The sequence below is a fragment of the Psychroflexus sp. MBR-150 genome (genome assembly GCF_053628795.1).
Window position 1 is genome coordinate 1 of record NZ_JBRJHB010000005.1, and the last position, 161,808, is coordinate 161,808.

At 33.7% G+C, this 161,808-nt stretch carries 142 protein-coding genes, 6 tRNA genes and 1 pseudogene; 53 read left to right on the forward strand and 96 right to left on the reverse strand.

Annotation, left to right across the window (positions count from 1 at the left end):
* The first annotated feature begins 67 nt into the window (after positions 1 to 67).
* From ACSSV5_RS03940 to rlmN, 4 genes are all read left to right on the forward strand, one after another.
* Positions 68 to 139 (forward strand) — tRNA-Gly (locus ACSSV5_RS03940).
* Positions 140 to 168: 29 nt separating this feature from the next.
* Positions 169 to 257: transfer RNA gene (locus tag ACSSV5_RS03945), tRNA-Leu, on the forward strand.
* A 511-nt stretch (positions 258 to 768) separates the two neighbouring features.
* Entirely contained in the window at positions 769 to 1,557 is a 789-nt protein-coding gene (locus ACSSV5_RS03950) for an ABC transporter substrate-binding protein (RefSeq protein WP_454244865.1), read from the forward strand.
* A 68-nt stretch (positions 1,558 to 1,625) separates the two neighbouring features.
* Positions 1,626 to 2,669 carry a 23S rRNA (adenine(2503)-C(2))-methyltransferase RlmN gene (rlmN, locus tag ACSSV5_RS03955; protein WP_454244866.1) on the forward strand — a complete coding sequence of 348 codons (1,044 nt, stop codon included), beginning with the start codon at positions 1,626 to 1,628 and terminating at the stop codon, positions 2,667 to 2,669.
* Between the two features lie 79 nt (positions 2,670 to 2,748).
* Here rlmN and ACSSV5_RS03960 read toward each other — a convergent pair whose 3' ends face one another.
* From ACSSV5_RS03960 to ACSSV5_RS03975, 4 genes are all read right to left on the reverse strand, one after another.
* The gene (locus ACSSV5_RS03960; RefSeq protein WP_454244867.1) at positions 2,749 to 3,831 is read right to left on the reverse strand and encodes a hypothetical protein; all 1,083 of its coding nucleotides are present in this window, start codon (positions 3,829 to 3,831) and stop codon (positions 2,749 to 2,751) included.
* Between the two features lie 79 nt (positions 3,832 to 3,910).
* Positions 3,911 to 4,603 (reverse strand): hypothetical protein, encoded by a 693-nt coding sequence (locus ACSSV5_RS03965; protein WP_454244868.1) that lies wholly within the window; start codon positions 4,601 to 4,603, stop codon positions 3,911 to 3,913.
* Entirely contained in the window at positions 4,600 to 5,157 is a 558-nt protein-coding gene (locus tag ACSSV5_RS03970) for an RNA polymerase sigma factor (RefSeq protein ID WP_211064578.1), read from the reverse strand. Before ACSSV5_RS03970 ends, ACSSV5_RS03965 begins: the two co-directional genes overlap by 4 nt.
* A 105-nt stretch (positions 5,158 to 5,262) precedes the next feature.
* A tRNA-Leu gene (locus ACSSV5_RS03975) sits at positions 5,263 to 5,346 on the reverse strand.
* A 157-nt stretch (positions 5,347 to 5,503) separates the two neighbouring features.
* Here ACSSV5_RS03975 and fabG point away from each other — a divergent pair.
* From fabG to ACSSV5_RS03990, 3 genes are read left to right on the forward strand one after another with little or no spacing between them, the layout of a single operon-like run.
* The gene (gene fabG / locus ACSSV5_RS03980; RefSeq protein ID WP_454244869.1) at positions 5,504 to 6,250 is read left to right on the forward strand and encodes a 3-oxoacyl-[acyl-carrier-protein] reductase; all 747 of its coding nucleotides are present in this window, start codon (positions 5,504 to 5,506) and stop codon (positions 6,248 to 6,250) included.
* Positions 6,251 to 6,286: 36 nt separating this feature from the next.
* A complete protein-coding gene (locus ACSSV5_RS03985) occupies positions 6,287 to 8,305 on the forward strand; it encodes a vWA domain-containing protein (protein ID WP_454244870.1) in 2,019 nt (672 codons plus the stop codon).
* A 14-nt stretch (positions 8,306 to 8,319) separates the two neighbouring features.
* On the forward strand, positions 8,320 to 9,135 hold the full coding sequence (locus tag ACSSV5_RS03990; protein WP_211064560.1) for a prohibitin family protein: 816 nt from the start codon (positions 8,320 to 8,322) through the stop codon (positions 9,133 to 9,135).
* 604 nt (positions 9,136 to 9,739) lie between these two features.
* On the opposite strand, the gene ACSSV5_RS03995 is transcribed toward ACSSV5_RS03990, so the two are convergent.
* Positions 9,740 to 9,937: a hypothetical protein gene (locus tag ACSSV5_RS03995; protein WP_211064559.1), complete on the reverse strand. Its 198-nt coding sequence runs from the start codon at positions 9,935 to 9,937 to the stop codon at positions 9,740 to 9,742.
* A gap of 228 nt (positions 9,938 to 10,165) precedes the next feature.
* Here ACSSV5_RS03995 and guaB point away from each other — a divergent pair, with 228 nt between their 5' ends.
* Complete coding sequence (gene guaB / locus ACSSV5_RS04000; protein ID WP_454244871.1) at positions 10,166 to 11,638, forward strand: IMP dehydrogenase; 1,473 nt, start codon at positions 10,166 to 10,168, stop codon at positions 11,636 to 11,638.
* A gap of 243 nt (positions 11,639 to 11,881) precedes the next feature.
* On the opposite strand, the gene paaD is transcribed toward guaB, so the two are convergent.
* The 9 genes from paaD to ACSSV5_RS04045 form a co-directional block, all read right to left on the reverse strand.
* Complete coding sequence (gene paaD / locus ACSSV5_RS04005; RefSeq protein ID WP_211064558.1) at positions 11,882 to 12,379, reverse strand: 1,2-phenylacetyl-CoA epoxidase subunit PaaD; 498 nt, start codon at positions 12,377 to 12,379, stop codon at positions 11,882 to 11,884.
* A gap of 4 nt (positions 12,380 to 12,383) precedes the next feature.
* Positions 12,384 to 13,139 (reverse strand): 1,2-phenylacetyl-CoA epoxidase subunit PaaC, encoded by a 756-nt coding sequence (gene paaC / locus ACSSV5_RS04010; protein ID WP_454244872.1) that lies wholly within the window; start codon positions 13,137 to 13,139, stop codon positions 12,384 to 12,386.
* Positions 13,140 to 13,149: 10 nt separating this feature from the next.
* Positions 13,150 to 13,446, reverse strand: a complete 297-nt coding sequence (gene paaB / locus ACSSV5_RS04015; protein WP_211064556.1) for a 1,2-phenylacetyl-CoA epoxidase subunit PaaB — start codon at positions 13,444 to 13,446, stop codon at positions 13,150 to 13,152.
* Between the two features lie 82 nt (positions 13,447 to 13,528).
* Complete coding sequence (locus ACSSV5_RS04020; protein ID WP_211064555.1) at positions 13,529 to 14,368, reverse strand: CvfB family protein; 840 nt, start codon at positions 14,366 to 14,368, stop codon at positions 13,529 to 13,531.
* 186 nt (positions 14,369 to 14,554) lie between these two features.
* Positions 14,555 to 14,642: transfer RNA gene (locus ACSSV5_RS04025), tRNA-Ser, on the reverse strand.
* 63 nt (positions 14,643 to 14,705) lie between these two features.
* Positions 14,706 to 15,743, reverse strand: coding sequence for an asparaginase (locus ACSSV5_RS04030; protein ID WP_454244873.1), 1,038 nt, complete (start codon positions 15,741 to 15,743; stop codon positions 14,706 to 14,708).
* Between the two features lie 12 nt (positions 15,744 to 15,755).
* Positions 15,756 to 16,526: a TatD family hydrolase gene (locus ACSSV5_RS04035; protein ID WP_211064553.1), complete on the reverse strand. Its 771-nt coding sequence runs from the start codon at positions 16,524 to 16,526 to the stop codon at positions 15,756 to 15,758.
* 17 nt (positions 16,527 to 16,543) lie between these two features.
* On the reverse strand, positions 16,544 to 17,701 hold the full coding sequence (locus ACSSV5_RS04040) for a 3-hydroxyacyl-CoA dehydrogenase NAD-binding domain-containing protein (RefSeq protein ID WP_454244874.1): 1,158 nt from the start codon (positions 17,699 to 17,701) through the stop codon (positions 16,544 to 16,546).
* Positions 17,702 to 18,022: 321 nt separating this feature from the next.
* A complete protein-coding gene (locus ACSSV5_RS04045) occupies positions 18,023 to 19,270 on the reverse strand; it encodes a cation:proton antiporter (RefSeq protein WP_454244875.1) in 1,248 nt (415 codons plus the stop codon).
* A 112-nt stretch (positions 19,271 to 19,382) separates the two neighbouring features.
* Here ACSSV5_RS04045 and pepE point away from each other — a divergent pair, with 112 nt between their 5' ends.
* Positions 19,383 to 20,075 (forward strand): dipeptidase PepE, encoded by a 693-nt coding sequence (pepE, locus tag ACSSV5_RS04050; RefSeq protein ID WP_454244876.1) that lies wholly within the window; start codon positions 19,383 to 19,385, stop codon positions 20,073 to 20,075.
* 398 nt (positions 20,076 to 20,473) lie between these two features.
* On the opposite strand, the gene ACSSV5_RS04055 is transcribed toward pepE, so the two are convergent.
* From ACSSV5_RS04055 to ACSSV5_RS04095, 9 genes are all read right to left on the reverse strand, one after another.
* A complete protein-coding gene (locus ACSSV5_RS04055; protein ID WP_454244877.1) occupies positions 20,474 to 20,887 on the reverse strand; it encodes an organic hydroperoxide resistance protein in 414 nt (137 codons plus the stop codon).
* A gap of 14 nt (positions 20,888 to 20,901) precedes the next feature.
* A complete protein-coding gene (locus ACSSV5_RS04060; RefSeq protein WP_454244878.1) occupies positions 20,902 to 21,360 on the reverse strand; it encodes a MarR family winged helix-turn-helix transcriptional regulator in 459 nt (152 codons plus the stop codon).
* 23 nt (positions 21,361 to 21,383) lie between these two features.
* Entirely contained in the window at positions 21,384 to 21,788 is a 405-nt protein-coding gene (locus ACSSV5_RS04065; RefSeq protein ID WP_454244879.1) for a hypothetical protein, read from the reverse strand.
* 416 nt (positions 21,789 to 22,204) lie between these two features.
* On the reverse strand, positions 22,205 to 23,263 hold the full coding sequence (locus ACSSV5_RS04070; RefSeq protein WP_454244880.1) for a hypothetical protein: 1,059 nt from the start codon (positions 23,261 to 23,263) through the stop codon (positions 22,205 to 22,207).
* 3 nt (positions 23,264 to 23,266) lie between these two features.
* A complete protein-coding gene (gene kdsB / locus ACSSV5_RS04075; protein ID WP_454244881.1) occupies positions 23,267 to 24,022 on the reverse strand; it encodes a 3-deoxy-manno-octulosonate cytidylyltransferase in 756 nt (251 codons plus the stop codon).
* Complete coding sequence (locus ACSSV5_RS04080; protein ID WP_211064547.1) at positions 24,019 to 24,681, reverse strand: class I SAM-dependent methyltransferase; 663 nt, start codon at positions 24,679 to 24,681, stop codon at positions 24,019 to 24,021. The genes kdsB and ACSSV5_RS04080 overlap by 4 nt, the downstream gene beginning before the upstream one ends.
* A gap of 5 nt (positions 24,682 to 24,686) precedes the next feature.
* Positions 24,687 to 26,894, reverse strand: coding sequence for a DUF349 domain-containing protein (locus ACSSV5_RS04085; protein ID WP_454244882.1), 2,208 nt, complete (start codon positions 26,892 to 26,894; stop codon positions 24,687 to 24,689).
* Between the two features lie 111 nt (positions 26,895 to 27,005).
* On the reverse strand, positions 27,006 to 28,100 hold the full coding sequence (ychF, locus tag ACSSV5_RS04090) for a redox-regulated ATPase YchF (RefSeq protein WP_454244883.1): 1,095 nt from the start codon (positions 28,098 to 28,100) through the stop codon (positions 27,006 to 27,008).
* Between the two features lie 125 nt (positions 28,101 to 28,225).
* The gene (locus ACSSV5_RS04095) at positions 28,226 to 29,164 is read right to left on the reverse strand and encodes a LysR substrate-binding domain-containing protein (RefSeq protein WP_454244884.1); all 939 of its coding nucleotides are present in this window, start codon (positions 29,162 to 29,164) and stop codon (positions 28,226 to 28,228) included.
* Positions 29,165 to 29,255: 91 nt separating this feature from the next.
* Between ACSSV5_RS04095 and ACSSV5_RS04100 the strand changes: the two genes are divergently transcribed.
* Positions 29,256 to 30,116: a hypothetical protein gene (locus tag ACSSV5_RS04100; protein ID WP_454244885.1), complete on the forward strand. Its 861-nt coding sequence runs from the start codon at positions 29,256 to 29,258 to the stop codon at positions 30,114 to 30,116.
* Positions 30,117 to 30,126: 10 nt separating this feature from the next.
* Here ACSSV5_RS04100 and asnB read toward each other — a convergent pair whose 3' ends face one another.
* Positions 30,127 to 31,797 carry an asparagine synthase B gene (gene asnB / locus ACSSV5_RS04105; RefSeq protein WP_454244886.1) on the reverse strand — a complete coding sequence of 557 codons (1,671 nt, stop codon included), beginning with the start codon at positions 31,795 to 31,797 and terminating at the stop codon, positions 30,127 to 30,129.
* A gap of 178 nt (positions 31,798 to 31,975) precedes the next feature.
* Between asnB and ACSSV5_RS04110 the strand changes: the two genes are divergently transcribed.
* From ACSSV5_RS04110 to ACSSV5_RS04135, 6 genes are all read left to right on the forward strand, one after another.
* Entirely contained in the window at positions 31,976 to 32,473 is a 498-nt protein-coding gene (locus ACSSV5_RS04110; protein WP_211064542.1) for a phosphoribosyltransferase family protein, read from the forward strand.
* Between the two features lie 116 nt (positions 32,474 to 32,589).
* The gene (locus ACSSV5_RS04115) at positions 32,590 to 33,414 is read left to right on the forward strand and encodes a M48 family metallopeptidase (RefSeq protein WP_454244887.1); all 825 of its coding nucleotides are present in this window, start codon (positions 32,590 to 32,592) and stop codon (positions 33,412 to 33,414) included.
* Positions 33,415 to 33,434: 20 nt separating this feature from the next.
* On the forward strand, positions 33,435 to 34,763 hold the full coding sequence (locus tag ACSSV5_RS04120) for an MFS transporter (protein WP_454244888.1): 1,329 nt from the start codon (positions 33,435 to 33,437) through the stop codon (positions 34,761 to 34,763).
* A gap of 154 nt (positions 34,764 to 34,917) precedes the next feature.
* Complete coding sequence (tnpB, locus tag ACSSV5_RS04125) at positions 34,918 to 35,268, forward strand: IS66 family insertion sequence element accessory protein TnpB (RefSeq protein ID WP_211064476.1); 351 nt, start codon at positions 34,918 to 34,920, stop codon at positions 35,266 to 35,268.
* A gap of 41 nt (positions 35,269 to 35,309) precedes the next feature.
* The gene (tnpC, locus tag ACSSV5_RS04130; protein WP_454244889.1) at positions 35,310 to 36,794 is read left to right on the forward strand and encodes an IS66 family transposase; all 1,485 of its coding nucleotides are present in this window, start codon (positions 35,310 to 35,312) and stop codon (positions 36,792 to 36,794) included.
* A 29-nt stretch (positions 36,795 to 36,823) separates the two neighbouring features.
* Positions 36,824 to 37,384, forward strand: coding sequence for a hypothetical protein (locus tag ACSSV5_RS04135; RefSeq protein WP_454244890.1), 561 nt, complete (start codon positions 36,824 to 36,826; stop codon positions 37,382 to 37,384).
* Between the two features lie 15 nt (positions 37,385 to 37,399).
* Here ACSSV5_RS04135 and ACSSV5_RS04140 read toward each other — a convergent pair whose 3' ends face one another.
* The 6 genes from ACSSV5_RS04140 to ACSSV5_RS04165 form a co-directional block, all read right to left on the reverse strand.
* Positions 37,400 to 37,627 (reverse strand): DUF6095 family protein, encoded by a 228-nt coding sequence (locus tag ACSSV5_RS04140; RefSeq protein WP_454244891.1) that lies wholly within the window; start codon positions 37,625 to 37,627, stop codon positions 37,400 to 37,402.
* Entirely contained in the window at positions 37,605 to 38,432 is an 828-nt protein-coding gene (gene murQ / locus ACSSV5_RS04145) for an N-acetylmuramic acid 6-phosphate etherase (protein WP_454244892.1), read from the reverse strand. Before murQ ends, ACSSV5_RS04140 begins: the two co-directional genes overlap by 23 nt.
* Positions 38,432 to 39,241 (reverse strand): DUF4249 domain-containing protein, encoded by an 810-nt coding sequence (locus ACSSV5_RS04150; RefSeq protein ID WP_211064529.1) that lies wholly within the window; start codon positions 39,239 to 39,241, stop codon positions 38,432 to 38,434. The genes murQ and ACSSV5_RS04150 overlap by 1 nt, the downstream gene beginning before the upstream one ends.
* Positions 39,242 to 39,287: 46 nt before the next feature.
* Positions 39,288 to 41,654 (reverse strand): TonB-dependent receptor, encoded by a 2,367-nt coding sequence (locus tag ACSSV5_RS04155; RefSeq protein ID WP_454244893.1) that lies wholly within the window; start codon positions 41,652 to 41,654, stop codon positions 39,288 to 39,290.
* Between the two features lie 105 nt (positions 41,655 to 41,759).
* Positions 41,760 to 42,470 carry an SAM-dependent methyltransferase gene (locus ACSSV5_RS04160; RefSeq protein ID WP_211064527.1) on the reverse strand — a complete coding sequence of 237 codons (711 nt, stop codon included), beginning with the start codon at positions 42,468 to 42,470 and terminating at the stop codon, positions 41,760 to 41,762.
* Between the two features lie 3 nt (positions 42,471 to 42,473).
* Positions 42,474 to 43,496, reverse strand: a complete 1,023-nt coding sequence (locus ACSSV5_RS04165; RefSeq protein ID WP_454244894.1) for an SDR family oxidoreductase — start codon at positions 43,494 to 43,496, stop codon at positions 42,474 to 42,476.
* A 91-nt stretch (positions 43,497 to 43,587) separates the two neighbouring features.
* Here ACSSV5_RS04165 and tyrS point away from each other — a divergent pair, with 91 nt between their 5' ends.
* Complete coding sequence (gene tyrS, locus ACSSV5_RS04170) at positions 43,588 to 44,868, forward strand: tyrosine--tRNA ligase (RefSeq protein ID WP_454244895.1); 1,281 nt, start codon at positions 43,588 to 43,590, stop codon at positions 44,866 to 44,868.
* A gap of 332 nt (positions 44,869 to 45,200) precedes the next feature.
* Here the strand turns inward: tyrS and ACSSV5_RS04175 are convergent, their stop codons facing one another.
* Positions 45,201 to 45,473 (reverse strand): hypothetical protein, encoded by a 273-nt coding sequence (locus ACSSV5_RS04175; RefSeq protein WP_211064524.1) that lies wholly within the window; start codon positions 45,471 to 45,473, stop codon positions 45,201 to 45,203.
* Positions 45,474 to 45,533: 60 nt separating this feature from the next.
* Here ACSSV5_RS04175 and ACSSV5_RS04180 point away from each other — a divergent pair, with 60 nt between their 5' ends.
* Positions 45,534 to 46,139 (forward strand): DNA-3-methyladenine glycosylase, encoded by a 606-nt coding sequence (locus ACSSV5_RS04180; protein ID WP_454244896.1) that lies wholly within the window; start codon positions 45,534 to 45,536, stop codon positions 46,137 to 46,139.
* A gap of 14 nt (positions 46,140 to 46,153) precedes the next feature.
* Here ACSSV5_RS04180 and ACSSV5_RS04185 read toward each other — a convergent pair whose 3' ends face one another.
* Entirely contained in the window at positions 46,154 to 47,446 is a 1,293-nt protein-coding gene (locus tag ACSSV5_RS04185; protein WP_454244897.1) for an aminopeptidase P N-terminal domain-containing protein, read from the reverse strand.
* A gap of 263 nt (positions 47,447 to 47,709) precedes the next feature.
* On the opposite strand from ACSSV5_RS04185, the gene mce reads away from it, so the two are divergent.
* Together mce and ACSSV5_RS04195 are read left to right on the forward strand one after the other, a co-directional pair.
* Positions 47,710 to 48,117, forward strand: a complete 408-nt coding sequence (gene mce / locus ACSSV5_RS04190; RefSeq protein ID WP_454244898.1) for a methylmalonyl-CoA epimerase — start codon at positions 47,710 to 47,712, stop codon at positions 48,115 to 48,117.
* Between the two features lie 45 nt (positions 48,118 to 48,162).
* Positions 48,163 to 49,251, forward strand: coding sequence for a DUF2891 domain-containing protein (locus tag ACSSV5_RS04195; RefSeq protein WP_454244899.1), 1,089 nt, complete (start codon positions 48,163 to 48,165; stop codon positions 49,249 to 49,251).
* Positions 49,252 to 49,621: 370 nt separating this feature from the next.
* Here ACSSV5_RS04195 and ACSSV5_RS04200 read toward each other — a convergent pair whose 3' ends face one another.
* From ACSSV5_RS04200 to ACSSV5_RS04215, 4 genes are read right to left on the reverse strand one after another with little or no spacing between them, the layout of a single operon-like run.
* Positions 49,622 to 50,131, reverse strand: a complete 510-nt coding sequence (locus ACSSV5_RS04200; protein WP_454244900.1) for a mechanosensitive ion channel domain-containing protein — start codon at positions 50,129 to 50,131, stop codon at positions 49,622 to 49,624.
* Between the two features lie 3 nt (positions 50,132 to 50,134).
* Positions 50,135 to 51,028 (reverse strand): septum formation inhibitor Maf, encoded by an 894-nt coding sequence (locus ACSSV5_RS04205; protein WP_454244901.1) that lies wholly within the window; start codon positions 51,026 to 51,028, stop codon positions 50,135 to 50,137.
* A complete protein-coding gene (locus ACSSV5_RS04210; RefSeq protein ID WP_454244902.1) occupies positions 51,025 to 51,603 on the reverse strand; it encodes a Maf family nucleotide pyrophosphatase in 579 nt (192 codons plus the stop codon). The genes ACSSV5_RS04205 and ACSSV5_RS04210 overlap by 4 nt, the downstream gene beginning before the upstream one ends.
* Complete coding sequence (locus tag ACSSV5_RS04215; protein ID WP_454244903.1) at positions 51,600 to 52,424, reverse strand: UbiA family prenyltransferase; 825 nt, start codon at positions 52,422 to 52,424, stop codon at positions 51,600 to 51,602. Before ACSSV5_RS04215 ends, ACSSV5_RS04210 begins: the two co-directional genes overlap by 4 nt.
* 540 nt (positions 52,425 to 52,964) lie before the next feature.
* Between ACSSV5_RS04215 and ACSSV5_RS04220 the strand changes: the two genes are divergently transcribed.
* Together ACSSV5_RS04220 and era are read left to right on the forward strand one after the other, a co-directional pair.
* Positions 52,965 to 54,743, forward strand: coding sequence for an AMP-dependent synthetase/ligase (locus tag ACSSV5_RS04220; protein WP_454244904.1), 1,779 nt, complete (start codon positions 52,965 to 52,967; stop codon positions 54,741 to 54,743).
* Between the two features lie 2 nt (positions 54,744 to 54,745).
* Complete coding sequence (gene era, locus ACSSV5_RS04225) at positions 54,746 to 55,630, forward strand: GTPase Era (protein ID WP_211064515.1); 885 nt, start codon at positions 54,746 to 54,748, stop codon at positions 55,628 to 55,630.
* 36 nt (positions 55,631 to 55,666) lie between these two features.
* Here the strand turns inward: era and ACSSV5_RS04230 are convergent, their stop codons facing one another.
* The gene (locus ACSSV5_RS04230) at positions 55,667 to 57,064 is read right to left on the reverse strand and encodes an exopolysaccharide biosynthesis polyprenyl glycosylphosphotransferase (protein WP_454244905.1); all 1,398 of its coding nucleotides are present in this window, start codon (positions 57,062 to 57,064) and stop codon (positions 55,667 to 55,669) included.
* Between the two features lie 91 nt (positions 57,065 to 57,155).
* Between ACSSV5_RS04230 and ACSSV5_RS04235 the strand changes: the two genes are divergently transcribed.
* From ACSSV5_RS04235 to rpsA, 4 genes are all read left to right on the forward strand, one after another.
* Positions 57,156 to 58,355 (forward strand): alanine dehydrogenase, encoded by a 1,200-nt coding sequence (locus tag ACSSV5_RS04235; RefSeq protein WP_211064514.1) that lies wholly within the window; start codon positions 57,156 to 57,158, stop codon positions 58,353 to 58,355.
* A gap of 5 nt (positions 58,356 to 58,360) precedes the next feature.
* The gene (locus tag ACSSV5_RS04240; RefSeq protein WP_211064513.1) at positions 58,361 to 58,741 is read left to right on the forward strand and encodes a hypothetical protein; all 381 of its coding nucleotides are present in this window, start codon (positions 58,361 to 58,363) and stop codon (positions 58,739 to 58,741) included.
* Positions 58,742 to 58,788: 47 nt separating this feature from the next.
* Positions 58,789 to 59,082 carry a hypothetical protein gene (locus ACSSV5_RS04245; protein WP_454244906.1) on the forward strand — a complete coding sequence of 98 codons (294 nt, stop codon included), beginning with the start codon at positions 58,789 to 58,791 and terminating at the stop codon, positions 59,080 to 59,082.
* A 178-nt stretch (positions 59,083 to 59,260) separates the two neighbouring features.
* Positions 59,261 to 61,132 (forward strand): 30S ribosomal protein S1, encoded by a 1,872-nt coding sequence (gene rpsA, locus ACSSV5_RS04250; protein ID WP_454244907.1) that lies wholly within the window; start codon positions 59,261 to 59,263, stop codon positions 61,130 to 61,132.
* Positions 61,133 to 61,505: 373 nt separating this feature from the next.
* Here the strand turns inward: rpsA and ACSSV5_RS04255 are convergent, their stop codons facing one another.
* The 3 genes from ACSSV5_RS04255 to ACSSV5_RS04265 form a co-directional block, all read right to left on the reverse strand.
* Positions 61,506 to 62,375 carry a pirin family protein gene (locus ACSSV5_RS04255; protein WP_454244908.1) on the reverse strand — a complete coding sequence of 290 codons (870 nt, stop codon included), beginning with the start codon at positions 62,373 to 62,375 and terminating at the stop codon, positions 61,506 to 61,508.
* Positions 62,376 to 62,379: 4 nt separating this feature from the next.
* On the reverse strand, positions 62,380 to 63,486 hold the full coding sequence (gene dinB, locus ACSSV5_RS04260; RefSeq protein ID WP_454244974.1) for a DNA polymerase IV: 1,107 nt from the start codon (positions 63,484 to 63,486) through the stop codon (positions 62,380 to 62,382).
* 524 nt (positions 63,487 to 64,010) lie between these two features.
* Positions 64,011 to 66,242, reverse strand: coding sequence for a TonB-dependent receptor family protein (locus tag ACSSV5_RS04265; RefSeq protein WP_454244909.1), 2,232 nt, complete (start codon positions 66,240 to 66,242; stop codon positions 64,011 to 64,013).
* Between the two features lie 335 nt (positions 66,243 to 66,577).
* On the opposite strand from ACSSV5_RS04265, the gene ACSSV5_RS04270 reads away from it, so the two are divergent.
* The 7 genes from ACSSV5_RS04270 (at position 66,578) to ACSSV5_RS04300 (ending at position 80,157) form a co-directional block, all read left to right on the forward strand.
* The gene (locus tag ACSSV5_RS04270) at positions 66,578 to 67,051 is read left to right on the forward strand and encodes a GbsR/MarR family transcriptional regulator (protein WP_247653450.1); all 474 of its coding nucleotides are present in this window, start codon (positions 66,578 to 66,580) and stop codon (positions 67,049 to 67,051) included.
* A complete protein-coding gene (locus tag ACSSV5_RS04275) occupies positions 67,041 to 68,159 on the forward strand; it encodes an efflux RND transporter periplasmic adaptor subunit (RefSeq protein WP_454244910.1) in 1,119 nt (372 codons plus the stop codon). Before ACSSV5_RS04270 ends, ACSSV5_RS04275 begins: the two co-directional genes overlap by 11 nt.
* An 8-nt stretch (positions 68,160 to 68,167) precedes the next feature.
* Positions 68,168 to 71,329, forward strand: coding sequence for an efflux RND transporter permease subunit (locus ACSSV5_RS04280; protein WP_454244911.1), 3,162 nt, complete (start codon positions 68,168 to 68,170; stop codon positions 71,327 to 71,329).
* Positions 71,326 to 72,720, forward strand: a complete 1,395-nt coding sequence (locus tag ACSSV5_RS04285) for an efflux transporter outer membrane subunit (RefSeq protein WP_454244912.1) — start codon at positions 71,326 to 71,328, stop codon at positions 72,718 to 72,720. Before ACSSV5_RS04280 ends, ACSSV5_RS04285 begins: the two co-directional genes overlap by 4 nt.
* 120 nt (positions 72,721 to 72,840) lie before the next feature.
* Complete coding sequence (locus ACSSV5_RS04290) at positions 72,841 to 73,233, forward strand: group III truncated hemoglobin (RefSeq protein ID WP_454244913.1); 393 nt, start codon at positions 72,841 to 72,843, stop codon at positions 73,231 to 73,233.
* A 233-nt stretch (positions 73,234 to 73,466) separates the two neighbouring features.
* Complete coding sequence (locus ACSSV5_RS04295; RefSeq protein WP_454244914.1) at positions 73,467 to 74,543, forward strand: helix-turn-helix transcriptional regulator; 1,077 nt, start codon at positions 73,467 to 73,469, stop codon at positions 74,541 to 74,543.
* Positions 74,544 to 74,658: 115 nt separating this feature from the next.
* Positions 74,659 to 80,157, forward strand: a complete 5,499-nt coding sequence (locus ACSSV5_RS04300; protein ID WP_454244915.1) for a LamG-like jellyroll fold domain-containing protein — start codon at positions 74,659 to 74,661, stop codon at positions 80,155 to 80,157.
* 301 nt (positions 80,158 to 80,458) lie between these two features.
* Here ACSSV5_RS04300 and ACSSV5_RS04305 read toward each other — a convergent pair whose 3' ends face one another.
* From ACSSV5_RS04305 to ACSSV5_RS04315, 3 genes are all read right to left on the reverse strand, one after another.
* A complete protein-coding gene (locus tag ACSSV5_RS04305) occupies positions 80,459 to 80,932 on the reverse strand; it encodes a cupin domain-containing protein (RefSeq protein WP_211064498.1) in 474 nt (157 codons plus the stop codon).
* 12 nt (positions 80,933 to 80,944) lie between these two features.
* Positions 80,945 to 82,033, reverse strand: coding sequence for an alpha/beta hydrolase (locus ACSSV5_RS04310; RefSeq protein WP_454244916.1), 1,089 nt, complete (start codon positions 82,031 to 82,033; stop codon positions 80,945 to 80,947).
* A gap of 187 nt (positions 82,034 to 82,220) precedes the next feature.
* A complete protein-coding gene (locus ACSSV5_RS04315) occupies positions 82,221 to 82,844 on the reverse strand; it encodes a flavodoxin (protein ID WP_211064497.1) in 624 nt (207 codons plus the stop codon).
* A 155-nt stretch (positions 82,845 to 82,999) separates the two neighbouring features.
* Between ACSSV5_RS04315 and ACSSV5_RS04320 the strand changes: the two genes are divergently transcribed.
* Positions 83,000 to 83,890, forward strand: coding sequence for a helix-turn-helix domain-containing protein (locus tag ACSSV5_RS04320; RefSeq protein ID WP_211064496.1), 891 nt, complete (start codon positions 83,000 to 83,002; stop codon positions 83,888 to 83,890).
* 279 nt (positions 83,891 to 84,169) lie between these two features.
* Here ACSSV5_RS04320 and ACSSV5_RS04325 read toward each other — a convergent pair whose 3' ends face one another.
* From ACSSV5_RS04325 to ACSSV5_RS04345, 5 genes are all read right to left on the reverse strand, one after another.
* Positions 84,170 to 85,684 (reverse strand): L-aspartate oxidase, encoded by a 1,515-nt coding sequence (locus ACSSV5_RS04325; protein WP_454244917.1) that lies wholly within the window; start codon positions 85,682 to 85,684, stop codon positions 84,170 to 84,172.
* Positions 85,677 to 86,600 (reverse strand): quinolinate synthase NadA, encoded by a 924-nt coding sequence (gene nadA / locus ACSSV5_RS04330; RefSeq protein ID WP_211064492.1) that lies wholly within the window; start codon positions 86,598 to 86,600, stop codon positions 85,677 to 85,679. The genes ACSSV5_RS04325 and nadA overlap by 8 nt, the downstream gene beginning before the upstream one ends.
* A 6-nt stretch (positions 86,601 to 86,606) precedes the next feature.
* On the reverse strand, positions 86,607 to 88,613 hold the full coding sequence (locus tag ACSSV5_RS04335) for a hypothetical protein (RefSeq protein ID WP_454244918.1): 2,007 nt from the start codon (positions 88,611 to 88,613) through the stop codon (positions 86,607 to 86,609).
* A gap of 54 nt (positions 88,614 to 88,667) precedes the next feature.
* A complete protein-coding gene (locus ACSSV5_RS04340) occupies positions 88,668 to 89,099 on the reverse strand; it encodes an RrF2 family transcriptional regulator (protein WP_454244919.1) in 432 nt (143 codons plus the stop codon).
* 391 nt (positions 89,100 to 89,490) lie between these two features.
* Positions 89,491 to 90,228: a rhomboid family intramembrane serine protease gene (locus tag ACSSV5_RS04345; RefSeq protein WP_454244920.1), complete on the reverse strand. Its 738-nt coding sequence runs from the start codon at positions 90,226 to 90,228 to the stop codon at positions 89,491 to 89,493.
* Between the two features lie 87 nt (positions 90,229 to 90,315).
* Here ACSSV5_RS04345 and ACSSV5_RS04350 point away from each other — a divergent pair, with 87 nt between their 5' ends.
* Positions 90,316 to 91,596: a replication-associated recombination protein A gene (locus ACSSV5_RS04350; RefSeq protein ID WP_454244921.1), complete on the forward strand. Its 1,281-nt coding sequence runs from the start codon at positions 90,316 to 90,318 to the stop codon at positions 91,594 to 91,596.
* Between the two features lie 13 nt (positions 91,597 to 91,609).
* On the opposite strand, the gene ACSSV5_RS04355 is transcribed toward ACSSV5_RS04350, so the two are convergent.
* From ACSSV5_RS04355 to ACSSV5_RS04435, 17 genes and pseudogenes are all read right to left on the reverse strand, one after another.
* The gene (locus ACSSV5_RS04355) at positions 91,610 to 92,371 is read right to left on the reverse strand and encodes a hypothetical protein (protein ID WP_454244922.1); all 762 of its coding nucleotides are present in this window, start codon (positions 92,369 to 92,371) and stop codon (positions 91,610 to 91,612) included.
* 14 nt (positions 92,372 to 92,385) lie between these two features.
* On the reverse strand, positions 92,386 to 93,066 hold the full coding sequence (locus tag ACSSV5_RS04360) for a YjjG family noncanonical pyrimidine nucleotidase (protein WP_211064485.1): 681 nt from the start codon (positions 93,064 to 93,066) through the stop codon (positions 92,386 to 92,388).
* On the reverse strand, positions 93,060 to 94,328 hold the full coding sequence (locus ACSSV5_RS04365; RefSeq protein WP_454244923.1) for a DUF7033 domain-containing protein: 1,269 nt from the start codon (positions 94,326 to 94,328) through the stop codon (positions 93,060 to 93,062). Before ACSSV5_RS04365 ends, ACSSV5_RS04360 begins: the two co-directional genes overlap by 7 nt.
* A gap of 3 nt (positions 94,329 to 94,331) precedes the next feature.
* Positions 94,332 to 95,030, reverse strand: coding sequence for a RadC family protein (gene radC, locus ACSSV5_RS04370; RefSeq protein ID WP_454244924.1), 699 nt, complete (start codon positions 95,028 to 95,030; stop codon positions 94,332 to 94,334).
* Positions 95,031 to 95,149: 119 nt separating this feature from the next.
* Positions 95,150 to 95,959, reverse strand: coding sequence for a purine-nucleoside phosphorylase (locus ACSSV5_RS04375; protein WP_454244925.1), 810 nt, complete (start codon positions 95,957 to 95,959; stop codon positions 95,150 to 95,152).
* On the reverse strand, positions 95,956 to 96,555 hold the full coding sequence (locus ACSSV5_RS04380; RefSeq protein WP_454244926.1) for a TIGR04282 family arsenosugar biosynthesis glycosyltransferase: 600 nt from the start codon (positions 96,553 to 96,555) through the stop codon (positions 95,956 to 95,958). The genes ACSSV5_RS04375 and ACSSV5_RS04380 overlap by 4 nt, the downstream gene beginning before the upstream one ends.
* Before the next feature lie 197 nt (positions 96,556 to 96,752).
* Positions 96,753 to 97,250 carry a rhodanese-like domain-containing protein gene (locus ACSSV5_RS04385; RefSeq protein WP_454244927.1) on the reverse strand — a complete coding sequence of 166 codons (498 nt, stop codon included), beginning with the start codon at positions 97,248 to 97,250 and terminating at the stop codon, positions 96,753 to 96,755.
* Positions 97,234 to 98,196, reverse strand: a complete 963-nt coding sequence (locus ACSSV5_RS04390; RefSeq protein ID WP_454244928.1) for a radical SAM protein — start codon at positions 98,194 to 98,196, stop codon at positions 97,234 to 97,236. The genes ACSSV5_RS04385 and ACSSV5_RS04390 overlap by 17 nt, the downstream gene beginning before the upstream one ends.
* Positions 98,186 to 98,926, reverse strand: a complete 741-nt coding sequence (locus ACSSV5_RS04395) for an ABC transporter ATP-binding protein (protein ID WP_454244929.1) — start codon at positions 98,924 to 98,926, stop codon at positions 98,186 to 98,188. Before ACSSV5_RS04395 ends, ACSSV5_RS04390 begins: the two co-directional genes overlap by 11 nt.
* On the reverse strand, positions 98,923 to 99,684 hold the full coding sequence (locus ACSSV5_RS04400) for an ABC transporter permease (protein WP_454244930.1): 762 nt from the start codon (positions 99,682 to 99,684) through the stop codon (positions 98,923 to 98,925). The genes ACSSV5_RS04395 and ACSSV5_RS04400 overlap by 4 nt, the downstream gene beginning before the upstream one ends.
* Positions 99,685 to 100,545 (reverse strand): ABC transporter permease subunit, encoded by an 861-nt coding sequence (locus ACSSV5_RS04405; protein ID WP_454244931.1) that lies wholly within the window; start codon positions 100,543 to 100,545, stop codon positions 99,685 to 99,687. It abuts the gene before it with no gap.
* Between the two features lie 87 nt (positions 100,546 to 100,632).
* Positions 100,633 to 100,992 (reverse strand): annotated as a pseudogene (locus tag ACSSV5_RS04410) (HpaII family restriction endonuclease); the annotation flags it as partial.
* 17 nt (positions 100,993 to 101,009) lie between these two features.
* The gene (locus tag ACSSV5_RS04415; protein ID WP_454244932.1) at positions 101,010 to 102,011 is read right to left on the reverse strand and encodes an LLM class flavin-dependent oxidoreductase; all 1,002 of its coding nucleotides are present in this window, start codon (positions 102,009 to 102,011) and stop codon (positions 101,010 to 101,012) included.
* Between the two features lie 107 nt (positions 102,012 to 102,118).
* Positions 102,119 to 103,327: an ABC transporter substrate-binding protein gene (locus ACSSV5_RS04420; protein ID WP_454244933.1), complete on the reverse strand. Its 1,209-nt coding sequence runs from the start codon at positions 103,325 to 103,327 to the stop codon at positions 102,119 to 102,121.
* 241 nt (positions 103,328 to 103,568) lie between these two features.
* Complete coding sequence (locus ACSSV5_RS04425; RefSeq protein WP_454244934.1) at positions 103,569 to 106,562, reverse strand: TonB-dependent receptor plug domain-containing protein; 2,994 nt, start codon at positions 106,560 to 106,562, stop codon at positions 103,569 to 103,571.
* A gap of 36 nt (positions 106,563 to 106,598) precedes the next feature.
* Positions 106,599 to 107,288 (reverse strand): TIGR04282 family arsenosugar biosynthesis glycosyltransferase, encoded by a 690-nt coding sequence (locus tag ACSSV5_RS04430; protein ID WP_454244935.1) that lies wholly within the window; start codon positions 107,286 to 107,288, stop codon positions 106,599 to 106,601.
* A gap of 57 nt (positions 107,289 to 107,345) precedes the next feature.
* On the reverse strand, positions 107,346 to 107,705 hold the full coding sequence (locus tag ACSSV5_RS04435) for an SPOR domain-containing protein (protein WP_211064472.1): 360 nt from the start codon (positions 107,703 to 107,705) through the stop codon (positions 107,346 to 107,348).
* A 191-nt stretch (positions 107,706 to 107,896) separates the two neighbouring features.
* On the opposite strand from ACSSV5_RS04435, the gene ACSSV5_RS04440 reads away from it, so the two are divergent.
* Genes ACSSV5_RS04440 through ACSSV5_RS04475 form a run of 8 tightly spaced genes read left to right on the forward strand, consistent with a single transcriptional unit; the run spans position 107,897 to position 119,568 of the window.
* Positions 107,897 to 109,243 carry a c-type cytochrome gene (locus ACSSV5_RS04440; RefSeq protein WP_454244936.1) on the forward strand — a complete coding sequence of 449 codons (1,347 nt, stop codon included), beginning with the start codon at positions 107,897 to 107,899 and terminating at the stop codon, positions 109,241 to 109,243.
* Positions 109,244 to 109,269: 26 nt separating this feature from the next.
* On the forward strand, positions 109,270 to 112,347 hold the full coding sequence (locus ACSSV5_RS04445; protein WP_454244937.1) for a TAT-variant-translocated molybdopterin oxidoreductase: 3,078 nt from the start codon (positions 109,270 to 109,272) through the stop codon (positions 112,345 to 112,347).
* Between the two features lie 23 nt (positions 112,348 to 112,370).
* The gene (nrfD, locus tag ACSSV5_RS04450) at positions 112,371 to 114,116 is read left to right on the forward strand and encodes an NrfD/PsrC family molybdoenzyme membrane anchor subunit (RefSeq protein ID WP_454244938.1); all 1,746 of its coding nucleotides are present in this window, start codon (positions 112,371 to 112,373) and stop codon (positions 114,114 to 114,116) included.
* 2 nt (positions 114,117 to 114,118) lie between these two features.
* Positions 114,119 to 114,643, forward strand: coding sequence for a DUF3341 domain-containing protein (locus tag ACSSV5_RS04455; RefSeq protein ID WP_454244939.1), 525 nt, complete (start codon positions 114,119 to 114,121; stop codon positions 114,641 to 114,643).
* A 3-nt stretch (positions 114,644 to 114,646) separates the two neighbouring features.
* On the forward strand, positions 114,647 to 115,282 hold the full coding sequence (locus ACSSV5_RS04460; RefSeq protein WP_454244940.1) for a c-type cytochrome: 636 nt from the start codon (positions 114,647 to 114,649) through the stop codon (positions 115,280 to 115,282).
* Positions 115,283 to 115,305: 23 nt separating this feature from the next.
* Complete coding sequence (locus tag ACSSV5_RS04465; RefSeq protein WP_454244941.1) at positions 115,306 to 116,631, forward strand: quinol:cytochrome C oxidoreductase; 1,326 nt, start codon at positions 115,306 to 115,308, stop codon at positions 116,629 to 116,631.
* Positions 116,632 to 116,657: 26 nt separating this feature from the next.
* Positions 116,658 to 117,719: a cytochrome c oxidase subunit II gene (locus tag ACSSV5_RS04470; RefSeq protein ID WP_454244942.1), complete on the forward strand. Its 1,062-nt coding sequence runs from the start codon at positions 116,658 to 116,660 to the stop codon at positions 117,717 to 117,719.
* A gap of 19 nt (positions 117,720 to 117,738) precedes the next feature.
* Positions 117,739 to 119,568, forward strand: a complete 1,830-nt coding sequence (locus tag ACSSV5_RS04475; protein WP_454244943.1) for a cytochrome c oxidase subunit I — start codon at positions 117,739 to 117,741, stop codon at positions 119,566 to 119,568.
* A gap of 303 nt (positions 119,569 to 119,871) precedes the next feature.
* Here the strand turns inward: ACSSV5_RS04475 and ACSSV5_RS04480 are convergent.
* From ACSSV5_RS04480 to porX, 10 genes are all read right to left on the reverse strand, one after another.
* Positions 119,872 to 119,943, reverse strand: a tRNA-Arg gene (locus ACSSV5_RS04480).
* A 102-nt stretch (positions 119,944 to 120,045) separates the two neighbouring features.
* Positions 120,046 to 120,477 carry an FKBP-type peptidyl-prolyl cis-trans isomerase gene (locus ACSSV5_RS04485; protein ID WP_211064466.1) on the reverse strand — a complete coding sequence of 144 codons (432 nt, stop codon included), beginning with the start codon at positions 120,475 to 120,477 and terminating at the stop codon, positions 120,046 to 120,048.
* Positions 120,478 to 120,796: 319 nt separating this feature from the next.
* On the reverse strand, positions 120,797 to 121,249 hold the full coding sequence (gene dtd / locus ACSSV5_RS04490) for a D-aminoacyl-tRNA deacylase (protein WP_454244944.1): 453 nt from the start codon (positions 121,247 to 121,249) through the stop codon (positions 120,797 to 120,799).
* 3 nt (positions 121,250 to 121,252) lie between these two features.
* Positions 121,253 to 122,209, reverse strand: coding sequence for a ribosome small subunit-dependent GTPase A (gene rsgA / locus ACSSV5_RS04495; RefSeq protein WP_454244945.1), 957 nt, complete (start codon positions 122,207 to 122,209; stop codon positions 121,253 to 121,255).
* Between the two features lie 24 nt (positions 122,210 to 122,233).
* Positions 122,234 to 123,325 (reverse strand): chorismate mutase, encoded by a 1,092-nt coding sequence (locus ACSSV5_RS04500; protein WP_454244946.1) that lies wholly within the window; start codon positions 123,323 to 123,325, stop codon positions 122,234 to 122,236.
* A 10-nt stretch (positions 123,326 to 123,335) separates the two neighbouring features.
* Positions 123,336 to 124,190 (reverse strand): prephenate dehydrogenase, encoded by an 855-nt coding sequence (locus ACSSV5_RS04505; protein ID WP_454244947.1) that lies wholly within the window; start codon positions 124,188 to 124,190, stop codon positions 123,336 to 123,338.
* Positions 124,187 to 125,344, reverse strand: coding sequence for a pyridoxal phosphate-dependent aminotransferase (locus tag ACSSV5_RS04510; RefSeq protein ID WP_454244948.1), 1,158 nt, complete (start codon positions 125,342 to 125,344; stop codon positions 124,187 to 124,189). Before ACSSV5_RS04510 ends, ACSSV5_RS04505 begins: the two co-directional genes overlap by 4 nt.
* Complete coding sequence (locus tag ACSSV5_RS04515; protein WP_454244949.1) at positions 125,341 to 126,168, reverse strand: prephenate dehydratase; 828 nt, start codon at positions 126,166 to 126,168, stop codon at positions 125,341 to 125,343. Before ACSSV5_RS04515 ends, ACSSV5_RS04510 begins: the two co-directional genes overlap by 4 nt.
* A 255-nt stretch (positions 126,169 to 126,423) precedes the next feature.
* On the reverse strand, positions 126,424 to 126,831 hold the full coding sequence (gene tsaE / locus ACSSV5_RS04520) for a tRNA (adenosine(37)-N6)-threonylcarbamoyltransferase complex ATPase subunit type 1 TsaE (protein ID WP_454244950.1): 408 nt from the start codon (positions 126,829 to 126,831) through the stop codon (positions 126,424 to 126,426).
* A 73-nt stretch (positions 126,832 to 126,904) separates the two neighbouring features.
* Entirely contained in the window at positions 126,905 to 128,461 is a 1,557-nt protein-coding gene (porX, locus tag ACSSV5_RS04525; RefSeq protein WP_211064457.1) for a T9SS response regulator signal transducer PorX, read from the reverse strand.
* A 34-nt stretch (positions 128,462 to 128,495) separates the two neighbouring features.
* Between porX and ACSSV5_RS04530 the strand changes: the two genes are divergently transcribed.
* The 4 genes from ACSSV5_RS04530 (at position 128,496) to ACSSV5_RS04545 (ending at position 134,306) form a co-directional block, all read left to right on the forward strand.
* On the forward strand, positions 128,496 to 129,725 hold the full coding sequence (locus tag ACSSV5_RS04530) for an HD domain-containing protein (RefSeq protein WP_454244951.1): 1,230 nt from the start codon (positions 128,496 to 128,498) through the stop codon (positions 129,723 to 129,725).
* Positions 129,726 to 130,060: 335 nt separating this feature from the next.
* Positions 130,061 to 131,590, forward strand: a complete 1,530-nt coding sequence (guaA, locus tag ACSSV5_RS04535; protein ID WP_454244952.1) for a glutamine-hydrolyzing GMP synthase — start codon at positions 130,061 to 130,063, stop codon at positions 131,588 to 131,590.
* A 38-nt stretch (positions 131,591 to 131,628) separates the two neighbouring features.
* Positions 131,629 to 133,509 (forward strand): LysM peptidoglycan-binding domain-containing protein, encoded by a 1,881-nt coding sequence (locus tag ACSSV5_RS04540; RefSeq protein ID WP_211064454.1) that lies wholly within the window; start codon positions 131,629 to 131,631, stop codon positions 133,507 to 133,509.
* A gap of 275 nt (positions 133,510 to 133,784) precedes the next feature.
* Positions 133,785 to 134,306 (forward strand): porin family protein, encoded by a 522-nt coding sequence (locus ACSSV5_RS04545; RefSeq protein ID WP_454244953.1) that lies wholly within the window; start codon positions 133,785 to 133,787, stop codon positions 134,304 to 134,306.
* Between the two features lie 8 nt (positions 134,307 to 134,314).
* On the opposite strand, the gene ACSSV5_RS04550 is transcribed toward ACSSV5_RS04545, so the two are convergent.
* The 6 genes from ACSSV5_RS04550 to ACSSV5_RS04575 all read right to left on the reverse strand — a co-directional run bounded on the left by ACSSV5_RS04550 (position 134,315) and on the right by ACSSV5_RS04575 (position 139,712).
* Positions 134,315 to 135,478, reverse strand: a complete 1,164-nt coding sequence (locus tag ACSSV5_RS04550; protein WP_454244954.1) for a GlmU family protein — start codon at positions 135,476 to 135,478, stop codon at positions 134,315 to 134,317.
* Between the two features lie 15 nt (positions 135,479 to 135,493).
* Positions 135,494 to 135,868 carry a fluoride efflux transporter CrcB gene (gene crcB / locus ACSSV5_RS04555; RefSeq protein WP_211064451.1) on the reverse strand — a complete coding sequence of 125 codons (375 nt, stop codon included), beginning with the start codon at positions 135,866 to 135,868 and terminating at the stop codon, positions 135,494 to 135,496.
* 55 nt (positions 135,869 to 135,923) lie between these two features.
* Positions 135,924 to 137,858: a M1 family metallopeptidase gene (locus tag ACSSV5_RS04560; protein ID WP_454244955.1), complete on the reverse strand. Its 1,935-nt coding sequence runs from the start codon at positions 137,856 to 137,858 to the stop codon at positions 135,924 to 135,926.
* Between the two features lie 69 nt (positions 137,859 to 137,927).
* On the reverse strand, positions 137,928 to 138,224 hold the full coding sequence (gene yajC, locus ACSSV5_RS04565) for a preprotein translocase subunit YajC (protein ID WP_211064449.1): 297 nt from the start codon (positions 138,222 to 138,224) through the stop codon (positions 137,928 to 137,930).
* Positions 138,225 to 138,230: 6 nt separating this feature from the next.
* Positions 138,231 to 138,722, reverse strand: coding sequence for a DUF1573 domain-containing protein (locus ACSSV5_RS04570; RefSeq protein WP_454244956.1), 492 nt, complete (start codon positions 138,720 to 138,722; stop codon positions 138,231 to 138,233).
* A gap of 45 nt (positions 138,723 to 138,767) precedes the next feature.
* Positions 138,768 to 139,712 (reverse strand): transcription antitermination protein NusB, encoded by a 945-nt coding sequence (locus tag ACSSV5_RS04575; RefSeq protein ID WP_454244957.1) that lies wholly within the window; start codon positions 139,710 to 139,712, stop codon positions 138,768 to 138,770.
* A gap of 106 nt (positions 139,713 to 139,818) precedes the next feature.
* Between ACSSV5_RS04575 and ACSSV5_RS04580 the strand changes: the two genes are divergently transcribed.
* A complete protein-coding gene (locus ACSSV5_RS04580) occupies positions 139,819 to 140,496 on the forward strand; it encodes a hypothetical protein (RefSeq protein ID WP_454244958.1) in 678 nt (225 codons plus the stop codon).
* Positions 140,497 to 140,504: 8 nt separating this feature from the next.
* On the opposite strand, the gene ACSSV5_RS04585 is transcribed toward ACSSV5_RS04580, so the two are convergent.
* The 3 genes from ACSSV5_RS04585 to ACSSV5_RS04595 are packed head-to-tail and all read right to left on the reverse strand — an operon-like array spanning position 140,505 to position 143,680.
* Positions 140,505 to 142,217 carry a phospho-sugar mutase gene (locus ACSSV5_RS04585; RefSeq protein WP_454244959.1) on the reverse strand — a complete coding sequence of 571 codons (1,713 nt, stop codon included), beginning with the start codon at positions 142,215 to 142,217 and terminating at the stop codon, positions 140,505 to 140,507.
* A gap of 2 nt (positions 142,218 to 142,219) precedes the next feature.
* On the reverse strand, positions 142,220 to 143,170 hold the full coding sequence (locus ACSSV5_RS04590) for a glycosyltransferase family 2 protein (RefSeq protein ID WP_211064444.1): 951 nt from the start codon (positions 143,168 to 143,170) through the stop codon (positions 142,220 to 142,222).
* A gap of 3 nt (positions 143,171 to 143,173) precedes the next feature.
* On the reverse strand, positions 143,174 to 143,680 hold the full coding sequence (locus ACSSV5_RS04595; RefSeq protein ID WP_211064443.1) for a DUF4199 domain-containing protein: 507 nt from the start codon (positions 143,678 to 143,680) through the stop codon (positions 143,174 to 143,176).
* A gap of 388 nt (positions 143,681 to 144,068) precedes the next feature.
* Here ACSSV5_RS04595 and ACSSV5_RS04600 point away from each other — a divergent pair.
* Together ACSSV5_RS04600 and ACSSV5_RS04605 are read left to right on the forward strand one after the other, a co-directional pair.
* Positions 144,069 to 144,142, forward strand: a tRNA-Arg gene (locus ACSSV5_RS04600).
* Positions 144,143 to 144,385: 243 nt separating this feature from the next.
* Positions 144,386 to 144,607: a hypothetical protein gene (locus ACSSV5_RS04605; protein ID WP_454244960.1), complete on the forward strand. Its 222-nt coding sequence runs from the start codon at positions 144,386 to 144,388 to the stop codon at positions 144,605 to 144,607.
* Between the two features lie 743 nt (positions 144,608 to 145,350).
* On the opposite strand, the gene rocD is transcribed toward ACSSV5_RS04605, so the two are convergent.
* A complete protein-coding gene (rocD, locus tag ACSSV5_RS04610) occupies positions 145,351 to 146,631 on the reverse strand; it encodes an ornithine--oxo-acid transaminase (RefSeq protein WP_454244961.1) in 1,281 nt (426 codons plus the stop codon).
* Positions 146,632 to 147,509: 878 nt separating this feature from the next.
* On the opposite strand from rocD, the gene dnaK reads away from it, so the two are divergent.
* On the forward strand, positions 147,510 to 149,432 hold the full coding sequence (gene dnaK / locus ACSSV5_RS04615; RefSeq protein ID WP_454244962.1) for a molecular chaperone DnaK: 1,923 nt from the start codon (positions 147,510 to 147,512) through the stop codon (positions 149,430 to 149,432).
* Positions 149,433 to 150,094: 662 nt separating this feature from the next.
* Here the strand turns inward: dnaK and ACSSV5_RS04620 are convergent.
* From ACSSV5_RS04620 to ACSSV5_RS04670, 11 genes are all read right to left on the reverse strand, one after another.
* Complete coding sequence (locus tag ACSSV5_RS04620) at positions 150,095 to 150,838, reverse strand: hypothetical protein (protein WP_454244963.1); 744 nt, start codon at positions 150,836 to 150,838, stop codon at positions 150,095 to 150,097.
* 509 nt (positions 150,839 to 151,347) lie between these two features.
* A complete protein-coding gene (locus ACSSV5_RS04625; RefSeq protein WP_211066799.1) occupies positions 151,348 to 151,920 on the reverse strand; it encodes a pseudouridine synthase in 573 nt (190 codons plus the stop codon).
* A gap of 116 nt (positions 151,921 to 152,036) precedes the next feature.
* Positions 152,037 to 152,618, reverse strand: a complete 582-nt coding sequence (locus ACSSV5_RS04630; protein WP_454244964.1) for a YceI family protein — start codon at positions 152,616 to 152,618, stop codon at positions 152,037 to 152,039.
* A 25-nt stretch (positions 152,619 to 152,643) separates the two neighbouring features.
* Entirely contained in the window at positions 152,644 to 153,282 is a 639-nt protein-coding gene (locus tag ACSSV5_RS04635) for an NAD(P)H-dependent oxidoreductase (protein ID WP_211066798.1), read from the reverse strand.
* A gap of 4 nt (positions 153,283 to 153,286) precedes the next feature.
* A complete protein-coding gene (locus ACSSV5_RS04640) occupies positions 153,287 to 153,736 on the reverse strand; it encodes a MarR family winged helix-turn-helix transcriptional regulator (protein ID WP_454244965.1) in 450 nt (149 codons plus the stop codon).
* Between the two features lie 102 nt (positions 153,737 to 153,838).
* Positions 153,839 to 155,326 (reverse strand): PH domain-containing protein, encoded by a 1,488-nt coding sequence (locus ACSSV5_RS04645; RefSeq protein ID WP_454244966.1) that lies wholly within the window; start codon positions 155,324 to 155,326, stop codon positions 153,839 to 153,841.
* Positions 155,316 to 155,834 carry a PH domain-containing protein gene (locus ACSSV5_RS04650; protein WP_454244967.1) on the reverse strand — a complete coding sequence of 173 codons (519 nt, stop codon included), beginning with the start codon at positions 155,832 to 155,834 and terminating at the stop codon, positions 155,316 to 155,318. Before ACSSV5_RS04650 ends, ACSSV5_RS04645 begins: the two co-directional genes overlap by 11 nt.
* Positions 155,835 to 155,899: 65 nt before the next feature.
* Positions 155,900 to 156,733 carry a 1,4-dihydroxy-2-naphthoyl-CoA synthase gene (locus ACSSV5_RS04655; RefSeq protein ID WP_454244968.1) on the reverse strand — a complete coding sequence of 278 codons (834 nt, stop codon included), beginning with the start codon at positions 156,731 to 156,733 and terminating at the stop codon, positions 155,900 to 155,902.
* Complete coding sequence (locus ACSSV5_RS04660) at positions 156,730 to 158,112, reverse strand: tetratricopeptide repeat protein (protein ID WP_454244969.1); 1,383 nt, start codon at positions 158,110 to 158,112, stop codon at positions 156,730 to 156,732. The genes ACSSV5_RS04655 and ACSSV5_RS04660 overlap by 4 nt, the downstream gene beginning before the upstream one ends.
* Positions 158,113 to 158,269: 157 nt before the next feature.
* Positions 158,270 to 159,451, reverse strand: coding sequence for an aspartate aminotransferase family protein (locus tag ACSSV5_RS04665; RefSeq protein WP_454244970.1), 1,182 nt, complete (start codon positions 159,449 to 159,451; stop codon positions 158,270 to 158,272).
* The gene (locus ACSSV5_RS04670) at positions 159,444 to 161,147 is read right to left on the reverse strand and encodes an OstA-like protein (protein ID WP_454244971.1); all 1,704 of its coding nucleotides are present in this window, start codon (positions 161,145 to 161,147) and stop codon (positions 159,444 to 159,446) included. Before ACSSV5_RS04670 ends, ACSSV5_RS04665 begins: the two co-directional genes overlap by 8 nt.
* A gap of 188 nt (positions 161,148 to 161,335) precedes the next feature.
* Here ACSSV5_RS04670 and ACSSV5_RS04675 point away from each other — a divergent pair, with 188 nt between their 5' ends.
* Both ACSSV5_RS04675 and ACSSV5_RS04680 read left to right on the forward strand, forming a co-directional pair.
* Positions 161,336 to 161,482 carry a hypothetical protein gene (locus ACSSV5_RS04675; protein WP_454244972.1) on the forward strand — a complete coding sequence of 49 codons (147 nt, stop codon included), beginning with the start codon at positions 161,336 to 161,338 and terminating at the stop codon, positions 161,480 to 161,482.
* A gap of 5 nt (positions 161,483 to 161,487) precedes the next feature.
* The gene (locus ACSSV5_RS04680; protein ID WP_454244973.1) at positions 161,488 to 161,715 is read left to right on the forward strand and encodes a hypothetical protein; all 228 of its coding nucleotides are present in this window, start codon (positions 161,488 to 161,490) and stop codon (positions 161,713 to 161,715) included.
* The last annotated feature ends 93 nt before the right edge of the window (positions 161,716 to 161,808 follow it).

Genomic DNA, 161,808 nt, shown 5'->3' on the forward strand with positions numbered 1-161,808 from the left:
ATGCGAAAGTAGCTCAGGGGTAGAGCATCATCCGCCCGAGGCTGATGAGGGTCGCGTCTCGATTAATGCGAAAGTAGCTCAGGGGTAGAGCATCACCTTGCCAAGGTGAGGGTCGCGGGTTCAAATCCCGTCTTTCGCTCTTTTTTTATTTTAAGTTCATTTTTTTCTGCTCGGATGGTGGAATTGGTAGACACGTTGGACTTAAAATCCAATGACCATTAACGGTCGTGCGGGTTCAAGTCCCGCTCCGAGTACCAAAAGTCTTGTTAATCATTTGATTTTCAGGGCTTTTTTTTGTTTAACATAAGATGTTTAAGTGCTGAGATGCTGACCGAACACAGTGAGCGTCAGTATCCCGCTCCGAGTACCAAAAGTCTTGTTAATCATTTGATTTTCAGGGCTTTTTTTTGTTTAACATAAGATGTTTAAGTCCTGAGATGCTGACCGAACACAGTGAGCGTCAGTATCGCGTTCCGAGTACCAAAAGTCTTGTTAATCATTTGATTTTCAGTGCTTTTTTGTTTAACATAAGATGTTTAAGTCCTGAGATGCTGACCGAACATAGTGAGCGTCAGTATCCCGCTCCGAGTACCAAAAGTCTTGTTAATCATTTGATTTTCAGGGCTTTTTTGTTTAACATAAGATGTTTAAGTCCTGAGATGCTGACCGAACATAGTGAGCGTCAGTATGCCATTCTTAATTCTATGTCTTTCTTTTTGGATTGACCTTTTTTATTCCTTACATTTTTACTATTTTTCTAACAAAAAATTGATCATCCACGATTTTCTTAATCGCTCAGTTGAGGTAACTTCAACGCCACAACGCATTATCTCACTCGTTCCAAGTCAAACCGAACTTTTGGTAGATTTAGGCTTCGAAAAACAAATAGTAGGTGTTACCAAATTTTGTGTGCATCCCAAACATTTAAAATCTACAAAAACCATTGTCGGCGGAACCAAGCAAGTGCATTTTGATAAAATTCAGGCTTTAAAACCTGATATTATTTTTTGTAATAAAGAAGAAAACACCAAAGCAATGGTCAATCGACTTTCAAAAATTACACCCGTTCACGTGTCAGATATTAAAAATTTAGAAGACAATAATCGTTTGATAAAAGACTACGGAGAAATTTTAAATGCACAATCAAGAGCTGAAAATTTAATTGAAAGATTGCAACAAAAAAAATACCAATTTCAACAAACTATAAGACATCAACCCATTCAAAAAGTAGCCTATTTGATTTGGCGTAATCCTTGGATGACCATTGGTGGTGATACATTTATCAATCATATTTTGGAACTCAATCGCTTTGAAAATGTGTTTGCAACCAAAGACCGATATCCCGAAATTAATATCGAAAATTTACCTGATTTAGACTTGTTGCTTTTATCATCAGAACCTTTTCCTTTTAAACCCAAGCACTTTTCTGAAATACCAATTGACAATTCAAAAATAAAATTAGTCAATGGTGAATATTTCAGTTGGTATGGTTCTCGAATGCTAAAAGCCTTTGATTATTTTTATAAAGAATTACATTATAACAATTTGAATGAATAATTCGGGTTAAAACTACTCTTTCATCTTTATGTTTTCCAATACAACCCACATTCCCTACTTTTGCATTTGTGAAAACTACAGAAAAAAAAGACATCCGTGCTTTAAGCAAAGAGCAATTGCGAGAATTCTTTGTATCACATGATGACAAAGCGTTTAGAGGCAACCAAGTTTATGAATGGCTATGGAATAAAGCCTGCCATAACTTTGATGAGATGACCAATTTATCTAAAGCAACAAGAGAAATGCTTGAAGCCAACTTTGTTATCAATCATATTAAAGTTGACACACAACAGCGTAGCAAAGATGGCACCATCAAAAATGCTGTGAAATTGCACGATGGTTTTGTGGTTGAAAGTGTGATGATTCCAACAGAAAATCGCACAACAGCTTGCGTTTCATCTCAAGTCGGATGCAGTTTGGATTGTAAATTTTGTGCCACAGCCAAACTCAAACGCCTACGCAATCTCAATCCTGACGAAATTTACGATCAAGTCGTCGCTATAGACAAACAGAGTCGCTACTACAACAATCGTCCGTTGAGCAACATTGTTTATATGGGCATGGGCGAACCGCTGATGAACTACAAAAATGTCTTGGCTTCAATAGAAAAAATCACTTCGGAAGATGGCTTAAATATGTCGCCAAAACGCATTACAGTATCAACATCTGGTGTTCCAAAAATGATTAAAATGCTGGCAGACGACCAAGTCAAATTTAACTTAGCGGTGTCTTTGCATTCGGCTCGTGACGAAGTGCGTACACAAATTATGCCTTTTAATGCTAAATTTAGTTTGGATGCCCTCAAAGAATCTTTAGAATATTGGTATGCCAAAACCCAAAAACGGGTTACTTACGAATACATTGTTTGGCAAGGCATCAACGACACCGATGCAGATATTGAAGCTTTGGTCGATTTTTGCAAAGCCATTCCTTGTAAAGTCAATTTGATAGAATACAACCCTATTGATGATGATATGTTTACTCAAGCTAACGACAAAGCCGTAGCCAAGTATATGACAACACTTGAAGCTCACGGCATAACAGTCACTTTGCGTCATTCACGAGGAAAAGATATCGATGCGGCTTGTGGGCAATTGGCTAATAAAAGTTGATTTTTTTTAAAGTAAAACAGACCTTACAGGTTTTTGAAACCTGTGAGGTCTTCTTTAACAAATTCTATAGAATTATATCTTAAAACGCAAACCTCAATCCCAATTGAACATTATTGATATCAACAGGATTATCTGTAAAAATTGGATTGATACTGTAGGTTAAATACAATGTCGTATCACCAAAACCAGCATAGGCACTCAAACCATACAAAAAGTTGTTGGTGTTGAAATCATCTTTAGTTTTTTGCTTTTCATTATCGCCATTTATATCAAATTTTAACTTTTGGACATTATTAAGGTTAAGACCTAAAAACCCACCAAGTCCAAAATTGAATCCACTTCTAATAAAGTAATCACCATTTCCTTTTTTAGTATTGACGTGTAAATGCACAGGAAAAATCAAATTGTCTTGTCTAAATTTAGATTTATCCAAGTCAAATTCAAAAGTTTCTAAATTGGTTTGGTCAGCATTTTCAACAAATATTTGATTGTCTTCAGGCTTTAGACCATTAAATTGAAATGAAAATCCATAATCTAAACGCAAGGAATTATTTTTAGAAATAGAACTTGACCATAAAAATCCTATTTCAAAAAAACGACTGCCACCAACTTTAAATGGAGAATCGTTTAAACCACCATTTTCAGGAATGGCATTATTTAATCCAAAAGCGATAATTAAATCTTTTTGAGTTTTTGTTCTTACATTATTTTTGGACTCATCTTCTGAATAAATTTTAATTTCTTTATTCAATATTGTAAAGCTTTCGCCATTGTTGCCATCATCATTGTTTTTAGCTTCACTTGCGACACTCATTTCATCAGCCAAATATCCGTTGCGTTTTAAAAACTCAATTTGATTTTTGACAACAGCTTGACGATTTTTGATATTTTGAGCAGCCCGTTTAGCATTTTTTATTTTAATAGCTTCAAAGTCCGCAGGACTATACAAAGAGTCTTGAGCCTGTTGAGTATTCAATTCTGATATGATTTTTTTTAGCTTATTTTTTTCTTCGGTTTCAATATTTTTTAATTTTTGCTCAAGTTGAGCCAATTGCTTTTTGGCCTTATCATCAAGTTTAACGGCGGTAGAATCTTGTGCAATAGCATTTATAGAAAAGATGCAGATAATTAATAAAAGTGATAGTATTTTATTCAATTTCATAGGTTTATTTTTAAAGGAATTAGATATAAGAATAGCTATTCATTTGATATATAAATCTGTATTTCAGTGATTTAAAATTTTAATTGGATACAACAGTGCGTTTGATGTTATTGAGGTTTGATACTAAAGCTGTCCATATTCTATCTTTGAGATTAGGAGGTTTTTGCAACTCGATTTCGGCTTCTATCTCTGCTAATAAAGCTGTAGCTTTTAAGTCTTGCAAAATCTGCTGTTGATCTTTATCTTGCGTTTGTTGCATAGCTTCAGCCAAAAGTATATTGACTTCATCAATGAGCTGTTTTTCTTTTTCAGATTTGGTTAAAGCGTTTTGAGCTTGACTTAGTAAGTTATCAACCTCAACTTCAATTGAAGGTTTTTTATCCTCAGCAATGGAGTTTTTTACTTGAGTTTTGTTTTTAGATGTTTCATTATTAAACTTTAACGTATTTTTTGTTTGAATTGTTGAAGGTGAAGCAACATAACTCAATGAAGTCGTGTTTAATTTTAATTGCTTTTCTTTTTCAATAACAGGTTTAGACTTCAAGACCAATTGAGTTGACTTGCCTGTTTCGGGTTTTAAGCCTTGATAAACGAACACTCCAACACATAAGACAGCAACAATGCTAACGTATTTTAACCAAATTTTATTAGATTTTGACTTGGAAGTTTTATCCAATTCTTGTTCTATATTATCCCAAAGATTTTGACTTGGAGTAATTTCTCTTTGGCTCAATTTATTTTTTATTTTATGTTCGGTTTGAGAAATTTTCATTGTGATGATTTTAATTGATGGTTTTGCAATTGTGCTTTCAACATTTTTCGGGCTTTATAGAGTTGAGATTTTGAAGTCCCAACATCTATATTGAGCATTTCAGCAATGTCTTTGTGTTTATATTCTTCTAAAACATAAAGGCAAAATACAGTTTTATAACCCTCTGGAAGTTTGTCTATCGCAACTTGAATATGAGAAATATCTTTAACTTCGTCTAAAGGGTTTTCTGCGGTTTCGTAATAAGAAAAGTCATCAGTTTGAATCATCATATTTTTCTTTTGACGTAAAAAATCAATACTTGATGTCACAACAATTCGTCTTAGCCAACCTTCAAAACTGCCTTTAAATTGGTAGCTTTTCATATTTAAAAAAGCTTTGCAAAAGGCTTTCTGCAAAACATCTTCTGCGTGTTGTAAATCTTTGATGTAGCATCGAACCACACTAAGCATTTTAGGCGAATATTTTTCATATAGACGAAATTGAGAAACGCGATCTTGTTTTTGTGCTTTTTTAATCAACTTATCGAGCTCGGCATGTAGTTTGACAACTTTCAAAACAAATAGGGTCTTTATTATAAAGACGAAAGATACTTAAAAAGAGTTGCCTGTCTGAAATAAATTTTTAATAAAAAAAAGCTGAATGTTGTCATTCAGCTTTTGTACTCAAGGCGGGAATCGAACCCGCACTCTGTTGCCAGAACTGGATTTTGAATCCAGCGCGTCTACCAGTTCCGCCACTTGAGCATATTTTAAATCTTGTTTTGTCAAATAGTTTTGCAAATTTAAATTATTATATTTATTTGAGCATGGTTTAATGAATTTAAATAGTATCAATTCCACAACTTAATCACCAAACCCACAACTTTAATTATATTTGCTTTCAATCACAAAAATTTTAAATATGGGTTTACTCGATAATAAAAACACCTTGATTACAGGAGCAAGCCGTGGAATAGGTCGTGGTATTGCTTTACAATTCGCTAAACAAGGCTCAAATGTGGCTTTTTCTTATAACTCATCTGCTAGTCCAGCTGAAGAACTCGTCAAAATTTTAGAAGCTGAAGGCGTAAAAGCCAAAGCATACCAATCTGATGCCGCTGACTTTGACCAAGCTCAAGATTTAGTCAAATCAGTTTTGGAAGATTTTGGTCAAATTGATGTTTTAATCAATAATGCTGGGATTACCAAAGACAACTTGATGATGCGTATGAGTGAAGACGATTTTAATAAAGTCATTAAAGTTAACTTGAATTCGGTTTTTAATTTAACCAAAGCCATTTTAAGACCAATGCTTAAGCAACGTCACGGTAGTATCATCAACATTAGCTCTGTGGTTGGTGTTAAAGGCAATGCAGGTCAAGGCAATTATGCGGCTTCAAAAGCTGGCGTTATAGGGTTTTCAAAATCTATGGCTCTCGAACTCGGTTCTAGAAACATCAGAACCAATGTGATAGCTCCAGGATTTATCGAAACCGAAATGACTGAAAAATTAGACGAAAAAACTGTTGAAGGTTGGCGACAAGCCATTCCACTAAAACGCGGTGGAACACCAGAAGACGTGGCTAATGCTTGCGTATTTCTCGCCAGTGATATGAGTGCTTATATTACTGGACAAACTATAAATGTTGATGGTGGTATGCTCACCTAAATTACATTTTAAAATGCTGGTTTTGAACTTTTGTGTATGAATGAATTTGACGTGTTGTGGATAATTTTGATTGTTATTTTGAGCCTTGGCTTAACTTGGTTTCAATACCAAAATCAATTTAAAAAACAGTTTAAAAGAGCTTTGTTATTTGTTGTACCCAGATTTTTGGTCTATCTGTGTATAGGTTTGTTATTGCTCAATCCCAAAATTAAACAAACCACTTATTTTATAGAAAAACCAAACCTGATAATTGGTGTGGATAATTCTATGTCAATCGCTCAACTGACAGATACTTCAGCTTACAAATCAAATCTTCTGAAGTGGATCAATGACGAAGAATTAGGTGATGCTTTTAATCTTCAGCTCTACCAATTTGGCGAAAATTATTCGTCATTAGATAGTTTAAATTTTATGGATACACAATCCAATATCAGTCATTTTATCCGTGAAATGTCTAATATCTATCGATCAACATCATCACACATATTGCTGTTTACCGATGGTCAACAAACACTTGGTCAGGATTATCTCTATACCGCTAAGTCATCTCAACAAAATCTGATTCCTGTTGTTGTAGGCGATACGACCGATTATGCCGATTTAAAAATAGACCGCATCAATGCTAACCGCTACGCATTTCTCAATAATCAATTTCCTGTTGAGGTCTTTTTGAGTTCAAATACTGATAAAGATGTCAAAACTGAGTTTGTTTTAAAACGTCAAAACAAAGTCATTGCAAGAAAACCAATTTCATTTAACAAAGACAACAAAGCTCAAAATTTTAAAATATACCTTAAAGCCAATCAATTCGGAGTCAATACCATCACGGCTGAACTTCAACCCGTAAACGAAAAAAACACCCAAAACAACACCCAACAATTTGCCGTTGAAGTGATTGACGAACGCACCAAGATTCTGATTTTATTCAATAGGCTTCATCCCGATTTAGGAATGCTGAAAAAAAGCATCGAATCTAATCAACAACGCCAAGTTGAGTTACAAAATATTAGCGATTTCAATAAAGATTTAGCAACCTATAATTTGATTATGCTTTATCAGCCTGAAACTAATTTTAAACAGGTTTTTAATACTATCCAAACCCAAAAGCTTAATAACATTGTCATTGGTGGAACACAAACCGATTATAATTTTTTAAACAGCAATCAATCTCATTTCAATAAAACCTTATCTCGGGCTACTGAAGATTATTATCCAGAATTAAACAAAGCTTTTAGCAGTTACCAAATAGAAGACATCGGTTTTTCAAATTTTCCTCCCTTAAAAAACACATTTGGTGATATTGAAATGACTACAGAAGGAGATATTTTACTTTATCAAAATATCGATGGTTTTTCTACTCGTCAGCCATTATTGATGACAGTTTCAGAAAACAACCAAAAATCAGCGTATTTATTTGGCGAAAACCTTTGGCGATGGCGTATGCGTTCATTTGTCGATCAAGGCGATTTTGAAACCTTTGACCGTTTTGTGGATCAATTAGTGCAATTTGTGAGTTCTACAACCACCAAAAAACGATTGGTTACCGATGTAAAATCTTTTTATAACAAAGGAGAAAACAACAGAATTAGCCTTCAATATTTTGATAAAAACTACAATTTTGATCCTAACCAAAAGATAAGTCTTAAGGTAACGGAAGAAACGAGCAACAAAACTTTTTCCTACACTTTAGTATTGAAAGACCAAAACTATTCCACAAAAATCAATGATTTACCAGCGGGTGATTACAGTTATAAAATTCTTGTTGAAGGTGAAAACATTTCAGAAAGCGGTCAATTTACTCTCATAGATTTTGTGTTAGAGAAACAATTTTATCGTGCTAATGTTGAGAAACTTCAGCAGATTTCTGACACTTTGTTTTATGCCGACCAACTCGATAAGCTCAAAACGTATTTGACTACAGCACAAAAGTTTAAATCTATCCAAAAATCTATAGAAAAAAAGCAATCTTTAATCCAATGGTGGATACTTTTCATTATATTAATTGTATTTTTGGGAATTGAGTGGTTGAGTAGAAAATACCACGGATTAATATAAAAAATTTAGAAATTATGGAAAAATTATCAAAATCAGTCGTTGCAATTATTATTGTGGTGATTGTTGGCATCATTATTTTAGCTAATACTGTTGTAACTATCGGCTCAGGTGAAGCTGGAGTTTTATTTGAACCTTTAGGTGAAGGTGTTGTTACTGATGAGCCAGCATTGGGAGAAGGTTTTCACATTATAGCACCTTGGAATACAGTGTATGTTTACAATGTAAGACAACAATCTATAGATGAAAAAATGACTGTCTTATCTTCAAATGGATTGGACATCAAATTAGATGCCACCATTTGGTTTCAACCACAACCTGGTCAAATTGGACTTTTACACCAAAAAAGAGGCGAAGATTATCTCGAGTTACTGATTAAACCAGCGGTTCGTTCGGCAACAAGAGCTGTTGTTGGTCGATATAAGCCAGAAGAACTGTATGCTCAAAAACGTGAAACTATCCAAAATGAAATGTTTGAAGAAACAAAAGCTCTTCTTGAAAATCAATATGTTCAAGTCAATGAAATATTGGTAAGAGATGTGTCTTTGCCTCAAACCATTAAAGATGCTATTGAAAGAAAATTGAAACAAGAGCAAGAATCTTTGGAATACGAGTTTAGATTAGAAAAAGCAGAAAAAGAAAAAGAAAGACAACGTATTGAAGCTGAAGGTAAAGCCACTGCAAACCAAATTTTAAGTGCATCTCTAACCGATAAAATCCTTCAAGAAAAAGGGATTCAAGCCACGATAGAATTATCAAAATCTAATAATTCAAAGGTTATTGTTATCGGCTCTGGTGATAGTGGTATGCCAATTATTTTGGGGAACAATTAAATATTGAAATCCGTTAAAACGGCTTAAAGTCAAATGGATTATTAAATTTTTAGACCATGATTTAAATCTCGTGGTTTAAAAACTTATCCATTATTTAAACCTTATAATTTCACAATTTACGACATGAATTCTTTTGTGAAAGTATTTCGTTATGATGTTGCTTTAGGTTTTTGATATAACATTCGGTATTATATCTTCACCTTTTTATTAGCGATATTATTATTCACTCCAATTGATATTATAACGTGAGTTCGATTTATTGAAATCTGTAAATCAGATGATTACATATTTTTGTCAGCAAATTTTGTCATTTCGAACGAAGAATGAGGAGAAATCTCATCCTACTGAGATGTCTCGTCGCTCATGCTTCGCTCTGTTGACCTGACAAATGATTAAATGTCTGTATTTTATATGAATATATTTTATTGGAATTTATATCGAACTCACGTTAAATAGCTCAATTTTATAAAGTCATCAAAATGAGTGATTTTTAGAAGTCTTACAAAACAAAAATGTTTAAGGAGTTCATTTTATCTATAAAAATAGACCTTTGGGGTAATAATAAATTAAATATTTTAGACAAAAAATGTAATTGGGAGTAAAATTATTTTTTTATTTTTTTGACGCCAAAAAATGCACCAACAACAAGCCCTACTAGAACCAAGCCATTTATTGGAATTTCATCATTAACATTATCATCAAATCCAATTCCACCTGGTGGTGGTGGACAAGTTATACATTGAGCACTAACTTCTGCAAAGGTAATTAGTGATATAAAAATAATCAAAATCTTATATTTCATACTGATTGGCTATTTCTCTTTCACATACGAAAGTATTGTAAGAAAAAATATTTACTTGTGCAAATATATATATATTTTTCTTTATAAAAAGAATTAGAGTTTTTTTTTAATATTAATATTTTGTAACTTAAAGTTATAGATATAATTTTTTTTAAAATTAAAAATAAATTGACTGGTATTTACCTCAAAGTGTATTTAATAATTTAATTTTGCAAAGAAAGCTACAAAATGAATACAGCTTCCCAAAAAATCCAATTTGAAGGTTATACCTATGATGATGTGCTGTTAGTTCCAAATTATTCAAAGGTATTGCCGAGAGATGTAAACATAAGTTCACGTCTTACCAGAAACATCAATTTAAATGTACCTATTGTATCTGCTGCCATGGATTCTGTAACAGAATCTAAGATGGCTATTGCTATGGCTAGAGAAGGTGGTATAGGTGTTTTGCACAAAAATATGAGCATCAAAGATCAAGCTCTCAAAGTTAGAAAAGTAAAAAGAGCTGAAAGCGGAATGATTTTAGATCCAGTAACTTTAGGTCAAAACGCAAAAGTTAAAGATGCAAAATCTTCGATGAAAGAAAATAGTATTGGTGGCATTCCAGTTGTTGATAAAAACCACAAACTTGTTGGTATTGTAACGAATAGAGACTTAAGGTTTGAAAATGATGACGAAAAAGCCATTGATAAGGTTATGACTAAAGACAACCTCATTACTACAAATGAAGGTACATCTTTAAAAGAGGCTGAAGTCATTCTTCAAAAATATAAAATTGAAAAATTACCTGTTGTCAAGGGAGATAATGAATTAGTAGGACTCATAACATTTAGAGATATCACTAAATTGACACAAAAACCTCTCGCCAACAAAGACGAATATGGTCGGTTAAGGGTTGCAGCAGCTATTGGTGTAACTGAAGATGCAACAATGCGAGCCAAAGCTCTAATTGAAGCTGGCGTAGATGCTTTGATTATTGATACCGCTCATGGTCATACTCTTGGTGTTGTAAAGGTTTTAAAAAAAATAAAATCTCAATTTCCAAAAATAGATATTGTTGTTGGCAATATTGCAACTGGCGAAGCTGCAAAATATCTAGTCGATGCTGGAGCAGATGCTGTAAAAGTTGGAATTGGTCCAGGTTCAATATGTACAACTCGTGTTGTTGCTGGGGTTGGTTTTCCTCAACTCTCTGCGGTCATGGAAGTTTATGAAGTTTTAAAAGATACAGATGTTCCTATTATTGCAGATGGCGGCATTAGATACACTGGCGATATTCCTAAGGCTATCGCTGCTGGAGCAGATTGTGTTATGCTAGGCTCACTTCTGGCAGGTACCAAAGAATCTCCTGGAGAAACCATTATTTATGATGGTAGAAAATATAAATCTTATAGAGGAATGGGATCTATTGAAGCCATGAGCAAAGGTTCAAAAGACAGATATTTTCAGGATGTTGAAGATGATATCAAAAAATTAGTTCCAGAAGGCATTGTTGGTCGTGTACCTTATAAAGGTGAATTGTATGAAAGTATGAACCAATTTATTGGTGGTTTAAGAGCAGGAATGGGTTATTGTGGTGCTGCTTCTATTGAAGAATTAAAACAAAAGGGACGATTTGTAAAAATCACTTCTTCTGGCATACACGAAAGCCATCCTCATAATGTTACAATAACCAAAGAATCACCAAATTATAGTAGATAATTAGGGTTTCCTCAGAAAGTCAGAATTTAAAGTTATAAATTTCGGATTTGTTATAAATAGAACTTCAATCCAACTATTTGAAACCGTTGAAACGGATGGGATTGTGCATTTTTCATAGCTCACGGTTTAAACCGTAGGCTATGGATTGCAAATATTCGATGGTGAATGGATTTATCCATTTTCTATGATTTCAGTTTCTTCTCTGTAAGTAAAAGAATGCTTTTGAAGCTAAAACTTGAAAATTTAAATCAAACATTTGAAGTAATCAAAAGTTTCATCACAGTCTTGACATCTAAACATAGCCTTACAAGCAGTTGATGCAAATTGACTGACCAATTTAGTATTGGTAGATTCGCATTGTGGACACGGTACCACTTGTTGCTCACCTAATAAAGCTTTTTTATCTGATGTGGCATCTAAAGGTGGGGCGATTCCATATTTTTTTAAAGCATTCTTGCCTTCTTCGGTCATCCAATCGGTAGTCCATGCTGGTGACAAAACAAGTTCAACTTCTGGTTCAAATCCGTTTTCTTTCAAGGCTTTTTTGATATCATCTCCAATAGCATCCATTGCAGGACAGCCACTGTAGGTTGGCGTGATTTTAACTTTGGCTATATGGTTGTTTACTTTTGCCGAACGCACGACACCTAAATCGATAATGGACAACACAGGGATTTCAGGGTCTGGAATAGACTTAAGAATTGGGTATAATTGTTTTTGTATATCAGAATTTTTAGTCATTGCATTACCATTTCATATCAGGATAAGTTCTTTGCATATATTGCATTTCTGCTAAAATATAGCCCATATACTCAGAATGAATGCCTTCTTTTCCACCTTCCTGAAAATATTTCACCTCAGGAATTTTTAATTTGGCTTCAGTTAATATATTAGAAAGTGTATCATAATATTGGGATTTAAAAGTATTTGGGTTTACCCCTTGACCGTTTTCTATAATTGCTTTATCTTGTTGTGAAGTGTTAAAGAGCTCCTTTGTGAATACCCACAAATCATCAACTGCTTTTTGAGATTTCTGATGACTTTCTTTAGTGCCATCGCCGAGACGCTTTAACCAATCAGCAGAAAATTGTTGATGATAACTAACTTCTTTTATGCTTTTTTGTGCTATTGCTTTTAGGGTTAAATCTTTAGAAGATTGTAATTCTTTGAGGAATAAAAAGTGAAAGGCATCAAAAAAATATTGTCTTGTGATGACGTAAGCAAAGTCAGTGTTGGGTTGCTCAACTAATAAAACATTTCTATATTCGTGTTCTTTTCTTAAAAAAGCAAAATCGTCTTCTGTGGCATTTTTAGTTGACAAATTTGCAATGTATTGATAGTATGAACGGGTTTGCCCAAGCAAGTCTAAAGCCATATTTGTCAAGGCAATATCGGTTTCTAAAGTTGGTCCGTGTCCGCAAAGTTCTGATAGGCGTTGACCGAGTATTAAAGTATTATCAGCAATACTGTATATATATTGTATAAGATTTTGGTGGCTCATGAATTAAAAATTACATGTGTTTAACATCATCGGGTAAGTTGTAAAATGTAGGATGCCTATAAACTTTGTCATCAGCTGGGTCAAACATTTCTGGATTATGGTCTGGATTTGAAGCTTTGATATGTTTAGATTCTACAACCCAAATACTTACACCTTCTTTTCTTCTTGTATAAACGTCTCGAGCATTTTTTATTGCTATTTCTGCATCGGGTGCATGAAGACTGCCAAAATGACGATGCTCAAGTCCGTTTTTGCTTCTCACAAAAACTTCCCACAAAGGCCAATCTTTTTTCTTGTTTTCTTGCATATTGTAGGTTTAAATTGTTTTTACACAAAGATACAAGTTTTTGATGAGCTTTTCAACTGTTTGATTTTAACAAAATAACAGTTTAATATTTATGTATTTCAATACCTTTGTTGGGTAATATTTTTATTTGCTTTTTTTTGTAAAGAATACCGATAGCTTTTTTAAATGATTTTTTACTCATTTTAAAAGTTTGATAAATCTGCTGTGGATTTGATTTATCATGGTAAGGTAGAAAACCATCAGCTTCTTTTAAAATACGCATTACTTTGTTTGCATTAGGTTCTATGCTTTTGTAACCAAACTTTGAAAGTGTTAAATCTATTTTATGATCTTTACGTATTTTTTTTATGTAGCCTACAAGCTTATCTCCAGTTTTATAACTTTCATAAACTTCATCAAAATATAACAAACCGAGATGTATGTTGTTGATAATCATGTTGTAACCTAAATCTGTTTTGTTTGTTACCTGAAGCTGAACTTCTTCAAATTCTTTTACGGTAAGCACTGAATTATCTACAAAATGATTGACCTTACTTGAAGCTACTAAGCGTTGACTTTCTTCATCTAGATAGCAAAATATCAAATAGGTTTGGCCTACTTCCATTTTATATGCCTGTTCTGCATAAGGCACAAAAAGATGTTTTTCTAAACCCCAATCTAAGAATGCTCCAAACTGATTGACATCAACGCACTTTAGCATAGCAAATTCATCAAGCTTAACTTTGGGTTCAAGTGTGGTAGCTACAGGACGCTCGTCATGATCTAAATATACAAACACTCGCAATTTGTCGCCTATTTTGAAGTTTTCTGGCTTATATTTATTAGGTAATAAAACTTCATCACCTGATTGGTGTTTGAGAAATAGCCCTGGCGGAGTGTCTCGATCTATTATAAATTCATCGTGTTCGCCTAAGTTCAACAATTTGATAGATGTTTATTATTGTTCAATTAAAAAAAATACTTTTAAACAAATATAATAGTTTTAATCGAGTTAAACTTTGTAATATTATCTATTCAGATAAATGACAACTTCTAACAAAATAAGTCTGTTGGTTTTCAACACACAAAAAATAAGAAACCCACAACTTTCGTTGTGGGTTTTCTTTTGCAGAGAGGAAGGGATTCGAACCCTCGATACGCTTGTGGCGTATACACACTTTCCAGGCGTGCGCCTTCGACCACTCGGCCACCTCTCTATTGGATTTGCAAATTAAAACATAAATAAGGATTCATACAACAGTTTGATGTTTTATAGCGATTTAAGCTTCGCTAACTTCACCACGCAAAGAAGTTTCAAAAATGGTTTTAAACACTTTCATACTCAATCGCTTAGGTAACATAAACATCATTTTGGCCATTGCAGCTTCTGTGGTCATATCATTGCCTGATATTACACCGATTCTTTGCAAGTGTTCGCTGGTGTAATATTTGCCCATTGTAACTTGGCCACCAATGCATTGAGTGATGTTGACGACTGGTATAGATTGATTGATTTTTGAACGAATGCCTTCTAAAAACCACTCATCAGTTTTAAAATTACCACTTCCAAAACTTTCTAAAACAATGCCTTTTATACAAGGAATATCCATTAGTGATTCAAAAACTTTTTGGTTTAAACCAGGAAATAATTTTAACAACAAAATTTGATCTTCTAAGTCTTTGTGCAACACCAAATCTTTAATTTTTCTTACGCGTTTCAAAGCTGAATAATTCACTTTTAGATTAACGCCAGAATGAATTAAATCTGGATAGTTAGGCGAATCAAAAGCTTCAAAATGCTCGGCGTTGACTTTGGTTGTTCGGTTGGCACGGTATAATTTATATTCAAAATACAAGCCGACTTCTTTTATTACTGGTCTATCATTTTGTTTTAAACCTGCAATTTGAATACTTGAAATCAGATTTTCTTTAGCATCGGTGCGTAAATCACCAATAGGCAGTTGAGACCCCGTAAATATGATGGGTTTTGATAAATTTTCTAACATAAACGAAATCACCGAAGCTGTATAAGACATCGTGTCGCTGCCGTGTAAAACCACAAAGCCATCGTAATTGCTGTATTGATCATATATGATTTGTGCCAACTCGCGATATTGTATCAATCCAAAATCTGATGAATCAATCGGCTGGTCAAAACTCAAGGTATCAATTTTGTGATCTAAAAGCTTAATTTCTGGGATTTTAGACAACAACTCATCAAAGTTAAAAGCCTTTAAACTGCCTTGTTCGTCTTCGCGAATCATCCCGATGGTTCCTCCCGTGTAAATCAATAAAAGTTTTGAACCCGATGTTGTCATAATTCTTTAAAATTAAATCCCAAAAACACGTTTAGAATTTGCTGTGGTAATTTCAGCAATTTGCTGTAAAGATAGATTGTATAGTTCTGATAATTTTTCTGCAATATAAGTCAAATAAGCACTTTCATTACGCTTGCCACGAAAGGGTTTTGGAGTTAGATACGGCGAATCAGTTTCTAAAACAATATGCTTCAAGTCTATTTGATTTAAAAATTGATCAATCTTACCATTTTTAAATGTGACCACACCACCAATGCCGAGATGCATATTATAAGAAATCGCTTGCAGGGCTTGCTCATAAGTTCCTGTAAAACAATGAAAAATACCATATAAATCATCGCCTTTGTGCTGTTCTAAAACTTCAAACACTTCATCAAAAGCATCACGGCAATGGATAACAATAGGCAATTGGTATTGCTTTGCCAATTCAATTTGCCGATGAAAAGCCTCTTGTTGAATGCCTAAAGTGCTTTTGTCCCAATACAGATCAATCCCAATTTCACCAACGGCATAAAAATCTCTTTTTTTAAATTGATTTTCAATATGTTGCAATTCTTCAAGATAAGTTTTAGGTTGAACCGATGTCGGATGCAAGCCCATCATCAAAAATATATTTTCGGGATAAGCCTTTTCTAAGTCATACATCGCTTGAGTGGTTTCAGAATCTATGGCTGGTATAAAAAAACGTTTGATATTTTGTTGCAAAGCGTTTTGAATCACTTCATCTCGGTCGTCATCAAAAGCGTTACTGTATAAATGCGTATGGGTATCGGTTAAAATCAAATGAAAAAAATTAGTGGTTAAACCTTAAACTGTTTGTTTTCTGAATGCAGTTTTCTCAAAAGCGGGCTACATCGGTAGCGGTCTTCGTGATATTGGTGGTATAAATCGTCCATACGTTGCTCGCACCAGTGAATGCCACGTTCATTGGCCCAAGCCAAAAGTCCTTTCGGATAGTTGACACCTTTGGTCATTGCCAATTCTACATCTTTAGCTGAAGCAATATTGAGATACAAAGCATCGGCAGCTTCATTGATAAGCATAACTAAAATTCTATTTAAAATTTGATAACCTAATTTCTCATCTTTAACAGGTTTTGGATTCACGGTTTTATCATCATAATTATAAAAACCTTTACCCGTTTTTCTTCCTAAATAACCTGCTTCGGCTAAGCGTTTTTGAGTGAATGAAGGTTTATATCTCGGATCGTAATAAAAAGCTTTAAATACGGTTTCCGTCACGGTATAATTGACATCGAGACCAATAAAATCCATCAGCTGAAATGGTCCCATTTTAAAATGCCCTAATTCTGTCATTGCCCAATCTATTGTTGCTACGTCAGCAATGCCTTCTTCAAGAATTCGCAAAGCTTCGCCATAAAATGGACGAGCCACACGATTGACAATAAAGCCTGGTGTGTCTTTAGCTTTAACAGGGGTTTTTCCCCAAGAATCTATCATTTTAAAAACCTGATCAAAAATCACTTTATCGGTTTGAACTGCTGGAATAATCTCAACCAACGGCATCAAAGGTGCAGGATTAAAAAAATGAACCCCTAAACATCGCTCAGGGTTTTTTAAAGCTGAAGCAATTGAAGCAATAGACAAGGATGAAGTGTTGGTTGCTATTATCGCATCATCAGAGACTATTTGTTCCAAATCTTTAAACAAACCTTGCTTAACCTCAAGATTTTCAACGATGGCTTCAATGCAAAATTCAACGCGTTTAAAATCGTTTAGGTTTTGAGAATAGCTTATCCGATTTAAAATTCCATCTTTCTCCTCAGCTGTGATTCGAGATTTTTCAATCAAGCGGTTTAAAATCTTTATTAGTTTTTGTTCAGATTGCTTTAAAGCATTTGGATTTTTATCAAACAAAACCACTTCACAACCTTGAGTTGATGCGATTTGTGCAATTCCGCTTCCCATGGTTCCAGCCCCAATAACACCTATAGTCATATTCTATTTTTAGTTCAAATATAGGATTATTAAATCAAATAGACTTGGCTTCATATTGAATGTATATTTAACGTGAGTTCGATATAAATTCCAATAAAATATATTCCAATAAAATACAGATATTTAATCATTTGTAATGTTGACATAGCGAAGCATGAGCGACGAGACATCTCAGTAGGATGAGATTTCTCTTCATTCTTCGTTCGAAATGACAAAATTTGCTAACAAAAAGATGTGATTATCTGATTTACAGCTTTCAATAAATCAAACTCACGTTATTTACTTTATTTAGTTAGTGTTTATTATGGAATGTTTAGATAATTATGTTGGCAATAATTTTTCGACCAACTTGCCAATACTCAAACCCTGCACTAAAATGGCAAAAATAACAATGATAAAGGTGATTTGAATAATAACATTGCCATAAGCTGTACCAGACAGACTAAAAGCCAAAGCCAGGGAAATACCACCACGCAAACCACCCCAAGTTAAAACAGCAGAAGTTTTGAATGCTGAATATTCTTTATGATTTAAAAAGCTATAAGGTAAAAACACTGAGACAAAACGTGAAATTAAAACCAATACAATAGCGATGAGTCCTAAGATGATAACTGTGTTATCGAAAGTGATGAGGTGCAGTGTTAAACCTATTAAGACAAACAAGACGCCGTTGAGAATTTCATCTAAAATTTCCCAGAAATTATTGAGTTGTTCAGTACACATTTGATGTTTATGATGATTAACATCTAATTTGTTGCCAATGATCAAGCCTGTCATGACCATTGCCAAAGGTCCTGAGATGTGTAATAGCGATGCCACAGCATAACCGCTTACTACAATAGCAATACTCATCATTACAGCCAAGTGCGGATTGTCTTTTGTGGCTTTGATGCTATAGTAGCCTACAAAACCAATTAAGCTACCAAACGCCAGACCACCAACAGTTTCTTTAAGAAATAAAAGTCCAACTTCTTTACCAATCCCAACATCTAATTCAGGATGTTTGAGTTGAGCAATGAGCAACATCGCAGAAAAAACCACCACACCAATACCATCATTAAATAGCGATTCGCCTTCAATTTTCATTTTGAGGCTTTTAGAAATATCGTATTTTTTTAAAATGGCTAAAACAGCAACAGGGTCAGTAGGAGAGATGAGTGCACCAAAAACCAAAGCATAAGTAAAATCCAAATTCACGCTTAAAAGTTGGGCTGCAAAATACACCAAGCTACCGACTAAAATAGTAGAAATTAAAACCCCAAAACTCGCAAAAAGCAAAACCGACCAGCGTTCGCGAGCCAAATCTTTGATGTTGACGTGCAATGCACCAGCAAATAAGAGGAAACTCAATAAAGTATCTAATAATAATTTTTCAAAATTGGAATTGATCACTAAATCATAAAAAAATTGATAAACTTCAGGGAAGACATTTTTAATAGAAATTAAAATCACAACCGTGATAAGACTTAAAATCATCAACGCTATGGTGTTGGGAAGTTTTAAAAATTTATAATTGATGAAACTGAAAAGTGAAACTAAGGCTATGACAATGCTAAACGATTCGAACATAAGATTTTCAATTGGTGTTAAACGATGTAGATTGATTTTTTAAATTTCGACAATATTTCTCATAATAGTCACTTTAAAATTAACTAAATTACGGTTTTTAAAATAATATACGATGAATTGTATTATCGCTAGCACGTCCACCATTTATGGAAGTAGCTATCTAGAATATTTAAAACCCACATTATCAGAACATTTCAAAGAAGTTAGAGAGATTTTGTTTGTTCCTTTTGCAAGACCATCAGGATTGACCTACGATGAATATACAGCAAAGGCTAAAGACGGTTTGGCATTTTTAAACGCCTCTGTAAAAGGTTTACAAGAATTTGAAAATTATAGAGAAGCAGTCAAAAAATCCAAAGCTATATTTGTTGGTGGCGGTAATACGTTTTTGCTGGTTAAAACACTCCAAGAATTGGATTTGATGTCTGTTTTAAAACAAAAAATTTTATCAGGAACGCCTTATCTCGGCACAAGTGCTGGGAGCAATATTTGCGGACCAAATATGCAAACCACAAACGATATGCCTATTGTGATGCCTAATTCTTTTGAAACTTTAGGGGTTTTGCCGTTCAACATCAATGCACATTATATTGAAACCGAGCCGAATTCAAAACACAAAGGAGAAACTCGACGAACGCGTATTAAAGAATTTCAAGTGTTTAACAACGTTAATGTTGTTGGTTTAAAAGAAGGCAGTTGGCTTGAGGTGAGAGGTGAAAATATTATGCTCAAAGGAGAACATGAGGCTATTTTGTTTAAACCCAATGTACCACCAAAAACCGTAAGCACAAATTCAAAATTTTAGTTTGAGATAATATGTATGGTATTGTTATGTCTGCTCGTTATCACATTGATGATGCAAGTCTGTAATTGGGTAAAATCAATAATTATAGTTCATGGCAAGGATTTGTTTATTGCTTGTTTAATACCAAATGTTATTCTGTATATATGGAATCTTTAAAATATTATACTTTTAAGAATTTTGTTCATTCAAATTGGTGTAAAACGTTAACAAAAATAGTCAGCGTTTAAATTACACTTTCATACCCAAAAAAAGTATAAAAAAATAGGCGATACAGGAGTGATTTCAATGCTTTTGAATCGTGCCAAACTTTATACTTAACCTAAAGTTTGATGCTACTAAATCGCCTACTTTTATTAACCATTAAAGGCTTAATGTTCAATTTTTATTGTTAAAATAACCTATATTAAATTCACTTTGACATCCACATTTCCTTTCAAAGCTAATGAATATGGGCAAGTTGAGTGAGCTTTATCTAAAAGTTCTTGTGCCTTTTCTTTTTCTATGCCTTTAATATCTACATCTATAGTTGCCGTTAATCCGTAGGATGTTGAATTGTACATTGCCAAACCAATCTTGGCTGTTGTAGCTGATTCAATATTAAGTTTTTCAGCACGAGCAATCATCTGCAAAGCATTGTCAAAACAGGCTGAATATCCTGCTGCAAATAATTGTTCTGGGTTGGTGTATTTTCCACCATCTCCACCCATTTGTGTTGGTATTTTTAAATCTAAATCTAACACGCCATCTGAACTTTTTACGTGTCCGTTTCTACCACCTTTTGTTGTTGCTGTTGTTTCAAATAATTGTTTCATTTTTATAGTTTTTATTATTGTTCGTTTTGTTTTTGTAATATGTTTATAAGCTTTTTAAGACTATTTTGAAATAAAATAAGATTCGATTCATTGAAATCATCTGTTCTAAAAATATTCTGGATTTTTATAGGAATTTCTTCAGCTTTATTTTTTAGTTTTCCCCCTTTTGTCGTTAGCGATACGTTTACTGTCCGTTCATCTTCCATAGACCGAGAACGGTTAATAAGTTGTTTTTGTTCTAAACGTTTCAATAGTGGAGTGAGTGTATTTGATTCTAAAAACAATTTAGAACCAATATCTTTAACAGTCATTTCTTTATATTGCCATAGTACCAGCATCACCAAATACTGAGGATAAGTAATATCTAAGGGTTTTAGATATGGCTTATATGTTTTTGTAGTTAGGCGAGATGCTGCATAGAGGGGAAAACACAGTTGATTCTCAAGCTTTAATTGTTCACAAGATTTGTTCATATTTTTTTTATTTTATTAATAAGCTAAACTAAAGCACCTGTTGGCCACAAAACCCAAAGAATTAAAACAGGCTGAAAGAATAATCGAATGAATCTCTTGTAGTTTGCATCAAGGTCAAAAGCACTGATTTCATTAGTATGTTGTGAAATTTTATCAGGAAAATTTAACGCATAAAATATTGATAAAATTATCCCAATCTTTACTCTGAACTTAGTGGGAGAAACCATTGCAAATCCCAGTAAATTTTTCAGTGCAATATTAGAATGACCTATAAAGTTCATAAATTCAGTATAGTAGGACAACCACTGAGGTGTTTGTGCCAATAGCTCTTGTCTTTGAAATTTTAAATGTTCTAAACCCACTAACATCGTAAAACCTCCTAAAATCACTTGAACTGTTTTTTGAATAAGTGATATTTCATCATTCATATCGTAAAAGATTTAATCGTTCACGATGCAAATATAATCATTTATTTTAGAAAGCTTTGGTTTTTTAAATTTAAACATCAATTTTTTTTGTTTAATTCAAATTTTCACTCTTAAATTTTACGTTAGTCGAGGGACTAAAGTTTCTACGAGTCTATGAGGGAATGCACACAACTCTCTTGTAATTGTTGGAATTTTTTCTTGTTTTGATTTAGGCGTTTAGCTAATATTTTTAATGTGCTGATTATTAATTGTTTGCATTTATTTTATAGTAAGGTTATAAATCTTTGCGTTCATTGTGTCCCTGCCTGTCCATTCAGGCTGTTCTGTGGTGAAAATAAATAACTGTAAAGACGCCAAGATCGCAGAGGAAACTGTACTACTATTAAGCAAGTACCTAAGTCAAAATTTTATAAAGTTTAATTCACATCTTCATATTCTAAATAATTCCGCTTAACAAATTCTAAAGCGGTTTTTAAAATATGTCCCATTGTTCTGGCACGTTTAAACTTGATGTCTTTGGTATATTCTACTAGTTCTTTTCTGAGTTGCAATACGTTTTCTTTAGTCGATACATGGTCTTTTATCATGCTTCTAATCAGCATTCTAAATCGTTTTTCAGAGGTGATTAATCGTTTGGCAACTTGTGAGCGTTCTTCTTTCTTGTATTGCAAAATGGAAGATTCTTCTAAGTGTCGTTCCACCAACTTGACCATGGTGTAGTTTTCTTTAAAAAATTGTGGACGATACACATTGAGCTTGCCCTCGTAGCACTGTTGGTCAAAATCTATGGCTCTGATTTTGTAGTCCACGTGGTCAAAATCGTGTGTAGGAATAACTACGTAATTGTAAGACCGCATATCGCCAAGTAATCTCAGTAAGCATCGCTCATTAAATTTAACAAACTGCTTAGCGATTTGGTTTTTTTCGAGATGGTCACAATCGTCTAAAAATTCTTTGATAAACACATCGCCTGGAATACCTGAAATGTGCTCTTCTATCAAGGTGTCTTTATAAACCAAAAAATTGATGCGATGTGGCGATAAAATATGTTCGAAATCTAAACCATAAATTCGAGACGCATCGGCTTTTTTGACATAAAAATAGGTGAAATTGTCGTTTAAAATATTTCTTATCTTAATGCGAAAGGGTTTTGAATTACCAAAAGTGCAAAAGTCAATAGCATCAACATTTAAGAAGTCAAGGTTGCCACTTTTACCATCGGAGTGCAAAATGGTGTAAACCTTTTTAAGGCTTTCGTCTATTTCTTCTCGTTCAAAATCTGGATAATAGCAACTTACCCAAAGTGTGTCTTCATCGTTTTTGTCATAAACCGCTACGGAGCCAGAAAAGCGCATCAAATCGTCATAAAACACTGGGATTTTGGTTTCACGGTTATAAATTTTTAGATACTTAGCCAAATTTTCATTAATAGGAAAAGACGGCTTTTTTTGTGACATGAGCTTTTGCTCTTCCATAACTTATGGGTTTTGTTGGTTAAAAAAAGCTTTGGCACGGTCTAAATCTTGTGGAGTGTCTATGCCAAAACTGTTTTCTTGGGTTTGAACCATTTTAATGGTTTTGCCGTGTTCTAAAAAACGGATACATTCTATTTGTTCAGCGGCTTCTAAACCTAACATCGGTAATTTTGAAAAATCCAGAATGGCTTGTTTTCTAAAAGCGTAAATGCCTTTGTGTCTGTAATATTGAACAGAAATTGTTTGATTTCTATGATAGGGAATCGGCGATCTTGAGAAATACAAAGCGAAGTTTTGTTGATTCACAATCACTTTCACATAGTTGGGGTTTTGGATGTCATCAAGGTCATTTAGTGGTGTCATCAGTGAAGCTAAATCAATTTGCTCGGCATCGTTTTGATGGAAAACATTGAGCAAGTTTTCTAAACTGTCTTTATCGGTAAAAGGTTCATCGCCTTGTACATTGACAACAATATCAGTATTTATTGTTTCAACGGCTTCAGCAATACGGTCGCTACCGCAACGGTGTTCTTTTTGGCTCATCATAACTTGACCGCCGTGGCTTTTGATATCATCAACAATCTCTTGGCTATCGGTTACTACAATGACTTCATCAAACAATCCTGTGGCTTTTGTGTTAAGATAGGTTCTGACAATGACACTTTTGCCACCGAGATCTTGCAAAAGCTTTCTAGGAAATCTCGTGGCTTGCAATCTGGCTGGTATCATTGCAATGACATGTAAATTTGAGTTTTTCATGTGTTGAACGTAATTAATTTTTCATCAAAAGATACAGATTTAAACCCAAATTTTTGACAAATGACTTGCAAAGTTTTTGGACTGTAAAAGAATACGTGCGTTGGATCGTTTTTGTAATGCCAGTTTTTAAAATTTTCTACTGAAAAATCATTCGTTATCATTTTGGTTTTGCAGTATAATTTAGCATTGGGTTTTAAAAGATTTTTGAGTTTTTCAAATTCTTGATTTGGCTCATAAAAATGTTCCATCACTTCACAACAAATGATAAAATCATATTCTTCATTTTCATAGGAAGAATCGGGATAAAAATACGGATCGTAAAGTGTGATGTTATAGTCTTCATGCTCTAAAACATAGGTTGCAACTGGACCAGTGCCACAGCCATAATCTAAACCCTTGGTGTCTGATGAGAAATCTCTTTTAACTGCATTTGTGATTGGACTGACAAAGCTTTGGTAACGCTTATCGTGAACGTCGTTATTATGCGTACGGTAGCGTTCTTCTTCAAAGTCTGCATCCACAAAATATTTTGATGGTTTAAAAATTGACAAACAGTTTGAACAGCGGTAAAAATCTTGTGGAATATTAAAGCAACTACAAAACCAATCGGCTTGATGCTGACATAATGGACAAGGTGTTGACGCTTGAGTTGGCGACATTTAACTTACAAGGATTTAATTTTTCTCAATTTGATTTCCCACATTTCGAGTTCATCTTTAAGTTTATCGATATTGTCATAAACTTCTTTGACTAACGGACTTTCTTTGTCAGATTCTGAGAAAAATTGCAAGTTATTTTCAAATTGATTGATTTTGCTTTTTGTATCGCTGATTTTGGTTCTTAAAAATTGTTCTTCTTTATAGATTTTTTGGTTGTCATCAGCTTCTTCTAAACCTTGAAGTCGATTTTCATATTTTAATAATTCGGCTTCTGTTTTGTTAATTTTCATTTTATTGAACAACTGATCTAAAGCTTTGTTGAATTTGCCTTCGATGTATTTTTTTTGCTGAGGCACTAGACCTAAAGACTTCCATTGTTCTATATAAGATTTGATGGTTTTTAAATCTTCGTCTTTTTTGCCTTTAAGTTTTAGGTTTTTAACTTCATCTAACAAATCTTTTTTAGCCCTAAATGCTTCAAATTCTTCTTGATTTTCTTCATTTTTATGGGCGTGAAATCTATCAAAATAGTGGTTGCAAGCGGCTTTAAATTGTTTCCAAATTTTATCTGAATGTTTGCGAGGCACAAAACCAATTTTTTTCCAATCGGCTTGTATTTTTTTCATCAGTGGTGTTGTGGTTTCAAAGTCGTCGCTGTCTTTGTTGTCTTCAGCGATTTTGATAAGTTCTAACTTCTTTTCAAGATTTTCGTTTTGCTGATGTTTTAAATTTTTGTAAAACGCATTTTTTGAGCGGTTAAAGCGTCTGGTTTGTTCTTTAAAGGCTTTCCAAACTTTTTCGTTATCTTTTTGAGGTACACGACCTGCTTTAAAAAACAAATCTCTTAACTCTTGAACAAGTTTAATTTGTTTTTGGGCATGTTTGTGAGACTTGATTTCGGTATCGGCTAAAGTTTCGATCTGTTTGATGATATCGAGTTTAACATCAAGATTTTTTTCTCGTTCTTTATCGAGTTGCTCAAAATGAGCTTTTCGGTTATCGTGTATTTTTTTGGTGGCTTCAGAAAATCTATCCCAAATTTCGTCTCGGTATTCTTTGGCTACAGGACCGAGTTCTTCTTTCCACATTTTGTGCAACAGTTGCAATTCTCTAAATGCTCTGTTGATGTCTTTTTCTTCGACCAATTCTTCAGCTCGATCAATAATTTTCAATTTTTGGTCAAGATTGTATTGAAAATCTAAATCTCTAAATTCTCTATCGAGGTGTAAGAAGTCATAAAATCGTTCAACGTGGTGATGATAAGTTTTCCACAATTTAGAATATTCATTTCTTGGTACTGGTCCAGCGTTTTTCCAGCGTTCTTGAAGGTCTTTAAATTGGTTAAATGTAGCTTTCATATCGCCACCACTTCCAATCATATTTTTAAGTTCTTCAATTAAAGCCAAGCGATTTTTGAGGTTTTCGTTGAGATTTTTCTTGAGTTTTTTGTAGTAAGCATCTCGTTTTTCACGATATTCAAAATAGATGCGATTAAACTTAGTTTTGACTGGAGATGAATAATGAAAATCTATAACATTGCCACCGTCTTCAATAAACTGTTCTTTCTTTTCGTCTATGATTTCATTAAACTTTTTATCAAAAGCTATTTTTATTTGTGTGACGTGTTCGCGAATGGCTTGAACTTTTTCTTTTTTTAAGAGTTTTTCAAGTTCAATCACCAACTCATCCATGGACATAGCATCGTAGTCTTTGAGCTCTATCTCGTGTCTTGAGGCGTTGTGTTCATCTTCAGAATCTTCGGCATTGGCTTCATCGATTTCTTTGTGATGTTCGTCGTCGTCAGAAGTATTTATAGTATCATCATTTGATTGGTCTTGTGGTTCAGTATTTTCAGATTTATTTTTTTCTTCCGAAACTTCTTGTTCAGCGTCAGGTTTATTTTTATCTGTGTTTGAATCTATTGTAGTATCAGCGTTTTTATGAGAGGTTTCTATGTTATCAACAGATTCTTTTTTGTCAGAAACATCAGATGTTGAAGAGTTGTCAGGTATATCTGTTTGTTCTGGTTTTAAATTTTGGTCTGAAGGGTTTTGCTCATCTTTTTCAGATGATTTTGTATTATCATCTTTCAACAATTTTTTTTCCTGATGATTATTATTGTTTATAGTGTTTTGATTATCACTATTTTCAGGATTTTCACTCTCGGTTTGATGACGTTCAGGGTTGGTGTTTTTTGCTTTATCTTCAGACATATCTTTCAATGTTTAGGTTCAAAAATTAAATATAGTAAAAGATGCAATATAACCCAACAAATTTAGAATTTAAGCAGAGTTTTTTATAATTTTATTAAGTTTCTAAATTCCTTAGACGTTGAATCTAAAATTCATCACATCGCCATCTTTAACGATATAGTCTTTGCCTTCTATTCTGAGCTTGCCCGCTTCTTTGATTTTGGCTTCACTGGCATATTTATCGTAGTCTGCAAAGCTTATGACTTCAGCCCTGATAAAGCCTTTTTGAAAATCAGTATGGATAACGCCTGCAGCTTCTGGAGCTGTTGCACCTTTGCGTACTGTCCACGCTCTTACTTCTTTTTCGCCAGCGGTAAAATAGGTTTGTTGGTTAAGCAAGTCATAAGCGAAACGGATTAATTTTGAGACGCCAGGTTCTTCAAGGCCGATGTCTTCAAGAAACATTTGGCGTTCCTCATAAGATTCTAATTCGGCAATATCAGCTTCAATACCAACAGCTAAGGTTAAAACTAAAGCCTTTTCATTTTGACTTATGGCTTTTATTTTTTCTACCATATCATTGCCACTAACAGCATCATTTTCGTTGACATTGCAAACATACATCACAGGTTTATCAGTAATAAATTGAAGGGGTTTTACGAAAGTTTCCCAATCTTCATCATCCAAGTCTAAGCTTCTTACGGATTGACCTTGCTCTAACCAAGAAACGATTTTTTGAAGAATTTCAGCTTCTTTTTGTGCTTCTTTTTGACCTGTTTTGGCGGCACGTTTAACTTTTTCTAATTTTTTTTCAGCAGTTTCTAAATCTTTTAGTTGTAATTCAATATCAATGGTTTCTTTATCTCTAACTGGATCGACATTACCGTCAACGTGAACAACATTATCATCTTCAAAACATCTCAACACATGAATAATAGCATCGGTTTCTCTGATGTTTCCCAGAAATTGATTGCCTAAACCTTCGCCTTTGCTTGCACCTTTGACCAAACCAGCAATATCAACAATTTCAACCGTTGCTGGAAGAACTCGTTGAGGGTTGACAATTTCTGCGAGCCGTTCTAATCTTGGATCAGGCACGTTAACTACACCAATATTGGGTTCTATGGTGCAAAAGGGAAAATTAGCACTTTGTGCTTTGGCGTTAGATAATGAGTTAAATAAGGTAGATTTGCCCACGTTAGGTAAACCAACAATTCCTGCTTTCATCTTTTAAAAATTTAGTTTGCAAAAGTAAGCAATGTTTATGATTTGATGATTATTAAAATTCTAAAAGACTTTAAACCGATTAATCGCATAGCCTCATCAACCTATAACCCTATATACTCAAATTCTTATTTGGGCTTTGGACTAATAATTTCTACATCTTGAAAAGCAATTGCTCCTTTAATCACACCTTTTATCGTTTCTTGTAAAGCCTTTATAATTTGCAATTTGAGTTCGCTTTTGTGATAAATCAAACTCACTTCTCGAGCAGGTTTAGGGTCTTTGAAATTTTTAAGGTTTTTTTTGAGTTGATTTGAAAGGTCTAAAGTTTGAAGATATGGCAATAAAGTCATACCTAAACCTTCGTGAGAAAGTTTGATGAGTGTTTCAAAACTTCCACTTTCTATTTGATATGGCAAGTGATGATTTGTATTTCTGTTTTTACAAATATTTAGAATGTTATCCTTAAAACAATGGCCATCTTCAAGGAGTAAAATATCGTTAGAATCTAAATCATCAGGAGATAAATTAGCCTTAGAATGTAGCTTGTGAGACTCTGGAATATAGCCTACAAATGGTTCGTAATACAAAGGTTTTTCAACAATGTTTTCGACTTCAAGTGGCGTTGCAGCAATGGCAGCATCGATTTGTCCAGATTTGAGTTTTGCTATAATGTCAGTTGTATTGAGTTCTAAAATTTTCAGATTGACTTTTGAATAGCGATTGATAAAGTTTTTAAGAAACATAGGTAATAAAGTTGGCATAATTGTAGGAATAATTGCCAGTTTGAATTCCCCACCGATATAGCCTTTTTGCTGTTCTACAATATCTTGAATTCTATAGCTTTCATTGACAATGTTACGGGCTTGTGCAACTATTTTTTGACCAACTTGGGTTAAAGCAATTGGCTTTTTATTTCTGTTAAAAATTTCAACACCTAGTTCATCTTCTAATTTGTGAATTTGCATACTCAATGTAGGTTGAGTTACAAAAACGTGCTGTGCAGCTTTGGTGAAATTTTTATGCTCAGCAACGGCTAAAACATATTGTAATTGAGTAATTGTCATTATAGTTTTTATTTATGCAAAGATAAGTAAACTATTGTAAATATCTATTTATGTCTTCTATTAAAATTTATATCTTTGGAAAAAACATACTATGAAATCAATCAAATCTAAGCTTTCATTAATTTTAGGTATTATCTTTTTAATATCATGTTCTTCAGACGATGATGCTATGAATGATGTCAACGAAGGCGACGACAATACTAACGACCCTAATATAGAAGAAGTTGCAGAAAATTTTTTTCCATTAGTGGTTGGTAATTCTTGGGATTATGAAAACACCTTGTCTTCGCCTAGTCAACAAGATATAGTTAGCAATGAAACCTTATCTGTGTCAACAACATCAGAAGTAAGCGGAGATACAGTTTATGAATTAAACTCTGATAATCCTGTGGGTTCGGGACCTGTAACCTTGGCGTTATCACAAGGTAAACTTAATAAAAGTAATAGTTCATTATTATATACAGGTGAATTTGGATTAGGTTTAAATAATTTTCCTGAAATCAATTTCACTTTAGAAAACACTGTAATTTTTGACACTTCTGTAAGTTCAGGTACAGAACTCTTTTCACAAGATGAAACAATAGAGCAAGAATTTCAAGGTATTCCTTTGACCATTGATTATACCTTGACAACTATTAAGGGTGATAATTTTGATACTTATGAAACTAATGGTGTAACTTATGATAATGTGATAAGCTCTCAATTGATAGTCAATTTGGAAATTACTGCTAATATTACAGATCCTTTGCCTGTAAGTGTTACTATTGTTCAAAGCCAAGACGCTGTGGTAGTGACCAACTTTTTTGCTGATGGTGTAGGTTTAATAGAGAGTGAAACTGATACAGCTATTGTGTTTGAAGACATCACTTTGCCAATTCCAAATTTACCTTTAGATGACATCAGTTTTAACACCCTTCAAGTGTTGACAGATTATAATGTAACTTTAGAATAATTATAAAAAGTTAGCCTTTATTATAGCTTTCAGCATGCACGTTAGAAACCGCTCGTCCTGATGGATCGTTCATGGTTTTAAATGAGACATCCCATTCCAAAGCAACTTCAGAGCTACAAGCCACAGATGGCACAGAAGGAACGGTTTTGGCAGCAGTTTGACTGGGAAAATGTTCAGCAAAAATACTTCTGTAATAAAACTCTTCTTTGCTTTTTGGAGGCTGATAGGGGAATTTAAAATGTGCATTTTTCAATTGGTCATCACTAACTTTTTGATTTACTTTTTCTTTCAAAGTATCTATCCAAGAATAGCCCACGCCGTCAGAAAATTGTTCTTTTTGTCGCCATGCAACTTCTTGGGGCAATAAATCTTCAAAAGCTTTACGCAAAACCCATTTTTCAATTCTACCATCTTTTATCATTTTATCTTCTGGATTGATGCTCATAGCCACATCAATAAATTCCTTGTCTAAAAACGGCACACGACCTTCAATGCCCCAAGCTGCAAGAGATTTATTAGCTCTTAAGCAATCGTATAAATATAATTTATCTAATTTTCTAACGGTTTCTTCATGAAAAGCTTTTGCATTTGGTGCTTTATGGAAATATAAATAGCCACCAAATAATTCGTCAGAACCTTCACCAGACAAAACCATTTTAATCCCCATAGCTTTGATAGCTCTAGCCATCAAAAACATAGGTGTTGAAGCTCTAACAGTGGTTACATCATAAGTTTCAAGGTGGTAAATCACATCTTTAATCGCATCAAGTCCTTCTTGAATAGTAAAAACTATTTCATGATGCACTGTATCGAGATGTTCAGCAACAAGTTTTGCCGCTTTTAAATCTGGCGAACCTTCAAGGCCTGTAGCAAAAGAATGCAGTTTTGGCCACCAAGCTCCAGTTTTATCGTGTTCTTCTACACGTTTTTCTGCATATTTTTTAGCCAATGCAGAAGTGATTGAAGAATCTAAACCACCAGAGAGCAAAACGCCATAAGGCACATCGCTCATTAAATGTCTGTGTACAGCTTGATCAAGTGCTTCTCTAATTTTTTCAATTGAAGTTTTGTTGTTTTTGACATCATCATAATTTCTCCACTTGGGGTGATACCATTTTTGAAATCCTTCAGATTCTTTAGTCATAAAATGTCCAGGAGGAAAAACTTCAATTTTTTGACAAACACCTTCAAGGGCTTTTAATTCAGAAGCAACATATAAAACGCCGTTTTCATCCCAACCTACATAAAGCGGTATGATTCCCATATGGTCTTTAGCAATGAGATAATCATCTTTTTCGCAATCATAAAGTGCAAAACCAAACATACCGTTAAGTTGATTTAAAAAAGTATGACCCTGTTTTTGATATAGTGCCAAGATAACTTCACAATCAGATTTGGTTGTAAAATGGTAATCTTCTACAGTTAGTTTTAACTCTTCATGGTTATAAATTTCGCCGTTAGCCGCTAAAACCATATTTTGATTTGAACTAAAAATAGGTTGTTTACCCGAAGTTGGATCCACAATTGCTAAACGTTCATGAGCTAAAATGGCTTTTTCATTAGCATAAATACCACTCCAGTCTGGTCCGCGATGACGGAGTTTTTTTGACATTTCTAAAACTTGAGGTCTGAGTTGTTCAGCTTTAGTTTTTAAATTGAATGCACATACTATTCCACACAAAACTTATTTATTTATAGGTTAAAATCAAGGGCTAAATATCGATTAAATAATTATTTTTACAATTGATAAGTATTAACTTTTTTAATTTATAATTCATTTTTATGAATGTTTTGAAATTAAATGGTATTATTGATATTTTGATAACTAAAAAATAATTTGACTGCGATATTATAGATTTATGAATAAAGGAACATTGATTTTGAACGATAAACAAATTCAACATAAAATTAAACGCATTGCGTTTCAGGTTTTAGAATTTTATGATGGCAAAGAAGATCTTGTTATTGCTGGAATAGCTGAGAATGGTTATATTTTTGCACAAAAGTTGGTCGATCAAATCAAAACCATAAGCGATATTAAACCTTTGCTTTGTGAAATAAAAATCGATAAAAAACACCCACAAATTCAACCCGAAATCAGCTTAAACAAATCGGATTATCAAGATAAAAGTTTGGTTTTGGTCGATGACGTTTTAAACACAGGAACGACCTTAATTTATACCGTTAAACACCTTTTAGATGTAAATTTAAAAGAACTGAAAACCGCAGTTTTAGTTGATAGGAGTCATAAAAAATTTCCGATTAAAGCTGATTATAAAGGCATTTCACTTTCTACATCTTTAAATGAAACCGTAATTGTCAATTTTGGAAAAACTTCAACAGCTGAATTGGTATAATGCATGTAGATTTTAAGTCAGGTTGGCAATACAACTTGTAAAAGTGAAAAACTTTAGCATTCTATTTCAACCCATTGATGGTATAATTTTATTATTTTTGAATAAATAAAAATATTATGAAAATCAAACATATTTCATTTCTTACTTTCATAGTTTTGATGTTGGTCAATTGCAACACAAATCCTTTTACGGGTAAAAAAACGATGGCCTTTGTATCCAACGAAAAGTTGATTCCTATGTCTTTTCAGGAATATAATAAGGTGATAACTGAAAACAAAGTTATTAAAGGCACAACAGAAGCAGAAACACTTAAACGGGTTGGAAATAAAATAAAAGTTGCAGCAGAACGATGGCTTGATGCAAACGGCTATCAAGGTTATACTAAAGATTATGAGTGGGAATTTAATCTTATAGATGATGATGAAACTGTCAATGCTTGGGCTATGCCTGGTGGAAAAGTTGCATTTTATACAGGGATTTTACCTATTGCTGAAAATGAACGTGGCATAGCAACCATTATGGGTCACGAAGTAGCTCACGCCTTAGCCAATCACGGTCAACAGCGCATGAGTGCTAGTATATTGCAACAAGTTGGTGCTGTGGCAGGTTCAGTTGCTTTAAGCGATCAAGACCCAGAAGTGCAACAAGGTTTTATGTCGGCTTATGGTGCGGGTTCTCAAGTACTTGGGATGTTGCCCTTTAGCCGTAAGCACGAAACTGAAGCTGACAGAATTGGTTTAACATTAATGGCTATTGCAGGCTACGACCCAACCGATGCCTATAAACTTTGGGAACGCATGGCTAATGCTGGAAACGGAGAGCAACCACCTGAATTTTTAAGTACACACCCTTCACACGAGACTAGAATTAGTAACCTTAAAAATTGGGCGTCTGAAGCTAAGGAAACCGCTAAAAAGTTTGGCGTTACTTCATTTAAATAGGGTCTAAAACAAACAGTTACATGAAGTCAATTTTATCTAAAGGTCATCCTAAATTGCTTCATGCTTGGGCGTTTTATGATTGGGCTAATTCAGTTTATAGCCTCGTCATTTCTTCGGCTATTTTTCCTGTTTATTATGGTGCGTTAACCTTAACCAAAAATGTTAAAGGTGAAGTTATTAACGACCGTGTTGAATTTTTTGGATTTTCTTTTAACAATGATGCACTTATCAGTTATACCACAGCTTTAGCTTTTTTGGTAGTTGTGATTATTAGTCCAATTTTGAGTGGAATTGCAGATAATTTGGGTAACAAAAAACGCTTTATGCAGTTTTTTTGCTACCTCGGTGGAGTGTCGTGTATCGGTTTATATTTTTTTGAATTAGAATATTTAGGTGTTGGACTTTTATTTTACTTTTTAGGATTGATTGGTTTTTGGGGTAGTTTGGTGTTTTACAACTCATATTTGCCTGATATTGCACATAAAGATCAACAAGATCAAGTCAGTGCAAAAGGTTTTTCTTTAGGCTATATTGGGAGTGTGATTTTGCTGTTGCTATGCTTAGGAATGATACTTAATTATGAGATGTTAGGTTTTGAAAGCGAGAGTTTGCCAACGCGATTATCATTTGTTTTAACAGGAATTTGGTGGATTGGTTTTAGTCAATACAGTTTTTATTATTTACCTCAGATCAAAAATGAAAATTCCAAACCTTTAAAGCAGATTATTTTAGGCGGTTATAAAGAATTAAGACAAGTCTATAGAAAAATTAAGTTGGCATCAAAATTCAAACACTTTTTAACCGCTTTCTTTATGTATAGTATAGCGGTTCAAACCATTATGCTGATTGCAACATATTTTGGGGTTAAAGAAATTCAATGGCCAAAAGGCGATGCTACTACTGGATTGATTACAAGTATTTTACTGATTCAATTTGTGGCAATTGCAGGTGCTTTTTTTGCTGCAAGACTCACAAAACATTACGCCAATGAACGCGTGCTAATTGGTATTAACATCATTTGGGTTGGGGTTTGTATCTATGCTTTTTTTATAAAAACACCAATTCAGTTTTATGTTGCTGCCTTTTTCGTCGGTTTAGTAATGGGTGCGATACAAAGTTTGTCGCGATCTACTTTTTCAAAATATATCCCAGAAACGGAAACCGATACCACATCTTTTTTTAGTTTTTACGATGTTACCGAAAAAATAGGTATTGTGATTGGGATGAGTATTTACGCTTTAGTAGCTCAATTGACAGGCAATGTGCGTTATGCTATTTTAGTGCTTTTGCTTTGTTTTGTATTCGGAATTTATAAACTCTTTCAAATTTTAAAACTGTCTAAAAGGTAGAAATCTCTCATTTTTAACAATTTAATGGATACTTAAAAATCTAAAAAACTTATATTTATACAGTTAAAATGCTTTATATGTATCCCACCGACTAACTACATATTTGACACATAATAATTTGAGCATAGATTTGATGTCTTAAAAAACATCAACTATGTTAACATTACATGACACACTCAAATTTGAGTTATACTTAGAACCAACCGACATGCGAAAGAGTTTTGACAGCCTATCAGGTATTGTAAAAACAGAACTTAAAGCAAACCCAACTAGTGGAACAGCTTATTTGTTTGTCAACAAGCTACGCAATAAGATAAAGATTTTGCACTGGCGTACTGGTGGCTTTATATTGTATTACAAACGACTTGAAAAAGGAACTTTTACACTTCCTGATTATGAAAAATCTGTGCGAAGTATCATTTTAGATTATGCTCAATTAGTCTTACTTTTTGATGGCATAACCATAGGAAATTTAACACAAAAAGAACAACAAAAAGCTGTATAAAGCTTTGTCATTACTGATATTTTACGTATTTTTATATCGTGATGACGTATCAAGAATTACTCAAAAAAAACGAAGAAAACAGCATTTTTATAAAAAATCTAAAAGCAAAAAATGCATCACTACAAGCTCAATTAGATCAGCTTGTAAAACTCATTAACGGCTTCAAGTCTGAACGCTTTGTTTCTAATGAAGTATCTAATGAGCAATTCAATCTGTTTTCAGATACCAACCAAGAGATAGAAGCGTCAGAAGAAGAACCATCGCAGACTATAACTTACAATCGTAAGAAGAAAAAACACCATGGGCGTAATAAACTACCTGAACATCTACCAGTAAAAGAAGTTATCATTGAGCCAAAAGAAGATACAGAAGATTTGGTGAAAATTGGAGAAGAAGTTTCAGAAACCTTAGAATATACCCCAGCAAGCTTAATAAAAAGACGCACGATACGACCAAAGTACGCCAATAAAAGTAAGGACAAAATAATCATAGGTGAGTTACCTACTCGTCCTATCCCAAAATCAATAGTTGAAGCTTCCCTGTTAGCCTATATATTAACGGCTAAATTTGTTGACCATTTACCTTTATACAGACAAATTCAACGTTTCAAAAGAGAATTTGGTTGGGAAGTAGCTCAAAGCACAATGTGCGATTGGGTTGATAGCTGTTGTCAACTATTAGATCCGCTATACAATACCTTAAAACAAAAAATATTAGAATCCGATTACATACAAGCAGATGAATCCCCGATTAAAGTATTAGACAAAGACAAAAAAGGAAGCACCCACCAAGGTTACCAATGGGTATATCGCAACCCCTTGCAAGGTCTTGTATTATTCAATTATCACAAAGGACGTGGGCAACACGGTTCTAAAGAGATATTACTCAATTACCAAGGCTATTTGCAATGCGATGGCTACCAAGTATATGATAAAATTGGGCAACAACAAGGTATTACATTAGTAGGATGTTTGGCACATGCTCGAAGAAAATTCTTTGATGCAAAAGACAATGACTCAACTATAGTAAATAAAATTCTTGAACAAATTCAAAAAATATATCTCGAAGAAAGAGAAATAAAAAAAATAGCAAAAGAAGACTTAGCACTCAAGCAAAAGTTACGAGAAGAAAAAATAGCTCCAAAACTTGAGCAAATAAAAACTTGGATAGAAGCACAAAGCATAAAGGTATTACCTAAAAGTGCAGTAGGTAAAGCTATGAGTTATTACCTCAATCAATATCCAAAAATAAAAGCCATTACATTAGATCCGAGATTAGAGTTAGACAATAATCTAATTGAAAACGCCATACGTCCGCTTGCACTAGGAAGAAAAAATTATCTTTTTGCTGGATCACATAAGGGAGCTCAGAACATTGCTATAATGTACTCTTTATTTGCAAGTTGTAAAATCAATAATGTAAACCCACAAGAATGGTTGAGAGACGTACTTGAAAAAATACCAGATTATAATATTCAAAAACTTGAAGAATTACTCCCTAATAATTGGATACAAAATCATAAATAACATGTAGTTGCTCGTGGGGATACCTTTATATGAGTTTGAACCTTAAATATTTATTTGTTTTATGTGTTATTTTTAACGCATTGTTGTCTTGTTCAAATGAACCTTTTGAAGGCGAGCTTAATTCAATAGATTCTGAGGTTGATATTGGCTCAGGAGATGAAAATCCTGTTGATGGAAATGATGAAGAGCCTGAGGAGACCATTTATGCCACAGCAAAGTTAGACGGTGAACTTTTTATAGGAAATGCTTTTGAAGTGGAAAACATCAATGACAATGCTATGCGTTTATCTTTTTTTTCAGATTTAGAGCAACAAATATTTATAATTTTACCGACAACACCATTAGAAAGCGTTTTTGATGTGACTTCTACAGAAAATTCTGAGTTTGTGTATTCAGGTGCTTTTATCAATTCGGTAGGCAATGTTTCTGAAAGCACTTTTAATTCTATAGCCAACTCTGGAACAATTGAAATATTAAATTATAACCCTCAAACTGGTGAACTCAGTGGAAAATTTGCATTTGATGTAGCAACGTTCAACAATAATGGCATCGTGATTTCTGAAGGTGAATTTGAAGTAGTGCTTGAGTAAGATTTTAAAAAAAAATCACTCAAAAATCGCCTTAACAATTGTCATAATTCCTTTAAAAATACAAAACATGGCACCAAAAAAGAGTAAAAATCCTATGATAACGACTGGTAAAAAATAAGTATGGTCTTGATTATTAAACGCAGAATATAAAACAGACGGACCTAAAAGCGACAGAGGTAAAGCAGCTGCTAAATATTTTATCCCTTTTTTAAGTAACTCTTTATTGGTGTGTTTTCTGTCCATTGGCTATGGCTTGTCTTACGCTTTTATGTTGGTTTAATAATTGTTTTGCTTTAGCTTCGCTTACTTTTAAAGCTTCACGAATCATTTGCACACCTCGATTGACGAGCTTGTGATTACTCAATTGCATATCTACCATTTTGTGACCTTCAACGCGACCGAGTTTTATCATTAATGCAGTAGAAATCATATTCAAAATCATTTTTTGTGCCGTGCCAGCTTTCATACGAGAGCTACCAGTAACCACTTCTGGTCCAACAACCACTTCTATTGGAAAATCTACAGCTTTGGCTAAAGGGCTTTTTGGATTGCAAGTGATACAACCTGTTGGAATATTGTGAGATTTACAATGTTCAATAGCACCAAGCACATAAGGTGTCGTGCCTGAAGCAGCAATGCCAATCACGATATCGCCTTTGTGGATATTGTAAGCTTGTAAATCTTGCCAACCTAATTCAGTATTGTCTTCAGCAAATTCTACGGCTTTTCTAATGGCTTGATCACCACCAGCAATCAGTCCAATCACCACATCATCACTGACGCCAAAAGTTGGTGGACATTCGCTGGCATCTAAAATCCCGAGTCGGCCGCTTGTGCCTGCACCAATGTAAAACAATCGACCGCCTGAAGAAACTTGTTTGACCACTTCTTTTATTAAGGTTTCAATTTGGTATAATGATTTTTGTACGGCTTTTGCAACAGTTTGATCTTCTTTATTAATTATCTTAGTCAATTCAGAAACTGATTTTTGTTCTAAATCATTATAATAGGAATTTTGCTCTGTTATTTTTTTAAAATCTTCTGCCATTATTGAACGGTATATATAAATTGATCTGTTTCTGATAAGCTAAAATACCCAAAAGGAAAGTGATCTGGGTTGGTTTCATTTATAATATTACCACGAACGGTTGCAGGCTGAGTTTGAAAAGGACCACCAGATGAACCAATTTGATTGAGAAGCACAAACATATAATCGTGAAATTGTTTAGACAACCCAAAGTTTCTGATAGTTACTTGATCACCCGTTGAAAGCTCTTCTTCTCTATATAGTGCAAAAATTGTGTTTCCATCAAAAAATTCATCATCAAATATTTCTGTGATTGGAAATTGAACAAAGTTGACAAAAAAGGTGAATAAATAAAAATTATCTTCTCCAGCTGGGTCAGTATAGTAGGCTTTGAGTTCAATTTCATCACCACTAAAGCCAGCATCATTGCGTTGAGTGACGGAGTCTATTCTTACAACAGGCATAAAAGTTTCTTCAGCGGTATAAATTTCATCGTCAACTTCTACTTTTAAGTAATATTTTTCCATTAAGTCCGCATCAAATTGAAAAGTTCTATAAAATCCAGCAGTGTCGTGAACAAATTCAAAAATTTGTCCATCGTCTTTAGTAACAGTAACAACAGCATCATCTACTGTGGTCAAACTATCTTCAAAAAAACCACGGGTTTTGGTAATTCTTACTTGTTGATTATTGCCTGTAAATCCTTTTTGTCTAAACATTGAAGCTTCTATAACCAATCTTTCTTCAGCTTCATTTAAGTCAACATCAATCACATCTTCACAAGATAAAATCAGGAAAAAACTAAAAAACAAAATCATGTATTTTTTCATAAATCAATTATTACTTAGCATTTTAATACTTTTTTCTATTATAAACTTAAAACTCAATATTATAACTAACAGATGGCACTATGCCAAAGATAGAAAATCTTACGGCTTCATTTTGCCCTGTGTTTCTATTTTCTTCAAAACTTATAGATGCTGCATTTTTACGACTGTAAACATTGTAAATCCCAAAATTCCAATAGCCTTTCCATTGTCTTTCTTTTTGGGGTTTCGGTTTATAGGTTGCCGACAAATCTAAACGATGAAATGTTGGTAAACGGTCATTGTTTCGTCCTTCAAAAACGGGAACAGTCAAACCTTGAAAACTAAACTGACCCACTGGAAAATTCACAGGCTGACCTGTGCGTAGCGTAAAATTGAGATTAAACGTCCATTGCTTATTCCATTGATAGTTTGCTAAAACGGTTAAATCGTGGGTTTTGTCATAATTTGCTAAATACCATTCGCCATTGTTGATGCCAGGCTCATTCGTAAATCTTCCTGGAGTGCGTTGCTCAGCTTGAGATAGCGTATAAGCAATCCAACCATTGAATCGTCCTCTGTTTTTCTTTAACATTAGTTCTAGACCATAACTTCTGGCTTCACCGTTTAGGGTTTCTTGTTCAATGGCATCAGTGGCGATTAAATCTGCACCGTCTATAAAGTCGAGTTTGTTGTTAGTTGTTTTATAAAAGGCTTCAAGTGATAAATCAAATTGACTTTGTTTTAGGTTTTTGAAATATCCCACTGCAAATTGATCGAGTTGAAGCGGTTTTAAAAATGGTCCACTTGGTGCCCAAACATCAACTGGTGTTGGTGAATTGGTGTTGGAAATCTGATGAAGATATTGAGCCATCCTATTATAGCTAACTTTGACAGATGAATTATTATTGAAGGCATAAGCCATAGAAATACGTGGTTCAAGATTATGATAGGTTTTAATAACGTCAGAACGGCTATCACTTCGAGTTCCAATGGGTTCTGCTCGTTGATAAATCCCAAATTGTTGATTATAAATTAAAGGTAAATCATTGTCATATACATTCAATTCGTCTTGTCCTAATCTAAAAAAACTACTCCAACGCAATCCATATTCTGCGGATAGATTATCGGTTATTTGATGTTCTGCAGATAGAAAAACAGCGGTTTCAACAGCATATTTTTTGGTGAGTTGGTCTTCGTTGATTCCTGAGTCTTCACTTGTAGGCTTTATTTTTCCAGGATTGAAAATGTAGTAAAAGCTATTCAGTCCATAATTTAATTGAAACTCGTCTGATATGTAATGATTGAAGTCGTATTTAAAGTTCAGATTTTGTATCTCACTTCTAAAATTAAATCCAACATTTTCTGTGTCCAAATCAAAAATATATTCTCCGCCAATGATAGCTATATTACTAAATAACTGATCGTTAAATACGTGATTCCACCTCAAGTTAACAAAACTGTTACCATAAATATTTGTAAAACTGCCGTCTAAAGAGAAGAAATCCCGACCGAAATAACTCGACAATATCAGTTTGTTATTTTTGTCAAAAATGTAGTTTCCCTTAGCCGTAAAATCATAGAAATAAGCAGAATTTGGGTTGTCTGAAAGTTTTAGAAACAAGTGTGCATAAGTAGAACGACCACTGATTAAAAAAGAACTTTTATTTTTTTGAATAGGACCTTCCATTAGAAGTTTGCTTGAAATAATGCCAATACTTGCTTCGCCTTGAAGTTCTTTGTTGTTGCCATCTTTTTGTTTGATGTCTAAAACCGAAGAGACACGACCGCCGTATTGTGCAGGAATACCACCTTTATAGAGTTTCAAATCCTTGACAGCTTCGGGGTTAAACACTGAAAATAAGCCAAACAAATGCGAAGAGTTAAATATAACAGCTTCATCTAAAAGGATTAAATTTTGGTCAGCACTACCACCGCGGACGTTAAAGCCTGACGAGCCTTCGCCTACATTGGTAACGCCTGGAAGTTGGATAATAGACCTTAAAACATCAGATTCGCCAAACACAACAGGGATTTGTTTTATAGTGGATTGTTTGAGACGGTTTAAGCTCATTTCTGGTTGACGGATATTTTGCTGTTCAAAATTATCAGTAATAGTGATTTCATCAAGCTGCTCTGAAGATGGAACTAAAAAAAAATCTTTTTTAATATCGCGGTCAAGTGTAATTGTTTCATATAATGTTTTAAATCCTATATAGCTGATAGTCAGCGTATATTTTCCCTTTGGAAGCGTTAAAGAATAAAATCCATAAGCATTGCTAACCGTGCCAGTATTGAGTTCTTCGACAATCACGTTGACACCAAGAAGCGTTTCGTTATTTTCAATGTCTTTTATACTACCGCTAATGCTAAATTTTTCTTGAGAAAAACAGGTTAAGCTAAAAACAACTAGCATTAAAGAACAGATGAATTTCATTCTAAGGTTAATGTTTTGGAGAGTTTTTGCCTGCTTTATAAGTCCACAAATATAAAAGTCTATGTGCTTGTAATGCTTTGATTTATTTATAATTAAATCTTAAAATCAAGACTGAAAAATAAAAATAGCTGGGCGTTTGTGCAAATCGGGTTTTTCAGTTTGCCATTCTTTGATGCTTTTGGTTAAAATAAATTCTGAAGTCAAAGTCAAATCTACAGCGACACAAAGTTGAGTTTGGGGTTTAAGCGTTTTTAAAAACGTTTCAAAAAGTTGTTCGTTGCGATAAGGAGTTTCTATAAAAATTTGAGTTTGATTGTTGATTTCTGAGTGCTTTTCGAGCTGTTTGATGTGCTTTTTGCATTCGGCTTTTTCAATAGGTAAATAGCCATTAAAGGCAAAATTTTGCCCGTTTAAACCACTTGCCATTAAAGCTAAAATAATGGAAGACGGTCCAACTAAAGGAACAACTTTTATATTTTGGCGATGGGCAAGATTCACCACTTTTGAACCTGGATCGGCTACGCCAGGACAGCCCGCATCTGTCATCAAACCAATGTCTTGTCCTTCTTCACAGGGTTTTAAAAATTCGGGAATTTCAATGTCTTGGGTAAATTTATTAAGAATGTTGATCTCTAATTTATCTTGACTTTTTGATGGCACAATTTTTTTGATAAATCGACGAGCTACTTTTTCATTTTCAACAATGTAGTGATTTATATCTGTAATTTTTTTTCGAATAGAAAGTGGCAAAACTTCAAGCGGTGGTTGGTCGCCAAGTCGAGTAGGGATTAGGTAAAGCTTTCCTTTTTGATCCATATTTTAAGTTGTTGTTTTTAATTTTTTATAATCTTCAAATATAAGATTTATAGCTTCGTCTAAAGAAGTATAGCTTAAACCTAAATCTTGAATCGATTTTTTGTTGTTAAAAACTTGCTTTGAATAGATTTGTCTTATCGTATTTAAAGTGATTTGTGTTTTTTGAGGTTTAAACAAACTTAAAATATTTTGAAATGCCCAGAGTAAATACAAAATTGGTTTATTGACTTTGTATTTTGGAGGTTTGCAATCAAAAACTTTTGCTATTTTTTCCATCACATTTTTAAAACTCGTGTTTTCAGCCACTAAGATATAACGTTGATTTTTTACATCAGATTGCATAAGTTTCAACATCGCTTGAATGACATCGTCTATAAAAACAAAACCTGTTTGTTTAGGTGGATAGAATTTAAAGTTATTTAAAACTTTATCAAAAATCAAACCGCTACCAGAGTCAAAAAAACCTGATCCTAAAATCACACCAGGATTGACAATAACAACATCTAAACCTTCTTGAGAAGCTCGCCAAACTTCCATTTCTGCACCAAATTTAGTGATGCTATAGCGACTGCAATACCGCTCTGTGTCTCTTGGGGCTTGTTCGTCTGTAACAGTTGAGTCTGTATATTGACCTAAAGTAGCTACTGAACTGACGTGACAAAATTTTTCAACTTGATTTGCAATAGATAGATTTACCATATTGGCTGTGCCTTCTATATTCACTTTTCTCATCATGTTATAATCACGAGGCGAATTGCCAACCCAAGCTGCACAATGGTAAACAAATCTAATATTTCTAAAAGCTTGTTCTAACTCGGAAATGTTTAAAATATCGGCTTTAATCCATTCAATTTGACTAATTTTATTTTGAAATTCAGCAGGTATTAGAGTTTTTAAAAAGTTTATGGTGTATTTTTTTTTGTCTTCACTTCGGTATAAAGCTCTGATGTTTTCCGTGTTGTTAACACACAGATTTTTGAGTAAATGCGTTCCGAGAAATCCTGTAGCACCAGAAATTAAAATCATTCGGTAAATATAAACAAATGCACAAAAGATTAGTTTTTGAAAATAATATCTTTGCCAAACTTTAATAAATAAAAAATCTAAACAATATCTTATGCTTAAAGATTTTATAGAAGAAGCCAAATGGCGGGGAATGATTCACGATGTGATGCCTGGCACACAAGATTGTCTCAACCAAGAAATGACCGCAGCTTACGTGGGTTTTGATCCAACAGCAGATTCACTTCACGTAGGCAATTTGGTTCAAATAATGACTTTAGTTCATTTTCAAAAATGCGGACATAAGCCTATTGCTTTGGTTGGTGGTGCTACGGGTATGGTAGGAGATCCTTCAGGGAAATCTGCTGAACGCAATTTGTTAGATGAAGACACTTTGCAGCACAATTTAAAATGCGTTCAAAAACAACTTGAAAAATTTTTAGCCTTTGAAGGCAACAATGCTGCTGAGGTTGTGAATAACTATGACTGGTTTAAAGAATTTAGTTTTTTAGAATTCATTAGAGACGTAGGTAAACATATCACTGTCAATTATATGATGTCAAAAGATTCTGTAAAATCTCGACTGGAATCAGGACTTTCATTTACAGAATTTTCATACCAATTGGTGCAGGGTTATGATTTTTATTATTTGTGGAAAAACAAAAATGTAAAATTACAACTTGGCGGTTCAGACCAATGGGGCAATATTGTTACTGGTACAGAGCTCATCAGGCGAAAAGGTCAAGGCGAAGCTTATGCAATGACAACACCACTGATCACCAAAGCCGACGGATCTAAATTTGGAAAATCTGAAGGTGGAAATGTCTGGTTGGATGCCAAAAAAACATCGCCTTTTAAATTTTACCAGTATTGGATCAATGCTTCTGATGAAGATGTGGTGAAATACATTAAAATATTTAGCATAAAACCCAAAGATGATATTTTAAATTTAATAGCTCAACATCAAGAAGCTCCACATCTACGTTTGCTACAAAAAGCATTAGCAGAAGAAGTCACAGCACGAGTTCATTCTAAAGAAGATTTAGAGCTCGCTCAAAAAGCATCTGATATTTTGTTTGGTAAAAGCACTTTAGACGATTTAAAATCTTTAGATGAACAAACCTTTAATGAAATTTTTGAGGGCGTACCAACTGCTAACATTTCATGGGATAAGTTAAACAACGGCTTGAATATTATTGACGCTTTAGTTGCCGAGTCTGAATTTCTAAAATCAAATGGAGAAGCGATAAGAGCTTTAAAACAAAATGCCATAGCCGTTAATAAAACTAAAGTAGCAAAAGATTATCAATTGACTTCTCAGGATTTGATTAATGATAAATACGTTTTAATCAATAAAGGAAAAAAGAACACTTATGTGTTGAAGTTTGAAGATTGACAAGTGTAAAAACAACAAAACCCCGACTCAAAAGAGTCGGGGTTTTGCATTAACTAACCAATCTATTATGAAAAACTTCATCCTAGCATTATATTAGACGTATGAAAGTCTAAAAAATTGTATTTGTTAACTTTTATTTAACACAGTAATTTTTATCCTTATTATCAAAATTAATCAAGTGTTTATATAAATATTTGTATTTGAGAGGCTTATATAAATTGTTGTAATTATCGAAAAGAAAATAATTTTTAAAGTTTATGATTTAATTTTAAGCTACATTGATTTCTAACAAAAAATAAAAGGTTTTATGATAAAGCATTCATTTAATAATTTTAGGATTTAGTTTTCTTTTTATAAATATATTCGTTGAGATGCCAAGTGATTAAAGCGTATAAACCACCGCCGAAAACAATTGTAATGACGAGTTGAACTAAAAAGATACTAGTGGTTTCGTAAGCTTGCTCAGATACAAAATAATTCCAAGCGGTTAACACGACAAAAAGTAAAATCCCGAAACTCAAGCCTGTAGAAATTAAATATTTTTTCAGTCCTTTTTCTCTTACTTTTTTCCATTTTTTTACAAAAGGATCTTCTGAATTTTGCATATTAAAAGAATTCTTTAATTAGTTTATAAATTTAGTAAAATTGAAATTAATGCCCATTTAATGAAACGAAAAAAAATAAAGCCCAAGTTTTTTCAATCATCAGATGTTGTCAATATTGCCCAGCAACTTATTGGTTGTAGAATATTTACCCTTATCAATGATGAATTGACTTCTGGTGTCATAACTGAGACAGAAGCTTATGCAGGTTATGGAGATAAAGCTTGTCACGCCCACCTTGGAAAGTTTACCAATCGGACTTCTGTTATGTATAAACCTGGTGGAATTGCCTATATTTATTTGTGCTACGGCATACACTATCTTTTTAATGTTGTAACTAATACCAATGGTCATGCTGATGCTATTTTAATCCGTGCTTTTGAACCCGACAAAGGTTTAAAAACTATGAAGAAAAGACGCCAAAAAACAAAATTTGACAAAACGCTAACTTCTGGGCCTGGCAATGTCAGCCAAGCCCTTGGTTTAAACCTTAATCACAATCAAAAATCGGTATGTTCAAAAACCATATGGTTTGAGAAAGCTAAAGGTAATACAGCTGATATAGTCGCTACAACTAGAGTTGGCGTTGATTATGCTGGCAAAGATGCTAAACTGCCATGGCGTTTTTATGACCAAAAATCAAATTTTGTTTCAGTTAAGAAAAAATAGTTTTAGCTAAAAAATTAAGCATTCATCAAATCTTCAATTTCTTCAATTTCAATTGGGATATTTCGCATTAAATTGAAAGGCTCGCCTTGTTCTTGAATCACAACATCGTCTTCTAATCTTACGCCTATGCCTTCGTCGGGAAGATAAATACCAGGTTCAACGGTAAAGACTTGGTTAGCTTTCATAGGTTCGTGCAACAGTCCATAACCGTGCGTATCAAGACCGATATGATGAGATGTGCCGTGCATAAAATATTTTTTGTAAGCTGGCCAATCAGGATCTTCGTTTTGCACATCGGCTTTATCTAACAGTTTGAGGTCAAGTAATTCTGAGGTTATCATTTTACCGACTTCAACGTGATATTCTTCCCAAAGTGTGCCAGGAACGAGTAGTTTTGTTGCTTCTTTTTTGACTTTGTTTACCGCATTGTAAATTTGTTTTTGTCGGTTGGTAAATCTTCCCGAAACTGGGATAACGCGTGTCATATCACTGCAATAGTTGGCATATTCTGCACCGACGTCTAACAAGATGGCTTGTCCGTCTTGACATTGGGCTTTGTTTTCGATGTAATGCAGGACAGTAGCATTTTTGCCACTGGCAATAATTGGTGTGTAAGCAAAACCCTTAGAGCGATTGCTTAAAAATTCGTGCATAATTTCAGCTTCAAGTTCAAATTCCCAAACACCTGGTTTGGTATATTTCAAAACTCTTCTGAAAGCTTTTTCTGTGATATTACAAGCTTGCTGCATGGTGTCAAGCTCTAATTGGTGCTTGACAGAACGTAAGCGTTGTAGAATAGGATTGCTCTTTGCAACTTGATGTGCGGGATAATTTTCTTTTAGCCAAATATTAAAACGGTCTTCGCGGGTTTGAGTGTCGGGATTGGCACGATAATGCTCATTGGTGTTGATATAAACTGTATGGGCTTGCGACATCAATTCGTGAAAGACTTTATGAAAATCTTTTAGCCAATATACTGTTTTGACACCTGAAGTTTCAAAGGCTTGGTCTTTATCTAATTTTTCGCCATCCCAAACGGCAATATGCGGGTTGGTTTCTTTAAGAAATAAAATTTCTTTGTGCTTGTTTTTTGGAGCATCTGGAAACAGCACTAAAATACTTTCTTCTTGGTCAACGCCACTGAGATAGTAGATATTTCTATCTTGCTGAAAAGGAATTGTACTGTCTGCACCAATAGGATAAATGTCGTTGGAATTAAAAACCGCTAAGGCATTAGGTTTCATTTTAGCGGTGAAGTTTTTGCGATTTTCTACAAATAAAGATTTGTCTATGGGTTGATATCTCATAAAATATTGTTTTGTTCAAAAATACAAATTTGCTAAGGTTTCTTGTAGTATTATTCTTAAAAAATAATGGTTTATCGGTGTTAGGGTTTGCGACAGTGGTAGGAGCGATAGCCCGTAACATAAGCAGCTTATACAAAGTCACAACAAAAAAGCGACCAGCAGGAAGCTCTTTTTGGAAGTTGACTTTGTAACCTGGTTATGGCGGACTAAAGCGGATAACACGGCTGTCGTCATAGAAATTATTTATATCTTTGGAAATAAAAATGATGAGAAAAATTGAGCATTTGGGCATTGCTGTGAAAGATTTGGAAGTGGCCAAACAAACCTACGAAACCTTGTTAGGAAAATCAGCATATCAATCTGAACGTGTTGAAAGTGAAGGTGTTGAAACGGTTTTTTTTAAAACAGGTGAAAGCAAAATTGAACTTTTAGGAGCGACTCAAGACGACTCGCCGATAGCGAAATATATTGAAAAACGAGGCGAAGGTCTTCATCATATCGCGTTTGATGTGGCTGATATTGAGGCTGAGATTGAAAGGTTGAAATCTGAAGGTTTTCAATTGATAAGCGACCAACCCAAAGCTGGTGCAGATAACAAGCGTATTGTGTTTTTGCATCCCAAATCGTCGCACGGGGTTTTGGTGGAACTTTGTGAGGAGATTAAAGATTGATTGTTATGTCAATTTGGTTTTATTAACTAGGTTTGAATAATTTGTATGAAAAATTTTTCACTGTTATTAATTGCTGTGAGTTTATGGGCTTGTCAATCTTCTCAAAAGTCTGAGAATGATTCACCAAAATCGTCTGAAATTTTAAAAATGGATTTTGAAGCAACCTCAAAACTGGTAGCTTTGCCGTTGAAATGTGCTACTCAGCAATATCCAAATAAGTTAGGACAAGTTTTGGATGATTCTACTGATTTGAGAACTCCACAAGATTTGCATCCTGCGTTTTACGGTTGTTTTGATTGGCATTCGGCAGTTCATGGACATTGGTCTATGGTTGAGCTTATCAAACTTTATCCTAATTTAAAACAAGCGGATCGTATTAAATCTGTCTTAGAAACACATTTAAGTGAAGACAATATCAAAAGCGAGTTGGCTTATTTTCAGCGAGATATTAATAAGGGTTATGAGCGTATGTATGGTTGGGCATGGTTTTTTAAATTGAGCCAGTCTTTATATGAATGGGATGATGATTTAGGACCTAAACTTTATAAAAACTTAAACCCTTTGGCTGATGAATTGAAACAAAAGTTTGGTAGGTTTATACCCAAATTGGTTTATCCAATCCGTGTTGGCGAACATACCAATACGGCTTTTGCACTGAATATGATGTATGAATATGCTAATGCTGTTGGAGATGAGGAATTTAAAAATCAAATCAAATCTGCAGCGATTCGTTTTTATCAAACAGATCAAAATTGTCCTTTAGATTGGGAGCCAAGTGGCTATGATTTTTTATCACCTTGTTTAGAAGAAGCCGTCTTGATGGAAAAAATTTTGGAAGAAAAAACTTTTTATGCTTGGATTGATAAATTTATACCACAGCTTCAGAATAAAGAATTTTCTTTAGAAGTGGCAAAAGTGAGTGATAGGAGTGATGGAAAATTGGTGCATCTTGATGGTTTGAATTTTAGTCGAGCTTGGAATTTGTTTAAACTCTCTAAGTTTGATGGGTTTAATCATCTTAGACCTTTAGCCATAAAACATTATAAAGCTGCTTATCCTAATTTGGTTGATGATGCTTATGAAGGTGGACATTGGTTAGGGTCTTTTGCGGTTTATGCCAATTTGGCACAATAAAGATTTTAAAAACACAGGTTTTTGTTGCGAGGATTTTTATTGGATCGGCATCTTAGCAAGCATTATTCTTTTAGCCAACGTGAACGAATACTATTGTCAATAAAAAGATGAAAAGTGTAATTCCGAGATGCCAGCTTGTGGCAAGCAGGTGTTTTAAGTCTTTAAAAATAACATTCGATTTTCTGCAATGATATGCGTTTTTGCTAACGACATTAGATTAATTCTGAACTTATTATTTCTGCCTTTTTCGGTTTATTTCAAAAGATTATACTTTCGGTTTAAACACAGCGTCTCAAAAATTATTATTTGTATCAGTTCAGTGTTTTTGAAATCTTGATGGTATAAATTTTTGTTTTAATATTTTTTTGTGTTATTGTGTATTTATTATTGAAATTGATTTTTGTAAAATCAGGTTATTAGGATAGGTTATCACTTCGCCATTATTTGTAATCAAATGCATATGAAAAGTTTTGATATCTTCAATTACAGCTTCAATCGGAAAGTCATTGTCTAGAATTTTTATTTTATCACCAATTTTAAAAGGGTAATAAAAATATAATATTACCCCAGCAGTAATATTACTCAAGATAGACCAAGTAGCAAACAGACCGATGCCTATCACAGTAAATACAGATGAAAACACCAAGGCGACTTGACTCGGCTCAATACCCCAAATTAAAAGAATTGAAAATAGAACTATAAATGTAGCTAAAGTATTGATATATCTGACTATAAGTGTTGTTCGGTGAACGTTGATATCTCTGCGTTTTGCAATACCAACAGCAACTTTCTTTAAGATAAAACGCAGGATAATCAAACTCACAATAATAATTATTGTAAGAATGATTTCACTTTGGTGTTGATTAAAAAAAATTTTCATGGGTTATTTTAAATTTAAACTATCTCTTAAAAAATCATATTGATTAGCATTTTTTGTCCAGTAGTCAATACGCATTTTTTTACTAAGTGTGGCTTCTGTGGTGTCTTTGTCTATCTCCTGCCATTTCAGAATAGTGAAAGGAAATTCTGGTTCTTGATAAATTTTAAGCATTCTATCAATATTTTGATAATTCAGTGTTGTCAATAGTGTATCTGTTTTTTTAAGTTGTGAAATTTCAGCTTTATAAGCTTTTATTTTTTGGTGTTTTAATCTAAAGAAAGAAAAATCTGGAATGATTTTTAATTTGCCTTTTGGAATATCTGTTGGGTTTATTCTCAATTTAACCCATATTTCGTTTTCTAAAAGATGTTTGTCAAGTTTTAGTTCTTGGTCAGCTTCACCTTCAAAATAAGAATGCATTTTAATGTCAAATTGTTCTCTATTGTTGAGTTGCATATAGGTTTGTCCACACCATTCTTGGGTTGAAGCAGTAACTTTTATAGCATGTGGCTGAGTCGTTAAAGGTAAAAAGACGGATTGCATGATGCTGTAAGGATAAATTCCAGTATTAAACTTTTTAGTATAATTCAGTTTCATCACATCTACAGTTTTATCTGTGGCTGTGTTGGCTTTGACTTGAGCTTGGGGCAAAAAAGGTTCCTTTACAAAAATCAACACCGCTGAGCCTTGACGAGGTTCGCCATAGCGCATTTGGGTCAAGTTATAACTAGCGACTTCGGCTTTGCCATCAAACCAGTGAGATTTAAATTTGTCACTCAAATTGAGATATGAATAAGCTTTGGGATTTGTCGGTGCTTCCTGTTGTTTTTCAGTTTGATTTTGCTGACATGACAAAAGTAAAAAAATGAAAGCAGTAATTTTTAATAGAAACTTCATCTTATAAATTCTTTTAGGGTTTGATAAAATAAATGCGTTGGGAATCCCATGACATTAAAATAAGAACCTTTAATTTTTGAAATGCCTATTTGTCCAATCCACTCTTGAATGCCATAAGCCCCAGCTTTATCAAAGGGTTTGTAGTTGTTGACATAATACCAAATATCCTTATCATCTAAAGTGTCAAAAAACACTTTGGTCACTTCACTTTTTACGACTAATCTGTCGTTAGTTTTTAAACAAAATGCACTGATAACGTGATGCCATGAGTTTTGCAAAGATGATATCATGTCAAAGGCTTCTTGCTTATCTTCTGCTTTGTTTAGGGCTTTTTCATTATGCCAAACAATGGTATCGCCTGTTATTAGAATCTCATTTGATGCTAAGTCATCATAGGCATTCGCTTTCAATTTGGCTAAATATTCTGGAATTTCTTCTTTGTAGAGTGTGTCAGGAAAATTTTCTTCAATAGCTTTTAAGCGTATTTCAAAAGGAATATTCAAATCTTTTAAAAATTGTTGTCGTCGTGGCGAGCCTGAAGCAAGAATGAATTTATGTTGGTTTAAATGTTTCATATTTTAAATAATATTAAACTGCAAACCCCAATTAGCATAGTGAATTTATAAATTAGGCTGAGCTTTTTATAACTGATGTGATTTTCATCGTTCCAAATTTTATACATTACAATTGCCAACGGTATGCACACTCCAAATATAAAATATAATACAAAGAAAAGATTTGCTTTCAAATAAACTTTAACACCCAAAAGTAAGGTCAGGATGAGAAACAGTGTGGAAATAAAAATCAATGTATTCATTCTTGATTTTCCTATTAGTATAGGTAAGGTTGAAATCTTTTGTGCATAATCTCCTTTGATATCGATGATATCTTTTATCCATTCGCGGTTAAGGTTAGTCCAAAATGCAAATACACTATAAAATAAAATCCATTTAAAAATCTTTTGATCAAGCAAAATACTTATATTCACATCAAAATAAAGCACTAAAACAAATGATAAACTGACTAATAAACTTACCAAAACATTACCTAAGATTGGAACAGCTTTTAAAAATTTAGCATACAAATACAATAAAATAATAACTAAAACTTCTACTCCAACAAGAGCCCATCGTTGCAAATTATAGCTGATATAAAGACAAATGACAATGGCTATCAAATTTAATATCACATAAATTGAATAGGCTTGTGAAACTCCAATCTTTTTTTGTGCCAGTGGTCTTTGGCGTTTATTGACAAAGTCGGTTTTAATATCAAATATGTCGTTAATGACATTGCCAGCTGCAGCAATCAAAATTATACTAAAACTCACTAAAGAAAAATCAAAAAGATTTAAAATTGAGTTTATTTCAAAACGTTTTAAAAACGAATATCTCAACAGAAAATGGCTTATAAGAATAATAATCAAATTTGACCATCGGAAAAGGCTCAACCAGTTCGACATAATATTAAAACAAATTATTGTTTGGTATCAAAAAACACCCAAACGTCTGTACAAATATACGTATTTGGATCATGGTTTCACGCTTGGTTTAGATGAGATAAACCAAATGTATCGGCTAAAAAAAATTGTCGGTTGATACGATATAATCTAAGTCTAAAAATCATTAAGACCGTTTAAAAAACTATCGCTTTACCATTATCAAAAAAACAATGTTTGAAAACATAAAACGATCAAAAACTTTTTGAAAACAAATCGATAAACGAAATAGAAAATTACATTTTACTCGCTGAATTTAACATTTGGACTGCACTTCAATACCATTTTAGATAGAAAATCATCAATACCGATTTGAGTTTTACTGATCAAATTATAGATTTATAAAAAATTTGACACTTTCTTATTTATGTTAAATAAAAATTAGTTTTTTATTAATAAAATTTATATTTTGCATATCCTAATTAAATTGAATTAAAAATGAAAGCTCTTAAACGCCTTTTTGATTTCCCTTATTATCAACTTGAAAATTACCCTTTAAAAAAAGCCTTAGTCACTAAATATAATGGTGAATGGAAGTCACTTTCAACGCAAGACTATATCGATAAAGCCAATGCACTGAGTAGAGGTTTGATAAAACTTGGTGTCAAACCTAATGATAAAATTGCTGTTATTTCAACCAATAACAGAACAGAATGGAATATAGTTGATATTGGCGTGATGCAAATCGGGGCACAAAATGTCCCAATATATCCAAATATTTCAGAAGACGAATATGCTTACGTGCTAAACCATAGCGAATCTACACACTGTTTTGTTTCTGATAATGATGTTCTACAAAAAGTTTTGAAAATAAAAGATGAGGTCAAATCTTTAAAAACCGTTTATACTTTTGACGAAATAAGTTCAGCACAAAATTGGCAAGAAGTTTTAGACTTAGGGCAAGACGAATCGCTTCAAGATGAGGTTCAAAAAAGAATGGATGCCGTAAACGAAAACGATTTAGCTACGCTGATTTACACCTCTGGCACTACAGGACGACCCAAAGGCGTGATGTTATCTCATAAAAATATCTCCAGTAATGCCATAAACAGTGCAACTAGATTACCTTTAGATTACGGAAATGCTAAGGCATTAAGTTTTTTGCCAGCTTGCCACGTTTATGAAAGAATGTTGCTATATATGTATCAATACAGTGGCGTAAGTATATATTTTGCAGAGTCTTTAGATACCATAAGTGAAAACCTCAAAGAAGTTAAACCCGAAGTAATGTCAGCTGTTCCGCGAGTGCTCGAAAAAGTTTACGATAAAATTATAGCCACAGGTACAGAATTAAGCGGAATCAAAAAAGCCCTATTCTTTTGGGCAGTTGACCTTGGTTTAAAATACGAACCTTACAAAGCCAATGGTTGGTGGTATGAAGTAAAATTATCTCTGGCTAGAAAACTTATTTTTAGTAAATGGGAAGAGGCTCTTGGCGGTAATCTTGAAGTGGTAGCATCAGGAAGTGCTGCACTTCAGCCAAGATTAGCTAGAATTTTTAATGCGGCTGGTATCAAAGTGATGGAAGGTTATGGATTGACAGAAACCTCACCAGTTATAGCTGTAAATGACCAACGCAATAGAGGCTTCAAGATTGGAACGGTTGGCAAACCTATCCCAGAAACCGAAGTTAAAATTGCTGACGACGGCGAAATATTAGTCAAAGGACCACAAGTTATGCTAGGCTACTACAAAGACCCTGAAAAAACAAAAGAGGTATTAAAAAACGGATATTTTCATACAGGAGATATTGGCGAGATAGACACCGAAGGGTTTTTAAAAATAACCGATCGTAAAAAAGAGATGTTTAAAACTTCTGGCGGTAAATACATAGCACCACAAATCATTGAAAATAAGGTAAAACAATCTCGCTTTATAGAGCAAATTATGGTTGTTGGTGAAGGTCAAAAAATGCCAGCAGCTTTTATCCAACCTAATTTTGAATTTCTTGAAGAATGGGCAAAACGCAAACATATTGACTATAAAGACCGATCAGAACTCATAAAACATCAAAAAGTGATTGATAGATACCAAGAAGAAATTGACTTTTACAACCAAGGTTTTGGTAAATGGGAAAAAATTAAGCGTTTTGAACTTACAAAAGACGAATGGAGTATTGAAGCAGGTCATCTTACACCAACCTTAAAACTAAAACGAAAAGAAATTAAAGAGTTATACAAAGACTTATTCGAAAAAATTTACGGTCCTCAATCTTAAGCATGACTAAACATAAAGCTGGCTTTATAAATATTATTGGTAACCCAAACGTTGGCAAATCAACATTGATGAATGCCTTTGTAGGTGAACAATTGTCAATCATAACTTCAAAAGCACAAACAACACGACATCGTATATTGGGGATTGTCAATGGTGATAATTTTCAAGCCATTTTCAGTGACACGCCAGGCATCATCAAGCCCGCATACAAACTGCAAGATGCAATGATGAAGTTTGTTACATCTGCTATAGATGACGCAGATATATTGATTTATATGATTGAAATAGGAGAGAAATCGCCAAAAAATGATGAGATTTTTCATCAAATTCAAAACACTGACAAACCTCTTTTGCTTTTGCTCAACAAAATTGATAAAAGCACTGAAGAACTTGTAGCACAATCTCTTGAAGATTGGTCAGCTAAGTTGCCCCATGCAGAAATTTATGCCATTTCGGCTCTAAATAATTTTGGGATTGAAGAAGTTTTTAAAAAAATTGTAGAGAAATTACCTGAATCACCAGCTTTTTACCCAAAAGACAGTTTGACAGATAAACCTGAACGTTTTTTTGTAAATGAAGTTGTACGCGAAAAAATTCTGATGCACTACAAAAAAGAAATTCCCTATAGTGTAGAAGTTCAAACTGAAGCTTTTGAAGAATTAGATCATATCATCAATATCAACACGACAATAATGGTCGAGCGTAAAACTCAAAAAGGCATTATTATAGGTCATCAAGGAAAAGCCTTAAACCGAATCGGTAGAGAAGCACGTAGAGATTTAGAGCGATTTTTTGGGAAGAAAATATTTTTAGATTTATATGTCAAAATCGATAAAAACTGGCGTTCAGACGAAAGAAAATTGAAAGGTTATGGTTATCAAGGTTAATCGAACTTATGATTTGTAATTCTCACATCATCTTAACTACTGACCTCTAAAGAATATGATTGTTGAGATGGTTTTTACAATAATTCTAAAATCTAAGAAAACGCTTCTCTCTTTGATATAGAATAAGTCATATTGCAATTTTTCTAAAGTATCATCATCAGAACTTGCATACTTTGCATTGACTTGTGCCCAGCCAGTTAAACCTGGTTTAATAATGTATCTGGTTTCATAAAACGGTATTTTTTCTTTTAATTCTTCAACAAATTCAGGGCGTTCGGGTCTTGGACCAATAAGCCCCATATCGCCTTTAAATACATTTATGAATTGGGGCAATTCATCTATCCGTGTTTTTCTTAGAATTTTACCAAATGGAGTAATTCTTGAATCGTTTTTTTTTGCCCATTGAGCACCACCTTTTTCAGCATTTCTAATCATAGTTCTTAATTTAACTATTTTAAATGGTTTTGATGATTTTCCTACTCTAACTTGAGCATAAAATAAAGGACCTTTGTTAAAAAATAAATTGGTTAGTGCTACAAATGGAAGCAATATTCCTAAAAATAATAATCCAATAGAGCTAAAAGAAATATCGACTAACCTACTGAAAGATAGATAGAGTTTATTTTGATTGCTTCTGCTAAAAGGGAAGTAACAATAAAAATCGTTTTCTATATCTTTAAGCAGTATTTTATTGGTAATAGTTTCATAAACACTTGAATAGGGTCTTATAGGAATACCTTCTTTTAAAAGTGGTGTGAGACTATGATACAAATTTTGGTCAACACCTTTGTAAGAATTTGCAACGACAATTTCGCCTATATTTTCTTTTTTAATGACATTTTTGATGTCATCAATTCTATATCTTGAAATGGTTTTAGATTTTATAGAACTGTCATTTGAATCTATGTAGCCTATTATTTTAAGGTTGGCATCAAAAACTTTAAGTTCGTCAACAATTTGGTCAATATTATAATTATTTCCTACAAAAATTATGCGTTTGTAAAATCTTGGTGAAGTGATAAAAGTGATGTAAGAAAACCTCCAAAGCGTTAAAAATAGAAGATTACCTCCAAAAAGATGAAGAATTAAAATTCTATTAGCTGGAAGTTCGGGCGTAATAAACGGCGTAAATAAAAACGATAGCGTTGTAATGCCTAATGTTAAAAATAAATTTTTAAAGACTTTAAATCTCGACTCTGCTTTATTGAGAACATATAGCTCAAATACAGTAGCAAATATCATAAAATATGCACAGTAAACACTAGTCCACAACCAAAACTCCTTGCCAAAATAAATATAAGTTTTATCAAAAATATAATTAAGAGCTGTAATGTTTAGACAAACTACTATAATATCAAAAAGTCTGAGTAAAAACTTACGTTCAGATACCTCAAAATGAAATGGAGAATTTTTTGACATTACTGTTTTTGCCAAAAGTAATATTTTAAATCAATATTTTAATTTAAATTTAAAATGCTTAATCAAATTTTAATTGCTAAATTAGATTTTATTATTCAAGTTAAAAATGCAAACACTACAAACACCATTTTCTCAGCAAGAACTCATACCACAAGAAGAAATGCTCGAAATTTCTCAAAACAAAAGTGAAATGCTAATTGGTTTACCAAAAGAAACTTCAGACGGCGAAAAACGCATTTGCTTAACACCCGATTCCATACATGCACTTGCTGCAAATGGGCACAAAGTTTATGTCGAAAAAAATGCTGGCGTGCATGCAGGATTTTCTGACCGTGATTATAGTGAAGCTGGTGGTATAATAAGTGCTGATAAGGATAAAATATTTGCCTGCCCAATCGTTCTAAAAGTATCGCCACCAAGTTTAGATGAAATTAAAAAATTGAACCCTCAATCTATTCTGATTTCAGCTCTTCAATTGAAAATGCGAAAAAAATCTTATTTTCAAAAATTAGCCGAAAAACGTGTTACAGCTTTAGCTTTTGAATTTATAAAAGATGAACACGGCGGGTCACCAGCAGTTAGAGCTCTAAGTGAAATTGCTGGAACTTCATCTATACTCATCGCTTCCGAAATACTGTCGAGTGCAAAATACGGCAACGGATTGATGTTTGGCAACACTAGTGGTGTTCCGCCAACGGAAGTCGTTATTTTAGGGGCTGGCACAGTTGGAGAATTTGCGGCTCGAGCTAGTTTAGGTTTAGGGGCTAACGTCAAGGTTTTTGATAGCTCGTTGACCAAATTAAGGTGTATTCAAACCCAGCTAAATCAACAAATTTATACATCAACTTTGCAACCTAAAAATTTGATTAAAGCTTTAAAACGCACCGATGTTCTGATCGGTGCAGTTAGAGGAGTCAACAGATCACCCATTTTAGTCGCTGAAAATATGGTTAAACAAATGAAAAAAGGAGCGGTAATTATAGATGTGAGCATTGATATGGGTGGCTGTGTTGAAACTTCTGAAGTTACATCTCACGAAAATCCAGTCGTTGTTAAACACGATGTTATTCATTATGGCGTTCCAAATATTCCTTCACGATATGCCAGAACATCTTCGGTGTCTATAAGCAATATGTTTACACCTTATCTTTTAGATATCGGCGAAAAAGGTGGTATAGAAAATACCTTAAGATTTGATTCTGGTCTCAGAAATGGATTGTATTTTTACCACGGCGTTTTGACAAGTAAATCCGTGGCTAACTGGTTTGATTTGTCTTACCGCGATCCTAATCTTCTGATATTTTAATATTTATGAGTCTCAAAAAACGTATTTTATACTTTGCCGTTGGTTTATCTATAGGTCTTGTGTTTGTCAAAATTATATTTGATAAAAAAGATGTAAGTTTTGACTATTTACCTGAAGATAGAGTCCTAAAAACCATAAGGACAAAACAAAGAGTTTTTGACGATAAAGCCTTGCTTTTTTTTCATCAACAAAACATAGATACTTCGCTTATTCAATCTTTTTTAACTGACGGCAATGTCAACTTTAATAAAAGTCAACAACGAAAAAAACCTTGTAATTTTTATTATATAGAATCAAAATATCAAGAAGATAAATTGGCTTTAAATATAAAAAATTGCGATACCTTGGTGACTATTCAAAATACATTTAAAATTAATGAGAAATAATTTTAAAAATAAAATCCTTTGATTATGTTTGTTCAAAAGTTTAAGTAATGAAACGCATCATCGTTGACTATAAAAAACTCACCCCAGAAATACTCTCGTTGTTAGTCGAAAAATATCCTGATGGTTATGACGATAAGCACATTATTAAATTTAAAAACGCTAAAAACGAAAGTGTAGAAGCGGTTGAAGTACGCACAGAAGACACTATCTATCTGGTCAAAATCAGCACTAAACTTGAAGTCAGTATGGCCGATTTTGATATCGACGACTACGAAGATGAAGACTTTAACGAAAGTATAGTTGATATTCAAAACAGAGAAGAAGAAGACTTAGAGAGTTAAATTCCTTAATAAAATTTACTTTTTTTATTATATATTGATTTTCAAAAAAATAATTGTATTTTTGCAACCCTTTTAGAGCAAGTGGATTCTAAACGGGAAATATTTTTAAATCAATGTATAAACACTTCTGTTTGAATGCATAAATCCACATCGAGCAGAATACAAATTTTAATCAGCAATGGCTGAAGACACAAAAAACGAAGTGCAACCACAAGTTGCCGAAGAAACACAAAAAGAAGCAAATCAAGCTTCAACTTCTGAAGAAACACAAGTTGCAGAAGTGAAACCAAACCCACAACAAGACCAACCTGAAGAATTTTTAGAAAACTTTGATTGGCATCGCTACGAAGAAGGAATCGAAGAAGTTGATGACGAAAAGTTAGAAAAATTTGAACAACTTGTTGAAGATAACTTTGTTGAAACTTTAGACAACGAAGTTGTTCAAGGTAAAGTGATAAACATCACAGATGAAGACGCTATCATAGATATTAACGCCAAAAGCGAAGGCGTTATCTCTTTAAACGAATTCAGATACAACCCTGATCTTAAAGTTGGCGATACAGTAGATGTCCTTATTGATGTCAGAGAAGATGCCGAAGGACAATTGATTTTATCACACCGAAAAGCCCGTGTTATAAGAGCTTGGGAACGAGTTAACAAAGCACACGATGAAGGTACAATTGTTACTGGTCACGTTAAGTGTAGAACCAAAGGCGGTATGATTGTCGATGTGTTCGGTATTGAAGCTTTCTTACCAGGATCTCAAATCGATGTAAAACCAATTAGAGACTACGATGCTTACGTTGGAAAAGAAATGGAATTTAAAGTGGTTAAAATCAACCATGAGTTCAAAAATATTGTGGTTTCTCACAAAGCACTTATCGAAGCTGACATTGAAGAACAGAAAAAAGAAATTATCGGTCAGTTAGAAAAAGGTCAAGTCTTAGAAGGTGTAGTTAAAAACATCACATCTTATGGTGTATTTGTTGACCTTGGAGGTGTAGATGGATTAATTCATATCACTGATTTATCTTGGTCTAGAATCAATCATCCTAATGAAGTATTAGACCTTGATGAAAAACTTAACGTTGTAATTTTAGACTTTGACGAAGATAAAACACGTATTCAACTTGGTTTAAAACAGTTGAGCAAACATCCATGGGAAGCTCTTGATGAAAATCTAAAACCTGGCGATACTGTTAAAGGTAAAGTAACTGTTCTTGCAGATTATGGAGCTTTTGTAGAAGTTGAAGAAGGCGTTGAAGGTCTAATTCACGTTTCTGAAATGTCATGGAGTACACATTTACGATCAGCTCAAGATTTTGTAAAAGTCGGCGATGAAGTTGAAGCAAAAATTTTATCTTTAGATAGAGAAGAGCGTAAAATGTCACTTGGTATTAAACAAATGACGCCAGATCCTTGGACAGATATCACTTCAAAATATCCAGTTGGTTCTAAGCATAAAGGAACCGTTAGAAACTTTACTAATTTTGGCGTTTTTGTAGAACTTGAAGAAGGTATTGATGGTTTAATATATATTTCTGATCTATCTTGGACAGAAAAAATTAAACACCCATCAGAATTCTGTAAAGTAGGAGATGAGCTAGAAGTTGTTGTTCTAGAATTAGATGTTGAAGCCCGTAAATTAAGTTTAGGTCACAAACAAACTAAAACCAATCCTTGGGATAAATACGCTAAAGATTTCGCAGTAGGAACTAAACACACCGCCGAAATTAAAGAAATTGTGGACAAAGGAGCAACCGTCGAATTTAATGAAGATGTAACGGCTTTTGTCCCTAATCGACACCTTGAAAAAGAAGATGGTTCTAAGTTGAAAAAAGGTGAAGAAGCAGAGTTTATCATCATAGAGTTCAATAAAGAATTCAAACGTGTTGTGGCTTCTCACACTTCTATTCACAAGAAAGAAGAAGAGAAAATTGTAAAAGAAGCCGCAGCTAAAGCTAAAGATGAAGATAAAAAAGCTACTTTAGGTGATGCTAACTCTCAATTACAAGCTCTAAAAGATAAGATGAACGAAGATAATAAATAAGTCTTTTATATAATCTTTTTAAACTATAAACCGCCTCATAATTGAGGCGGTTTTTTTTATTGTAATACCTTATACTAATTAACGTGAGTTTGATATAAATTCCAATAAAATATATTCATAAAATACAGATATTTAATCATTTGTTATGTCGAAAGAGCGAAGCATGAGCGACGAGACATCTCGGTAGGATGAGATTTCTCCTCATTCTTCGTTCGAAATGACAAAATTTGCTTACAAAAAGATGTAATCATCTGATTTACATTTTTCTATAAATCGAACTCACGTTAATTAAGTTCGCAAAGTTTCAATATATTGATATCATTCTTAAAAAAATTACCATCATAACAAAAATGATTTCAAAGCAAACAATATTCTATTCTAAATGCCCAAATTTCCCATTTGTAAAATCTTTGATGGCTTGATGAATTTCTGCTTTGGTGTTCATCACAAACGGGCCTTGAGCCGCAATAGGTTCATTTAAGGGCTGACCGCTTAAAACTAAAGCCACAGCATCTTTATCAGCCTTAATTTCAAAATCTTCACCATTGTTTTCAAACAACACAAAGTGATCGGTTAAAATTTTTTGGTTTTGAATTTCAATCTCACCTTCTACAACCAGGACACAGGTATTAAATTCAGCAGGAAAACTAAATTCAGCTGAACCGTTTGCATTTAACTTGGCATTCATCATATGTATCTCTGAAAAAGTATCGGCTTTTCCTTGGGTGTTTTTGTAATTTCCAGCAATAACTTCTATATATCCAGAATCACCGTCTAATTGATGTTTTGAGAGGTTATTTTTAGAAATGGCTTGATATTTTGGTGAAGTCATTTTGTGTTTAGCAGGCAAGTTTACCCAAAGTTGTACCATTTGAAAATCGCCACCTTTTTTACTAAATGATTTTTCGTGGTATTCTTTATGTAAAACTCCAGAACCAGCTGTCATCCACTGCACGTCACCTTGTTCAATTACACCTCCGCCACCATTGCTATCGTGATGGGCTATTTTTCCTTGATAAGCTATGGTTACCGTTTCAAAACCCCGATGCGGATGTACGCCAACACCACGTGGAGTTTCTGTTGGCGAAAAGTAGTATTTTGAGTTGTAATCCATCAAAATAAATGGATCCATACGCTTCATATCTAAGGGATAAGTGCTTGGTATGAAATTATGCACACGAAATCCATCACCAACAAAATGAGGATGAGGTGGTTTTATGATTGTTTCTATTGTTTTTTCCATAGGTTTAAAATTCAAATTTTAATTGTGCTGAAATGGGTTTTGTTATGTTTTTGTTCTCTTTTTCTGTATTAAGGTTTGAAAGACTAATACCGATCAACCTTACAGAATCTTTCAGTTTGTTTTGATAGAGTAGAGCTTTTGCTTCTTCATATATTAATTCTTCAGATGAAATATACAACTTTAAAGTTTTACTTCTAGTTTGGACTTCAAAATTAGAATATTTAATTTTTAATGTAATGGTTTTGCCAGCAACATCTTGTTTTTGTAATCGTTTACTAACTTCTTTTGCAATGTAATGAAGCTTATCTTCTAAAAAAACTTCAGAACTTATGTTGTCTTTAAAGGTACGTTCTGCACCGAGTGATTTTCTGGTGCGTTCTGCTTTTACAGGACTGTGATGAATGCCACGAGACACCAAATAATAATACTTTCCACTTTTGCCAAAATGCTCCTTTAGAAATTCAAGTGATTTCAGTTTTAAATCCAAACCCGTAAAAATACCAAGTCGATACATTTTTTCTTGAGTAACTTTTCCTACGCCGTAAAATAGTCTGATTTCTAATTGTTCTATAAATTTCTCAACCTCTTCAGGTGGAATGGTTTTTTGACCATTAGGCTTGTTGATATCGCTTGCCACTTTTGCCAAAAATTTATTGATAGAAATACCCGCTGATGCATTTAAACCCACTTGATTTTTAATTTTTTGGCGTATTTCTTCAGCTATTTTTGTCGCACTGGGTTGACCTTTTTTGTTTTGGGTTACATCCAAGTAAGCTTCGTCTAAAGATAGTGGCTCAACCAAATCAGTATATTCAAAAAATATTTTTCGGATGCGTTGAGATATTTCTTTGTAGCGATCAAATCGCGGTTTGACAAAAATCAAGTCCGGACAAAGCTGAGCCGCTTTATAACTACTCATCGCACTTTTTACACCAAACTTCCGAGCTTCATAGCTTGCTGCCACTACAACACCACGTTTTGAACTGCCACCAACGGCAATGGCTTTGCCTTGTAATTCAGGCTTATCCATTTGCTCTACGGAAGCATAAAAAGCATCCATATCGACGTGGATGATTTTGCGGTGGGTTGATTTTGATTTAGTAGCTTTAATATGTTAAAATTTAATGTGATTAATGAAAAATAAACTGTTTATTATTATAAATTTGATTTCAAACACTTCAAATGTTAATAAGCCTTGACACTCGATTACGAGATTAATTTTATATATCTTTAAACCTTTTGAATTTACACAGTTTAAAATATAAGATTTCAAATGATTTTAAAAATTAAGTTTAACTAAAATATTTGTAACTATTTATAATTTAAAACAAATTATGAGTCAAGCAAAAAAGTTATGGGATTAAAAATTTCATGCATAAATTTTTGATAATTTGAACAAAAAAAAAGCTACTGATCTTACATCTCTAAATTGACTTCTAAAAGCCTTTATCTTAGTATTAAATGATTCTGCAGAAGCATTTGTGCTTCTCTACTATCAAAAAATATTCGGCATTGTTAGAACATTTCAAGGGATTTAAATCCCTTGGTGATAATACACCAAAAAGCGACTTCATTATTCAATCAAGTCGCTTATTTTTCTTCAAAAATGATGTTCAGTTGTATTATGACTACATTTTAAAATTTTAAATGAAAACCAGCATAAATTCCAAAGGGATGACCTGGTCTTAAACCTGCTGGAACTCTTGCAGCGAGGTATTCATTGTCAAATAAATTAATAACATTAGTGCTCAGTTTTAACTGTGAGTTTAATTGGTAAGAGACTGATGCGTCAACCAAAAATAAAGATTCTACTTTGTTTTCTAAAGGAATAGAGCCTACACCAGCTTGGGTTCTGAATTCATCTCTATATCTTGTGTTGAGGTTAAACTCAAAACGTTCAAAGCCATAACCAACACCTAAGTTGAATTGATGTTTTGGAATGTAAGGCAATTCATCTCCAACTTCTACATCGCCCCAAATGCCTACAGGTGAGCTAAATGCTGTTTTGAACTCGGTATCTGTATAGGTGTAATTGAAGTTGATAGGTAAACTGTGCTGAGTATTTTTTAAGAGGTCGTAGGTCAATTGAAATTCAATACCTTTCACATCAACTTCGCCAGCATTAAATAAGTCTAAGTTGCCATCTACGCCACCAGTAGCCGCTAAATCGCTTCCAAGCATATTGCTGTAATCGTTATAAAATCCTATGATTTCACCACTCAATCCTTTGTAATCAAAACGTGTTCCTATTTCGAAATTTAAGCTTTCTTCTGGATTTTGATTTTCTACAAAACCAGCAGGAGCAAAACCTTTGTGTAAGCCTACAAAAGCAGAAAAGTTATTGTTAAATTTATAATTAGCACCAATACCAGGAATAAATTGATCGAAGTTGTTTTCAGTTATATTCAAGTTTGTTCCTTCTCGTGTAACATCAGATGTGCCAAAATTCTCTCTGGTCAATTCTACATTTTCATAACGTAAACCCGGTGTAAGCGTTAATTTATCAATTTTTAATTTGTAAAGCAGGTGAGCTGAAACAGCATCTGCACCAGAGATTCTATTGCTTTCTGTGCCAGGCGTACCTGAGTTTGTAAGTTGCATTACACCATTTTCCATCCTAAAATCATCAAACCACTGAAAGCGGTCTTCTTCATCACTGTGATAACGAAATCCAACTTCAATGTCGTGAAATACTTGACCTGTTGTAAAATGATAATCAAATTTAGTTTGAATACCACGAGAATAATATTCGCGGTTATTATTTTTTACCCTTAAAGCATCATCAGGCGAATCACTTCCTGTGATATAAGAAAAAGCTTGTGGAAAATCATTGGGATTTTCTAATAAATCTGAAATTCCAACTGTATTAACGCCACTAACCACACGATCAAGTTTGAACCAATTACGATCAAATTCGTTGTTGTAGAAAGTTGTGGTTAACACTATATTTTTAGTAAACTCTGCCATATGGGTTAGCATCACTTGTCTGTGAAAAGTTCGCATATTGTCAACTTGACTTCCTGCATATCTTCTAAATGGTGTTTTATCAAAATCTTCTTGAGTTAGACCGAGGTAGGTTTCATCAGAGTCTTCGTCGCTGTATTGAAGTTTTAATTCTAAAGATTGATAAATTTTGGCATCAGGGTTGGTATTGATTCTAATTTTTCCAACAATATCATTTCTGTCAAAACCAGTTCCTCCAGGACCGTCTAAATCTTTAAAACCATCAGATTTATTTTTCATATATTCAATGGAATAGCCAATGTTTTGATAAGAGTCGCCAAATCTGGCAAGGGTATTAGTAGTTCCAAAAGAGCCATAGTTAGATTTTATTTCACCTTGAAATGAATTAGGAATTTCGGTTGACACAAAATTAATGGCACCACCAGTGGTAAATGGTCCATATTGTATTTGGCTGCTTCCTTTTAAGACTTCTACAGCTTGCATTCGGGCTACATTTGGAAAATAATAGGCTGCAGGAGCAGAATAGGGAGCAGGTGCAGCCAAAACGCCATCTTCCATTAATGTGATTTTTGAAGATCTTTCGGGTGAAGTTCCTCTTAAACTGATATTTGGTCTTAGTCCAAAGCCATCTTCTTCATAAATATTGACGCCTGGTACTTCAGCCATAACTCTGGTGATATCAAAATAATTGTGCTTTTCAATGTCTTTAGAAGACAAATAGTAAGCCGAACCCGTTCTGTTTTTGGCTTCAAATTTACCGCCGAGAAGTTTACTAGCGGTGATTATAACTTCATTTAGATTTTCTATAGAGTCATATTTAACTGTTTTTTGTTGTTTTTTGTCTTGTGCAAAAACAAAACTTGCTATTAATAATGATAAGAGAGTGAAAATAAACTTGTGCATTGGCTTTTATTTAGATTTAATCAAATTAAGAGCGACAAAAATAAATCGAAACTTTTGATTTTAAAAGTTTATTTAGAATAAATAAAAATAATATTTAGTTATGAAAACGTATTTAAGTATAGAGTTTAATTATACACTTTCATCAAAAACAAAATTGTATTTGAGAATGCATTTTATGGTTTAAGTTAAAATTATTTTTAAAACGAAGTAAAGAAATGCCCAACATTTCTTAAGTAAAGATTAAAATAAAGTGTGTTAACATTAATTTATGATAAGCTTGTTCGTTTGAAACCGAACTAAAATTATATTTGCCACTCAAAATTAATTTTACTGTTTTGAACAAAGGTAATACCTTGATAGAAGAGTTGACTTCGCATTTTGAAGTTGAATATAATTTGCCACCCTTAGCGGCAAAAATATATTCATTACTTATTCTTTCAAGAGAAAAATATATAACTTTTGAGGAGTTGATTAATTTCACAAATGCTAGTAAAAGTTCTGTCTCTTGTCAATTAAATTACTTGATAGATGAAGGACGCGTAGATTATATCTATAAAGAAGATAACAGAAAACGCTACTTTAAAACTAAATGCGATTATTTGAGGAAAACTTTAGAACTTCACTTGATTAAAATAAAAAGGGAGATTGCAATGCTCACCAAAGTTATTGAATATAAAAAAGAACAGGATATGAGTCAAGGTGGCGTTTCAATAGTAGAAAATCATTTGAAAACCGAAAAAGAAAATATCATTAAAACTATAAATAAACTCAAACAAACAAGTTATAATCTAGAACATCATGAAAAATAAATTAATCGTTCTTTTATCTTTCTTAGCAATCATTGTAAGTGCCTGCCAAAATAAACCCAAAAGGCAAGCACCACCACCACCTAATCTACCAATTATAGAGGTAGAGACTAAAGATATTACAACTTTTGCTGAATATCCTACACAGATTGAAGGGGTTGTGAGTAGTGACATTAGGTCAAAAGTGTCTGGATATATGACAGAAGTTGTTGTTGAAGAAGGTGCTGCAGTTAAAAAAGGAGAGATTTTGTTCAAACTTGAAACTGAAAGTTTGAGTGGAAATGCATCAGCGGCTAGAGCTAGGGTAAATGCTGCTCAAATTGAAGTAGAAAAGCTAAAACCTTTGGTAGAAAAAGAAATTGTAAGTCCAAAACAATTGGAAACTGCTAAGGCTCAATTAGAAACCGCAAAAAGCGATTTAAAAAGTATTACTGCAAATGTAAATTATGCTACAATCAAAAGTCCTGTTGATGGATATGTAGGCACCATAAATTACAGAGAAGGTGCACTGATAAACCCTAATGACATCACTCCTCTAACAAGAGTGGTAAAAACCGATAAAGTCTTTGCTTATTTTTCGGTTAATGAAAAGGATTTTCTGAATATGGTCAATCAGTTTAATGCCGATACAAAATCAAAAACCAATTTAGAATCATCATTTCCAGAGGTTACTTTAATTATGTCTAATGGAAAAGAATACAACAAAAAAGGAAAAATCACAAGTATTTCTAGTCAAGTGAATCGCGAGACAGGAACAGTTAGGTTTAGAGCTACTTTTGATAATCCTGAATTTATTCTAAAAGATGGTTTGACTGGTAGAATAAAAATTCCAAACGACACCAAAAATGCTCTTGTTGTTCCTAGAGTATCTACTTACTCCCGACAAGGTAAAGAATTTGTTTTTAAATTTAACGAATCAGACTCTACTGTTACTGAAAAAGTGATTGATGTAGTCAGAGCTGACCCTTATTATATTGTTAAATCCGGTCTAAGTAAAGGAGATAAAATTGTTGCAAGAGGTGCTAATAAAATTAATGACGGGGTTAAGATAAAACCTATTTCTTCAACAATGGATTCGATTGTAAATTCATTTGATAAAGTTTTTAAATAATATATATCATGCTAAAAACATTTATAGAAAGACCAGTTTTATCAACTGTAGTTTCAATTATAATCGTGATGCTAGGGATTCTTGGGATAGAACAATTGCCAGTAACCCAATATCCTGATATAGCACCACCAACAGTCAGAGTTACTACAAGTTTTCCTGGAGCCAATGCCAAGACTATTTTAGAGAGTGTTATAACACCTATAGAAGAAGAAATCAATGGTGTGGAAGGTATGACATACATTACCTCATCTGCGAGTAATGATGGAAGTGCAACAATAACTGTATTTTTTGAAAAAGGATACGATGCTGATATTGCTGCTGTGAATGTTCAAAACAGAGTAGCAAGAGCTAATGCTGTGCTTCCAAGTGAAGTGATAAGAAATGGAGTTATTACAGAAAAACAGCAAAACTCAGCTCTACTTTATGCGGGTATATATTCAACAAGTGAGGATTATTCTGATACTTTTATTCAAAATTATCTCAATATAAATATACGCCCAGAATTACAACGAATCAATGGAGTAGCTAATGTTGATGTATTTGGTGGAAAAGACTACTCTATGCGAGTTTGGTTAGACCCAGACAAAATGGCGGGCTACAGTATAAATTCTTCTGAAGTAATCGCAGCTATAACAGAGCAAAGTCAAGAAGCAGCAGCAGGTGCTATAGGACAAAATGCAGGAAAAGCCTTTGAATATGTAATCACTTACAAAGGACGACTTAAAACGGCCGAAGAGTACGGAAATATCATCTTAAAAACATTAGATAACAATCAATTTCTTAGATTGAAAGATGTAGCAAAAGTAGAATTGGACGCTTTTTCTTATAACATTTTATCTAGAAGTAATGGTCATCCAAGTGTCAACTTTGGTATTTTTCAAACTCCAGGCTCCAATGCACAAGAGGTTATCGAAAATATATATGCTAAAATGGATGAGTTGAAAGAGGATTTTCCTAAGGGTTTAGAATTTATTGTCAACTTTGATTCAAATGATTTTTTAACCGCATCATTAGATAAATTACTTAGAACTCTCTTTGAAGCCTTTATACTTGTATTCTTTGTGGTTTTTATATTTCTACAAGATCTTAAATCTACTTTGATTCCTGCCATAGCTGTTCCAGTATCCATAGTAGGAACTTTCTTTTTCTTAAATATATTTGGCTATTCTATCAATTTACTGACGCTTTTTGCTCTTCTTTTAGCCATTGGAATTGTGGTGGACGATGCCATTGTGGTTGTTGAAGCAGTATATGCAAAATTAGAAGGTGGAGTTGAAAGTGCTAAAGAAGCATCATTATCTGCTATGAGCGAAATTAGTGGTGCAATTGTTTCTATAACACTTGTTATGTCAGCCGTTTTTATTCCAATTACGTTTATTCAAGGACCTGCTGGGGTGTTTTATGAACAATTTGGTGTTACATTAATTGTAGCCATAATTATTTCAGCTGTAAATGCTTTGACCTTAAGTCCAGCATTATGTGCTTTATTTTTAAAACCTCCTAAAAAAAATAAGAAAACAAACCTTTTACAGCGATTTTACAATGCTTTTAATGCAGGTTTTAATGCCGTAAGAAACAAATATGTGAGTTCATTAAAGTTTTTGGTAAGACAAAAATGGGTTACTTTACTTATTATTTTAATAGCAGGTGCTGCTATATATTTTGCTAATAAAATTACGCCAACAGGATTTGTTCCATCTGAAGATAGAGGTGTTATTTTTGTTAACATGGCACTGCCTTCTGGAGCTTCATTAGATAGAACTTTTCAGGTGACAGAAGAAGTTTACGATCGAATTAAAAAAATAAAAGGTGTAAAAACAGGATCTTTTGTTTCAGGTATTAACTTCTTCTCTGGTGCAGGTAGTCCATACGCTATTGGATTTATCGTTTTAGATAAATGGGAACAAAGAACAACCGAAGACACCCAAATCAACGCTATAATAAGGAAGTTAAATCAAACTACTTCTGACATAGCAGATGCACAGATTATATATTTTATGCCACCTAGTGTTCCCGGATATGGTGCAGCAGATGGTTTTGAAATGCAACTTGTAGATAAATCTTCGGGGTCATTAAAAGAATTAGATGAAACGGCCAAAAGATTTGTCGGTGGATTATTTCAATCTCCATCAATAGCTTATGCCAATAGTTCGTTTAGTTCAGAATTTCCACAATTTAAAATGGATTTAAATGTGCCTAAAATTAAAGCTAGTGGTTTAACTGTAAATGATGTTTTATCTACTATGCAATCTTATTTAGGTGGATTCTTTGTCTCTAATTTCTCTAGGTTTGGAAAACAGTATAGGGTTTTTGTTCAAGCATTGCCAGAAGATCGTGAAGATGTAGAAAGCCTAAATAGTATTTTTATGAGACTCCCATCAGGAGAAAATTCGCCAGTTTCAGAATTTGTAAATTTAGAAAGAGTTTATGGACCACAGAGTATCAAGAGATTTAATCTTTATAATGCTGTGACTATAAATGGAAGTTCAGCACCTGGCTATAGCTCTGGAGATGCTATTCAATCAATCAGGGATTTAGCAGAAAAACAATTAGGTAATGACTACGATATCGCTTTCTCAGGGATTACGCGTGAAGAAATAAATGCAAGTGGTCAATCTGTTGTAATATTTGCTTTAAGTATTCTATTTGTTTTTTTCTTTCTTTCTGCACAATATGAAAGTTATCTTCTCCCGTTTGCCGTTATCTTATCTTTACCTATAGGAGTTGCAGGAGCATTTTGGAGCACAAATTTAGCTGGATTAGAAAACAATATTTATTTCCAAATTGCCCTTATTATGCTTGTTGGATTACTAGCAAAAAATGCCATTTTGATAGTAGAATTTGCCATACAAAGACGTAACGCTGGTTTTAGCCTTTACGATGCAGCACTAAACGCAGCCAAAGTAAGGTTGAGACCTATCTTGATGACATCTTTTGCTTTCATCATAGGATTGCTCCCATTAGTTTTTGCTGGCGGTGTAGGTGCTGAAGGAAATAATTCAATTGGAACAGGAGCCGCAGGTGGTTTATTTGTTGGAACTGTTATTGGAATTTTTGTCATACCAGTTCTGTTTGTGGTTTTTCAATGGTTGCAAGAAAAAGTTAGTCCATCCAGTAGAGAGAGAGTCAGAAAAGCTCAAGCTAATCTAAAAGAATCTTATAGATCATGAAATATAGTATAAAATCCATTCTCGTAATTATTTGTTTGTCTTCACTGCAATCATGTTTTGTAGCAAAAGACTATAAACGACCTGAAGAACAAATTGAATCTGTAAGCTATAGAACAGATCAACTTCCAAAAGATTCTATTCCAGTTTCTAAAGTCAGTTGGAAAGAAATGTTTACTGATCCAATACTTCAAAATCACATTGAAGAAGCTCTAGAAAACAATCAAGATATAAGGATAGCTTTGCAACAAATTATGGCTGCAAATTCTTATTATAAACAAGGTAAAGCTGGATATTATCCTAGTGTGAATGTCAATGGTAATTTTACTCATCAGGAATTCTCTAAAAATTCACAATTTGGTGGTTTCTTTTCATCAATAGATCAGTATGAACTCAGTGGTGCCTTGTCTTGGGAAGCTGATATTTGGGGCAAAATAAGAAGCAATAAAAGAGCAGCTCAGGCTAGTTTTATGCAGTCTCAAGCTGTTCATAAAGCGGTGAAAACTGATTTAATTTCTAGAATAGTGACAGGTTATTATCAGATTTTGGCCTTAGACGAACAGGTAAGAATAACTGAAAAAACTTTGGAAAATAGGCGAAAGAGTCTTGAAACAACTAAGGCATTAAAAGAAGCTGGCAATGTAACTTCTGTTGCTGTAAACCAAACAGAAGCATTGGTTTTTAATGCTGAAGCTCTTTTACTTGATTTAAAAAATAACATAAAACTGTTAGAAAATACGCTTTCAATTTTGAAAGGACAATCACCAGGTGAATTTAAAAGAAGTGATTTTTCAAATCAAGAAATCAATCAAGAATTGGCTACTGGTGTAGCTTCAGACTTATTAGAAAATAGACCAGATGTGATTGCTGCAGAATACAACTTGATAAATGCTTTTGAACTGACAAATGTTGCCAAAAGTAGATTTTATCCTTCTATAACTATTTCTGCTACGGGTGGTTTTCAAAGTTTAGATTTTGACAACTTTATTTCATCTAATTCTTTGTTTTCAACTATAATAGGAGGATTTACTCAACCTATTTTTAACAGAAGACAAATTAGGACGGACTATGAAGTAGCATTGAGCCAAAAGGAACAAGCTCTTTTGAGTTTTGAGAAAACTTTGCTAACAGCCAGCAAAGAAGTTTCTGATGCCATGCTGAATTACCAAAACGCTATTCAAAGAATAGAGTCAAAAACTAAAGAGTATCAAGCTTATGAAAAAGCCTTAGAAGACTCGCAAGAATTGTTAAACAACGGTTTAGCAAATTATCTTGAAGTCTTGAATGCTCAAGAAAATACCTTAGCTTCAGAGCTTGAAGTTACTCAAATAAAATTTAATAAATTCAGTGCTATTGTTGAGCTATACAGAAGTTTAGGTGGTGGATGGCAATAAGTTTACTGATATTTAAATTTAGGAATGTTTTCTAAAAACTTTTTTTAATAAAGAATATTTATGGGTCTTTAGAATATCAAATAGCTAAGTTTTTTATATCTTCAACTTGAAACGGTCATCATGATTGATGAGGATTTACAGAATAGAGAAGACGTGACTAAATTAGTCAATGACTTCTATAATAAAGTTCGTCAAAATAAAGAGATTGGTCATTTTTTTAATGAGAGCGTTCAAGATTGGGACGAACATCTCAAAAAGCTCACTGATTTTTGGGAAACCAATTTATTTTTTAAAAATAAATACAAAGGTAATCCCAAAAAGGCTCATATTGAAGTCGATCAAAATTTTAATGAAAGCATAGAACAAAAGCATTTTGGCATTTGGCTCAATCTGTGGTTTGAAACAGTGAATGAAAATTTTACTGGCGAAAAAGCCAATCGTGCCAAAAATAACGCTCGCAATATGGCGTCACATATTTTTATGAAAATATATATGGAAAGACAAAAGCGCTAAAATTTGAATCTATCTTTAGAAAGCAAGAAACATATTTAAATCAATCATAATTCAACTTCATTTTATCTTATTTCCTCATAATTAAAAATAAAACATTTATTCTGTAGACTATGGCACTTGATGAATAGTTTGCAATTTTCTACAAACATTCATCTTTAATTTGTATTATTGTTTAACTACTCAAATTATCTATAAGAAAATACCGTTAAGTTAAATATTATCAAAGTCAGAGTATGAAGCTATCCCAATGGTACCAGTTTATAAAGCCCAACTTAAATTTTTTTAATAATGGTTTTTTTGAATTTCCATTTTTAGCTAATACGCCTGAATTATTTATAGAGTCAACTATAAAATCGCCAGGTAGCAAACACATAATCGAAGACCAAGTCGTTTATAGAAATAATCCTTTCATTAAAGGAGAAATGCACTATCGAGAAATCGATGAAGGATTGTGGCTTACCATTACAAATATAAACTTTAAACATAATACTATAATAAAATCAGATTATGCCAAAGATATACCAAGTGAGCACTATACAATCACCTTTACAATTTTTGAAAGTGAAGTTAAACTTCTAAACACATTTATAGACAAGGTGCCATTCTTTAATAAATTCTGGGGTTTCAAAAAGCCAGGTACCGATGTTGGAGCTAGTTTTTATAAAGGTTCTAAATGCGAATTTTATATTTTCTACATCAGTCCAGCCTGGTTAGAAAAACACATACCACTTGATAAGCTGGATGCTGAAATTCCATTTAAAAAGTTTTTAGATTCCGATAAAGGATTTATTTCCTACCAGGATATAGTACCAAATGTAGCCACCTTGGCTCGTGAAATTTTACACACATTCAAAACGTTTAATGACGATGTGTTTAGTGAAACTATATTAAAAACACAAAGCTTAAGCTTGATTTCCTCTTTTTTTAAAAATGTATTTGCCGATTTACGACATGAAACCTATCAAGAGAAAGGCGTAATAGATTACAAATTAATAGCAAAATGCGAGAGTATGATAGCCGCTAATTTGTCAGCACCTTTTATAGGGATTGAAGCTCTCGCTAAAAAACTGAATATATCATCTACCAAACTAAAAATGGACTTTAAATCTGTGTACGGAAATACTATTTTACAGTATATAATCGATAAAAAAATGCAGTTGGCAATGCAGCTTCTTTTAACAACAGAACTTCAAATTAAGCATATTAGCAATCAAGTAGGCTATGATAGTCCTAGTAAATTTACTGCCACATTCAAGAAAAAATACGGAAAGCTCCCTTCCGCTTATCGCCCTGATAGCCCTGCAAGCTAACTTATTGTACCATAAGTTGAAATATGTCCGAATGGGCTATTGATTTGTCTGAATGGGTTATTAGAATGATGTTTGACAAAGTAATTTTGCTTCATAAATAATTAAATATAAAATTATGAATCGAAAACTTTACTTTTTTATGGGTATGCTATTTATGGCGCTTACCTCTTTTTCACAAATATTAGATCAATCCAATGCTCCAGAAAGCATAGGAGGTGGTACTTTTACTGTAAGTTCCAACAACAGTGTTGGTCAGTCATTTACAGCTGGTATTACTGGGGATTTATCTCAGATTAACATTAGGTTAGGAGATTTTTCAGACAACTTTACACCTGGTGACTTACAGTTGAGGATATTGTCTGGTGATGGATATTCAGGTACTGTTTTAAATACAACCACCATAGAGGTTTTAACAGTAGGAGATTCATTTGGGTATCAAGAAGTGGTTATACCTCTTTCTGAAAATGTTCCTGTTATAGCTGGAAGCACATACACCATAGATTTACAATTCTCTGGTAATGTTGGAACTCAAGGTGTTGGAGGAAATACAGGCCCTTACCCAAACGGTGTTATTTACAATAATAATTTTCCTTTTGGTGCATATGATTTGTGGTTTAAAACTTTTGTAACTGTAGACCCATCGACACATTTAAATTTTGATGGCGTTAATGATTATGTTCAATTACCTGATGTATCTGAGCTTTCGTTTTTAGTTAATTTGACCGTTGAATTTTGGATGAAATCGATTGCAAATCCAGGTAATTTTGAAACATTAGTTGTAGATGGAGAAGCTGGATTCGGGTTGTTATTAAATGTTAATGGTGGAATTATGCTTGGTGCTGGAGGACAATTTATAAATTCAACATCTACTGTAACAGATGGAGAATGGCATCACGTTGCAGGAACATTTTTTTTATATGGAAATGAAACATCATTAAAATTATATATAGATGGTACACTTGACCAATCTGCAATATTAAACGGTCTCTTAGTTTTGAATGATCCTTCAAGTCCAGTTTTTATAGGTGGTAGTGATAATGGTTTAGACCTTAATTTTACTGGCTCTATGGATGATTTGCGTTTTTGGAATACAGCACGTACAGCCTCAGAAATCTCTACTAATATTGAATGTGAGTTAACAGGCGGTGAATCTAATTTAGTAGCTTACTATAATTTTAACCAAGGTTTAGGTAGTCAAGATAACTCAAGTATAACATCTTTGACCGATGAAACCGCTAGTGGTCTTGATGGTGTTTTAACAAATTTTGCTCTTACAGGGACATCTTCAAATTTTTTAACTGATGCAGACATCTCTTCGCCTTCAGAACCTGTTGTTATAACACCGGTAAATTATACTTTAGGTGATACAGCTACACCACTTACAGCTACAACAAATACTTCTTCTTTGGTCTGGTACGATGTGATGACTGGAGGAACGCCTCTTGCTGGCGCACCAACGCCAAGTACTACAGCGGTAGGAGAAACGTCTTATTGGGTTTCTAGTATAAATTCAAGAGGTTGCGAAAGTGTAAGAACAGAAATTGTGGTCAACGTAAATCCTGTACTTCCTTCCACCCATTTAAATTTTGATGGCGTTAATGATTATGTAGAATTAACAAGCGAATCAAGTTTCGATTTTACGAACCAAATGACGATTGAATTTTGGATGAAATCTGACTATAACCCAACGCAATGGGATGCAATAATAGCAAAAGGCGACGATAGTTGGCGTATTGCTTTAAATCAAGACGGCACTTTAAATTTTGCAGGAAGTAATGCCTTTGGTGATGTCTCATCAGTAAGTAGCGTAATTGATAACAGTTGGCATCATGTGGCAGTTACTTATAATAATGTAGAGGCAATCATTTACATAGATGGTATTCAAAATTCAGCTGTTACAGGTAGTGGTACTATCAACAATTCAACTTATCCAGTTAGTATAGGCGAAAACCTTCAGGCAACAGGAAGATTCTATCAAGGAAATATTGATGAAGTTCGGATTTGGGATGTCGCTAGAACTGCTGAGCAAATAGAGAGTTCAAAAAACTGTGAAGTAGAAGGTAGTGAAGTTGGATTAGTAGCTTACTATAAGTTTAACCAAGGTTTAGGTAGTCAAGATAACTCAAGTATTACATCTTTGACCGATGAAACCGCTAGTGGTCTTGATGGTGTTTTATACAATTTTGCTCTTACAGGGACGACTTCAAATTTTTTAACTCAAGTAGTGAATACTGTTGTGAATCCAATAACAACCCCTACTTTTGACATTGCAGATATTTGCGTTGGAGAAACCCTTGATGCTTTGCCTACCACTTCGCAAAACGGTATTACAGGTACTTGGTCTCCTGTATTAAATAATTTGGCTACAACCGAGTATACTTTTACACCAGATGATGGACAATGTGCTTCTCCAACAACTCTAGAAATTGTAGTCAATGAATTGCCTATTATTACGGCCAATGACACTGAAAGCAAATGTGAATTTGGTAGTCTTATGTTAGAACCTACGGTAACTAATCCAAACGCACAAAGTGCTGTTGGTTTCGTGGGAGATTTTGCAGAAGATAATTGGACGCAATTTGCACCAGCTATTTCAAATGGTAGTATTACCTTTAGTGAAAGTAGTGTTACGATGATAGCTAGTAACACAGGCTCTGGCAATACAACGCCTAATTCTGCTAATATTACAATGCCGTACAATGCTACAGTATCTTTTGATTGGAATTATTCATCTGAAGATATTGCAAGTGGTGACTTGCCTTTAGTTGGAACAAACTCTGGCGATTTATCCTTGTTTAATGGTTATTCTACAGAAGGATCTTCATCACAAAGTGGAGTTCATAGCATTACCATTGAAGCGGGAAATAATTTGATGTTAACCATAAATTCAAACGATATCAATGGTAGTTCAACAGTAACTATTTCCAACTTTCAAGTTACGCCTAGCAATACCTATTTATGGGAAGCCAGCAATGGAGGTTTAATTTTTGGAGCAACAAATGAACTGAATTTAGCAGTTGATGAGGCTGGTACTTATACGCTTACTGTGACTAATCCTAGCGGTTGTTCTGCTTCAAAATCAATTGATGTTAGTGTAACTGAATCACCTGCTCCAGTTGCAGACGCAAATCAAGTATTTTGCAGTGGCGCAACAGTTAGTGAATTACAGGCTGAAGGCGAAAATCTAATCTGGTACAATTCAAACTTTGATGAGTTAATTAGTACAACTGAAGTTTTGAGCGGCACTTACTTTGTATCACAAACTGTCGATACTTGTGAGAGTGAAGTTACTGAGGTAACTGTAACTATAAATGAATTACCAGCGGCACCAACTTTATCGACGCAAGAATTGTGTTTTGAAGCTAGCGTTGCAGACTTACCTGTTTCAGGAACAAACAATGTTGTGTACAATTGGTATGATACAGCAACAGGAGGAACAGCTCTATCTAACGATACCGCTTTATCAACAGGAACATACTATGTTTCTGCTTTCGATGAGCTTACATTATGTGAAAGTCAAAGAATGAGTATTCAGTTGAACGTAAGTTCAGAACTAACAGCTACATTAATTTCACAGATTAATATTTCTTGCAACGGTTTAAGTGATGGCTCAGCTACAGTTGGAGTTTCAGGAGGCACAGCTCCTTACACTTATCTTTGGAGTAACGGTTCTACTTCTTCAATGTTATCAGGAGTTCCGTCTGGGGTTTATAACCTCTTTGTTACAGATGCTAATGGTTGTGGAAGTACAACATCAGTTATGGCTACTGTTACCATTACAGAGCCTGCACTAGTGGAAGCACCAATTGTAGAAGATCAAACATTCTGTGGCAACACTATTATAGCAGATTTAGAAGGCGAAGGCAATATGCTTACGTGGTATTTAGAAGTAGATGATATCGATGCTCTTAGTCATACAGCAAATGTTACCACTGGAACTTATTACGTATCACAAACTATCAATGGTTGTGAAAGTGAAAGAATTTCTGTTGAAATAACTGTGAATGAAAATCCATCTGCTCCAGTAGCAGAAGCAAATCAAGTATTTTGCGGTAGTGCAACAGTTAGTGAATTACAGGCTGAAGGCGAAAATCTAATCTGGTACAATTCAAACTTTGATGAGTTAATTAGTACAACTGAAGTTTTGAGCGGCACTTACTTTGTATCACAAACTGTCAATACTTGTGAGAGTGAAGTTACTGAGGTAACTGTAACTATAAATGAATTACCAGCGGCACCTACTTTATCGACGCAAGAATTGTGTTTTGAAGCTATCGTTGTTGATTTACCTGTTTCAGGAACAAACAATGTTGTGTACAATTGGTATGATACAGCAACAGGAGGAACAGCTCTATCTAACGATACCGCTTTATCAACAGCCACATATTATGTTTCTACTTTTAATGAACTCACATTTTGTGAGAGTGAAAGAAGCAGTGTTCAGGTGAATGTAAGTACTGAAATAACGGCTACAGTTGTTTCGCAGGTTAATGTTTCTTGCAACGGTTTTAATGATGGTTCAGCTACAGTTGAAGTTTTAGGCGGTACACCACCTTATACTTATGAATGGAGTAACGGAACTACTTCACCAAATTTATCAGGGGTTGTTTCTGGGGTTTACACCTTAGCGGTAGTAGATGCCAATGGTTGTGGTACTTCTCTTTTTGATAATACACCTGTTGTAACTGTTACCATTACAGAGCCTGCACTAGTGGAAGCACCAATTGTAGAAGATCAAACATTCTGTGGCAACACTATAATAGCAGATTTAGAAGGCGAAGGCAATATGCTTACGTGGTATTTAGAAGTAGATGATATCGATGCTCTTAGTCATACAGCAAATGTTACCACTGGAACTTATTACGTATCACAAACTGTCAATGGTTGTGAAAGTGAAAGAACTGCGGTTTCCATTTTTATATCTATAGTTCCAGACGCGCCAATCGCTGAGGCACAAATTTTTTGTGGAGTCTCCACAGTGGCTGATTTAGATGCAATTGGTACGGACTTAAGCTGGTATACCGATGTCAATACTCCTTTTTCTCTAAATCTTTCAGAATCTATCAATTCAGGAACGTATTATGTTTCAGAGACTAACCTTGATGGTTGTGAAAGTGAAAGAACTGCGGTTCAGGTTACAGTAAACTCAGTTCCAGAGCCAACAATTAGTTATAACGGTACTACTGAAAGTTTAGAAACCGGAGTTTTCGATACTTACCAATGGTATTTTGAAGGTAATTTAATTGAAGGTGCAACGGAGCAAACCTACCAACCAAGCGTAAATGGGATTTACACCGTTGTTGTAACCAACAATAACTGCGAAAACAGTTCAATTGAGTTCGACTTAACCACCTTAAGTGTTAAAGATTTCAAGGTTAACATTGGTTTATATCCAAACCCTGCAAGTAGCGAAATAACGCTAAGCTACAATGGAGTTGACACAAACCAAGTAAAATTATATATATATGATATAACTGGTAAACTAATAAGTACAAGTCCTATTAACCAAACGGTTCAAACTATAGATGTAAATAATTTAATGGATGGAGTTTATCTGTTCAGATTCATCGGATCACGCGTCAATCAAACCCAAAAAGTGATTATTAAAAAATAGTTATAGGCTACTATAATCTTTAAGCACATTAAACCTGCCAGATTACTAAAATCTGGCAGGTTTTTTTATTTAACAAGTATTCAACTGTTTTAACTTTATAAACCCTATGTTTATGGTTGAGTATATCCCTAAATCATTCTGTTGCTTTTTTAAACTTTTGAAATTTAAAATAGCTCGTTTATAAAAAGATGAAAGTATTATTCGACTACAGATATCTTATATCTATTTGATATTTGCAATTTTTAACTGTAATATAGAAAGTTTTATAAAAAGTTTTAAACCCAATCAAGAAATTTGTAAGTTATTGTTTGAGTTGTTTGGCTACATCATCATAATATTCTTGGGTAAGCACCTCAGTCCAAGTTGTAGGATTATCACCACCATAAATAGCCAAATAAGTCACATCACTTTCTTTAGTTGAAGCGTGCCAGTGTTCCGTATCTTTTTTACATTTAATGACATCACCCGCTTTAAGAATTATAGGGTCTTTTCCTCTTTCTTGGTAATAGCCTTCGCCTTCAACATAAATTAGAACTTGAATAGAGGTGTGTTTATGCCAGTCTAGCGTTGAGTTTGCCTTAAAATTAGCCTTTGTGATGTGAAAGTTTAAATCTCCTTTCACTTCTAGCACCCCATTTAACCAAGCCTCGCCAATATAGTGTGTGTTTGGTGCCTTAAAGCCTTCTTCGTGAAACGTTGAAACGCTGTATTCCTTTGATTGAGCAGATAAAAGCATAGGAATAATAAATAATAATACTGTAATTAGATTTTTCATTTTTATTTAGTTTTAATTTAATCTTTTTTTGTTGAGCCAATCGTACATAAGATTGGCAATTTCCTGATTGTTTAAGTCCGACATTGGGAAATGCGTATTTCCTTGTATACCAATTTCGGGCAGTACCACTAGTGTTACATCTCCTCCAGCATTGTTTACAGTTCTTGTCCACTTTCGAGCCATTTGAAGTGAGGCACGCCATTGCTCCTTACCAGGATTCTCAACTTCTTTTTCAGGGATGTAATCTCCGTAATAAATAATTATGGGAATTTTCGTTAGTTTTTTGAACTCACCAGTACTTACTCCTCGAGCACTTAATATGCCTCCTACATAAGGAATAGGTTTAGGTACAGCACCATTAGGGAATACAAAATTGCTCCCTGGCTCGTAAGACACTATTGCTTTTATATTTTCATTTTTAAGAGCTGTTAACCAACCTTGACCTCCACTATGCGAGTGGGTAACCAATATTCCCTCTCCAATTTTGTCAAATAAAGCAGAAACGGCATCGGTATTTATGTCGATATTTAAAGGACCTGTATCTGGAGTGCATCGGCGAAAAAATTGATTAAGTGCCTTTGGTTCTTTAGAAAACTGAATGTTTGGGTAAAATGTGGTTCCTTCACCCATTCTGAAAATACCAAACCAAAGTTGATCCTCTGTTCTTGCTTCCAATTTTATAGGCTTTAAACTCTGACCTGCAAGACCTCTTCTGGGTTGGTCTAATAAATAAACAGGAAATCCTTTTCTTAGAAAAATACTTTGAAAACCTTCACGCCCATCTGGGGTAGTTTGCCAAGTTCGCATCGATTGACCATATCCGTGCCAGAACACAAGTGGTAATTTTCGATGTTCTACAGGAATTTGGTAAAAAACAGAGGCGTGGTCACCGTGTAATGTCTGCCCTTCTGTACTTTGATTTGAAGGATTAAAAGCTCCATCAGCGATAGGATCAAAATTTCCTGTGCTTTTCTTTATACTGCCTCCCACGGCAAAAGCTCCTTGAGCTTCTATTATGAGCGGTTTCTTATTATTTTCCTGAGCATTGCTTGAGGTTATAAAAAACAAAAGGAATAGTATTGATAGTATATATGTTTTCATTTTGTTGATTTTAATTGAAAATATAAATTTAGCAAGAATAATACAATTAATTTTACACGGATTACGTAAGTCCTTACCAATATTACCGATTTTAGATAATTTTGCTTTCAGTAAAACCGATGAACTACTATCTTTCTTGTTGAATTATTTTATTTTCAATGCTTTCATTTTATTTATGATTTAACTATTAAAAGCCTATTTTTTGTAACCAGAAAGTTACTTGTTTTTTTACTTGAATTAATTTTTCACCTTCCATTACAAATAAAATACCATCGCGCTCAACGCCACCTTTTGTTGAGAAACCTTCTAAAATGGTCGAATCAGAACAGAGTTCTTCAACTGTATCAAAACCACTGCCTACACCATAGCCTGCGTTGGTATTAAACGGGATAATTGTTTTCCCGTTTAAATCATTTTCCGACAAGAAACTTTTCTTTGGTGGTGGCATTTGCATATCCCAAGTAGGGAAGCCAATAAAAATCGTGTCATTATTATCCAAATCGTTAATTTTGGTTTTTAATTCAGGCAAAAAACCTTCATCATTTTCACGATCGACTTGTGCTACAATTTTTTGATAGTTTTCTGGATAGGGGTTGACTAACCCTAAGGAAACCAAATTTCCACCAACTTTTTTTTGAATGATTTTAGCAACGGCTTCTGTGTTTTTGGTTCTAGACAGAAAAACAATTAATATATTTCTTTGCGTTCTATCTTTAATTTCAATTTGTTTTTTTGAAGTTTCACTTTGATTTTGGTTACAAGTAAAAACATTCATAAAAGACAATACAAGAATTAAGAAAGACGTTTTCATCTTTGACACTATTTTAATCATTTATGCAAAGATGTGTAAATTTACAATAGGCATCTTTATACCAATTACAGGTTGATATACCAATATTACTGATTTTGCTCATTTTTAATGATTGAATTATTTTTTTGACTAATTTTGAGTAATAATTTTAAGTTATGGAATACGATTTTAAAACTGTTAGTGACTATAATAATTTCAATCAACACGAAACCTTTCATCCATTGGTAAATGTTATTGATTTTTCGAAAGCGGACAAACGTTCTGGTTCTAAAATGTATTTTGATTTATACTGTGTGTTTTTGAAAGATGTAAAATGCGGTGATTTAAAATATGGAAAACAAACTTATGATTATCAAGAAGGAACTTTGGTATTTGTGTCTCCTGGACAAGTTATTGACGTCCTAAATAAAACCGATGAATACCAACCAATGGGTAACGGATTGGTGTTTCATCCCGATTTGTTACTAGGAATGCCCTTGGCAGGTATGATGAATGATTATAATTTTTTTCATTACCAATCCAGTGAAGCCTTACATATATCGCAAAAAGAAAAGCAAATTATAATGGAGTGTTTTTCAAAAATTAGTTATGAACTCCAACAAAATGTAGATAAACACAGCAAAAAGTTAATCACTTCCAATATAGAGCTGTTTTTAAATTACTGCGACCGTTTTTACGACCGTCAATTTATCACTCGAGAGCATATAAACTCTGATATATTATCGGATTTTGAAGTTTTACTCAATGATTATTTTAAATCTGACAAAGCCACAGAAATTGGGTTTCCTATGGTGCAATATTTTGCAGAGTGTTTGAATTTGTCTTCTAATTATTTTGGTGATTTAATCAAAAAAGAAATCGGCAAATCTGCACAAGATTATATTCAATCTAAAGTCATTAATGTCGCTAAAGAACGTATTTATGATGAGAGTAAATCTATTAGTGAAATAGCTTACGAATTAGGCTTTAGTTATCCACAACACTTTACCCGTCTGTTTAAACAAAAAGTTGGTGTAAGTCCAAAAGAGTTTAGAAGTATAAATTAATTTTTTTCATAGTGTTTGGAAAACCAACCCCAGCAAAAACAGTAATTTCTGTTGAAGTTTCTTGAGCCTTTTCTGCAAGCTCCTGGTTATCATTATATAACGGATTTGTTTAATTTACCCGAAGTGTATCATAAAAAAGTTGATTGACTTATGATTTGAAACAGTGAATGAAAATTTTACTGGCGAAAAAGCCGATCGTGCTAAAAATAACGCCCGTAATATGGCGTCACATATTTTTATGAAAATATATATGGCAAGGCAAGAGCGGTAGGGTTTGATTTAAGTGATTATTTTTTTATCACCTAATGATTTTTGTTTCATCTTTTTTTGAAGTAAATATTGAACATTTTTTAAAATAACTTTGGTTTCAAAAACTTCAGGGTGTGATTTTAATGATGTTGTTGTTGCGTTGAATTTTTTAATTAAGATATCAGTTTTGTGAACATATTTTTTGAAGTTATTATTTTCAAAAGCTAAGCTTAGTAGTTGTTTTGCCGTTTCTTTACACTGACTTAAATATTCCTTTTGAGTTACAGACAAAACTGAAAAAGGAGTGTCTGAAACTAAAGAAACATATGATTCACCTCTATTAAATCTTTTTCTTTTGGCAATAGTTTTCGACGCTGAATTAGCAAAATACAAGGATTCTAAAAGTGAATTTGAGGCTAATCGGTTATCGCCATGTAATCCAGTATAAGCACATTCACCAATCGCAAAAATACCTTTTTCTGAAGATTCTCCATTCAAGTTGACTTGTATTCCTCCGCATTGGTAATGTGCAGCTGGTTTTATAGGGACATGATCCGTGCATAAATCATAGCCATAAGATTTGCAGGTTTTATAAATATAAGGAAGTGCTTCGGGAATGGTTTTACAGTTTAAATGTGTAAAATCTAAATATATATTTTCGTTATTCTGATGTGATATTTCTTTCCAAATGGCGTTAGAAACAATATCTCTTGGGGCTAATTCACCTCTTGTATTATATTTAAAAACAAAACGTTGATGTTTTTCGTTTATCAAATGAGCACCTAAACCCCTAGCAGCTTCTGAAATTAAAAAACTAGGATTGATGTTGATGCCATTAAAAGAAGTAGGATGAAATTGAATTTTCTCAAAATCTTTAATTTTTAATCCTAATTGATGAGCAAAATATATACCTTCTCCAATACTTCCTAAACTATTTGTTGTTTGAGGAAAAAGTTGACCACAGCCACCTGTTGCAATAACAACATGATTTGCAGAATATTGATAATATTGTTTTGAATTTAAATTAGCCACTTTGAGTTTAAAGCCATTATCAGTTTTTACAATATTTTCAACTTGGTGGTATTCTAATATTTGTATTGATGGAATTTTTTTAATTTTTTCTAAAAGACATTGATGCAGACTTTTGCCTGTTTGATCTTTGGTATGTAAAATTCTATGATACTGATGTCCACCTTCTTTGTGTAAATCAAATCGATTTCCATTTTTATCAAATTTCAATCCCCAATTCAATAAATCTTGAATGCGATTTGGAGCGTCTTTTATCACCTTTTCTATCACTTCATAGTTTCCTTTTTTATGACCAGCTAAATAAGTATCGTTGATATGAGATTCAAAACTATCTTTAGTATTAAATTTCACCGAAGCAATACCACCTTGAGCCAGACGAGTATTGCAGGTATTAATTTCACTTTTAGCGAGTATTTTTATATTGAGATCAGGGCTTAAATTGTTCAGATATAATGCAAAGCTCAAACCACCAATACCAGCTCCAATAACTATTATGTCAGTGTTTTTCTCAAGCATAACTCAACATTTTTTTTAGAGGTGTCAAAGCTTTTTGAGCGATAGTAGCATCTAAATTAATTTCAGGAGTTTCATTTTTTAAACACAGATAGAGTTTTTCTAAAGTATTGACTTTCATAAAAGCACATTCACTACAAGCACAGGTATTATCTTCTTGAATAGGGGCTGGAATCAATTTTTTATCAGGCACTTCTTTTTGCATTTGGTGTAGAATACCAGCTTCAGTGCCTACAATGAATACTTTGTGAGAATCTTCTTTGACATACTTCAACAGTTTAGAGGTCGAGCCTATAAAATGTGCAATTTTCAGAATTTCTGTTTTGCTCTCAGGATGAGCTATTATTTGGGCATCAGGATATTCAATCGTTAAATCTAAAATTTTATCATAACAAAAAGCTTCGTGAACCACACAAGTGCCATTCCATAGTAACATCTTCCTCCCCGTTTCTTTTATTAAATAGTCACCTAAATTTTTGTCTGGGGCAAATATAATTTTGTCTTGTTTTGGCAAACTTTTGATGACATCAATGGCATTAGAAGATGTACATACATAGTCACTCATCGCTTTTATTTCAGCACTACAGTTGATGTAAGTCACAACTTTATGGTCAGGATGTGCTTCTATAAATTTCTTAAAATCTTTGGTTAAACAAGAATCTGCTAATGAACAACCAGCATTTAGGTCAGGCAATAAAACTTTTTTTTGAGGATTTAAAATTTTAGCGGTTTCAGCCATAAAATGAACCCCAGCAAAAACAATAATTTCTGCTGAAGTTTCTTGAGCCTTTTTTGCAAGCTCAAGGCTATCACCTATATAATCAGCAATATCTTGTATAGATTCATTTTGATAATAATGTGCCAAAATGACTGCATTTTTCTTGGATTTTAAATTTTGTATTTCAGTTGGAATATTCATAATTCATTATATTAAACATTTATCATTATTGCAAAATTTCTCTCCTATACCATCTTCAAAAGATTGAATGCTAAAATCGGTTTTCATCTTCGATTTCATTTCAGTATATTTTTCTTTTGAAATGGCTTCATAAGGCATTTGAGCGTAAGCACCCATTTCTAATTTAGGCAAAAAGCTAATCGATTTAAGTGAATATTTAAAAAATTCTAAAATCGGTTGAATTTGATCGGCTTCTTCTGGTTTAAAGGTAACGGTGCAAGACACTTGATTGTCAGACCAAAAGCGTTGTAAAAATGAGGCTAAACTCACTTGTTCCCATATGCTAATTTCGTTTAGGCATTTTCCTTCATTGTGAATAGGAAAAGAGACTACCGCAGAACTCGTATCCATAACATCATCTTCAATATGCAAACCTGCATCGTTGAGCTGAGGTATAAGTTTTGAGTTTTTAGCAATTCTAATTCTTCGGATGTAATATTTAAATTCTGGATAATGACAACCTGGATTTACACCAGCCAAAAGGCTTACCGTTCCAGAGGGTTTTACACTTGTTGTTTTAATGCTTTTAGGCACGCACAACCAAGAGGAATAAATTTCATCCCAACTTTGGATTTCGTTATAACCTGTTTCTAACCAATCTCTAAAAATTTCTAAGGAATGTTTACCTATAAAATTGGTCACGCCCGTAACAGATGTCCCAATACGACGGTTGCGTTTTTGAACTCGATTGGTTTCGTGCCAAGTGGTATTGACCAATGTTGCGGTTTTGCCAACGAGATAGGCAAATTTGAGAGTTCTTAAATAATCTTCTTTACTCTCTGCTCGAGACGGAAAAGTTTCTACCAAACAGCACAACTCATAGCTTTCTAAAGATTGTTCTCCACAAGGATTGGTGCCAACAGCTTTATGATCTTTATGGTCTGCGGGATCACACATTCGTGAATGCGAGCGGATATTATCCATAAAGATATAACCAGGTTCGCCATTAATAGCCGTTTGTTTTGCCACATCTTCAAAATCAGTGTGATTATTTACAAAAACGCTGTTGTTGGATGCCCATCCGTATGTCGCACGATGAGAATTTTCGCCAACATAAGTTTGTTTGTCGTTGTCCCATCGGTAATCTTTGAGTTTGCGATATTCGGTATTGTCGGCATCGCCTAAAGCGATTTGTGCGGTTCGTCTCACATTACCTGCTACAACACATTGACCAATCATATTCATAATGTCAGTTATGGCTGTAATGCTGATTTTGTGGTGATCCAGTTGATTTAAAGTTTCCCTGATTTGATTGTGCAGTCGTTCAAGCGGTTGAGGTCCAGATGAAATTCCACCAAAACCTTTTATAGGCTCACCAGCTTTTCTGATTTGAGAATAATCAAATTCAATGTGATGTGTAGGTTGTTTATTGAAATGTTGTCCAAAATAAGAAGCCAATAACAATTCTAAACTTTTAACCCAGCCTTCACGCGTATCGGGAATCACATAAGTTTCTGCTTGTTTTTGGGGTTGGTGGATAACTACTTTATTTTCACCCAAAACATCAAAACCCACACCAACACCAACCATACTCATATCCATCATAAATGTAAAGGGTTTAACCGCATCTACAATGCTATTTCCCATATCTTTAGTTGACACAAATGCACAGTTAAACAAAGCTTGTCCGACTTTTTTTTCGTGAATAATAGGGGTTCCGAGAGCCCACAACATTCGGCCGGGTGGCAAAAATTTCATCCTAAACATACGGTCGTACATTTCTTGAGCCGAACGTTGAGCTTTGGTGTCGTTCCAACCCAATTCATTTTTTAAAATGTGTTCTTTTTGCAAGCTATAACAACCTTCTACAACCCGTCTAATCGTTTCAAACCATTTTTCGTTTTCTCCATTTTCTTTTAAACGCGAATAGGTGCGGTGGTAGGTGAGTTGCCCTAAACCATTAAAACCAAAATCAGGCTTTTTGCTTTTGTATTTTTCAATAAAATCTTGGTTGAGTTTGAAGTTGAGTTTCATAGTTTTTAAATTTAGGATAAAAGGATATCAATATCTTTATATGAGTTAAAAAAATTATTCTTTAAAATATGCTTTTTTAGTGTTTACACGTTTGGCTACACTATAAATGTCAGTCGAATTCAATCTTTTTTTCAGAGATTTTCTTTCTTTTTTGATTTGATGATGAAGCACGCAAGGGTTTTCATCTTGACATTTGCCAAAACCTAATAAACAGCCTTCTAAAATTTTAGAACCATCAATTGCTCTAACTATATCACCAATGAAAACATCTCGATTTTTGTCTAAATAAAACCCACCAGTTCGTCCCCGGACACTTTTTAATAAACCTGCTTTTGTCAACTGTTGTAATATTTTAGCAGTAAAAGCTTTAGGTGAATCAATGGCTTCGCTAATGGAATCTAAACCGATAAGTTCTTTAGATTTTGCTTGTTTAAAGGCAATAAAAGTCATTATTTTGATAGCGTATTCACAGCTTTTTGAAAACATCGGTTCAATTTTACAACAAATATAAACAAGTTTATAAAAGGACAATGATATCCGTAATACAATTATTAACAATCCTATGAACAAAGCACCTTTAAAACGCCAAATGTTATTTTAAAAGTTTTCTGTATGTAAAGGATTCTTGAAATATTCGTCGATGTTATACCTTTTATCTTTAATGATATTATTCATTCAAATTGGTGTAAATAAATCAAAATCAATCTTTATCATAAAGTCAGTAGCTTTGGATATGGGGAGCGAAGGTTTTGGAATACACCACAGCATTATAAATATGCTTGAACATACTTGATATATCCCAATGAAAGTAAAAACACAATCGCTTAATGTTGCCGTGGCTGCTGGTTTATTTTTGTATGAATTGGTAAGGTAAAAATTATTCAATTCCATCCTTGTTTTTTTTAATGTGGTATATCACATTTATTTCATCATCTTTTTTATCCTGATCATCATTATTTTTATCAGGATTAAAGTTTCCTTCATCATCAAAAAGTTGCATAAACTCGTCTTCTTCAGCATTGTAATCTTGCTTTTCCCATTCATATTTTGGTTTCACTAAATTATTGGTTTTATATACAAAAGCTAAACCTAACCCGACGACAAATCCTGATAAATGCCCTTCCCAAGACATGCCTACTTTTCCTGGAAATAAGCCCCAAACCAAACTACCATAAATAAAGACAACACTTAATGATAAGGCAACCAACCTATAGTATTTTGAAAAAATACCCTTGAAGAACAAAAAAGAAGCCAAAACATAAACCAATCCACTGGCACCAATATGATAACTCGGTCTGCCAATGAGCCAAGTTAATAAGCCTGTGATAAAAATACCCCACAAAATAACTGGTTTACTAATTTTTCTATAAAAGTAAAACAAGGCCATACTTAATAACAAAAGAGGCACAGAATTATTAAACAAATGTTTTAGACTACTATGGATAAATGTAGAAAATATAATTCCTTTTAAGCCTTCAATTTTCTGAGGATAAATGCCGTAGGTAGTAAAATTTAAATTATACTTAATCTCAATCCAATAAACTATCCATATCAAAAGGACTAATCCTAATGGATAAATCAAAACATCGTGAGTATATTTAAAAGATTTTGACATAAAATAATTGATGACATAAATATATCAATTTCATTTCCAAGTCCACAATTTCTGTAATAATGTCACTAAAATTGTAAATTTGTAGTTATGAACACACCTTTGGCAGAAAGACTTCGACCTAAAAAACTTTCAGACTACATTGGGCAAGACCATTTGGTAGGCGATAATGGTTTAATTTCAAAAATTGTAGCACAACAAAGCTTGCCATCGCTTATTTTTTGGGGACCACCTGGTATCGGTAAAACGACTTTAGCACAAATTATTGCTAATGAAATCAACAGACCATTTTATAAATTAAGTGCCATTAATAGTGGTGTAAAAGATATTCGTGCTGTGATTGAAAAAGCAAAACAATCTCAAGGGATGTTCAGTCAAAACTCACCGATTTTATTTATTGACGAAATTCACCGCTTTAGCAAATCTCAACAAGATTCATTGCTCGAAGCCGTTGAAAAAGCTTGGATAACGTTAATAGGAGCAACCACAGAAAATCCCAGTTTTGAAGTGATTTCAGCTCTATTGTCGAGATGTCAAATTTATACCTTAAAATCATTTGGTAAAAATGAACTCAAAACACTCCTTGATAAAGCACTTTCTGAAGATGAGGTTTTAAAGACTTTAGATATCCAAATTAAAGAAAATCAAGCTTTGTTTAGATTAAGCGGAGGCGATGCTAGAAAATTGCTCAATATTTTAGAATTGGTGATTAGCCAACAAAATTCAAAGCATAAAATTATTATTGACGATAAAAGTGTTTATAAAATTGTTCAAGAAAAACCTTTAAAATACGACAAATCAGGCGAACAACATTATGACATTATTTCAGCGTTCATTAAATCTATTAGAGGTAGCGACCCTAATGCTGGGGTTTATTGGTTAGCCAGAATGCTTGAAGGTGGTGAAGATATCAAGTTCATTGCCCGACGACTCATTATTTTGGCATCTGAAGATATTGGTCTGGCAAATCCCACAGCATTGGTGATGGCCAATAATACTTTTCAGGCTATAAATATTATAGGTATGCCAGAAGCTAGGATTATTTTAAGTCAATGCGTGATTTATCTCGCTGCTTCACCCAAAAGTAATTCAGCTTATATGGCTATCAATAAAGCTCAAGATTTAGTTAAACAGACAGGAGATTTAGATGTACCATTGTCATTAAGAAATGCACCGACAAAATTGATGAAAGATTTAGATTACGGCAAAGCTTATCCATACGCACACGATTATGATGGAAACTTTGCATATCATAATTTTATGCCAGATGAAATATCTTCTGAAAGTTTATACCAAACGTCAAACAATCCGAAAGAAAAACATTTTAAGGATTTTCTAAAACGACGCTGGAAAGATAAATATGAGTTTTGAAATATTAGGGTATTTATTGCTTTTTAAACTCTAATTTTTGAACTGTATCTTCTTCCTTTGCAAGATATTCAACAATTAAATTTCCATTAGCGTCAAAAAAAGCAGCACCATCAATATCAGCAGAGTCAAAACTATAGCTTCCTTGACCAGCATATTCTAAATTGGCAAAAATAGTTTGACCTTTGTCGGTAAAAATGGTGTAGTTATCATCTTTTTGGAGCAGCCAATAGGTTTGACCATACAGTTGATAGGCATTGGCACGTTCTTCAAAAGGTATTTTTTCTTTAGTTTCTTTGTTATCAGAATTTATCTCAGAAATATTAGACACTTGTTTTTCATTTGAAGTTTTTAGAAATAAAGATGAATCTACTTGAAATTTTTCTAAAGCTCTATTAAGGGCTTGTTGGTAGGCTTCTTTAAAGGGTTTTAATCGGCTTGTGCCTTCACTTTGATAAACCAGCTTTCCAAAGCAATCTTTAAGTTCAAAAATTAATGTTGTTGTAAATATACCTTTGTCTTCCTTGACATTTGCATTTAAAGCAAGGCATCTATTAAGTTTAATTTTTTGTGGTTTTTCTTCGCCTTCATTCATATACACTTCAAAACCAACTTCTTTCAACCTTAACCTAGTCAAGACATTGAGTTGATATTCATTTACTTCATCTAAAAAGCCATATTGAACCGGCACAATGATGTATTGGTATTTTTTTTCAGGGGTTTGGCTAAATGTTTTAAAACAAAATAGGACTAAAATTAAAACTAAAATCTTTTTCATACTAATTAAATAATTTATAATACGTTTTTTAAATCTATTAACCGCTCAACATAATCGATGTCAAAATTAGGTTTTTTGCCAAAATAAATCGCTGGTATTCCGAAATCTTTAGCACCTTGGATATCGGCTTCTAAACTGTCTCCAATCATAAGACTTTTGCTTTGATGTGTTTTTGCTTTTCTTAAAGCGTGTTCAAATATGCGTTTATCAGGTTTTTTGTAGCCTGAACCTTCAGCTGTGGTTACCGTTTCAAAAAAATGATCAATTTTTGAAGACTTTATTTTTTTGTGTTGAACTTTTTCAAAGCCATTGGTAATGATATGTAATCTATATTTGGTTGCTAAATAATTTAAGATCTGTTCTGCATCGGGAAAGAGATTAGTTTGATCGGATAAATTGTTGATATATTCTTCGGCAACTAAGTCGATGAGTTTTTTATCACTTTCAATATTTAAAGCATCAAAGACTTCTTTGAGTCTGTAGTATCTCAAACTTTCAGAGTCAATTTGATTTTTGCGATACAAATCCCAATATTTCATATTCACAGGTTTGTACAAACGCAAAAACGAATTTAAATTGATGTTGAGATTATGCTTTTCAAAAATTAAATTGAAAGTGATTTCTGAATTTTTTTCAAAATCCCATAAAGTGTGATCCAAATCAAAAAAAATATCACTTGGTTGCTGTGCTAGCATGTCTTGAGGTGTTTTGTGATTTGGTAAATTTTTTGTTTAAATTCAGTATTTGAAAAATCTTCATTGCTAATCAGTAAATTATATGAACAATTCAGTTCATTTTTTATAGAATAAAACTTTTCGATGTCTGTATTTTTAAGTGCTTGACTGCTTGCAAAAAATGGGTGTATTTCAATCGGTGAAGCCTGTTCTAAGTTTAAGTCGTAAAACAAAAAAGAATGAGATGTGCCTGCTCTATAACCAATATGGTCAGAATATCCCATCGAGAAATCTTTTTTGATATTTGTTTTGTCTAAACTTATATAGAAATCAGGGAAATTTAATTCATAATCTTTTATCATAATGCTTTCTAACTCACGATTAGATATTTTCTCAAAGCGGTCAATTTCTTTATTTAAAATATCAAACTCATGTATTGCTTCATGACTTGGCATTAAACCAATTTCACAATAATCTCCCATAGACTTTATAAGTTTTTGATATATTTTTTTTCTATGGTTGATATTTTTTGTGTTTATGCTATAATCGCCTAGTAAAAACATAAACTTCATATCAACATTATAATCATTTTTAAATCTAATGAGTTCATCATAAACATCAAAAGGGTCATTATTTGAATAAAACCAAGTTTTTATTCTTGAATAGACATCACTAAATTTTAATTGAATAGTGTCACCAACAAAGCCAGCAATGCTTCTTGAAATTCCATATTTTCTGTATTTAAAAGCTTTTTCTACGGCAACAATTATATTGACTTGAGATGAGTTTGAATTTAAATTAATGTCTTTAAACTTGTTTTGTAAAATTTTTGAAAACACGTCTATCCAAATATTAACGATCGGTTTTTGTAGAAAGCCATTTTTATAAGCGAGACTTTCTTGGGCGGGAAAGTCTCCTATGCGATTTTTGACATGCGGTAAATACTCTTCATAACGTGTTAATAGAAAGAAGCTAGCAGCAAAAATATCATAAGGAATATCACTTTGTAAAGAAGTTTTAAAAAAATAAGGTTCACCTTGCCAAATAGATACGTTGATTTCTAAATCATTAACACCTTGTTCTTGAAGCAGACCACAGGCTTGAATAAAAACCTCGTTACCTAATCTTTGATTGGCATAAGAAAATTTTGCTCCTTTATAAGCTATAAAAGTTTCTATTTTTGTTGTAAAGTTGATTTTAAATCCCAAAATACGTTTACAGACCTGCCTAAATGTGTAATTTATGCGAGGTGTAATTTCTGGTACGTATATTAATATTTCCATAAGTTAGAGCAACTGTTGATCAGCAAAGCTATAATAAGATTTGTCTGTCACAATGATATGATCCAAAAGTTTGAAATCCATCAACATTGCTGCTTTTTTAATTTTTTCAGTTAATTTGATATCCAACCGACTTGGTTTTAAAGTGCCTGACGGATGGTTATGAGCTAGAATTAAAGCTACGGCTCCACAAGACAGTGCTTTTTTAAAGATTAATCTTATATCGACTGTAGTGCTAGTAATACCACCTTTACTTATTTGCTGTTTGTTAATGACTTTATTAGAATTGTCTAACAACAAGACCCAAAACTCTTCGTGCTCTAAGTCGGCAATAATTGATTTCATAACCTTATAGGCATCATAACTTGATGAAATTTTCGGGAAGATAGGCAAATCTGCATTACCATGCCGTTTACCAAGTTCTAAAGCTGCAACAATACTTATGGCTTTAGCTTCGCCAATACCTTTATAATCTTGTAGCTCTTCTACACTCATTTTGCTCAACAACCTCAATTGATGGTCTTTATCTTTTAAGAGACGTTTACACAGTTCTACCGCACTTTCAGACCTATTGCCAGACCCAATAATAATCGCCAGCAGTTCGGCATCGCTCAAAGCAGACTTCCCTTTATGAAGCAGTTTTTCTCGGGGTCTGTCGCTTTCTGACCATGACTTTATTGTAAAACGCTTTGATTGGCTAACCATGTTCTAAAAATACAAAATTTATTTTTTCTAATTGTTTGGTTAATTTTTTTAAATTTTGATTTGATAAAATCTTATAAATATAATTGAGTTGTTATTGTTAGTTCTATACGGAATTATTTTTATATAAACTTCAACAACTCACAAAACAGTTTCACCATTTTAGGTTCGGCGATTTTTGCGGTTTCTAAAATATCTTCAACATTTACGGGTTCTAAGTTGTCGGGGTCGCATTCGTCTGTTAATACTGAAACGGCAACAACAGGCAGTTGTAAATGATTAGCGACAATCACTTCTGGCACGGTGCTCATTCCAACCGCATCGGCACCAATGGTTTTTAGATAACGATATTCAGCTCGCGTTTCAAGTTGTGGTCCTAAAACTGAAGCGTAAACGCCTTGATGTAAATTGATGTTTTGATCTTGTGCAATTTTAATCAAATTTTGACTCATACTTTTATCATACGGACGACTCATATCTACAAAAATATTACCAAGTTTAGAAACGCCTTTGTAGGCTAATGGCGAGCCACCAAGTAAATTGATATGGTCGTCAATCAGCATTAAGTCCCCTTTTTGAAAGTTGGGATTGATGGCACCAGCGGCATTAGACACAAGTAACTTTTGAACACCAAGGCACTTCATTATTCTAACAGGGAAAGTCACATCAAGCAAATCATAACCTTCATACAAGTGAAATCGTCCTTGCATTATCACGGCGGTTTTACCCTCAATTTTACCATATATGAGCTTGCCTTTATGAAATTCAACTGTTGCCGTTGGGAAATGCGGTATATGGTTATAACTCACTTCGTGAATAATCTTAACTTGGTCCAATAGTTGACCTAATCCCGTGCCAAGTATAATGCCAATTTCAGGATTTTTAAAGCCTTTTTCTTTGAGGTATTTTGTGGTTTCTTTTAGGTATTTCATTTTAATAATGTTTTTAATTCTGGGAAGTTATCTAAATCTTCTTTATAATCTATATCATTTTTTGCTTCTAACAAAGCTACTTGTTTTGATTTTAAATTCTTTAGGGTAAGGTTTAAAACTTCATCAGTTCCCCAAGGTTTGTTTTTAAAAATTTCAGAAAAAATTGATTTTGTTCCCAAAAGATAGTATCCGCCGTCAGTAGCTGGACCAATCACAATATCATTCTGGCTTAGTTCAGCAAATGCTTTGTCTATCAGATTGTGGTCGATATCATACAAATCTGAACCTATGATGATTACTTTTTCAAATCCATCTTGAAAGGCTTGCTCAATGGCGTGTTGCATTTTCTCGCCCAAATCGCCATCTATTTGAACTTTTTTTTCAAAAATATTATCATCCCAAACGTCATTTTTAGCAATAGCTTCGGTGTAATAAACTTGTTTATGTGCTTTAACTTTTGCCGTTACTTTTGCCGTGTGTTGCAATAAAAACTTATAGATCTTTAAAGTTTTATCATCGCCAACACCTTGTGCTAATCGGGTTTTGACTTTTCCTTTTTCGGGTTTTCTCGTAAAGATGATTAAGCAGTTTTTCATTTTTTTTGACGTTTTAAATTTAACCATTAAGAAGTTAAGTTGCATTAAGGATTATTTGTTCTTAATGTTCTTAATGCCTTAATGGTTTAATGGTTTAAAATAAAGATGATTAAGTAGTTTTTCATTAAACAATATCTATATTTAAAAATATCACGCAAAGTCGCTAAGGCGCAAAGACGATATGATTGAGCTTGATTTTATTCTAAAACTTTATTACCGCGTTCCAAAAATTTTCCCCAAAATTCATCATAAGGATGCACGTTTTGAGTTTGCAGGTTGTTTTTATAAATCGGATAACCGCGATTTACCCATTCGAAAATTCCACCGTGTAAATTCCGAATGTTATTGAAATCCATTGCTTTCAAACGTTCGCCGATTTGCTCTGAACGCACGCCAATTGAACAATAGACGATTATTTTTGTGTTTTTGTCAAGATGTTTTACGTTCTTTTTTTCAAAATTATCATAACCTACCCAAATGGCATTTTTTAAATGACTCACTTCGTATTCGGCTTTGGTTCTCGTGTCTAATAAGATTATATTTTCTCCAGCGTCGAGTTTTGTTTTTAAGGTTTCAACTTCAATATAGCTTACACTACCCGAATTGTATTTTTGAATAGCGTCATCAATGCTGTTTTGAGCAAACCCACTTAGACCAATTATAAATAAACTTAGATATTTAAGAGGATAACACATCGGTATCAATATTTGGTTTTACACCATTTTTATCAAAAATTTCGTCTTTATGGCATTTCATAAAATGGTCGCAATACAAACAGATATTGCCTAATTCGTCGTTTTTGGCTTTGGCTTCGTCTTCGCTTACGCCAAGTGATTTTCCCATTTTTAAAGGTTCGCCATCATTTAAAGCTTTAAATACAATATTTTGTGATGCACGCTTAAGCACGTCTGAAACCTTTTCTTTTCGGGCGTCGCCCATAGGGAAATGTGTGCCAGGACAACACGGATTGATTCGCCACAATTGGATGCTGATTTCATTGGGAATATCATCGTAACCGCCCAGAAAATTTCTTGCACCTGATAAAATCGTGCAGAAATTATGATCGGGATTTTTATAATGGATATCATTTTTTAAAGCTTTTCCACGTGCCCAATTGCCACCAATCCACATCTCTTCGTTGGCACCCCAATAGCCCCAACTCAAATCTTTTTCAGTTAAATAATTTTCGCTGTCAACTAATGGATCTTTGTCTTCGCCATTCACGCCACAACTTTCAAAAATCTCTGCCAACTCCATCAAGCGATTGCCAGCATGTTTATGATAGCGGTCTATACTGGCAATGTCAAAGCGTGTAACACCTTTGTCAATAAGCACTTGAAGTTTTTTGGTGTTCAGCAAATCGCCGTTGGTCTGCAACATAATTTGGGTTTGGCCCTGGTATTTGTCCTGTATTTTGTTTAGAATGGCGTGTAACAATTTGATATCTGCCATTGGCTCACCACCGCTTAAAATTAACCGATTAATCTTGCTCGGCATATGGTCTATGATTTTAAAGCAATCGTCTTGAGATATACGTGCACCAAACGGACTCGAGTCGTTGTAGCAATGGTCACAATCGTCGTTGCAGAGTTGAGTAAACACCCAATACAGGGATTCTATGTGGTCAAAATCAGTCTTCATTCGTTTCGTTTTTCAAGTGTTTCCAAAATAAAATTTCGTCGTTTACGCCACTTTTTTCATCTTGATAAAAAGCTTTTTTGGAGTCGTATTGTATCAAGTTTCCTTGCTCAATTTTAGCAATTTCGTCACCAATGATAATGGCTTCTTTTAAATCGTGAGTCACAAAAATAGCAGATAGATTTTGAGACGACACCAAGCTTTTGAAAAGTTTTTGCATATGTGTCCGAATTTCAGGGTCTAAAGCACCAAATGGTTCGTCAAGTAAAAGCAATTGCGGTTGAATCACCAAAGCTCTACCAAAAGCTATGCGTTGTTTTTGTCCGCCTGAGAGTTGGTTGGGCATTTTGTGGCCTTGGTCTTGCATACCGAGTTTATTGAGCATTGCGTTGACTTGAGCAGTAATATTTTTTGCTTTCTGTAGTTTCAATCCAAAAGCAATATTTTCAAAAGCCGATAAGTGCGGAAACAACAAAGCATCTTGATATAAATAAATAATTTTTCGTCGTTGTGGCGAAAGTGCATCAATACGTTTTTGCCGTAGGTAAATTTCCCCTTGATTCAATTTTTCAAGTCCAGCTATAATTTTCAACAAAGTGGTTTTACCACTGCCTGAAGCTCCAATAAGGCTTAAGGTTTGTCCTTCGTTTAACTCAAGATTGATATTTTGCAAAATCTGGTCTTGACCAAAACGTTTATCGAGTTGTTGTATGCGAAGAAAAGATTGACTCATCGGGCTAAAATTAGAACTTTTTTATTCATATACAACAATACAATAGGAGGTAAGACGAGCAAAACACAAGCCAAAGCGGCATAAAATAGATTGGCTTCATTGATAAAATTAAACACCATCACCGTTAGGGTTTTGACTTTGCCTAAACCTATAAATTGCGTAAGCCCGTATTCAAACCAAGAGACTAAAAAGGATTGAAAAAAACATAACACAATAACGGGTTTAGATAAAGGCAAAATAACTTTCATTAAACTTTGTCGTGAGCTTGCACCAAGGGTGAATGAGAGTTGTTCAATAGATTTTAATTTGTCGTTCCAAAAATTATTGAAAATGACAATCCCAAAAGGCAAAGCAAAAAAGAGTTGAGCAATCAATACTCCGATAAAATTGCCAGACAAATTGGCTACCGTAAAATAATATTGAAATATCACCGCCAACACTACGGGCGATAAAATGTAAGGCACAAGCGTTAATCGCATATAAATTTGTCGATATTTACTGTAGGCGATGTATTTAGATATAAAAAAAGCTAATATGCTGACCAAACTCGCCAATGTCAAAGATAAACCAAGTGACAACAATAAACTTTTCAAAATATCACCTTGTTGAAAGAGACCATTTTCCCAATGTTGAAGTGTCCATTTTTGTGGTAAAATCTCTGGAAATTGCCACTGCTGTGCTAAAGATAAGCCCAACAAAAATACCAATGGAAATACCACGGTCAAAACATAAATGTATTTCAAGACTTTGCTCATCATTTAAAAATTGGGTTTTAAATATTTACGCGTTGGTATTCCAAAACCAATTAAAACTAAAACCACCAATATGACATATAACACGCTCATTGCAAACCCTAAAGGAATATCATTCAAATTAAATTTTTGGATTTTTTGCACAATCGCAACCGAAACCATTTGCGGATATTGCCGACCTAAAATCAGTGGCACTTCATATGAGCCCATCACAAATATGACAAACAATAATAAGGTCATTTTTGATTTTTGAAATAAAATCGGAAGCGTTACTCGTTTCAGGGTTTTAGCCGTTGATGCCCCGAGTGTTTTAGATAAATTTTCTAAGTGTAAAAGGTTTTCATTTCTATAAATATTAGACATCAAAATGGTAAAAAACGGCGTAATCAACAGCACGCTACATACAATAATTCCGATGCTATAAAAATCTCTGACCAGATTTGGAAAAGCATTTAGACTATTGATAAATCCCAATTCAAAAGCCATTCGAGAAAACCAACCCGATGGCGAAAGCCATTGTAAAACCACAAACGCCATCACCGTTGCTGGAAAACACAAAGGCAAAAAGATAAAATAGCTTAACCGACCCTTTTGAATACTTTTATTCCAACTTAAGGCCATACTCACCGCAAAACACAAACTGATAAAAACACTGACAAAACCAATGCTTAAACTGTATAAAAAACTCGCCCATAAACTTTGCGATGTCAAAGCCTTTTGCCAATATTCAAATGTGAAACCTTTGGACAATAAACCTATTAAACCCAAACTATAACTTAACGCATAGCCCAACCCTGCAAGCACAGGTAGTACAATCAGTAGCCAAAACAATAGCTTAATAAAAATAGGATAAACCTTCAACTTCACGGATTAATAATTTTTGTTCTAAAATCTTTAGCCAATCGAATCATATATTTGGGGTTGAGCTCAACTCTAATTAGTTTTTACTTTTACCTATTTTATAAACCTAATTAGTAAATTCAGTTTAAAAAATAGCTCTCTGTTTTCTTTATAAATTTTTCCAAATCCGTGTCGAGAAGAACTTGCAGTGTCGAGTTTTGTATTATTTAGCAAGTAATTCTCAAATTCGTTTCTGTTATAAATATGATAACACAAAACATCTCCATTTTCTTTGACAATTAAATATCCACCTGTTGCATCATATTGTCCTGTCCAAACTTGTGATGGCATCATTCCAAGTGCAACATCAGTCAGGAAGCGTTTTATTTTATATTCGTAAAACTTATGTTCGTTTTTAATGTCGAAGTTTAATGGATTTTTATTTGCAGTTTTGGTTACTAAATCGGTCAAATGCGAAAACTCACTTGAATCTAGCTTTTAAATTTGCTGATTATTTCATAAGAATGTAGTCGTGCAGCATGGTCGTAAATAGCACTCGTAATCATGAGTTCGTCAACAAGTGTTTCATTTAAAAATTGTTGCATTTTATTTTTTACTGTTTCAGAATTTCCCACAAATGAATATTTTATCATTTGTTGTAAAGCTTGTTCTTTGAGAGGGTCTATATAAAATTTTGATAATTCAGTTGGAGCTTGTAGTTTTTCCCGCTTACCTGTAATAATACCCAGAAACAGTTTCTTGAAAGAAGTGGCAAGTTCTTCTGCTTCTTCATCTGTATTAGCAGCAATAGCGTTTACACATGCCATAGCATAAGGTTTTTTTTGTTGCATGGAAGGACGAAAATTTTGATGGTATATTGCCAATGCCTGATGTAGTTGTGCGGGAGCAAAGTGGCTGGCAAAGGCATAAGGCAAACCCAGTGAAGCAGCTAAATAAGCACTATCGGTACTTGAGCCAAGAATCCAAATTGGAATATCTAATCCTTCGCCAGGGATAGCTCTTACTTGTCCTGTTTTGTTGCTTGCTGATAAATAGAGTTGAAGTTCTTTAATGTTTTCAGAAAATTTCATAGCCGCTTTTTGATCACGACGCAATGCGTAAGCTGTTAGTTGGTCGGTTCCAGGTGCACGACCTAAACCCAAATCAATACGTTGAGGATAAAGTGTTTCGAGTGTGCCAAATTGTTCGGCTACTATTAATGGTGCATGATTTGGTAACATAATGCCACCTGAACCAACGCGTAAAGTTGATGTTTTAGAGGCTATATATCCAATAAGTATAACGGTTGCCGAACTCGCTATGCCTTCCATATTATGATGCTCGGCTAGCCAATATCTGTTATAGCCCCATTTTTCAACATGCTGTGCAAGATCCGAACTATTGTTAAATGTATGTGTAATAGATTTATTTTCAATTACCATTGCCAAATCGAGTACCGAAAAGGGAATTGTAGAAATATTTTTTGAAGCCATTGTGATTTGTTTTTTAATAATCCTTAAATCATCAACCTAATGTTTAAAAGAATATGGTAAAGTTAGTAAAATTAATACTTCATCAAGTATAAAATAAACCTTCAATTTCACGGATTAATAATTTTTGTTCTAAAATCTTCAGCCAATCGAATCATATATTTGGGGTTAAGCTCCATTAATGCTTTTTGATTAAGCTCACTTCTCGGTGGTGCATATTGACGTCTAACAATATTTTCAAAATGTTGTTTCTCATTTTCAGGTAATTTTTTAAGATCTAAAACACTGCCATCGCCCCAAACTTCAGGCTTAGATTTGTGAGCTTGGGCTTCTGCTGAAATCATAAAATTGGCGACCAACATTGCTACCGCTTTGTGCTTAGACAGTTTTGGAATCCCCAAATAATGGCTGTTTTGAATACTGCCAAAATCAGGCACATAAGCACGTGCGGTTTTAGGAAAAAGTCCTTCGCTAATTTTGTTATCCACTTCGCTGTCGTTGTTACTCATACTGAACCAAATTTCACCCGAGGCAAACAATTGATGCATTTGAGCTACATTTTCTGGAAATACTTCACCTTTTTGCCAAAGGTAAGGTTTTAGTTTGTTGATGTATTCCCATAGTTGTTGACTATATTTTTGATAAGTAGCTTCATCAAATTCACTATAAAGTTCTTTGGGATTTTCTGCAAAACTGATCAGCAAACTTTTTAAAAAAGTCAAACCTGTAAAATGATTGTCAAAGGTAAATTGACCTGGATGGGTTTTGACAAAATTCAGCAGTTCAGTTTTGTTTCGTGGTGGATTCTTAACCTTAGCTTGATCATAAATCAAGGTCATTTGCACATTGCCCCAAGGCAATTCGTAGCCGTCAATAGGTTGCTGAAAATCTTTCCCGATAAACGGATTGTCAAAATCTATAAATTCAGCATTAGGCAATACAGACGTCCAAGGACCATAAAGGGCATCAATCTGACGTAGTTGATAAAACGTCTCGCCATTGATCCACACCAAATCAATCTCGCTTTCACTTTTATTAGCTTGCAATTCGGTCATCAAACTTTGCACAATCATATTGCCTTGACCACTGACAATATTGACATCAATCCCGTATTGAGCCTTTACCTTGGGCAAAACATAATCGCTCATATAAGCGTTGATTTTCGGGTCGCCTTTCCACATCATCAAATTGATATTTTGTCTTTGACCTTGCGTTTCAATCAGCGCCCAATCAGATAAATCTACGCTTTCATCTGAAGTTTTATCAGTTTTACAGCCTAAAAAACAGATTAGAATAATTGTTATAATGGGTTTATGCATAGTTTTTACTTTAATTATGTTTTTGCGATGTGCTTAATAAAATGACTAATTGAGAATCTCAGCGTTCTTAGCGACTTTGCGGTTATTTATTTTCACCGCTGAGACGCAATGAACGCAAAGTTTTATTTCCTTAGTTAAAAAATAAAGATACCATAATCAATGCCATAAAATTATTTAGATTTATTGTTAATTAAAATATTCTTTCGTGCCTTCGCGACTTTGCGAGAGACTTTTATTAAACTCAAAACAAATACCTCACCCCAAACTGAAACTGTCTTGGCGGTCCGGCATTTCGCTGCACAAAACGCCCAGATGATGCTGGTCCAGCCTGAATTTGGTTACTCTGCGTGGCATTGTTAAAAAAACCACTTAAGTTTTCTGCATTCAAGACATTAAATATATCAGCTCGAAACTCTAAACGGTGGTTGTTACTCAATTTAAACCGATGCTGAACACCAACATCAAAAGTGTTATTCCACGGCAAGCGGTCGTTGTTTCTGGATTCGCCAGGTGAGCGGTCGCTGTTGCCCACATAAGCATCGCCAAATCCTGAGCCATCGCCATTCAGGTCGGTTGTGCCAAAAACTTCACCGTCAGGAATTCTGTTGATGGGTTGTCCGCTTTGTAAAAGTGCAGCCAAAGTTATGGTCGTGCCTTCAAAAGGATAATAATTAAAAATACCATTAATATTATGTCGCCTGTCATTGATAGACGGTCCCCATTCTGCATCAAAATTATTGGCATCCATAGCTCTAAAGTTGATATCTTCTGTATCATTTTTTAAAGATGATAAAGTGTAATTGACACGATATGAATAGTTGTTTTGACCTCGGGCTTTTTGCAAATTAAAACTCGCTGCCCAATATTCAGATTCGCCTTTGGTTTCAGTAACTACCACGTTTCTCGCCACACCTTCAACTTCTTGTCCGTCAATAATTCCAACGCCATTCACGATAGGTATGGGTCGAGTTGCGTCGGCTTCTTCTATGGTTCTCACATCATCAGGAGAAAAATCACTTCCTATTGGAAAGGGTTCGGCGGCATTGAGATTTCTTAACCTAAATAAATTTTGACTTCTATTGTGCATCACATCTACAAAAAATAATTTGTCATTCTCCAGCTGAACTTGATAGCCTAAAGTAAATTGATGTGAATAAGGATTGTCATAACCATTTGGATTTAATATTCTTCTTTCATTAGAAAACACATTTTGTTCACTTCCAGCCAAATCTGCGGGCGATGGTCCTTCTAAAAAGTTGATGTTACTAAAATTAGCCGTCAAATTTCCATTGAAAGTTACGCGGTCAATATCAGTATCAGCAGGTAAAATACTTTGATTTACGAGTTCTTGAATTTGCAGTTTATAGTCTTCAGAATTGTTGTTCAATTGTAAAGCATCACTATAAATCGCATAGTTAATTTTATCGTAGGCAATGGCATATCCACCGCGTATCACAGAATTTTCAGTAAGTTTAAAGTTAAAGTTGAGTCGTGGGGCGATGTTGTCGGTGTCGCCATCGGTGCTTCCGCCTTTAGATAAGTTGTCATAATCGTATCTTAAACCTATAGTGGCATTGAGTTTATCATTGATTTTCCATAAATCTTCAACATAAAACGACGTGATGTTTTGAGTCGTGCCAAAAGATGAAGGTCTTAATTCAACACCATAATTCACCACTTCAGCATCCAAAGGAATATCATCGACATTTAACGCGCCACCAATATTTTGACTATTTAGCGTGTTGAGTTGTTGGTCGGTTAATCTTACAATGTAGTTTCCATTAGGATTACCACCGCCAAACAATTCGTGGTCGCCACTGATATAATTAAAACCTGCTTTGATGGTATGGTTTTCTAAATACCACTTAAATTTTTGTTGAAACTGAACCGTGTTTTCAATTTCGTCAAACACAAATCCAGGATGACCAACAATGGCAACAGGTTGGTCGGCAGGGTTTCTCACGGTAACTTGAGGCGAAGCGCCATTATCGGGGTCAGCGTAATTCCAACGAAAACGCCCATAAAGAACATTGGTTTCAAAACTCATATTGCCAATATTGTATGCATTTTTTAAAGCCAAATTAATGCTATTACGCTCTTGTGCACTTGCAGCCGATGGAAAGGTTACGCCACCTTCAAGTCCGCCACCTTGTTGTTCTATATCGATGACGCCGATATTGGCTCTCAAAGAACTTCTAAAATTTTCTTTCCAAATGTGGTCGATTTTAGCTGAAAAATAATTGAATGTATTAGTGCCTTCAACCGTTTCTATAACTCCTAAATCTGGAGAATTTAATAGGTTGTCTTTTTGGTCAGTTGTGTGTTCAAAATTGATAAAATAAAAAGTTTTGTCTTTTACAATTGGACCACCAACAGCAAAACCAGATTGGTATCTCGCAAAGCCATCTTTAACCAAGTTGCCAGACAAATCGCGTTGGGCAAAATCGGTTTGACCGTCAATTTCTGGGCCAGGTCGCGTCACAAAAAAAACTTCGCCGTGATGTTCGTTACCACCAGATTTGGTTGTAATATCAATGACACCATTGCTGGTCAATCCATATTCTGCTGAAAAATTACTGGTCAAAACGGTAATGTCTTTCACAAAACCAGCTGGAATAGCAAAACGCTGTCCGCCGAGAAAACGCTCATTATTATCCATCCCGTCAATTAAATAGGATGTAAAAAGCGGGTTTGCTCCATTGATACTCACATTTGGTGCTTCAGGAAAAAATCCTGTGGCTTGAGTAACATTGGGAATCCTATACAGAACTCGAGTGATATCTCGGCCTTCAACAGGTATTTCTTCTATTTCTTGGGCTTCCAACTCAAAAGAAACTTCAGCGTCTTGACGATTAATTCGACTCGTCTTATGTTGAGTAATCAAAACTTCGTCTAAAGATTGTTCAGCAAAATCTTTGGAGATAAGATAAAATGGTAAATTGATATTTTCGTTAGAACGGATATCGATTGGCTCTGATTGTTGTTGGACGTATGTTGTATTGCCTTCAAAAATGATTTTGTAACCGTTCAAAGGCAAAATATTTTTAAACACCACTTGTCCCTTTTCGTTTGTAGTTTTTGTGATATTGATTCCTTGATTTTCGTTTTGTAATCGAATTTCAATATTTGAAATACTTTGGTTGTTTTCAAGGTCAATAACGGTAACGTTGATGTCTTGTTGTGCTAATCCTAACCAAGTCAGTAGAATACAACACAGGCTTAAAAATCTGGTCATTTTTTAGATTTAATAAAGGATTTGAAAATAAAATTTTTAACGCGTGATTGAGATTAATCGTGGCGAACCTTTATTAAATGGTATTTGAGTATTAACACCTAAAGTTGAAAATTGTAGGTTGAAAAATATAAACTCAAATCGTTTGATTAAAATTGAAATCAAATGTTGTATTTGAGCTGAAATTTTATGGATAAAATTTTGAATGTGTTTTAAACTTTCAATATTGTCGATGTCATTAAAAGTTTCTAAGCAAAGCACATTGTTTTGAAGACCAATTAAAGCTGATTTAATTTGATTGAACAACTTAGAAGTTTGCCAAGCCAAATTTTTAAAATCTAAATCATCAAAGGTGTTCTTGTGAATTCCAAGAATGTAAAACCCACCATCAACTGAAGGTCCTAAGATTGTATTGTTTTGATTTAGAGCCTGGTGAGCTTTGAGGATATGTTGAGTTAGAAGCTGAGGTGTATCATTTCCAATTGTGATGACTTGTTGATAACCAGACTCAAAAACATCACTAATAGCATTATAAAAGCGTTCGCCAAAGTTTTTCCCTTTTTGAGTTTTCTCGGTAGTTATAAAATAGGGTAACCGACTTCGTTTTACCTTTTGAATCAAGTTTTGGTTCAGTTGTTCAAACAACTTTTCGCCGTGTTGAATTCCTTTACGCTGAGCATCAACTTCAGGCGAATTGGCAAAAACGAGAATAGCGGTTTTAGAATTCAATTTTTATAGCATTTGAATTTTTTTATCGTTTGAAAATTTAAAACCTTACAAAATGATTTATCGCCCTGGTCTAAAAATTAAAGCATTGGGATAATCTTTTTTGAGCTCAGCAAAAGCTTTATCGGCATACAATTTTGTTCGAAACTCACCAACCCATACTTTATAATTTGGCGTTTCGTATTCTATTGTAGCTTGATATCCATAGCCTTTAGAATCATATTCTCTTTTAGTTTGTTCAGCATTTTCTCTCGTGCCTGAAAAAATCTGAATGGTATAAAATGACTTGAGTTCGTGATCTTTAACCATCTTTTTCTTCAGCCAAAGTAAGCTATCTAAAGTTTGAGTGTTGACAGTTGTATTTTGAGCTTTTATAGCTAAGCTCAAACAAATGAATAAGATACAATACAGATTTTTCATAAGTTATTAGTTCAAACGTTTTACAAAAATAAATTATTTTGATACAAAGATTGATTTTATTATTTAGAAACACTTTAAATTAACTTTTAACAAATATCAGCATTACCAAAATCAACCTATTATCTTATTTTTGTATTCAATTTTTTTATAGACATGCGAATAGTCTGATTTAATATTAATTGAAAACTATTATGAAAAAGGTGATTCTACGCCCTTCTCTTTTTGCTTTATTCTTTATTCTTTTTAGCATTAGTGCTTATTCTCAAGATGCAAAAGTAGATAGCACGGCAACAGCTTCTGCAGAAAATACTGACACCGCAAGTTCAGTTGTTCCTGGAGGAGATCCTGCAAAGGGAGAAAAGCTATTCAAATCTTTATGTGCAGCTTGCCACAAACCTTATGAAAGATTTGTTGGACCAGCTTTGAACGGTGTCGTCAATAAATATAATGGTGATTTTGAATGGCTTTATGCTTGGATTAGAAACAATCAACAACTTATTAAGTCTGGTGATTCAAGGGCAGTGGCTATTTATGAAGAATACAACCAGACGGCTATGAACACCTTTCCGCAGTTGAGCAATCAAGATATCGACGATATTTTAGCTTATGTGGAACAGCCAAAACCTGAACCTAAAGTCGCTGTTGCAGACAATGCAGCTGCCGGTGGGCAAGCTCAAGGTAATCAAATTTCTACAGATTTAATTTTAGCAATTTTATCCTTTGTTTTATTACTGCTTGTCGTTATTTTATATTTAGTCAATAAAACGCTTAACCGCTTTGCTGAGGTAAACGGCGTTAAAATTAAATCTGAAGATGAGCAGCCAAAAAAACCATTGTGGAAAGCTTATGCTGAAAATGGATTTTTAGTTTTGGTTACAGCAGTTATATTTTTGCTTGCCACGGCTTGGTTTGGTTATGGCTATTTGATGCAAGTTGGTGTTGACCAAGGTTACGAACCGATTCAGCCTATTCATTATTCACATAGAATTCACGCTGGTGATAATAAAATAAATTGTAAATACTGTCACTCATCAGCTCGAGTTTCAAAACATTCGGGCATTCCTTCTCTCAATGTTTGTATGAATTGTCACAAACAAATCGCAGAAGTGGCACCTGAAACACAAGCTAAAGGTAAAGAAGAATTTAATGTAGATTATAATGCTGAAATCGCCAAACTTTATGAAGCTGTAGGTTGGGATAAAACCACGCAATCTTTTACGGGTGAATCTAAACCTGTTAAGTGGGTTAGAATTCATAATTTACCTGACTTGGTTTATTTTAACCATTCACAGCACGTTACGGTAGGGCAAATTGCGTGTCAACAATGTCACGGTCCTGTTCAAGAAATGGAGGTGATGTATCAAAACGCACCTTTAACAATGGGATGGTGTATAAATTGTCATCGAACTACCAATGTTAAGGTAAAAGACAATGGATACTATACTAAAATTCACGAAGAATTATCAAAAAAATATAATGTAGAAGAATTTACCGTAGCCGATATGGGTGGAATAGAATGTGGTAAATGTCATTATTAATCAACCATAGAAATACTTAGTCTTATATGTCTTCAAATAAAAAATACTGGAAAAACCCTGAAGAGCTCAACGCTGATAGCTCTGTAGTTGAGGCTCTTCAAACCAAAGAATTTACTGAGGATTTACCGAGCAAATCGCAGATCAGAGAAGAAGAATCTCAAGATGAATCTTCTACAAGCCGAAGAGATTTTTTAAAGTATGTCGGTTTTAGCACAGCAGCTGCTACTTTAGCAGCTTGTGAAGGTCCTGTGATTAAGTCGATTCCTTATGTGTTTCAGCCAGAACGTATCGTGCCTGGCGTAGCAAACTATTATGCCACGACTATGGCTGATGGGTTTGACTTTTCAAGCGTTTTGGTTAAAACCCGTGAAGGAAGACCTATAAAAATTGAGTGGAATGATAAGTCTAAAGCTAAAGCTGCTGGTGGTGCCAGAGTTCACGCTTCAGTTTTATCTTTATATGATACTAAACGTTTGCAAAATCCAAGCATTGATGGTGCAGATGTGACTTGGAAAACTTTTGATGATGCAGTAAAAAAAGAATTAGACACTGTTGGAGGCAAGCCTATTGTGTTTTTAACTCAAACTTTTGCGAGTCCAAGCACTCAAAAATTGATTGAAGATTTTAAAGCAAAATATCCAACGGCAAAACATATTACTTACGATGCAGTTTCTGAACATTCAATGTTAGAAGCGTTTAAAGCTAAATACGGCGTAAGAGCATTACCTAATTATGATTTTTCTAAAGCTGAAACTATCGTTTCTGTCGGTGCTGATATTTTAGGAGATTGGCAAGGTGGCGGTTTTGACGCTGACTATTCAAAAAGTCGTGTGCCACAAAACGGAAAAATGTCTAAACATATCCAATTTGAAGCCAATTTAACAACAACTGGTGCTAATGCCGATGAACGCGTACCTGCTAAGCCAAGTGTTCAGAAAAATATACTCTTAGAAATATACAGACAGATTTCTGGTGAAGTTTCTGTCTCGCCAAAACTTGATGACAAACATAAAAAAGCAACGACTAAAGCAGTAAAACATCTTAAAAAAGCTGGAAACAAAGCCATTTTTGTAACAGGTATTCAAGATAAAGCCGCTCAAGCAATGGCTTTGGCTATCAACGAAGCACTTGGATCTCAAGTTATTGATACTCAAAATTACCGATTGATAAGACAAGGTAATGATGATGATGTTAAAACGCTAGTCAAGGATATGAATGCTGGAAAAGTTGGTGCATTGATTTCTTGCGGTGTCGATCCAGCTTACGCTTTGCCTGAAGCCGACCAATTTATTTCAGGGCTTAAGAAAGTGAAATGTAGTGTGAGTTTTGCAACCACAAAACACAAAACAGCAATGTTATCAAAATATGTTGCAGCTACACCACATTATTTAGAATCATGGGGAGATGTGCAAATGACCAAAAACCATTTTGCCTTAACACAACCTACAATTCAAAAAATATTCAATACCAGACAATTTCAAGAATGCCTTTTGAAATGGACTGATAGCGACGAAAAATATTACGATTATCTTAAAAATAGCTTTAGTGAATACGCCAATGGTGTTAAATGGAATACAGCTTTACACGATGGTGTTTTTGAAGCTAAAAACGAAGTTTCAACTGAAAAATCAGAAAACAATTCAACTACAACTGAATCTTTAAGTCAAATGATAAGTGCTTTTAATTCTAATTCGCCAAAAGGTGATTTTGAATTAACGCTTTATACCAAAGTAGCAATGGGTGATGGCAAAGGTGCTAACAATCCTTGGCTTCAAGAATTCCCAGATCCAATCACAAGAAATACTTGGGATAATTATTTAACGATTTCTAAAACTGACGCAGACAAACTTGGTATAGAAAATAGAGTAACCTCTAAAGGTGCAATTGATGGCGATTTAGTGAATATCACACTTGGTCAAACGACCTTAAATAATGTGCCAGTTATGGTTCAGCCAGGTCAAGCTCTTGGTTCTGTTGGTTTAGCCCTTGGTTATGGACAAGTTGAAGGCTTACAAGATGAAATGAAAGTCGGCGTGAATGCTTATCCATTATATAAAAACTTTAAAAATATACAAGCTGTCAGCATAGAAAAGGCTTCTGGGAATCACGAATTTGCCAGTTTGCAATTGCAAAACACGATGGCAGGTCGAAAAGACATTATTGTAGAAACCAGTCTTGCCGACTATGTTAATAAAGACAAAGAAGAATGGAATCCAACACCAGTTTTTTCTAAAGATCACAAAGAATATCCTTTTGATTCAAATAAGGTTAATCTATGGCAAGAATTTGACCGTTCAATTGGTCATCATTTTAATTTGTCAATAGATTTAAATGCTTGTACGGGATGTGGAGCTTGTGTGATTGCTTGTCATTCTGAAAATAACGTACCAGTAGTTGGTAAAGCAGAAGTGCGAAACAACAGAAATATGCACTGGTTGCGTATTGATCGTTACTATTCTGCTGGTGATACATTTGATGAAGAACAAAAACGCTATAAAGAAGATGGAGCTTTAGACCACCATAGAAGAGTAGAAGACGAGTCATTTGACAATCCTCAGGTAGCGTTTCAGCCTGTAATGTGCCAACATTGTAATCACGCCCCTTGTGAAACGGTTTGTCCTGTTGGAGCTATTGGTCACGGACGTCAAGGTCAAAACCAAATGACTTACAACCGTTGTATTGGAACACGTTATTGTGGAAACAACTGTCCTTATAAAGTAAGACGTTTCAACTGGTTTAGATATAACAAAAATGATGAGTTTGATTATCATATGAATAATGATTTGGGAAGAATGGTGCTTAATCCAGATGTAACTGTGCGCTCGAGAGGTGTGATGGAGAAATGCTCAATGTGTATTCAAATGACTCAAAAATCTATATTAGATGCTAAGCGTGATGGAAGACCCGTTAAAGATGAAGAATTTCAAACCGCTTGTAGCAATGCGTGTGATAGTGGAGCCTTGGTATTTGGAGATGTAAATGATAAATCTAGTACAGTTTATGAAAAATTACAAGATGATAGAAAATTCTATCTGTTAGGATATTTAGGAGTAAAACCTAATGTATTCTATCAAACAAAAATCACAAATAGAAAAGAAGTTTAAACTAATTAATTAGAAAATATATTATGTCTCATTACGAAGCACCCATTAGAAAACCGCTTGTAACCGGAGATAAGTCTTATCACGATGTTACGGTTGATATTGCGAGACCTATTGAAGGCAGAGCCAACAAATTATGGTGGATTGTTTTTTCCATTGCTCTGATTGCATTTTTATGGGGATTAGGTTGTATCATTTATACTGTTTCCACTGGAATTGGTGTTTGGGGTCTCAACAATACTATTGAGTGGGCTTGGGATATCACCAACTTTGTTTGGTGGGTTGGTATCGGTCACGCCGGAACCTTGATATCGGCAGTATTACTCTTATTTAGACAACGCTGGCGTATGGCGGTAAACCGTTCTGCTGAGGCGATGACCATTTTTGCTGTTGTTCAAGCAGGTTTGTTTCCGATTATTCATATGGGTCGTCCTTGGTTAGCCTATTGGGTGTTGCCTATTCCTAATCAATTTGGGTCGTTGTGGGTGAATTTTAACTCACCGCTTTTATGGGATGTATTTGCAATTTCAACTTATCTATCGGTATCACTTGTGTTTTGGTACACTGGTTTGTTGCCAGATTTTGCCATGATAAGAGACCGTGCAAAATTACCATTTCAGAAAAAAATATATTCTATATTATCATTTGGCTGGAGTGGACGAATGAAAGATTGGCAACGGTTTGAAGAAGTGTCTTTAGTCCTTGCAGGTTTGGCTACACCACTTGTGTTATCAGTTCACACCATTGTATCATTTGACTTTGCTACCTCGGTTGTTCCAGGTTGGCACAGTACAATTTTCCCACCATATTTTGTTGCCGGTGCAATTTTCTCAGGTTTTGCTATGGTGCAAACCTTGTTGATTATAATGCGTAAAGTTTCAAATTTAGAGAATTATATTACCGTTGACCACATTGAAATGATGAACAAAGTCATCATCGTAACCGGTGGAATTGTTGGTACAGCTTATATTACTGAATTTTTTATTGCTTGGTATTCTGGAAGTGCTTATGAGGATTATACTTATCTTTCATTTGGTGCAGCAACTGGACCTTATTGGTGGGCGTTTTGGGCATTGATACTATGTAATCTTATTGTGCCACTTTCACTTTGGTGGAAAAAGATGAGAAGAAATATTATGTGGACATTCTTAGTGTCTATTGTAATCAATATCGGAATGTGGTTTGAGCGGTTTGATATTATTGTACTTTGTTTAAGCAAAGGGCGTACACCATCAACTTGGTCAATGTTTTCGCCTACTTTTGTTGATGTTGGTATCTTTATTGGAACTATAGGCTTTTTCTTTGTGTTATTTTTGTTATATTCTAGAACTTTTCCAGTAATTGCTCAAGCAGAGGTTAAAAGTATTTTAAAACTATCTGGAGATCGATATAAAGCAATGCGTGAAGCTCAAGGTGATGATGTTCAACTTTATGAATTGCCTAAGCAACAACCGCTTCCCGATTTTGAAAAACTAATAGCAGAACAGGAAAATAAAAGAGAAAAGGTTAATAAAGAAAATGCTAATTTAGTTGAGACTTTAATTTTAAATATAGGAAAAGCATCTAAGGATATGGCAGATGACCTGAAACGCTTATCTGGTGTTGGTCCTGCTTTAGAAGAAAAACTCAATCAAATTGGGGTTTATACTTATAAGCAAGTTACAAAGATGACTGAAAAAGAATTTAGAATATTAGACGAACTTATCCAAAAGTTTCCGAAATCAAAAACTAAATATTGGATAGGTGAGGCTAACTTACTTAACAAGAATTAATTATGGCAAATTACACATTACAAGCATTATACGAAGATGATGACCACTTGATGAAAGCCGTTAAAGAAACCCGTTCTGCTCATCATCATATTGAGGAAGTATTTACACCATTTCCAGTTCACGGTCTTGATAAAGCTGCAGGTTTAAAACCAACACGAATAGCTATTACTTCATTTATGTATGGTGTTCTCGGTCTTGGCGTTGCTGTTTGGATGATGAATTTTATAATGATAGATGATTGGCCTAGAAATATTGGTGGTAAACCAAGTTTTACATTCTTTCAAAATATGCCAGCTTTCATTCCTATTATGTTTGAGTTAACAGTGTTTTTTGCAGCTCACTTGATGGTTATTACATTTTATATGCGTTCTAAAATTTGGCCATTTAAAAAAGCAGAAAATCCAGACCCAAGAACAACCGATGACCATTTTTTGATGGAAGTTAGTACAGAAAAAAATAATGTTCAGAGCCTAGCTGAGTTTTTACAAGCCACAGGCGCTAAGGAAGTTACATTAAAACAATCTTAACCTATGAAATATTCAATTTTAATCTTACTCTGTCTTGTGCTTAGCTTGAGTTCATGTGCTGATAAAAACAATCCTAATTATCAGTATTTTCCAGACATGTATCAGTCTTTAGCCTATGAGACATATCAAGAAGCGACAATATTTCCTAACGAACAAGAAGCCATGTTGCCTGTTGAAGGAACTATTCCTAGAGGTTGGTTGCCTTATAATTATAAAAATAACCCAGAAGGCTATAATTTGGCAAAAGCAGAACTTAAAAATCCTTTAGTGTATTCTGAGGAAAACTTAAAAAAAGGTCAAGAATTATTTAATATATATTGTGCAACTTGTCACGGTCAAAAAGGAGATGGACAAGGTTGGTTAGTGCAACAAGAAAAAATACTCGGTGTGCCAGCTTATGATGACCAAGGAAGAGCAATTACTGAAGGTAGTACATATCATGTTATGTATTATGGTATAAACACGATGGGATCTTATGCCTCTCAAATGAGTGAAAAGGAACTTTGGCAGGTTGATCATTATGTCATGAAACTCAAAGCTGAGCTTGAGGGCAAACCAGAAAGAGCTTTTGAAACTGAGAAAGAAACAAAACAAGATGTTGAAAATACTGTAGAAGAAGAAGTCGCAATAACTGAATAAAGAACAAAATAAGATAGATTATCATGTATAAAATGTCCAACAAACTTCGCTTATCAGCAATCATTTTTATGGTTGTGGGTGTTTTAGGGATAGCTTATGGCTTTTGGCAAGCCCCAAGCTCAAAAGCTGAAGCTAAAGAATTATTAGAACACAAAGCTGAACATGGCGATTCTCATGCTGAAACAGCAAATACACATCAAGTTGAAGGGCAAAGCTCAAATCATGCAGAAGAAGCTCATAGCGATGAACATCTTGAGCATGCTTATCATCAAATGCAAAACAGACCTTGGTCAGCCGTTTTTGTGCCAATGTTGTTTTTCTTTTTAATTGCAGTTGGAGCTCTTGTGTTTTACGCTATACAAAATGTGTCTCAAGCTGGTTGGTCTCCACTATTGTTTAGAGTTATGCAGGGAATTTCAAATTATATGTTGCCTGGTGGAATTTTGATTTTCTTATTTCTTATACTCTCAAGTTTGCAACTCAACCATTTATATATATGGATGGATCCTGAAACTGTAGCTCATGATGAAGTTATACAGGAAAAATCAGCATATTTGAATATTCCATTCTTCTTTATTCGTTCAGCTATTATTTTATTTACGTGGTTGTTTTTTAGACATTTATTAGTCAAAAATTCTGTCAAACAAGATGATGAATTAAACTTGAATTTATACAAAAAAAATGTCAAATTATCAATAGCCTTTTTAGCTATATTCATTATTACTGAAGCCATAGTATCTTGGGATTGGATAATGAGTATTGATACACACTGGTTTAGCACGTTGTTTGGATGGTTTGTCTTTGCAAGTATGTTTGTTTCTGCTATTACAACTATTGCTTTAGTGAGTATTTATCTCAAATCAAAAGGTTTGTTAGAACAAGTTAACGACAGCCATATCCACGATTTAGCTAAATTTATGTTTGCTTTTAGCATATTTTGGACTTATTTATGGTTTTCTCAATTTATGCTGATTTGGTATGCTAATATGCCAGAGGAAGCAGTGTATTTTGTATCGAGGATTGAAAATTATAAGTTGATGTTTTTCGGGATTGTAGCTATTAACTTTGTAGGTCCAGTTCTTATTTTAATGAATTCAGACTTTAAACGAATTAATTGGATAGTTGTTTTGACAGGGATTTTGATTTTAGTAGGTCACTATTTTAATTTCTTCCTACTCATAATGCCTGGTACTGTAGGAGATGCTTGGGCTATTGGTATTCCAGAAATCGGTAGTTTACTCTTTTTCTTAGGATTATTTATTTGGTTCGCCTTTAAAGGAATTAGTAAACTTCCTTTAGTTCCTAAAAATTCACCATTTTTAAAAGAAAGCCAACAATATCATTATTAAATTATAATATTGAAAGATAAAAATATATGACAGCATTTTTAATCATAATCGTATTAGCACTTTTAGCCATTACATTTTGGCAAATATCTAAAATATACAAATTATCAAAACCGTCAGATGATGATGGTGCTATTGCCAATGATAAAGACAACCAAAAACAAGCCAAAATTATGCTTGTATTTATGGTGTTTCTTTATGGTTTGATGATTTATTCATTTTGGAATCTAAGTAAGTTTTATTTACCAGAAGCAGCCTCAGATCACGGTTCTACCTATGATCAATTAATGTTTATATCAATAGGGATAATTATGACTGTTCAGGTAATCACTCAAGCTTTATTGCATTATTTTGCTTACAAATATCGTGGTAAAAAAGGAAAACGTGCTTTGTTTTATGCCGACAATAATACCTTAGAGTTTATTTGGACCGTAATTCCTGTTGTTGTTTTAGCAGGTTTAATCATTTACGGACTTGTTTCTTGGACTCAAATTATGAATCCAAAGCAAGATGAAGATACTATGGTTGTAGAAATATACGCTTATCAATTTGATTGGAGAGCTCGTTATGCTGGTCAAGACAATATTCTCGGCAAAGCAAATGTAAGATTTATAGAAGGCGTCAATCAACTCGGTGTTGATGAGACGGATGAATATGGCAAAGACGATGTAATTGTTAACGAATTGCACTTACCTGTCAACAAACCTGTGATTTTTAAATTCCGTTCTCAAGATGTTTTGCACTCTGCCTTTTTCCCTTTCTTTAGGTCTCAAATGAATGTTGTCCCAGGTATGATTACAGAGTTTGGGTTTACACCTACAATAACTTCTAATGAAATTAGAAATAGCGATTATATGTTGGAGAAAGTGAAACGCATAAACAAAATACGCGACGAAAGAAGTAAAAAATTAATTGCAGAAGGTCGTTCTGAGTTAGATGATTATGAATTTGAATACTTCTTGCTTTGTAATAAAATATGTGGTGTTACACATTACAATATGCAAATGAAAATAGTCGTTGAAGAAGAAGAAGAATTCAACAAATGGATGGAAGAGCAACAAACTTTTGGAGAATTATTAGCTAAACAATAATTAAAGAAACAATTTAAAGATGTCAGCAATAGCAACAACAGCACATTCAGGCGAGCATGCGGAAGATCATGCACATCGCCATCATGAACAGTCATTTATAGAAAAATACATTTTTAGTACAGACCATAAGATGATTTCTAAGCAATATCTTATTACAGGTCTGATTATGGGTTTTATTGGTATAAGTATGTCAATGCTTATGAGGTTACAATTAGCTTGGCCAGACGAAAAATTTTGGATTTACGAGGTTCTACTTGGTAAATTTGGTCAAGATGGTGTTATGGACCCAGGAATATATCTTGCCTTGTCTACTATTCACGGAACCATAATGATTTTTTATGTTCTCACTGCTGGTTTAAGTGGAACGTTTAGTAATTTACTCATTCCACTCCAAATAGGCGCCCGAGATATGGCTTCTGGTTTCTTAAATATGATTTCTTACTGGTTGTTTTTCATTTCTTGTGTCATTATAGTTTCATCCTTTTTTGTAGAATCTGGACCAGCTTCTTCGGGTTGGACGGTTTATCCACCTTTGAGTGCCTTGCCGGAAGCTATTGGTGGTTCTGGTTTAGGAATGACTTTATGGTTGGTTGCTATTACTATTTTTATTGCATCATCTTTACTCGGTTCGCTTAATTATATTGTTACAGTTATAAATTTGAGAACCAAAGGTATGTCTATGACAAGATTGCCTTTAACCGTTTGGGCATTATTTGTCACAGCTATCATAGGTGTTGTTTCTTTCCCTGTTTTGTTATCAGCAGGTTTGTTGTTGTTGATGGATAGAAGTTTTGGAACATCTTTTTTTCTGAGTGATATTTATATTCAAGGTGAAGTCTTGGCACACCAAGGCGGTTCACCTGTTTTGTATGAACACTTATTTTGGTTTCTTGGTCACCCAGAAGTTTATATTGTTATTTTGCCAGCTTTAGGTATTACTTCTGAAGTTATTGCCACTAATGCTCGTAAGCCGATATTTGGTTACCGTGCAATGATTGCTTCTATCTTAGCAATTGCCTTTTTATCTACCGTAGTTTGGGGTCACCATATGTTTGTTTCTGGGATGAATCCTTTCTTAGGATCTGTGTTTACATTTACAACTTTACTAATTGCAATTCCTTCAGCTGTTAAAGCTTTTAATTATATTACCACATTGTGGAAAGGAAATTTGCAATTTAATCCCGCTATGCTGTTTTCCATAGGATTGGTTTCTACTTTTATTACAGGTGGATTGACAGGTATAATTTTGGGTGATAGCACCTTAGATATCAACGTTCACGATACTTATTTCGTTATTGCACACTTCCACTTAGTGATGGGTATTTCTGCACTATATGGATTGTTTGCTGGTGTTTATCATTGGTTTCCAAAAATGTTTGGGCGCATGATGAACAAAAACTTAGGATACATCCATTTTTGGGTGACTGCTGTAGGTGCTTATGGTGTGTTTTTTCCTATGCATTTTATTGGAATGGCAGGTTTACCAAGACGTTACTATGCCAACACCGCTTTTCCATACTTTGATGATTTGGCCGATACCAATGTTTTGATTTCTGTGTTTGCTTTTATCACCGCTGCGGCTCAAATTGTGTTTATTTACAACTTCATCAGTTCTATTTTCTACGGTAAACGGGCAACACAGAACCCGTGGAAAGCAAATACCTTAGAATGGACTGCACCAGTAGAACACATTCACGGCAACTGGTATGGTGATTTGCCAACGGTTTATCGATGGTCTTACGATTACAGTAAACTTAATTCAGATGAAAGTGACTATGTGATTGCTGGTCAAGATTTTGTTCCACAAAATGTACCTTTGCAAGAAGGAGAAGAAGAAATGAATCATTAGCAAAATAAGCTTCATAAATTGATATAAACGTCTTAGAGTTTCTAAGGCGTTTTTTGTTATACTTGAGTTTACTATAACGTGAGTTCGATATAAATTCCAATAAAATATATTCACATAAAATACAGATATTTAATCATTTGCCATGTCGATAGAGCGAAGCATGAGATTTCTCCTCTTTCTTTGTTCGAAATAACAAAATTTACTAACAAAAATATGTAATCATCTGATTTACAGCTTTCAATAAATCAAACTCACGTTAAGTCTGTAATTTATAGAGTTTATCTTATAATTGAATTAAAACAGTAGCTCTGCTAGGAATCGAACCTAGATCTAAAGTTTAGGAAACTTTTGTTCTATCCGTTGAACTACAGAGCCAATGGAATGCAAATCTAAATTTAAATTTATAGAACTCCTATTTCATTTAATAAAAAAACCGTCTGTGAAGACGGCTTAATATTATAAAAACAAAATTATAAATTATTTGATTTCTACAACTTCAACTTCAAAGGTTAAGTCATGGCCAGCAAGTGGATGATTGGCATCAACTACAATATGGTCATCATTTACAGCGGCTACGCGAAGTTGTTGTTCACTCCCATCTGGGTTTTTTGAAACTAATCCCATGCCAACTTCTGGTTTGATTTCTTCTGGAAGTTGTTCTTTGCTAACTTTATGGAATAAGTCGTCGCGTACATCGCCATAAGCTTCGTCTTTGTTTATTTTTAATGTCTTTTTTTCGTTAACTTTCATATCGATAATTCCTTTTTCAAATCCAGGTATTAGCATACCTTGACCCAAAGTGAACTCTAAAGGTTCACGTTCTAAAGAACTGTCAAATACTTGATCGTTTGATGTTAATTTCCCTGTGTAATGCACTTTTACAGTGTCTTTGTCTTTAACTTGACTCATAAATTATGTATTTTTTTTACAAAGTTACAGATTATTATAAGTCTGCAAACCTAATTGCTTTAATTATCAATTATTTAATATTTTGAACTCAATATTTAAATTGCTTTTATTCAAGTTAAAATTTTCTTTATAACACATTTGAATGCATTTGGCATTATGACCCTAAATAGAATAGAATTAATTTTTTTAATTTATAGTGGATGAGCTAATACAGGTTTGAGAAACAATCTACGCTTTCAGTTTGAACTCTTGTTGTCAAAGGGTTGTGCTGAATTAAACCTAGCACATGAAAATTAAATTAAAACGAGAACATCAAATTTCAGACTTTATCTCTTGAATCCATAATTATCGTCACTGGTCCATCATTGGTTAAAGTAACTTGCATATCTCCGCCAAAAATGCCAGTTTTCACCTCTTTATTAAGGTTTTGTTCTAAGGTATTAGCAAAGGCTTCGTAAAGTGGTTCTGCTAATTCGGGTTTTGCGGCTTTAATAAAACTGGGGCGATTGCCTTTTTTTGTAGAAGCATGAAGCGTAAATTGACTGATAACCAAGGCTTCAAAACCTGTATCTAAAAGGCTGAGATTCATTTTGCCAGCTTCATCACTAAACAAACGCATTCTCGATATTTTCCGAACCAACCAATCAATATCGTCTTGCGTATCTTCATCTGCTATGCCTAAAAATATCAATAAACCTTCTTGTATCTCAGCATGATAATCGGGTTTAACCTTGACTTCAGCTTGTTTTACACGTTGTAAAATCACTCTCATAATTTAATCGGCATAAGGGTTTTTACGAAAAGTTTGTTGTTGGTCGTCGAGTTCTTCTAAAATTTGGCAATAGCTTTTATATCTTGAAAACGCTATAATATCGTGATTTAAAGCTTGCTTGATTGCACATTTAGGCTCGTTGATGTGTAGACAATTATGAAATTTACATTCTGATTTTAAAGCAAAAAATTCTCTGAAATAATCGCTGAGTTCTTCTTTTTCCATATCAATCATTCCAAAACCGCGAATGCCTGGCGTGTCAATAATTTTTGCTCCAAAATGGGTTTCGTGCATCTCGGCAAAGGTTGTGGTATGCTGACCTTGGGCGTGTTGCTCTGAAATTGCTTTGGTTTTGATGTTAATATTGGCATCCATAGCATTGATAATACTCGATTTACCAACGCCACTATGACCTGCAAACACGCTGATTTTATCAATCATCAAGGCTTTGACTTGATCTAAATTTTTGCCAGTTGACGCCGAAATACCAATACAGTGATAACCAATTTCACGATAAATTTCAGCTAAATATTTAAGTTCGCCAAATTCGTTTTGGTCTAAAGTATCTAATTTATTGAACAATAAAACACATTCCACATCAAAGGCTTCTGCAGAAGCCAGAAACCTGTCAATAAAAGTGGTTGTAGTTTCGGGATTATTAAGCGTAATCACTAAAAATGCCAAATCTATATTGGCTGCAATAATGTGGGTTTGCTTAGATAAGTTAACCGATTTGCGAATGATGTAATTTTTACGGGCTTCAAAATCTTTTATCATGCCAATGGTTTCATCGCCGTCTTTTGTGACCTCAAAATCGACTTTATCGCCTACGGCAATGGGGTTGGTGCTTTTTAGACCCTGAAGTCTAATTTTGCCTTTCAGTTTGCAGTTATAAAAAGCGTTGTCAGAGGTTTTTACCTGATACCAACTGCCAGTAGATTTATAAACGATGCCTTTCATTTGAAATTTTGAATTGTAAAAATATCATTTTTTATCTCCTGTCAAAACTTTATGTTGATGTGCAATGGACTCTTGGTGAATAGCTTTGAGAAATTTAGTCACAAAATCTTCACTTAATCCATTTTCAGTACCTTCCTTTATCATTTTATCTAAAATTTCATTCCAGCGTTTGGTTTGTAAAATAGCAACGTTATTTTTCTTTTTCAGTGTTCCAATTTCATCAGCAATTTTCATACGTTTGCCCAATTGATTGATAATTTGATGGTCAATTACATCAATTTTGGTTCTTAAGGTATTCAATTTGTTTTTAAATTCATTCGCTTCACTGTGTTCTTTTCTTATTTTTAAAACTTTAGTCATTTGGTCTAAAGCCTCAGGCGTGATTTGTTGAGCAGCATCACTCCAAGCTTCATCTGGCAAATGATGCGTTTCTACCATGATACCATCGTAATTAAGGTCAAGTGCAGTCTGGCAAATATCAAAAATAATATCGCGTCGTCCAGCGATATGCGATGGATCGACAATTAAAGGCAAATCTGGAAATTCATTTTGTAAATCTACCGCCAGTTGCCATTCAGGGTTGTTTCGGTATCGGGTTTTTTCGTAAGTCGAAAATCCGCGATGAATGACACCGAGATTTGGGATATCAGCTTTATGTAGGCGTTCCACTGCTCCGAGCCAAAGTGATAAATCTGGATTGACAGGGTTTTTGACCAATACAATTTTATCTGTACCTTTTAAGGCATCGGCAATATCTTGAACGATAAATGGGCTAACGGTGCTTCGTGCTCCAATCCACAACACATCAACATCGGCTTCAAGTGCTAAATCAACATGAGTTTTGTTGGCCACTTCGGTAGCGATTTTGAGTCCGGTTTCGGCTTTGGCTTTTTTGAGCCAATCTAAGCCTATTTTACCTACGCCTTCAAAGTTACCTGGTTTGGTTCGGGGTTTCCAAATGCCAGCACGCATTACCGAGGTGTCTGTGTTTTTAAGTTGATGAGCAATTTTAAGTACTTGATCTTCGGTTTCTGCACTACAGGGTCCAGCAATGACCAGAGGATGTTCAAGATTGAAAGCTTCTAACCAGTTTTTAAATGTGTTTTGATTTGTCATAGCTGTATTTTTATAAATGTATGCCTTTTAAAATATCTTTTACAACATTTGTATTGTTCATCTCTTTGTATAATTGTTCAAAATCGTCTTGTTTTAAAGCGGTTTCAAAATTTTTCAAATTATTAATATATTCTGATAAGGCTTCCAAAACAAATGTTTTATTTTGTTTAAAAATAGGTGTCCAAGTTTGTGGATTACTTTTGGCTAACCTTACGGTAGATTCAAATCCACTGCCTGCCAAGTCAAAAATATTGCGTTCGTTTTCTTCTTTGTCGATTACCGTTTTGCCTAACATAAATGAACTGATATGTGATAAATGGGAGACGTAAGCCATATGCTTGTTATGCGATACAGGATTCATATATCTCATTTTCATCTGCATCTTTTCAAAACATTGAATGGCCAATTGTTGAAGTTTTAAATTGGTTTTTTCGACTTCGCAAACAATCATCGTTTTATGATCAAACAACTCGGAGAAAGCTGCTTGAGGTCCAGAAAATTCTGTTCCTGCAATGGGATGCGTCGCCATAAATTGTTCACGTTTGGGATGATTTTTCAGATGCTCACAAAGTTTAGTTTTGGTAGAACCTGTATCGATGACTAACGTGTTTGAACCGATTTGATTTAACAGCTCGTGAATCACATTTGGAGCTATATCAACAGGAATGCTTACAATGACCAAGTCTGCATTTTTGAAATCTTGTTTTTGAGCTTCCTTATTAATAATACCTAAATCAATTGCCTTATCTAAGTGATCTTTATTTATGTCTTGTCCTAAAAACTCAGCTTTTGACCAAAAGCGTTTTAAACTCAATAACATCGAGCCGCCTATTAAGCCTAATCCTATGCCAATTACTTTTTTCATGCCTTGAAGTGTTTTGTTCGCTCTAAGCACGTCTTTAATTCATCTTGATTGACGCAAAGTGAAAACCTTAAATAACCTTGACCATTAGAACCAAACACGTCACCAGGTGTTACAAATATATGATAATCGTGAAGTAAAATATCCGATAAAGTTTTAGCAGAAAGTTGAGATTGAATTTTTGCCCAAACAAAAAGTCCTGAGTTGTTTTTGTTGTATTTCAAATCAAGTTGATTACAAATTTGCCATACTAAATCTCGTCGTTTCGTGTAAATAGCATTGAGGTATTGATACCATTTTGATGACAATTGAAGTGCCTTTTCACCACCTTTTTGAATAGGGTAAAACATACCGCTATCCATATTCGATTTGACTTTGACAACTTGTTGTATCAAATCTTGATGACCACAAAGCATACCGACTCGCCAACCTGAAAGATTAAAGGTTTTGCTCAGCGAATTGAGTTCTAAAACGTGATTATTGGGCCAACGATGTTTTAAAATACTAAAAGGTTTATCATTGAGAATCAAGCTATACGGATTGTCATTAACCAATAGAATATGATTTTGTTTTGTGAACTCTATAAGATTGTTAATTGTGTCGTCATCAGCTTTAGCTCCTGTTGGCATATGCGGATAATTGATCCACATCAGTTTGGTTTTTGGTGTTATGAGTTTTGAAAGCTGCTCAATATCAGGTTGCCAATTTTGATTTTCTTTTAAATCATAATACAAAGTTTTGGCTTGAACTAAGCCTGACACAGCAGCATAAGTTGGATAGCCAGGGTTTGGCACTAAGACGTCATCACCTGGATTAAGAAACGCCATAGAAATATGCATAATCCCTTCTTTACTGCCTATAAGCGGTAAAATTTGATTATCTTTTGAAAGTTTAACTTGATAAGTTTTATCGTAAAAGGTTTTGATCGCTTCACGTAAACTAGGAATGCCAGCGTAAGCTTGATATTGATGGGCTTTTTCATCTGCTGTAGCTTTTATCAAACTTTCAACAACAGATTCAGGTGGATTGATATCGGGAGAACCGATTCCTAAATTAATTATGGGATTACCATCATCGATAAGGCGTTTAACTTCTTTAAGTTTTTTAGAGAAGTAATATTCTTTAATTTGAGCAAGTCGTTCGGCAGGTTGTATCATTTTTGTGCTTGTTTATAAATTCCGAGGAGTTTAAAATGATGTGTGATTGATTTTAGTTTTTCAATTAAATTTTCCATATCAATTTCTGGTAAAAAAATCATATCCACATAAAATGCATAATTCCATTTAGAAAGTGGCGTCGGTATAGATTGGATTTTGGTCATATTGATATTGTATTCTTGTAGCAAAGCCAAAACTTTAAACAAACTTCCCGGTTCGTGAGCCAATTCAAAACGGATTGAAGCTTTATCGGCTGACTGGTTTGGGATGATTTTTAGATTTCTTTCAACTTTTACAAAACGTGTAGAATTGAAGTCGTTGTCTTGGATATGAGATTTCAAAATGTCTAAACCAAACAACTCAGCCGTCCCGTCAGGCACAATGGCAGCAGTATGATGAATTTGTTTTTCGGCAATAATTTGTGCAGGTAAAGCGGTATCTACATCTTCCACCAATTTTAAATTAGAATGTTGATTAAAAAACTTTCCACATTGCAAAAACGCCATTTGATGAGAATTTACCGATTTAATATCTTCTAAATTTTGACCTTTTAACGCGACGAGATTGTGTTTGATATCTAAATAATATTCAGCTGAAATACTCAAATTATGCTCACTGATTAAAGTATAATTTGATAAAATACTACCAGCAATAGAGTTTTCTATCGCCATAATACCATAATCAACCTCTTTTGAAATAACTGCTTTTACTAAACTATTAAAACTCATACAAGCTTTGGTTTTAGCTTGTTTTGAAATAAAATCGCATACCACTTTATGATGGTTTGAGCCTTTTATGCCTTGAATTGCTATGCGTTCTGTCATATTTTAGTTTTAATCAAAAAAAAATCCCGAAACTGGTTCGGGACTTTATTATTTTAAATATTTTTTTAATATTTCAATAACAGTCCCGTACGCTTTTAAAAAAAGCATAATAGAAACCGTCAAAGAAAAAAGTATTTGTTTTCATAATCAGTTGGCTAAGTTATAGATAAAATTCAATTGAGCAAATGAATTTATAAAGAAACTTAAATTTTCAAATAACCATTTAAAGTTCAACAATCCAAAACAATTAATGATTTAAAAAACCTCACTCATTTCAACCTTACGCTTGTCATCATCAACCAAGTTCAATTTAACTTTTACAAATTTCTCTGGCCATAAAGGTTTAATCAGTTCTGGCCACTCGATGATGATATGTGCATCTTGAGCGAGATAATCTTCAAAACCTATATCGTAAACTTCTTCGATAGAATTGATCCGATAAAAATCAAAATGGTAAATGGGTTTGTCATCAGTGAGATATTCGTTAACCAAAGCATAGGTTGGACTAGAAACATTATCCTCACTGCCGAGATGTTTGACCAAAGCTTTGATCAATGTGGTTTTGCCAACGCCCATTTCTCCAAAAAACAAAAACGTTTTATGCGTTGAGTTGTTTAAAATATAACGAGCAACCTCCTCAAGATTGTCTAAACCGTAAGTCATAATTAAAGAATTTCTAAACTATTGAATTTGATTTCATATGTAAACTCATATCCAGCTAAAAAAAAGAAGGCTTTTACCCTTTTGGCGAAAATACAGCAAAAGGAATTATCATTTCTTCGAGAGAAATGCCACCGTGTTGAAAGGTGTTTTTGTAATATTTGACGTAGTAATTATAGTTGTTGGGATAAGCCAAAAAATAATCGCCTTTAGCAAACACATACGAACTGCTCATATTGATACTCGGCAAGCGAATGTTTGAAGGATTTTTAACCGCATAAACATCTTTTTCATTATAAGTCAAACTCTTACCTGTTTTATAACGCAAGTTGGTGCTGGTATTTTTATCACCGATTATTTTAGTTGGATTTTTTACATTAATCGTGCCGTGGTCTGTGGTTAAAATCAGTTTAAAACCTAATCGTTGTGCTTTGATAATGATATCTAATAAAGGCGAATTTTTAAACCAACTCGTGGTTAGAGAGCGATAAGATTTGTCATTTGAAGCCAATTCTTTAACAACTTGCATCTCTGTCTTAGCGTGAGACAGCATATCTACAAAATTATAAACAACCACAGTGAGGTCTTGATTTTTGTATTGTCCAAAATTATCTGCCAATGTTCGTCCTTTTTCTAAAGACGTGATTTTGTGATAAGAATGGCTGATATGCAAACCGAGACGTTTCAATTGGTTGTCAAGAAATTCAGCTTCGTGCATATTTTTTCCACCTTCATCGGTATCATTTAACCACAAATTCGGGTAAAGTTTTTGCATATCCAACGGCATCAAACCTGAAAAAATAGCATTTCTGGCATATTGAGTTGCAGAGGGCAAAATGCTAAAAAAAGCGTCTTCTTTTTCTTTTTTAAAGTGGTTGTTGATAATAGGTTCAATGGCTTTCAATTGGTCGTATCTCAAATTATCTACAACCACCATCAATATTGGTTGTTCGTCTTTAAGCTCAGGAACCACTTTTGTTTTAAACAATTGATGAGACAGAGTTGGTGCTTCGTCAGTATTACGGTCAAACCAAGATTCGTAATTTTTAGTGATGAATTTAAAAAACGCAGAATTGGCTTCTTGTTTTTGAGATTCTAAAATTTCTGTCATCGAAGAATCATCAAGATGGTCAAGTTCCATTTCCCAATACAAGAGTTGTTTGTAAAGCTCTACCCATTCTTGATGAGAATTGACTTGTGACAAATCCATAGACAGTTTTCTAAACGCTTGTTGATAATGCGAAGTTGTGCGTTCAGAGACCAATCGGCTGTGGTCTAAATTCTTTTTTAAACTCAACAAAATTTGATTAGGATTGACGGGTTTAATCAAATAATCTGCAATTTTAGAACCAATGGCTTCTTCCATGATATACTCTTCTTCACTTTTAGTAATCATCACCACAGGCAAGTTGTTTTGTTTAGCTTTGATTTCAGCTAAGGTGTCAATGCCTGAAAGTCCGGGCATATTTTCATCTAAAAACACAATGTCAAAACGTTCATTGTCAATGGTTTCTATGGCTTCCACACCACTTTGACAAGTCGTAACCTCATAGTCTTTTTTAGTCAAAAACATGATATGTGGTTTTAACAAATCAATTTCATCATCCACCCAAAGTATTTTTATCTTAGTCATATATTTATATTTGCTGAAATTAAGCGAAATTATTTTGAAAAAACAAAACAAACTCAAGATTATAAACGACCCAATATATGGTTTTATTACCATTCCAAGCGAACTCATCTTTGATTTAATTGAACATCCTTATTTTCAGAGACTTAGGCGAATTTCGCAAATGGGTTTGTCGCATTTGGTTTATCCTGGTGCACAACACACGCGTTTTCAGCACGCTTTGGGTTGTTTGTATTTAATGCAAAAGGCTATTCAAACCTTAAAATTTAAAGGTATTAAAATTACCAAAGACGAAGAAGAAGCTACACTCATAGCTATTTTGCTTCACGATATTGGTCACGGTCCTTTTTCACACGCTTTAGAAAATAGTTTGATTGAAGGTTTGAGCCATGAAAATTTATCTTTAGAATTTATGGAAACGCTCAATCAAGATTTTAATGGCAAACTTGATTTAGCTATTAAAATTTTTAAAGGTAATTATGATAAAGAATTTTTAACCCAACTTGTTGCAGGTCAATTAGATATTGACCGGTTGGATTATTTAAAACGCGATAGTTTTTACACTGGCGTGGCTGAAGGCAATATCAATTCTGATAGATTAATCACAATGATTAATGTGAGAGACAATCAATTGATGATTGAAGAAAAAGGCATTTATTCAGTAGAAAAATTTTTATTAGCGAGACGTTTGATGTATTGGCAAGTCTATTTGCACAAAACCAGCCTTGGTGCAGAATTGATTTTGATAAAAATACTTCAAAGAGCTAAAGAATTAATTCAAAAAGGCAATGAATTGCAATCCAACTCAAGTCTGTCTTACTTTTTAAATCACAACATTTTGTATGACAATTTTAGCCTTGAAATTTTAGAACGTTTCGCTCAACTTGATGATTATGATATTATGACTGCCATAAAACAATGGCAAAACCATTCAGATCGAATTTTGAGTAAACTATGCCAAATGCTTATCAACAGAAAATTGTTTAAAGTCAAGTTGAAAAACAAAGCTTTTAAAGCCAAAAAAATAGAAAATATAAAACACAATATTCAAAAACAATTTAACATCACTTCAGAAGAAGCTAAATATTTTTTCTTTGAAGGCAGCACGTCAAATCAAGCGTATAACTATGATTATCAGCAGATTATGATTTTGTTTAAAAATGAAAAAATCAAAGAAGTCTCTCAAGTTTCGGATCAATTGAATTTAAAAACCTTAGCTCAACCTGTGGTTAAGTATTATATCTGCTATCCTAAAGGACTGCAATAGAGAAATGATGTCCAACATTGAAAGTGATGGAACTAACTTTGCCAGTATTTATCTTTTCAATCCAACAACGAATCACTGCTATGGCAACAATATTTAATGTGATGTTCTCGTTTTAAATATCGTTAATAAAAAGACAAAGGTATAATACCGACGTGATAGTCTGTGACAAACTGATATTTTAAGGAGCATTTATGCATATTTGAAATAGCATTCGGTATTAAATATCTAAATTTGATTACTTAAATTGTGGGTTTAAAAAAATTTAAGCTTAAAAATAAGCCATATAAACTGCCTAAAAAAGTATAGAATTAAAATTCAAATTTTTACTTTTGTTCATGCAAAAAAATATCCTCATTTTAGATTTCGGTTCTCAATACACACAATTGATTGCTAGACGTGTAAGAGAACTTAACATTTATTGCGAAATCAAACCTTTTAATAAAATTCCAAAAGATTTATCCAGTTTTAAAGCTGTAATTCTTTCGGGAAGTCCATTTTCAGTAAGGCATGCCAATGCACCAATACCTGATTTAAAACAGATAAAAGGACAATTACCAATTTTGGCAATCTGTTATGGTGCCCAACACTTAGTGCAGCAAAACGGAGGTAGTGTTGAAGCTTCAAATACCCGAGAATTTGGTCGAGCCCATTTAGAAGACATCAAACGAGATAATCCGTTATTCAAAGGTATTAAAGAAGGCTCACAAGTCTGGATGTCTCACAGTGACACTATCACAAAGTTACCACCAAATGCACATTGTATAGCTTCAACAGAAGATGTTAAGTTTGCAGCCTTTCAATTTGAAAATGAAGATACTTATGGCATTCAATTTCACCCTGAAGTTTATCATACCACAGATGGCTTGAAATTGCTTGAAAATTTTTTGGTCAAAATTGCTCAAGTTCCTCAAGATTGGACGCCCGCTAAATTTGTAGATTTAAGTGTTGAATGGTTAAAACAAACCATTGGCAACCAAAAAGTTGTTTTGGGTTTAAGTGGTGGCGTTGATTCAACGGTTGCTGCGGTTCTTCTAAATCAAGCTATTGGCAAAAATCTGTATTGCATATTTGTAAACAATGGGTTACTGAGAAAAAACGAATTTGATGAAGTCTTAGACCAATACAAAAATATGGGACTAAACGTCAAAGGCGTTGATGCTTCCGAAAAATTTTATGCCGCTTTGGCAGGCGTGACTGACCCCGAACTCAAACGCAAACGTATTGGCAATGCTTTTATAGAAGTATTTGATGACGAAGCACATCAAATTAAAGACGTAAGCTTTTTAGCTCAAGGTACAATTTATCCTGATGTGATTGAATCGGTTTCGGTCAATGGTCCTTCGGTTACCATCAAATCACACCATAACGTTGGCGGATTACCAGAATATATGAAACTGAAAGTTGTTGAACCTTTAAAAATGTTGTTCAAAGATGAAGTGCGTCGCGTAGGAAAAGAATTAGGTGTTTCTTCCAAACTTTTAAGACGCCACCCGTTTCCTGGTCCAGGTTTAGCCATTAGAATTTTAGATGACGTCACGCCTCAAAAAGTTAGTGTTTTACAAGAAGTTGATCATATTTTTATAAAAACACTCCGCACATGGAAACTGTACGATAAGGTATGGCAAGCTGGTGCTATGCTATTACCAGTAAATTCTGTTGGCGTAATGGGAGATGAGCGTACTTACGAAAAAGTTGTAGCTTTACGTGCTGTAGAATCAACGGATGGTATGACTGCTGATTGGGTAGATTTGCCCTACAAATTTTTGCAAAGTGTTTCTAATAAAATTATCAATCAAGTCAAAGGCGTTAATCGTGTGGTTTATGACATCAGTTCAAAACCACCATCAACAATTGAATGGGAATAAGTATGAAGTTTAAATATTGTTTTACTTTCTTTATTTTAATGAGTCTGAAAATTGTTCAGGCTCAAAACTATGTAGTGTATGATGTCAAACCAGACGATACACCACAAAGTATTGCACAAGCCAATAACATTTCATTAGATTTGTTACTTAAATATAATCCCGATTTAAAAAACACAAAAGCTATTGGTCAGCAAAAAATAGTGATTCCAAAAGCAGAGTCTAAAAATTTTGGTTTTCTTCGCTACAGGGTAAAAACAAAAGAGACTTTATATAGTATTTCAAAAAGTTTTAATTTAAGTATTGCAGATATCAAAGCCTTTAATCCTAACCTATATGATAGAGAACTTCAGGCAGGTGAAGTCTTAAAATTACCCGCCTATAAATTGCCTGAGGAATATCAAAAAATAGATTTTAACCAAAGTATAAAAAACTCAAATTTTTCGGCTTTTAAACATATTGTTTTACCAGGAGAAAAAAAAGCCGATATCGCTTCAAAATACGGTATGAGCATCAAAGCTTTTGACAGTCTCAATCAAAATATAATAGAGGTTCAAACTGGACAATTAGTCAAAGTTATACCAAGCTATTCAGCAGAAGAAGAAAATTCTAATCTTGATATTTTGGCAATAGATTTGCAATATTATGAAGTTCCTAGACATCAAACTTTATACAGCTTAACCAAAGAGTTTAAAGTGAGTGAAGATATAATTTATAAGCTAAATCCAATTGTAAGAAGAGAAGGTTTAAAAGCTGGGATGATAATAAAATTACCCAAGCAAATCACTGAGATTACTGAAAATAAAATTATCAATTTAGAAAATTATGTTCAAAACTATAACGAAAAAAAACTAGCACTTTTTTTACCATTTTCTTTAGATCAGTTTAAAAAAGATAGTGTCAGTGTTGAACCACAAACTGTCATCAAAAAAAATAAGCTTTTTAGTATTTCATTAGATATCTATCAAGGCGTGAAATGGGCTATAGATTATGCAAAATCAAAAGGAATTTATACGGATTTAAAAATATTTGATACCAAAAAAGATGCTTTAGTTTTAGAGTCTATCTTAACAGCTAATGACTTAAACGATCGAGATGCTATTATTGGACCAATCACAAATTCAAATGTCGAGCTACTGAGTAAACATAATTCTACTCGAAATATTCCTGTATTTATACCTATCTCAAAATCTCAAAATGCATCATCTTTTGTCTTTAACACTTTACCTAAACAAAATTTAAAAACCGAAACATTAATTACTTATATAGATAGTACTTTCACTGATCAAACCCAACTTGTTTTTATCATAGACAGTGCTTCAAAAGAAACTTATGATAAATATAAATATACTTTCCCTAATGCGAGGTTTTTTAAAGTCGATAAACCCTTTGTCGAAAAAGATGCTCTCAAGGAATTGTTAAATTCTGAAAAAGACAACATGGTTATTTTAGAAACCGATCAGATTGGAGTTTCAGAAAGTGTAATAAATCATTTGTATAGTTTGAATAAAAGTCAAGATGAAGATATAGCAGGCTATAACATCAAATTGCTAACTTCAGACCGAAATGAGGCTTTTGGCGAAGTTATCAATAATGCGGCTCTTTGTGCTTTGTCATTTACCTATGTCAGCACTTCCAAAAATGAAGTACTTGAAAGCAATGATTTTATACAAAACTTTATTAAAGAATATGGTTATGCTCCAAATAAATATGTAACTAGGGCTTTTGATATGACTTATGATATTCTTTTGAGATTAGCCTACGATGGTGATTTAAAAGATCCAAAAACTCTAAAACTTTATACAGAATATACCGAAAATCGTTTTAGCTATAATCAAGCCTTTATGGAAGATGTTTATCATAACCAAGGCTTATATATTATCAAATACAATAAAGATTTTGATGTTGAAATTCTAAATTAGAAACCATAGAAATTATCAAATTTGGATATTTATTGATTATATTTGAAATTTAGTTTTAACTACTGTCAGAAAAAGGTTGTTGCTATTAGTTCTTTTTGTGTAAATGTAATACCGATTTGAATGAATAATATTGTTGATAAAAAGTATGATACCGACTTGTGTTTTAAGGAGATATTTATGCGACATTTAAAATAACATTTATAACTCATTATATTGAAGATTTAATCTTAAATTAGCACGATAACTTATCTGGACAAAACCAAAATTTAAAAACTATGAAAATCTTAAAAATTCTTTTTGCTATATTGATTACCGCTCAACTAACTCATGCACAAAAAATTGATTTAGGGGTCAAAATTGGGGCTAATTTTTCAACTTTAAGTGATGTCAGTGGTTTTGATAACAAAACTGGTTTCAATGCTGGTTTTTTTGTAGGAACTAAAATCAGTAAAATTGGTTTACAAGCAGAATTGCTTTATTCACGACAAGGTGCAGAATTTGAAGATTCAGACATTGATTTAGATTATATCAATGTGCCTGTTTTACTGAAATATTATCTGATTGGAGGTTTAAATGTTCAACTTGGGCCACAATTTGGTTTCCTTATTGATGACAACCTTCCGAACCTTCTTGAAACTAAAAGTTTTGATTTGTCTGGTGCAGCTGGATTAGGTGTTGACTTGCCATTCGGTTTGAGAGCTGATGCCCGTTATGTTTTTGGTCTAACTGATGTTTTTGAAAATAGCGACGGTAAAAATGGTAATTTCACATTAGCTATAGGTTATTCCTTTTTATAGAAAGTGTTTCAATGTTGTCTATACTGTTGAGAAATTTCAAAGACGCTTTTTAATATATCAACATCATAATCATTTAACTTTTTGTTACGTCTTTTCATGACAATCTCTGCAACTTCAAGTGCTTTTTCAAATTTATAGGTGATAAAACCATTTTTGCCACCCCAACTAAAACTTGGTATAAAATTTCGAGGAAAACCTTCGCCAAAAATATTAGCACTTACACCAACTACAGTTCCAGTATTAAACATGGTATTGATACCGCATTTAGAATGATCGCCCATGATAAGTCCACAAAACTGTAAACCAGTATCAACAAATTTCTCTTGATTATAGTTCCACAATTTTACTGATGCATAATTGTTTTTCAAGTTAGATGTGTTGGTATCGGCTCCAAGATTGCACCATTCTCCAATAACAGAATTTCCTAAAAAACCATCGTGACCTTTATTTGAAAATCCTTGAATGACGGAATTGCTTACTTCGCCACCAACTTTAGAAAAAGGTCCGATGGTGGTTCCTGTATAAATTTTTGCACCCATTTTTACAACTGCATTTTCACATAATGCAAAAGGACCACGAATATTTACGGATTCCATAACTTCTGTATCTTTACCAATATAAATTGGACCATCCAAAGCATTTAAAGTACCATTGATAAGTTTTGCACCCTTTTCAATAAATATTTGATTGGGATTAATAGCTAAAATATGCTCTGGAATTGGCTCAGAAACTCTGTTTTGGGTTATGAGTTTAAAATCATCAGAAATAGCTTCATGATTGAAAGCAAAAATATCCCAAGGCCATTTTAAAAAATTAAGCTTTTCTTTGAATTTTAAAACTTCATTGTATTTTTCAGGTGCATCAGATCTGTAGGCGACAACCACATCATCGGAAAAAAGTGCTTGATTAGATTTTAATTTTGTAATATGATCAATCAACTTTGGAGTTGGAAAAACAGAGGCATTTACAAAAATATTATCCTTTTCGATTTGGCTTGGCCAAAGGGTTTTAAGGTAATTTTCTGTCAAATTAGAAAAATCAGCTTCAGGTAATCTTTTTTCCCATTTTTCTTTCATTTTCAAAATCCCACATCTTATCTCAGAAACAGGCTTAGTATAAGTCAGTGGCAGGAGTTGATGCCGAAAGGGTTCAATAAATACAATATTCATCATTACATATTTTTGATTTTATATTTGTCTTGCAAGATAAAATCCTAAACCAACAGCTATGATTCCGAGAATAATACTGATTAGAATATAGGATGTTGCGTACAGATATTGTCCAGATTTAATCAAGTTTAAACTTTCTAAACTAAATGCTGAAAATGTAGTAAAGCCACCACAAAACCCTGTTGCGAGTAAAAGCAATATCGGTTGATGTAGGATTGATTTAATTTCAAAACCTATCAATAAACCTATTAATAAACTCCCAACAAGATTAACGCTTAATGTACCCCAATACAGGTTAGCAAATATTTGGCTAAAAGTTTTTGTAACGACAAAGCGTAAAACACTTCCGATGCCTCCACCTAAAAATACCCATAGAATATTACTTAAAGCCATAATCTAAAATAATATCAAAACATGTTTGAACTCTGAATTGATTCTAAAGGCTTTATCACTCAGTTTCCCAACGGTTGTTGTCAGGCTTAACATCAAGTAAAATACGATTAGGATCAATCACAACTTTTTTTATCGTTTTGTCGGTTTTTATAGCTGTAGTCCAAGTATCACCCCTTTGCCAAATTTCAACAGGCAACCTTAATTCATCTTTGCTTCCATCTTGGTAATAGACATTATAAACAACAGGCATTGGGATACCAAAATTTTCAAATTCAATTTTATAACCTATTTCAGATTTTTCAACTTTATTGACGGCTAAGTCAATATTATCATTACCATAAAACCAAGCTTTAAAAAACCAGCTTAGGTTTTCTCCTGCGGCATTTTCTATGATATTAAAGAAATCTGTTGGTGTAGGGTGTTTGTATGCCCAAGCTTTGATGTAGCTTTTAAATGCAAAATCAAATCGTTCAGAACCGAGAATATATTCTCTTAAAATATATAAACCTAAAGCAGGTTTATAGTAAGCTACAATGCCTAAGTTTTGCGTTTGTACAACGTCAGGGAAAGTGCTGATAGCTTCTCTATTTGGACTTAAAAACCACGGAATCAGACTTTGCTTAGCCATTAGCATTCGGTTAGGATATTCACCATCATTGAATGCATCAGTAGAGTAGAGGTTGATAAAAGTATTGAAACCCTCATCCATCCAGGCATGTCGTCTTTCGTTACTGCCAACAATCATAGGAAACCAAATGTGTCCAAATTCATGATCGGTAACGCCCCATAGGCTTTCACCTTTTGATTTATAGCTACAAAATACAATGCCAGGATATTCCATACCACCAACATTACTGGCAACGTTAACTGCATTTTTGTAGGGATATGGAAACCATTTTTTAGAATAATGCTCGATGGCAGCTTTTGTATATTCGGTAGAACGTTCCCAAGCATCTTCGCCATAGCTTTCTTTAGGATATGCAGATTGGGCTAAGGCTTTTTTACCATTTGGTAAATTGATTTTTGCGGCATCCCATATAAAGGCTTTTGAGGCTGCAAAGGCAACGTCTCTTGAGTTTTGTATTTTAAATTTCCACGTAAAGTTATCACCATCAGGCCTGATTTTATCAGTTTGACCGACTTCGTTTGGCTTAATAATGAATTGTGTTTTGTCTGATTGCTTAGCTTTATCTAATCTTCTTTGTTGTTGTTTTGTCAGAACCTCTTTTGGGTTTTGCAATTCTCCAGAACCAACAACGATATATTCTCTTGGAGCAGTTACAGAATATTCAAAATTTCCGTATTCTAAATAAAATTCTCCTGCACCGAGATAAGGCATAACGTTCCAACCATTAATATCATCAAAGGTTACCATTTTTGGATACCATTGAGCTAAAGCATAAATCACACCGTCTTCAACTTCTAATCTTCCCATTCTATCCATGCCTTTTTCTGGAATTTTAAATTCAAAATCCATACTTATATTAGCTTTACCACCATTAGCTTTAAGTGGTTTTTCAAAAAAGACTTGCATACGTGTATCATTGATAATATGCTTGCTACTTGAAGTGCCATTTGTTTCGACTTTAATGTTAGACAAACTATATCCACCATCAATATCGCCATCATATCGATTTCCATCTAATGGTGTTGTTAAAGTTCCTCTTGAAGTTGGTGTGAACCTATTTTGTTCAAGGAAAAGCCAAGCATAATCTAAATCAAATGGACTGTTGTTGATGTATTCAATCTTTACTTGACCTTTTATTTTGTGATTTTCAGGATTTAAACTCACATCAATTTTATAGTTGGCTTGATTTTGCCAATATTCGGGACCCGGAACACCATTGGCTGAACGATAGCTATTGCCAGTTCTATCCTTAAATTCACTAAAGAGTTCTTGATTGTTAGGATTTACATCTTGAGCTTTGACATTACTAGTCCAGAATGCTACAAACAAGAAAGAGCATAGAAAAAACTTATACGATTTCATTTATTTTTTGTTTTTAATCAAAAAAAAGCCGAGAGCATTACCCGGCTTTTATCTTAAATTATTATGTTGTTATTTCTTTTTATCTTCTTTTGGTGCATTTATTTTTTGAGACATTTCTAATGAAATAGAAGATTTGTCAAAAGTTATTTTACCAGCACCTGTCTCAAGAATAACGGCATCAAGTTTTTCGCTAAAATCAACAACTTTGCCGTGCATTCCACTTTTTGTTACGACTTTATCACCTTTTTTAAGATTTGCACTAAATTGTTTTTCTTGTTTTTGCTTTTTCATTTGTGGTCTTATCATGAAAAAAAAGATTACCACAAAAATCAATAGCATAGGCAATAAGCCTCCTATATCTCCCATCTAAAATTATTTAACTTGAATTGGTGAACCAGCTTTAGCGTTTTTGGCATTAGCTGAAGGATTGACAAATGCTTTAATTTGTAAGGTTTCTTTACCTTTTTCTGTATTTGCAGTAATAGTTACTGATTTGTTTTGTTGATTTCTTTTTCCTCTTGAATTAAACTTAACCAACATTTCACCAGACTCACCAGGTGCAATAGGTTCTTTGGTATAACTTGGAACAGTACAGCCACAACTACCTCTAGCGTTTGTGATAACCAATGGTGCTTTTCCATTGTTAGTAAAAGTAAAAGTGTGTTCTACTACATCGCCTTCGTCAATTGTTCCGAAATCGTGAGTTTTTTTATCAAAATCTAAAGTTGGGTAAACCACTTCTTTAGCATCTCTTTCAGTGGCGTTTTCAACGTTTTCTGCTTTTACTTTTTCGGATGCATCTTTTTTGCAAGATGTGAATGTCACTGAAGACATTACTAATAGACATAAAATTAATTTTTTCATATTTCTGTATTTTAGTTTATTTTTTTCAAAAGTATTATAAATTATTTATTCTATCAAGCCTCGGCCACTTTTATTCAGTCTATTTTCATTTTTATACTGCTTAACTATTTTATCTAAGACACCATTTATAAAGTTACTGCTTTTTGGTGTGGAATAGTTTTTGGCAATTTCTAAATATTCATTGATGCTTACTTTAATCGGGATACTTGGAAATTTATTAAATTCAGTGCATGCCATTAAAAGCATGATATAATCAAGGCTTGCTATTCGTTCTTTGTCCCAATTTTGAGTGTTTTTAACAATATCTTTACTGAAAGTATCTTCGTTCAGAAGTGTTTTTTGAAGTAATTGAATACCGAACTCATAATCATCTTTGTTTTTAAATAATTCTGGAAATTTTAAATCTTTGGAATGTTTAGGAATAAATTTTAAAAATCTGATTAAACTCGTGTTAACAATGGGTAAATCGTCAATCCATGTGAGTTTGTGATCTTCAAAATATTCATAAAGTTTGTCGTTAGGGGCGATAATTTTTTTATAAATTTCTATGATATAAAATTTATCAATATCATATGATGATTTTTTATGATTTAAATATTCATAATAAATTTCACTTTGCTTGATTTCATCCCAAAGTAAAGCAGGATATTCATCATCAAAGTCCCAAATATCTAATTTTTTTTGATGATTAATTTTTTCTAAAATCTTTGAAGTTTTAAGTTTTTGTAAAATCTTGTTGTTGACAAATTTTAAGTTTGGAGATTTGTCCTCTTGGCTTGGTAAATGTTTTTTTTTACTTTGGTTATAAAATTTTTCTGCACACATAGAAATGTTGACCAACAAGTTTAAATTGATTATAAAAAGGTCAAACATATCTTGCATACTTTTGTTCAAAAACTTTTCTTGGCTTTTGATATTGCCAAAGTTGCTATGCTTAGTGGCATAAATGCTTTGCATAACCTTGGTTCTAATATGTCTTCGTGTCAGCATGTCAAGAGAACTTTATATTTTTAACATATCGACAAATTTAATTTTTTTATTGTTATAGTCAGAATTAATTTCTATAATATTGTTTAATTTTAAAAAAAAAATTGTCATGCTACGAAAATCTTTTGTTTTGTTTTTTTGTTCTTGCATAATTTCTTTTGGTTGTCAATCAGATAAAGCTAAAAGTAAAAGCGATGAAAGCACGTCCAAATCTATCGATAAAAACAGATACAATAGCACTTTATCACCTTTACGATCGGCTTACAACACTCGAGCTTTTGAAGCGGAAAAGGCTGTTAAATTTCATTTGAAACTAAGCACGGAAGATTCTGTTTTTTTTGATGGTAACTTGATTTTAAACACTGAGGGTACTGAAATTAAGATTAAAAATTCAAAACTTGATACGGTTTTAAATACCCAAAAAATGGAATCTAAGTTTGAAAAGATCGTGTTGTGGTCTGCAGAATTATATGCTTTGCCTTTTTGGATCCAAACAGATAAAGCACTGAAACCTTTTGAAAAAGATAGTTTGATTGGTTTTAAATACAAATCTCGCCTGTCTGATACAGATTTTGAAATCTTTAAGCATCCTCAAACCCATATCATTGAAAAGGTAAATTATTCAACCGATATTAAGACTAAACCTTTTGATAAAGGCGTATTGACTTATTATAAATACATTACAGTAAACAGAATACCTGTTGCAATGACATGGATTATTGAAGGTGAAAACAACATTACAGCCAAAGCTGAAATATCAAGGATTAGCTACCCTGATAAGCTTTAGCGGTGGTTTTATAGACCGAGTTCCGTTTTTATCTTAGATATTTTTTGGTTTAGCATATTGTCAACTTTTTCAAAATCTTCAACTTTAGATAAACTGGTATTGACGCTGATATAAAATTTAATTTTAGGCTCTGTTCCACTTGGTCTTGCTGCAACTTTAGTACCGTTTTCAGTATAATAAATCAACACGTTAGACTTGGGAATATCAAGTTTTGTGGTTTTGTGATTTTGAAAGTTTTTTGCCGTAGAATTTTGATAATCTTCAATTAGAACAACTTTTTCTCCACAGATTTTATCTAAGGGATGATCTCTTAAATCTTTCATTTTTTGTTGAATCTCTTTTTGACCTTCAATTCCTTTTTTAACCAAAGCAACAAGATCTTCTTTGTAAAAGCCATGTTCTGTATAAAGTTCAATCAATTTATTATACAAAGATGAGCCTTCCGATTTTAGTTGAGCTGAAATTTCACAGATAAGCAGAGTAGAGGTGATGGCATCTTTATCTCTTACAAAATCACCAACCATAAACCCAAAGCTTTCTTCACCACCACCAATAAAGTGTTTATTGGGATATTTCTTTATTAAATCAGCTATCCATTTAAAACCCGTTAAGGTTTCCGTAAATTCAACGCCATAATTTTCTGTTATAACACGCATCATAGGAGTTGAAACTATAGTTGATACAACAAATTCGTTTCCTTTTAAATTGTTTTTGTATTTCTCAAGCAAAAACCAAGTCATTAAAATCATAGTTTGGTTGCCGTTAAGTAAAATCATTTTTTGGTTGTTGTCTCTTACAGCAACACCAAGTCTATCGCTATCAGGATCTGTGCCAATGACAATATCGCTTTCATTTTTGTCAGCGAGATCTAATGCCATTTTTAAAGCTTCAGGTTCTTCTGGGTTTGGTGATTTTACGGTAGGAAAATCGCCATCAGGTTCGGCTTGTTCTTTGACAATTGCTAATTGAGTATAGCCAGCTTGAGTTAAAGTCTGCGGAATCAGTTTTATGGCTGTTCCGTGTATAGAAGTAAAAACGATTTTTAAATCTTCACGAGCTGATGATTTTAATGATGTTTTGGCGTTATGAATGGAATCTTTAATAAATTTTTTATCAATTTCTTCTCCGATATAATTTATTAAATTTTCTTTAGGTTTAAACAAGACATCTTTGAATTGAAGTTGATTGATTTCTTCAATTATTTCATGATCTTGCGGTGGAACTATCTGACCGCCGTCTTGCCAATAGACTTTATATCCATTGTATTCTGGTGGATTGTGGCTTGCAGTCAAAACTATTCCGCAGTGGCAATTTAAAGTTTTTAATGCATAAGACAATTCAGGAGTTGGTCTTAAATCTTCAAAAATAAAAACCTTAACATCATTAGCAGAAAACACATCAGCAACCACTTTAGCCAATGTTTTGCTATTATGACGACAATCAAAGGCAATAGCAACGCTATGTTTTTGATCAGGAAAAACCTTTTTGAGATAGTTACAAATGCCTTGAGTGTTTTTTCCTAAGGTATATTTGTTGATTCGATTGGTTCCAACGCCCATAATACCACGCATTCCACCAGTTCCAAAATTGATATTAGTGTAAAAAGCATCTTCTAAAGTTGATAAATCATTTTCGATAAGATGCTGAACAGATTTTTGGGTATCTTGGTCAAAAGGTTTATCTAACCATTCTTGAGCTTTTTCTATAATTTTTTTATCCATAATTAAATTTTTTCTGATATATTGTATCTGTATTTTGAAGACTGATTATTTAATAAAAGTTCAGCAATAAATCCAGCTAAAAATAATTGCACACCAATAATCATACTGGATAGAGCAATATAAAAAAACGGGTTGTCAACCACTAATATATTTGGTAAATCGTTGTATAGTTTATAAAGTTTGGAGCCACCAATATAAATTGATGAAAGCAACCCGATGACAAACATCAAAACCCCAAGTGCACCAAAAAAATGCATTGGTCGTTTGCCAAATTTAGAAAAAAACCATAGCGATACCAAGTCTAAAAATCCATTGATAAATCGTTCGGCTCCAAATTTGGTTTGTCCAAACTTTCTGGCTTGGTGTTTGACAGGTTTTTCATCTATATGTTTAAAACCCTCATTCTTAGCCAGAACAGGAATATAGCGATGCATTTCACCTTTAACATCAATAGATTTAACCACGTCTTTTCTATAAGCTTTTAACCCGCAATTGAAATCGTGTAGTTTTAAACCAGAAGTTTTTCGTGCGACATAATTAAAAAGTTTAGAAGGTAAATTTTTAAAGATTACAGAGTCATAACGCTTTTTTTTCCATCCAGATAAAAGGTCAAGATTTTTTGTTTTTAAAATTTCAATCATTTCTGGAATTTCATCAGGACTATCTTGTAAATCGGCATCCATCGTAAAAACAATATCACCATCAGCCATATCAAAGCCAGCGTGTAAAGCTTGAGATTTGCCATAATTTTTTGAAAATCGAATAGCTTTGATTTCAGAGTGATTGTTTTTTAAATTTTTAATAATCTCCCAAGAATTGTCTGAACTGCCATCGTCAATAAAAATAACTTCATAGCTAAAATTGTTGTGATCCATCACTCTTTTTATCCAAGTGTGAAGCTCTGGAAGTGATTCAGCTTCGTTGAGTAATGGAATGACGATGGAAATTAGCATAGGTTAATTTTTTTTTATCAAGCCAATAACTAGACTTATAATAAAAGATTTAAACAGTAAAGTAAATAATGCAAAAGTGGCAAGCATAAACGGAGAAAGCAATGTTTCTATCATCGCGATACCTTGTTCCAATTCTTCTTTTGTCATTTTACTACTATTAAGCTCAAGCTCTTTTTTGCTTTCTTCTAATTGAAGTGGAATGAACTCCACATCTATAGACTTATAATGCAAATAAGTATAAATGCCATAGATTAAACCACTAATTAACCCTACGATTAGACCAATTTTTAGAGCTTCACTCAATTTTAAAATATTGTCATTATAGGTTTTGAATTGTTGTATGGGAAAAAAAACCACCAAAACAGCAACGATGACAGAAATAAGAGACATCAATAAACTGTTTTCAAAATTGAATTTGTAGCTAAGCCATAATAATGCAGAAGAATATACTCCAAAAATAATTCCGTAGTTTATGCTTAGTTTTTTATAATTTGAAGTTTGGTTTTCCATATTTAAAAATCTAAGCAAATATAAAACAAATCAATTGAAGCAGTATTCACTCCATTAAAAGGAATATTGAGATTTATCAAATTAAAATAAATTCAATAATAATGCTTTTATAAATTTTTTATATCCAAAAAAATATTAATTTTGCAGACCTTAAATTTAATGGAATTAGTTCTGTCAAATTTTACACAGACTTAGTTAAGTTGTTCTAACACAATATGTGCGAGATACTTTCTAAGCCGACCTTGACATATTGGATTAATAAAGAATGTAGAATAAATTTTCTAAAATTCTTTTATCTGGTCGCGTAGCTCAGTTGTGCTGACAAAATTCGTCAGGATACTTTCTAAGCAGACCTTGAGAGAGAGGCTCTCTAAATTCTTCTATATCTGGTCGCGTAGCTCAGCTGGATAGAGCATCTGCCTTCTAAGCAGACGGTCACAGGTTCGAATCCTGTCGCGATCACTTTTTAAAAAGCATTCTGGCGATTTGGTCAGAATGTTTTTTTATTTAATCTATTAAATCTTTCTTTTTTTAATTTTTACAGGCACTAAATCTTTACGATTATTTTTCTTATTATAGGCTATGATTACCAGTAATATACACTTTTCTTAAGTGTTTTATACGTCGAGTATTTCTAATAAAGGTTTAATTAAGTTTGTTATTCTTTAACATTTTTTTGAAATTTGAAGAAAACCATTCTTTTTTATGAAGAAAATTTTATGGCTGCTTTTTATTAATCCTTCAATTATTTTAGCTCAAGATAAGCCTGTTGTTGATTTAGGAGGAGCTTTAAGATACAATTACAATCTATCTTCATGGAAAAGTGATCAAAAAGAACGCGGTGGAGATTTTGGCTATGATGTTTTTAGAATTAATACTGATGTGGAATATAGAGGGATTCGTTTACAAGCTGAATATCGCGTTTAGTCTAAAGGACTTTAGGAGGAATCTCTCTCACGTTTTGGGGTTCGTTTCACCAAAAGATTCTTCACTCCGACAAGCTCCGTTCAGAATGACAAGAGGTCGGCAAGCTTCGTTCAGAATGACAAGTGAGGTTTGGTTCACTGAGAGATTCTTCACTTCGGCAAGCTCCGTTCAGAATGACAAGGGTTCGGCAGGCTCCGTTCAGAATGACAAGAGAGGTTTGGTTCACTGAGAGATTCTTCACTTCGGCAAGCTCCGTTCAGAATGACAAGTGAGGTTTGGTTCACTGAGAGATTCTTCACTCCGACAAGCTCCGTTCAGAATGACAAGGGTTCGGCAAGCTCCGTTCAGAATGACAAGGGTTCGGCAGGCTCCGTTCAGAATGACAAGTGAGGTTTGGTTCACTGAGAGATTCTTCACTCCGACAAGCTCCGTTCAGAATGACAAGTGAGGTTTGGTTCACTGAGAGATTCTTCACTCCGACAAGCTCCGTTCAGAATGACAAGGGAATGTCATTCCGATACCGAAGCTTCGGTAGAGGAATCTCTCTCTCACGTATTGGGGTTCGTTTCACGAAAAGATTCTTCACTTCGCAGGCTCCGTTCAGAATGACAAGAGGTCGACAAGCTCCGTTCAGAATCACAAGAGGTCGGCAGGCTCCGTTCAGAATGACAGGGGGTTGGCTATTATGGAGGATTATACTCTAATGCATAATTTAGATTTAAAACTATACAGCCTGAGTAAACCTATTTCTCAAAACCCTTTAAAGTCTCCGTAATAATCTGTACACAATCTAACAATTGATCTTGATCAATCACCAAAGGTGGTGCAAAACGAATAATGTTGCCATGTGTAGGTTTAGCCAGCAATCCGTTTTCTTTTAGAGCCATACAAATGTCCCAAGCGGTTGAAGAATCTTCACTATCATTAATCACAATAGCGTTAAGCAAGCCACGACCTCTCACCAAATTAACAATATTGGAATTTTGAATATACTCATTTATTTTATCTCTAAACAGTTGACCGAGATGTCTGGCATTTTGGGCGAGATGTTCATCTTTTACCACTTCAAGAGCTGTCATACCAACTGCAGCAGCCACAGGGTTGCCACCAAAGGTTGAGCCATGTTGTCCAGGTTTAATGACATTCATCACTTCATTATTAGCTAGAACTGCAGAAACAGGATAAACTCCACCTGAAAGGGCTTTTCCTAAAATTAAAATATCGGGTCTTGAGTATGTATCTTGGCGTTCGCAATGACCTTGACAATTACACTTACCACATACCGCTAATAAAGCTCCAGTTCTAGCTATACCAGTTTGAATTTCGTCAGCCATAAATAAAACATTATGGTCATTACAAAGTTGCTTGACTTGCGGGATAAACTCATCGCTTGGTGTAAAAACGCCAGCTTCACCTTGAATAGGTTCTACAAGCACCCCAGCTATATTTTTTTCAGATTTTAAAACCTCTTCTAAAGCTTGAGTATCGTTATAATTGACTTTGATAAATCCTGGCGTATAAGGCCCAAAGTTTTTTCTGGCACCTTCATCATTGCTAAAGGAAATGATGGTTGTGGTTCTGCCGTGAAAATTGTTTTCAAAAACGACAATTTTGGCTTCCTGCTCATCTATACCTTTCTTTTCATACGCCCATTTACGACAGATTTTTATTGCGGTTTCTACTGCTTCAGCTCCAGTATTCATAGGTAAGAGCTTGTCAAAATCAAAATATTCTGTAGCGTATTTTTCAAAAACACCAAGCACGTTATTATGAAAAGCTCGAGAAGTTAAAGTAATGCGATTGGCTTGATTGGTCATGGCATTGACAATTTTTGGATGGCAATGACCTTGGTTTACTGCTGAATAGGCTGATAAAAAATCGTAATATTTCTTACCTTCAACATCCCAAACAAATACACCTTTGCCTTCTTTAAGCACTACGGGTAAAGGATGATAGTTATGTGCTCCATGCTTTTCTTCTATGTCTATAGCTTGTTGAGAGGTTTGAATATCTTGAACTGTCATAAAGTTATATTTTTAAGTTTTTTACAAAAATATCAATATATCTTATTCTTTACGGATCCCATTAAGTTTATATGTCTAATTTAATCTGAGTTTAAACAAAGTTTTTGGGAATTTCACTAATTCGGCGTGAGTTCGAATTAAATAGCTCAACTTTAAAAAGCCTTTAGATTGAGCTTTTGGAAATTTTAGAATTTTATTTAATACAAAGTGATGCTTTAGATGTTTGAGCATTGAGCGAAGTCGAAATGCTAATTGTAGATGTATGATTAACAATTCATTAAATAAATACTTCTGAGGTATTAATTTTTAAAAGTAAAACGATATCGAAATTAGACTTTATAATAAAAACACAACTGTTTCTCATTAGATTACAGCTAAAAATCATTACGAGACTGAGTTATTTTTTACTTCAAACATAAGTTATTAAACAATATATTTTTTAAAACAAAAGTGTCTATTTCATTTGTTTTCTTGTTTCATATCCTTAACCAATATAAGAACACTGTTTGGTGTATAAAAACAATAAACTGTCGTATTTACCCTTCAAAATAAGAGCAGTTACAATTGAAACACAATTCATTCAAACAAATAGTTAAACTATAAAAACAGTTAAACTATAAAAAGAGTTGAAAAGCGGCAGTGATAGTAACGAAAAGCTGACGATAGGTAGCAAAATTTACAAAACTTAAGCTGGCTGAGCGACCACCGGAAGCTCCTTCCAGCTCTTAGTTTTGTTTTTGTCACCTATTGGCACTTGTAGTGGATAGCACGTTTGCCGGCATAATCACTATTAGTCTGACAACCTGTCATAAGTTTTGTGATGGCATAATGATTGAAAACTAAATAGTGAATTAAAAGTAGAATTTAAAACAAATATTATGAGTAAAATAATTGGAATTGATTTGGGAACAACCAACTCTTGCGTGTCTGTAATGGAAGGTAACGAGCCAACGGTAATACCAAATTCTGAAGGAAAACGCACAACACCATCTGTAATTGCATTTGTAGAAGGTGGCGAAATTAAGGTTGGTGACCCAGCGAAACGTCAGGCTGTAACTAACCCAGAAAAAACGATTGCTTCGATTAAAAGGTTTATGGGAAATAAGTTCTCTGAATCTGCTAAAGAAATCAAGCGTGTGGCTTATAAAGTAACAAAAGGTGAAAACGATACCGCTCGTGTTGATATTGACGGGAGATTGTATTCGCCTCAAGAATTGTCAGCTATGATTCTTCAAAAAATGAAGAAAACAGCTGAAGAATATCTTGGTCATGATGTAACAGAAGCGGTGATTACCGTTCCTGCTTATTTTAATGACTCTCAACGTCAAGCGACAAAAGAAGCAGGTGAAATTGCTGGGCTTAAAGTAAGACGAATTATTAACGAACCTACGGCGGCTTCATTGGCTTATGGGCTTGATAAAAAAAGCACGGATCAAAAAATTGTTGTCTTTGACTTTGGTGGTGGTACACACGATGTGTCTATCCTTGAGTTAGGCGATGGCGTTTTTGAAGTGTTAGCTACCGATGGCGACACTCACCTTGGTGGTGATGATGTTGATGAAACTATCATTGACTGGTTAGCTGAAGAGTTTAAAAAAGATGAGGGTATTGATTTAAGAGATGATGCAATGGCACTTCAACGCTTGAAAGAAGCGGCTGAAAAAGCTAAAATAGAGTTGTCTTCTTCTACATCAACTGAAATCAACTTGCCTTATGTAACAGCAACACAAAGTGGTCCAAAACACTTGGTAAGAACTTTGTCACGCTCTAAGTTTGAACAATTGATCAGCGATTTGGTTAAAAAAACCATTGCACCATGTGAAAAAGCTTTAAAATCTGCTGGATTGAGTAAAAATGATATCAACGAGATTATTCTTGTTGGTGGTTCAACTCGTATTCCTGCAGTGCAAGAAGCGGTTGAAAAATTCTTTGGTAAAAAACCAAGCAAAGGCGTAAATCCTGATGAAGTTGTTGCTATTGGTGCTGCTATTCAAGGTGGTGTTTTGACTGGAGATGTTAAGGATGTATTGCTTCTTGATGTTACACCATTGTCTCTTGGTATAGAAACTATGGGTGGCGTAAATACAAAATTGATTGAAGCCAACACAACTATACCGACTAAGAAATCACAGATTTTCTCTACGGCACAAGACAATCAGCCAAGTGTAGAAATTCACGTTTTACAAGGTGAGCGTCCGATGGCGAAAGACAACAAAACAATTGGTCGTTTTCACTTAGATGGTATTCCACCAGCAAAACGCGGTACGCCACAAATTGAAGTGACTTTTGATATTGATGCAAATGGAATTATCAATGTAAGTGCTGAAGATAAAGCCACTGGTAAGAAACAAGACATCAGAATTGAAGCGTCTTCTGGATTGACTGAAGAAGAAATAGAAAAAATGAAAAAAGAAGCTGAAGCTAATGCTGAAGCTGATAAAAAAGCTAAAGAAAGAGTTGATAAACTCAACGAAGCCGATGCTATGATTTTTCAAACAGAAAGTCAGATGAAAGAATTTGGCGATAAACTTCCAGAAGATAAGAAAAAGCCAATTGAAGATGCTCTTGGCGAATTGAAAGAAGCACACAAAACAGGTGATGTTGAAAAAATCACACCAGCACTTGATAAACTGAACGAAGAGTGGAAAAAAGTATCTGAAGAAATGTATAAAGCTCAAGCCGAAGCACAACAAGCACAAGGTGATGCAGCTGATGCTGGAGCTCAACAAGATGCTAAAAACTCTAAAGATTCAGATTCAAAAGATGATGTTGAAGACGTGGACTTTGAAGAAGTCAAGTGATCTGAATTCTATAATTGTATTTAAAAATCCGCTGAGTTTTCAGCGGATTTTTTTGCTTTCTAATTATTGAATTTAAAATCATAAAGAACATGTAGTTGTTTGTGAGGATACAAAAAATGTATTAGTAGCTAAAAATTATTGCATTAGTGGCTAAAAAATTAGTGCATTAGTAGCTAAAAAATTAGTGCATTAGTAGCTAAAATTAGTGCATTAGTGGCTTAAAAAATGTATTAGTAGCTAAAAAATTATTGCATTAGTGGCTTAAATAAAGTCATTTTCTGTTTAGTTTGAATATCTCATCAAACACCCAAAAGATCAGATAGCTTAAATGGGCTTTGTTTATAAAGCCAATTCATTTGAGCATAAGCACTGTTTCTGAAATTTTATTCATAATAAAATCGAGATTATTATGATAAAGAGTTTTCTGCCATCTGGGTTTTCATCAATGTTTATGAGCTATGTCATTGCGATGTCGAATAACTCTGCAGAGGGAGTCTGTTTAATTTGGTTTTTAAATGGTAAAAATTAATACGGCTAAAACACGTGAGATTTTTTTGTCGCTGTATTTCACTCCTCGGGATGATGAGGTTATATTTCCTCACTACGAGTTTAGAAATCGCTTTGTCCTATTTTTCGTGATGACAAAGTTTTAGGTTTAAAACTTAATCATCAAAATAAGGACGTTTAAATTTATCAACTTGTGGAAAGTTTTTATAAACCATAGTTTTGAGCTGTTGTAAATCCATTAATCGTCCTAATATAAAATCTTCGTCATCTTTAAGGAGTTCCAATAAACTCTGCCAAGCTTTCATAGAATTTTCAATTCCTATCAAAGCAATTTTAGCAGAAAAATGATGTCTATTTTGAATCGTATCTTCAAATTCTGGATCATGTGGATAAGAATTTACCGCTGATACTAATTTGACGTGAATTTGAAATTGATACCAATTGATAATATTCAAAGCTTCTTCAATCTCACGAAGTGCTTTATCAGTGTCGTCGAGATGAATGCCTAAATCTATGTTTTCTAATAAGGTTTTTTGTTTTTTATCTAAACTATTGTTTTCTTTGAGCCAATCATCAACTGCATTAACATATTGCATTGATTTATCTGCTAATGGATGTTTTTTAGCATCTTCAAATTTTTGTTTTTCTTCTTTATAACTTTGATCATCGTTTTGAATATCATCAAGGTCAATTCCTTTTTCTTCAGCAAAGTTGATGAGCATTTCCATAGCTTTATTGAGATTTTTCGAAATGATTTTTGCAAAATCTTCTTTGTCTTCAGCTTGGTTCATCTCTTTATGTGTGTCGTGAAACACCCGACACTTTTGCGTAAAATCACAACGTTCGCACCAGCGGTCGCAGTAGTTATAAATGCCAGGAATAAATTGTTTGTCATCCATAAAATGAATTTTGAAACGAAGTTAACTCATCAAATTAAACAAAAAAAACTGTTGAAACAAATTTCAACGGTTTACAAATTAAAAAACAGGATACAAATTATCCTAAATATTTTTTAATCATTTTTGTTTTTAGATTGATGTTTAAGACGTCTAATGCTTTCTGACTTCCGTAAATTAACGTAAGTTCGATATAAATTCCAATAAAATATATTCATATAAAATTCAGATATTTAATCATTTGTCATGTCAACAGAGCGAAGCATGAGCGACGAGATATCTCAGTAGGATGAGATTTCTCCTCATTCTTCGTTATCAATGACAAAATTTGCCAACAAAAAGATGTAATCATCTGATTTACAGCTTTCAATAAATAGAACTCATGTTAAATTAACATTCAAAATTAAAAAGGATAGAGATTTACTTATGTTTTTCTGTTAATATTTTTGAGGCTTTAGATCACACTTCCATATTCGGTATTAGTAACATAAATATCTATATTTTTTTGAGTTTTAAATATTAAATTCATTCACTTCATAAACTTCTTTGGGTTTTAAATGCTCGATTTTTTCATGTCCAATTCTAACCCTGACGAGTCTAAGCGTAGGGAACCCTACTTTTGCCGTCATTTTTCGTACTTGTCTAAATTTACCTTCGGTTAAAGTTATGGATAGCCATGAAGTTGTATTTCCACCTTGTGGTTTTATTGCGTGTTGAGGTTCAGGTAAATTTGGGGTTTCTATTTGATTAGCTTGGCAAGGTTTGGTTTTGTATGTTTTGCCATAGATGCTGATGTTAATACCATTTTTTAGGGATTCAATGGCTTCTAAAGTGATTTTACCACTGACTAGCACCCAATATTCTTTTTCGGTATTGCCTTTTAAAATTTTGTAGGATAACTTGCCGTTAGTTGTGAGTAAAAGTAAACCTTCTGAATTTTGATCTAAACGACCAATTGGCATCGTATCAGGATGAAAATCAAATAGTTCGCCAAGCAGTTTTTTGTTTTTACGCCGAGATTGATTATTGATAAACTGGCTCAGATAGCCAGAGGGTTTGTATAGTTTATAGTGTTTGTGAACCATTTAATATTTTTATCCAAATTTAAAACGTATCAATGTAAATTCACTGTCGCAATTTTGGTAAATAAAAAAAAACGCTCATATAGAGCGTTTTTATTAATAAACTTTAATGATAATATTTAGAATTTTAATTTAATATCAAGCTTAAACTCATCATAAATGGTTCTGTCGCCTAAATTATCAAAAAATGAACCTGAACCGTATTTGATGCCATATTTTGTTCGGTCTATAACTAATTTGGTTGTTGCAGTATTATCAGTTACTTTTAAATCAAAAGCGATAGGATTAGTTTTTCCTTTAATAGTCATATCTCCAGAAATTCCATAAACACCATTAGATTTTTCTGCTGCTGTGTTGATAACAAATTTTGCAGTTGGGTATTTATCGACTGCAAAAAAGTCTTCAGAGCTGAGATGATTTTCAAGTTTTGTTTTATCTTCACCTTTAAGGTTTGTAACATTAATGCTTGTCATGTCAACTGTAAATTCACCGCCAACAATTTTTCCTTTTTCAAACTCAAAATAGCCTTCATTAAGATTAATTGTACCAGTATTAGTAAGCACTAATGTTTCGCCAGACCAAACGATTTTGCTATCTTTGATGTTGACTTTTTTCTTTTCTACATCAGTAGTAAAGGCTACTAAAGTAAAAGCCATTATTACTGCCAAAATTGATTTTGTAAAATTTGATTTTGTTTTCATTGTTTTTAGTATTTAAAGGTTAAAATTAATATTCAGTAAATAATTCATTTTGAGATTTTCTCACTTTTTTAGCATGTTGTAGTTGGTCATCTTCACTTCTGTAACCAAGTGTCGCTATAACCGTTGCACGCAAATTTTTAGATTTTAAATCTAAAATATCGTCGTATTTTTCGTTGTCAAATCCTTCCATTGGGCAGGCATCAAAGCCAAAATGAGCTACTGCAGATAGAAGATTGCCCAAAGCAATATATGCCTGTTTTTGTGCCCAGATTATTCTGGATTCATCATCTAGTTTTAGAACTGTGTTTGCTAACATATCACGCATTCCACTTAAATCACTTTCATCAATATTTCGGGTTTGAGCAATGTTTTTAATGTATCGATCTAAATATTGGTCGTCAACATTAGTGTTTGCACAAAAGACAATTAGATGTGAGGCATCTGTTATTTGTGGCTGATTCCAAGATGCAGATTTGAGCTTTTTTCTCAAATCGATATCTTCTATAATCAAAACTTCATAAGGCTGAAGACCGTAAGAAGATGCAGAAAGCTGTATTGCTTTTTTTACATTATTAATTTGCTCATCGTTTAACTTTTTTTCTGGATTGAATAGCTTTGTCGCATAACGAAAGTTGAGTTTTTGAATGTAGTCGTGTGTTGTCATAAGTTTATTGTCTTAATTGATTTAATAATTCGTTTATTTGTTTTAAATTTTTGGTTTTCAGATGATTAGTCATTTCTAACTCTTTAGACTCAACAGAAGCGTTAAGTTTGTTTAAAAAATCTTCACCTTTTTGGGTAATGGATATTTCTACTTTTCTACGGTTTTCAGGACATACTTTTCGATTGACTAATTTTTTATCAATAAGCTTATCTACTAAACGTGTAGTATTGCTCATTTTGGTTACCATTCTTTCTTGTATCGTTGATAAATTTGCAGGTTTGCCTTTTTGACCTTTTAAAATTCTTAAAACGTTAAACTGTTGAATACTGATATCAAATGGTTTCAACACATTATTGATTTTTTCATCAATGTAGTTTGCTGAATAAATGATGTTAATCAGAGCCTTTTTATGTTCTGGTATTTTAAAAGATTTGATATGTGATTCAATATTCATGTATAAACAATAATTGTATATACAAATGTATAATTTTAATATATTCTAATTTGATAATATAATGTTAAATATTTAGATAAAAATTAATTTGATTGTACAATATCAAATCCAACTGTGTTGACTTGACTCGACTTTATAAGTCAGAAAATTGATGATTTCTAAGGCTTCTTTATGTTTTAAATAACTGATTTGCTCATCGCCAGAAGCCGTATAAATCAACAAGTCAGCGTGCTGGTTGCGTTGTTGATACCAATTGCGTTTTAAAGCTAACGATTGAATTTTATGCGTGGCTATATATTTCATATTGGTGTGAATTGAGCCAGAATGAATTTTTATTAAATTTTCATTGACTCCGATATGGCTTTTCTTTACAGTTTTGTATGAAATAATGCTAAAGATTACCATTAAGATCAGAAACACAATTGAGCTGATATAAAAATTTTGCCAGAAATACAGACCAATTCCAACACCCAAACTCAATATAAAATACCGTATCATCAATTGGATTATCAATCGCATACTGCTTTGACGTACAACGAATTCTTGAGCATAAGGCAAATCAAACAAAGATTGAAACATAATATTGATTTCATCATTGCTCACGCCTACAATGCCTATTTTCTTTTTCTTGTTAAGCTCTTCAGAAGAGGCTTGACTTATAAAAATATTTTTGATACCAAAAAGGTCTTTTATGGGGTTTTGCTCTACTTCAAAAACTTGTGTTTTACTCTTTTTGATAACTTGGTTCACGCGTTTAAAAAGTCCATAATCCACTTCAAACTCGTTATCAACTTTTGTGATTTTTAATTCAAAATATTTAATCACAGAAGTTGCAACGGTGACAATAAATGCAGCTGCTATGATAAAAATCACAAAACCAGCAATATAGCCAAGAGTTTCAGGAATTTGATCAAGGTAGGTTTCCTCAAAATGAACGCCAAATAGGTTTGAAAAAATATCTTCGATATACTGAAATAGAGTAGCAATAAATGCAAAAACCAAACCTAAACCTTTGAGATAATTTGAACTAATACCAACTTTTAGTAAGCGTTTTAAGTTCAAATGAAAAAGAACTTCGGGTTTTGTGGCAGTTTTAGTTGGTGTTTCTATATTTTCATTAATATTTTCTGTTTTGTTTTCAAGTAAAATATGTTTTAATTCAACTGCATCTTCACGGCTCAAAGCTTTGATGCTGATTTCAGCTTTACCTTGACCAGCGGTTTCAATTTCAAAGCCAACCACATTGAGCATCTGCTGTATTAAATTTTGATTGATATTGATGTTTTGAATCCTGTCAAAAGCAATATCTACATCTGTAAACTTAAACACACCGTGTCTTAGAAAAAATCGACCGTCTTGAATATGAAATTTAAAATTCAGATAACTTTTATAAGAATATAACAACTGCAAAACCAGTAATAATGTAAAACCCAATACAATAAACTCCCAATAATTTTGTCTGATGTTGCTACTCAATAAAGGTAAAAACGCAAAAATATTTTCTTTGATACGTTTGGCTAAATCCATTAAAAAAATGACCAAAATTCCCCTAAAATTTTGTCGCTGAGGTTTATAGAAATCAGTTTTCATCAAGGTCAGCAACTTTTAGAATTTGGGCTTTCAATTTGTCAGCATCGTTGCGGTTGAGTCCTGCAATGCTTAAATCACCTGTGGATGACCCAGCTGTATAAATTTTTAACGTATATAAATTAAAAGCTTTAAACACTAAGCCTTGTTTGACTTCTATGTGCTGAATGCGTTTGTAAGGTACGATGGTTTGCTTGAATACAAAAAAACCTTTTTGAAAAATCAAATCTTTTTCTCTGATGCCAAACTTTCGTCGAGAAAATCCTAATTCGATATTTAGTATGATAAGCAAAAATAAAATTGCCAAACCCCCAAAAATAGAGTAAAATATAGATGAAGGTAAATCTATTGAATATTCACTTAATAACAAACCAGAAAACACTAACAGAAACCAAAATGTATATAATATTCTCAAAACTTTTAAATAAGCTTTGTCAACAGGATGACCTTCTACAGTTTCAAAACGAGGTAAATCACCAAGATCTAAAGTTTGGTTTTGAAAATTTATCATGATGATTCATTCTTTTTAAGAAAAATAAGATTAGATAAAATAATTTTAAAATCTGAAATCAAAAATTATGGTATCCATTTGATATTTTTAAAATTAGGTTTTCTTTTTTCCAGAAACGCATTGCGACCTTCTTTGGCCTCATCAGTCATATAGGCAAGTCGAGTAGCTTCACCAGCAAAGACTTGTTGGCCAACCATGCCATCGTCAGTCAAGTTAAAAGCAAACTTGAGCATCTTGATTGATGTTGGCGATTTTTCTAAAATTTCTTGTGCCCATTGATAAGCTTCTTCTTCTAATTTTTCGTGAGTGATAGCGGCATTGACCATGCCCATATCAACCGCTTCTTGGGCAGAATAATTTCGACCCAAAAAGAAAATTTCTCGTGCTTTTTTCTGACCGATCATTTTGGCTAGATAAGCTGAGCCATAACCACCGTCAAAACTGGTAACATCGGCATCGGTTTGTTTGAAAATGGCGTGTTCTTTACTGGCTAAAGTTAAATCGCAAACCACGTGCAAAGAGTGACCGCCACCAACAGCCCAACCTGGCACAACAGCAATCACGACTTTGGGCATAAAACGAATTAAACGTTGCACTTCTAAGATATTGAGCCTTGGCATACCGTCATCATCAACATAGCCTTGATGACCACGAGCATTTTGATCGCCGCCACTACAAAAGCTATAAACACCATCTTTTGGCGATGGACCTTCAGCAGAAAACAAGACCACACCTATTGAAGTATCTTCACGTGCATCGAGAAAAGCTTCGTAAAGTTCTGCAACGGTTTTGGGTCTAAAAGCATTTCTGACTTCTGGTCTGTTGAAGGCAATGCGAGCAACGCCGTTAGATTTTTTATAAGTGATGTCGGTGTAAGATTTTACAGTCGTCCAATTCATAATTTAAAATAAGATTTGTAATCAGCGTGAAATGCCATTTCAGGAAAAAGATCAATCATTTCAAAAGCATAGTCTTGATCTTGTTGATATGCTTTTTGAAAAGTTATTAAAGCTTGATCAAATTTTTTGAGTTTAAAATAAACACCCGCTAAGCGATACATAAATTCTGGATGATTTTCATAGAATTCTTGAGCATAATCTAGAGTGTCTAAGGCATCTTTCCATTTTTTTTCTTCAATACAAATATCAATTTGCATCAAAAGATTTTCAAATTCATAATTACCAAATTCTAAGGCATGTTGAAGTCCTTTTTTGCTTTCTTCAAAATCACCAAGTTCATTATTGATGATACTAAAATTACGCCAGTGGTGCGGATTTTCTCCGTCAATATTTAAAGCTTTATTGACAAATGACAAAGCGGTTTTATACTCTTTTTTGTTCATGTAAAACTCAGTCAATGCCGACCAAGCTTTGTCCATCATTGGGTCTTCGTGAACGGCTTTTTTAAAAAACTTAACAGCTTCGTTAGTATGGTTTAATTTCATGTAACACTTACCAATTCTCAAATAGGCATAAGCCGTTGGGTCGTCGAGTTGGTTTGAAATTTTATAGTTTTCAATAGCTTCGTTGTATTGTTTAAGCCGTTCAAGCACTTTGGCTTTTTCAAGATAAGCTCCAACAAAATAATCGTCTGAATAGATAGCAAAATCAAAAGCTTGCAAAGCCCGTTTATCTTCGCCAATGTCAAAATAAAGTTTACCGAGTTGGTGCCAAGCAATTTCGCAATAGGGATTTTTATCTAAAAATTGATTGAGGTAAGCAATAGCTTCTTCTTGTTGGTCTAAAAAATCAAAACAATAAATGATGTTGTACAAAGCCGTAAAATCGTTGTGGTCTTGGTCTAAACATTTCATATAACTCAACTTGGCTTTTTCAAAATTTTCCATAAACAGATATTCAATACCTATCAAGTTGTATATTTCTGAAGGTTCAATAGCAAAGTCCAAGGTGTATTCTAAAGTTTCAATCGCTTCAAGATGCCGGTCTTGTTTGGAATATATATTAGCTTGAAGCACGTATATTTCTTCGTTTTCGGGATCTACTTTTTGAAGATATTTCAGCAAGTCTTCTGCTTGAGCGTGTTTGTCTTCAAAAATGTAAATTTCGGCTTTAAGAAGTTTTAGGTCTGTGTAATTAGGATGTTGGTCTAAACCTAATTTTAAAGCTTTTTTGGCTAAGGCCAGTTTTCCCATATCAATATAATGCTCTACAATTTCAACAAATTCATCTGCGTCAAAAAATAAGACGTTGTTGGTTTTGAGCATGTGTTCGAATTTTTCAATAGGGAAATCAAAGTCTTCGTTGGATTCAAATTTCATAAAAGAGACTTTTAGAATATTTATTGGTTAAAATTAAAAGGCTTTTCATTCGGTTTCTGTTTTTTTTAAATAGGTTGTTAACAAAATAATCAACAATTTATTAAATGTGCAAGTTACAAATTGTGTTATTAGAATAGTTATCTTATTAATGATACTTTCACATTGTCAATTCATCTAAAATTTTTAAAATGATTTTACAGCCTTTTTTGATATCGTCATCTGCTATTGTTAAAGGTGGTGTGATGCGTACGGCTTTTTTTTCATAAAGCAGCCAAAATAAAATCAGATTATGTTCTTTGGCTTTTAAAATCAGTTGATTGGCCAATTCTTCTGTTGTCATCATTAATGCTAACATCAACCCTTTTCCTCTGATTTCTTCAATTAAGGGATGTTTTAGTAAACTTTTAAATAGCAATTCTTTTTCATTAATTTGTTTGACGACATCAGTGTTTTCTAAAATCTCAAGTGTTTTTAAAGCGGTGGCTGCAACAACTGGATGTCCGCCAAAAGTTGTGATATGACCTAATTTAGGATTATCACTTAACAATTGCATCAATTCTCGAGAAGCTGTAAAAGCACCAATAGGAAGTCCAGATGCCATAGCTTTGCCTAAAACTAAAATATCTGGAACCACATCAAAATGCTGAAATCCAAAAAGTTTTCCAGTTCTACCAAATCCTGGTTGAATATCATCTAAAATCAATAAAGCACCTACTTTTTCACAGCGTTGTTTTACTTTTTTTAAATAATCGTTTTGAGGCAGAATAAAACCTGCAGCACCTTGAATAGTTTCAAGAATGACGGCGGCGGTTTGGGTTGTAATTGAGTCTAAACATTTTTCGTTATTAAACTCAATATGTTTGATTTCTGGCAAAAGTGGTTCAAAGGGTTGTGTGCGTTCCTGATAATCCATAAGACTTAATGCACCATAAGAATTACCGTGATAACACTGTTTTGCAGCGATAATCTGCGACCGACCTGTTGCTCGTCGTGCCAATTTTATCGAGCCATCAATGGCTTCTGTGCCACTGTTGACCAAATAGGTTTGCTCTAAAGGTTGTGGTAAAATTCGAGCTAAAGTTTTTGACACGTCTAAGGCTGGTTTTAGCACATATTCGCCATAAACCATAACATGAAGATATTGCTCAGCTTGAGTTTTAATAGCTTCTACAATTTCAGGATGACAGTGTCCTAAGTTGCAAGCCGAAACACCAGCTACAAAATCGAGATGAGCTTTGCCATCGGTTGTAAAAATGTAGCTACCTTTTGCAGATTTAACTTCTAATCCAAGTGGATGCGGTGTGGTTTGTGCTTGATATTTTTGAAATTCTTTATTCATTAATGCTTTTGACCTTCGATTTTGGTTTTAAGGTTTTTAGACCTTTATTTTGTTTCATAATAGGTTTTAGAATTGTGTCTGTTTTCTTAAGATTAGATTTTTCGTTAAGGTCTTTTTGTTGATAAAAAGGAGTAGTAATTGAGTCGTTTATTTTTAAATCTTTTAAACCATGAATTACAGTCAAATCAAATTTTGGTCTGTTAGATAGCAGTTCGGCTTTGGATTTTATTTTTTCTTCTCCACGCCATTCCATTCCTCTAAAAGTTCTGGCATTAGGCGGAAGTTCAGTTTCTGGATAAGTAACTCCTGAGACGTTATTGAAATAATACATATCGGTAACTTCTTTGTCTTTAAATTCAATTTTGATACTTGAGGCTAAGGTTTTATCAATGCCAATAAGTTCACCATCTTCATTTCTGGTATAGTAAATCGACTCAGCATTTTTAATAAAATGTGCTTCGGTTAATTCGTTATTTTCAAATAAACCAAACAATTCTTTGCCTTTGATTTGATTGAAACCTTCAATGCTGTCTTTTTGAACCATAAAACTATTGTAAAATACTTTTAAGGAGTCTAATTTATTGGTTTTTAGATTTGAAATTAGCATGATAGTGTCACCATTAACCTGACTATTGGCAGACCATAAAACGGGTTTTCCTATCATCTTAGTATAGCCAGTAATTTGTGATGAATGTATAGAATCGGCTTTACCGCTTAAATCAGATTTAAACAGTCGTGCATCTGGATAAGCTCTAACTATACGTTGGTCTGGCGGACCTGTTATCATCATGGTATCGCTGGCGATATGAATAGAATCGTTTTCTTGAAAGGTTGAGGCTATCGGGTTTTTGGTAATGATGACTGAATCTTTTACTTTATAAATTTCGGCATAATGGCCTTTGACTCGAGTTCGGTTGATGGTATCAATAATTTCAATATGGTTGGTTGCCGAGGCAAAATTTCGTTTTTGGTCAAAAAAGATGCTATCGCCATATAAGGTACGTTGTTCATAATCAACCTTTGAGTTTTTGACAAAATATCCAAAATCTTCTCGGGTATCAAAAAAACCACGCTCGCAATACACTTCGCCATTTTCTGTTGTTACCACTGATGGACCGTAGAGGTAAGCGTGTCCATTTTCAGTGTAAAAGTCTAAAATATCGGTTTTAATAATGTAATCTGGACTTGTAACTTTTACATCTTGCCGAAAGGCATACTTATCATTTTCTAATTCGTATGTGCCACGAATGCTGGTAATGGTGCTTGCGGTATCTTTTACGGTACCACCGCTTCTATAAAACGCTTTTTGAACGAGTCTATCAAAAAACAGCGAATCTGTGGTTAGTTGGTTGCTCGGCGTCGTTAAAACCACGTTTTCACTGGCAAAAGCAAACTGTGTTTTGCCATTATATTCAGCATAAGCACTACGCATGTTGATGGTGTCATCTTGTATCATTTTGACATTGCCATAGGCTTTAAAAAAATTTTCTTTTTGATAAAAAATAGCCTTGTCACACCAAACTTTAATGCCTTCGTGTTTAAAAAAAACTTGTTTAGTAACTTTATTAAAAATAAAAGCACCAGGATATAATTTTTCATTGATGTTTGTGCGTTCACTTTCGTATTCAATTTGGCTATTTTGAGAGAATCCATAACTACAAACCAACACAAAGCAAAAAATGATGAGCTTATTCAAATTCAAAAAGTTTATGCAAAATTACACAAAAGCCTTTATAATGTGATTAATAAGTGCTGTGAAATTGTTAAAATCCTGATAATTAACGTTTATTAGATACCAAATAACCGAAATATCAACTGGAAGAAAATTTAAGATTAACCTATTTGATCACAGTTTTTGTATATTTGTATATCAAATTAAATGTTATGGCTACAGAAACAGACAAAACAAAAGACAAGAAATCTAAGGCAAAAAAAGATACTAAATCAAAAAAAGTATCTAAAACTTGGTTGGCAATGGAAAAATTACAAGGTACAGGCGAGATATTAGACATGAAAGCAGTGCTCAAATAAAATAGATGGGGAGATACCTTTTAGATACTAACATTTTAGTTTTTACTATATCTGGCCAAACCCAAAACCTTTCAAGTGAGACAAAAAATATTTTAAGTGACTATAGCAATCAGCTTCATGCCAGCACCATATCAGTTTTGGAATTACTTCAATTGTATAGAATTGGAAAAATAAAAGTTAAACCATTTAAGTCAGCTCATGAATTGATTGATGCTATAGAAAATTTATTATAGGTAACTTCTAAAAACCGTTTATTTCTTTCTCTTTAAACTTTTCTAATTTTTTTTTGAAAATTTGATTTATGTTTTTTTTGATTCATATTTTTT

Coding starts and splice junctions, on each gene's coding strand:
- ACSSV5_RS04150 (WP_211064529.1), bottom strand. CDS start 39,241: ATGAAAAAATACATGATTTTGTTTTTTAGTTTTTTCCTGATTTTATCT.
- ACSSV5_RS04295 (WP_454244914.1), top strand. CDS start 73,467: ATGAAGCTATCCCAATGGTACCAGTTTATAAAGCCCAACTTAAATTTT.
- ACSSV5_RS04465 (WP_454244941.1), top strand. CDS start 115,306: ATGTATAAAATGTCCAACAAACTTCGCTTATCAGCAATCATTTTTATG.
- murQ (WP_454244892.1), bottom strand. CDS start 38,432: ATGGCAGAAGATTTTAAAAAAATAACAGAGCAAAATTCCTATTATAAT.
- ACSSV5_RS04175 (WP_211064524.1), bottom strand. CDS start 45,473: ATGCAAAATTCAGAAGATCCTTTTGTAAAAAAATGGAAAAAAGTAAGA.
- tsaE (WP_454244950.1), bottom strand. CDS start 126,831: ATGACTTACGGTTTAGACAATCTTGAGGAGGTTGCTCGTTATATTTTA.
- ACSSV5_RS04030 (WP_454244873.1), bottom strand. CDS start 15,743: ATGACAACATCGGGTTCAAAACTTTTATTGATTTACACGGGAGGAACC.
- ACSSV5_RS04335 (WP_454244918.1), bottom strand. CDS start 88,613: ATGAAACTCAACTTCAAACTCAACCAAGATTTTATTGAAAAATACAAA.
- ACSSV5_RS04665 (WP_454244970.1), bottom strand. CDS start 159,451: ATGAATAAAGAATTTCAAAAATATCAAGCACAAACCACACCGCATCCA.
- ACSSV5_RS04575 (WP_454244957.1), bottom strand. CDS start 139,712: ATGCTGACACGAAGACATATTAGAACCAAGGTTATGCAAAGCATTTAT.
- ACSSV5_RS03995 (WP_211064559.1), bottom strand. CDS start 9,937: ATGAAATATAAGATTTTGATTATTTTTATATCACTAATTACCTTTGCA.
- ACSSV5_RS04375 (WP_454244925.1), bottom strand. CDS start 95,959: ATGAAATACCTAAAAGAAACCACAAAATACCTCAAAGAAAAAGGCTTT.
- rocD (WP_454244961.1), bottom strand. CDS start 146,631: ATGACAGTTCAAGATATTCAAACCTCTCAACAAGCTATAGACATAGAA.
- ACSSV5_RS04415 (WP_454244932.1), bottom strand. CDS start 102,011: ATGGCTTCAAAAAATATTTCTACAATTCCCTTTTCGGTACTCGATTTG.
- rpsA (WP_454244907.1), top strand. CDS start 59,261: ATGGCTGAAGACACAAAAAACGAAGTGCAACCACAAGTTGCCGAAGAA.
- ACSSV5_RS04240 (WP_211064513.1), top strand. CDS start 58,361: ATGAGTCTCAAAAAACGTATTTTATACTTTGCCGTTGGTTTATCTATA.
- ACSSV5_RS04455 (WP_454244939.1), top strand. CDS start 114,119: ATGGCAAATTACACATTACAAGCATTATACGAAGATGATGACCACTTG.
- yajC (WP_211064449.1), bottom strand. CDS start 138,224: ATGGGAGATATAGGAGGCTTATTGCCTATGCTATTGATTTTTGTGGTA.
- ACSSV5_RS04420 (WP_454244933.1), bottom strand. CDS start 103,327: ATGCATAAACCCATTATAACAATTATTCTAATCTGTTTTTTAGGCTGT.
- ACSSV5_RS04625 (WP_211066799.1), bottom strand. CDS start 151,920: ATGGTTCACAAACACTATAAACTATACAAACCCTCTGGCTATCTGAGC.
- ACSSV5_RS04355 (WP_454244922.1), bottom strand. CDS start 92,371: ATGAAAAAGATTTTAGTTTTAATTTTAGTCCTATTTTGTTTTAAAACA.
- ACSSV5_RS04300 (WP_454244915.1), top strand. CDS start 74,659: ATGAATCGAAAACTTTACTTTTTTATGGGTATGCTATTTATGGCGCTT.
- ACSSV5_RS04470 (WP_454244942.1), top strand. CDS start 116,658: ATGACAGCATTTTTAATCATAATCGTATTAGCACTTTTAGCCATTACA.
- ACSSV5_RS04045 (WP_454244875.1), bottom strand. CDS start 19,270: ATGTTCGAATCGTTTAGCATTGTCATAGCCTTAGTTTCACTTTTCAGT.
- ACSSV5_RS04205 (WP_454244901.1), bottom strand. CDS start 51,028: ATGAAGTTTCTATTAAAAATTACTGCTTTCATTTTTTTACTTTTGTCA.
- ACSSV5_RS04325 (WP_454244917.1), bottom strand. CDS start 85,684: ATGCTTGAGAAAAACACTGACATAATAGTTATTGGAGCTGGTATTGGT.
- ACSSV5_RS04385 (WP_454244927.1), bottom strand. CDS start 97,250: ATGTGTTATCCTCTTAAATATCTAAGTTTATTTATAATTGGTCTAAGT.
- radC (WP_454244924.1), bottom strand. CDS start 95,030: ATGGTTAGCCAATCAAAGCGTTTTACAATAAAGTCATGGTCAGAAAGC.
- ACSSV5_RS03985 (WP_454244870.1), top strand. CDS start 6,287: ATGAATGAATTTGACGTGTTGTGGATAATTTTGATTGTTATTTTGAGC.
- ACSSV5_RS04310 (WP_454244916.1), bottom strand. CDS start 82,033: ATGAAAACATATATACTATCAATACTATTCCTTTTGTTTTTTATAACC.
- ACSSV5_RS04590 (WP_211064444.1), bottom strand. CDS start 143,170: ATGCTAATTTCCATCGTCATTCCATTACTCAACGAAGCTGAATCACTT.
- pepE (WP_454244876.1), top strand. CDS start 19,383: ATGAATTGTATTATCGCTAGCACGTCCACCATTTATGGAAGTAGCTAT.
- ACSSV5_RS04115 (WP_454244887.1), top strand. CDS start 32,590: ATGAAAATCAAACATATTTCATTTCTTACTTTCATAGTTTTGATGTTG.
- ACSSV5_RS04390 (WP_454244928.1), bottom strand. CDS start 98,196: ATGAAGACTGATTTTGACCACATAGAATCCCTGTATTGGGTGTTTACT.
- ACSSV5_RS04080 (WP_211064547.1), bottom strand. CDS start 24,681: ATGTCGCCAACTCAAGCGTCAACACCTTGTCCATTATGTCAGCATCAA.
- ACSSV5_RS04055 (WP_454244877.1), bottom strand. CDS start 20,887: ATGAAACAATTATTTGAAACAACAGCAACAACAAAAGGTGGTAGAAAC.
- ACSSV5_RS04475 (WP_454244943.1), top strand. CDS start 117,739: ATGTCAGCAATAGCAACAACAGCACATTCAGGCGAGCATGCGGAAGAT.
- ACSSV5_RS04540 (WP_211064454.1), top strand. CDS start 131,629: ATGAGTCTGAAAATTGTTCAGGCTCAAAACTATGTAGTGTATGATGTC.
- paaC (WP_454244872.1), bottom strand. CDS start 13,139: ATGAGCCACCAAAATCTTATACAATATATATACAGTATTGCTGATAAT.
- ACSSV5_RS04265 (WP_454244909.1), bottom strand. CDS start 66,242: ATGCACAAGTTTATTTTCACTCTCTTATCATTATTAATAGCAAGTTTT.
- nrfD (WP_454244938.1), top strand. CDS start 112,371: ATGTCTCATTACGAAGCACCCATTAGAAAACCGCTTGTAACCGGAGAT.
- ACSSV5_RS04255 (WP_454244908.1), bottom strand. CDS start 62,375: ATGGAAAAAACAATAGAAACAATCATAAAACCACCTCATCCTCATTTT.
- porX (WP_211064457.1), bottom strand. CDS start 128,461: ATGACTAAGATAAAAATACTTTGGGTGGATGATGAAATTGATTTGTTA.
- paaD (WP_211064558.1), bottom strand. CDS start 12,379: ATGACTAAAAATTCTGATATACAAAAACAATTATACCCAATTCTTAAG.
- ACSSV5_RS04070 (WP_454244880.1), bottom strand. CDS start 23,263: ATGGAAGAGCAAAAGCTCATGTCACAAAAAAAGCCGTCTTTTCCTATT.
- ACSSV5_RS04285 (WP_454244912.1), top strand. CDS start 71,326: ATGAAATATAGTATAAAATCCATTCTCGTAATTATTTGTTTGTCTTCA.
- dnaK (WP_454244962.1), top strand. CDS start 147,510: ATGAGTAAAATAATTGGAATTGATTTGGGAACAACCAACTCTTGCGTG.
- ACSSV5_RS04290 (WP_454244913.1), top strand. CDS start 72,841: ATGATTGATGAGGATTTACAGAATAGAGAAGACGTGACTAAATTAGTC.
- ACSSV5_RS04460 (WP_454244940.1), top strand. CDS start 114,647: ATGAAATATTCAATTTTAATCTTACTCTGTCTTGTGCTTAGCTTGAGT.
- ACSSV5_RS04440 (WP_454244936.1), top strand. CDS start 107,897: ATGAAAAAGGTGATTCTACGCCCTTCTCTTTTTGCTTTATTCTTTATT.
- ACSSV5_RS04395 (WP_454244929.1), bottom strand. CDS start 98,926: ATGAGTCAATCTTTTCTTCGCATACAACAACTCGATAAACGTTTTGGT.
- ACSSV5_RS04485 (WP_211064466.1), bottom strand. CDS start 120,477: ATGAGTCAAGTTAAAGACAAAGACACTGTAAAAGTGCATTACACAGGG.
- ACSSV5_RS04630 (WP_454244964.1), bottom strand. CDS start 152,618: ATGAAAACAAAATCAAATTTTACAAAATCAATTTTGGCAGTAATAATG.
- ACSSV5_RS04180 (WP_454244896.1), top strand. CDS start 45,534: ATGAAACGAAAAAAAATAAAGCCCAAGTTTTTTCAATCATCAGATGTT.
- paaB (WP_211064556.1), bottom strand. CDS start 13,446: ATGCAAGAAAACAAGAAAAAAGATTGGCCTTTGTGGGAAGTTTTTGTG.
- nadA (WP_211064492.1), bottom strand. CDS start 86,600: ATGAATATTCCAACTGAAATACAAAATTTAAAATCCAAGAAAAATGCA.
- ACSSV5_RS04095 (WP_454244884.1), bottom strand. CDS start 29,164: ATGACAATTACTCAATTACAATATGTTTTAGCCGTTGCTGAGCATAAA.
- ACSSV5_RS04595 (WP_211064443.1), bottom strand. CDS start 143,680: ATGGAAAACCAAACTTCAAATTATAAAAAACTAAGCATAAACTACGGA.
- ACSSV5_RS03960 (WP_454244867.1), bottom strand. CDS start 3,831: ATGAAATTGAATAAAATACTATCACTTTTATTAATTATCTGCATCTTT.
- tnpB (WP_211064476.1), top strand. CDS start 34,918: ATGTTAACATTACATGACACACTCAAATTTGAGTTATACTTAGAACCA.
- ACSSV5_RS04640 (WP_454244965.1), bottom strand. CDS start 153,736: ATGAATATTGAATCACATATCAAATCTTTTAAAATACCAGAACATAAA.
- ACSSV5_RS04320 (WP_211064496.1), top strand. CDS start 83,000: ATGGAATACGATTTTAAAACTGTTAGTGACTATAATAATTTCAATCAA.
- ACSSV5_RS04340 (WP_454244919.1), bottom strand. CDS start 89,099: ATGTTTTCAAAAAGCTGTGAATACGCTATCAAAATAATGACTTTTATT.
- ACSSV5_RS04110 (WP_211064542.1), top strand. CDS start 31,976: ATGAATAAAGGAACATTGATTTTGAACGATAAACAAATTCAACATAAA.
- ACSSV5_RS04360 (WP_211064485.1), bottom strand. CDS start 93,066: ATGCTAGCACAGCAACCAAGTGATATTTTTTTTGATTTGGATCACACT.
- ACSSV5_RS04680 (WP_454244973.1), top strand. CDS start 161,488: ATGGGGAGATACCTTTTAGATACTAACATTTTAGTTTTTACTATATCT.
- ACSSV5_RS04235 (WP_211064514.1), top strand. CDS start 57,156: ATGCAAACACTACAAACACCATTTTCTCAGCAAGAACTCATACCACAA.
- ACSSV5_RS04660 (WP_454244969.1), bottom strand. CDS start 158,112: ATGAAATTTGAATCCAACGAAGACTTTGATTTCCCTATTGAAAAATTC.
- crcB (WP_211064451.1), bottom strand. CDS start 135,868: ATGGCTTTAAGTAATATTCTATGGGTATTTTTAGGTGGAGGCATCGGA.
- ACSSV5_RS04510 (WP_454244948.1), bottom strand. CDS start 125,344: ATGATACAACCTGCCGAACGACTTGCTCAAATTAAAGAATATTACTTC.
- ACSSV5_RS04570 (WP_454244956.1), bottom strand. CDS start 138,722: ATGAAAAAATTAATTTTATGTCTATTAGTAATGTCTTCAGTGACATTC.
- ACSSV5_RS04345 (WP_454244920.1), bottom strand. CDS start 90,228: ATGTCAAAATCTTTTAAATATACTCACGATGTTTTGATTTATCCATTA.
- ACSSV5_RS04620 (WP_454244963.1), bottom strand. CDS start 150,838: ATGGATGACAAACAATTTATTCCTGGCATTTATAACTACTGCGACCGC.
- ACSSV5_RS04500 (WP_454244946.1), bottom strand. CDS start 123,325: ATGACAAATCAAAACACATTTAAAAACTGGTTAGAAGCTTTCAATCTT.
- ACSSV5_RS04100 (WP_454244885.1), top strand. CDS start 29,256: ATGAAATCAATCAAATCTAAGCTTTCATTAATTTTAGGTATTATCTTT.
- ACSSV5_RS04515 (WP_454244949.1), bottom strand. CDS start 126,168: ATGACAGAACGCATAGCAATTCAAGGCATAAAAGGCTCAAACCATCAT.
- ACSSV5_RS04315 (WP_211064497.1), bottom strand. CDS start 82,844: ATGAAAACGTCTTTCTTAATTCTTGTATTGTCTTTTATGAATGTTTTT.
- ACSSV5_RS04275 (WP_454244910.1), top strand. CDS start 67,041: ATGAAAAATAAATTAATCGTTCTTTTATCTTTCTTAGCAATCATTGTA.
- ACSSV5_RS04065 (WP_454244879.1), bottom strand. CDS start 21,788: ATGAATGATGAAATATCACTTATTCAAAAAACAGTTCAAGTGATTTTA.
- ACSSV5_RS04280 (WP_454244911.1), top strand. CDS start 68,168: ATGCTAAAAACATTTATAGAAAGACCAGTTTTATCAACTGTAGTTTCA.
- ACSSV5_RS04635 (WP_211066798.1), bottom strand. CDS start 153,282: ATGACAACACACGACTACATTCAAAAACTCAACTTTCGTTATGCGACA.
- ACSSV5_RS04560 (WP_454244955.1), bottom strand. CDS start 137,858: ATGAAATCGTATAAGTTTTTTCTATGCTCTTTCTTGTTTGTAGCATTC.
- ACSSV5_RS04675 (WP_454244972.1), top strand. CDS start 161,336: ATGGCTACAGAAACAGACAAAACAAAAGACAAGAAATCTAAGGCAAAA.
- fabG (WP_454244869.1), top strand. CDS start 5,504: ATGGGTTTACTCGATAATAAAAACACCTTGATTACAGGAGCAAGCCGT.
- ACSSV5_RS04445 (WP_454244937.1), top strand. CDS start 109,270: ATGTCTTCAAATAAAAAATACTGGAAAAACCCTGAAGAGCTCAACGCT.
- ACSSV5_RS04160 (WP_211064527.1), bottom strand. CDS start 42,470: ATGGATCAAAAAGGAAAGCTTTACCTAATCCCTACTCGACTTGGCGAC.
- ACSSV5_RS04365 (WP_454244923.1), bottom strand. CDS start 94,328: ATGGAAATATTAATATACGTACCAGAAATTACACCTCGCATAAATTAC.
- ACSSV5_RS04135 (WP_454244890.1), top strand. CDS start 36,824: ATGAGTTTGAACCTTAAATATTTATTTGTTTTATGTGTTATTTTTAAC.
- ACSSV5_RS04400 (WP_454244930.1), bottom strand. CDS start 99,684: ATGATGAGCAAAGTCTTGAAATACATTTATGTTTTGACCGTGGTATTT.
- ACSSV5_RS04305 (WP_211064498.1), bottom strand. CDS start 80,932: ATGAAAAATCTAATTACAGTATTATTATTTATTATTCCTATGCTTTTA.
- mce (WP_454244898.1), top strand. CDS start 47,710: ATGATGAGAAAAATTGAGCATTTGGGCATTGCTGTGAAAGATTTGGAA.
- guaB (WP_454244871.1), top strand. CDS start 10,166: ATGAATACAGCTTCCCAAAAAATCCAATTTGAAGGTTATACCTATGAT.
- ACSSV5_RS04200 (WP_454244900.1), bottom strand. CDS start 50,131: ATGAAAATTTTTTTTAATCAACACCAAAGTGAAATCATTCTTACAATA.
- kdsB (WP_454244881.1), bottom strand. CDS start 24,022: ATGAAAAACTCAAATTTACATGTCATTGCAATGATACCAGCCAGATTG.
- dtd (WP_454244944.1), bottom strand. CDS start 121,249: ATGAGAGTGATTTTACAACGTGTAAAACAAGCTGAAGTCAAGGTTAAA.
- ACSSV5_RS04185 (WP_454244897.1), bottom strand. CDS start 47,446: ATGAGATATCAACCCATAGACAAATCTTTATTTGTAGAAAATCGCAAA.
- ACSSV5_RS04060 (WP_454244878.1), bottom strand. CDS start 21,360: ATGAACAAATCTTGTGAACAATTAAAGCTTGAGAATCAACTGTGTTTT.
- ACSSV5_RS04605 (WP_454244960.1), top strand. CDS start 144,386: ATGAAGAAAATTTTATGGCTGCTTTTTATTAATCCTTCAATTATTTTA.
- ACSSV5_RS04120 (WP_454244888.1), top strand. CDS start 33,435: ATGAAGTCAATTTTATCTAAAGGTCATCCTAAATTGCTTCATGCTTGG.
- ACSSV5_RS03965 (WP_454244868.1), bottom strand. CDS start 4,603: ATGAAAATTTCTCAAACCGAACATAAAATAAAAAATAAATTGAGCCAA.
- ACSSV5_RS04155 (WP_454244893.1), bottom strand. CDS start 41,654: ATGAAATTCATCTGTTCTTTAATGCTAGTTGTTTTTAGCTTAACCTGT.
- rsgA (WP_454244945.1), bottom strand. CDS start 122,209: ATGAAAGGCATCGTTTATAAATCTACTGGCAGTTGGTATCAGGTAAAA.
- ACSSV5_RS04350 (WP_454244921.1), top strand. CDS start 90,316: ATGAACACACCTTTGGCAGAAAGACTTCGACCTAAAAAACTTTCAGAC.
- ychF (WP_454244883.1), bottom strand. CDS start 28,100: ATGAAAGCAGGAATTGTTGGTTTACCTAACGTGGGCAAATCTACCTTA.
- ACSSV5_RS04435 (WP_211064472.1), bottom strand. CDS start 107,705: ATGAAAAATCTGTATTGTATCTTATTCATTTGTTTGAGCTTAGCTATA.
- era (WP_211064515.1), top strand. CDS start 54,746: ATGACTAAACATAAAGCTGGCTTTATAAATATTATTGGTAACCCAAAC.
- ACSSV5_RS04655 (WP_454244968.1), bottom strand. CDS start 156,733: ATGAATTGGACGACTGTAAAATCTTACACCGACATCACTTATAAAAAA.
- ACSSV5_RS04545 (WP_454244953.1), top strand. CDS start 133,785: ATGAAAATCTTAAAAATTCTTTTTGCTATATTGATTACCGCTCAACTA.
- ACSSV5_RS04550 (WP_454244954.1), bottom strand. CDS start 135,478: ATGATGAATATTGTATTTATTGAACCCTTTCGGCATCAACTCCTGCCA.
- ACSSV5_RS04650 (WP_454244967.1), bottom strand. CDS start 155,834: ATGATAAATTTTCAAAACCAAACTTTAGATCTTGGTGATTTACCTCGT.
- ACSSV5_RS04195 (WP_454244899.1), top strand. CDS start 48,163: ATGAAAAATTTTTCACTGTTATTAATTGCTGTGAGTTTATGGGCTTGT.
- ACSSV5_RS04165 (WP_454244894.1), bottom strand. CDS start 43,496: ATGATTTTAATTTCTGGTGCTACAGGATTTCTCGGAACGCATTTACTC.
- ACSSV5_RS04220 (WP_454244904.1), top strand. CDS start 52,965: ATGAAAGCTCTTAAACGCCTTTTTGATTTCCCTTATTATCAACTTGAA.
- ACSSV5_RS04585 (WP_454244959.1), bottom strand. CDS start 142,217: ATGGATAAAAAAATTATAGAAAAAGCTCAAGAATGGTTAGATAAACCT.
- ACSSV5_RS04040 (WP_454244874.1), bottom strand. CDS start 17,701: ATGACTATAGGTGTTATTGGGGCTGGAACCATGGGAAGCGGAATTGCA.
- ACSSV5_RS04085 (WP_454244882.1), bottom strand. CDS start 26,894: ATGTCTGAAGATAAAGCAAAAAACACCAACCCTGAACGTCATCAAACC.
- ACSSV5_RS04210 (WP_454244902.1), bottom strand. CDS start 51,603: ATGAAACATTTAAACCAACATAAATTCATTCTTGCTTCAGGCTCGCCA.
- ACSSV5_RS04580 (WP_454244958.1), top strand. CDS start 139,819: ATGCTACGAAAATCTTTTGTTTTGTTTTTTTGTTCTTGCATAATTTCT.
- guaA (WP_454244952.1), top strand. CDS start 130,061: ATGCAAAAAAATATCCTCATTTTAGATTTCGGTTCTCAATACACACAA.
- ACSSV5_RS04645 (WP_454244966.1), bottom strand. CDS start 155,326: ATGAAAACTGATTTCTATAAACCTCAGCGACAAAATTTTAGGGGAATT.
- ACSSV5_RS03990 (WP_211064560.1), top strand. CDS start 8,320: ATGGAAAAATTATCAAAATCAGTCGTTGCAATTATTATTGTGGTGATT.
- ACSSV5_RS04425 (WP_454244934.1), bottom strand. CDS start 106,562: ATGACCAGATTTTTAAGCCTGTGTTGTATTCTACTGACTTGGTTAGGA.
- tyrS (WP_454244895.1), top strand. CDS start 43,588: ATGCTTAAAGATTTTATAGAAGAAGCCAAATGGCGGGGAATGATTCAC.
- ACSSV5_RS04245 (WP_454244906.1), top strand. CDS start 58,789: ATGAAACGCATCATCGTTGACTATAAAAAACTCACCCCAGAAATACTC.
- ACSSV5_RS04380 (WP_454244926.1), bottom strand. CDS start 96,555: ATGAAAAACTGCTTAATCATCTTTACGAGAAAACCCGAAAAAGGAAAA.
- ACSSV5_RS04140 (WP_454244891.1), bottom strand. CDS start 37,627: ATGGACAGAAAACACACCAATAAAGAGTTACTTAAAAAAGGGATAAAA.
- tnpC (WP_454244889.1), top strand. CDS start 35,310: ATGACGTATCAAGAATTACTCAAAAAAAACGAAGAAAACAGCATTTTT.
- ACSSV5_RS04505 (WP_454244947.1), bottom strand. CDS start 124,190: ATGAAAAAAGTAATTGGCATAGGATTAGGCTTAATAGGCGGCTCGATG.